We start from the raw sequence: 226,996 nt of genomic DNA on the forward strand, positions 1-226,996 counted from the left end.
TGGTCATCTCGTCTGGGGAGGGACTGCGCGGCTCAGCCATGGCCACGCATTCGCCCACCCCTCGGCACCTCCGGTCGACGCCGAACGGGGTCGCGCCGGAGTTGTATTCCCGCAAGCTTCGTGGGGGAGGAAAGGTACCGCTGTGCCCCCGTTGGTGGGGGCACGCCAATCGTGATCTCTTATCGCGGTAGGTCTTGATCAGGCTCAGGTGTGAGGCGGTGCGCGGGCCCGGTGTCCGGGGGTGCCGGCGACGTGGGCGGAGGTTGGCAGCCGCCACGCGCCGTATACCTGAACCGGCCGATTATCTCTGACCAGAATCACCGGCACGAATTCGACGAGCAGATAATTTCTCGTTGTTTTTATCGTGCGCGTCATCGTGGCATCTCCGCCCGGCGCGAGATCGCCGGGCCACCACGGTAGATTGATGCGCCCGGTGGCGGTCTCCTCAGTGTCGACCACCACGTCCGGCACCGGCGTCACCGACAGGGCAAGAGCCGTACCTGCGGGAACGAACAATCCGATGACGGCGAAGGCGAGCGAGACGAGAACCGCCCATGTTCTGCCGATCAGTCTGCCCACAACACACCCCCACAAATATCGAGCTCATTTGATTTTCGCCCCGGGGGGTGGCGCCTTATTTAGTGACACCCCTGAACTACCCCCGGCGATCACGCCTGTAAACAAACTTCAGAAGAAAAAATTCGAGCGCCGCGATGTGGGCTTGTGTCCCTTTTTTCGGTGCCGGTACGCTGACTAAATCCGGATATCCCGGCGAAGGGTCAGCCATTGTCGGCCGCGCCCGACAGGTGCGCCGTGTGCCGACAGATCAGGCTTTCTCGTGCGGCCCGGCCGCCAATCAAAAATGGACATGAGACCCATGAGTCCGAATCGGCTGATCTGAACGTTTCAGTCACGACCTCGGATGACATTACGGCGATGTCGACGATCGTTGACCGGTTGAGTCGGGATTTCTACGTTCTGGGCCTGACGCTCCCCCAGATTGGACCGGCTATGAAACGTTTCGCCCTCGTCGCGGCAGGGCTGCTGGTGGCCGCGGTCGCCCTGCAGGGTCCGGCCACGGCCGCCGTGGCCTGCCGGATCGACTACTCCGTCGGCAGTGCGTGGCCCGGCGGGTTCTCGACCACCGTCACCGTCAACAACCTCGGCGACCCGGTCGACGGATGGCGGGTGACCTGGACGTTCACAGCCGGGCAGCAGATCACCCAGGCGTGGAACACCGCCCTCACCCAGAGCGGCGGCAACGTGACGGCGGACGACGCCGGCTACAACCGCCAGCTCGCGACGGGCGCCTCGACCGCGTTCGGCTTCAACGCCTCCATGAGCGGGACCAACAACCCCGCGCCCACGAACTTCGCCCTCAACGGCGTCCCCTGCAACGGCCCCCAGCCCAGCCCGACGCCGACCCCCACACCGACGCCCACCCCGACACCGACGCCCACCCCGACGCCGACCCCCACCCCGACGCCGACCCCCACGCCCAGCGGCGCGAAGCAGGTCGAGGACCTCGACCGCGGCGTCATCTCGGTCCGCAGCGGCAGCGCGAACCTCGTGTCGTGGCGGCTGCTCGGCACCGAGGCCCGGGACACCTCGTTCAACGTCTACCGGTCGGGCACCCGCGTGGCCACCGTCTCCGACTCCACGAACTACCTGGACAGCGGGGCGGCCTCCGACGCGACGTACACGATCAGGGCGGTGAACGGCGGTGTGGAAGGGCCGAGCTCCGAGACGTCGCTGCGGTTCGCGGGCGGCTACCTGGACGTCCCCATCACGCCGCCGAGCTCCAACTACACCGCCAACGACGCCAGTGTCGGCGATCTCGATGGTGACGGCCGCGTCGACCTGGTGCTGAAGTGGGAGCCGAACGACGCCAAGGACAACTCCCAGTCGGGCGTCACGTCCCCGGTCTACGTCGACGGCGTCAAACTCGACGGCACCCGCCTGTGGCGGATCAACCTCGGCCGCAACATCCGCGCCGGGGCGCACTACACGCAGTTCCAGGTATACGACTACGACGGCGACGGTCGCGCCGAGGTCGCCATGAAGACCGCCGACGGGACCGTCGACGGCCGGGGCACCGTGATCGGCAACGCGTCGGCGAACTACGTCAACTCCGGCGGCTACGTGCTCTCCGGCCCCGAGTTCCTGACCGTGTTCAACGGCCAGACGGGCGCCGCGATGTCGACCGTCGACTACCAGCCGGGCCGGGGCACCGTCTCAAGCTGGGGCGACAACTACGGCAACCGCGTCGACCGGTTCCTGGCCGGCACGGCCTACCTCGACGGCCAGCGCCCCTCGCTGATCATGTCTCGGGGCTACTACACCCGGGCGGTCGTGGTGGCCTGGGACTTCCGCAACGGCGCGCTCACCCGCCGGTGGACGTTCGACTCCAACAACGCCACCTCCTACGCGGGCCAGGGCAACCACCAGCTCTCGATCGCCGACGTCGACGCCGACGGCCGCGACGAGATCGTCTTCGGCGCGGCCGTCATCAACGACAACGGCTCGGGCCTCTACAACACCGGCCTCGGCCACGGCGACGCGCTGCACGTGGGCGACCTGAACCCGTCGCGGCAGGGCCTGGAGATCTTCAAGGTCAGCGAGGACGGCTCGAAGCCGGGTTCCTGGATGGCCGACGCACGGACCGGCCAGATCCTCTGGCAGACCGCCTCGGGCGGCGACAACGGCCGGGGCGTCTCGGGCGACGTCTGGGCCGGCAGCGCGGGCGCCGAGTCGTGGTCGGCGCGCGACACCACGCTCCGGTCGCCGACCGGCGCGAGCCTCGGCCGGGAGCCCTCGTCGATCAACTTCCTGGCCTGGTGGGACGCCGATCCCGTCCGGGAACTCCTCGACGACGTGCGCATCGACAAGTACGGCACCGGCGGCGACACCCGCCTGCTGACCGCTTCCGGCGTCCACTCCAACAACGGCACCAAGGCGACCCCGTCGTTGTCGGGCGACATCCTCGGCGACTGGCGCGAAGAGGTGATCTGGCCGACCAGCGACAACCGGGCGCTGCGCATCTACTCGACGCCCACGGTGACCAGCGTGAAGATCCACACGCTGCTGCACGACCCGATGTACCGCGTCGCGCTGGCCTGGCAGAACACCGCCTACAACCAGCCGCCCCACCCGAGCTTCTTCATCGGCGACGGGATGGCGACCCCGGCCAGGCCGAACGTGTACGTCCGCTAGTCCTCGATGAGGTTCGACGGACAACGTTCAGTCGGCGATGTAACTCACGGAGTTCACGTAGTAGCCGGCCGCCTTGGTGCCCCGCACGTGCAGGAACATGGCGCCGCCCTCGTAGGAGTAGGCGCAGCTGTGGCCCTTGGGCTCCTTGGAGCAGCCCTGCCAGTGGTAGGGCACGCCGTTGGGGTCCCACTTGACCTTGAAGAGGGTCTTGACGGCTCCGGCGGTGGCGACCTCGCGGGCCCGGTTCCTGTCGTTGGCCCACCACGACTTGACGAAGTACTGCGCGACCGTGCCGGGCGAGGTGATGTGCTGCGACGTCCACGCCTTGACGACCTTGTCGCCCTTCACCTGGAAGAGGAAACCCTTGAGGTCGCCCGGCACCTTCACGCTGGTGTGCACGAATCGGCACGTTCCACCGGCGGTGCAGCCCGCGAACTTGTCGGGCGCGCGGAACTTGTACTTGAGGAGCTTGCTGACGACCTCGGGGGTGGCGTACTTGCCCATGGTCGTCTTGTTCTTCTTGAGCCAGCCGTCGAAGAGCTTCTTGGCGACGGTGGCGGGGGTGGCCGCCTGGGCGGCGGGGGCGGCGACGGTCAGCAGGGCGGTCGCGGTCAGGGCGACGCCGGCGAGCAGTGATCTTGAGGACATGGCGACACCCTAGAGCCGCCCGCTTTACAGCCGATAGCGGATGACTTGCGGGGGTAGACGACCATGATGGCGATCTATGGCTTTCACGCCTCTCATGAGCAGGTTTCCCCCGGTGATCTTCTGGACGCCGTCCGCCTGGCCGACGAGGCCGGCTTCGCGATGGCGATGTGCTCCGACCACATCGCGCCCTGGAGCGCCCGGCAGGGCGAGTCGGGGTTCGCGTGGTCGTGGCTGGGCGCCGCGCTCCAGGCCACGACGCTGCGGTACGGCGTGGTGAACGCGCCCGGCCAGCGCTACCACCCGGCCATCGTCGCGCAGGCGATCGGCACGCTCGCGGCGATGTTCCCCGGCCGTTTCTGGGCCGCGCTCGGCTCGGGCGAGGCGTCGAACGAGCACGTCACCGGCGACCGGTGGCCGCGCAAGGAGATCCGGCAGCGGCGGCTGCGCGAGTGCGTCGACGTGATCAGGGCCCTGCTGAACGGCGAAGAGGTCAGCCACGACGGGCTCGTCACCGTCGACCGGGCCAGACTGTGGTCGCTCCCGGCGGAGCCGCCGAAGCTGATCGGCGCCGCGGTCAGCGTGGAGACCGCCAGGTGGGTCGCGGAGTGGGCCGACGGGCTCATCACGGTGAACAGTCCGCTGTCCAAGGAGGTCCTGGACGCCTACCGCGAGGCGGGCGGGCGGGGGCCGGCGGCCGTACAGGTGCATCTGAGCTGGGCGCCGAGTGAGGAGGAGGCGCTGGCGACCGCGCACGACCAGTGGCGGTCGAACGTGGTCGGCCCGCCCGGGAGCTGGGACTTCGACACCCCGGAGATGTTCGACAGCGTGGCCCGGTTCGTCACCCCCGAGCAGGTCGCCGAATCGGTCTTCGTGTCCGCCGACACCTCACGGCACGTCGACTGGCTGCGCGGCTACGCCGACGCCGGATTCGACGAGGTCTACCTGCATCACGTGGGCAGGGAGCAGACCCGGTTCATCGAGACGTTCGGCGCCAAGGTGCTGCCCGAGCTCACTACAGGGTGATCACCAAGTAGTGATCCAGCGGATGGTCAAGATCTCCTCTGACCTGCGCGCGGAGCGCCGGGGGCGGCTCGTCAGCGATCTACGCTCGCGCTGACTTGTTCGCAACCCGGTGTTTCCGGGCGATGTGAGGATGACCGATGCGGTTTCTCAAGTATGTGATCGGCATGGCCATGGTGCTGCTGATCGGTTCCGTTGCCCCGGCGCAGGCCGCCGACACCACTGTGACCTTCACGATCCAGGGCGGCGCGCTCACCATCAGCGCCCCGGCGAGCATCAACTTGGGCAACACCGCTTCAGGTGCCACCCTCCAGGGCACGATCGGCCCGGTCACGGTCACCGACCTGCGTGCCACGCTGCTCGGCTCGTGGACGGCCCACGTCTCCTCGACCGACTTCACCACGGGCGGCGGCACCGCGAACGAGACGATCCCGAAGACCGACGCCGCGTACGCCTCGGGCGCGGCCACCTCGACGACCGGCGTCGGCACCTTCGTGCCCGGCCAGCTCACCGTGCCGCTGGCCGCGCCGCTCACCGGCCAGGTCACCGCGTTCAGCGCGACCGCGCTGGTCGGCAACAACACGGTCACCTGGAACCCGACCCTGCGCGTCACCATCCCGAACTCCGCGGTCGCCGGCACGTACACGGGGACGGTGACCCATTCGATCGCGTGACCGGGCCGCTCTCCACCGGATCCTGATCGCGCCCCTCCTGGTTCTGCTCGCCGTGCCGGCCCTGACCGGCCGGGCGGACGCGAAGCCGGCGGGGCAGATCGGGATCAGGCTCGTCGAGGCCCCAGAGGACAGGGCCGACGATCCGCGTGCGCGGGTCTACATCGTCGACCACGTGAAGCCGGGAACCGTGATCCACCGGCGGTTCGCCGTGAACAACACCTCCGCGAGACCCCAGACGTTGTGGTTGTACGCGGCAGGGGCGGAGATCAGGCAGAAGAAGTTCGGCTTCCTGCCGGAACAGACGGGCAACGAGTTGTCGTCGTGGATCACGTTCGACCACCCGGCCGTCACGCTGCCTCCCGGCGGGGAACGAATACTCAGGGCCACCATCCGGGTGCCGCGAACCGCCTGGAAGGGCGAGCGGTACGCCGTCATGTGGGCCGAGGCCCGCGCGAGGGCGACCGGGGAACGCAACGTCCAGGTCAACAACCGGGTCGGCATCCGCGTCTACCTCGACGTCGGGGCCGGCGGCGAACCGCCGACCGACTTCCGCGTCGACAGGATCTGGGCGAGCCGCGACCCGGCGGGCAAGCCGCGTCTGGAGGCGCAGGTCACCAACACCGGCCGGCGGGCCGTCGACATGAGTGGCGAACTGCGGCTCTCGGAGGGCCCCGGCGGCACGTCGGCCGGGCCGTTCACGGTGACCAGCGGCGTGACCATGGCGCCCCGGGACGTGGGCCGGGTCGAGGTCCTCCTCGATCCCTCGCTGCCCGCGGGGCCGTGGAAGGCGGACCTGGAGCTGAGGAGCGGGCGTACCACCAGATCCGCGAGCGGGACCGTGACGTTCCCCGCCGCCCGTGACACGGCGGCCCCCGTGAAACTGGGCAGCACCGCCTTTCCCTCGCCGACCGCCCTGCTCGTCGCAGCGGGGGCGCTCGCGGTGGCGGGCGGTGGCTACCTCATCTGGCGACGAGCCCGGAGGACACCGTGAGACCACGCGTGACGGCGACCCTGGTGGCGGTGGTCGCCGCCGTCGTGACCGCGATCCCCGCCATCGCGGACGACCGGGCCGACACCGGCGTCGTGTGGGCCGCCATACCGGATGAAGCCGGGGAGGGTGGAGCCCTGGGCGGCGTCCTGGATGGCACACAGGAGAAACCCGCCCAAGGCCGCCCACCGTCCCCGGCCCGCCCGGCACCTCGGAACTCGGCGAAACGGCTGGCCAACGCCGGTCTCGCCATCACCGCCCCCACGTCGGCGGCGCTCGGCAGCACCACCATCGGAGGCCAGTTGTCGGCCCCGCTCGGCACGGTCACCGTGGCCGACACCCGTGACTCGCCGGTCCAGATCGGCTACACGGCGACGGTCAGCACGACCAACTTCACCACCACCGTCGGCGGCAACACGTCCACGATCTCGAGACCGAACATCTCCTACTGGTCGGGCCCGGCGACCGCCACCTCCGGCGTCGGCGTGTTCACTCCGGGCCAGCTCACGGCGGTGAACGCGATAGCCCTGACGGGCACGCACACGGCATTCACCGTGACCCTGGCGGTGGGGAACACCACGGTCGCGTGGAATCCGACAGTAATCATCAGAGTTCCGTCATCGGCGGCGGCGGGTTCCTACTCGGGAACGATCACGCATTCCGTCGCATGACCGGCGTTGTGGTGCCGGCTTGGCCCACACGACGCCCGGCTGCACATCGAGTCACGGCCCACCGTCCAACGAGCCCGCGCCCAGAAGACTCCGGGATCAGGCCGTTCTGCGTCGTGAGACGGCCACGCCGGCCAGGCAGAGCGCGCCGCCCGCCAGGGCCAGCCAGGTCGGGGTCTCCCCCAGCAGCACCCACGCCATCACGATCACTATCGCCGGAACCACGTAGGTGGTGGCGCCCATCTTCCCCGCCGTCGTCCTCGCCAGGGCGTACGCCCACGTCGTGAAAGCCAACGCCGTTGGGAAAACGCCGAGATAGACCAGGTTCAGCGTGGCCGACAGCGGCGCGTCGGCGGCCTGGGCGACGAGTTGCCCGGCGAACGGCAGGCAGGTGACCGCGCCGATGAGGCAGCCGAAGGTGGTCACCTGGAGCGCGGAGGCGTGCCGCAGCGCGGGCTTCTGCACGATCGTCGCGATCGCCCAGGTCAGCGCGGCCACCACGCAGAGCGCCACGCCCAGCACCGAGGCCCCGCCGCCATCGGACATGGAGAAGCCGACGACGACCGCGCCGGTGAACGACACGGCCATGCCGATGAGCAGCCGGCGCGGGAACCCTTCGGCGAGGAACAGCCCCGACAACAGGGCGATGATGATCGGCCCGATGTTGACGACCATGGCGGCCGTCCCGGCGTCGACCTCCTGCTCGCCCCAGTTGAGGGCGATCATGTAGATGCCGAACCAGAGCACGCCGGAGACGGCGATCCCGGGCCAGGCCGCACGCGGCGGCAGCCCTTCGCGCCGGGCCAGCAGGATGACCAGGAGGGTCAGCGACCCGGCCAGCATCCGCCCGAGGGCGAGGGCTCCGGGGGAGTAAGAGAGCACGGCGTGCCTGATGGCGACGAACGCGGATGCCCAGAGCACCACGGTCACCCCCGCGGCGATGAGCGCCCGGCGGTCGGTTTGTTCCACGGTGGGCACTTTAGGGGGACACCCGCTCGGTGCGCATCACGGTTTCGCGCCCTATTGACAAGGAAGTTTTTTACGTACAAACTTGTTTTTGCGATGAGAGACGTCCTGTACCTGGAAGAGATCGAGCAGGCCGAGGCCTTGCTCAAGCCGCAGCGCATCGACGTGCTGCGGCAGCTCGCCGAGCCGCGCACCTGCGGCGAAGTGGGCGCGATCTTGGCGCAGACCCCGCAACGGGTCTACTACCACGTGAAACGCCTGGTGGAGGCCGGGCTGGTCGAGCAGGTGTCCGAACGGAAGGTGCGCGGCATCTCCGAGGGCATCTACCAGGCCACCGCCCGCTCCTACTGGCTTTCACCCCGGCTCGTCGGCCACATCGGCCTGGGCCGGGCCCGCGACGAACTCAGCCTGGGCCACCTCCTCGACCTGGTCGAAGAGGTTCAGGCCGACATCGCCGCACTCGACCGATCGGTTCCCGAGTTGCCGTCGATCGGCGTCTCGGGCGACATCCGCGTCCCACCGGAGCGACGGCCGGAGTTCCTGGCCGAGCTCCAAGCCACCCTGCAACGACTGTTCACGAAGTACGGCGGAGCTGAAGGCGACCCTTTCAAGCTCGTCGTGGCCTGTTACCCGAACCAGCAAGGAGAAGCGTCATGACCCAGTCCCCCATCTCGGCCGTCCGGATCCAGGCCCCGCTCAAGACGGTGTTCCACGCCCTGACCGACCCCGCCGAGCTGCGCGTCTGGTTCGCCGAGCACGCCGAGGTCGAGCTGCCGGACCGCTACGACTTCTGGGGCCGCCACACCCTCGACGGCGACGCCCCCCACCAGCGGGTGCTGGAGGTGGCCGACGACCTGATCATGTTCGCCTGGACCATCGACGGCACCGAGACCACCACCGAGATCCGGCTCGCCGAGACCGACGGCGAGACCCTCGTGTCGGTGATCCAGTCCCACTTCGACCGCTCGCTCGTCTTCTCGGGCAGCCCGAGCCCGCTCGCCGGGCTGGAGACCTTCTGGGCGCTGGCCCTCGGCAACCTGGCCGACCACGTCGAGGGCCGGAAGCTCGGCCCGAAGGTCGACTACACGGCGAAGGTCGGCGAGTTCTCCGCCGCCCTGGAGATCGACGCCCCGGCCGACCGCGTCTACACCGCGCTGACCGACTCCGGGCAGGCCACCGCGTGGTTCGGCTACCCGATCGAGATCGAGCCCGAGGTCGGCGGCCGGTTCGCGATGGGCGGCTTCGAGGCGGCCGGCGACTACGCGGCGAAGTTCGTCGCGCTCGACTCCGGCTCGGCGACGATCGACTGGGGCGGCATGGTGACGAGCTGGGAGCTGGCGGGCTCCGGCGGCAAGACCACCCTGACGTTCGTCACGAGCGGGTTCGACGCGGCCCAGCCGCCCTACGCCTCGTGGGCCGGCTGGCTCAGCGGCCTGGTCGAGATGCGTCGTTACCTGGAGCAGCCGAACTGGCGGTCGGTGTTCGTCCAGGGCTGAGCATCCGGGGCAGCCTCGGCGGCTTGAAGAACCCTTCGGCGATGGCCGAGGCGATGCCCACCCTGACGAGGTCGCGGGTGTCCTCGTACGCCAGGAAGCGGGGCACCCACTCAGGGTGATACTTCACGTTGGCCCGGTAGAGCGCTTCGAGCTGCCACCAGCGTGAGAGGAACAACAAGGTACGCCGCCAGGCCCGGATCACCGGGCCGGCGCCCATCCTCGCGCCCTCCTCGAAGGCCGACCGGAAGACCGCGAAGTTGAGCGAGATCCGTTCGACCCCGAGCCAGCCGGCGTTCCTGACGAGCCCGGCGACCATGAACTCGACCAGGCCGTTCTCCGCAGTCCGGTCCCGGCGCATCAGGTCGAGCGAGAGCCCGCGGTCGCCCCACGGCACGAACGACAACAACGCCGCCTCGTCGCCTTCCTTGCTGAGGCTCTCGACCAGCACGCAGCCCGCGTCGAGCGGGTCGCCGAGACGGCCGAGGGCCATCGAGAACCCGCGTTCGGTCTCGGTGTCGCGCCAGGCGTCGGCGCGTTCGCTGATCAGCCGCATCTCCTCGGGGGCGATGTCGCCGTGGCGGCGCACCCGGAGCTGGTAGCCGGCGCGCTCGACCCGGTTGGCGGCCTGGCGGACGCCGCGCATCTCCCGGCCCTGGAGGCTGAACCTCTTGACCTCGATGACGGCCTCGTCGCCGAGTTCGAGCACCTTCAGGCCGGCCCGCTGGTAGGCCCTGGCCCCTTCGGCGCCGCAGCCGATGGCGGCCAGGGTCCAGCCGAACTCGCGGGCCTGCCCGGTCCACGCCCTGATCGCGTGGTCCCACGCCTCGGGATCGCCGAGCGGGTCGCCGCCCGCGAGGGTCACCCCGTTGACCACCCGGAACGACACCGCGGCCTTGCCGCTCGGCGAGAAGATGACGCTGCGGTCGCGCCGGGTGGCGAAGTAGGCCAGCGAGTCGCGTTCGCCCAGCAGCCCCCGGAGCCGCTCCTCGTCGCCGGGCGCGAGCACGGCCCGCTGCCGCTGCGACCGGAACAGCACCCCGAACGCCACCAGCAGCGCGACGGCGCTCATCAGCCCGATCAGGAACGCGACCCACACCGGCGGATGGCCGTAGTCCTCGACCTCGATCACCCCGCCGAGCACCCGGCTGAGCACCCAGATCGCGCGGGCCGACCGTGTCAGGTCGCCCGGAAAGAAGATCGTCAGCAGGAAGCCCACGACGTAGGACGCCCCGAGCAGCGCGATGAGCGTGGCCGTGGCCTTGCGGAACGACGCGGGCTGCGTCTTGGCGAAGAACTCGCCCCGCCCCCACCACAGGTAGCCGATCAGGATCAGCGCGATCGCCCCGGAGACCAGTATCTCGCTGAGCAGCCGTCCCTGGTCGGGTATCTCGGCCAGCGGCGCGATCGCCACCAGCGGTGTCGAGACCACGCTGAGCAGCACCGAGAACGCCAGCAACAGCACCAGCAACCGCCAGGCCACCCGCTTGCGCCGCGCCAGCGCCCCGGCGAGCAGCCCGAGGAAGGCGGCGTAGGCCAGGTTGGGCGTCAGCGGGACGGCGTAGTCGTCGACCAGCGCGGTCAGCGGCCGCGCCACCTCCCGCAGCGGCGGCACGATGGCGATGGCCGCCGAGTAGACCGCCAGCACGGTCAGCACGATGGACGCCACCCGCGGCACGTCACCCCGCGCCATCGTTTCCCCCCAAGACCGGCGACGGAGGGGACATACCCCATTTCCCCAGGTCAAAAGCGGGTGGTGTACGCGGCGGCGCGACCCGCAGGCAGATCAGCGCGGCCACCAGACCGCAGACCGTGGCCAGCAGATGCCCCAGATCCCAGACGGTACGGCTGATCACGATCGGCGCCCCCACGCCCAGCGTCAGCGCGATCACCCCCACGGCCCGCCCCCGCCCCCGCATCAGGATCACGGCCGCCATTACCCCGGCGACCATGATGTAACTGACCCCGACGTCGGTGGAGACGGCCAGCCGCGCGGGAGCCAGCCCGTTGACGATCGCGTGATACTCCACCAAGGCGGTCAGCAACGACCCGAACACGTGCCCGCAGAGCCCGATCACGATGATCCGCGGAGTGCCGTACCGCTGCTCCGCCCATGCGACGACGGTCGCGTAAACGACCACGTAGAAGGTCAGAAACGCGCCCCGATCCGAGACCCAGAGCGCACTGTCGGCCAGCACCACGAGCGGATTGTCGGACAACCGCACCAGATTGGTGCTCTGAAACGTCGTCAACACGTCGATCAGATCCGGCGGCCCCGTCCGCTGCAGAACCGTCGAACTCGTGAACACCACGATGTAGGTGAACGTGGCCGGCGCCGACAACACCCACTGATGCAGAAACCGCGTGTAGGGCGACCCACCCCGCACCACCCGCCGAGCCCTCCGCGACCACCGCGAAACCCCCCGGAGGAGATACCAACCCAAGGTGACCAGCACGAACACCAAACAAAAGATCACACGCCACCCCGGCTTCCCCCCGTGGTCGGAGACATCTCCAACCCTCAGTCGGATACGCCGGCCAGACCCGGTCTTTACCATCTGACTTGGTCGTGAGGCCGGCCAGTCGTGGCTTGGCCGCGTCCGGGCCTTCCCTCGTCGCTCCGGTTCGCTTCGCTCTCCTGCGCTCCTCAGTCCAGGCCCGGACGCGGCCAAGCCCGCCGCGCCGGAGGCGCGGCCATCAAACAGGCGCGGCCATCAAACACAGAGGTTGTCATGTTCCCACTCACCGCTGTCGTCGCCGGGCTGGCGTTGCTGCTGATGGGCAATATCGCCGGGCTGTTCTACGCCTATTCGGTGTCGGTCATCCCGGGGCTCAACGCCTCGCGGGCCGACCATGCCGTCGCCGCGATGCGGCAGATCAACGTCAAGATCCTGAACCCGGTCTTCTTCGCCTCCTTCATCGGCGCGCCTCTGGTCGCGGCCGTCGCCGGGGTACTGCTCCTCGGTTCGGGCCAGCGTGGGGCCGCGATGTTCTTCTTCGCCGCGACGGCCGTCTACGTGCTGGGCGCGTTCGTGCCGACGGCGATCGTGAACGTCCCGTTGAACAACGCGCTGCTGGCGGCGGGGGAGGTCGCCGATCCGGCGCGGGCCGCGCAGGTCTGGGCCGAGTTCGCGCCGAAGTGGGCGCCGTGGAACCACCTGCGCACGGTGGCGAGCTGCGCCGGGCTGCTGCTGACGGGCGCCGCCCTGTTCGTCTGGGCGGGCAACCGCTGACCGTCCCTATGCTGGGGAGGTGCGCGAGACCTTTGAACTGGATGACGAGTTCATCCCGCTCTGTGACCTGCTGAAATACCTGTCCATCGCCGAGAGCGGCGGCGAGGCCAAATACATGGTCGCCGAGGGCTACGTTCTGGTCGACGGCGAGGTCGAACTGCGCAAACGCTTCAAGGTCCGCCCCGGCCACGTCGTGAGCGGCGACGGCTTCGAGATCCGGGTCGTGGCCGCCCGCTGATCACAGGCGCAGGTCCTGAGGCCAGCAGACCGGCCCGGCCGCGTGGCCGGCCGGCCCTCAGTTCTGGCGGGGCTCCGCGACGAAGACCACGCCCGCCCCCGTGACCTCGAAGTCTCCCGCCGACGCCGCGTGGAAGGCCGAGTCGCCGGGGTGGAGCTTGAGTTCGCCGTCCAGAACGACCTCGCCCTCCACGCAGACCGCGATCCGGGGCACGCCGCCCGGCAGAGTGCGGCCCTCGTCCGGGGCGATGCGGCGGAGCTGGAACTCGGGGCAGTGGGGCAGGTAGAGGTCGCCGACGGGGGCGATCTCGGCGGGCTGCTCGCCGGGGTCGGTGATGCGCAGCAGCTCTTCGACGTCGATCGGCTTGGGGGTCAGGCCGGCCCGCAGCACGTTGTCGGAGCTGCCCATGATCTCGACGCCGAACCCGCTGAGGTAGGCGTGCAGCACCCCGGCGCCCAGGTAGAGGGCCTGGCCGGGAGCGAGTTCGTGGTGGCGCATGAGCAGCGGCGCGAGCACGGCGGGGTCGGCCGGGTAGGTCTCGGCGAGGGTCGCCACCAGCGGGTCGCACGACGCCCGCACCACGTCGGCGACCAGTGCGGGCCGCTCGCCGGCGGGCCATTCGAGCAGCACCCGCAGCGCGCCGAGCACGTCGCCGGCGGCGAGCCGGTCGGCGACCGGCTGAAGGGCGGGCAGTTCGAGGGCCGCCACCAGGGCCGCCGCCTCGGGGCCCGGCCGGAAGCCGGCCAGCGCGGAGAACGGGGTCAGCGCGACGATCATCTCGGGCTTCGGCCACGGGTCGGAGTAGTTCTTGTCGCCCCGCAGGAACCCTTCGGCCGCCTGGTCGAGGGTGGGGTGGACCTGCATGGAGAGGGCGGCGTCGACCGCGATGAGCTTCATCAGGTAGGGCAGCCGCTCACCGAACCGCTCGACGACCTCGGGCCCGAGCTCACCGGCGGGGTCGGCGGCGATGATCTCGTTGAGGGCGTGTTCCACACCGTCGCGCGTCAGCCGCGAGGGGCCGGACGGGTGCGCCCCGAGCCACATCTCCGCCTCGGGCCCGGTCGCGGTACGGCCCATCAGCGCGGCGATGGCCGTACGGGAACCCCATCCGTAGTCCTTGATCGGGTTGGTGAGCAGGTCCACGTTGTCCACGTCCTCGTGAGTCGGTGTGGTCGTTCGGATCGAGGGTGTCAATTCCAGATGAACCGGGGGGCGTCCTCCGGTGAACAGGATGTCACTCTCGGCCGAGTGCCAGGGCCGCCGCCCCGAGCAGCCCGGCGTCGCGGCCGAGGCTGGTCGGCTCGACCTTCAGGCGGCGCAGGAACCCGAGCCCGGCCTGGTCGGCCACCGCCCGCCGCAGCGGGGTCAGCAACGTCGTGCCGGCGGCGGCCACCCCGCCTCCGACGACGACGTTGTCCACGTCGAAGAGGGCCGCCGTCGTGAGGATCGCGGTGGCCAGCGCGCCCGCGGCCCGGTCGAACGCCTCCACGGCCACCGCGACGCCGCGCTTGGCGTCGGCGGCCAGCGCCCGCGCGTCGACCGGCCGGCCGGCCCAGAAGGTCGGCTCCACCGCCTGCTGCCAGCCGTTGGCCAGCGCCCACCGCACCATCGACGGCCCGGACGCGATCGTCTCCACACATCCGACGGCCCCGCACCGGCACGCCTCCCAGCCTTCACCGGCCCGGATGTGCCCGATGTGCCCGGCGTTCCCGGTGGGCCCGAGGTGCGGCTGTCCCTCGAAGACCAGGCCGCCGCCGATGCCGGTCGACACCACGACACCGAGCAGCGCCCCGGCCGAGAACCGGCCCCGCCACCACTCGCCGAGCGCCATGAGCTGCCCGTCGCCCGCGAGGTGCACCGGCACCCCGGGCAGCAACTGGGCCACGGTCTTGACCAGCGGGAAGTCCCGCCAGACTGAGATGTTGACCGGGCTCACGGTGCCCCGCACCGCGTCGAGCGGCCCGGCCGAGCCGATCCCGACGCCGGTCAGGCCCTCCTCGGAGATCAGCCCGGGGACGACGATCCGCGCCACGATGTCTTTCAGCGTCGCCGTGGGGTCGGGGCCGACCGGCATCTCCAGCTTGGCGGTGATCGTCCCCGTGGGTTCGACCGTCGCGGCGGCGAACTTCGTACCTCCGATGTCTATCGCCAAGACGGTCATGAGTTCCCCTGTCTATTCGTTGACGCAGCGGAGCACCGGATAGGCCGTCAGGGCGTCCGGGCCGAGATCCTTCCCGGTCACGACGAAGGTCGCGGTCTCTCCGGGGAGCAGGGTGACGAGCATGTCGTCGACGACCGCGGCGGGGTCGAGGCGGTCGGGGAACAGGGCCAGGTCGCGGACCAGGGTGCGGGCCGTGATCTCGACACGTACACCATCGCTGAGCTGCTCTGTCGTCACGTCGTAGGACGCCTGCGGCAGGTCGTCGGCGGGGAACCGGAGGGCCCGCAGGTCGCCGACGGAGGCGCTCACGAGCTCCTTCGACGGGTCGCCGGGCGTCATCGAGGCCGGCAGCGGGACGGTCATCGCCGAGCGGGCGGCCAGGCGCACCGGGAAACGTTCGCGCGCGAGTTCGCCACCGTGGACGGTCAACCGGACCACCGACAGTTCGGCCTGCCATTCGTCGGAGGTGTCGTTGACGACAACAACGGTCTCGGGGTTCTGGAAGGTGACGAGACGGTCGGCGAAGCTGCGGCGGAGGGCGTACCAGAGCGGCTTTCTGCGGCCGTCGCCGTCGACGGCGGCCCACGATGTGACGGGCCAGCAGTCGTTGAGCTGCCAGACGATCGTGCCCATGCAGTAGGGCATCAAAGAGCGGAACCGCTCGACGCCGAACGCCATCGCGTGGGCCTGGTTGAGCTGGGTGTAGTAGTGCCAGTCGTCGAAGTTGCCCGGTTGGGGCAGGTGGTCGCCGAGGCCGCGCAGCAGTTTCCCGTTGCCGTCCTGCGCCTTCTGGTGGTGCAGGACGCCTTTGGACGTCGGCGTCAGCGGCTCGTCGGAGACGGCGCGGCGCAGCGTGGCGAAGGCGGGCGGGCCCTGGAAGCCGAACTCGGCGACGAAGCGCGGGGTGTAGGTGCCGTAGAAGGTGTAGTCCTCGCGGTTCCAGACGGTCCAGATGTGGGTGGTGCCGCGTGACGGGTCGTTCGGCGGGGCGTCGGGGCTGCCCGAATAGGGCGAACCCGGCCAGTAGGGACGCGTCGGGTCGAGGTCGGCGACGATCTTGGGGAGCAGGTCGAAGTAGAACCCGGCGCCCCAGCTACGGCCGTCGAGGGTGTCCTGCCAGCCCCAGTCGGCGTGGCCCTCGATGTTCTCGTTGTTGCCGCACCACAACACGAGTGAGGGGTGGCTCGACAGGCGGGTGACCTGCTGGCGGGCCTCCGCCTCGACCTCGGCCCGGAACGGGCCCTCCTCGGGGTAGGCGGCGCAGGCGAACGGGAAGTCCTGCCAGACCAGCACGCCGAGGGCGTCGGCCTGGGCATAGAAGTCCTCGCTCTCGTAGAGGCCGCCGCCCCAGACCCGCAGCGTGTTGGCGCCGGTGTCCACAGCCTGTTGAAAACGTTCGGCGACCCGCTCCCGGGTGACCCGGTTGGGGAAGCAGTCGTCGGGGATCCAGTTGAAGCCCTTCATGAAGACCGGCTGGCCGTTCACAACCAGCCGGAAGGCCTCGCGCTCCAGCACCACCGACCGGAAGCCGATTTCACGGGACCACACGCTGTCGCCGACGGTCACGGTCAGCGGGTAGAGCGCCTGTTCGCCGTAGCCCCGGGGCCACCACAGATCGGGCTCGGGCACGGTCAGGGTGATGACCGCGGTGCGCTCGCCGGGCGCCAGGCGTACCCGCTCTTCGACCCCGGCGACGGACGCGGTCACGGTGAGCGGCGCCTGGGCGGCGCGGTCGACGGTGACGTGGACGCGCACCTTCCCGTCGCGGCCGTCGAGGGTCACCAGCGGGCGGACCTCCGCGAGCCGCGCCGACGACCAGGTCTCCAGGTAGATGGGCCGCCAGATGCCCGAGGTGACCACGGTCGGGCCCCAGTCCCAGCCGAAGTTGCAGGCCATCTTCCGGATGAACTGGTAGGGCTCACTGTAGGCGCCGGGCCGGTCGCCGAGCGCGGCCCGCTGCTTCTCGGCGTAGCCGTAGGGGGCCTCGAACAGCACCTTCAGCGTGTTCTTCCCCTCCCGCAGCAGGTGCCGGGCCGGGAAGCGGTAGACGCGGTGCTGGTTGGCGGTCTGGCCGATCTGGACGCCGTTGAGGATCACCGTCGCGGCCGTGTCGAGGCCCTCGCACACGAGGTCGGCCCGCTGGTCGCCGGGGTCGGTCCAGTCGAAGGCCGTCTCGTACGACCAGTCGGTGCGCCCGATCCACTTGAGTCTGTTCTCGTTGTCGTCGAGATAGGGGTCGGGGATGATCCCCGCGTCGAGCAGGTCGGTGTGCACGCATCCCGGCACCGTCGCCGGCAGCCCCGCCACGACCGGGCGGGGTTGCCCGGTCGACGAGACGGCCGTGACGGTCCATCCTTCGTGCAGCGTCCTGATCACGACGCGTCCTCCCATTTCGTGTGCAGTTGCGGCACCGACGCCAGCAGCTTCTTCGTATAGGCGTGCTCCGGCTGCTCGAACACGGCGTCGGTGGGCCCGTACTCCACGATCCTTCCCTTGTGGAGCACGACCGTCCGCTCACTGATGTAGTTGCCCAGCGCGAGGTCGTGGGTGATGAACAGCACCCCGAGGCCCCGCTGCTTGAGGTCGGCCAACAGGTTCAGCACGTCGATGCGGGTGGACGCGTCGAGCATCGAGATGATCTCGTCGGCGACCAGGTATTCGATGTCGAGCAGCAGCGCCCGCGCGATCAGGAGGCGCTGGAGCTGGCCGCCGGACAACTGGTGGGGGAACTTGTTCAGCACCGCCGCCGGGCTGAGCCGGACGGCGTCGAGGGCTGCTTCGATCTTCGCGGTCCACTCCTTGTCGGGCACGCCCCTGAAGTAGACCTCGCGGATCATGGCGAAGACCCGGTCGGCCTTGAAGACCGGGTTGTAGGAGCTGAACGGGTCCTGGAAGACGCCCTGGACCTTGCGGTAGTAGTCGCGCCTGCCGATCCCGCGCACGTCGCGGCCGTCGATGGAGATCGTCCCGGAGGTCGGCGGGAGCAGCCGGAGCACCATCTTGCCGATCGTGCTCTTGCCGCTGCCGCTCTCGCCGATCAGCGAGACCACCTCGCCCGGCTTGATCTCGAACCCGGCGTCGTCGACCGCCGTCATGGTCTGCCCGCCGAACGCGCCGATCCGGTAGACCTTGGTGACCCCGTCGAGTTTCAGCATCAGGCGGCCTTCCAGCAGGCGACGACGTGGTCCTTCTCGACCTCGACCGGCGGCGGGTCCTCGGCGCACTTCTCGAACGCCAGCGGGCAGCGGTCGCGGAACCGGCACCCGGGCTCGGGCTTGAGCAGCGACGGCGGGTTCCCGGGGATGCCGGTGAGGCGCTTGTCGGCGTACCGGACCCCGACCTCCGGGAGGGAGGAGATCAGAAGCTGGGTGTACGGGTGCTTCGGCGCGTTCACCACGGTCGAGGCGGGCGCCTTCTCGGCGAGTTTCCCGGCGTACATGACCATGATCGTGTCGGCGAGCTGGTTGGTCAGCGAGATGTCGTGGGTGATGAAGATCATCGACTTCACGAAGCCGCGGTCGCGGAAGCCCTTCAGCGTGGTGACGACGGCCTTCTGGGTGGAGACGTCGAGGGCCGAGGTGATCTCGTCGGCGATCAGCAGCGAGGGGTTGAGCAACGTCGAGATGACCATGACCATGCGCTGCTTCATGCCGCCGGACAACTCGATCGGGTACTTCCCGAGCACGTCCTTCGGCAGCTCCACCAGGTCGAGGCGGTTGTGCAGTTCGTCGAGGTCGAGCTTCTCCCGGCGCGATTCGAGCAGCTCGCGGACCATGCGGCCGATCTTGCGGGTGGGGTTCATCGCGCTCATCGAGTACTGCGGGATGAGCGAGACGTGCTTGAACCGGTAGGGGTTCATCTTGGCGTCGTCGCCGATCGGGAGGACCTGGCCGTCGAGGGTGACGCTGCCGCCGACGTGTTTCATCCGGCCGTCGAGCCGGATCAGCGCCTTGCCGAGGGTGGTCTTGCCGCAGCCCGACTCCCCCGCGAGTCCCAGGATCTCGCCGTCTCTCAACGGGAACGAGACCCCGTCGAGGGCCTGCACGTCGCCTTTCAACGTCCGGTAGTAGACCCTGAGGTCGTCCACTTCCAGGGTCATCTAGAGCTCCCTCAGCTTGGGGTTGAACACCTCGTCGAGGCCGACGTTGGCGACGTACAGGGCGCCGACGATGAGGGTGATGCCGGCTCCGGGTGGGACGAACCACCACCACAGGCCCAGGTGCATCGCACTCCACTGGTGGGCCTGTTGCAGCATCAGGCCGAGGGAGACGGCGTCGGTCGGGCCGAGGCCGATGAAGTCGAGCGACGAGGCGATCAGGATCGAGCCGCCGAACAGCAGGATGAACGTGAGCAGCAGGTAGGAGCTCATGTTCGGGGCGATCTCGCGCATGATGATGCGGCCCGACCCCACGCCGCTGAGCCGGGCCAGGTCGACGAAGTCGCGTCCGCGCAGCGAGAAGGTCTGGGCGCGGATCGACCGGGCCGCCCACGGCCACTGCGTCAGCCCGATGAACAGGGCCTGCATGCCCGCGCTCCGGACGCCGATGTAGGCGTTCAGGATGAACAGCACGGCCAGCGTCGGCAGCACCAGGACGATGTTGGTGAGCATGTTGAGGATCTCGTCGATCCAGCCGCCCTTGTAGCCGGCCAGGAACCCGACGACCATGCCGATGACCGCCGCGATGCCCCCGCCGAGCGCGCCGACCAGGAACGTCGTGCGCAGGCCGTGCACGAACTGGGCCCACAGGTCCTGCCCGAACGTGTTGGTGCCGAGCCAGAACTCCCCGCCGGGCGGCTGCATCTGCATGCCGACGTACTCGGTCGGGGGCTTGTCGATGAAGAACGGCCCGATCACGCCGATGCCCAGCAGGACCAGGATGATCCCGGCCCCCACCAGCAGCTTCGTGTTGCGGATCGCGAAGTAGAGCGCCTCCGTCTTCATGCCGCGGCACCCGCCATTCCGACTCGCGTACGCGGATCGACGATCACGTAGACCACGTCGATGATGAAGTTGGCGATCAGCACGCCCAGCACGATGAACAGGAACGCGCCCTGGAGCAGGAAGAAGTCCTTGTTCTGGATGGCCGCCAGGATCAGCGATCCGAGGCCCGGATAGGAGAACACGATCTCCGTCACCAGCGCGCCGGCGACCAGCACCCCCAGTTGCAGCGCCAGACCGGTGATCTGCGGCAGCACCGCGTTCCTGAAGGCGTAGCGCCGGATGAGCTTCTGGGGGGCGCCCAGCGCCGACATGTAGTTGGCGTAGTCCGATTCGAGCTCGTAGATGATCACGTTGCGCATGCCGATCGCCCAGCCGCCCAGCGCGACCAGGAACAACGACGCGAACGGCAACAACCAGTGCCAGAACAGGTCGGCGACGAACGCCCACGTCAACGAGGGCGTCATCGAGAAGCTGTAGCCGCCGGCCACCGGGAAGATCCCCCACACGACGCCGAAGCCCCAGGCCATCAGGGCGGCCAGCCAGAGATAGGGGGTGGCGGTCAGCACGTACGAGACCGGCAGGACGGTGTTGTCCAGCACCTTGCGGCGGGCGGCGAGCGCGCCGAGGCGGTTCCCGACCACCCAGCTCAGCAGGATCGACGGGACGAGCAGCGCCAGCGAGTAGGGCACCGCCCGGGTGAGCAGGTCGGCGACCGGCGTCGGGAACGCCCACAGGCTGATCCCGAAGTCGCCGCGGAACAGGGATCCCCAGGAGTTCAGATACTGCTGCCACCAGGGGAGGTCGAAGCCGAACAGGTTGTTGTAGTAGACGCGCAGGGCTTCCTGGGCCTCGGGCTGCGCGACCCGGGCCCGCGCCAGCATGCTCGCGACGGGGTCACCCGGCATGAGGCGCGGCACCAGCCAGTTGACGGTCACCGCCATGAAGAAGGTCAGCCCGTAGATGAGCAGTTTCCTGCCGAAATAGCGACGCAAGAGGGGTTCTCCCTAGGGAGGCCCTCCCCGGCTTCGCAGCGCCGGGGAGGGCCGAGACGGGTTGGCTAGGGAGCGACCGGCTGCAGCGACGCGAGCGACTCGAAGCCGCCGAGTTCGAGCCAGTTACGCCACATCGTGGGCGCCGACTTGGGCGCGCTGCCCTCGCTGGAGGGCCAGTTCTTCCACACGCTGCTGCTGACCTGCGACCAGAGGCCGTTGTACCAGAGCGGGATGACCGGCATCTCGTCGAGCATGATCGACTCAAGCTGCGAGGCGACCTTCTTCATGCCCTCGACGTCGTCGGTCTTGGTGCCGTCGAGCTGCTGCACCAGCTTCCAGGCCTCCTCGTTCTCGTACCGGCCGAAGTTCACGGTGTTCTGCTGCGCCTGGACGGGGAGCTGGAAGACGTACTCGAAGTAGGTGTACGGGGAGTTCGAGAGCTGACGCTCGTTGTTGATGACCAGGTCGAACTTGCCCGAGTTGCGGGCCTCGACGAGGGCGTTGTAGTCGGGGAACTCGGCCTCGACGTTGATGCCGGCGGCCTTGGCGCCGGTGGCGATGACCCGGATGGCCTCCATCCAGTCGGTCCATCCGGCCGGCACGATCAGCTTGAGCGCGATCGGCGAGCCGTCCTTGTTCTCGACCATGCCGTCGCCGTTGGCGTCCTTGTAGCCGGCGGCGGCGAGCATCTGCTTGGCCTTGGCGGTGTCGAACGCGAAGCCCTTCTGGCCGACGACCGCCTGGTCGACGAACTGGTCCCACTGCGGCAGCAGGCCGGTCGGGCTGGCGGGCTTGACCAGGTTGCCGTACACGCCCTCGACGATCTTCTTCACGTCGACCGAGGTGGCCAGCGCCTTGCGGAACGCGGCGTCGTTCATCGGCTTCTTGGTGGTGTTGGGCACCAGCCAGGCGGTGTTGGCCGACAACATGTAGGGCGGCTCTGGGTAGAACGTGGTGATGCCGAAGTTGCCGCTGACCAGGTTGGCCGCGCCCGGCAGGAAGTTGTTGGACAGGTCGAGGCCCTTCTGGAGCAGCAGGCCCATCGCCACCTCGTTGGAGGAGTTGACGATGTCGACGATGTACTTCGGCTTCGGGTCGAGGTTGAGCTGCGCCTTGCCCCACCAGGTGTCGTTCTTCACCCACGCGACGCGGTCCTGGTCATGGCTGTGGTACTTGTACGCGCCGGTGCCGACCGGGTTCTCGTTGATCCCGTCGAGCACGTCCTTCTCGGCCCGGCCCTCCCAGATGTGCTTGGGCACGATCGACCGGCTGTAGATGTTGAAGTCCCACTGCTGGTAGTTGGCCTTGGAGAAGCTGAACCGCACGGTCGACGCGTCGGGCGCCTCGACGGCGGAGAGCCAGTTCCACAGGTTGTGGTAGGGGATCGTCTCCATCTTGCCGAGTTCGAAGGTGAACTTGACGTCCTCGGCGGTGAACGGCTTGCCGTCCGACCAGGTGATGTTCGGCCGCAGCTTGACCTCGTACGTCGTGTCGTCGACCCAGGCCCCGCTCGCGGCCAGCCACGGGGTGAGCTTCCCGGCGACCGGGTCGAAGTGGAACAGCGTCTCGTAGACCAGGCCCTTGGTGCCGGTCGCGGAGTCCCACTCACGGATGGGGTTGAAGTTCGCGGGTGGTCCCCACTGGGTGCCGCTCGTGTAGAGGGTCTCGTTCCGCGGGAAGGCGCCGCCTTCGGCGGCGGGAGCCGGCGCGGCCGGCGCGGTCGCTCCCGGGGCCGGAGTGGGGGTGCCACCACTCGTACACGCGGCCGCGAGTAAGCCCGCTGCCACGATAGGGATCAGAAACCGGGTAGCGCGGTTCCGCATCGTCTCTACTCCTTGCATCCACACCTGCTGGCCAACCCCGATGGGCCGGCCGGTGGGAGCCCCCGGCCGACGGGTTGGGAGCGCTCCCAAGAGGCTCCCAATGCGTGATTCATGGCTGAACCGGATAAGTACCGAGACCGTAAAATCCACATGACGGGGGTGTCAATAGCCTGATATACGCTGAACCAGTTAAGTCGCACGACGGGGTGGGTTCGTGAAAAGACCGACGATCGCTGATATCGCACGTCAGGCGGGGGTTTCCAAGGGTGCGGTGTCCTACGCGCTCAACGGGCAACCCGGTGTATCGGAGTCCACCCGGCAGCGCATTCTTGCGATAGCCGATGAAATCGGCTGGCGGCCGAACAGCGCCGCCCGCGCCCTGAACGGCGCCCGCGCCAACGCGATCGGCCTGACGCTCTGCCGCCCGGCCCGCATCCTCGGCATGGAACCGTTCTTCATGGAGCTCATCAGCGGCCTGGAGGCCGAGTTGTCGGCGCGCGACTTCGCGCTCATGCTCCAGGTCGTCGGCGACCACGACGCCGAGATCGCGGTCCACCAGCGCTGGTGGGGCGAGGGCCGCATCGACGGCGCGTTCCTGGTCGACCTGCACGTCGACGATCCGCGCGTCCCGGTCATGGAGGAACTCGGCATGCCGGTCGTCGTCATCGGCGACCCGTCCGGGACGGGCACGCTGGTGCCGGTCTGGTCCGACGAGGGCGCCCCGGTACGCGAGACCGTCGACTACCTCACCGCCCTCGGCCACCGGCGGATCGCCCGAATTGCGGGCCTGCCGAAACTCGTCCACACCACACTGCGCGACCGCGAGTTCGCCCGCGCCTGCGCCGGGCTCGACGACTGCCCGGTCGTGCACACCGACTACACGGGCGAGGAGGGCGCGCGGGCCACCCGGCGGCTGCTGTCGTCGCGGGTCAGGCCGACCGCGATCGTCTACGACAACGACATCATGGCCGTCGCCGGCCTCTCGGTCGCCCAGGAGATGGGCCTGGCCGTCCCCACCGACCTGTCGATCGTGGCCTGGGACGACTCACCCCTCTCTCAGGTCGTACGCCCCCCGCTGACCGCCCTGACCAGGGATATCCCGGCCTATGGGGCACACGCCGCACGCATGCTGCTCGACCTGATCGACGGCTCCCAGCCCGGTTCGTTCGAAGACCGGGCGGCCAGTCTGAATCCTCGCGGAAGCACCGGACCGCCGGTTTCGGCCGGGCATTAGGGGATTCGTCGTTACACTTTGCAGCGGTGACCGGGGGGTGGCCCCCCGACCGTTTCCCCCGGGGGTAGGGCGTTGAGTCAGGTCGACGTGCGTCCAAGGCTGGTTCCGCCACCACTGCCCGAACGGCCCCGCCGCCTTTGGGTCGCATGGGTGCAGGTGCTGATCGCGGCGGTCATGGGCGTCGTGGTCGGGGCGGTGAGCTTCGTGGTCACCGGCTACGTGAAGGTCACCACCGTCAAGCACGAGTCGGTCCCGACGTCCGACCTCGGCCCGCGTCCGGAGAAGATCAACCCGGCGCTGAACGTGCTCATCGTGGGCTCCGACCAGCGCAACGGCGCGAACGCCAAGTATGGCGACTTCGCCGGAGAGCGCACCGACACGATCATCCTGGCCCACATCTCCCCCAAACGTGACGGCGCCACGTTGATCAGCTTCCCGCGCGACTCCCTCGTGCAGTTGCCGGCCTGCCGGGCCAGGAAGGGCTTCCCGGGCCAGAACGCCCACGTCGGCATGATCAACGAGTCGTTCAACTCGGGGGGCATCGGCTGCACGTGGAAGACGATCGAGACGCTCACCAAAATCCACATCGACCACTACGTGAAGGTCGACTTCACCGGCTTCAAGGCCATGGTCGACGCGCTGGGGGGCGTGCCGGTCTGCGTACCGGAACCCGGGATCAGCGACAAGAAGGCCCTGCTCACCCTCGCGCCCGGCAAGCAGACCCTCAACGGGGAACAGAGCCTCGGTTACGTCCGCGCCCGCTACAGCCTCGGCGACGGCTCCGACATCGGCCGCATCCAGCGCCAGCAGATGTTCCTGGCCGCGATGGCGAAGAAGGCGATGAGCGGCGAGACCCTCACCAACCCGGGCGCGCTGCTGGCCCTGCTCGACGCGGTGACCAAGTCGATCACCACCGACCCCGAGCTGACCCCGTCGGTGCTGAAAGACCTGGCGCTGAGCGCCGAGGGCCTGAAGGCCGGTTCGATCCGGTTCATCACCACGCCCTGGCACTACTCGCTGACCAGCCCCGGCCGGGTCGAGTGGGTGCAGCCGCAGGCCAGGAGCCTGTTCACGATGGTGGCCAAAGACCAGCTCACCTCGAAGGTCGACACGGGCGAACAGAAGATCCCCAAGAGCCAGATCCACGTGCTCGTGCAGAACGGCTCGGGCCGCTCCGGCCTGGCCACGAACGTGGCGGCGATCCTGGAGCAGCGCGGCTACCACATCCTCGGCGTCGAGGACGCGCCCAAGCCCTACCCGAAGACGTTCGTGAAATACACCCCGAACGGCCAGACGCGCGCGGCCCGGGTGTTCCGCGAACTGGTGAAGTCGACCACGTTCAACGTGAAGAACGGCACGACGCAGCGGGTCGTCCTGGTGCTCGGCGCCGACTACCAGGGCCTCAAGGAACCGAAGACCACCATCGAAGACGTCGAGGGCTTCGACGCGACCCACGACACCTGCACCACACAGTAAGCGTTAGCCCTCGATGGAACAGGGCATACGGGACGTCATGCGCGAAAACCGGAGCCTGCGCAGGGCGTTGGCCCTGACGCTCGCTTCGACGATTCTGTGGGGCGTCGCGCACATCTGGACCGGCCGGACCCGCACCGGCCTGACCCTCGCGGCCGGGTGGCTGGTCCTGTTGTCGGCCGCGGTGACCGTCCTCGGCAACGCGCCGACGCTGCCGCTGCGGCGGCTCGACGTGGTCGTCGACGCCGGGGTCGTGCTGGCCGTCGTGTGGGTGGGCGTCATCGTCTGGTCGTGGCTGGTGATCCGCCCCCGGCGGGTGCGCTTCGGCCTTCCCCTGCTCGCCGTCGCCGGGCTCTGCGTGCTGGTGGCCGCGCCGCTGGGCTACGCGGCGCGGCTGGCGTACGTGTCGAACGAGGTGGTCAGCACGGCCTTCGCCGCCGACGACCCGGCCCCCGAGGTCGCGGCCCCCGTGGCGGCCGACCCCTGGGCGGGCCGCGAACGCCTGAACATCCTGCTCGTCGGCGCCGACGCGGCCGAGAACCGGCCCGGCGCCCGGACCGACAGCATGACGGTGGCCTCGGTCGACACCCGCACGGGAGAGTCGGTCCTGTTCTCCCTGCCGCGCAACCTGCAGAACGTGCCGGTCGAGGGCTTCCCCCCGGCCGCGTTGCTGAACGAGGTCTTCCAATGGGGCGAAGACCACGAAGAGTCCGGCGCCGACCTGCTGAAGTCGACGGTCGGCGACATCCTCGGCCTCGACGTCGACTACTACGCGATGGTGGACATGCGCGGCTTCGCCCAGATCATCAACGCCATGGGCGGCGTCACCGTGACGGTGCGGCACGACATCGTGTTCGGCGCCTATCGCGAGGGCCTCATCAAGGCCGGCACCCGGCGTCTGAACGGCACCGAGGCCCTGTGGTTCGGCCGCTCCCGCACCGACAGCGACGACTACCAGCGCATGGGCCGGCAGAAGTGCCTGCTGAACGCGGTGGCCGACCAGGCCGACCCGCTGAAGGTGCTGCGCGGCTTCGAACGCATCGCGGACGTGACCAAGCGCTACGTCTCGACCGACATCCCGCGAAGCCTGGTGCCCGATCTAATCGACCTGGCCCCGAAGGTCAAGGAGGCCGACATCACCAGCCTCCAGTTCGTGCCGCCGCTGATCCGGACCGGAAACCCGGATTGGGACCTGATCAAGGAGAAGGTCGCCGAGGCGCTGGGCGAACACACCCGCCCGGTTGCGGCGACCCCGGCCGCGAAGCCGAAGGCCGACAAACCGGTCGACCTGGACAGGTCATGTTCCTAGCACTTGACCTCGAAAAGGACAGCGGGGTCGAACTCGATTGGAACCGGCGCTTCTGATTCGAACAGATGCCGAGCAAAGACCCTTTCCACCCGCTCATAGGTGCGATGTCCGGACGCGAGCTTGTTGCGAGTGATGCACAACGCCGGCTCGAACTCGACGATCCAGTATTCGGGAATCCCCGAAGCGGCATACTCGTCGAACTTCTCGTACCAATCGGTACGTTCGCTACCACTACCCCGCGAAACGATCTCTACGACCAGTCTCACGTCACGCGCTTCGTGGCCTCGTTCCATCTGTCGAGTCGACCGCTCGACGGCTGTCTGATCGATTACCGCGACGTCAGGTACGAGAAGGCCGTGCTCGGTGAGGACGTCGGTCGGTCCGCGGACGATGAGATCGGCATTGGCGATTTTGATGGCAGATCTCAGGAGGTCCCGGAGATTTTCCGCCACGGTCTCGTGGGGCACGATCGGCCAGGGCGACATCAGGATCCATCCCTTGAGGAGCTCGTAGCGCGCGTCCCTCGGCATGCGATCCAGATCCGCGATCTCGTAGGGGCCACGATCGAACGCGTAGTCCTGCCCGTCGTAAGCGACGGTCACGCCCCTCACCTCCGATCCAACGGTGTCCTGAAAGCTTATAAGGCGCACACATCATCCCTTCGTGTTTAGGAGAAGTATATAGACATCTCCTAGACGTTCATTGCATGTCCAAAAACCTACCGGGCTTGACGGGAATCTTGGATCGCTCTTTAATACTCCCTAACCCGACTTATTTAGTAGGAATCAGGGAGAAGCGTATGAAGGCTCGCAGGGTTCGCGGGGTCGTCGCCGCGCTGGCCGCGGTGATGGTCACCTCGCTCGCGGCCGCCTGCGGCGGGGGCGGTACGACCGCCGAAGGGGGCGCCTCCGCTCCCGCCGGCGGGGCACCTGCGGAGAAGAGCGAGCTCCGGCTCGGGTTCTTCCCCAACATCACCCACTCGACCGCCCTCGTCGGCGTCGAGAAGGGCTACTTCACCAAGGCTCTGGGCGACGACGTCACCCTCAAGACGAGCACCTTCAACGCCGGTCCCGCCGCCATCGAGGCGGTCTTCTCGGGGGCCATCGACGCGACCTACATCGGCCCGAACCCCGCGATCAACGCGTGGGAGAAGTCGAAGGGCCAGGCGATCAAGATCGTGGCGGGGGCGGCGTCGGGGGGCGTCTACCTGGTCGTGAAGCCCGAGATCAACAGCATCGAGGACCTCAAGGGCAAGAAGGTCGCCACCCCGCAGCTCGGCAACACCCAGGACGTCGCCCTGCGCTACTACCTGGACGAGAAGGGCATCAAGACCGACACCAAGGGTGGCGGCGAGGTGTCGATCGTGCCGCAGGAGAACTCGCTGACCCTGCAGACCTTCGCCACCGGCGACATCGACGGCGCGTGGGTGCCCGAGCCCTTCGCCAGCCGCCTGATCCAGGAGAGCGGCGGCAAGGTCCTGATCGACGAGCGCGACCTGTGGCCGAACAAGCAGTTCGTGATCACCCACCTGATCGTCCGGCAGGAGTGGGCCAAGGAGCACCCCGACCTGGTCAAGAAGCTGATCGAGGGCCACGTCGAGTCGACCGCCTTCATCAACTCCGACCCGGCCGGCGCGGCCACGGCGGTCAACGCCCAGCTTGAGAAGCTGACCGGCAAGCCGCTCAAGCCCGAGGTGCTCGACGCGGCGCTGAAGAACATCACGTTCACCAACGACCCGATCGCCTCCTCGCTGGTCGGCAGCGCCGACCACGCCATCAAGGTCGGCCTGCTGAAGCCGATCGACCTCAACGGCATCTACGACCTGACCACGCTCAACGGGATCCTGGCCGCCAAGGGCGAGACGGCGGTGAGCGACAAGTGACAGCTCCTATCCAGGAGCTCGGCCACGGCCGGACGGAGGGCCCCGTGCCCGCCGTCCGGCTGGACGCCGTCTCCAAGGTCTACGGCCGGGGCACGACCAGCCTGCTCGCCCTCGACCAGGTCTCCCTGACGGCGGCGCAGGGCGAGTTCGTCTGTCTCCTCGGCGCGTCGGGGTGCGGCAAGAGCACCATGCTCAACCTCGTCGCGGGTCTCGACCGGCCGACCGCCGGGACCATCGAGACCGGCGGCAGGCAGATCGCCATGATGTTCCAGGAACCGGCCCTGTTCCCGTGGCTGACCGTCACGGGCAACGTCGAGCTCGCCCTGCGCAAGCTCGACCGCAGGAAGCGCAGGGAGCGGGCGGCCGAGCTCCTCGACGTCGTCCACCTCGGCGGCTTCGCCAAGAAGCGCCCCCACGAGTTGTCCGGCGGCATGCGCCAGCGTGTCTCCCTCGCCCGCGCGCTCGCCCAGGAGGCCGACGTCCTGCTGATGGACGAACCGTTCGGCGCCCTCGACGCGATGACCCGCGACCTCCTCCACGACGAACTGGAGCGCATCTGGCGCGAGCGCAACCTCGCGATCCTGTTCGTCACCCACAACGTGCGCGAGGCGGTCCGCCTCGGCGACCGGGTGGTTCTCCTGTCCAGCCGCCCGGGGACCGTCATCGAGGACTACGCGGTGGAGCTCGAACGCCCGCGCCGCACGGAGTCGGCCGAGGTCGCCAAGCTCGCCGGAGAGATCACGGTCCGGCTCAAGGAGGAGGTCAGCCGCCATGGCCGTTGAGACACGCGATCAGATCGCCGGGCTCGACGCGCTGGAGATCCAGGTCAAGGCCAGGCGCAACATCCCGGCGGCGATCTGGGGCCGCCTGTGGCCCATGCTGCTGGCCGTCTCGATCGTGCTGGTCATCTGGGAAGCGGTCGTCCTGGCCGAGTTCTGGCCCGAATACGTCTTCGCCGGACCGGTCACCGCCCTCGGCGAGCTCGGGACCCGCCTGGGCGAGGGCGAGTTCTGGCACGCCGTCGCCACCACGATGCGCCGGGCGGTCTCGGGTTTCCTGCTGGCCATCCTCGTCGGCGTCGTCATCGGCGCGGCCGTCTCCCGGGTCAAGCTGCTCCGGGCGGCGTTCGGGTCGCTGATCACCGGTCTCCAGACCATGCCGTCGATCGCCTGGTTCCCGCTCGCCATCCTACTGTTCGGCCTCACCGAGAACGCGATCACCTTCGTGGTCGTGCTCGGCGCGGCGCCGTCGATCGCCAACGGCCTCATCACCGGCGTCGACTACACGCCGCCGATCCTGCTCAGAGCCGGTCACGTGCTGGGGCTGCGGCGGATCTCCCTCTATCGGCACCTGATCCTGCCCGCCTCGTTGCCGTCGTTCCTGGCGGGGCTGAAGCAGGGCTGGGCGTTCGCGTGGCGGTCGCTGATGGCGGGCGAGATCCTGGTGATCATCGCCAACCAGCCCTCACTGGGCGAGCAGCTCCACTACGCCCGAGAGCTGGCCGACTCGGCCCGCCTGCTGGCCACGATGATCGTCATTCTGCTCATCGGCATCGTGGTCGACGTGCTCTTCGGCGCGGCGGACAACGCGCTGCGTCGCCGCTGGGGGCTGGACCAGCGGATCGGCTGACAGGCATGCGCCTGTCGGCACGCACCCATTACGCGCTCCGGGCGGCGGCCGAACTCGCGGCCGCCCCTCCGGGGCCCGTCCCGGCCGAACGCATCTCGGCCGCCCAGCGCATCCCGCGCCGTTTCCTGGACAACATCCTGCTGCAACTGCGCCGCGCGGGACTGATCCACAGTCAGCGCGGCCCCGACGGCGGCTACTGGCTCGCCCGTCCGGCCGATCAGATCACGCTCGCCGAGGTCATCGTGGTGATCGAGGGAGTGCCGCAGGACAACGAGGCGTTCTTCGGCGCCTCCGAGCCGCTGGAGAAGGTCTGGGCGGCGCTGCGCGAGAACGAGGCCCGCGTGCTCGGCGGAGTGACCCTGGCCCACCTCGCCGGCGGGTCTCTCCCGGCCCTGTGACACATACCTCACCTAAGCCCCATTAGTTATGGAAGACTCCGACTTCTATAGAGGCCCGGGTGTGCAGAGGCAGGCTTTATGGGAAGTCCGGGGCAGCTCGTAGTCAAGCGTTACCGGCTCGTCCGGGCGCTCGGCCAGGGCAACACGGGCATCGTCTGGGAAGGCCACGACGACCTGCTCGACCGCCCGGTGGCCGTCCGCGAGGTGTTGCTCCCCGCCGGGTTGCGGGAGAGCCGCCTGACCGCGTTGCAGCAGCGCATCGCGCGGGAGTCGCGGCAGGCCGAGCGGCTGCGGCATCCCGGCATCGCCTCCGTCTTCGACGTCGCCGAAGAAGACGACACGCTGTACGTCGTCATGGAGCTGGCCCGGTCCAGGTCGCTCGACGGGATCGTGGCGAGTGACGGGCCGCTGGAGGTGCCGAAGGCCGCGTACGTCATCAGGACCGCCCTCGCCGCCCTCACGGTGGCCCACGCGGCCGGGGTCCGGCACGGCGACGTGCGGCCCGCGAACATCCTGGTCGGGCATGACGGCCGGGTGGTGCTGGCCGACTTCGGCGTGGGCTCGGTGGCGGCCGACCCGGTGTTCGCCAAGCGGGTGGGCGAACGGTCGCCCGCCCACGGCGAGTCGTGGAGTTCGGCGCGCTCGGCGGCCACGTTCCGGGCGCCGGAACGGACCGATCCCGACGCGCCGGTCAGGGAGACCGCCGACCTGTGGTCGCTGGGCGCCTCGCTCTATTTCGCGGTCACCGGGAAGCCCCCGGCGCCGCCGCAGGAGAAGCCGCGGACCCCCGCGAAGGACGTCGACGTGTCGGCCGCCCCGGAGGAGCTGCGGCCGGTGCTCGCCGCGCTGCTGGCGCGCGACCCCAAGCGGCGTCCGTCCCACGAGGCCGCCGACGAACTGCTCGCGGCGTTCGAACCGCCGCCGGCCCCGTCCGAGCCGAAGCCGGTGCGGGGCGGCGGGCGGATGCGGTTCATCGCGGTCGGCACGGCCGTCGTCGTCATCGCGGGCGCGGTCAGCGGATGGGCGCTGTTACGTCCCGAGTCGACGGTCATCACCACCCGCACCGCCGCGACCGATCCGACCACCGCGCCGGTCGTGCTCCCGTCGCCGTCGCCCTCGCCGGTCGAGGCGCTGAGGTTCCGGCTGGCCCCGTACGACTCCCCGGCCGGCTGGCACGCCATGGCGCCCCGCACGTGGAAGCGCACCGTCGGGGAGTACTCCGTCTGGTGGGTCGACCCCCGTCAGCGCGCTCACCTGTCGATAGAGGTGACGAACCAGGTCGGCACCGATCCGCTGGCCGCCCTCCACGAGGCGGAGGCGTTCCTCTATCCCAACGTGGAGGCGTACACGAAACTGCGCCTGAAGACCGTCGGGTCGAGGCTGGGGTCGGCCGCCGATTGGGAGTTCACCTGGCGCCAGGTTCGTAACGCGCGAGACACACACCTGGTGAAGGGGCAGACGTACCACCAATATCGGCGCGTCATCTCCACCGAAACCACCACGACGGTTCTCACCTGGACGACCACCGCCACCGAATGGGAGCGCATGCGGCCCACATTGCTCCGGGTCTTCCGGGCCTACTCGCCCACGCGGACCTGAAGATCCATGGCACACTGATTACGACAATCATTTTCATCGTCGTGATCAGGGAGACCACCCGTGCGTGTTGCCTTCGTCGGCAAGGGCGGCAGCGGCAAGACCACCCTTTCCTCACTGTTCGCCCGCTACGTGGCCACCCGCGCCCGGGTCGTGGCGATCGACGCCGACATCAACCAGCATCTCGCGCTCGTCCTCGGCGCGGAGCAGCCCCGCCCGCTCGGCGGCATGCTCACCGAGATCAAAGACCACCTGCGCGGCGACAACCCGCGCATCCCCTCGGCCGCCGCCATGGTGAAGACGACCCCGCCCGGCCGGGGCTCGCGTCTGCTCACCCTCGACGACCCGTTCTTCCCGTCGGTCGAGGTCGAGGGCCTGCGGCTGATGGCGACCGGCCCCTTCAGCGAGACCGACCTCGGGGTGGCCTGCTACCACTCGAAGGTCGGCGCGGTCGAGCTCTACCTGAACCACCTGGTCGACGGCCCGGGTGAATACGTCGTGGTCGACATGACCGCCGGCGCCGACTCGTTCGCCAGCGGCCTGTTCACCAGGTTCGACGTCACCTTCCTGGTGGTCGAGCCCACCCGCCAGGGCGTCAGCGTCTACCGGCAGTACCAGGAGTACGCCGCCGAGTTCGACGTCACCGTCGCCGTGGTCGGCAACAAGGTCCAGACCGCCGACGACCGCGCGTTCCTGCTCGACCAGGTCGGCCCCGACCTGCTCACCTGCCTCGACCACAGCCCGGCCGTACGGGCCATGGAACAGGGCCGAGCCTTCACCCTCGACGACCTGGAGCCCGGGAACCTCGCCGGTCTCCAGACCCTGCTCGACCGAGTCGACGCGGCCGAGAAGGACTGGGCGAAGTTCGGCCGTCAGGCGCACGAGTTCCACTTGCGCAACGCGCGCGCCTGGGCGAACAGGGCGACCGGCGAGGATCTGGCCGACCAGATCGATCCCGGCTTTATTTTCGGGAGCGTCGCCTTGGCATAACGTCGTAAACGCCCCAACCGAGAGGAGAAAGCCTCATGTCGCTGACCGTTCCGAACGATCTGCTCGACCAGGCCAGGGCCGGTGATGTGGACGATGCGGCCTTCGTGGCCTGCGTCCGCGACTCGTTGCCGTACGCGTGGGAGCTGATCAGCGAGCTGGTCAGAACTCGGACCGAGTCGGGCGCGATCTTCGCCGACAACCAGGTCCCGCCGCCGGACGAGGCGGCCCGGGGGCAGCTCCTGCGCTGCCTCGCCAGTGACGCCATGCGGGGCGCGCTGGAACGCCACTTCCAGGTGAAGCTGGCGTTCCAGAACTGCCACCGCGTGGCCGTGTTCGACCCGTCGGCGACCGCCGAACTGGCCCACTTCACCACCGCGCGCGCCCAGATCCTCAACCAGCAGCCGGAGCTCGTCGACTGCTAGTAGCGCGTTGAGCAGGGCAAACCGAGGGCGCCCGCCTAGACTTGACCGCCATGAAGGCCGAGTGGCGAATGCTCGTCTTCGCGGGCGTCTTCCTGGTCGCGTACGCGACCCCGATCCTCTTCCCGCAGATGCCCTCCCCCTGGAAGCTGACCTGCTGGATCGCCCAGCTCGGCTGCTGGTTGGTGTTCCTGGCCGAATACGTCGTCCGGTTCGCGCGGGCCGGCGACAAGAAGGCGTTCGCCAAAAACAACCTCATCGACCTGCTGGTCATCATGCTGCCGCTGATGATGCCGCTGCGGATGCTGCAACGGCGGCTCGGCTTCCAGCGCAAGGTGCTGACCTTCACCGCCACGACCACGCTCGTGCTCGGCCTGGCCGGCAGCCTCGCGATCCTGCGCGTCGAACGCGACGCACCCGGCGCGACCATCCTGACCTTCGGCGACGCCGTGTGGTGGGCCGTCACGACGATGACGACCACCGGCTACGGCGACACCTATCCCGTCACCGCCTACGGCCGGATCATCGCCTCGGTCCTGATGCTCGGCGGCGTGGCGCTGCTGGGCGTGGTGACGGCGACGCTGGCCTCGTGGTTCGGGCGCAGATTCGACACCGGCGACAACACCGAGAAGCTGCTCCGCGAGGCGTTGAAGGAGATCGGCGAGCTGAAGGAGATGCTCAGAACCCGAGGCTGAGTTGTCCCTCTCCGACCGCCGGGTCGCGGTGACGCTTCAGGTGCAGCCACTTCGGCAGGTCGTCGAGGTAGGACCACGAGAGTCGATGGTGCGGGCCGGGCCCGTGTTCGGCGAGCGCGGCCTGGTGGGCAGGCGCGGGATAGCCGGCGTTCTCTGCGAAGCCGTAGAGGTCGGCGCCTTCGAGAGTGGCCATGAACAGGTCGCGCCGCACCTTGGCCAGCACCGAGGCCGCCGCCACCGACACGCAGTTCAGGTCGCCCTTGATCTCGCAGCGCACCGGCCACGGCGCACCGAGGTAATCGTGTTTCCCGTCCAGGATCACCACGTCGGGCTTCACCGGCAGCGCCTCCAGCGCCCGCCGGGCGGCCCGCCGCAGCGCCTCGGTCATCCCGAGGGTGTCGATCTCCTCGACCGACGCCTCGCCGTGCCCGAACCCGACGACCCACTGTTCGAGCTCCAGGACCATCGCCTCGCGGCGACCGGGCGCGAGCATCTTCGAGTCGGTCAGCCCCTCGGGCGGTTCGCTGAAGTCGGTCACCACGGCGCACACCGACACCGGCCCGGCCCAGGCGCCCCGGCCGACCTCGTCGACCCCGGCGACGATCTTGTTGCTTCCCGTGGTGAGCAGGCGTTCGAGTGTGTACGACGGCACCGGCCAAACCTAGTCGGCGAACCCGTTCGTGGTGGTCAGATAGCCGAGATCACTGGCCAGATAGCGGGCGGCGACGTGCAGCGCTCGGAGGGAGGCGGCCACCGAGGCCCGGTGCACCGATGACTCGCGCGCCACGGCGGTGATGACCCGCTCGACGGGTTCCCCGGGGAACTCCCGCACCACCACGCCCCGCACCCCGGCGGCCAGGCACAGGGCGGGCACCGCGGCGATGCCGATCCCCTTTGCGACCAGGCTCAGGATCGTGCCGAGACCCTCGAACTCCCAGGCCACGGGCGGCGCGCCGCCGACCTCGGTGAGCAGCCGGTCGACGGCGGTGCGGGACGGTTCCCCCTCGGGGGTGGCCATCCACGCCTCGTCGCGCAGTTCGGCGGGGTCGACCGGCTCGTCGAGGTCGGCCAGCCGGTGTTTGCGCGGCACCACGAGGACCAGCGGGTCGCGCAGGAGCGGGAACACGGTGAGCGTCTCGCGTCGCCGCACCCGCCCCCACCAGTCGTCCACGAGCGCGATGTCCGCCTCGCCCGACTCCACCTCGCGCATGCCCCGGCCCGACCGGCTCTGCGACAACCGCAGGGCGAGTTGCTTGTGCCGCCGCAGCGACTGGGCGAGCGCGGGCGCGAAGGCGACGGCGGCGGTCGGGAACGCCGTGATGATGACCCGCCCGGTTGGAGTTCCAGCATGTGCCGACAGGTCGGACTCGGCCGTCTCGACCATCGCCAGGATGCGTTCGGCGTGCACGACCAGCCGCCGCCCCGCGTCGGTGAGCTCGGCGCTGTGGCTGGTCCGGTCGATGAGGGCCGCGCCGGCCTCCCGTTCCAGGGCCGCGAGCTGCTGCGATACCGCCGACGCGCTGTAGCCGAGGGACGCTGCCGTGGCGGCGATACTGCCCCTTCGGGCGAACTCGCAGAACAACGTCAAACGCCGCAGATCCAGCATCGGATCTCCTTATGCCCGGCACCGAAAAGCCTCGCTTGTCCTGATGCCCGTACCCACACAAGGTGGGTACGTTCCACAGCATTCAGGAGGAAACAGTATGCACGTCACACTTTCGCCGACTCTGGCCGCAAACGAAGACATCGCCCGAAGACGGAGGTCCGGGGAACGGGTGCTTCATCTGGCTTTCGGTGAGGCCGGGCTGCCCGTACACCCCGCCCTGCTGGCCCGGCTCGCCGACGCGGGGGCCAGCAACGGCTACGGCGAGGTCGCGGGTCTGGCCGCGCTGCGCGAGGCGGCGGCCGGTTACTGGTCGCGGCGCGACCTGCCGACCGACCCCGACCTGGTGGTCTGCGGACCGGGCAGCAAGTCGTTGCTGTTCGGCCTGCTGGTCGCCATCGGTGCCGACCCGGGAGAGTGGAGGTCTCCCGGAGACATGGTGCTGCCGATGCCGAGCTGGGTGAGTTACGCCGCCCAGGCCGAGATCGTGGGAGTACGCCCGATCCTGGTGCCGACCCCGGCCGGCGAGGGCGGCGTGCCCGACCCCGACCAGGTGAGGTCGGCGGTGCTGCACGCCCGCGCGCAGGGCCGGACGGTCCGCTCGGTGCTCATCACGCTCCCGGACAACCCGACCGGCCGCCTGGCCCGGCCGGAGACGGTACGTCGGCTGGCCGAGGTCGCCCGCGAGCTCGACCTGGTGATCATCTCGGACGAGATCTACCGCGACCTCGTCCACGACCCGCAGGCCACCCCTTTTCTGAGCCCGGCCGACGTGGCGCCCGAACGCACCGTCATCACCAGCGGCCTGAGCAAGTCGCTCGCGCTGGGCGGCTGGCGGATCGGCGTCGCCCGGCTGCCGCACACCCCCGGCGGGTGGGCGCTGCGCCAGCGGCTGCTCGCGGTGGCCAGTGAGATCTGGTCGGCCCCGGCCGCGCCGGTGCAGCACGCCGCCGCGTACGCGTTCGCCGAGCCCGAGGAGATCGTGGAACGTATCGACGACTCGCGGCGGCTGCACGCCACCGTGGCCCGCGCGGTCGCCGACCGGTTCGCGCGCGCGGGCGCGAAGGTGGACCTGCCGCAGGGCGGCTTCTACCTCTATCCGCAGATGCCCGGTTTCGACAACTCCGACGAGCTGGCCCGGATCCTGCTCGACCGCCACGGCGTCGGCGTCCTGCCGGGCACCGCGTTCGGCGACGAGCCGCGTCCGGCGCGGGTCCGCGTGGCCACCTCACTGCTGTACGGCGAGACCGCCGAACAGCGTCTCGCGGCGTTGCACGGATCGGATCCGCTGTCGCTCCCGTGGGTGGCGGAATCGCTCGACTACCTGGAGGAAGCCCTCGGCGGACTGGCCACGAAGGAGCCGTCGAGAGCACGAAGGGGGATGTTCCTGGCACCCGCTCCGGCGCGTTGACGATCTTTGTCGAATCTTTACCCTCGGCGGCCGTGCCGAGGCCGTCGAGAAACGCTTCTGACCTGCGGTTTTATAGCTAAGGTGGGCGCTCAACCTGGGGTTCCACAAGATGTCGTGTGTCATTTGGCACCAGACATGTCGTCCAGACCCCATCATGTGCTCATGCCCGCTTTTGTCACCCTGTCCGGGCGCTTCGTGCGCCTGGAACCGCTCACCCTCGCGGCCGTCGACGACCTGGTCGCCGCGGCGAGCGAGGACCGCGCGACGTACTCGTTTACGCGCGTTCCCGCAGGCCGGGAGGAGATGGTCTCGTACGTCGAGGCCGCTCTGGCTGAGCAGGCGGAGGGCCGCACGATGCCCTTCGCCATCCGGTGGCTGCACACCGACCGCGTGGTCGGTGCCACCCGTCTGATGCACCTGGAGTACTGGCAGGGCCCGATGCCCTGGCCGCCGGGCACCAAAGGCGTGGTGGGCGAGGTCCCGTCGGTCGCGGACATCGGTTACACCTGGCTGGGCGCCTCCGCCCAGGGCACGGGTGTGAACCGGGAGGCCAAGTATCTCTTGCTCTCCCACGCGTTCGAGACGTGGCAGGTCCACCGGATAACTCTCAAGGCAGACGTACGCAACCACCGATCCCGGGCCGCCATCGAGGCCCTCGGCGCACACCTCGACGGTGTGCGGCGAGCGGACAGCCGAGGCGCCGACAACACGGTCCGAGATACGGCGTACTACTCGATCCTGCGTTCTGAATGGCCGGCGGTACGAGAACGGATCCAAGCGCGTCTTGATTACGCGCACGCCGCCTGACCAGCCATTCCTTCGAGCCGAAACGGAACGAGCGGCCCGCCCCCATGCCGGAGGGCGGGCCGCTGCGTGTCCGGGTGACCATCGCCCGCACCGGCCGCTGTCGTCTCACGTTGTTGCGGAAGTGCTGTCCAAGTGACGTGTCACCAGTCGCTTTGGAGCGATTGTCCCCTATCCATATGGATCGGTGGAAGATCAGACGGTGTAGCCGAACTCGTCGTCCCACGCGTTGTAGATCTCGTGCCAGGAGCCGCACTTCGTCGGGTAGCTGCTGTAGAGGCCGATCTGGCAGACCTTCACCTCGACCTGGGCCACGTCGTGGCGGGTGAACTTGATGTTCTTCCAGCCGTCGGTGCCGCACTGCCGGTAGGTCTTGTAGCTGGAGGACCAGTCGTCCTCCTCGTCGTCCCAGGAGACGTAGCGGAAGGCGACGTAGCCGCACTTGCCGCCCTGGTGCTCGGTCCGGTAGTCGCGGTCGTAGAGCTTGCCGCCGATGCGGACGGTGTTGGACTCCTCGTGGTCGTAGTCGACGTCGATCCAGCCCTTGGCCTTGGCCTTGCCGTTGTTGCTGTAGTAGTAGCCCCAGTCGTCGTCGTAGTCCCAGTCGTTCGACGAGAGGGGGGCGGCGTTGGCGGCCGAGGCGACCAGGCCCATGCCGAGGGTGAGGGCGGTGGCGGTGGCGGCGGCGCCGAGCACGTTGCGGATGCGCATTGGATACTCCAGGGTTTTGAGGACGATCCCCGTTTCCGGGTACGGCTCATTGATAGGCCGCCCTGCCTGCACGGGACTTTCACCGTCCTTGAGACCTCATTGCGAGCGACCTGACGTCGTATCATTCGGAGCGAAACTTCCGATTGGTACAAAGAGGGCTTCTGATGGCAGGTCAGCTGCGCTTCGCGGTACTTGGACCCGTCAGAGCCTGGCGAGACGACGCCGAGCTCGATCTCGGCACTCCGCTGCAGCGGTCCATCATGGCGATGTTGTTGCTGCGCGAGGGCCGCGCGGTCACCCCCAACGAGCTCATCGACGCCGTCTGGGGTGAGGAGGCGCCGCCCCGGGCACTGGGCGCGCTGCGCACCTACGTCTCACGGTTGCGCACGGCGCTGGAGCCCGACCGCTCGCCCCGTACCGCACCGCAGTTGCTCACCTCGGTCGGCAAGGGTTACGCGCTCAGGCTGCCCGACGACGCCTTCGACCTGGCCCGGTTCGAGAAGGCGGCGCACGCCTGCGAGTCGGCCCGCAAGGCGGGCGACGCGAGCCGGGCCGCCGAGACGTTACGCGAGGCCCTCACCTGGTGGAGCGGCGAACCACTCGGAGGCGCCGTCGGCCCCTACGCCGAGTCGCAGCGCGAACGGCTCCTGGAACGTCACATCGCGGCCGTCGAGACGCTGATGGACCTCGACCTCGAACTCGGCCGGCACGCCGAGGTCATCTCCGAGCTGATGGTGCTGACCGCCGACCACCCACTGCGCGAACGCCTGCGCGCCCAGCTCATGCTCGCCTACTACCGCTGCGGACGGCAGGCCGAGGCGCTCAACGTCTTCACCGACACCCGCAACGCCCTCATCGAGGAACTCGGCATCGACCCGGGCGCCGAACTCACCGACCTGCACCGCCGCGTGCTGGCCGCCGACCCGACGCTGAGCTTCGTGAAGCCGCAGGCTTCTTTACGGCTCCCACCGGACGAGCCCGCCGAATCCCAGCCCGTCGTCGAGATGCCGAAACCCGCGCAGCTCCCCGCCGCCGTAACCGACTTCACCGGCCGCAAGGCCCTGGTCAACCGGCTGCTCAACCAGCTCGGCGTGGCCGACGGCGTGCCCATCGCGGCCATCTGCGGCATCGGCGGCGTCGGCAAGACCACCCTGGCCGTGCACGTCGCCCACCTGCTGCACGACACCTTCCCGGACGGCCAGCTCTACGCCGACCTGCGCGGATACGGCCGCGAACCCACACCGCCCGAGACCGCGCTCGCGGCGTTCCTGCGCGCGCTCGGCATCCCGGTCGACGTCATCCCCGACGGCCTGGCCGACCGCGCGGCGCTGTTCCGTTCGCTGCTGGGCGACCGGCGCATGCTGGTGCTGCTCGACAACGCGCGCGACGCCGACCAGGTCGAACACCTGCTGCCGGGCGCCCCGGGCTGCGCCGCGCTCATCACCAGCCGGGGCAAACTGGCCGACCTCCCGGCGGCCCGCCTGATCGACCTCGACGTGATGGAGCCCGACGAGGCGCTGGCGCTGTTCTCGGCCGTGGCCGGTCCCGAACGCGTCGCCGCCGAACGCGCCGCCGCCATGGACGTGGTCGCCGCCTGCGGTTTCCTGCCGCTGGCGGTCCGGATCGTGGCCGCCCGGCTCGCCTCCCGCCCGTCGTGGACGGTCGCCTCACTCGTCCCCCGGCTGGCCGACGAGAGACGCCGCCTCGACGAGCTGAAGATCGGCAACCTGGCCGTCTCGGCGACCTTCGCCCTCGGATACGGCCAGCTCGACCCCCGCCAGGCCCGCGCGTTCCGGCTGCTGTCGCTGCCCAACGGCACCGACATCTCCACCCCGGCCGCGGCGGCCGTGCTCGACCTGAGCCCGGTCGAGACCGAGGACGTGCTGGAGTCGATGGTCGACGTCAGCCTGCTCGAAGCGCCCGCGCCGGGCCGCTACCGCTTCCACGACCTGCTGCGCCTGTTCGCCCGCCGCCAGGCCGAAGACGCCGAGACCCCCGAGGCCCGCCACCAGGCGCTGCGCCGGCTGCTCGGCTTCTACCTCGGCTCGGCCCGCGCGGCCCACCGGCTGGCCTACGAGGGCAGCAAGGTCGCCGACAACCTCACGGTCATCGGCGCCCGGGGCCACACGTTCGGATCGGCCGACGAGTCGGTGGCGTGGCTGGCCGCCGAGGCCGACGACCTGTTCGCCTTGCTCGGCCAGGTCGCGGAAGAGGCGAGCCCCGGCCGGCCGGAGACCGATCGCGGCTCGCACCAGGAACCCGCCTCGCGGATACGCGCCGACCTGCCCGCCGCCGCCGACCTGCTGGTCGCGATGGAACCGCTGCTGGAGGCGGGCGCGTTCGCCCGCGAGTTCGACCTGCGCACCCGTGCCCTCATCGAGGCCGGCGGCGACCCGACCCGGCTGCGCGCCCACTACGTGCGCGGCCGGATGTTGTTCGGGGTGAACCGGCTGGCCGAGGCCGAGCAGGTGTTCCGGGAGTCGCTGCGGATCGCCGAACGCACCGGCGACCACGCCCTGCTGGGGGAGACCTACAACGCGCTCGGCGTGGTGACCGGGCGGCTCGGCAGACACCCGGAGGCGCTCGACTGGTTCGGCCGGGCGACCAAGGTCTACCGCGAGCTGGGCAACCTGGCCGGGGAGGCGCTGGTGCTCAGCTACTCGGCCCGCGACCTGCTGCTGCTCGGCCGGGCCGCCGACGCGGTCGCCGTCTCGGAGCAGGGCCTGCAGATCTTCGGCGAGATCGGCAGCGGCCCCGGCGTGGCCAGGGCCCGCTACCACCTGGGCGTGGTGTTGTCGTACGTCGGCCGCCTGAACGAGGCCGTCGTCCACCACGCCGAATGCCTGGAGTTCTTCCGCGCCAGCAACCAGAAGGTCTGGGAACAGCGCGTCTGCAACCGGCTCGCCACCACCCTCACCAAGGCCGGACGTTTCCAGGAGGCCGCCCGGCACGCCGAGCAGGCCCTCCAGGTCAGCCGGGAGATCACCCATCCCTACGGGGAGGCCCAGTCGCTGACCGCGCTCGGCAAGGCGCTGCGCGGGCTCGGCAGCCGCAAGCGCAGCCGCGACGCGCTAGAGAAGGCCCTCGACCTGTTCATCCGGCTCGGTTCGGCCGAGGCGGACGACGTCCGGAAGCTGCTCGCCGATCGCGTCGAGACCTAGTTCGTCATCGAGCCTGGTCATCCGGACGTGGTTGATCACCGGGGTTCCTTTCGGTACGGGAGCTGGACGCCCGGCCGGTCGCCGCTCTCACCCGGCGCGTTAGGGGGCCCGGTGGGATCCACACGGTGCGCCTCGGTGATCGCCAGCCGCCTCTCTGAAAACGACCGGCCGGGCCGGGCGAGGTCCCTACCCCCGGGTTCCCCGCCCGGTTTCACTCTCCTACGCCGCGTTTGACGATCGATCAACGCCCGATTGCGAAGAACCCCTCGGCCACCAGCCGGCGCACGCTCTCGGTGTCGGCCAGGCCCGGCCTGCCGGTGAGCTCGCCGATGGCGGCCAGCAGCGGGCCGGTCTTCAGCTCGCCGTCGACGACCCCCGCCAGCGCCGCCTCGACGGTGCCGACGTCGGTCGTCCGGCGCAGCCCCCGGGTCTGGCGGAGCCTGATCACCGACGGGTCGTCGGCGCCGGGCGGGCCGACCCGTTCTTCGATCACGCCCTCGGCAAGGGTGAGCGGGAGGTTCCGCAGTTCGTCGTCGCTCAGCCGGTGGGCGGCGGTGATCGCGTCGAGGACCCGGTCGACGTAGGCCCCCACGGGGAGCTCGACCTGGTGGGTGAGCTGCTCTATTCGTACGACGGGATCGAGGGAACCCGAGTCGTTGAGGGTGATCCAGCCGAACCCGACGCCCTCGACCTCCTGCTCCTCGAACCACTCCAGCCACTCGTCGTAGCGGTCGCGGTAGACCGGGGTGCCCTGCTCGGCCGCGTCGCGCAGCCACAACTCCACATACTCGGCCGGATCCTGGACGTCGCGCTGCACCACCCAGCCGTCGCAGCCGGTCGCGGAGATCCAGCCGCCGACGCGGTCGCGCCAGTCTTCGCCGCGCACGTGGAGCCAGTTGGCCAGCAGGTGGCAGGTGCCCCCGGCGGCCAGGTGGGCGGGCGCCTGCCGGACGAGGTCGCGGCAGAACTCGTCGCCCCGGTATCCGGTCTCGCGGTAGGTCAGCCGCCCGGCCGGCGAGATCACGAACGGGGGATTGCACACGATCAGGTCATAGCGCTCGCCGCCGACCGGCTCGAACATCGAGCCCTTGCGCGTCTCGACGCCGGTCACCCCGGAGAGCCCCCAGCTCAGCCGGGCGAGGTGGAGCGCGCGGGCGTTCACGTCGGTCGCCGTGATCTCGGTCGCCCGGTCGGCCAGGTGGAGCACCTGCACCCCGCAGCCGGTCCCGAGGTCGAGCGCCCGGTCGACCGGCTCCCGCGAGACGAGCTGCGCCAGGTTCGCCGACGCCCCGCCCGCCCCGACCACGTGGTCACGCCGCAGCGCCGGGTCGCCGGGCCGCACCTTCCGGTCGGACACCACATAGCCGCCGGTCTCCCAGGGCTGGATGTGCACGTTGGCCTGGACGGTGTCCCCCACCTTGATCAGCAACCCGCTGCGCAGCAACTCCTGCAGCGGCAGATCGGCGGCGGCCGTGCTGACCGGCACCCCCAGCCACCACAGGCGGATCAGGGTGCCCAGCGAGTCGCCGTCACGCGTCACGCGCAGCGCCGGGACGAGCTCCTCACGCGCCAGCGCCGAGGCCGCCGTGTCGCCGAGCCTCTCGCGTACGCCGTCGATCGTGTAGCCGATCTCGCGGAACCGGTCGCTAAGCCGTATGAGCAGGTCAGATGGTGCGTCCACACAGAGCAATCTAGCGCCGTGAGCGCTTCGCAAGTCGCGTCAAACAGGCTGGCGTATGACCCGGACAACCTCATCGGGGAGTTTGCCATGCTCATACCGTGCCTGGCCTGCGGCTGGAGATCTCCCTCGACAAGCGGACGTGGCGGGTGCTCAGCCGCTGAGGCTGGCCCAGGCGGCCTCGGCGAGCGACCGGATCTCCTCGTCGGTCGGCTGGTGGGCGCCGGCGAACCACAGGCGGCACATCTCCTGGGCGGGGCCGAGCCACAACACGTAACACATGGTCGACTGGACCGGCTTGAGCAGCCCCGACTTCATGTGGGGCTTCCACCAGTCGGCGACCTGGCGGAAGAAGGTGCGCCGCGAGTCGGAGACCTCGGCGCCGCCGGGCTCCTCGCGCCGGGGCGGCCGTTCGCTGATCAGCAGCCGGGCCCGCTCCGGGTGTTCGCCGCACCACTCCATGTGGAAGGCGACGATCGCCTCGATCCCGGCGCGGGCGTCGTCGTTGGCGAGCAGCCGGGTGATGAACGCTTCCTGGTACATCGCCAGCGTTTCGGCGTAGAGCACCCCGAACACGTGCTCTTTGCTGGCGAAATGGTGATAGAAACTACCTACGCTCACGCCGCTCTCCTCACGGAGGCTGGCGAGCGTGGTGGCGGAGACGCCGTCCTGGCTGAACCGGCGCAGGGCGCCGTCCATGATCCTGGTCCGCCCGTCTCGACCGATCTTCGCGCTCTTCACACCATCAATGGTGGCCTAACAGAGCTTTGTTCTGCAAATGCGAGGGTCGCTCTGACCTGAACCGACCCGTGTTCGACGGCCATCTCGGCCTCCGGCCAGGCCTTGTTGATCATGGCGAGCACCCGCCGGTTCTCCCCCATCACGTCCATGGTCAGCCACCGGACCCCGGTCGCGCGGCCGAGCAGTTCCCTGATCAGCGAGGAACCGATCCCCTGGCCCTGCCAGGCGTCCGCCACCACGACGGCGATCTCGGCCTCATCGTCCTTCCGGTACGCCATCGCGTGCCCGATCACCCGGGAGTCGGCGGTGGCCAGTAAGGCGTCGCGGCGATCGTCTCTGGCCAGCATGGCCCCGATGAGCGTGTTCGTGGGCCGGGTGAGCCCGGCGAAGAAACGATGCGTCTGCGTGCGCAGCGAGAGGTCGAGCAGGAACTTCCGCACCCCGTCCGCGTCATCCGGCCCCGCGGGGCGGATGTCCACCTGAGTTCTCTGCATGGACTCAGCGTTTATTGCCAGGCTGAGTATGTCAAGTAGACTCAGATGCGAAGAGGAAGTGATGATTTACGATGCGTGCCATGACCGATCCGCCGCGAAGCGCCTTCCGGCTGGACAACTGCTCCATCGAACGCACCCTCTCGGTGCTCGGCGAGAAGTGGACCTTCCTGGTGCTGCGGGAGGCCTTCGCCGGCGTCCGCCGCTTCGCCGACATCCAGGCCAACACGGGCGCGCCCCGGCAGGTGCTCAGCGCCCGCCTGGCCCGGCTCGTCGACGAGGGCACCCTGCGCAAGGTCCCCTACCAGGAGCCCGGCCAGCGCCAGCGCGACGAATACCGGCTGACCGACAAGGGCCGCGAGCTCTTCCCGATCCTGGTCGCCCTGCTCCACTGGGGCGACCGCTACCTGGCCGACCCCGAGGGCCCCTCGCTCCTGGTCACCCACCGCGACTGCGGCGCCCCGGTCACGCTGGAGCTGCGCTGCGCCGAAGGACATCATGTGGGCGGCCCCCGCGAGACCGTCGCGCTGCCCGGACCGGGATCCCGGGTCAAGGGCACCGCATAGGGTCCCTAGTCTGTAGGACGTGTACCGGTTCCTGCTGACCCCTCGCTGGCTGGCGCTTCACGTCGTCGTGCTGCTGGTGATCCCGGCCTTCGTCTTCCTCGGCCGGTGGCAGTTCGGCCGGTGGGAAGACCGCTCCGCCGCCGAAGACCGCAACGCCACCAACCTGTCCGCGCCTCCGGTGCCGGTCGGGACGTTGACGAGCGTGGGCGGGGCCGTACCCGAGTCGGACAAGTTCCGCAGGGTCACCGCCACCGGCACCTACGACACCGCACACGAGCTGCTGGTCCGCCGCCGCACCCAGAACAGCCAGGTCGGCTTCTACGTCCTCACCCCGCTCAAGACCGCCGACGGCGCCGTGCTGGTCAACCGGGGCTGGGTCAAGGCCGGCGCGACCATCGACACCCTCCCCGACGTCCCGCCGCCCCCTGGCGGGGAGGTGACACTGACGGGCCGTCTGCGCCCGGCCGAGACCACCGAGACGACCGGCATCATCGACCGCAAGGGCCTCCCGGCGGGCCAGGTCCTCCTGATCGACGACCGCCCCATCGCCGGCCTCGTCGGCTCCCCCCTCTTCGGCGGATACGTCGATCTCATCGAACAGCGGCCGACCGCGGAAAAAGCCCCCGAACCCGTGCCCGCCCCGGAATCGGGTGGTGGCGGAGGGCTCAATCTGGCCTACGGAGTGCAGTGGTGGCTGTTCATCGGGGTGGCGATCGGCGGCTGGATCCTCCTGATCCGCCGAGAGCTTCACGACCGGCGGGAAAGTACTGATAATGGTGGGGCGGCCGAGGCGACGAGCCCCGCCGTGACGTGACGAACGGATACCAACCGGAGACCTGCCAGCTTGTTTGGCGTTATTCCTTGGCCCTAACGTTGAATGCTGTGAGTACCCCGCTGCTTCCCGACCCTGAGCCGAGGCGGCGGGATTTTGTGATCATTTCAGTCGATGATCACGTGATCGAGCCGCCCGATCTCTTCGAGAACCGCCTCGCGTCCAAATACCACGACGCGGCCCCCAAGGTCGTCGACACCGACAGCGGCCACCAGGTGTGGCGCTACGGCGGCGCGACCTACCCGGCCGCCGGCATCGACGTCGGCGCCGGCCGCCCCCGCGAGGCGTGGACCCTCGATCCGGTCCGCTTCGACGACATGCGCCCCGGCTGCTACGACGTCGACGCGCGCATCGAGGATATGGACCGTGCCGGAATCTGGGCGGCCCTGAACTTCCCCGGCATGCTGGCCACCCAGGCGGGCGTCGCCTTCGCCCGCACCCGCGACCAAGACCTCGGCTTAGCCTTGGTGAAGGCCTGGAACGACTGGCACGTCGACGTGTGGGCCGGCACCTACCCCGAACGCGTGATCGCCCTCCAGCTCCCCTGGCTCCCCGACCCCGAGGTGGCCGCCAAGGAGATCAAGGCCAACGCCGCCCGCGGCTTCAAGGCCGTCGTCTTCCCCGAGTTCCCCACCCGCCTGCGCCTCCCGTCGATCCACAGCGGCCACTGGGACCCGTTCCTGGCCGCCTGCGAGGAGACCGGCACGGTCGTCTGCCTCCACACCGGCGCCTCGTCGTGGGCCCCCGTGCCCTCTCCCGACACCCCCATCGAAGCGATCACCACCCTGATGCCGTCGACCGCGATGTTCGCCTGCGCCGACTGGTTGTGGTCGGGCATCCCGCTGCGCTTCCCCGGTCTCCGCATCCTCATCGTCGAAGGCGGCGTGGGCTGGCTCCCCATGCTGGCCGAACGCGCCGACTACGCCCTCGACCACCCGGTGTCGAGCGAATCGGCCTGGGACGGCGGCCTGCGGCCGAGCGAGGTCCTGCGCCGCAACTTCTTCTTCGGGACCCTCGACGACACCGCGCTCAGCGGGGTGCGCATGGCCGTGGGGATGGAACACGTGCTGCTGGAGAGCGGATATCCGCGAGCGGAGTCGTCGTGGCCCGACACCCAGCGATCGGTGGCCAGGCGGCTGGGGAACCTGCCGCCCGCGGACATCGCGCGGGTGGCTTACGGGAACGCGGCCCGGCTGTTCGGACATCCGCTGCCGTCGCGGGCGTGGTTGCGCATGGAAGAGATCTGAGCCTGTCTGATGGCCGCGCCTGTTTGATGGCCGCGCCTCCGGCGCGGCGGGCTTGGCCGCCTTCAGTCCGGGCCTTCCCTCGTCGCTCCGGTTCGCTTCGCTCTCCTGCGCTCCTCAGTCCAGGCCCGGACGCGGCCAAGCCACGACTGGCCGGCCTCACGACCGAGTTTGGCCTTCTGCCAGGCCATCGAAGGCCTACGGCGCCGGAGAGGCCTGCGGTGGACTTGCGGGGTTCGGGTCCGGTGCCTGAAGGGATGGAGCCTCTTAGGCCCGGTGGCGGGGGTCGATCTTCGGTTCGGGGGTCAGGGCGAGGTTGCGGCGCTCCCAGTCCACGTAACGCCCGCTTTCGCCCAGCAGTGACGTCGCCAGCCACAGGAACACACCGAAGTCGTCGACCACGCCCAGCGCCAGGAACAGCGCCTCCGGGACGACGTCGACCGGGCTGAGGATGTAGAGGATCGCGGCGCCCATCAGGGCCAGCTTGCCCTTGCCGAATTCGCGGTAGTCGCCGCGCAACGCGCCGGCCAGCATGCGGGGCAGGGCGCGGATGCGGGCGCCCAGCCCGGGGCTGCCGGGCCTGGAGATGTCCTGGTAGGCCTTGTACGCCTGCGCCGCCCGTCGTGCCTTGACCATGAGAGCCTCCCTGCCCGGCCATTTGCCCCGATAACGGAGGACTTTGCGGCGTTGGTTCCGTTACTGAGGGGCCAGATTTCTTACCGTTTGGTCCATCGGCTGGTCACCGAGGTCGAGCGGGGCCAGAACAGGTGTGGTGAGGCCGTTCTCAACGTACTCGTTCACCCTCGCCCGGCACTGCTCCGCCGTACCGTGGATGATCAGATCGTCGACCACCTCGTCGGGAATGGCCTTCAACGCCGCCGCCCGATCACCGGCCGCCCACGCCTCGTGCATCGGCCGCAGCACCTCACCCCGGCCCAGCCAGTCGTGGAACGCCGCGTACACCGGCACCGTGAGATATCCGGCGATCATCCGCCGCCCGATGGCCCTGACCCGGTCGGTGTCCTCGCTGACGATGATGAAGAGCCGCGCGATCAGCTCGGTCTCGTCGCGGATCTCGCCCCGAACCTTCTGTACGTCCCCCGGAGCCAACCAGTTGGTGATCGCACCATCGGCCTCATCGGCGGCGAGCCGCAGCATGCGCGGCCGAAGCGCGGCCAGCACGATCTTCGGCGGCGTCTTCGGCGCCTGCTCCAGCTTGAACCCCTGCACGGAGAAGGTCTCGTAGGCCTCGGTGACCTTCTCCCCGTTGAGCGCCCTGCGCAGGAACCGCAGGGTGTCACGCGTGCGGGCGAACGGCTTCACGAACTCACCGGCGTTCCACCGCTCGACGATCGCGGGGGAGGACGCGCCGATTCCGAGCAGGAACCGCCCGGGCGCCCGATCGGCGACCGTCGCCGCCGTCATGGCCAGCAGCCCCGGCCCACGCGTCGAGACCGGCACGATCGCCGTGCCCAGCCGCAACTCCGGAGCCCACTCGGCGGCCAGAGTCAGCGGAGTGAACCCGTCGTTGCCGTTGACCTCGGCCGACCACGCGTCGGTGTAACCGAGAGAAGGCAGTTCGGCGATCAACTCCCGATCGAGACCGCTCCCCGCGAACGGGATGGTGATTCCCCAGCGCGCCACAGTGCCCTCCCGGCTCTTCGATTGAGGGCACGAGCATACCAACCGTTCGGTACGTCAGGTAAATGCCCTCTGAGCTGCTAGAACGAAGAAATGGCAGATATCCCGGTGGAAGTGAGAACGTCCTGTCACGCGGAAGTGCGCGGGCCTTTGGCAGAGGTGACCTGCGAACGAAGCGAGACCATCCGGCTGTCGAGGGCCGTTCTGGCCCGTCTCCTGCGCCCTGGCCGACCGTTGTCTTCCGCCGAACCGACATGGATTTCGGCACCCATGGTGCGCAAGCCGGCGACCACGTTCCTGGCCGTTCCCGTCACGATTCCCGTGTTGCTCCGACCGCTCGCCCTGATAACGCTCCCGGCGAAGCCGCTCGTGTACATCCCTGCCACCCCACTTCCCGGGGCGCTGTCGGCCCTTGCCATCCAGGTCCCGCCGACGAAGACGCTAGCCATCGAAATCCCCGTGGCCACGCTGCTGACGCAGCCTGTGGAAAGCAGCCCTGTGGAAACCGGCGCTGTGGGTACTCCGGCTGTGGATCGGAGTGCCGCACACAGCCCAACGGAGAACAAATCGACTGCGAGTTCGCCCGCCACGGAAACGCATCCTGTGGATAAACGCGCAACAGATGTGCAAGCTGTGGATAACTCCACGGTGAACAGACCACCCGCTGTGGAAGAACCATCCACCACGCTGCCGGCACAGAAGACACTGCCCCAAGGCCATGCCACTGCGCCGGATCACGGCCAACCCACCAGCCCGAAGGCACTCACCCAGCCCGTACAGGAACGGGACCCGAAGGCGCCCAATAGGCCGGCACTCGAAGAGCCCCCGAATCGCCCCGCTGATCCGGCGAACCCGCCTGCCCAGAACTCGCCCAACGGGAACCCGGCCGCCGAGGCGCAGCCGTCGTCGAACCCGGCCACGCCCAAACCGCCCGGTCCCGCATCAGTTGCGCCCGAACCCGCAACCGGACCCACCGCCCTACCCGCGGCTCAACCCCCGGCCCAGCCTGGTACCGGTCCTGCCGTTCCCTCCGCCCCGGTGCGGATCAACCCCGTCCCACTGGCCGACGGCGCGATCGCGCGGGCCCGGAAGCGGATGGCTCAGGCCGCGACCACGCATCGGCCGACCGATCGGCAGGCCGTCGTGGTCGTTCTCTTCACGGCCGTGATCGCCGTCGCGGCGGGAGCGGTGCTCAGGCGGCGCCGCCGCTAGGGAGCAAGCGGTCGATCTCGTCGAAACGGACCTGGGCCTCCTTGAGAGGCCCGGGGTCGACGGCGCCATCGAGTCCATAGGGGTGCGAGATCAGGTGGATCACCACGATCCCGGTCACCACCGTCGCGACCCGCACCACGTCGGCGATCACCGACGGCGCCGTCGGCCGGCGGCGCAGGGCCCATGGCAGGGCGATCACCAGCAGGCCCGAGATGACCATCGACACCATGAAGACCGATTCCAGCCCGGACGTCGCGTTGTCCGCCCGAACCGTGCGAGCGTGCGACACCTCGGCCGCCCGCGCCAGGGCCTCCGCCCGCAGTTCGGAGTCGGTCGTGGGCAGCTTGAGCATCGCCGTCCGCAGCGAGTCGAGTGTCACCCCGGTCCGCGCGTCGAGGGACGCCTCCCGCATGCGTGGCCAGTCGAGTTCGACGGTCTGGGTCGTGTACGCCCGCACCAGGTCACGCACCTCGGCCGACTGCGGCAGCGGGGCCACCGCCCAATAGAGCTCGACCAGGCTCTCCGACTCGGCCCGCACGTCGGCGCCCGACGCCGAGATGGCGTCGCGGCACAACACCACGGCATAGGCCACGACCACGAGGAACACCGCGAGGGCCAGGTTGACCGCGAAGTCGATCGGCCCGGCGCCGCCTTCTTCGTCGGACCGTCCGCTGCGCCGCAGCCACGTCAGCACCGCGAACAGGGCCACCACGACAATCGCCACAAACCCGAAGACCCACACCATGTGACTGACAGTAATCAGATCATTCCCGCAATTCGCGGACCACCTCGATGAAATCTCGTGTCACACCACGCAAACCCGGCAGGTAGGAAAGCGCGACCAAACGATCGACCAAGGGCACGCTCCGGTCGATGAGCCGGTAGGTGCGCCGGCATCCGGGCGAGGTGTCGTGCACCCAGAAAAGCACCACTCCCATCGACAACAACCACAGGAGTTCGGGCAGTTCGGCCCGCAATTCGGGGTCCATTCGATCGGCGCAGCCCTCGACGACCTCGCGGTAGAGCGCCACCGAGGAATCGCGTGCCGGAGCCGATTCCGCACTGAAAGGGCTCAGCGGATTGTCGGGCTCGGCCGCGTGCTTGAAGAATTTCACCGCGAACGCATGGTAGGGCTCGGAAACCCGCACCCACGCGCTGAGTACGCCGTGCAACCGGGCCGCGAACGCCCTTTCCCGGGCGAGGATTTCCCGGCTGGCCGCCTCGTGGGCCGACTGGGCCTGGTCGTAATAGGCCTGGATGAGCTGTTCTTTCGAGGCGAAATAGTAATAGGCGCTGCCGACGGAAACGCCCGCCTCGGCCGCGATCGCGCGCATCGTCGTCGCGTCGTACCCCCGCTCGCGGAAAAGCCGCAGTGCGGTGTCCACGATGAGATCCCTGTTCGACCTGGGCACATCGGTCACTGTACGTCTCCAGCCCCCGTCAGGTCATGAACCCACCAGATGATGGCCGAGTTACCCCAAACACTCGGCCTCTCCGAGGGTGGCTCACCCCCAGGCGTGGGAGTTAAGCCATTGATCAAGCTCCCCCACCGCGCTACGGAGAGTAATGGGGGAAGTAGAATGACCCAACGCACGACCGGCTGGAGTGTCGCCGGGTTGACCGTTCTCGCCTTGGTCACGCTCCCCGGCCCGACGGCCGACGCCGACACCCAACGCGCCCGACCGAAGCTGACCTTCCGCCCCGTCGAGGCGCCCCAGGGGGTGCGCACCGCGTTCCGTACCGGAGTGCTGAAAGTCCGTTACTGGACGTGGCGCCGCGCGATGAACACCCGCCTGCACCACAACTACGCGATGAACCGAATACGGAAGGCGGGCCTCGGCTGGCGTTCCACCGGCAACTGCGTCGACAAACACCGCCCGACCTGCACGTCGCTGCACACCGTCAGGCTCGGCACCCTGCTGAAGACGATCGAGCTGAAGCGCATGTCGGGCTGCCGGCTGATCGTGACCGGCGGCACCGAGACCGGGCACGCCGCCGGCACCTACAGCCACGGCAATGGCTGGAAGATCGACCTGGCTCCCAACCGTTGCCTCGACCGATACGTCACCCGCAAGCTCGAACCGCACGGCAAGCGCGGCGACGGCTCCCAGCTCTACATCTCTCCCGAGCAGGACCTGTTCGCCCGGGAGAGCGACCACTGGGACATCCTGTTCCGTTAGGCGGTGTATTCGGTGGCGACGATCAGCTCGGCGATCTCGGCCGCGTTCAGGGCCGCGCCCTTGCGCAGGTTGTCGCCACACACGAACAGGTCGAGCGTGTTGGGGAAGTCGAGGGCCTGCCGCACCCGGCCGACGTAGGTCGGGTCGGTGCCCACGACGTCGATCGGCATCGGGTAGATCCCGTTGGCCGGGTCGTCGACCAGCACGACGGTCGGCGCCGCCTCCAGCACGCGGTGGGCGTCGGCCACGGTGATCTCGCGCTCGAAGGTCGCGTGGACGGCGAGCGAGTGGGTGGTGATCACCGGGACGCGCACGCAGGTGGCGGAGACCTTCAGCGTCGGGATGCCGAGGATCTTGCGCGACTCGTTGCGCAGCTTCAGCTCCTCGGACGCCCAGCCGTCTTCCTTGAGCGAGCCCGCCCACGGCACGACGTTGAACGCGACCGGCGCCGGGAACGTGTCGTCGCCGTCGCCGAGCTTGTTCTGCAGGACCTTGCGCACGTCACCGGCCGTGGTGCCGACGGTGCGGTCACCGGCCAGAGCCTCGACCTCGTCGTACAGACGAGCCGAACCGGCCACACCCGCGCCGGAGACGGCCTGGTAGGACGCCACGACGAGCTCCTTGAGCCCGAACTCCTCGTGGAGGGCGCCCATGGCGGCCATCATCGACAGGGTGGTGCAGTTGGGGGTCGAGACGATGCCCAGCGGACGGTTGGCGGCGTCGCCCGGGTTGACCTCGGGGACCACCAGCGGGACCTGCGGGTTCATCCGGAAGGTGCCCGACTTGTCGATGACGGTCGCGCCGCGCTCGGCCGCGATCGGCACCCAGGTGGCCGACACCTCGTCGGGCACGTCGAAGATCGCGATGTCGACGCCGTCGAACACCTCGGGGGCCAGCGCCTGGACGACGACGTCTTCGCCGCGGACCCGCAGGACCTTGCCGGCCGAACGGGCCGAGGCGACCAGGCGGATCTCGCCGTAAACGTCTTCACGCCCGGAGATGATCTCGCGCATGACGGTGCCGACGGCACCGGTCGCACCGACGAGGGCGAGGGTGGGCTTGGTGCTCATCGGCCGGTTCCTCCGTAAACCACAGCTTCAACCTGGTCGGCGTCGAGATTGAACGCCGAGTGTGCGGCGTTGACCGCCGCGTCGACCTGGTCCTGGTCGACGATGACCGAGATGCGGATCTCCGAGGTGGAGATCATCCCGATGTTGACGCCCGCGTCGGCGAGCGCGCCGAAGAACTTGGCGGTGACGCCCGGGTGGGACCGCATGCCCGCGCCGATCAGCGAGACCTTGCCGATCTGGTCGTCGAACAGGAGCGTCTCGAAGACCACCTGGTCCTGCATCTTCTTCAGGGCCGTGAGCGCCGTGGGGGCGTCGCTCGTCGGCAGCGTGAAGGAGATGTCGGTCCGGCCCGTCGCCGCCGCCGACACGTTCTGCACGATCATGTCGATGTTGATCTCGGCGTCGGCCAGCGTGCGGAAGATGGCGGCAGCCTCTCCGACCTTGTCGGGCACGCCGACAACGGTGATCTTGGCCTCGCTCCGGTCGTGTGCCACGCCGGAGATGATGGGCTGCTCCACTTCGGTTCCTTCGGTCGCGGGGTCGGAGGTGACCCAGGTGCCTTCCTTGGTGCTGAACGAGCTCCTGACGTGGATGGGGAGGTTGAACCTCCGCGCGTACTCCACGCAGCGCAGGTGCAGGATCTTCGCGCCGCACGCGGCCATCTCGAGGGTCTCTTCGTACGAGATGCTGGGGATCTTGCGGGCCTTCGAGGCGATCCGGGGGTCGGCGGTGAAGATGCCGTCGACGTCGGTGTAGATCTCGCACACGTCGGCCCCGAGGGCCGCGGCGAGGGCGACGGCGGTCGTGTCGGAACCGCCGCGCCCGAGCGTCGTGATGTCCTTCGTGTCCTGCGAGACACCCTGGAACCCGGCCACGATCGCGATGTGGCCCTTGTCGAGGGCGTCACGCAGCCGGCCGGGCGACACGTCGATGATGCGCGCCTTGCCGTGGGTCGAGTCGGTGATCACACCGGCCTGCGACCCGGTGAAGCTGCGCGCCTCCTGGCCCAGGTTGGCGATCGCCATCGCGAGCAGCGCCATCGAGATGCGCTCGCCGGAGGTCAGCAGCATGTCGAGCTCGCGGCCCGGGGGCAGCGGCGACACCTGCTGGGCGAGGTCGAGGAGCTCGTCGGTCGTGTCGCCCATCGCGGAGACGACGACCACGACCTCGTTGCCCGCCTTTTTCGTGGCGACGATCCGCTGCGCGACACGCTTGATGCTCGTGGCATCGGCGACGGACGAACCACCATACTTCTGGACAACGAGCGCCACTGGATCTCTCCGAACGAATCAGGACGTGGAGTTCACAGTTTAGCTACGCACCCCAGAGGGCCAACTGAGTTAGCCCAGCATGTGGACAACCTCAGACCGCGGTGACCTCTTCAGCCACGTCGAGCCGCGTGTGGGCCACCAGCGCCTGCAGGGCCCGCAGGGCCGCCCCGGCATGGTTGCCCCAGGTGTTGAAGTAGGAGTACTGCCACCACCAGATCGCTTCGAGCGGCCGGCCGGCCTTGTAGTGGCGCAACCCGTGGATCAGGTCGGCCGCCACCGCCGTCAGGTCGTCGGACAGCCGGTAGGGCGTCACGGTGGTGTCCTTGTAGGGGTCGAACACCTCGGCGTAGTCGTCGACCGGGCCGAGCCGGGCCGCCAGCGCCACCCGCAGCGGGTCGATGTCGGGATCTTCGCTGAGTGCGGGCTCGACGTTGCCCTGCAGGATCACGTCGTGCACCGCGGCGAGCTGGGAACCGGCCAGGCTGACCTGGGCGACCTCCACGAGCAGCAGCGGCAGGATGGCGTTGCCGCCCTCGCCGCCCGCCAGCCTGGTCAGGCCGTCGAGGTAGTTCTGGGCGTGCCCGGCGACCCGGTCGGCCAGGTCCTTCCACTCGTCGTCAAACATCCAGCAGTCTCCGTCCTTCGAAAGCGCGGCCCAAGGTGACCTCGTCGGCGTACTCCAGATCGCCGCCGACGGGCAGACCGCTGGCCAGCCGAGTGACCTTTAAACCCATCGGTTTGACGAGCCGGGCCAGATAGGTGGCCGTGGCCTCGCCCTCAAGGTTCGGATCGGTGGCGAGGATGAGCTCGGTCACCTCGCCGTCGGCGAGCCGGGCCATCAGCTCGCGGACCCGGAGATCGTCGGGACCGACCCCGTCGATGGGACTGATCGCGCCCCCCAGCACGTGGTAGCGCCCCCGGAACTCGCGCGTCTTCTCGATCGCGACGACGTCTTTCGACTCTTCGACCACGCAGATGACGTGGGGGTCGCGACGCTGGTCGCGGCAGATCCGGCATTCCTCCTCGGCGGCCACGTTGCCGCACACCCGGCAGAACCGCACCTTCTCCTTGACCTCGAGAAGGGCGTGGGCCAGCCGTTTCACGTCGGCCGGGTCGGCCGACAGCAGGTGGAACGCGATGCGCTGCGCGCTCTTGGGACCGACACCGGGCAGCAGGCCCAGCTCGTCGATCAGGTTCTGGACGACGCCTTCGTACATATTCAGAAACCTGGGAGCTGGCCGAGGCCTTGCGACAGAGGGCCGAGCTTCTCCTGCTGGAGCTCGCCGGCGGCGCGGACGGCGTCGCGGACGGCCGCGATGACCAGATCGGCGACGGTCTCGGCCGTCTCGGCGGCGTCACCGGAGTCGATGACCTTCGGGCTGATCTTCAGTTCGAGCAGCTCGCCACTGCCGTTGACGGTCGCCACAACCAGGCCCCCGCCCGCGCTCCCCTGAACCTCGGCGTCGTTGAGCTCCTGCTGCGCCGAGACGAGCTGCTGCTGCATGAGCTGAGCCTGCTCCAGCAACTGCTGCAGGTTGACTTCTGGGTTCACAATCGTGCGCTCCTCAGCGACCGGCGACGTAGTTCGTCCCGACGAGCCTACGGTGTTTGCCGCTCATCTGACACCGGAGCACGGAGCGTGTTCATTGGTGCGGCCCTGGCCGGGTCCCGGCCCCCCTCCAAGCGTCCGAGACCCGGCCTTTTCCACTCCGGGTCGGCCGCGGCCCGGACTGGCGGAACCAAACGTAGTCACCGGAACGTTGCATACAGGTTGCGATCAATCGGTTACTCCTGGAGATTGTGGATCAGCATCCGAGAGGGTTGGGGCCTGTGAGATCACGCGACATGATCATCTCGGCGTCATGGCGCCGTTCACTCGCCGCCGGGGTCGACCCCGGGGTCCGCGCGGCCCCGCTGGTCTACGACCACACCGACGTCTCGACCGCCCGCGCGGCCCATCCGCTGCGCGAGCTGGTGCCCCTCCTCCGTCACACGCTGTTGCAGATCGCCGACGAGGCGGCCCACATCATGGTGGTCACCGACGCCGACGGGAACGTCCTCTGGCGCGACGGCCACAGCGAGGTCCTCCGCCAGGCCGACCGCATCGGCCTGGCCGACGGTTTCGCCTGGTCGGAGTCGGTCGTCGGCACCAACGGCATCGGCACCGCGCTGGCGGCCGGCGTCCCCACGAGCGTCTACGGCGAGCAGCACCACATCGAGGTCCTCCACGGCTGGTCGTGCGTCGGCGCCCCGATCGTCGACCCCGACACCGGCGCGGTGCTGGGCTGCGTCGACATCAGCGGCATCGCCAAATCCCTGCCTCCGGCCACGGTCGCCCTGGTCGGCGCGGCCGCCCATCTCGCCGAGAGCCACCTGGCGCTGCGCATGAGGGAGAACGACGAGCGCATCCGCACCCGCCACGCCGCCCGCTCGGGCCTGCTCGTCTCGTGCAGCGGCCGGGTCATCGCCGGAGAACGGTTCCGGGGGGAACGTGTTTCACTCCCGTCCGAGGGCGGCCGGGTCGTCCTCCCCGACGGCCGCGTGGGCGACGTCGAGTTCCTCGGCGACTCCTACCTGGTCAACTGTCGGCGCGGCGCCCCGCCCCGGCTGTCGCTGACCCTCCTCGGCGGCACCCCGTTCGCCGAATACAGCGGCCGGCGCGTGACCCTCTCCCTGCGTCACGCCGAGATCCTGACCCTCCTGGCCACCCATCCGCGCGGCCTGACGGCCGAACAGCTCTCCTTCCTCCTGTACGGCGACGACGGCAACCCCGTGACCATCCGCGCCGAGATCCACCGGCTCCGCGCGCAGCTCCCCGGCGCCGTGGCCGCGAAGCCCTACCGCCTGGTCGGCGAGGTCGAGACCGACCTCCAGACGGTCCGCATGGCGTTGTCCACAGGCGACCTCGACACGGTCGCCGACCGCTACCAGGGCCCGCTGCTGCCCCGGTCGGAGTCCTTCGAGATCCGTCGCGAAAGGGACGAACTGGAAGCCCGCGTGCGGTCCGAGATCCTGGGCAAGGGCGATGCGACGCACCTTTGGAGTTATGCACAGACGAGCGGAGGCCACGACGACGTCGCGATCCTGGAGCGCATCATGTCGATCGTCCCGGCGGAGGACCACCGCCACGCGGCTGCGTCGGTCCGCCTCACCCACTCCTTCTAGGGAGAAGCATCGATGATCGGCACGCTCCTCATGGCCGGCCTCCTCGCCCTGTCGGCCCCCGCCGGCGGCTCCGCGGGCCGCGACGGCGGCACCCTCGACGGCTTCGCGATCACCCACGTCCCGGCGGCCACCGGCCCCTCGGTGAGCGATTTCGAGTCCGAGTGGGAAGACGTGACCTTCGCGACCCGCGTCTGGGAACGCGAGACTCCCGACGGCCACCAGGCCGATCTCCGGGTCGCCGTGCTGCGCGGCGAGGGCCTGACCGACCTGCCGTCGCTGCGGGAGTTCCTGACGGAATACGACGAGCGGGAGACGTGGCACCTGACGGAGTTCTCGAAAGACGGCGCCCCCGGCCTGGCGACCGAGACCGAGGCCTTCTGGCTCGACGCACCGGGGGTCGCCCTGACGGTCCGCATCACCGAGAACCCCCTGAAGTCCGACGACCTGATGGACGTGGTGCGGGGGATCAGCGGCTAGGAGTGGTCGATCTCCTGGATGACCCGCCCGCCCAGTTCCTTCTGGAGCAGGGCCAGGCCTGAGAGGCCGTCGGTGTCGACGTCGGCGTCGTTGTCGGGGTCGACGTCGTCCACGTCCGACTTCTTCGCCCGCGACGGCACCGCGTCCGGCCACGCCTGCCGGGCGGGCGCGGAGGCCGCCTGACGCGCTGCCGCAGGCGCCGCAGACGCCGCCGCCCTGGGCGGCGGGGCCTCGTAGTCAGACTGCGGGGCCGGGCGTTCGAACTCGTCGGTGGGCGCGTCCGGCCACGATTCGTCGGTGGCGGCCTTCTCGGGCTGCTTGCGCGCCGGGGCGGCCTCCCGGGGGGTCGGCACCGGAGCCGACGGAGCCGACGGAGTCGGCTGGGCGGGCTGAGCCTGCTGCACCGGCTGCGCGGGCTGGGCCGGTGGGGCGGGAGGCGGAGACGGCTGGGCCGGACGCGCGGCCTGGCCGCCTCCGGTGCCGCCCACGACGACGTCGACCCGCCAGCGCCCTCCAAGGACGTCACCGAGGGCGGCGGCGACGACCTCGTCGCGCTTGCCCTTCAGGAAGCCCTGGACGTCGCCCGGCTTCTCGAACCCGACCGTCACCACGTTGCCCTCGGCGCCGAGAAGGCGGCCCTGGGCGTTGAGGATCATCCAGGCGACCCGCTGCCGGTTCTTGACCGCCTCCAGCACCTGCGGCCACACCTGGGCCACCGCACCCGCACCGGCGGACGCCTGAGGGGCCTGGGTCGCTTCGGCCTGCGGCGCGGGCGGAGCGTCGGCGGGCCGGCCGCCGGAACCGGGCTTGACGGCGGCGGGCCAGTCATCGGCCGGGGGAGCGGCGGGCTGGGCCACCGGTCCGCCCGAGCCGGGCTTGACCGTCTCGGGCCAGTCGTCGGCGGCCGGCGAACCACCGGCTGAGGGTGCCGCGCCGGGCTGATCGGCCGCGTGCCCGACCCCGGAAGGGGCATCGGGGGACTGGGCGGGCCGGCCGTGCGAAGAGTCGGTCTGCTGAGCCGAGCCGTGCTTCTGGTGTGCACCAGGCCGGCCCAGGTCCGCGCCAGCGCGCGGCGCTGGACTCGGATGAGCAGCGTGCTGCGGAGCCTGGGCCTGGTGCCCGGCACCACCGTTGTGGCCCGCCGGAGCGGTCCGAAGCCCCGCGACCCCGTCACGCTCCAGCCGCTCCAACCGGGTGAGCATGGCCGCCTCGCCACCTTCGGCCGCCGGCAGCAGGATTCGAGCGCACATCAGCTCCAGGAGAAGCCGGGGCGAGGCCGCCCCGCGCATCTCCGTCAGCCCCGCGTTGAAGATCTCCCCCGCCCGCGTCAGCTCCGCGGGCCCCATCGCGGCCGCCTGCCCCTGCAGGCGCTCCAGCTCGTCGGCGGGCCGGTCGAGCAGGCCGTTGGCCGCCGCCTCGGGCACGTTCGCCAGGATCACCAGGTCGCGGAACCGCTCCAGCAGGTCGGTCGCGAAGCGCCGGGGGTCGTGGCCGCCCTCGATCACCCGGTTGACCGCCTGGAACACCTGCCCGCCGTCACGCCGGGCGAAGGCGCCGACGATCTCGTCGAGGAGGTCGCCGTCGGTGTATCCGAGAAGGGACACCGCGCGGGCGTAGGTGATCCCGTTCTCGTCGGCCCCCGCCAGGAGCTGGTCGAGGATCGACAGGGAGTCGCGGGCCGAGCCGGCCCCTGCGCGTACGACCAGAGGAAGAGCCGAAGGCTCGTAGGGCACCGACTCCGACGCGAGGATCTCCTCCATGAGCGCTTTCAGCGTCGCCGGAGGCATCAGCCGGAACGGGTAGTGGTGGGTGCGCGACTTGATCGTCCCGATGACCTTCTCGGGTTCCGTGGTCGCGAAGACGAACTTCAGGTGCGGCGGAGGCTCCTCGACGAGTTTCAGCAGCGCGTTGAAACCCTCGCGGGTCACCATGTGCGCCTCGTCGATGATGTAAATCTTGAACCGCGCGGAGACAGGCGCGAAGAAAGCCCGTTCGCGCAGGTCACGCGCGTCGTCGACACCACCGTGAGAGGCGGCGTCGATCTCGATCACGTCGAGGTGGCCGGGCCCGGTCGGGGCCAGGGCGACACACGACTCGCACACGCCACACGGATCGGGAGTCGGCCCCTGCTCGCAGTTGAGGCTCCGGGCGAGGATCCGCGCGCTCGACGTCTTGCCACACCCACGAGGGCCGCTGAAGAGGTAGGCATGGTTCACGCGCCCGCTTCTGAGGGCCTGGCGGAGCGGTTCGGTGACGTGCTCCTGCCCTTTGACCTCTGCAAACGTCCCGGGACGGTATTTGCGGTAGAGCGCGAGACTCATGAACGGTCTCCTCGGGGAGAGCAGAACCGGAAGCAAAGAACCCCCCGCACACCCGCCAGAGCCCGCTTATCCTTGCTGCCTTCCGGCCCTGGGGAGGTTCACAGGATGACGCCGCGCGAGGGGTCCGAGGACAGTCTAGCCGCCGCCCGCACCACCTGCGCCCGGCCCGCCGAACGGAAGGACGGCGCATGCGCCAAGTCATGTAAGCTTCTCGGCGGAGGATTCGCCTAGTTGGCCTAGGGCGCACGATTGGAAATCGTGTTTCGGGAAACCGATCAGGGGTTCAAATCCCCTATCCTCCGCCACCAGAAGGGGCAGGTCGCTCAGCCGACCGGCCCCTTCAGCCTTTCCAGGCCAGAACTCACCCCGCATGATCGCTCATCGGAGGGGCAGTAGCGCGCCCATGGATTTCGATGACCAAGCGCAACTCGACTCCTCTCAGGTCGAGAACCGCGGCCGGGGCGGCATCCCCGGTGGCGGGCTTGCGGTCGGCGGTGGCGCGGCCGGCATCATCGCGTTGATCGTCGCCCTCGTCTTCGGCCTCAACCCCGGTGACATCACCGGCGGAGGGGGCGCGGAGAACCCCGGCGTCCAGCCGTCGAGTGATCTCGGTGAGAAGTGCAAGACCGGCGCGGACGCCGACCAGGACGAGCAGTGCCGGGTCGTCGGTGTCGTCAACAGCTTGCAGGACTACTGGGCCACGCAGGTCGACGGCTACCAGAACGCCAAGACGGCGCTCTTCGAGCAGGGCGTGCAGACCGGGTGCGGCGCGGCCGACTCGGCCGTGGGGCCCTTCTACTGTCCGGCCGACCGCTACGTCTATCTGGATCTGAGCTTCTTCAACCAGCTCGAATCCCAGTTGGGCGCGGCCAACACCCCGTTCGCCCAGTCCTACGTGATCGCCCACGAGTACGGCCACCACGTCCAGAACCTCACCGGCACCCTCGAACAGAGCGGTGGCGAGGGCGCCGGAAGCGGGTCGGTCAGGGTGGAGCTCCAGGCGGACTGCTACGCGGGCGTGTGGGCCAAGAACGCCGTCGACACCGGCTTCTTCGCCAAGCCCTTCACCGACGCCGACATCCAGGAGGCGCTCGACGCCGCCGCGGCGGTCGGCGACGACTCGATCCAGCGCAAGAGCGGCGGGCAGGTGAACCCCGACGCCTTCACCCATGGCACCTCGGAGCAGCGGGTGACCTGGTTCACGAACGGCTACAAATCAGGGGATCCCGCACGATGTGACACGTTCTCAGGGTCGATCTGACCCGGGCCACCTTCGTCTCATAAACTACATAGCGTGATCTTTAAGTTGGTCGGCGACGAACGCCCTTACCCCGAGCACGGTCTCGGACATCGCGAATGGGCGCAGATTCCGCCCCGCCAGGTCAGACTCGACGCGCTCATCACCACCAAGGCCAACCTCGACCTGCACTCGCTGCTGGCCAAGGACTCCACCTTCTACGGTGACCTCTTCCCACACGTCGTGCAGTGGGAGGGCGAGCTCTACCTGGAAGACGGGCTCCACCGGGCCCTGCGCGCGGCGCTCCACCAGCGGTCGGTGCTGCACGCCCGGGTGCTGGAACTCTGAGACGGAAAACGAAAGACCCGGTGTGATGATCACACCGGGTCTTCGAATGCGTGGCGGTGGTGGTGGGATTTGAACCCACGGTAGGTTGCCCTACACGCGCTTTCGAGGCGCGCTCCATCGGCCACTAGGAGACACCACCGCAGAGCAGCTTACCGGAGAATGGTCACTGCTCGCGCCTCGCGGCGAAGAAGGCCGAAAGCAGGGCAGAACATTCTTCTTCGCGTACGCCCATGACCACCTCCGGCCGATGGTTGAGCCGCCGGTCGCGCACCACATCCCACAATGACCCGACCGCCCCGCCCTTCTCGTCGACGGCCCCGTAGACGATCCGGTCGACCCGTGAGAGCACGGCGGCCCCCGCGCACATCGTGCAGGGCTCCAGCGTCACGACGAGGGTGCAGCCCGACAGCCGCCATTCCCCCAGCGCCGCGGCGGCGGCGCGGAGGGCCAGGATCTCGGCGTGCGCGGTCGGATCGCCGGAGCTCTCCCGCGCGTTCGAGGCCCGCGCCAGAACCCGGTCACCCGACACGACGACGGCGCCCACGGGCACCTCACCCCGCCGGGACGCCTCCAGGGCCTCGGCGAGGGCCAGGCCCATCACCTGGTCGTACAGAGAAGATCACCTGAGCCGGTCGAGCTCTTCGCCGAAGGCGAGGCGCTCGGCCACGACCGACAGGACGTCGGCGGGCAGCATGCCCTCCTCGACGCTGAGCTCCAGCAGTTCCTCGGCACGTAGCCCGAAGTCGGCCAGCAACTCGAAGTCGCCGCCGGGACGGACCCCGAGGTCGGGCGTCTCCTTGTCGACCGCGATGCCGGCCAGCTCGGCGAACAGCTCGCCGAGCGGGTCGGTCGCCCCGGCTTGGGCGTCGGACAGGAACACCCGGGGGTCGAGGTCGCCCTCGTAGCGCACGAGGGCGAACCATTCGTCTTCGACCTCGACGCAGAGCAGCACGAGCTCGTCACCGGACAGGCCGAGGGCCTCGCCGACGGCGTCGCCGACGTCGTCGGCGATCTCGGCTTCGGACAGGTCGACCTCGGCCCCCGACCAGCGGCCGTTGGTGCGCAGGAAAGCGGCGGCGAAGAGATTGGTTCGCGTGGGCATGGCGAGGTCCCGAGGTTTTAGCCGATGATGGCGTCGACGGCGCGTTCGAAGGGGTCGCGGAATCCGAGTCGGGCGGCGATGCTGAACAACACTTCGTCGGGGTAGAGGTCGCGGTCGCCCGACAGGGCTCCCAGCTCCATCTCGTCGAGGCCGAGGTCGGCGAAGACCGACAGGTCGCCCGCGGGCAACACGCTGTCGAGCTCCTCCTCCTCGGGGACCGGTACGTCGATGAAGTCGAGAACCTGCCGCGCCAGCGGCCACTCCCACGCCGCGGTGATGTCTGACAGGAAGACGCTCACCCGCTCGCCGAAGACCCGTAATGCCACGAAGAAGTCATCCCCAACGGCGACCAGGCCAATCGTTCCGGCGTTGCTGGGCTGCTGCCGCAGCGCCTGGAGCAGGCCCCGGAGGTCAGAGGTGAGCGCCACCGGGAGCATTTCGGCCTCCCAGTGGTCGTCTTCGCGGTAGACCACGATGGCGAAGTCGAGCACGTCTTCGTCTGTCATCTGATCTCCACCGACACGGTCATCACGGCCGTAATGGTTTCAGACGCGCGACACCCCCGTCCGGTTGTCGCGCAAATTGTGATCAAAACCGCCGGGCGGGTTCGGATGTCTGTTCCGCTTAGCGGTACCTTTTGTCCCATGGAGACCCATGTCGTTGACCATCCGCTCGTTTCGCACAAGCTCACGACCCTTCGTGACGTGCGGACCGACTCGCCGACCTTCCGGCGGCTGGCCGACGAACTGGTGACCCTCCTGGCCTACGAGGCCACGCGGGACGTGCGCGTCACCGAGGTGACCGTGGAGACGCCCCTGACCCCCACTCAGGGTGTACGTCTTTCCCGCCCCACACCTTTGGTAGTACCGATCCTGCGGGCGGGCCTCGGCATGCTCGACGGGATGATGCGGCTGCTCCCCACGGCCGAGGTCGGCTTCCTCGGGATGATCCGCAACGAGGAGACCCTGGAGGCCTCCACCTACGCCACCCGGCTGCCCGACGACCTGTCGGGCCGGCAGTGCTTCGTGCTCGACCCGATGCTCGCGACCGGCGGCACCCTGGCCGCCGCGATCCAGTTCCTCTTCGCGCGCGGCGCCGTCGACGTGACCGCGCTCTGCCTCCTGGCGGCCCCCGAGGGCATCGCCCACCTCGACTCGATCTTCAAGGACTCGGGCCACCCCATCAAGCTCGTCACCGCCGGTCTCGACGAGCGGCTCAACGACCAGGGCTACATCCTCCCCGGCCTCGGCGACGCCGGAGACCGGCTCTACGGTGTCGCCTGATTAGTTACACTTGGTGACTGCTCGGGTACGTACAGTAGTGACGACGTCTCTTTAGCGTCACTCGGTGTTACGTGGGGCGCGCACCAGGGAGAGCCATGAGTCAGTATGAGCAGGTCGAGGCCGTGCTCCGTGACGAGTTCGCCGGAATTCACCCGGCCTCCACTGTCACGCGCTGTATTCAGGCCGCCCATCATGGGGCCGTGGAAGTGACGGGTCACGCCTATCCCGGGCTGGTGGAGCGCATCGCGCGCCGGCACCTCCAGGTTCTCGCTACCGCGACGGACTCATAGCGAGGCCGGTAGTTCCGGCTTTATGCGCTTTACCGAACCAGGTGCCTGGGTAATCTATGACTCAGTGGGAGTGGTGACCGCAGTGCAGGTCAAGAAGATTCTCAAGTGGGGAGCTGTTGCTCTGGTGGCTTTCTACCTGTTGTCGCGGCCGCATGACGCCGCCGACACCGTGACCGGCGCGGTCACCGGGGTCGTCAACGGCGCCAACTCAGTCGCCCAATTCTTCGCGCGACTGTCATGAGACTAGTCACCCACGGGGACTCCGCCCCGTCCTCCGTCAACCGCTACTTACTTCCCCACGAGCACCAGGTCATCATGGTTCGCCGCCATCCGGCCGTGCTGCTCCGACCGGTCGCCGAGATCTTCGGCGGCCTGATCATCGCCGGGCTCGCCAGCCAGTGGCTCGGCCCCGCAAGCGGCGGCCAGGCCCTCGTCATCATCTGGTGGGCCTGGCTCCTGCTGCTGATCCGTTTCGTGTGGAAGGTGGCGGAGTGGTCGGTCGACTACTTCGTCGTCACCTCTCAGCGCATGATGCTGGCCACCGGGCTGATCACCCGCAAGGTGGCGATGATGCCCCTCGGCAAGGTCACCGACATGAGCTTCCAGCGTGACCTCATGGGCAGGATTCTGGGCTACGGGGAATTCGTCATGGAATCGGCCGGTCAGGACCAGGCCTTGCGGACCGTCCCTTACATTCCGTACCCCGAGACCCTTTACCTCGAGGTCTGCCAGATGATCTTCCCGAACAAGGACGACTCGGACGACTAACGTCCGAAATGCCGCTTTCCAGCGAGGATTCCCGAGGCGCGAACATAGTTCGCCCTCGGGATTCTTGACGGGAGGGTTACCCGATTCGACAGCTTCGTGCCATCATGGCGGGACCATTGACCAATCCCCTGCCCTGAGAGAACAGATGCCGAGTCAGGGAACCATAGGCGACCGCGTCCGAGCGCTGCGACTGAGCAGGCGCATGTCCCAGGCCCAGCTCGCTGGGCCCGATCTGTCCGACAGCTACGTCTCTCTCATCGAATCCGGGAAGCGGACGCCGACGCCCGTCGTCGCCCGCCTTCTCGCCGAGCGACTCGGCTGCACGACGGAGTTCCTCCTTCACGGAATAGAGCCGCGTCAGCGGATCGACACCGAGCTTGGCCTCCGGCACGCCGAACTCGAGCTGCACCACGGCGACCCGGCCATGGCGGCCGACCGATTCAGCGACATCGTCAAGGCGGCCGGCGAAGACAACGCCATGCTCGCCGCCCACGCCCGTCTGGGCCGGGCCCGCGCGCTTGAGGCGCAGGGCCGCGTCGGCCGGGCCGTGGAAGCATATGAACGACTGCGGCGGGAAGCGGGCGCCCACCCCGAGCGCCTGGCCGCACTGCCCCTCACGGTCGCCCTGTGCCGGTGTTACCACCGGGCCGGCGACCTCGCCCGCGCCCGCGACCTGGGTGCACACGCGCTGAGCCGCGTCGAGGCGCTCGGGGTGACCCAGGGCGAACTCGCCGTGGAGCTCGCCGCGGCGCTCGCCGAGACCGAGACCGGACTCCCGTTCGTCGACCGCGTCCTCGTGGCCAATGGGCTACCGCAGGTCGAAGACCGAACGACCGAGATCCTCGCGCTCTGGCAGGCCAGCGTGACCGCCGCAGAAGGGGAGGACTCGGCGCTCGCGGTGCAGCTCGCGGAGGACGCGATCGCGGCCGGACGGCCGTCGCGCATGGCGGTCCGCATGGCCCGCATCGCGATGACCTGGGCGAAGATCACGGCCACCCACCCCGAAGACGCCGATCTGGACCGCGCCAACGCCCTCGCGGCGTCCGCAGGTTCGGTGCTCGGCGCCTTCCCGGCCGAGCACCTCGACCACGCCCGCAGCCTGATCGTGATGTCTTCGGTACGCCTACGCTCCGGCGACACCGAAGCCGCCGCCGAACTGGCCAACCGCGCCCTCGACCAACTGGTCGGCATCCGGGGCACGATTCCGGCGACGGCCTACCTCGTGCTCGCGGAAGTCCATTTGGCACGGTCCCAAAGCGCGACCGCCGAGCTGCGCAAGGCGCAGGAACTGCTCTCCGCGACCGGGCCCGCGCCCGACCGCGAGGCGGCCCGCACCTGGCGCGAGCTGGGCGACCTGTGGGGTCAGGCCGGTTCCCGCGAAGATCAGTCGAAGGCCTACCGCAAGGCGCTCGAAGCGGTGGGCGTGCACGCGAACATGCCCGGCGTCGTGACACCTGCGGTACTCACTCGATAAGCCTCCCAGAGCACCGGATTTGTGCCGGAAGCTCTGGAATAATTAGGGTCGACCAGTCATTGACTCATGGGATGACTGGTTTCCCCTTAGGAGGCGGACTGTTGTGAGTCTGCGTACGGCGCAGCGGGCGTCTCTCGTGGACCAGGTGATCGATCAGCTCAAGGAGCAGATCACTTCGGGATCGTGGAAGCTGAACGCCAAGATCCCCACCGAGACGGTATTGGCCGAGCAGCTCGGCGTGGGGCGCAACACGGTTCGTGAAGCCGTGCGGGCGCTGACCCACGCCGGGCTGCTCGACTGTCGTCAGGGCGACGGCACCTATGTCAGGGCCATCAGCGAGTTGTCCGGCGCGATGGCGCGGCGGCTCCGGGCGGCCGAACAACTGGAGATCCTCGAAGTCAGGCGGGCGCTCGAGGTCGAGGCGGCCCGGCTGGCGGCGACCCGGCGGAGCGACACCGACATCGTCAACATCCAGGCGGCGCTGACCCGGCGCGAGCAGGCCTGGGCCTCCGGCGACGTCGACGCGTTCGTCGAGGCCGACCTGGCCTTCCACGTCGCGGTCGTGCAGGCCACCCACAACCGGGTGCTCATCGACCTCTACGTCGACTTCTCGGCGGCGCTGCGCACGAGCATCGCGGCGGCCGGCGGGTCACTGGAGCAGAACTACATCCCTCACGACGGCATCCTCCGGGCCATCGCCTCGGGCGACGCCACGGCGGCCGAGCACGCGGGGCACGCGTGCATGGAGCACATCCTCATCGCCCTCACCGAGACGGGCGAGCTCGACTAGTTGAGCCGCAGCGACATCACCAGGTAGCGGAAGGCCGGGTCGTCACCGGCGTCGGAGATCAAGGCCGGGCGGGTGGGCGAGTCGAGGTGGATGACCGCGTGTTCGGTCTCGACCCCGGCCAGGCCTTCGAGCAGGAAGTGGGGCTGGAAGGCGATGAGGATGTCGTCGCCGTCGAGCTCGGCCTCCATCGCTTCGGCGCCCCGGCCGATCTCGTCTCCCGCGGCCTGGATCAGCACCTGGCCCTGGGAGAACGACAGGCGTACGGCCGAATTGGAGCCCGAGACCAGGGCCACGCGGCGGATCGCCTCAAGGAAGGGCTGCACGCTGACCGTGGCCCTGATGCCCCAGTCGCCGCCCAGCCGTGAGCGGTAGTCGATGAACTGCTCGTCGAGAAGGCGGACCGTCGTCGACCTGCCCGCGCTTTCGAAGCCCGCGACGTTGCCGCCGAGGCAGACGCTCACCTCGCCGACACGGAGCGACTTGGCGACGTCGACCAGGACCTTCGCCGGGATCATCGCGCCGTATTGCCGCTGGACGTCGCCTTCGGGGTGCCACAGGAAGTCGCGGGCGGCGATGCGGTAGCGGTCGGTCGCGGCCATCGTCATGTTGACGCCGTCGGTGTCGACGCGGATCGCGGTCAGCATCGGCAGCGTGTTGTCGCGGCTGGCGGCCACGGCGACCTGAGCCACCGCCGAGGCGAACAGGGCGCCGCCGACCGCGCCGACCTTGGCCGGCATCGGCGGCAGGGTCGGGAAGTCGTCGGCCGGCATGGTCAGCAGGCCGAACTCGGCGCTGCCGCAGGTGAGCACGGCTTCGGTGCCGCTGGTGGTGATGTCGACCACCTCGCCGGGCAGGCTGCGCACGATCTCGGCCAGCACCCGGCCGGGCAGCAGCACCTGCCCCGGCTCGGCGACCGCGGCGTCGACGTCGGCCCTGGCCGACACGTCGTAGTCGAAAGCGGAGATGCGCAGGTCGCCGGAGGCTTCGAGGAGCAGGCCCGTCAGCACCGGCAGCGCCGGACGGGTCGGCAGGATGCGGGCGCACCAGCCGACGGCCTCAGCCAGCACATCGCGGTTGACCTGGACTTTCACCGTTGACCTCCGACCTCACCACTGGCAGTGACGACACGCTACCCATCACTACCGACAAAATCCGACCTTCAGCGGCCGTTGAGGTATGCCAGAACCGCCAATACCCGCCGATTGTCGTCGTCACTCGGGGCCAGGTCGAGTTTGCCGAAGATGCTGGCCGTGTGTTTGCCCACGGCGCTCTCGCTCAGGAACAGGCGCTGGCCGATCGCGGCGTTCGACCGTCCTTCGGCCATCAGCTCCAGGACCTCGCGTTCGCGGGGGGTCAGGCGGGCGATGGGCTCGTTGCGGGCGTTGCTGACCATGAGCTTGGCGATCACGTCGGGGTCCATCGCGGTGCCGCCCCCGGCCACCCTCCGTACGGCGTCGATGAACTGCTCGGTGTTGAAGACGCGGTCTTTCAGCAGGTAGCCGATGCCGCCGGTGCCGTCGGCGAGCAGTTCGCGCGCGTAGAGCTGCTGGACGTGCTGCGAGAGCACCAGCACCGGCAGCCCGGGGACCTGTTCGCGGGCGGCCAGAGCGGCCTGGAGGCCCTCGTCGGTGAAGGTGGGCGGGAGCCGTACGTCGACGACGGCGACGTCGGGGCGGTGGACGACCAGGGCCTTCAGCAGTTCGGGGCCCGATTCCACGGCGGCGACCACGTCGAACTCATGGGCGCGGAGCAGGTGGACGAGGCCCTCGCGCAGCAGGTGGAGGTCTTCGGCGAGTACGACCCTCATGATCGTCAGCATACGCCCGGGTTCTTGCCCGGCGTCGGGTTCAGCCGGATGCCGGTGGCCAGCATCGTGGCGCCTAGCGCGATCATGAACGCGACCGTGGGCCACTGGAGCGAAGGCGGCATGTACAGGGCCAGGAACCACGACCGCTCCTCCGACTGGAAGATCAGCATGAACGTCGCCACCAGGCCCTGCGGGAACAGCGGCAACCAGCACAGGCTCCAGCAGAGGACGAAGAGCAGGCCGCGCCAGCCCTTCGGCAACGCGCTGACGGGTTCGACGTCCTCGTCGCCGGGAAGCGCGTCGAGCACCTCGATCGTCGCCGTGGTGCCGCCGCCGGGCGGGCTCGACAGGGCCAGCACGCCGTCGAAGGCCGCCAGCCGCCGCTCGATCCCGGCCAGTCCCCCTCCCGGCAGGGCCTTCGCCCCGCCCGGCCCGTCGTCGGACACCGTGACCCGCAGCGCCCGGCCGCGCCGGCTGATGTCGATCGTGACCTTGGACGCGTACCGGGACGCGTTGGCCAGCAACTCGCTGACGGCGAAGTAGACCGCCGACTCGACCGGCGACTCCGGCCGCTCCATGAGGTCGGCGTGGACCTTGACCTTGAGCGGGCTGTCGAGGGCCAGCGCCCGGATGGCGTCGCCGAGACCCCGTTCGGCCAGTACGGGCGGATGGATGCCCCTGACGAGCTGCCGGAGCTCCTGGAGGGCGGTCGCCGACGACTCCCTGGCCTTCACCAGCAGCGCCTTCGCCGCGGCCGGGTCGTTGTCGATGAGTTGCTCGGCGGCCCCGATCGTCATGCCGACCGCCACCATGCGGGCCTGGGCGCCGTCGTGGAGGTCGCGTTCGATCCTGCGGAGCTCGGCTGCCTGGAGGTCGAGCTGGTCGGCCCTGACCTGGTTGAGCCTGTTGACCTGCCCGACGAGCTGGGTGTTGGCCGTGGGGCCGAGCAGGGCCAGGGCGTACAGCGCGTAGTTCTTCAGTGCCGCCGGCGCGAGGAGGAAGGCGACCACGGAGAGGGCCAGGCCCCAGTACAGGCCCTCCGCGAAGGTCAGCCAGATGCCCCAGCCGATGAAGAAGGTCGGGCCGAAGGCCAGCACCGACCGGGTCCACGGGTCGAGGATGATCCACACCAGTTCGCGCCAGGTCGCCGGATCGGTGATCACCCAGGCCAGCATCCTGTCGACGTGCGGCGACGCCGCAGTGCGGTAGCGCTTGCCCTTGTGGTGGTAGTAGCCGTCGCGGGCCCGCACGAGCGCGGGCGGCCGCGGCTGGTAGGGGGTGGGGATGTCCACCCCCACCCAGCGGCGTATCAACTGCCGGTCGATGCCGGCCATGAAGCGGATCAGCCGTACCGACGGTTCCAGCAGGAACACCATGCCCGCGACCGTGGACACCAGTACACCGAGGATCGCGACGAGCGCGACGGGGATCTGGACGACCACGAGCGCCGACAACGCGAGCCCGTAACCGAGTGATCTGACCTGCTTCATGCGTTTCAGTGTGACCGTCAGCGGCCTCCCATGGGAGTGCAAGAAGCCGCCCGAGGGGGGTGGGGTTTCCTGCACCCCTGACGGGTCACCAGACGCATTACCTCCGAGCTCGCGGATTTCTAGCCTTCTCGGCATGGCAATCATCACGGTTCAGAACCTGCGCAAGCAGTACGGCGACAAGATCGCCGTCAGGGACGTCTCGTTCTCCGTGGAAGAGGGCGAGATCTACGGGATCGTCGGCCGCAACGGCGCCGGCAAGACCACGACCGTCGAGTGCGTGGCGGGCCTGCGCAAGCCCGACGGCGGCACCATCCGCGTCGAGGCCGACCTCAAGCAGCAGGTCGGGGTGCAGCTCCAGGAGAGCGCCATGCCCGACAAGCTCCGCGTCGGCGAGGCCCTCGACCTGTACGCCTCCTTCTACGCCAACCCCGCCTCGGTGACCGAACTGCTCGACGAGGTCGGGCTGGACCCCAAGGCCGGCTTCGCCAAGTTGTCGGGCGGCCAGCGGCAGCGCCTGTCGATCGCGCTCGCCCTCGTGGGCAACCCCAGGATCGCGATCCTGGACGAACTCACGACCGGCCTCGACCCGCAGGCCCGGCGCGAGACCTGGGATCTGATCAGCCGGATCCGGGAGCGTGGCGTGACCGTGCTGCTGGTCAGCCACTTCATGGAGGAGGTCGAACGCCTCTGCGACCGGGTCGCGGTCATCGCCGGAGGCACCGTCCTCGCCGTCGACACCCCGGCGGGCCTCATCGCGCGGACGGGCGGCGTGCAACGCGTCACCTTCCGGACGACGGTGCCGGTCGAGAGCCTCAATTCGCTGCCCGAGGTGCACTCGGTGACCGTCGAGGCCGGTCATGTGACCGTGACCGGAGACCAGAACGTGCTCCGCGCGATCGTCATGGCACTGCCCGACTCGGCGATCTCCTACCTCAAGACCGAGACCAGCACGATGGACGACGCCTTCCTCGCCCTGACCGGCGAATGACCACCCCCACAACCCAAGGAGCTCTGCCCGCCATGGCTGTCACCGCCCCCCAGGTCCGCCGGCTGACCTCGGTCGAGACCAAGCTCTACCTGCGTGAACCCGCCGTCGTCTTCTTCGCGGTCGGCCTGCCCATCGCTCTGATGTTGATCCTCGGCGGCACGATCCCCGGATTCCGCGACCCCGACCCCGCCCTCGGCGGGCTGCGGCCGATCGACACCCACCTTCCCGGGATGATGATCATCCTGTCGGTCCTGACCTGCGCGTTCTCGCTGCTGCCGACCGTGCTGGTCACCTATCGGGAGCGCGGCATCCTGAAGCGCATGTCGACCACGCCGGTCAGCCCCGTCACGGTGCTCGGGGTGCAACTGGTGCTCAACGTCGCCATGTCCCTGTTCACCACCGTGCTCATGCTCGTCCTGGCCAATCTCGTGTACGACGTCCCGTTCCCCCAGGCGCCGCTCGCCTTCACGGGGATCCTCCTGCTGGGCATGGTGTCGTCGTTGGCCATCGGGCTGCTGCTGGCCGCGCTCGCGCCCACCTCGCGGATCGTCCAGGGGCTCGGCATGGCGGTCTTCTTCCCCTCGCTGTTCTTCGCCGGAGTGTGGGTGCCGCACGACCTGATGCCCGACGTCCTGCGCACCATCGCCGAGTTCACCCCCTCGGGCGCCTTCGGCGCCGCGCTGGTCGACGTGCTGGCCACCGGCAGCGCGCAGTGGCCGCACGTCGCCCTGATGGCCGGATGGGGCGTGGTCGCCACGGTCGCGGCCGTGCGGTTCTTCCGCTGGTCGTGATTACCCGCCGGGTAATCGCCCAGATGACCTGTCAGTGCCTAGGTTCGGAGACGTGACGATGACCTCAGTCGGCCCCCTGCTCCGCGGATGGCGGGAGAACCGCCGGCTCAGCCAGCTCGACCTGTCCGTCGCCGCCGACGTCTCCACCCGGCACATCAGCTTCCTGGAGACCGGCCGGGCCCGTCCCAGCCGGGAGATGATCCTGCGCATCGCCGACTGCCTCGACCTGCCGCTCCGGGAGCGCAACCGGCTGCTGCTGTCGGCCGGTTTCGCCCCGGTCTACGGCGAGACCTCCCTCTCCAACCCCCGGATGGCCGCCATTCAGGCCGCCATCCGGCAGGTCCTCACCGGCCACGAGCCCTACCCGGCCGTCGTCGTCGACCAGCGCTGGAACCTCGTCGACGCCAACGCCGGCCTCGCCCTGCTCGCCGACGGCATCGACCCCGACCTGACCGCCAACGTGCTGCGCGCCTCCCTCCACCCCGAAGGGCTGGCCCCGCGCATCGTCAACCACGGTGAATGGCGGGCCCACCTGCTCTCCCGCCTGCGCCGCCAGATCGCCTTCACCGCCGACGCCGAGCTCACCTCCCTGTACGAGGAGCTCCGCGGCTACCCCTGCGACCAGCCCGAACCCGAGATCGAGTTTCCGGGGCCGGGCGACATCTTCGTCCCGCTCCGGCTGCGCCACGACGAGGGCGAACTCCGCTTCTTCAGCATCATGGCGACCTTCGGCACGCCCCTTGACGTGACCGTGGCCGAGTTGGCCATCGAATCGTTCTTTCCCGCCGACGATCACACCCGTCGGGTGATGACACAATTCGCGAGATAAGATCACGTTCTACCCCGGAGGCCCAGCGTGCCGGACCAGGTGTTGAAGAACACGTTCCATATCGGCGTCGAACCGAAGGTGGTGTTGGACCATCTGACGACCCCCGAGAACTACATCGGGCTCTCCCCGATCGTGGTCGCCGTCAGGGACGTGGACAGGTCAACCCCCGGAGTCGTGCGATACACCGCCACCGAGCGGTTCCGGTTCTTCGGGTTCCTCAAATGGGACAACCCCATCGCGGTCGAGCTCTTCACCGACCACAGCGCCGTGTGGGGAGACGTGAAGAGCCCTGGCGGGGTGCGGATGGCGTACCGATTCGACCTCAGCGCCGACGGCACCGGGACCCGGGTCGACGACGTCCTCAACCTGTCGGCACCCCCTCTGATCATCAGGTACGCCGCCTCCGAGGCCCGCAAGGTGCAGCTCGCCCGGGCGCGTATCCTCGTCGAACGGCTCGCCTAGGAGGTCCAGATGATCGTCGTGGCCCACGTCAGCGACACCCACTTCGACGGAGGTCCCCGCGCCACCGAACGGGCGGAACGGGTCATGCGCCACATCGACGGCCTCACGGTCGACGCCGTGATCGTGACCGGCGACGTGGCCGACAACGGCGCGCCGGCCGAATACGAGATCGCCCGCAAGACCCTGACGACCAGGCACCCGACGCTCATCTGCCCAGGCAACCACGACTCGCGCGGGCCGTTCCGCGAGGTGCTGCTCGGCTCCTCCGGCTCAGAACCCGTCGACCAGGTGCTGCGGGTGGGGTCGTTCAGCATCGTCCTGGTCGATTCCAGCATCCCGGGCCGCGCCGAGGGCCGGCTGGAGTCCTCGACGCTGGCCTGGCTCGACGAGACGCTCGCCGCCGCGCCCGGCAAGGTGTTCGTCGGCATGCACCACCAGGCGTCGTCGCTGCACAGCCCTTATGTCGACGGGATCGGGCTGCGGAACCCGGGTGAACTGGCGGAGGTGCTGGGAAGGCACTCCAACGTGGTCGCGGTGCTGTCGGGCCACGCCCACACGGCGGCCGCCACGATGTTCGCCGGGCTGCCGCTGCTGGTCGGGCCGGGAGTGGTCAGCACGGTCCTGACGCCTTACGAGACCGAGTCGCGGCCGCCCGTCTCACTGGAGCAGCCGCCGGGATTCGCGCTGCACGTGTTCGACGGGGAGCACCTGGTCACCCACTATCGGGTGGTTCCCTGAGCAGGCCAAGACGACGGGCGCTCCTGGCCGATCGACCCGGTCGCCAACCGGGTCGTCGTCACCCGATTGGCCGGGGCCGAACGCGGCGCCATCGCCCTGGGAGACGCGGTGCGCTTCGAGACCACCAACCAACAGGCCGTCTACACCGCCGGCGGGCGTCGTCAGCTCCCAGCCGGGCGACGAGTACGGCTGGTACGTCGAGATCAACCACATCCAGGGAGCCGGTGGCGCGAGGGTCCTGAGGGGTCAGTGGCTGGCCATGTCGACGAACCGGGAGTAGTGGCCCTGGAAGGCGACGGTGACCGTCGCGGTGGGGCCGTTTCGGTGCTTGGCCACGATCAGGTCGGCCTCACCGGCGCGGGGGGACTCGCGCTCGTAGGCGTCTTCACGGTGGAGCAGGATGACCATGTCGGCATCCTGCTCGATCGAGTTGTGCAGGTTGATGCCGTTGGCGACGAAGTTGTGGGTGCCGAGCACGGTCGCGTCGTAGACGGGCTGCTCCCCGAGCGGCTCGACACTCGCGATTTCATCCCAGAAGACGTCGTTGGTCGCGAGGATCTCGAGATCGGCGTCGTCGAGGACGGTCGCAATGCGGCCGAGCCGTTCACGGCTCGGCGCCGCCCGCCACATCGCGCTTCCGTTGAAGGAACTCCCCGTGGCGAGCGCGAACTCCCGGTGAGTGATCCGCCGCTCGGCGAGGATGTCGCGAACCCGGTCCCACACCCCCACGGGAACCGTGTCGAGGTTGGTGTTGCCTATCTTGGGCCGCAATTCGGTCATGCACCGACGGACCTGGGCATCGCGTTCGCCATGAACGCCGATGTCATCGAGGAACCGGAGTTGGTTCTCCGCGCCGTAGATCACAAGCTGATAACCGGGCCGGTGTCCCTGCTTCTGGTTGGTCTTGATCCTGGTCATCACGTTGAAACGCAGCAAGAGCCGAGCCACGTCGTCGATCAGCCTGCGGCTGGTGGAGGCGTAGTAGATCCGTGCCTGCCCGACCTTCTCGTCCCACCAGACACATCCATCGGTGGCCCACAAGTGTCTGAGGAACAGGGCGAGCTGTTCCTTCGGCGCGGCGAACAACGGACCAGGCACGAACTTCTCGTGGCTGCGCAGCCCGAACAGACCGAACTCGTCGAGCCATGCCGCGATGGGGTTCCGCTTGCCGTGGGTCAGGTGAAAGGGCGCCGGAAGACGGAGGATCGTGCACCGAGCCACTTCATGCTCGTCGCGGACGGCGGTGACGCCGAAACGGCGGGCCGCCGCCTCGGTCACTACAGCCAGGTTGGCCTCGTCTCTGGACGCATAGCGGATCGGCTGTCGCTGCACGAACGAACCGTCACCGATCATGTGTGCGAGCAGGACGACCTCGTCCTTGTCGAGCGCCTTGAGTTCCAGCGGGGGCGGCACATGCCGGGGCACCGAGACTCTCGTACCGGGAGACAGCGTCTCCAGGGCGTGCCAGCCGTCGTAGGTGAGGAAGGGATGATTGGCGGTCGCCTCGATCTCCCGACCTGATGTCATCCGAACGCGGAACACCTGCTTGACGCCGCTGCTGAAGACATGGGTCATGGTGCGCGGCACGAGCTTGAGCCGGTCGTCGAGCGACCAGACAGGGATGTCCCGGGCCCCCGACTCGATCAGCTCCTGGAGACTGACCTCCTGGCCGTTGTCGGCTCGCAGGATCCGGCTCGCCGCCGTGAGACAACCCGACTCGCGAAGGTCGCTGACCTGAGGTCGTTTGTCCGTTCTCTGCTCCGGACCACGGTTGAGCTGGGAGATCGCGATGACCGGGACCTCCAGCTCCTTGGCCAGCAGTTTCAGCGCACGGGACAACTCCGACACTTCCTGCTGGCGGCTCTCGGTCTTCTTCGGAGAGCTCATGAGCTGGAGGTAGTCGACGATCACGAACTTGAGGTCGTTGCGCTGCTTCAGGCGGCGGCACTTGGCCCGGATCTCCATCATCGACATGTTGGGGGAGTCGTCGATGAACAGGGGCGCCTGCGCGACCTCGCCCATGCGGCGGGCCATGCGGGTCCAGTCGTCGTCGTTCATCATGCCGGAGCGCATGGCGTGGAGGGCGACCCTGGCTTCGGCGGACAGCAGACGCATGGTGATCTCGTTGCGCGACATTTCCAGCGAGAAGATCGCGGTGGTCATACCGTGCTTAATCGCCGCGGAACGTGCGAAATCCAGTCCCAGGGTCGACTTCCCGATGGCCGGACGAGCCGCGACGACGATCATCTGGCCAGGGTGGAGGCCGTTCGTCAGGGCGTCGAGGTCTTGGAAGCCCGTGGGGACGCCGACCATCTGGCCGCCCCGGCTGCCGATGGCCTCGATCTCGTCGAGGGCGCCCGGCATGATCTCGGAGAGCGGCAGATAATCTTCGGACGTGCGGCGCTCGGTGACCTTGTAGATCTCGGCCTGGGCGCGGTCGACCAGGTCGTCGACCTCTTCGTTCTGGCCGCCGTAGCCGTAGGAGACGATGCGGGTGCCTGCTTCGATCAGGCGGCGGAGCACCGCCTGTTCACGCACGATCTTCGCGTAGTAGCCCGCGTTGGCGGCGGTGGGGACGACGGCGGTCAGGGTGTGGAGGTAGGCGCCGCCGCCCACGCGGCCGACCTCGCCGCGGCGCTGGAGGTCGTTGAAGACCGTGACGGCGTCGGCGGGTTCGCCTCGGCCGTAGAGGTCGGTGATGATCTCGTAGATGATCTGGTGGGCCGGGCGGTAGAAGTCGTCGGCGCGGAGGACTTCGACGACGTCGGCGATGGCGTCTTTGGAGAGGATCATGCCGCCGAGGACGGACTGTTCGGCCTCGATGTTGTGCGGCGGGGTGCGTTCGAAGGACGGCTCGGACGGCCCTCCGGAGAAGTCGATGACGCTCACTTGGCCCTCCCCCCTCGCTCGCACCCACCCCCAGTTGTAGATGACGCCTCCGACAGTTTCCCGCCACCTCACGTCATCAGCAACGTAGCCCTGTGGATAACTCTGTGGACAACCTGTGGACGAAGGGCCCCAGGGTGTGGGCAGCTTGGGGATTAGCCTGTGTATAACCTTTCCACATGCCTGTGGATAACGCTGTGAGCTGCGGAGATGTTATCCACCCCCTGTGGATACAAGTTTTTTCGGCCACGGCAGAATGACTTCCATGTCCCCCGACGATCGCGAGATCCTCCGGCTCGCCGTCCCCGCGTTCGCGGCGCTCGTCGCCGAGCCTCTCTTTCTCCTGGCCGACTACGCCATCGTCGGGCGTCTGGGCACGGGTGCGCTCGGCGCGCTGAGTGTCGCGGGCACGATTCTGGCGACGATCGTCAACCTGTGCGTGTTCCTCGCCTATGGGACCACCGCCGCCGTCGCGCGGCGCATCGGGGCGGGGGCGCGGCGGGAGGCCGTCCAGGGCGGGATGGACGGGTTGTGGCTGGCGGCGGCCATCGGGCTGGCCGTGGTCGTGGTCTGCTGGCCGCTGGCGCCCTGGCTGGTCGGTCTCGTGGGGGCCGAGCCGGGCATCGTCGACGACGCGGTGACCTATCTGCGCGTCAGCCTGCTCGGCGCTCCGGGCATGTTGCTGGTGCTCGCCGGTACGGGCGTGTTGCGCGGCCTCCAGGACACCGTGACTCCCCTGGTCGTCTCCGTCGGCGGGTTCGCCCTGAACGCGGCGCTGAACGCCTGGTTCGTCCTGGGGCTCGACTGGGGCCTGGCCGGGTCCGCTTCCGGCACGGCCGCCGCGCAGACCCTCATGGCGGTGGCCTACCTGGTCATGGTGGTGCGCGGCGCCCGAAGAGAAGGCGCGTCGTTGCGGCCCCGCATCTCCGGTATCAAGGCCTCGGGCCTGGCCGGGATCGCGATCCTCATCCGCACGGTGTGCATGCGGATCGTGCTCATCGTGGCCACCGTGATGGCGGCCCGGATGGGCACCGTACAGGTGGCCGCCCATGGGATCACGTTCCAGATCTGGACCCTGCTCGCCTTCGCACTGGACGCCATCGCGATCGCGGGCCAGGCCATCATCGGCCGTCAACTCGGCGCCGGCGCGCTCGCGGCGGCCCGGCGGGCGACCTGGCGGATGACGCTGTGGGGCATCGGCTCGGGCGTGGTCCTCGGGCTCGGGCTGCTGGCCGCCGGGCCGTTCGTCCCCGCCCTCTTCGACGCCGACGCCTCCGTCACGGCCGCGCTCGCGTCGATCATCTGGATCGCGGCCGTCCTCCAGCCGCCGGCGGGTGTGGTGTTCGTCCTGGACGGGGTGTTGATCGGCGCGGGAGACCAGCGCTATCTGGCGTGGGCGTCGGTGGCGACCACGATCGTCTTCCTGCCCTTCGCGCTGACGGCGGGCAGCCTGACCGGGTTGTGGCTGGCCATCGGCGTCTGGATGGCGGCCCGGTTGATCACCCTGGGCACCCGGGCCTACGGCTCGAAGTGGCTGGTGGCAGGGCCGGCTGTGCCGAAATCGCGGGCCCTCTGACCGCGACCGCGCTCACCCTCGCCGAAAACACGACGAAACCCCCTCCGGCAGGGCCGGAAGGGGCTTCGTGTCGGCCGGACTAGACGGCCAGGACCTCGATGTCGACCGCGGCGGCGACCTCGGGGTGCAGCTTGACGCTGACCCGGTGGGTGCCGGTGGTCTTGATCGCGTTGTCGATGACGATGCGACGACGGTCGAGGGTCGGGCCGCCGGCCGCCTTGACGGCGTCGGCGATGTCGCCCGTGGTGATCGAGCCGAAGAGGCGGCCGGAAGCGCCGGCCTTGGTCTTCAGCTTGACCTTCAGGGCGCCGAGCTGGCCGGCGACCTCCTTGGCGGTGCCCAGGTCGCGGATCTCGCGGGCGTCGCGCGCCTTCTTGATCGAGGCGATCTGGGTCTCGGCGCCGCGCGTCCACAGGATCGCGTACTGGCGCGGGATGAGGTAGTTGCGGCCGTAGCCGTTCTTGACCTCGACGATGTCGCCAGGGGCGCCGAGGCCGGAGACCTCAGTGGTCAGAATGAGCTTCATTTTCCCAAGGCTCCTTTCTTAGCGCGCGGTGGAGGTGTAGGGCAGCAGCGCCATCTCGCGAGCGTTCTTGATCGCGGTGGCGACGTCGCGCTGGTGCTGGGTGCAGTTGCCCGTCACCCGGCGGGCGCGGATCTTGCCGCGGTCGGAGATGAACTTCCGCAGCAGGCCCGTGTCCTTGTAGTCGACGTAGGAAATCTTGTCGTGGCAGAACAGGCAAACCTTCTTCTTGGGCTTGCGCAGTGCCGGCTTGGCCATCGTGGTGCTCCTTTCAGAGCCCCGCGCGAGGCGGGAATGGTCGCTCGGTGTTTATATGTGGACTAGAAAGGCGGTTCGTCGCTGTAGTCGCCGCCGAAGCCGCCGCCCTGAGGGCTGCCGCCGCCGTAGCCGCCGCCACCACCGCTGTTGCCGCCGCCCTGGAAGCCGCCGCCTCCGGACGGGGCCGGGGACGCGGTGGCCCACGGGTCGTTGGCGGGACCGCCGAAGCCGCCGCCGCCTCCGCCCTGACGGGCGGTCTTGTTGACCTTGGCGGTGGCGTTGCGCAGCGAGGGGCCGACCTCGTCGACCTCGACCTCGTAGACGGTGCGCTTCTCGCCTTCCTTGGTTTCGTACGACCGCTGGCGCAGCCGGCCCTGCACGATCACCCGCATGCCGCGCTGGAGGCTCTCGGCGACGTTCTCCGCCGCCTGACGCCAGACGTTGCAGGTGAGGAACAGGCCCTCGCCGTCTTTCCACTCGTTGGTCTGCTTGTCGAGGAACCGCGGAGTGGACGCGATGCGGAACCGGGCCACCGCCTGCCCCGTGGGCGTGAAGCGGAGCTCGGGGTCGTCGACAAGGTTGCCGACGATGGTGATTGTGGTGTCGCCTGCTGCCATCGGTCGTAGCCTTTCGTATCCCGCCGACGTATTAGTCGCCCAGCGTAAAGCCAGGCTCCGACAAAACGTCAGTGAAGTTCGGGACGCAGCACCTTCGTACGAAGAATGCCCTCATTGAGGTTGAGCTGACGGTCCAGCTCCTTGACCGTGGCCGGCTCGGCGGAAAGGTCGACGACGGCGTAGATGCCCTCGGACTTCTTGTCGATGTCGTAGGACAGCCGGCGACGGCCCCAGACTTCGACCTTCTCCACGGTGCCACCGTCGTTGCGGACGACGGCGAGGAACTGGTCGAGTGAGGGCTGCACGGTGCGCTCATCGAGGGACGGGTCGAGGATGACCATCATCTCGTATCGACGCATGCGGAATCCAACCTCCTCTGGACTCTGCGGCCACGACGCCTTGCCGTGACAGGAGGACGCGCGTCCTTAGCAGACGCAGCCTGTCAAGGCTACCAGGGCGGCGGTTGTGTCCGGTCCGGTCCGGGAATCAACGGTGGAAGGTAGGAGGAGGGGGTGGCGCTCATGCCACACATCTTGGATCCCGTCGCGGGCCAGCCGCGAAAACTCACGCTCAACACCGACGGCCGGCCCCACCGGCTGCAGAACACCCTGTGTCTCTCGGTGTTCACGATCGGCGTCTTCGCCTTCATCTTCGGGTTCATCGTGGTTCTCCACGTGCCCGCGTCGTGGTTGGGCGCGGTCGGGTTCTTCACCGGGTTGTTCTCCCAGTTCGTCTCGGTGACCACGCCCCAGCGGGTGTTCAACATCATGGGCATCGTGGGGTCGTTCGTCGGCGCCGGGCTGGGCATCGCCCACGGCGGTTTCATCTAGAGACCCACGTACGAAGAAAAAGGCCGCAGCACGCCTGCGGCCTTTTTCATGAGTATGTCATTTACCGATATGCAGGTCGACGCCGAGCAGGACGAGGAACCACAGGAAGATCGAAAGAAGGGCCTCGGCGATGTCACGAAGAATGCCGGGCGTGAGGTAGTCGTAGACCCACGCCACGTAAATGCCGACCAGGATGTAGATCAGCAGGATGAAACTCCCGACCCGGTAGCGCATGTCGTCTCCTTTTGTCGTGACGCGCGAGACGCAGGGCGCGTCAACCGCCCTCGCGACTGCCCGGACGATCACCTTTGAAACGCTCTCGAAAAGCCCGTTAGGCTCGGTCCATGGTGCGAATCGGAGCTCATGTCGACCAGGACGACCCGCTGGCCCACGCCGCCGCCCGTGAGGCTGAGGTGGTGCAGTTCTTCCTCGGTGATCCGCAGGGGTTCAAGGGGCCGGTCATGCCGGAGAGCGCCGACGCGATCCGCGAGTCCGACGTGCAGGTCTTCGTCCACGCCCCCTACCTGATCAACGTCGCCACGACGAACAACCGCATCCGCATCCCCAGCCGCAAGCTGCTGGAGGGTCAGCTCAAGGCCGCCGCCGAGCTCGGCGCGACCGGGCTGATCGTGCACGGCGGCCACCTGAACAAGGGAGAGGACCCGCAGAAGGGGTTCGACAACTGGGGCAAGGTGTTCGAGCGGATGGACTGCCCGATCCCCGTCCTGATCGAGAACACGGCGGGGGGCGACAACGCCATGACCCGCCACCTCGACACGATCGCCCGTCTCTGGGACGCGGTGACCGCCAAGGCCCGCGAGCCCGAGAAGATCGGGTTCTGCCTCGACACCTGTCACGCCCACGCCGCCGGCGAGAACCTTGAGGGCATCGTCGACCGGGTCATGGCGATCACCGGCCGCATCGACCCTGGTCCACTGCAACGACTCGCGTGACGCGTTCGACTCGGGCGCCGACCGCCACACGAACCTGGGCCACGGGCAGATCGACCCGGAGCTCATCCTGGAGATCTGCCGTCAGGCCGGCGCCCCGATCGTGGTGGAGACGCCGGGCGACGGCCAGGCCGACGACATCGCCTTCCTGCGGAAGAACCTTTAATCCACAGCCTGTGGATAAAGTCTGCGGATTCCCGCGCTCAAGAAGTGGGTACGGTGTCGAGTTCCCGCTCGCCCGCGCCGTCTTCGGCCGGGGGGCGCCGTGTGCTCGTCCACAACCTTCTGAACGACAACACCGCGGCCATCAGCAGCAGCAGGTTGCGGGCGGCGAGGACCAGCGTGCCGGGGAGTTCGCCCTTCCACGAATAGTGTTCCTCGACCCACGGATAGGCGATCCCGGTCAGCAGCGTGGCGGCCAGCAGCAGCCACGCGACCGGCTTCTGGCTCGACCCCGGCACCGAGAACACCACGGCGGCCAGGCCGATGAGCCAGATCATGTACTGGGGTGAGAGCACCCGGCTGGTCACCACGAGCAGCAGCACGGTCGTCAGCGCCGCGTCGTAGAACGTGGCCTCGGTCGGGTGGGCCCGCAGCCACCACACGACGAGCAGCACGGCCGCGACCGGGGTGGCCAGCACGGCCAGCCTGATGGCGGTGTCGACCCCCGTGCCGGCGAGCTCCATCGCGCCGTGCTGGTAGGTGGAGAAGCCGTCCCACAGGCCCAGGGCACGCAGCAGCACGAACGGGGTCGCGGCCATCGACTCGACCTGGAGGCCGCGTTCCTGCTGGGCGGTCAGGAAGTCGAGCGCGTTGGGCATGACCAGCGCGGTCGCGCCGCAGGCCACCACGGTGGCGGCCACCGCCGAAGCGCTCCCGGTGAGCAGTTCGCGCCAGCGGCGCAGCCCGGCCAGCAGCGCGATCGGCCACACCTTGATCGAGAACCCGATGCCGATGAGCGCGCCCCGCACCGCCGGGTCGACGGACACCGTCAGCGCCGCCACCGCGAAGATCGCCACCATCAGGTCGTAGCGGGCGATCAGCAGCGGCCCGAGCAGGACCGGCCCGACCACCCACGCCCAGACCGCTCCCTCGCCGCCGCCGGTACGCCGGCAGAACCGCCAGATCAGCAGCAGGATCCCCAGGTCGCACAGGATCGCGATGAGGAAGAACGACACCAGGTAGTCGAAGAACGGCAGCAGGTGCGGCGCGAGCATCGGGATGGCCGCGAACGGCGGATACTGCCACTTCTCGTCGTTGTCCGGGAACTGCCCGGTGAGCAGGACGTCGGACCAGTCGGAGTAGAGCCGGATGTCGTTCTCGAACGACATCGGGAAGCCCACCGGAATGATCTGCATCGCGGCCAGGAAGATCAGGGCACGGGTCAGCAGCCACACCGGGGCGGCGTATCGCATCTCAGCTCGCTTCGGTCTTGGCGGCCCGGCGGAAGAGGACGAATCGATCTGGCGCCCCGTCGAACACCCCACCCGCCTGGTCGTCGATCCCGGCGACCCTGACCACGTCGCGGTCGGGCTTCAGGATGTCGAGCACGACCAGCACCATCAGCGCGATGACCGCCAGCGCCCGCGCCCAGACGGCCAGGAAGTAGGGCCCGTCGCCGATGCCCTGCGCGGAGTAGCTGGGGTCCATGCCGACGAAGTAGAGCCAGATGGCGAAGAAGTACCAGACCTCGGTGACCTGCCACACCGCGAGTGAGGGCCACTTCGGCCGGGCCAGCACCGCGAAGGGCATCAGCCACAACACGTACTGGGGCGACCAGACCTTGTTGGTGACCATGAACGCGGCCAGCGCCAGGAAGCAGATCTGCATCAGCCGGGGCCGGGTGGGGGCCGCCAGGGTGAGGATCGCGATGCCGAGCAGCAGCACGCCAACCGCGATCATCGCCATCAGGTTCAGGTGTTCGCCGTCGGCCAGCACGCCCCATTGGTACTTCTGGAAGAAGAACCACAGGCCGCCCCAGTCGACCCCGCGCTCGCTGCTGAAGGTGTAGAAGCGCTTCCAGCCGTCGAAGCTGGCCAGCATGATCGGCCCGTTGGCCAGCAACCACACGCCGACCGCCGCGCCCAGCATCTTCAGGAACGGCATCCACTTGGCGGTGCGCACGGTCAGCAGGAACAGCGCTCCGAGGAACATCAGCGGGTAGAACTTGGTCGCCACCGCCAGGGCCAGCAGCGCCCCGGCGAGGTAGTGGCGCTCGCGCGCCCAGGCGAGCAGCCCGCCGAGCGCGAGCGCTCCGGCGGCCAGGTCCCAGTTGATGTACGCCGACAGGATGACCGCCGGCGCCAGGGCGTACCAGAGCGCGTCCCACTTACGGGTGGGCCCGGCCAGCGCGGCCATGCACAGGACGCCGATCACCAGGGAGACGCCCATGATGATCACGGTGATGTCGTAGAAGCGGACCGCGTCGCCGAACGACAGGCGGCGCACCAGCTCCATGATCCCGCCGATGCCGACGGGATATTCGACATCTCCCTGAATGTAAGGGATCTTTCCTTCATTCAGGCCGCGGGCGAACCAGAGCGGATAGATGTCGGTGTAGCAGAAGTTCGTGTACTGATCGATCCCGGAGTTCCACGCCCCGCCGAACCGGCAGGCGGATTTCCAGTAATAGGCCAGGATCGCGCCCAACGAGGCCAGCAGGCCTAGTGGCACATACGGAATGAGTCCGTTCACGACCGCCGCTCGCGGCCCGGGGGCTTCTGTCGTCCGGGTCATCATGAGGCCATTCGATCAGGTGTCGGGGTGTCGCACTGTACCTGCGACACCCCGTCACTTGTCTATCGGGCTGTCTATCGGCTGGATTCGCGAGACGGCGCCGGGGGAGCCTGCGGCTGCGTCGGCGTCACCGGCGAACCGAACGGATCGAACGGGACCTCGCCCCCCGCGTCGGGGATGTCGACCTCGCACTCGGGCGCGCCGGGGAAGCACTCGCTCTCGCCGGGGCCGCCGTCGTCCTCCCACGGGAGGGTCGGCTCCTCGACGACCTCCTCCTCGGGCTTGGGCGTCGGGGTCGGGCTGGGCACGATGTCCTGCGGGGCGCCGGTCCCGGCCTTCGGCGGGAACTGCGCGACCGGCTTGTTCTTGTGGGCCTCCAGCATGAACTCCCGCCAGATGCGGGTGGGGAAGCTGGCACCCGCGAAGCCGAGCGACACCTCATAAGGCGTGCTGTACGGGTTGGCCATCGTGAACTTGGGATCGCCGTCCTCCGGCGACTTGCCCTTCCACCAGGGGCAGCGGGCGTGCACCGGGGGCACGACCTTGCCCGACTTGGTGCGGCACTCCTCGCGGTACATGCCGACGGCGGTGGAGACCTGCGGGGTGAACCCCACGAACCAGGCCTCCTTCTCCTGGTTGTTCGTACCGGTCTTGCCGCCGGCCGGGCGGCCGATGCCCTGGCCGCCGGCCGTACCGGACTTGAGGACCTCCTCCAGCGCGACGACCGCGTCGGCGGACGCCTCGGGCGAGATGACCTGCTTGACCGGCTTGCGCTCGGGGTGGACGAGCTCCTTGCCCTGGTAGACACCCTTGATCACGTGGTAGTTCACGTGCTTGCCGGCGTTGGCGAAGATCGAGTAGCCGGCGGCCTGCTCCACCGCGGTGACGGGGGCCGAGCCGATCGAGAACTGGTAGTGGTGCTCGTCGATGTCCTTGGTCATGCGGTCTTCGGAGAACCCGGCGTCGAGCACGATCTGCTTCACGGGGTCGAGTTCGCCGATCTTCCCGGCGTCCTGGTCGAGCTTGTAGGCCATCGAGACGTACGCGGTGTTGACCGAGGCCGAGGTCGCGGTGATCGCGTTGACCGCCGCCGGCCCGCCGTGGTCGTTCTTGAAACCGCCCCTGGCCTGGCCGGGGATCTCCTTCGGCACGGTCTCGTTGCCCGGCAGCCAACTGTTGAGGCTGTAGCCGGCGTCCAGCCAGGCGGCCAGCACGTAGGGCTTGAACGCCGACGCGGCCTGCTTGGCGGAGTCGAAGGGCTCGTTCCAGTTGTCCTTGACGTAGTCGTCGCCGCCGTAGAAGGCGATCACCCGGCCGTTGGTCGGGTCGACGGCCGCCAGGCTGGCGTGCACCTCGCGGCTGTTGGGCACGCTGCGCATGACGTTCTTGACGACCTTCTGGGCCGTCTGCATGAGCCGCTTGTCGAAGGTCGTGACGATCTTGTAGCCGCCGCTCTGGATGGCGTCTTCCTTGACGCCGCGCTCCTTGAGCTCGTGCATGGCCACCGAGACCATGTAGCCCTTCAGACCGCCCATCTCGTTGAGGTTGGGGTCTTTGATGGTCTTGGGGAACTTGGCCTTCTGCGGGAGGTCGCCGTACTTGGCCGGGTCGAGCCGGGCCATCGCGCTGACGACGTCCTTGAAGCGCGACTGGAGCGCGGGCTCGTCGGCCGACCAGCTCGGGGTCTGCACCCGGGCCGCCAGGTAGGCCGCCTGATTCACGTCGAGCTTGGCGGCGGTCATCTTCTTGCCGAAGTAGGCCTGCGAGGCGGCCTCGATGCCGTAGGCGCGGCCGAAGTTGATGGTGTTCAGGTACTGCTCGAGGATCTCGTCCTTCTCCATGGTCTTGTTGATCTTCACCGCGACGAAGATCTCCATGACCTTTCGCTTGACCGAGACGTCCTGGCTCAGCCCGTCGTAGTAGTTGCGGGCCATCTGCTGGGTGATCGTCGAGGCGCCCTGGAGCTGCTGGCCGGTGGCGGTCATCCACACCGACCGGAACATCGCGGGGATCGAGATGCCCGAGTCCTCGCGGAACGTGTCGTTCTCGATCGCGATGACCGCGTCCTGCAGCAACGGGGAGATCTTGGAGATGTCGACGATGATGCGCTTGGTGCCCAGGTGGGCGATCGGGGTCTTGCCGTCGGAGTAGTAGACGGTGGAGCCCTGGGCGAGCGCCTCGGCCTGCGCGTCGTTCTTGTCGGGGACGGGGGTGTTCGCGTACGCGATCGCGATCATCCCGAAGACGCCGGCGACGACCACCGTGACACCCGCCACGACGATCTTCCAGCTCGGCACGAAGCGGCGCCAGCCGGTGCGGCGGCGCGGCTCGTCGTCATCGTCGTCGTCGAAGTCGTCGGGCCCCTTGGGGCCACCCGGGCCGCCGGGCCCGCCTCCGGGCAGGGGCTGGGCGGGCCGCCGCGACGGCGGCGACCACCACCACCGGCGCCCATCATCTGGGTCGCCTCACCCTCGACAGGGCGCTGGAGGGCACCCGTGGCGCCGGGAGGGGCGACGGGCCTCGGGCCCTGGGGGAAGGGCAGGTTTCCGCCGGGTCCACCCGGCCCGCCGGGTGGGCGGCCTATGCGGGTGGGCTGACCGGGACCCGCGGCGGGCGGGGGGACGGCGCCCATGGAGGCGGTGTCCTCGAATGCGGCCTCCTGGCGGCGGCCGGGCTGGCCGGGCCGCGGGGCGGGGGGCTGCGCGGGTGGCGCGCCCCAGCCGCCGGTCACCGGCTGTCGCGGCGGTGCCTGCGGCGCCTGAGGGGGAGCCGATTCTGCGGGCGAGCGACGGCGCCGCCCAGGTCGGGGCCCACGACCGGCACCCTCCGAGGGGCCGCCCGTCTGTCCCGGGCCATAGCTGCTGTTACTCACGCGTCCTCGTCAAAGTTCGTGGGGAATGCTCGTCGACGTCTACTCGGCGTCTGTCCCGAGGACGTACGAGACCACCAGACGGTTCCGGTCACAACCTTGACAGGTCTCCGGCGCCCCGTCGGGGTATTCGCCGGATTGATGGGCCATCGGGGCCCTTGCTGACCGGGCTTTTACCCAGCGTGCGGGCATGGTTCCGGGCCGCATCGACCCTCCTGCCACTCCCGTCCGCTGTGACCACATGTGGGCAAGATTACGTCCCTTTGCCAAATCGTGCCCAACCGTTGGCCACGTTGCACGCTATAACGAGCCGACGTATCCTGCAGATGTATCAGCTCGATACATCAGTCATGAATACTCCGGAGCACGCAGGAGGTGGTTCCAGTGACCGGGTCCAGAAGCGGGGTCCTGGAGCTCGCCGTCCTCGGCTCACTCCACGAGAACCCGCTGCACGGTTACGAGCTGCGCAAGCGGCTCAACACCCTGCTCGGGATGTTCCGCGCGTTCTCCTACGGCTCGCTCTACCCGTGTTTGAAGGGTTTGCTCACCGACGGCCTGATCGTCGAGGAGGAGCCACCGGACGACGTGGTCCTCGGCCGCCGATCCAAGATCGTCTACAAGCTCACCGCCGAGGGCAAGGAACGACTCCAGGAGCTGCTGACCCAGGCGGGTCCGTCTTCCTGGGAGGACGAGAGCTTCGGCATCCACTTCGCGTTCTTCCGTCACACGGAGGCCGAAGTGCGCCTGCGGATCCTCGAAGGGCGGCGCAGCCGCCTGGAGGAACGAATGGAAAACGTCCGCACGGCCCTGGCCCGAACCCGTGAGCGGCTCGACAGCTACACCCTTGAGCTGCAGCGGCACGGGCTGGAGTCGGTGGAACGTGAGGTCCGCTGGCTCAACGAGTTGATCAACACTGAACGGGCGCAAGCCGCCGATAAAAGCCAATCAGAACGGGGCGAACGTCCCGATTCCGGTGAATAACGATCCAAAGGAGCGAGTGCGATGGGTTCGGTGCGCGTAGCCATCGTAGGTGTGGGGAACTGCGCCGCCTCACTGGTGCAGGGCGTCCACTACTACAAGGACGCCGACCCGGCCATCCGTGTGCCGGGCCTCATGCACGTCCAGTTCGGCGACTACCACGTCGGAGACGTCGAGTTCGTGGCGGCGTTCGACGTCGACGCGAAGAAGGTCGGTCGTGACCTCTCCGAGGCGATCGTCGCCTCCGAGAACAACACCATCAAGATCTGCGACGTGCCGCCGCTCGGCGTGACCGTCCAGCGCGGGCACACCTTCGACGGTCTCGGGGAGTACTACCGCGAGATCATCCAGGAGTCCGACGACCAGCCGGTCGACGTGGTCCAGGTGCTCAAGGACGCCCGCGTCGACGTGCTCGTCTCCTACCTGCCGGTGGGCTCGGAAGAGGCCGACCGCTTCTACGCCCAGTGCGCCATCGACGCCAAGGTGGCGTTCGTCAACGCGCTGCCCGTCTTCATCGCCTCCGACCCCGAGTGGGCCGAGAAGTTCACCGAGGCCGGCGTCCCGATCGTCGGCGACGACATCAAGTCGCAGGTCGGCGCCACCATCACCCACCGCGTGATGGCCAAGCTGTTCGAAGACCGCGGGGTCGAGCTGCTGCGCACCTACCAGCTCAACTTCGGCGGGAACATGGACTTCATGAACATGCTGGAGCGCAAGCGCCTCCAGTCGAAGAAGATCTCCAAGACCCAGTCGGTGACCTCGCAGATCCCGCACGAGATGGCCAAGGCCGACGTGCACATCGGCCCGTCCGACCACGTGCCGTGGCTCGACGACCGCAAGTGGGCCTACGTCCGCCTTGAGGGCCGCTCGTTCGGCGACACCCCGCTCAACCTCGAATACAAGCTTGAGGTGTGGGACTCGCCCAACTCCGCCGGCGTCATCATCGACGCGGTCCGGGCCGCCAAGATCGCCCTCGACCGGGGCATCGGCGGGCCGATCCTGTCGGCGTCCTCCTACTTCATGAAGTCGCCGCCGGAGCAGTACTCCGACGACGACGCCCGCGACGCGGTGGAGAAGTTCATCCGCGGCGAGGTCGAGCGCTAGACCACAGCCGAGGGCCCCGGGACTTCCCCGGGGCCCTCGGCTTTTCTACAGGTCGCGTACGGCCGGCGGAAGCTCCCCCGGGTCGGCGACGGGCCACGTGAGGGGGTCGGGCCCGAGGGCGACCAACTGAGGGAGCTGCTCGGTGGCCCACGGCGAGATCTCCAGCTCGCCCGCCAGCACGCGGTCGGAGAACTCCTTCCACGGCATCCACAGGACGCTGCCGACCTCGTCGGGGTTGGCCGTCGGCTCCTCGCCCACCAGGGCGCGGTAGACCGGGCACAGTTCGTGCTCGACCGTGCCGTCGGGCATGACCGCGCGGTAGGAGAAGCGGGGCAGCAGCAGGTCGACCGAGGAAACGGTCAGCGAAAGCTCGTGGGACAGCCGGCGAATCACGGCCGACGGGAGACCCTCACCGGGCAGCGGGTGACCACAACAACTGTTGGTCAGCACCCCCGGCCAGGTGATCTTGTGGTCGGCGCGGCGGGTGAGCAGCACGTTGCCCGACGCGTCGAAGACGTAGCTGGAGAAGGCCATGTGCAGGGGGGTGTCCGTGCCGTGGACCGTGGACTTGGGGGCGGTGCCCACCGCGTTGCCCGCAGGGTCGACAAGCACGACGTGTTCATCGTTCGTCACGCAATGAGACTACGGTCTCTTCCGTTCCGGTTCTGCCCTATCCGGGATCACCCTGATGTCCCAGGCTCGGCCCGAGCGTAGGCTGACGGGCGTGTCCTACGTCTCAGATCTTCGTGTCGTTCTGCGAGGCAGGGACTTCCGACGGCTCTTCGGCACCCGCCTGGTCTCACAGTTCTCCGACGGGATCTTCCAGCTCGCGGTCGCCGGATACGCCTTCTTCAGTCCTGAGAAGCAGACGTCGGTCGCCGATGTCGCGGCCGCGTTCGCGGTCCTTCTGCTGCCCTACTCGATCGTCGGCCCCTTCGCCGGGGTGTTCATCGACCGATGGTCGCGGCGGCAGATCCTGGTCATCGGTCCCCTGGTCAGAGCCGCCCTTCTGCTCCTGTCCGCGATCGTCGTCGTGGTGCAGGCCCCCGACTGGATCTTCTATGCCACGGCCTTCGGGGTGCTGGGCGTCAACCGGTTCTTCCTCGCGGCGCTGGGGGCCTCCCTGCCCCACGTCGTGCCCAAAGACACGCTCATGATCGCGAACGCGGTCACGCCGACCTCCGGGACCGTCGTGACGTTCGTGGGCGCGGGTGTCGGCTTCGGGCTCCGGTGGCTCTTCGGGCCCGAACACCTCGGCACGGCCGGGATCCTGGTCATCTCCGGCGCGATCTTCGCCTCCAGCGCGCTGATCGCCATGAAGATGAGCAGGCGACTGCTCGGGCCGTCGTTCGACCCCGACCGGCCCCAGGCCCGCGACGCCGTGCGCCACGTCGTCAGCGGGCTGGTCGACGGCGTCCGCTACATCGCGCATCGGCGCGGCCCCGCTGCGGCCCTCGGGAGCATGGCCGCCCACCGGGTCCTCTACGGCATGTCGCTCGGCATGGTGCTGATGCTCTACCGCTACTACTTCACCACCGACGCCGAGGTGGGGCTCATGGCGCTCAGCGGCGTGGTGGCCACCTCGGGGCTGGGCTACTTCGCGGCGGCGTTCCTGACGCCGTGGGCGACCCAGCGTTTCCGGATCGAGACGTGGATCCCGATCAGCCTGGCCGTGTGCGGCGTGCTGGAGTTCCTGCTGTGCGTGCCGTTCCAGCAGTGGGGCTTCCTGGTCACCGGGTTCGTCACCGGCGTGCTCGGGCAGAGCGGCAAGATCTGCACCGACGTCGTCGTCCAGCGCGGCATCGCCGACGCCTACCGGGGGCGGGTCTTCTCGATCTACGACCTGCTGTTCAACGGCATGATGGTGGCCGGTGTGTCGATCTCGGCGCTGCTGCTGCCGCCCGACGGCCGGTCGCTCTTCGTGCTGACGCTGATCACCGTGCTCTATCTGGTGGCGGCGGGCGCCTACCGGCTGGCCGTGCTGCCCCTCGTCCGGCAGGTGGAGCCGGTCGCCGTCAAGCCGTAGCCGCCGCGACCATCGCCCTCGCGATCGTGGCGACCTCGGCCCCGGTGCAGGCGTAGGGCGGCATCGCGTAGACGAGCTTTCCGAAGGGGCGCAACCAGACACCGTGGTCGAGCGCGGTGTCCTGCGCCTTCTTCATGTCGACCGGCTCGTGACACTCGATGACGCCGATGGCGCCGAGGACGCGTACATCGGCCACCGAGGCCTGCGCCGGAGCCAGGCCCTTGCGCAGCGTCTCCTCGATGAGGCCGACCTCCTCGCGCCAGGGTCGCTCGGCCAGCAGGTCGAGCGAGGCGCCGGCCGCGGCTGCGGCCAGCGGGTTGCCCATGTACGTCGGCCCGTGCATCAGCAGCCCGATGCGCTCGGCGATCTCGGGGGTGGTCAGGGTGGCGGCCATGGTGAGGTAGCCGCCGGTCATCGCCTTGCCCAGGGTGACGATGTCGGCCCTGATCCCGGCATGGTCGCAGCCGAACAGCGTGCCCGAGCGGCCGAAGCCGGTGGCGATCTCGTCGGCGATCAGCAGCAGCCCGTGGCGGTCGCAGATCTCCCGGAACGCCCGCAGGTAGGCCGGGTTGTAGAACCGCATCCCCCCGGCGCCCTGGACGACCGGCTCCAGGATCATCGCGCCGACCGCCGGGTCGCCCGCCAGGCGGTCGACCTCCGCGACGTAGGCCGGGTCGACCGGGGCGTCGTAGCCCAGCGGCGGCACCGGCGCGAAGACCTGCTCGGCCACCGCGCCGGAGAAGACGTGGTGCATCCCGTTGACCGGGTCGCAGACCGACATGCAGCCGAACGTGTCGCCGTGGTAGCCGCCCCGGACCGTCAGCAGCCGCCGCTTCCCGGTCGCCTGGACGGCCATCTTGATCGCGACCTCGACCGCGACGCTGCCCGAGTCGGCCAGGAAGACCTTCTCGTAGCCGGTCATCGCGGCCAGCCGCTCGGCCAGCAGGATCGCCGGTTCGTGGGTGAGCCCGCCGAACATCACGTGGGCCATCCGGCCGAGCTGGGCGGTGATCGCGGCGTCGATCGCCGGCACCCGGTAACCGTGGATGGCCGCCCACCACGACGACATGCCGTCGATGACCTCGCGGCCGTCGGCGAGGGTGAGGCGGACCCCTTCGGCGCTCTCCACCACGTGGGTGGGCACGGCGGGCGGCACGGTCGCGTAGGGGTGCCAGACGTGCCTGCTGTCGAGCTCGGCGAGGTTCACTGCCCGGCCGCCCACTCCAGCAGGCGGGCGCGGGCGACGTCCTTGCCGAGCATGCCCTCGTCCATCCGCAGGTCGAGCAGGAACTTGTAGGCCCTGCCGATCATCGGGCCGGGCGGGAGGCCGAGGATCTCCTGGATCTCGTTGCCGTCGAGCTCGGGCCGGATCTTGGCGAGCTCCTCCTCTTCGGCCAGCTTCGCGATGCGCTCTTCGAGCTGGTCGTAGGTGCGGGCCAGGGCGGCGGCCTTGCGCTTGTTGCGGGTGGTGCAGTCGGCCCTGGTCAGCTTGTGGAGCCGGTCGAGCAGGTGGTCGGCGTCGCGCACGTAACGGCGGACCGCGCTGTCGGTCCACTCGCCGGTGCCGTAGCCGTGGAAGCGCAGGTGCAGCTCGACCAGGCGGGCGACGTCGGAGGTCACCTCTTTGGGGAACCGCAACGCGGTCAGGCGACGCTTGGTCATCTGGGCGCCGACGACCTCGTGGTGGTGGAAGGAGACCCGGTTGCCCGGCTCGTTCCTGCGGGTCTTCGGCTTGCCGATGTCGTGGAGCAGCGCGGCCCAGCGCAGCACCCGGTCGGGGCCGCCGACCTCCTGGGCGATGGCCTGGTCGAGCACGATCAGCGTGTGCTCGTAGACGTCCTTGTGACGGTGGTGCTCGTCGATCTCCAGCCGCAGCTTGGGCAACTCGGGCAGCACGTGGTCGGCCAGGCCGGTCTCGACCAGGATGGTCAGGCCCTCGCGCGGGTGGGCGCCGCAGATCAGCTTGTCGAGCTCGGCCTGGATGCGCTCGGCCGAGACGATCTCGATGCGGCCCGACATCTCGGTCATCGCCCTGATCGCGTCGGGGTCGACGGTGAACCCGAGCTGCGAGGCGAACCGGGCCGCGCGCAGCATGCGCAGCGGGTCGTCGTCGAACGACTGCTCGGGCGTGCCGGGCGTGCGCAGCACCTTGCGGGCCAGGTCGCCCAGGCCGCCGTAGGGGTCGACGAACTCCCGGCTCGGCAGCCGGACCGCCATCGCGTTGACCGCGAAGTCACGCCGGGCCAGATCGGCTTCGAGCGTGTCGCCGTAGGCGACCTCGGGCTTGCGCGACTTGGGGTCGTACGACTCGCTGCGGTAGGTCGTGATCTCAAGCTGCCAGTCGCCCTTGCGCACACCGACCGTGCCGAAGTCGATGCCGATCGTCCAGATCGCGTCGCCCCAATCGCGCACGATCTCCAGAACGCGTTCGGGACGGGCGTCGGTGGTGAAATCGAGGTCGGCCCCCGACCGGCCGAGCAGCACGTCGCGCACCGGCCCGCCCACGAGGGCCAGCTCGTGGCCGTGTTTGGCGAACAGGTCGCCCAGTTCGTGAGCGATGGGTTCGATCCGGCGGAGCAGGTCGGCCAGAGCGTTCTCTATCGGGTTTGTAGGGGACAAGCTGGGTAGGTCCTTCGGTTACGGAACAGGTGCCACTGGGCTAATACACCTATGGCGATCAGCAGGCTACGTTCAGTGCAGATCTGTCGGGGGCCGCGAAAAGGAGCAGACCACATGCAGGACGCCCTCGCGATCCATCGCTGGCTCCTCGCCCGTCAAATCCACCATGAAATCGTACGGCTTCCGCGCGTCCTGACTTCCGCCGACGAGCTGCCGGAGATGCTCGGAGTCCCGCCGGAGACCTGCGTGACCGTCACCGTGTTCGAGGTGACCACCCGCGGCTGCCGCGAACCCGTCGCGGTCATCAGCTCGGTGGCCCGCAAACCGAGGCCGAGCGTGATCGCCGCCGCGTTAGGCGCCGACCGGGTCAGGCCCGCCTCGTCCTACACGGTCAACGCGGTCACCGACTACGCGGCCGGGCTGGTGTGCCCGCTGCTGCTGCCCGAGAAGCTCACCCTGCTGATCGACCGGCGGCTGGTCGACGCCACCGATCCCGACGTGTTCGTGCACACCGCGACGGGCGAACGCATGACAGCGCTGCGACTACGCGCTGTGCATCTCTTCCCCCTGGCCTCGGGAAAGCCCGTGGAGCTCGCCGGTCACGGCCTGGCAAGCTGACATCGGCCATATGGCCGGGGCCTATAGCATTCAGGGCGTGCGTCGCCTCGGTCCCGTCTTGTTCGCCTTTCTGCTCGCCGGTGCGGGCCTGGCGATCCCGGCGGCCCCCACAGCAGCGGCGGCCACCGCGCGTGCGGCCGACCCGGTCACGCTGAGTGAGTTCAGCCCCGAGTCCCCCACCCGGCCCGACCAGACGATCACCATCGCCGGCGCCGTCACCGGCGTCCCGCAGAGCTTCGTCCGCGTCCAGATCCGATACGCCGCCGGACGCCCCTTCACCTCCCGCACCGACATCGCCGCCTACGTCACCGGCCAGACGATCTTCACCAACTCGTGGCGGACGAAGGTGCAGGCGACCCAGCTCGACGGCTCGGGCAAGTTGCCGTTCACGCTCTCGTTGTCACCGGCCGAGCTCAGCATCACCCGGCCGGGCGTCTACCCGCTGGAGGTGGAGGCCGTCGACGGCGCCACCGGCCAGGTCGTCGGCGTGGAGCGCACCTTCCTCACGTACGTCCCCAAGGGCACCGCCGTGAAGCCGACCCGGCTGGCGCTGGCCCTCCCGCTGACCGCGCAGCCGAAGCGGGCCGACGACCAGACGTTCCTCGACGACGACCTGTTCGGCGACGGCCGCCTCAACAACCTGCTCGCGCTGGCCACCGCGACCGACGAGACCGCCACCTGGTTCGTCGACGGCTCCGTGCTCGACGACGCCCAGCGGGTGTCGCGGCCCTACTTCCTGCCCGACGCCTCCACCAAGGCGGGCCTGGCCCAGGGCGCCGAGTGGGTGACCTCGCTGCGGTCGGCGCTGGCCGACAACCCCGTCATGGCGATGCCCTACGCCGACGCCGACCTCGGCGCGATCGTCCACAACGGCCTCGACACGACCACCCCCACGGCGCTCCTGGTCGGCTCGTTCGCCACCAACCAACTGCTCAAGGTCGGGTCGGCGACCACGTCGACGATCTGGCCGGTCGGCGGGGTGATCGACCGCGACACCCTCGACGCGCTGGCCGTCAACGGCGTCGACACGGTGCTGCTGGCCCAGGCCGCGGTGCCGCCCGAGGCGACCGCGGCGCGGGCCGGGTCGGCCGGGGTGGTCGACACGGTGAGCGGGCCGGTGATCGTGCAGACCGCCGATCCGGTGCTCAGCGGGCTGCTCGGCACCGACGGCCGGGCGGCCGGGGCGACCGTGGCGGCCCGGCAGCGCTACATCGCCGAGACCGCCATGAACGGGCTCACGGAGGGCCGGGCCGCGCCGCTGATCGCGATGCCCTCGAACCACCTGTGGAACCCCGATCCGACGTTCATGAGCGCTCTGCTCAAGCCGTTGCCGTGGGTGCGCGACGTGCCGCTGGCCTCGATCAGGCCGGCCAAGAACGCCTCGGTGGGCGACCTGGTCTATCCGGCGCAGGCGCGGCAGGCCGAGTTGGCCAAGTCGTACATGAGCGGGGTCCGCCGGCTGGCCCGGACCGCCGAGGTCGCGATGGCGCTGCCGACGAGCGGGCAGCGCACCTACGACCGGGCGGTGCTGCGGCTGACCTCGTCGTCGTGGCGGGGCGGCAAGAAGGCGCCCACGTTCGCCAAGCAGCTCAACACGGCGATCGCCAAGCAGATGGACCGGGTGTTCATCGTCGGCGCCGACGACCCGTTCGCGGTGGCCGGCACCAACGGCCGCATCCTGGTCACGGTGCGCAACACGCTCCGCGAGAACGTGAAGTTCAATCTCGAGGTCAAGTCGCGCGATCCCGACCAGCTCCAGGTCGACGCGGCCGGAGGGGTGTTCACCCAGGAGCAGGCCGAGGTCCAGGCCGGGAAGGCCGGCACCTACGAGATCCCCGTCGTGGTGCCCGCCGACCACGGCAAAGCCGCCTTCGACGTGCAACTGCTGACCGCCGACGGCCGGAAGTACGGCAAGCCGACCGAGATCGTCATCTCCGCCACCGGCTACACCGGCATCGCCCTGGTGATCGTCGGCGTGGCGGTGACCATCATGCTGGCCGCCGTCGTCCTGCGGCTCCTGCGCCGTCATCAGCGCAAGGATCCGGTGTTCCCGCCGCCCGTGCCGATGCCCAGGGAGCAGGAGGAGCCCCAGGAGGCGTAGCCTCGTCTCGCTGTAGGCCGGGTGGATCAAGGAGCTGATCGATGAGCCGGATGCTGCGCGCGAGCGCGATCATGGCGGCGGGCACGCTGGTGTCCCGTGTGACCGGTTTCCTCCGGACCGCCATCCTGGCGTCGGCCATCGGCACGGCGATCCTCGGCGACGCTTACAACGTCGCCTACACGATCCCCTTCGTGCTGCTCGACCTCCTGATCACCGGCGTGCTGAGCAGCGTGGTGGTGCCGGCGATCGTGCGGCGGCAGAAGATCGACGCCGACGGGGGAGCCGCCTACGAGCAGCGACTGCTGACCGTCGCCGCCCTCGGCCTCACCGCCGTCGCGATCATCGCCGTCGTGCTGGCCCGGCCCCTCGTGCTCCTGTACGCCGACAAGCTGCCCCCCGAGGGCGTCACGGCGGCCGTCACGATGGCCCAGTTCATCCTCCCCCAGATCGCCTTCTTCGGCGTGGGGGCCGTGGCCGGGGCCATCCTCAACGCCCGCGACCGGTTCGCCGCCCCGATGTGGGCGCCGGTGCTGAACAACCTCGTGGTCATCGGCGTCGCGGCGGCCTACCTGCTGAGCGACGGCCCTTCGGACATCGGCCAGGTCACCCACGCGGATCTGGTGCTGCTCGGCCTCGGCACCACGGCCGGCATCGTGGCCCAGGCGTTCGTGCTGGTCGTCTCGCTGCTGCGGGCCGGAGTGAAGTTCCGGCCGAGGTTCGACCTGCGCAACGCGGGCCTGGGGGAGATGGCCCGGCTCGGCGCGGGCGCGCTGGCCTTCACGGTGATCAACCAGATCGGGTTCGTGGTCACCACCAACCTGGCCGTCGGGGCCGGCGCCGCCGCCGCGGAGGAGGGCGTGCACGGCCGGGGCCTCACGCCCTACTCCTACGCCTTCCAGCTCTTCCAGTTGCCGTACGGGATCATCGCGGTCTCGGTGATCACGGCGCTGCTCCCCCGGCTGAGCCGTTTCGTGCACGACGAGGACTTCGCCTCGGCCCGCGAGGAGTTCGCGGGCGGGGTGCGCACCGTCAGCGCCCTGATCGTGCCGGCCGGGCTGCTGCTGATGGTGCTCGGCCCCTCGGTGACGGTGCTGATCTTCGGCCGGGGGGCGGTCTCGGTCGAGCAGGCGATCTACATCGGCAACGTGCTCCAGGTGTTCGGCCTCGCGCTGGTGCCGTTCTCGGTCTTCCAGTTGCTGCTGCGGGTTTTCTACAGTTTCGGCGACACCCGCACTCCGGCCGTGATCGCCGGGGCGAACGTCCTGGTCAACGCCGCGATCGGTCTTACTTTGTACTTCACTGCCCCACCCGAGCTGGTTGTCATGGGTTTGGCGGGTTCGTTCACCGTGACATACGTTCTGGCGTGCGTCCTCACGTGGGTGCTGGCGTCGCGGCGGGTCGGCGGACTCGGCGGGCGGGCCGTCGCCTCGGGCTTGATGCGCATGTACCTCGCGGCGATCCCGGCCGCCCTCGTGGCGCTGGCGGTGTTGTGGGCGAGCGTGCGGATCACCGAGGTGACCGTGCTCAGCTCGCTGGTCGTGCTCGTCGTCGGCGGCGGTCTCGCGCTCGGCGTCTACCTCGCGATCGCGCACCGGCTGGGCATCCAGGAGGTGCGGTCCATCATTGGAATGGTGACGAGACGGGTAGGACGCTAACGGTTTCCGTGCCAACGGGGCTTAAGGTCCGGTTGATGCGACTCCGAAGGGGAAGGCGGGCAAGACCGGCGCGGCACTAGCATGGTGCGCCACAGAGGCAGGTCGAGCGGAAGCGAGCAGGTGTGGGCGGATCCACCCGGAGTCGGCTGCCGTTCTTGGGAGCGGCGGCGTGAGTATGTCCACTGTCGAACCCGGAACCCGTCTCGCTGATCGATTCCGGCTGGAAGACCGGGTGAACGAGTCGTCCGGGGCCACCTTCTGGAAGGCCATCGACGAGGTGCTGGCGCGGCCGGTGGCCGTGCACACCTTCGCTCCCGACTTCGAGCGCCAGCACGAGGTGGTCACCGCCGCGCGGGCCGCCTCCCGGCTCACCGACCCCCGCCTCACCCAGGTCTTCGACGCCGCCGACGAAGACGGCGTCGCCTACGTCGTCAGCGAGTGGGTCTCCGGCGAGTCGCTGCTCGACCTGCTGTCGGCCGGCCCGCTTGAGGCCGAGCGAGGCGCCGCCCTGGTCGCCGAGGCCGCCGAGGCCATCGCCCACGCCCACGAACACGGCCTGGCCCACCTGAACCTCACCCCCAACCGGCTGATGTGGACCTCCGGCAACACCGTGAAGGTCCTCGGGGTCGGCGTCGACGCCGCGATCCTCGACACCGCCGAGGGGCTGACCGAGGAGGAACGGGCCCAGGCCGACGCCGAAGGCCTCGGCCGTCTGCTGTACGCCGCCCTCACCGGCCACTGGCCCTCGCCCGACGACGACTGCGGCCTGCCCGAGGCCCCGGTCGACGACGACCACTACTGCACCCCGCGCCAGGTCACCGCGGGCGTGCCCGGCTACCTCGACACGATCACCTCGCGCATCCTCGGGCTGCGGAGGTCGGTCGAGCCGATGGACTCCCCGATGGAGGTCGCCGAGGCCCTGGCCGAGGTGCCCCGCCCGGCCCCCGCCTCCGTCTCGACCCTGCCCCCGGCCGTCGAGCTGCGCTCCGAGCCGGTCGACACGCTCGGCGGCCGGATGCCGATGCCGCCGATGATCCACCGCCCGGCGCCGCGCCGCTCCCCCATGTTGTCGCGGTTCCTGCTGACCGTGGTGGTGCTGCTGGCCATGGTCGTGGTCGGCGTCGGCGCCTGGACGCTCGGCAAGAGCCTGGGCACCGAGCCCACCGTCCCCAGCGCCGCCCCCAGCGCCACGGCAGAACAGGGACAGGCCGCCGGCAAGCCCGTCGAGGTCAAGATCGCCGGAGCGACCGGCTTCGACCCGCTCGGCGACGGCGAGGAGCGCAACGAGCTGGCCGCCCTGGCCATCGACGGCTCGGCGACCACCGACTGGCACTCCGAGACCTACGGCGGCCCCGACTTCGGCCGTCTGAAAGAGGGCGTCGGCCTGCTGCTCGACCTGGGCAAGGAGACCCGGCTGACCCAGGCGGTGATCGACTTCGGCGCCTCCGGCGGGACGGTCGAACTGCGTACCGGCGCCTCTCCCGCGCCCGAAAGCCTGAAGACCTTCCTCACCCGCGAGAACGTCAGCGGCAAGGTCACCTTCGACCTGAACGGCTCGTCGGCCACCCGCTACCTGCTCGTCTGGTTCACCGAACTGCCGCCGCACAACAACGGCTACCGGACCATGATCCGCGACGTCAAGCTGATGGCGGTCAAGTGACGACGCCCACGTCGTGAACCTGCTATAGAAGCAGGCCGGTTTGATCTGGTTTACGCACTTTGCCGTTCGCAGAGGGAAGTATGGTGGCACCATCGTGCACGTGAACCCCTCGGGATCGGCAGACCAGTGACCTCGCCGCCAGACATTCCTCCACCGGCCGACCTCTCCGGTCGGCCGGCGCTGAGTGACGCCGATTTGCTGACCCGTCACATCGAGGGCGACACCACGGCGTTCAGCGAGATCGTCAAGCGCCACCGCGACCGCATGTGGGCCGTCGCCCTCCGGACGCTCGGCGACCCCGACGAAGCCGCCGACGCGGTCCAGGACGCCTTCGTGTCCGCCTACCGCAAAGCCGAGAGCTTCCGGGGCGACGCCGCCGTCACCACGTGGCTGCACCGCATCGTGGTGAACGCCTGTCTTGACCGTATGCGCCGGAAATCGGTCCGCCCGGTCGCCGACGACGAGCTCATCGAGGCCGCCGAACGCGACATGCCGCTGCCCGACCAGACCGCCGAGCGCGAGGTGTCTCTCGAGGTCACGGCCGCGCTCAAGCTGCTGCCTGCCGACCAGCGGGCCGCCCTGGTGCTCGTCGACATGATGGGCTACTCGGTCGAGGACGCCGCCGCCGTACTGGACGTTCCGGCCGGAACGGTGAAGAGTCGATGTGCGCGGGGGCGCGCGAAACTTGCCCCGATTCTTTCGCATCTGCGGAACCGATCCGACCTCACTCGCGTCTCATCCCCGAAGGGAGCACAACTTCGTGACGGGTGACACGCACTACGACCTGGAGATCCTGGCCGAGCTCGCCGAGGGCCTCCTCGACGACGCGACGGCCCTGGAGGTCCGGTCGCATCTCGCGATCTGTGACGCCTGCGGGGAAAGCCTCGCCGGTCTGGCCGCCGTTCGCGAACTCCTCTCCGCGGTCCCGATGACCGCGATGCCGCTGGGCGTCGCGATGCGGATCGACCGGGCCCTTGAGGCCGAGGCGGAGCGGGGTGGCCTCCGCCTCGTCGAGACGCCTGACTGGGACGAGATCATGAAGGACTCGCCCTGGGAGCAGCCCGCCGAACCCGCGCCGGTGGTTCCGGTCGCGCCGGTGGTGCCGTTGGCCGCCCCCAGGAAGAAGGCCCGCGGCCGCCTCTGGGCGATGCCCGTGGCCGCCGCCGCCGCTGCCGCCGTGGTGTTCGGCGGAGTCGGCCTCGCCACGCAGCTCGTGGCGTCCGGATCGGGTGACGGCGGGGCCGTCGCGCCCGTGGCCGGGCCCGCCGCCTCGCCCGAGAAGTCGCCGCTGAAGACGGCCGAGTCCGCCTGGGCCGTCCGGGCCAGCGGTCACAACTACACCTCGCGCGAGCTGAACGGCCCGCTGCTCGGCTACTTCGGTCCCGAGCCCGGCACCGGCAGCAACAGCGACGAGCAGACCGACAAGTGCGTGGCCCGCAAGGCCAACGAGCTCGACCGCCAGCCGATAGCGGTCGATCGGGCCTTCTACAACGGCCAGGACGCCACCATCATGGCCTTCTGGGAAGACAAGACGATCAACGCGGTCCGCGTGGTCGTGGTCGGTCCCAACTGCCACAACCTGCGTCCCGAGGGTCTCGCGACCTGGAACTGAGTTTCGACCGATCAAGGCCCCGTGGAATACCGCGGGGCCTTCGTCATGTGTGGCGGGAATCGCCGACGCCTAGGATCTGTTGACGCCCGTGCAGAGTTGAAATGAGAGGCAGAGCGTTGAGCGACGTCCGTAACGTGATCATCATCGGGTCGGGCCCGGCCGGCTACACGGCGGCCGTCTATTCCGCCCGCGCCGATCTACGTCCACTCGTCTTCGAGGGCTCGGTGACCGCCGGCGGCGCCCTCATGAACACCACCGACGTGGAGAACTTCCCCGGGTTCCCCGACGGCATCATGGGCCCCGACCTCATGGACAACCTGCGTAAGCAGGCCGAGCGGTTCGGCGCCGAACTGGTCGCCGACGACGTCGTCGAGGTCGACCTGAACGCCAACCCCAAGGTCGTCAAGACCTACACCGACACCTACTACGCCAAGGCCGTCATCCTGGCCACCGGCTCCGGCTACCGCGAGCTCGGCCTGGTCAACGAGAAGCGGCTGTCCGGCAAGGGCGTGTCCTGGTGTGCCACCTGTGACGGCTTCTTCTTCCGCGACCAGGACATCGTGGTCGTCGGCGGCGGCGACACCGCCATGGAGGAGGCCACCTTCCTGACCCGGTTCGCCCGGTCGGTCACCGTGGTCCACCGCCGCGACGAGCTGCGCGCCAGCAAGATCATGCAGGAGCGGGCGTTCAACAACGAGAAGATCCGCTTCCTCTGGGACAGCGAGGTCGTCGACGTCCTGGGCGAGGCCAAGGTCTCCGGCGTGCGGGTCCGCAACGTCAAGACGGGCGAGGAGTCGACCGTCGACGCGACCGGCCTGTTCCTGGCGATCGGCCACGACCCGCGCAGCACGATCGTGGCGGGCCAGATCGACCTCGACGACGAGGGCTACATCAAGGTCGAGTCGCCCACCACCAAGACCAACATCCCCGGCGTGTTCGCCTGTGGCGACGTCGTCGACCACACCTACCGCCAGGCCATCACCGCAGCGGGCACCGGCTGCGCCGCGTCGCTCGACGCGGAGCGCTGGCTCACCGACCAGGAATAGTTCCCACCCAACACAAGGAGAGCCATCGTGGGCACCGTCAAGAACGTCACCACCCAGGACTTCGCGTCCGAGGTCCTGCAGAGCGACAAGCCCGTGATCGTCGACTTCTGGGCCGAGTGGTGCGGGCCGTGCCGCCAGGTCGCGCCGATCCTTCAGGAGATCGCGAACGAGCACGCCGACAAGCTGACCGTCGTGAAGCTCAACATCGACGAGAACCCCGACATCGCGCGTGACTACGGCATCCTGCAGATCCCGACGATGAACGTCTACAAGGGCGGCGAGGTCGTCAAGCAGATCATCGGCGCCAAGCCGAAGGCCATGCTGCTCCGCGAACTCGACGGCGTCATCTAGTTTCAGAAGCCCTCCCTTCGGGGAGGGCTTTCTATTTGGCCTGTACGGCCCTGAGAGGCCTCTAGACGGGCCGGAGCGCCCTTTCCGGGCTCATGGAGCCGAGGAGCCGTTCGAGGGCCACCTCGACGTCCTCGCGCCACGAGACGGCCGTCTTGAGTTCCAGCCGGAGCCGGGGGAAGCGCAGATGCGGCCGGACGGTCTTGAAGCCCACCGACAGCAGATAGTCGGCCGGCATCACACAAGCCCCCGGCTGCTCCCATTTCAGGTCGCCGAAGGCCTCGATGGCGCGTACACCCCTACGGGTGAGATCTTTCGCCACGCCCTGCACGAGCATGCGCCCGAGCCCGCCGCCGGAGAACTCCGGAATGATGTGGGCCGTCATCAGCAGCACCGCGTCGGCACTCACCGGCGACGTCGGAAAGGCCACCGATCTCGGCACGTAGAGCGGCGGCGCGTACAGGACGAACCCCGCGGCCACCCCGTCGACATATGCGATCTTGCCGCAGGAGCCCCATTCGAGCAGCGTGGCGGAGACCCAGGCCTCCTTCTCCAGGCTCGGCTCCCCGGCCTGCGCGGCCCGCTCGCCCCCCATGGGGTCAAGCTCCCAGAACACGCAATTACGACACCTGCGCGGCAGGTCATCAAGATTGTCGAGCGTGATGCTGGCCAGCCGACGCGACACGTGACGCCCCTATTCCCGGCATTGGTCCCGGCAGTTTTGCTGGAATAGTAGCCGGTGCTCCCGGTCCGAACGGGAATTCGGCGCGCAGCACGCGCCGCTTCTCTCATGCTGATACCGATTGCGGTCCGTTCACCCGGCTGCCTTACCCTCTGAATTAACGCCTATGAAACGGAGGTGGACCGTGACGAATGAGACGGATCACGGTCGGACACCCGCGACCCACGGGTCACGCATCGATGCCTACGTCGATCGGTACGCCGCACGAGCTACCGGGATGGTCGCCTCCGAGATCCGAGCTCTGTTCGCCGTCGCCTCGCGCCCCGAAGTGGTCTCGCTGGCCGGCGGCATGCCCTACGTCACGGCGCTCCCCCTCGACGTGGTCGGCGAACTGGTCGCCGACCTGGTCAACCGCCGCGGTCCCGAAGCCCTGCAATACGGCTCGGGCCAGGGTGACCCCGCACTGCGCGAGCAGATCTGCGAGGTCATGCGCATGGAGGGCATCGACGCGGGCGCCGACGACGTCGTCGTCACGGTGGGCTCGCAGCAGGCACTCGATCTGATCACCCGCATCTTCGTCGACCCCGGCGACATCGTCCTCGCCGAAGGTCCGTCCTACGTGGGCGCCCTGGGCACCTTCTCGGCCTACCAGGCCAAGGTCGTCCACATCGCCATGGACGACCAGGGCCTCGTGCCCGAGTCCCTGGCCCAGACGATCTACGCGCTCCAGGCCTCCGGCCAGCGCATCAAGTTCCTCTACACGATCCCGACCTTCCAGAACCCGGCCGGCGTCACCCTGAACCTGGTCCGCCGCCGGCAGGTCCTGGAGATCTGCCAGAAGGCCGGCATCCTGGTGGTCGAAGACAACCCCTACGGCCTGCTGGGCTTCGACGGCGAGCCGCTGCGCGCCCTGCGCGCCGACGACCCCGACGGGGTGGTCTACCTGGGTTCGTTCTCCAAGACCCTGGCCCCGGGCTTCCGCGTCGGCTGGGCCCTGGCGCCCCACGCCATCCGGCAGAAGCTCGTGCTGGCCATGGAGTCGGCGGTCCTGTCCCACTCGACGTTCACCCAGTTGGCCGTCGGCCAATACCTGGCGACGCAGCCGTGGCGGGAGCAGATCAAGACTTTCCGCGAGCTCTACCGCGAACGCCGCGACGCCCTCCTCGGCGCACTTGAGACGCTGATGCCCAAGGGCTGCACCTGGACCAAACCCGCGGGCGGGTTCTTCGTGTGGATGACCCTCCCCGAGGGCCTCAACTCGAAGGCCATGCTTCCCCAGGCCGTGGACAAACGTGTCGCCTTCGTCCCCGGCACGGGCTTCTACGCCGACGGCTCGGGATCCCGGCACATGCGCCTGTCCTACTGCTACCCGCAGCCCGACCGCATCCGCGAAGGCGTCCGGCGTCTCGCCGGGGTCATCGAAGAAGAACTCCGCACGATGGAGATGTTCGGCACCCGCTCCAGGGGCGGTCACACCGGGGTGGACACACCCGGTCCAGACCTCGCCTGATCCTCTGTACGGCTAGCCTGTTCGGGCTAGCCGTACAGGAATCGGAGAAAGGCCGGGCTATGAGCGATCTCGGGCACGTGCTCGTACTGGCAGGAGGACTGTCCTACGAGCGGGAGGTCTCCATCCGGTCCGGACGACGGGTGGCCGAAGTCCTGCGTGCCCAAGGGGTCGACGTGGAGACGCGCGACACCGACTCCTCCCTGGTTCCCTCCGTGCTCGCCGACCGGCCCACGGCCGTGTTCGTGACCCTGCACGGCGGGGCCGGGGAAGACGGGGCGATCAGAACCGTCCTGGAGCTTCTAGGCGTGCCCTACGTGGGCGCGGCTCCCGACGCCTGCCGGGTGGCCTTCGACAAGCCGACGGCGAAGGCCGTGGTGCGGTCGTGGGGCTTGAACACTCCTGACTCCGTTTCACTCCCCAAGGAGACCTTTCACGACCTGGGGGCTTCCGCGGTGCTTGCACGGATCGTCGACTCTCTGGGGTTGCCGCTCTTCGTGAAACCCTCTCGCGGGGGGTCGGCGTTGGGGGCCTCCATCGTGCGGTCGGCCGAGGAGCTGCCGGCGGCGATGGTGGGGTGTTTCGCCTACGGGGACACGGCGCTGATCGAGACGTACATCGAGGGCGTCGAGGTCGCCGTGTCCGTGGTGGACCTGGGGGAGGGACCCGTCGCGTTGCCTCCCGTGGAGATCGTGCCTGACGGCGGGGTTTACGACTACGCGGCTCGGTACACGGCCGGGCGGACTGAATTCTTCGCGCCTGCCCGGCTCGGGGATGAGGCGATGGCGGCGTGTGAGGCCATGGCGGTGGCGGCGCATTCGGCGCTGGGGTTGCGGGATGTGTCGCGGACGGACCTGATCGTTGATGGCGACGGGAAGCCGTGGTTCCTTGAGGTGAACGTGGCTCCTGGGATGACGGAGACTTCGCTGTTGCCTATGGCGGCTGAGGCGGCTGGGAAGGACCTGGGGGCGCTCTGCCGGGGGTTGCTGGAGATTGCGGCTCGCCGGGGGTGATCCGAGGTTTCCGGCGGGTGCTGTTCGGCGGTCCGGCGCATTCCTCTTAGGCGCGAGGGGGTTCCTGGTGTATCTCTGGGATCGCGGCCGGGCCGACGTGAGGTAGTGGTCGACAGTCATTCGATTCGGGCGGCGTCCGGTCGGCCTGCTCTCTTGCCGGGGTCTCTTTGCCCGGGTCTCTTTGCCCGGGGTCTCCTTGCCGTGGTCTCCTTGCCGATGCCGCCTTGCCGGGCTGCCACGGCGAACGCCCACGCCGAGCACTGTGATCGCCAACTCGGGGGTCTCTTAACCGGCTGGCTTCGATCGCGTCGGCCTGTCCTCCGGCGTTGATTCGCTTTGGGCTTGTAGGCGCTGTCAGGCCTGACCTGGGGGTCAGCGTGGGAGGACGCTGACCTAGGCTTGGCGGGTGGTTCATGCGAAAAGTTTTGGTAGTGACAATCACGCGGGTGTTCATCCCGAGGTGATGGCAGCGGTTGTGGCGGCCAACGACGGTGACACGCTCCCCTATGGCAGCGATCCCTGGACGGCCGACATGGAGAGCGCCGTCAGGGAGGTCTTCGGGGAGCAGGCGCAGGGTTACGCCATGTTCAACGGGACCGGTGCCAACGTGGTGGGGCTGGGGTTGATGCTGCGGCCGTACGACGGGGTGATCTGCCCGGCCAGCGCGCACATCAACGGCAACGAGGCCGGCGCGGCCGAGAGGATTCTCGGGACGAAGCTGCTCACCGTGGCGACGGACGACGGGAAGCTTTGCCCATCCGACGTGCTCGGTCAGCTCGGCGCGATGGGCAACGAACACCTGTCGCAGCCCCGGGTGGTGTCCATTTCTCAGGTGACCGAGTGCGGGACGGTCTACACGCCTGAGGAGATCGCGGCGCTGGCGGAGGTCGTCCATGAGAACGGTCTCTTCCTCCACATGGACGGAGCCAGGCTCGCCAACGCGGCCGCCGAACTCGGCTGCGGCCTGGCGGACATCACGACCGCCGTCGGCGTGGACGTCCTCAGCTACGGCGCGACCAAGAACGGCGCCCTGGGGGCCGAGGCGTTGATCGTGTTGCGGCCGGAGCTGGCGCCTGGGGCGCTATTCCTTCGCAAGCAGGGCATGCAGCTTGCTTCAAAGATGCGGTACGTCTCTCCTCAGATCACCGCCCTGCTGCGTGGCGACCTGTGGCTGCGGAACGCCTCACACGCCAACGCGATGGCACATCGGCTGGCTGACGGGGTGGCTTCGGTGGTGAAGTTCCGGTACGAGGTTCAGTCGAACGCGGTGTTCCCCGTGCTGCCAGAGAAGGCGATCGCGTACCTGATGGAGAGGTTCACCTTCGGGCACTGGGATCGGGCTGGGGGAGTCGTGCGGTGGGTGACCGCCTTCGACACGACCGAGGATGATGTCGATGCGCTGATCGCGGCTACGCATGAGGCGCTTAGTTTCACGTGAAACATCGCGGTGGGGCCGGCTTGGAGTTCGGGCTGGCCCCATCTTGATGCTCGCCATGGTCGCTGCACCGACTGTTCTGCGCGGCCTGCGAGCATCCTTGTCCTTAGGGACGGACAAGGCAACGTGCCGCACACGGCTGAAGCGCCGGTCGACGGTCGTGCATGCGTTCTCCTCTTGGGCAGGCGCCCTAGGTGCAGACAGTGCGAGGCATTGGCGACTTAGTCAGGTTCGACTTTCAGAGCGGCTTTGGCGTTTTGGCGGTAGATGCCGATGGGCTCTTGGGCGTGAGGGCCAGATTCTCTGTGCCGATGTTCTTCTAGGTCGGCATCATCCCCGAGTGCGGCTGCCCGAGGTCTATTGAGTCAGGCGCCTATCCCGTCGCGATGTTTCACGTGAAACCGCGGACTGGCAGCGGCGCATCTGCGATGTCGCCGAGGGCAGCACAAGGCAGGTGCAGATTTACATCACTCCGCGGGCGTGGCCGAGTTCCTTCTCCATGTGTCACACGCCTGTCAACGACGGCTGAATGTGGGGATCTGGCCCACATCTCGTGATCGTTACGCCCCCCTTGAGCAGGGCCGCGTTCTGTGATCACGGCACGGGTGCGATCATCCCGGGTTGGACGTGCTTCTTCCGCACCTCGCCGGGAACCCGATGGAAGCCCGCCGTCCCCTGGGGTTCGGACGACCTGAAGTGACGAGGTAACCAACCGAGTCCTTGTGCAATTCTCGTCGCCCCCCGAACCTTTCCCGGCGGCGGCCCGTCTCACCAGTCATGATTAAGCGGATTATTACCCTCGCCGCCGTCGTCACGGCCTTGGGCGCCTTGGCGCCCGCCACGGCACAGGCGTCAGCCGGGCAGGTGCTCAAGCTGCGTAAGGGACTGACCATCACCCTGCCGTACGCGTGGAAGGTGCACGGCAAGGGCGACTTCATCTACGTGGTCGCCGGTAAGTGCAAGAAGCTCCATGAGCCCGGCTGCCACCAATTCTCGATCTATGGCCCGAAGGGCATCGCTATAGGGAATGAACTGTTCAATCCCTACACGGGCAAGTCGCCCTACTACCCTGCCACCGACGTGCAGCCGTGCCCGCTGAACGCGAAGTGGAGCTACGGTGGCGGTGTCAAGCTCCTCAAGTCCGGCTATCGCGAGATCGGCAAGGGGCACAAGGCGCAGTACCGCGCCTGGCAGATCAAGTGCGTCGAGAACGACTCGTCCAAGGTGAGGGCAACCTTCATCCAGCGTGAGTGGCTGCTGCCGAAGTCCAAGATTCTTATCGTCGACAAGTTCAGCACTGCCGGCCTGCCCAAGGTACTCACGAACGCGGTCTGGCGCTGACCGATCCGCTGATCGCCGGCGCTCAGGTACCTCACTCCCAGGCGCTGGTGGAGGTGGGGTTTGAACGGGTCGAGCTTGCTGGCCCGCGGAGTCTGCCAGCGCCCCTCCACGAGTTCCTGCCCGGTGGCGGCGCGGGGCATGGCGTTGAACGGTGTGACGGCCCCAGCCGAGCCGGCGGGCGATGCCCCGGATCCCGTGTCCTTCCTCGATCAGGTGATGGACCAGGGCATGATGCCGCTGCGCTCGTTCGGCTAACTTCCCTGTCGGATCCGTACTGTTCGGTTCTGCGACCGAGCCGAGCGGCGTGGCTGTGATCGGCTCGGCCGGTTCAGGTTCGGGGACGCGTAGGCAGTCGCGGTGGCGGGCGACGCAGCGTTCTACGGCCTTGCCCAAGTTCTGCGACAGATGGAACCGGTCGGCGACCTGGGCGGCGTCCGGCGCTCCTAAGGATCGAGACGACCAGATTCAGCCGTTCGAAGCAGACAATCTCATGACGCCAGGGACTTACTCATCGGCCGACGGCATCGAACCTCACATACTTACAGTTCTGTGCGAACAGACGAAGCGGAGCTCGGTCGAGCCATCGCCAACCACGGCGCACGCCCGTCAGCGCCCCCGAGGCCCCAACACCGCCGTGGGTCGGAGCGGCCCAGCCGGAAGGCCACAGCAAATTGCATCCCTCTCCTTCCCACCTCGCCGTAGCCAGCAAGGCATGCCCCTACGAACCCTGTAGCCCTGCTGTGGCACCTTGCGGGCAACCCGAGTCCTGCAAAGTGACTTCGACCGCCGCCCTCTGTTTCACGTGAAACAGAGGCTAGTCCTCCCGCTCTGGACAACCAGCCGCCTGAAGGGCTCCAGCCCCAAGACGTCCCCGCTACACAAACAAGCTCCCCCGGACCCACGTCCGAGGGAGCTTGTTTCACGTGAAACCTAGTCGTTCTCCTGCTCTCGTATCTGGTTGGCCGCGTCCGGTGCCATCGTTCCGATGATGCGCTCAAGGTCGTCGATCGTGGAGAACTCCACCACGATCCGCCCCTTCCGACGCCCTAAATCGACCTTCACCTTGGTCTCGAAGTGATCCGACAGCCGATCCGCCAGCGTCCGCAGCGCCGGTGCCACCGGCTGCTTCGTTCTCGGTTTCCGGGGAGCGGGACCGGCGGTCGCCTCCCCCAGCGAGACGATCTCCTCCACCGTCCGGACCGTCATGCCCTCCTGGACGATCCGGGTCGCCAGGCGCTCCTGCGCCTCCGGGTTGTCCAGGGACAGCAGGGCCCTCGCGTGGCCGGGGGTGATCGAGCCGCCCGCCAAGCGGCGCTGGACGTTCGGGGGGAGGTTCAGCAGGCGCAGCGTGTTGGTGATGTGGGAGCGGGAGCGGCCGATCTTCTTGGCCAGTTGCTCGTGGGTGGCGCCGAAGTCGTCGAGGAGCTGGCGGTAGGCGGCGCCTTCTTCCAGGGAGTTGAGCTGCTCTCGCTGGAGGTTCTCGATCAACGCCTCGCGCAGCATCTCGTCGTCGCCGGTGCTGCGGACGATCGCGGGGATGCGCTCCAGGGCGGCCAGGCGGCTGGCGCGCAGGCGGCGCTCGCCCATGATCAGTTCGAACTGGTCCTTGCCGTCTTCGTCGACGCCGGCGGCGCGGACGACGATCGGCTGGAGGAGGCCGACTTCCAGGATCGAGTCGGCCAGTTCGCGGATGCGTTCGTCGTCGAAGACGGTTCGGGGCTGGCGGCGGTTCGGGATGATCTGGGTGACGGCGATCTCGTGGAAGTAGGCCCCGGCCACCGGGATCAATTCCCGATCACCCGGTGGGGTGGGGGCCGGCACGCCGACGACCGACGGGTCGACGATGGGGCCGGTGGGGATGAGGGCTCCCAGACCCTTGCCGAGCCCCCGACGCTGCTGACTCACCCTTGCTCCTCACCCGCACCGAAACGCCGCATGGCTGATCTCCGTCAGCCCGTCGTACCGAAACGCCGCGTCGTCTCTCAAACGCCGCGCACGATTGTAAGAGGCTACAGGTTCACGCTTCCGCGACAGCGGCACCGCGGTAGGCGATCTCTCGTGCCGCGTCCATGTAGGCCATCGCACCGCTCGAACCCGGGTCGTAGGTCATGACCGACTGGCCATAACTGGGCGCCTCGGACACCCGGACGCTCCGGGGGATGACCGCGTCGACCACGGTGGCGCCGAAGTGGGAGCGGACCTCCTCGGCCACTTGGGAAGCCAGGCGGGTGCGGCCGTCGTACATCGTCAGCAGGATGGTCGACACGTTCAGGGTCTGGTTCAGGTGGACGCGGACCAGCTCGACGTTCTGGAGGAGCTGGGTCAGGCCTTCCAGGGCGTAGTACTCGCACTGGATGGGGATCAAGACTTCCTGCGCCGCGGCCAGCGCGTTGACCGTCAGCAGGCCCAGGGACGGCGGGCAGTCAATCAGGATGTAGTCCATCTGCGCCGACTCGTAGGCCGCGAACGCGCGCCTCAACCGGGTTTCACGGCCCACCATGGGCACCAGTTCGATCTCCGCGCCGGCCAGGTCGAGCGTGGCGGGAGCGCAGAACAGGCCCGGCATGTCCGGGACCTGGGTCACGATCGACTCCATCGGGAGGTCTTCCACGAGGACCTGATAAATGGAAGGTGTCCCGGCTCGGTGTTCGGTGGCCAAAGCCGTCGAGGCGTTGCCCTGTGGGTCGAGGTCGACCACGAGAACCCGCAGCCCGTGCATCGAGAGGGCCGCGGCCAGGTTGACGGCGCTGGTCGTCTTGCCCACCCCGCCCTTCTGGTTGCAAATGCAGATCACTCGGGTCTTGGGCGGGCGTGGCCAGTCGCCGTCGCGGCGGGCGGAGTATCCGACGGGGCCGTCGGCGGCCGGCTTGCCGGGCGCGGCTGTTTCACGTGAAACCACAGAACTCAGTGCCTCTCGAACCAGCGGGGAATCACCGGGGCTTAGCGGGGGCTGGGACACCTTGGTCGTCCTTTCGACCGGCCGAGGCCGGTGGTTCGGAGCGGGAGTGCGGCCCCACCCCCATCAGGCCGCGCTCGTCGCGTCGCCGCGAGTCTTTCGGGTCGTCCCGGGTTGATTCAACAGGTCGTTCGATCGTTCCCGGTCCGACCGCGACTACCTCTTACGTCGGCGCTGTGCAGCTCGTGAACCGGCGCCGGCGATGACGCGGACAAGAGTTGCAGGCGGATCGACTTTACCGCGCCCGACCGTGACAAGCTCGGCCGTCTTTGCCCCGTGAGCGGACAATTGGGTGTCGGCGCCCGCCAATTCTTCGGCAGCTCGTTCACCCTTCATCGCCAGCAGCTCTCCGCCCTCGCGGAGCAGGGGGAGCGACCAGGTGAGCAGGCGATCGAGAGGCGCGACGGCCCTGGCGGTGGCGACGTCGAAGGTGCGTTTGCCCTTCAGCTCCTCGGCGCGGCCGCGGAGCACCTCGACGTTCTGCAACTTGAGAGTCTCAACACACTCTTCGAGGAAGACGGTGCGTCTGAGCAACGGTTCGAGAAGGGTCACCGTCACGTCGGGGCGGACGATCGCCAGGACGATGCCCGGCAGGCCCGCGCCCGAGCCGATGTCGACGAGTTTCACGTCGGGCGGCACCGCTTCGGCGATCACGGCACAGTTCAACAGGTGGCGATCCCAGATCCGGGGGACTTCCCGAGGGCCGAGCAGCCCACGCACCACCCCCGGCCCGGCCAGCAGGGAGGCATAGGTTTCCGCCTGGGCCAAGGCCTCGCCCGCGAACACCGCGTTGGCGGCTTCGGGGGGCTGCTGGTTGCTCATTTCTTCGGTCATCCCTCGTAGGGTATCGGGCGGTGGACGACGGCCAGAAAACCTGTGGATAAACCTGTGGATATTGCGGTGTGTGTCCTGTGGACAACAGTGCGCGGCTGGCCAAAAGCCCAGGCGTAAGCCGTACAGACAAAGAAAACCGCCGACCCGGGACGGGGCGGCGGTTTCCACAGGCTGGAATGTCAGGCGGGCAGGACCACGACGAAACGCCGGGGCTCCTCCCCCTCGGACTCGCTGCGCAGGCCGGCGGCGGCGACGGCGTCGTGGATGACCTTGCGCTCGAACGGCGTCATCGGCTTGAGGGCCTTCGGCTCGCCCGACGTCTTGACCTCGTCGACGGCGGCCGTGCCGATCTTGGTGAGTTCCGCCCGGCGGCGCTCGCGATATCCGGCGACGTCGAGCATGAGCCGCGAGCGTTCGCCGGTCTGCCGGTGGACGGCCAGGCGGGTCAGTTCCTGGAGCGCCTCCAGGACCTCGCCACCGGGGCCGACCAGGTCGCCGCCCTTGAGGCCGATCACGGAGACGAGCGCGCGGTCGCCCTCGACGTCCATGTCGATGTCGCCGTCGAGGTCGGCTATGTCGAGCAGCCCCTCGACGTAGTCGGCGGCGATCTCGCCCTCCTGCTCCAGGGCGGCGACGCTCGGAGCCGCCTTGACGGTCTCCTCGGCTTCGGTCACGTGGGAACTCCCTCTCACGACTTCTTGCTGCCGGTCCGCTTGCTACGTGGTTGCCGCGTCGGCTGCTGACGGACGATCTTAGGCTCTGGCTCCGCCGACTGCTCGGGCGCGGGCGGGGTCTTGCGGAAGCGCGCGAAGAAGCCCGGCTTGACCTCGACGGGGATCAGGTTGCCCTTGGCGTCGAACTGCGGCATCGGGTTGCGGCTGTAGAACCAGTGCTGCTGGCCGAGGGTCCACACGTTGGTGGTGACCCAGTAGAGGATCAGGCCCAGCGGGAAGTTCAGGGAGAACACGGCGAACAGCGGCGAGATGTACATCAGGATCTTCTGCTGCTGCGCCATGGGGTTGTCCGGCATCTGGGCCATCGAGCGGGTCACGCTCTGCCGGACGGTCAGGAACGTCGTCAGCGACGAGATCGCGACGAAGATGACCAGGACGATCTTGGCGATGACCGGGTCGGCGCCGTAGGCCTCGATGTCGGCGCCGCTGGTGAAGAACGTCGCCGGGAGCGGGGCGCCGAAGATGTGGGCGGCGCGGGCGCTGTCGACGAGCTCCTGCGTCATGCCGAAGCGCGGCTGGCCGTGGGCCATCGCGTTCAGCACCGTGAACATCGAGATGAAGATCGGGAACTGCGCGATGACCGGCAGGCAGCCGCCCAGGGGGTTGGCGCCCGCTTCCTGGTAGACGCGCATGACCTCCTGGTTCATGCGCTGCTTGTCGTTCTTGTAACGCTTGCGCAGATCCTGAACCTTGGGCGCGAGCTCCTGCATCTTCTTCGAGGAGCGCATCTGCTTCAGGAAGAGCGGGAAGATCAGGATTCGCATCAGCACGGTCAGCGTGATGATGGTCAACGCCCAGTTCAGCCCGTTGTCGGGGCTGAGGACGAGGCTGTAGAAGTTGTGGATATGGGTGATCACCCAGGCGATGGCCGTATACAGCCAGTTCAGCCAGGACAGCTCCACCGAGCTAGCTCCCTTGCTTGTCGTGGGGTCGAGGGGGCACGGGATCGAACCCGCCGGGGTGGAAGGGATGGCATCGGCCGATGCGACGGATGGTCAACCACACCCCGCGCAGCGCCCCGTGCACGGCGATCGCCTCGAGACCGTACGCGCTGCAAGAGGGGAAGAAGCGGCATCGAGGCCCCAGGAGGGGACTGATGAACGCCCGGTAGAACCTGATCGGGACGATCAATACGCGGGCAGCCGTCGAGACCGGCGTGACCGGCTGGGGCTGCTCGGTTGTCATGACCGTCCATCCCGCGGCCGCCGGATCAGTCGCTGAAGCGCGACATCGAGATCGGCGGCCAGGTGCTCGCTGCGCGCGGACGCGGCCGGTGGATTGGCGCGTACCACCAGCAGGCTACCTCTCGGAAGGAGGTGCAGACGTGCCCGCATCAGGTGTCTGAGTCTCCGTTTGACCCTGTTCCTGGTCACCGCGTCACCCACGGCCTTACTGACGACGAACCCCACGATCGGGGTCTCGTCGGCCTCCACAGCGGTGAAGTGGACGACCAGGGAGGGTCTTCCGGCGCGGCGCCCGCGCCGGATCGCCTCGGCGAACTCCTCGCCTTTGCGCATGCGGGAAGCGGGCGGGAGCACCGGATACTTCCTTAACAAGTAGCCCGCCGTCAGAGGTGACGGCGGGCGGGGCTGCTACGAAGTGCCGGTCAGACGGTGAGGTCGTGACGGCCCTTGCGGCGGCGGGCGGCCAGGATGGCGCGGCCGGCGCGGGTGCGCATGCGGAGCCGGAAACCGTGGGTCTTCGCGCGACGGCGGTTGTTCGGCTGGAAAGTACGCTTGCTCACGATGGGCTCCAGGCTAGATGTGCCCTGTCGTTAGGGCGATTAGACCAAAGTTTACGGCCCACCGGGCACAGGGCATGCGAAAGAGCCGTCCCGAGAAAGCCGACCGGGTCACGTTACGGGGTACACGCCCGAATGGTCAAACCGGCGCTCCTAGTTTTCCACAGGCTGTGGAGTTATCCACACCGTCCTTGGTCATCCACATCCTGTGGGCAACGGGTGCCAGTAGGCTGTGGACAACGTCTTGAACGCAGGTCGCGCACACCGCTACTGTCAGGCGTCCAGGCCTTCCCTCCACACCCAGAGCACCTGTGGATCTCCTGTGGATCTTCTGTGGAAACTCGCAGCGGGGGCCGGCGCCACCGGGAGCAGACCGGGCAGGGCGGGTGTGGATAACGACACGCGGCGAGCGATCAATGGGGACCGCGTCAGGGAGGAGTGCCGAACGGTGGACGGCGTCGACCTCAACCAGTTGTGGGCGAGAGCGCTCACCACACTCCTCGACCAGGGAGTCTCGGGTCAGCAGCGCGCGTTTCTGCAGATGACGCAGCCGTCCGGGCTGATCAACGACACGATTCTGCTGGCCGCTCCCAACGACTTCGCCAAAGAGGTCATCGAGGTGCGGCTGCGGCCGCTCATCATGCAGGCGCTTTCGCAGGAGTTCGGCCGGCCGGTCCGCATCGCCGTGATGGTCGATCCGACGGCCACGCAGGCGGAGCCGAAGCAGCAGAACTACGGCCGTCCGGGTGGTTTTCCCCAGAGCGGCGGCCCGGCTTTTCCCCAGACCGGTACGCCCGGGTTTCCCCAGAGCACCCCGTCGGGTGGTTTTCCCCAGGGCGGGGCGTCCGGCGGTTATCCCCAGAACACCGGTTCCGGAAGTTTTCCCCAGACTGGGGATCACGGCTTTCAACAGCCTGTGCAATCTCCGCAGGGCTTCGGCCAGGGGTTTCGTCAGGAGTCCCCAGAACAGCAGGCCGATTTTCCACAGGGTCGCCCACAGGGAGTCCCAGGTGCGCCGCCGCCGGCCGAGCAGCCGTACACGCAATATCCACAGGCTGAGGAGAAGAACGACAAGGCGCCGCCCCGGCCCTCCGGGGGCAAGCAGGGTGAGCCCGCGCGGCTGAACGCCAAGTACACCTTTGAGACGTTCGTCATCGGCGCGAGCAACCGGTTCGCCCACGCGGCGGCGGTCGCGGTGGCCGAGGCGCCGGCCAAGGCGTACAACCCACTCTTTATCTATGGGGACTCGGGGCTGGGGAAGACGCACCTTCTCCATGCGATCGGTCACTACGCGCAGAGCCTGTACGAAGGCGCGCGGGTGCGGTACGTGAGCTCCGAGGAGTTCACCAACGACTTCATCAACAGCATCCGCGACCACAAGGCCGACGGGTTCCGGGCGCGGTTCCGGGCTGTGGACATCCTCCTCGTGGACGACATCCAGTTCCTTGAGGGCAAGGAGCAGACGCAGGAGGAGTTCTTCCACACCTTCAACACCCTCCACAACAGCAGCAAGCAGATCGTGATCTCCAGCGACCGGGCGCCGAAGCAACTGGTCACCCTGGAGGACCGGCTCCGCAACCGCTTCGAGTGGGGGCTGATCACCGACGTGCAGCCGCCCGAGCTCGAGACCCGCATCGCGATCCTGCGGAAGAAGGCGATCCAGGAGGGCCTGGCCGCGCCGCCCGACGTGCTGGAGTACATCGCCAGCCGGATCGCCACCAACATCCGCGAGCTCGAAGGCGCACTAATAAGGGTGACCGCCTTCGCTTCGCTCAACCGGCAGTCGGTCGACATCGGCCTGACCGAGATCGTGCTGAAGGACCTCATCACCGAGGACAGCTCCAGCACCGAGATCACGATCGCGCTCATCATGTCCACGACCGCGGAGTACTTCGGCGTCTCGCTCGACGACCTGTGCGGCGGATCGCGGTCGCGGGCCCTCGTGGTGGCCCGTCAGATCGCCATGTACCTGGCCCGGGAGCTCACCGACCTCTCGCTGCCGAAGATCGGCGCCCAGTTCGGCGGCCGTGACCACACCACTGTTATGCACAGCGAGCGCAAGATCCGCTCCCTGATGGCCGAGCGGCGCTCGATGTACAACCAGGTCAACGAACTGACGACCCGGATCAAGCAGCGCGCGCGCACCTCTTGATTCACAGCCTGTGGATAACTCTGTGGATCACGGAACACAGGTGTAATTCCGCGCGCGCTGGAAACTCATAGATCAACAGGCCACACCAGACTGTGGACAAGTCTGTGGAAAACCTGTGGATAAGACCCCCTCCAGCGGTGGATAACCTGTGGACACGCTGTGGATGACCTGTGGGTAGTGGAAAAAACACACTCCGTGTCGGGCGTGTCTCATGTGGACAACCTGTGGAAAAGCTGTGGGTAACCGGTGGATAACTGGGTGCAAACCTGTGGACGGCCTGTGGGTAACTAAAAGTTATCCCCAGCACGCGCTGAGTAATCCCCAGGCTGTCCACAGGTGCTGTGGACAGAAATCCGGCCGCTGACCTGCGGTTATAGGGGTTCTTCCACATTTCCACAGCGCCTATTAAGACGGCTGATATCTCTACCTAGAGGAAAGTCAAGAGCAACCTTCGGGCGCGGCGCGGAGCAAAAAATCCTGGAGTTGACACCTCCCGGCAAGCGACGAAGATGGGCAGTCACACCTCGCGCCACCGCGTCGCCGCCCCCCAGCCATCACCGCCCGACGCCGTCCCTACCCACCACAGGAGGCTGATCCACGTGATGTTCCGGGTCGACCGAGACGTGCTCGCCGAAGCCGTCGCGTGGACGGCACGCAGCCTCCCCGCCCGGCCCTCGGTGCCCGTCCTCGCCGGCATGCGCCTTGAGGTCACCGACGACCAGCAGCTCAAGCTCTCGGGGTTCGACTACGAGGTCTCCGCCGAGGTGACCCTCGACCTGCAGACCGGCGAGTCCGGCGTGGTGCTGGTCTCGGGCCGCCTGCTCGCCGAGATCACCCGAGCCCTTCCCGCACAGCCTGTGGATTTCGTGGTCGAAGGCGCCAAGGCGGTCGTGACCTGTGGCACCGCCCGGTTCACCCTGCTGACGATGCCGGTGGAGGACTATCCCTCCCTCCCGGCCATGCCGCCGGCCGCGGGCCGGGTCGGCAGCGACGTGTTCGCCTCGGCCGTCGCCCAGGTGGCCACCGCCGCCGGCAAGGACGACACCCTGCCGATGCTGACCGGCGTCCGGATGGAGATCGACGGCGACACGGTCACGCTGGCGGCGACCGACCGCTACCGGCTGGCCGTCCGTGAGCTCAAGTGGCAGCCCGACCAGCCCGACTTCCAGGCCATCGCGATGATCCCGGGCCGGACGCTCGCCGACACCGCCAAGTCACTGGTCACCGGCGCCGAGGTCGAGATCGCCCTGAGCTCCGTGGGCGGCACCGGCGAAGGCATGATCGGCTTCAGCAGCGGCGGCCGACGCACGACCACGCGGCTGCTCGACCCCGAGTTCCCCAAATACCGCTCGCTGCTGCCGACCGAGTTCTCGGCCCGCGCCGAGCTGGTCACCAGCTCCTTCGTCGAGGCCGTCAAGCGCGTGGCCCTGGTCGCCGAGCGCAACACCCCGGTCCGGCTGGCCTTCCGGGGCGACGAGGTCGTGCTCGAAGCGGGCAGCGGCGACGAGGCACAGGCTGTGGAAGTCCTGCCGGTCGACTTCGACGGCGGCGAGATCAACATCGCCTTCAACCACCAGTTCCTGCTCGAAGGCCTCGGCGCGATCGATTCCGACGTTGCTCGCCTGCAGTTCACCACCTCGACGAAACCTGCCATCCTCACCGGCGGAAAGCCCGTGGAAGATGGGGGCATACCCGACTATCGCTACCTGATCATGCCCATTCGGCTCTCAAGCTGAACGAATCCGTATGATCAACCCTCGGGTCGGGTAGGCGAGTCGGCGTGACCGTAGACGGAACCCTGAGGGGGTGCTCTCATGCAGATCGGCATGATCGGCCTGGGCAAGATGGGCGGCAACATGGCCGAGCGGCTGCGCCGCGGTGGCCATGAGGTCGTCGGTTACGACCGTGACCCCGGCGTCAGCGACGTCGGCAGCCTGAAGGAGCTCGTCGACCGCCTGGAGGCGCCGCGCGCCGTCTGGGTGATGGTCCCGGCCGGTGAGCCCACCCGGGCGACCATCGCGTCCCTGGGCGAGGCGCTCTCCGCCGGTGACGTGGTCATCGACGGCGGCAACTCCCACTACATCGACGACCAGAAGCATGGCAAGGAGCTCGCCGAGAAGGGCGTCAAGTTCGTCGACGTCGGCGTCTCCGGCGGCGTGTGGGGCCTGGAGAACGGCTACGCCCTGATGGCCGGGGGCCTTCCCGAGGACATCGCCCATCTCAGGCCGATCTTCGACACCCTCAAGCCCGAGGGCGAGGACGGCTTCGTCCACGCCGGGTCGATCGGCGCCGGCCACTTCGCCAAGATGGTCCACAACGGCATCGAATACGGCATGATGCAGGCCTTCGCCGAAGGCTGGGAGCTGCTTGAGGCCACCGACATCGTCACCGACGTCCCCGGAGCGTTCAAGAGCTGGCGTCACGGCACGGTCATCCGCTCCTGGCTGCTCGACCTGCTCACCCGGGCGCTCGACGAAGACCCCGGCCTCGAAGACCTCAAGGGCTACGCCCAGGACTCCGGAGAGGGCCGCTGGACCGTCCAGGCGGCCGTCGACCACGCCGTGCCGCTGCCGGTCATCACGGCCGCGCTCTACGCCCGCTTCGCCTCCCGCCAGGAAGACTCCCCGGCGATGAAGATGGTCGCGGCGCTGCGCAACCAGTTCGGCGGCCACGCCGTCACCGCCGCCGAAGGGGCCTACGAGAAGGGCGCCGACGCGCCGGGCGCGGCCGACAGCATGATCCCCGAGGCCAACGGCTCCTGATCTCGGCCGGGCTCCCGCTCCACCGCGGGAGCCCGTTACCGTTACCGGCATGTTCACCGCCCACCTGTCGCTGACGGACTTCCGGTCCTATCCCACCGCCGAGCTGGCGCTCGAACCCGGGGTGACCGCCTTCGTCGGGCCCAACGGGCAGGGCAAGACCAACCTGGTCGAGGCGATCGGTTACGTCGCCTCCCACGCCTCCCACCGGGTGGCGACCGACGCTCCTCTGGTACGCCACGGCGCCCCCCGGGCCGTCATCCGCGCCGTGATCGAGCGCGACCAGAGACGCGCGCTGGTCGAGCTGGAGATCAACCCGGGCAAGGCCAACCGCGCCCGGGTCAACCGCGCGCCGGTGTCCCGGGCCAGAGACGCCCTCGGCGTGTTGCGGACCGTGTTGTTCGCCCCCGAGGACCTGGCCCTGTCGAAGGGCGACCCGTCCGAACGCCGCAAGTTCATGGACGACCTCCTCGTCGCCCGCCACCCCCGGTTCGCCGGGGTCCGGGCCGACTACGACCGCGCCCTCAAGCAGCGCAACGCCCTGCTCCGCACGGCCTCGCAGACCCGCCGCAGGAGCCCCAGGCGGCAGATGGACGACGCGGCGTTCGCCTCGGCCGGGGCCGGTGACGTGTTGTCCACACTTGAGGTCTGGGACGCCCACCTGGTCCGCCACGGGGCCGAGTTGCTCGCCGCCCGGCTGGACCTTGTGGAGAACCTGCGGCCCCTGGTGACCAAGGCCTATGCGGAACTGGCGCCCGGCTCCGTGCCCGCGCAGATCGACTACCGGTGGTTTTCCACAGAGGAGGCCGACCTGGGGACGGACCGCGCGGAACTCGCCGTACGGTTGGGGGAGGCGCTGGCCGAGGCGCGGGCGCAGGAGATCGAACGGGGGGTCACCCTCGTGGGGCCGCACCGCGACGATCTGCTGCTGCGGCTCGGGGAGTTGCCGGCGCGCGGCTACGCCAGCCACGGCGAGTCGTGGTCGTTCGCGCTGGCGCTGCGGCTGGCCGCCTACGACCTGCTGCGTTCGGAAGGGGGCGATCCGGTGCTGGTCCTCGACGACGTGTTCGCCGAGCTTGACGCCCAGCGCCGCCGGCGGCTGGCCGAGATCGTCGCCCCGGCGGAGCAGGTTCTGATCACGGCGGCGGTGGCGGAGGACGTACCGAGGGAACTGAGCGGCGCCCGCTTCGACGTCACCGAGGGGAGCGTGACCCGTGTCGGGTGACGATCCACAGGCTGTTGACGGGCCCTCGCCGGCGCAGCAGGCGTCCAACGCCAAAGGCGCCGCGCTGGCCCGCGAGAAGCTCGCCCAGGCCAAAGCCGACGCGCAGCGGCGGGGGCAACTTCCCCGTACCGAACCCCGGAAGAAGAGGGGCGGCCCCAAGCGCGACTCGGGCGATCCGATGCTCTTCGGGGCGGCGATCCAAGACCTGCTGGCCGCCCGGGGGTGGGAGGAACCGGTCGCGATCGGCGGGGTCTTCGGGCGCTGGCGGGAGATCGTCGGGGCCGAGCTCGGGCTGCACACGCGTCCGGAGGCGTTCGAGGACGGCGAGGTCATCGTCTCCGCCGACTCGACGGCGTGGGCCACGCAGGTGCGTTTGCTCGCTCCCACCCTGGTCAGAAGGCTGAACGAGGAACTCGGGGAGGGGACGGTGACCGCGGTGAAGGTTCGCGGGCCCAACCTCGCACCGCCGCGACAGGCGGGCCACATCCGGGTGAAGGGGAGCCGAGGACCGGGTGACACTTTCGGCTGACGCGGGGTTCCACAAGATCGGTATGGCTCTTGTGGAAAAGTCTTGCACCGGCCCGAAATCGCGTCTGGCGCATTGAACCCCGGGGTCTGGGGTGTCACACCAAAACCAAGATCATCGTATTAGAGGGCATCACAGCCCCCGTCAATGCCACCTGAGGCTCCGAGAGCCGGTAGAATGAAAGTGGACTTAAGGACACGTCCGTTTGCGTGTCACCCCGGCCGTGGCGAGCCGATTCCCCAGGGTGAACGCATCGGGGCACTCACGACGGTGACGGGCACGGCAGGCAGCCATCCTATGTTTCCTGCCGCGTGTCCGCGGCAGGAGGATTTCGCACTTGTCCTACGACGCAGGCTCAATCACCGTACTCGAGGGTCTTGAGGCGGTTCGCAAGCGCCCGGGTATGTACATCGGCTCGACCGGAGAGCGTGGTCTCCACCACCTTGTGTACGAGGTTGTGGACAACTCCGTCGACGAGGCCCTGGCCGGATACTGCGACACCATCGAGGTCACCCTGCTCGCCGACAACGGCGTGCGGGTCGTGGACAACGGCCGTGGCATCCCGGTCGCCGAGCACCCCACCGAGAAGAAGCCGACCCTTGAGGTCGTGCTCACCGTCCTCCACGCCGGCGGCAAGTTCGACGGCAAGTCGTACGCCGTCTCGGGCGGCCTCCACGGCGTGGGCCTCTCGGTCGTCAACGCGCTGTCGTCGCGGCTCGAAGCCGTGATCAAGCGCGACGGCTCCGAGTGGCGGCAGTCGTACGTCGGCTCCAAGCCCGTGACCGACCTGATCCAGGGCGAGCCCACCGAGGAGACCGGCACCTCGATCACCTTCTGGGCCGACGGCGACATCTTCGAGACGACCACCTGGAACTTCGAGACGCTCTCGCGCCGCTTCCAGGAGATGGCCTTCCTCAACAAGGGCCTCACGATCGTCATCAGGGACGAACGCCCCGACCACGGCAGCGAAGACGAGCCCACCGAGATCACCTACCACTACGAGGGCGGCCTGTCCGACTTCGTCACCCACCTGAACTCCAAGAAGGAGTCGGTGCACAACTCGGTGATCGACTTCGAGGAGCACGGCGAGGGCATCTCGGTCGAGATCGCCATGCAGTGGAACGCCTCTTACTCCGAGTCGGTCTACACCTTCGCCAACACGATCAACACCGCCGAGGGCGGCACCCACGAGGAGGGCTTCCGCGCCGCGCTGACGACCATCGTCAACCGGTACGCCCGGGAGCAGAAGTTCCTCAAGGAGGGCAAGGACGACAACCTCACCGGTGACGACGTCCGCGAGGGCCTGACCGCGATCATCTCGGTCAAGCTGGCCGAGCCGCAGTTCGAGGGCCAGACCAAGACCAAACTGGGCAACACCGAGGCCAAGTCGTTCGTGCAGAAGACCTGCAACGACCACCTGCGCGACTGGTTCGAGCGCAACCCCGGCGAGGCCAAGGAGATCATCAGCAAGTCGCTGCAGGCCTCCCGTGCCCGCATCGCCGCACGTCAGGCCCGTGACCTGACCCGCCGCAAGTCGCTGCTCGAAAGCGGCTCGGGGCTGCCGGGCAAGCTGGCCGACTGCCAGTGGAGCGAGCCCGAGAAGTGTGAGCTGTTCATCGTCGAGGGCAACTCGGCCGGCGGCTCGGCCAAGGGCGGCCGCGACTCGCGCTTCCAGGCGATCCTGCCCATCCGCGGCAAGATCCTGAACGTCGAGAAGGCGCGCATCGACCGCGTGCTGAAGAACACCGAGGTCCAGTCGCTCATCACGGCGCTCGGCACCGGCGTACACGACGAGTTCGACATCTCGAAGCTCCGCTACCACAAGCTGATCCTGATGGCCGACGCCGACGTCGACGGTCAGCACATCACCACGCTGCTGCTGACCCTGCTGTTCCGGTTCATGCGGCCGCTGATCGAAGCCGGTCACGTCTACCTCTCGCAGCCGCCGCTCTACAAGATCAAGTGGGACAGGAAGGGCGAGGACGCGTCCTACGCCTACTCCGACCGCGAGCGCGACGCGATCATCGAGGAGGGCATCGCCCGCGGCAAGCGCGACCCGCGCGCCCACGACGGCATCCAGCGGTTCAAGGGTCTCGGCGAGATGAACGCCAACCAGCTCTGGGAAACCACGATGAACCCGGAGACGCGCATCCTGCTCCAGGTCACCCTCGACGACGCCGCCCAGGCCGACGAGATGTTCAGCGTCCTCATGGGCGAGGACGTCGCCCCCCGGCGGGAGTTCATCATCAGGAACGCGCGTGACGTGCGCTTCCTCGACGTCTAGACCGCGGCAGCCGAACCCCACCCTGTGAAGGATTGACGTGACGGAAGTTAACCTGCCTCCGGGCCCGCCGCCGGCTGACCGCATCGAACCGGTGGACATCCAGTCCGAGATGCAGCGCAGCTACATGGACTACGCGATGTCGGTCATCGTCTCGCGTGCCCTCCCCGACGTGCGCGACGGTCTCAAGCCGGTGCACCGCCGGGTGCTCTACGCCATGTTCGACGGCGGCTACCGCCCCGACCGCGGCTACTTCAAGTGCTCCCGTGTCGTCGGTGACGTCATGGGTTCGTACCACCCCCACGGCGACAGCTCGATCTACGACACCCTGGTCCGCCTGGCCCAGCCGTGGTCGCTGCGCTACCCGCTGGTCGACGGCCAGGGCAACTTCGGGTCGCCCGGCAACGACATGCCCGCCGCGATGCGCTACACCGAGTGCAAGCTCGCGCCCATCGCGATGGAGCTGCTGCGCGACATCGACAAGGAGACCGTCGACTTCCAGCCCAACTACGACGGGCGCTCGCAGGAGCCCGTCGTCCTGCCGTCGCGGTTCCCCAACCTGCTGGTCAACGGCGCGGCCGGCATCGCGGTCGGCATGGCCACCAACATCCCGCCCCACAACCTGCGGGAGGTCGGCGAGGCCGTCAAGTGGGCGCTGGAGAACTACGAGGCCACTGACGAAGACCTCCTCGAAGGGCTGATCGCCCGGGTCAAGGGCCCCGACTTCCCGACCGGCGCGCTCATCGTCGGCAAGCGCGGTATCGACGACGCCTACCGCACCGGCCGAGGCTCGATCACGATGCGCGCGGTCGTCGAGGTCGAAGAGGACAACAAGGGCCGCCAGTGCCTGGTGATCACCGAGCTGCCCTACCAGGTCAACCCCGACAACCTGGCGCTGTCGATCGCCGAGCTGGTCAAGGAAGGCAAGATCAACGGCATCGCCGACGTGCGCGACGAGTCGTCGTCGCGGGTCGGCCAGCGCCTGGTGGTCGTGCTCAAGCGCGACGCGGTCGCCAAGGTCGTGCTGAACAACCTCTACAAGCACACCCAGCTCCAGACCACGTTCGGCGCCAACATGCTCGCCCTGGTCGACGGCGTGCCCCGCACGCTCCGCCTCGACCAGTTCGTCAAGTACTACATCGGCCACCAGATCGAGGTCGTGGTCCGCCGGACCCGCTACCTGCTGCGCAAGGCCGAGGAGCGGGCCCACATCCTGCGCGGCCTGCTCAAGGCCCTCGACCGCCTCGACGACGTGATCGCCCTGATCCGCCAGTCGGCGTCGGCCTCGGCCGCCCAGCAGGGCCTCATGGACCTCCTGGAGATCGACGAGACGCAGGCCCAGGCCATCCTGGACATGCAGCTCCGCAAGCTCGCCGCCCTGGAGCGCCAGCAGATCCAGGACGAGTACGAGAACCTGATGGTCCAGATCAACGAGTACAACGAGATCCTGGCCAGCCCGGTGCGCCAGCGCCAGATCGTCGGCGACGAACTCGGCGAGATCGTCAGCCGCTACGGCGACGAGCGCAAGACCGAGATCATCGCGTACGAAGGCGACATGTCCATCGAGGACCTGATCGCCGAAGACGAGATGGTCGTCACGATCACCCGAGGCGGCTACGCCAAGCGCACCAACACCGACCTCTACCGGGCGCAGAAGCGCGGCGGCAAGGGCGTTCGCGGCGCCCAGCTCCGCCAGGACGACATCGTCGAGCACTTCTTCGTCACGACAACCCACCACTGGCTCCTGTTCTTCACCAACAAGGGCCGCGTCTACCGGGTCAAGGCCTACGAGCTGCCCGACTCGGGCCGCGACGCCCGCGGCCAGCACCTCGCCAACCTGCTGGCGATGCAGCCCGACGAGCGGGTCATGGAGGTCCTCGACCTGCGCGACTACGAGGTGTCGCCCTACCTCGTCCTGGCCACCCGCAGCGGCCTGGTGAAGAAGACCCGGCTCTCCGAGTACGACTCCCCGAGGTCCGGCGGCCTGATCGCCATCAACCTCCGGGACGACGACGAGGTCATCGCGGCCCGGCTGGTCTCCGAGGAAGACGATCTGCTGCTGGTCTCCCGGAACGCCCAGGCGATCCGCTTCACCGCCTCCGACGAGGCCCTCCGTCCCATGGGCCGGGCCACCAGCGGCGTGATCGGTATGCGCTTCGTCGACGGAGATGAACTTCTGGCCATGAATGTCATGAGCCATGGTGACGATGTGCTTATCGCCACTGAGGGCGGGTATGCGAAGCGCACACCGGTTGAGCACTATCCGCTGCAAGGCCGGGGTGGAAAGGGCGTACTGACGGCGAAAATAGTCAGTGCCCGTGGCAAGCTGGTCGGAGCGGTCATGGTGGGACCCGAAGACGAAGTCTTCGCGATCACCTCAGCCGGCGGAGTGATCAGGACCAGCGCCGCCGAGATCAAGCAGTCCGGCCGCCAGACGATGGGGGTCAGACTGATGAATCTCGCGGAAGGCGACAGCGTGGTGGCCCTAGCCCGGAACGCCGAAGCGTTGGAGACTGCCGAAGCGGTGGAGACTGAGAACGGGGCAGGAGACGAGCAATGACCAACTCGGGCAAGACGAAGAACACCGGGGCGGCCAAGAAACCCGCGTCTACCTCGGCTGCCTCGTCGTCGATGCGCGACGGGGTATCCGCCCGGATCGACGACGAGAAGAACAACGACACGGCCGAGACCCCCAAGGTCGCGGGGCCGGCACAGGGGCCTGCCCAGGCCCCGAAGCGGGAGACGCCCAAAGCTCCCCAGACCGGCCGTGACCTTCCCAAAGACGAGCCCAAGACCGACGACTCCACCGTCCGCATCCGTCCCACGGGCAACGACAACAAGCCGTGGTCGCGGCCCCAGTCGCCCAACGGCGACCAGAAGCACCTGGCCGGCGACGAGCCGACGGCCGCCTACAAGGCGCCCCGCCTGCCCACGCCGGTCTCGGCCCCCGAGCCGATCGTGACCGCGTCCCGCCCCTCGCCCGTGGAACCGGCGACGGCCGAACGGCCCGTCATCGCCACCTCCTCGGCCCCGAAGGACTCCTCCGGACGGGCGCCGCGCAAGGCCCACCTGGTGCTGCGCCGGGTCGAGCCGTGGTCGGCCATGAAGTTCAGCTTCGTGGTCTCCCTGGTCTGCTTCGTCGTGCTGTTCGTGGCCGTCGCGGTGCTCTACGGAGTGCTGTCGGCCATGGGCGTGTTCGACGCGTTCGTCCAGGCGGTCAACCAGCTCACCCAGGGCGAGGGCGGAGCCGCGGCCTCGTTCGACATCGCCTCGTGGTTCGAGCCGGTGCGGATCCTGGGATACACCGCCCTGCTCGGCGCGGTGAACGTGGTGCTGATCACGGCGCTCTCCACTCTCGGGGCCGTGATCTACAACCTGAGCGCCGACCTCGTCGGCGGCGTCGAAGTGACCTTCTCCGAAGCCGAGTAGCCGTAGTCGTGATTCCGCGGTGCGACCACACCGCGGAACACGGTAAGCTTTACCTCGTCGCCGCGAACTGGCTGGCTGACGAGGGGCTATAGCTCAGACGGTTAGAGCGCTTCCCTGATAAGGAAGAGGTCCCAGGTTCAAGTCCTGGTAGCCCCACGCATGTCAGAGGCCGTTTCCCATCATGGGAGATGGCCTTTTTGATCTTCTGAGGGACTAACTGAGGGACTATGCCTGCTGGGTGTAGTCACCGAAGATCTGGTCCATCGCCTCTGCCCCTTCCAGCAGCACCGGGCGGAGCTGCTTCCGATAGACCTTCTCCGTGACGACGGTGCCCTTGTGGCCGACCAGGCGGGCGATGTCCTCGACCGCCACCCCGGCGTCTGACATGAGCGAGACGAAACTGTGGCGAAGTTCCCTCGGGGTCCACTCCTCGGGGTTCAACTCTGTTCGCTTCAGGACCACGCGGAAGGCGCGGCGGACGTTCCCGGCGTCGAGTTCGGTGCCGTGCCTGCTGGCGAACACGAGATCGTTCTCTTGCCAGTGGTCGCCGGCCTTTTCCTTGGCGGCGGCCTGGCGGTCCTTATGGAGTCTCAGCGCGTCCACGCAGAGACGGGGGAGAGCCAGGGTGCGGCGGGACTTCTGGGTCTTGGTGTCTCCCCCGACCCGTACCGACCTCCAGACCATGATCGAGGGCGGTTCGGCGTCGAGGTCGACGTGGGACCAGGTGAGCGCCCGCAGTTCCTCCGTACGGGCGCCGATGAGCAGGGATGCGACGAGGTAGGCGTACAGGTTGGTGTTCTCGGCAGCCCTGAGGACGGAGACCGCCTGATCGAGGGTGAGGGACTTCGACGGACGGCCCTCCTTTCCCTTGGGGATGTCGCAGAGCAGGACCACGTTCCGTTTGACCTTGTCGCGGGCCTGGGCGCGGGCGATCGAGCGTTTGAGGATGCTGTGGATCTTCCGGATGGTCTCGGTGCTGAGGGTCTTGGACTTGGTCGCCAGCCAGCGGTCTACGTCGTCGGCGGACAGTTCGCGGAGCTTGCGGGCACCCAGGGCCGGGATGACGTGCTGTTCGGCAAGGATGCGGCGGTTGGTGACCGTCGAGGCTTCCCGGCCGTTGAGGCCGAAGGCCAGCCAGTCCCCTACGGCCTCGGCGACGGTGTGGTCTTTCCCCGTCGTGGTCAGGCCGTCTTCGTAGTCGCGGATGAGCTCCTTCAGCTTGGCTTTCGCCTCGGTCTTGGTCTTGCCGCTCGCCTTGCGGGTGATGCGCTTGCCCGCAGGGGTGTAGCCGACCGTGACCGAGGCGATCCAACGCTGACGGGTCTCGTCCCAGTACAGGCCCCCGTCTCCCTTGCTGCGTCGTGTGGTCATGATGCTTGTGCCTCCTGTTCGAGTAGGGCGATGTAGTCGGCGATGGCCGAGGCCGGGATCAGCCGGGTACGGCCTTGGTGGACGGACCTCAGACGGCCCGACCGGAGAAGCTCGTAGATCACGCTGCGGCTCATGCTCAGCAGGACCATGGCTTCGTGTACGCGATACAGCCGCCGTTGTGGCAGGTTCGCTGTGGTCATGCGTCCTCGCGTTGGGACGCGATTGCGCGGGCCTGGGAGACGCGCTGGCGGATGTGTTCGGCCATGATCGCCTCGCCGGGGGTGTAGCCAGATCCGGCGAAGCGCCAGTGGGCCATGACGAGCGTGGTTTCGTCGTCCAAGGCGGGGAGGCCGGAGCGGTCACGGGCCTCTTGGGCGCGGTGTTCGAAGCGCGCGCCGCGTAGGGCGCTCAGGGTGGTGGAGTAGTTGCGGCTCTTGGTCGAGAAGTGGCCACGGAAGCCGAGCATGTGAGCCCACGGGCGGAGCCGGAGATCTGCGAACTCGGGGCGTGCGCCAAGGGTCCAGCAGGTTCGGATCATCATGCGGGCGTGGTCGGTGACGGGGAGCAGGTCGAGGTTCAGGCCCGGCTTGATGCCGGTGCCCGCGCAATGTGTGCACAGCCTGTGGACACGGCCGGTGCCTTTGCACTGTCCACAAGAGAGCCGGTAGTCGACCGTGCCGGAGGACTCCGCGCCCTTGCTGGCGTACTTGGCGATGTAGCCCGCCACCGCCTGTTCGCTGAGGCCGTCGAGGCTTCGGCCGAGCAGGATCGGGCGGATGTCGAGCTGGTCGCCCCAGCGGAGGTCTCGTTGGCCGAGGTCGCTGGAGGGGGTGCGTACCGTCACGCTCTTGACCGCCGCTGGGATGGCGTGAGCGAGCAGGCGGTGATCTGCCCACGACGGCGGGGGTTCGGTTGCGCCGCCGGGGCCGTCGAGCCTGATGACGGCGTGGAAGTGGACGAGGCCGCGCCGTTGGTACTCGGCGACCTTGGCGAAGGACACCCGTACTTGGGCGTTGAAGGCTTGGCGGGTCATTCCTGCCAGGCGGGCCATTTCCCGGCGGGCGTTCAGGGTGAAGCGGTGCCAGAGCACTCCGGCGTGTGCCTGCCACAGGACCGCGCCGGGGTAGTCGTAGCAGTCGGGGCAGATCGGCTGGCCGAGCTGGGGGTCTCCCTTCTCGTGTCGACTCCGGCAGCCCGCCGGCCTTTCGTGTTCGCAGTGGCGGTCTTGGTTTCGTGGTCGGCAGGGGCGGACGCGGCCTTCCGTTTCTCGGCGGGTGTGTACGGGGCCGAACGATGGGGCGGTGAAGGTCGCGAAGACCCTGGGGTGGGTGCTGATGGTGTTCGGTACGCCCTTGCCGCCGGACAGGCCCGCGCGGATCAGGTGGAAGGTGTCGGCCTGGTAGACCTCGGAGCAGGCGAGGCAGACCGAGGCGCGGCGGTTGCCGCAGGCCACGAGCAGGTGGCCGGTCGGTTCGTCGGTGGTGGAGTAGTGGTGCAGGAGTTCGCCGGTCCGGCTGTCCACGACCAAGGACTCTCCGGCGAGGTGGATGGGGTTGGCGCATCCGCCGGTCGCGGCGACCATCGAGCGCCAGCGGGTGAAGCCTGGGGCGTTGATGACGCGGGCCAGGTCGGTGAACCACGCGGGGTGCTGAGTCATGGGTTAGTCCCTTCGTTGGTGTCTGTGTCGTTGCGGTCCTCCTTGCGCATTGCTCAGACCTCCTTTCTTGTCGGCCTACTTGTAGTACATGTTGCCATGGCGTCGACATGTCGCGCAACCTGTAGTACATGTTGGGAGACAGATTTCGGAGGAGACTCACGTGGAAGTGGAAGCGACTCCCCTGTGGAAGGTCATCGCCGCAGGTCTGCGGGCTGACATCCTGGAGGCGCGGTATACGCCCGGAGCGCCGTTGCCGAGTGAGACGGCCCTGGCCGAGCGATACAACGTGTCCCGGCCTACCGTTCGAGACGCGGTCAAGGCCCTCGTCCTTGAGGGACTGATCACCGTGATCCGGGGGCGCGGGACGTTCGTGCGTCCGGTGCCGGATCGGTACCTGATCATGCTGGGCGTCGAACCCCGCCATGACATCGCCAGCAGCGCCTACAACAGCGAGGGCCAGAACCAGGGGTGGCTACGGTGGCCCATCCCCGATCCGGAGTTGCCGGAAGCTGACGTGTACGGCATCAGCAACGTGTTGCCGGCCGATCGGGAGACGGCCATGTTGATGGGGCTGCGGACCGGGCACTCTGTGGTGCGGCGGTACAGCGTGTGGTTCCACGCGAAGGTGCGGACCCGCATCGAGGTCAGCTCGTTCATCAACGCGGATCTGATCCCGGACTTCACGCGGGCCGATCTCGTGGGCGAGCTTGACGCGGTCTATCGGCACCTGGAGAAGGGGCGGGGGCCGGTGTCTTGGGCGGATACCGTGACGGCCCGGATGCCTTATGAGAACGAGCGGGAGCGGCTGGAGATCGAGGCCGGAGCGCCGATTCTGTTGATTCGGCGGATCATGTACAGCCGTGACGGCCAGGTCTTGGAGATGACCGAGATTCGGGGCGCGGCCGAGCACTACGAGACGACCAGCGTTGATGTGTCGTCTGACCAGGATCAGAGCCGGAGCGCTCCGAAGTCTGCCGAAGGTGGACGGGTCATCCTGGCGCTGTAGTGGCTCAGGGTTTCTTTACTGGTTCAAGGCGGCCCGCCTACGGCGTGCCGCGCGCTTGGCGGTCGCGGGCCGCGCTGCGGCTCTTCGGCCGGTCACGGCCCGCGCCGCCGCGATCAAATAGCCTTGGAAATAATACTTCGGTTACTTCTTTAGGAGCTCTAGAACCTTGTCAATTTGGAGTTGTCCTAATAATGCAAAAATGATCGCCGCGATCGGAACCGCAAGTGCAGCAAGTGTGCTAATCGCCACCAAAGAGTTCGTTAAATTCAATGTTGCCTTGGCAAATAATCTTGCCACTTTACTCGGGGGCTTTACTGGAGGCTCCGCCCTAGAGCCAGGGCTTCCATCCGCTTCGAATGCAGAAGCGATAGAGGCTAGCTCTTCGTACGGTGCGGCATTTTTGGGTCCGGAAAGAACAACTTGAATCACTCGCAGAATCTTTGCGATGTCCGAAGGAAGGCTTCGGCGGAAATTTGGGGCGAGCAAAAAAGTTGTTAGCTGTGCAGAGCATCCACGAAGAGCGGTCGCTAAAGGGTGAGGCGTAAATCCTCTTTCTTGCTGTGCATCAAGGCGGTTTGCGGCACTGTACAGTAGCTCGATTACTTCAATTATGCTTTTCCGAAGGTCAGCGTTCGGCTCGGGAATTGAATTGGCTTGTCCCGCTATCAAGGCGCCAGAAGGAGGATCGATTGGATCAATAATTCGAGTAATTCGAACAAGAGCGTCCATGCCACTCCATCGAGGGCTGATGCGTCGGATGACCCAGCTCGCAATAGAGCCAGAGATAACGATCGACGCCAGGAAGAGCACTAAAAGAAGCGGTCCCAGGCTAAGGGGGTCGAAACCCATAATCGGCTTATCGGTAGCCAGGAGTGGCATCCATGCTAGAAATACAGACGTTGGCACAAATAGGGATGCTGTCCGAATATGAGACAGCCAGAATGCGTCGATTGCTACACGATTCTGACTAGCCGCACTGAGGTTCTTCGGGAGCTTTATCTGCTCATACCTCCCGCGATGCTTTACCCAGGGTCTGGCAATGTAACTGAAGCCACGAAGGAATAACCATGTTGCCCAGAAGGTGCCTAGCAAGGCGATGTGGCGCCATGTTGGCACCGATGGGTCTATATGGATGTGCATGTAATTCCAAAGTGGGTGCATCAAGAGAGCGACACCCCCAAAAGTGAATATGCTTACAATGTAATTCATGCCAAGAATCACAAAGATGAGAGAGTGGAGCCAGAGTATCTCTCTAGCCTCGTCCCATCCCTTGAGGCTGCGCCGCTTTAGATCTCGAATATACGGCCAAGCTCCGCGCCAAACCCCATGGCGGCGTAGTATCTTGAATGATGGACTAAATACGAATTCAAAATGAATATCCCTCATTAGTGCACCAAGAAATAATGTTAGGATTGCCGTCCATGCCACTGCAATGAAGGTGATGGAGAGATAGATGACAATTATGGCGAGTACTGTTGCGAACACATCCATGACTCAATTATTCGGCATCATGCCCACAACTGGTAGTCATCGTTCGTATCGGATTATTGGTCATCAAATCATTTAGTTAGACATACGTGAATTTTTTCTCAAATTGGCACAATTGGGACGCCGCTGATGACCTCTACGAGGCGGCTTTGAGCTCACGTGAGCAGTCTGATTCTCATGCAACTAGGTCAGGGAGTAGGTGGCTCCCCCGCCCCCGCTACCGGAGTGTTCGTGTCCCTCGGTCGGCGTCAACTCCGTCTGTGCAGGTTGGGCAGTGGGCTCGCGTGGACCGCTATGGGGAAGGGACACGCGAAGACGGAGTTGACACCTCGGTCGGGCCACGGGGTCCGGCAGCTATCGGGGGCGGGGGAGGAATGGGCCGGGTCCGTAACCCGGCGGTTGAGGCGTGGCGACGTGCCTCCCTCAGATCACATCGCCACGCCAGTCCTTGGGGGTAGCCACCTCATCTCCAGTGGTGCGAAGGAGGTGCCCACCGGTCGGGGTGTCGCGGCTTTCGGTCTCCTGCGGGCCGAATTCCCGTTCGATGAAGAACGTAAGGGCGGCATGCACCCGCATGAACGTCTCGCGACAGGCTTCGATCTCTTCCGCGCTCCGGGGCGGGATGGGGCGAGCCGGGCCGGGCGACGAAGGCCGTGTCATCGATCCGCGCTCCCGGCGGACATCTCAGCGGGAGCCGCCTGCAAGGCCAGTCGTCGATGGGCGACACAGCGGGCGACCGTGCCGGGAACCTCGACGCTGTAGGTGGTGTAGAGGCGCCGGCCGCTGCGGTGCGCGAATTGGCCGGTCCACCAGCGGTAGACCTGTCCGTCGGTCCAGACGAGCAGGTCGAACCAGACCGAGACGAGGGCGACACCGTAGCCCGCGTGGACGTCGGCGGTGACGTGGATGACGGCGAGTGCCTCGCGGAGGCGTTCGGCAGCCACGAACGCCGGGGTGCGGACACCGTATGGGTGGGTCCCGCGTTGGAGGTCGGGCGGTAAGTCGATCGTCATAGGCTTCGGCATGGATCGCACCTCCAGAGTGCGGTCTAGGGACCCGTCCGGCGGCGCAATCGCTTGGCGGGTCCCGCTGTTTGGAGCACGTCGCATCCCATGACATCGCCGCAGGTACCTACACCGTGAGTGGCAATAGGGGACACTGGGGGAGGCGAACGGACCCCGGAGTCTCCCCCTGACGAGGTGGACCACGATGCGCGATGTTCCGTACTGGGCGGCGCGGCTCAGCCGTGAGCGCCGGGAACGGCTGTGGACACAGCGAGAGATGGCCAAGCGGCTCGTCCAGGCCGCCGACGATCCTCAGGTGAGCGCCCACCTGCCCGAGCGAGACTCACTCGTCCGCATGATCAAGGCGTGGGAGGCGGGCCGGCACAAGCCCAAGGACCCCTACCGCGTGCTGTACGGCCGGGCGTTCGGCATCCCGGAGAGCGAACTGTTCGGCGACGAGCTACCAACCCCCGGACCGGTCGCACCGATACCGGCCGTTCCGTTGCCGACCGGGGCACCGGACGCGGACTTGTTCGATCGGATCACTCAGGTTGTCCACAGGCCCCGGCGAGTCGATCGGCGCACCGTCGAGTGGCTGGCGACGTGCCTTGCCGAACACCGCAAGGTCGAGGACACCGTGGGCTCACGGCCCTTGTTGGGGATCGTCCGCCAGCAGTTGGACATCGTGGTTGACCTGGCTCAGCACGCCCGCGGAACGCTGGCCGACGAGGTGGTCGACCTGGCCGCGCAGTACGCCCAGTTCGTCGCGTGGATGTCTCTGGACGTCGACGACCAGGGGGCCGCGCTCGCCTGGTACGACCGGGCGCATGATTGGGCGCTGGAGATCGGCGACGTCAACATGGCGACGACCACGCTCAGCATGAAGGCGCACCAGGCGTGGAGTGCGGGCAACGCCCGCAGGTGCATCCGTCTGGCGGACGCGGCCCGTTGGCACGACGGCCGGGTCACTCCGGGCGTACGAGGGATGGCCGTGCAGATGGCCGGCCGAGGCCACGCCATCGCCGGAGACGCCCGCCCAGCTCGCACGCTCTTGGACGAGGCGGAAGCGCTGATCCGGCAGGCGGCCGACCACCCCGACGACGAACCGGTGTGGATGTACTTCTACGACGAGACGTGGTTCCGCCTACAACGCGGGATGACCGAGCTCGCCTTGGGCAACTGGCCCACCGCAACCAGCCTGTTGACCGAGGGCATGAACAGCCTCCCGGAGACCTACAACCGCGACCGAGCGTGGTACGGCTCGTGTCTCGCGAAGGCCCACGCCGAGAACGGCGACGCCGCAGCCGCCGCGAGCGTTGGCGTTCCGATCACCGCCGATGCCGTCCTTCTCAACCGCCACGCCCACAAAGAGCTGATCGACGTGGCCGCCCTCCTGAACCAGAGAAGGTCCCGCCACGCCACCGCTCTGCGCGACGCCCTTACCGAGGCACAACGAGCAGGCGAGCAGTAGCCCGGACCAGGGGAAAACGCCCCGTCCGCTGGGTGACTAACTGGGTGACAATCGGCCCGGAAGTCGGTGGACCGCCATGGAAGTCCATGGACCATTCGCGCAGGTGAGAGCGGGTATTTCCCCTGATCCCGCCCCCACCCGCCTTGCCTGATAAGGAAGAGGTCCCAGGTTCAAGTCCTGGTAGCCCCACTCGGAGAGTAGGAGACCTGTGGTCAGCGGCTTCGCCGCTTTCCCCACGGTCTCCTTCGTCGTTTACACGGGGGGACGACCCCCCGAACCCCCCGATACGAGGGGGCGCAGCCCCCTCGCGCTCCCCCTGGCCGCTTTCGCGTCCTTTCTTCGTTACGGCTTCGCCTGGTCGGCCACTCGACCTTCTCTGGCCACTTCATTGCCTGGCGGTAGTGCTGGCGGCCCTGGCCGAAGGTGTGGCTTCCGAGGCGGCGACCAGCGGCTTATGTGGAGTAATGCACGCTCAGTGGCTTGTGTGGCGTTATGCGCAGAACGGGGGTGGGGGGCGCTCATAACGTCTGCGGTGTCCGGCGAACGAAACGAGACGCCGGGCATCGACTCAACGGAGGAAACAGTGCACACGATCGGCAAGCTGCTCGCCGGGACCGTTCTCGCCGGCGTCGTGGCCACGGGGGTTGCTATCGCACCGGCCGCCTCGGCGTCCGCCACCACCACCGTCTCGGCCGCTCAGGCCGGATCCAGTTGGGACCGGTTCGAACGTGGCGACGGCCGCTTCGACTACCGGTGGGGCAAGAGCGGCGGCCGCTACTGGCTCGACTTCAAGATCTGGGACCGTGACCACGGCGACCGTGACTACAGCTTCTTCGACGTCTACTACAAGGACCACGGCAAGTGGTTCTTCTACAAGCGGTACAGCACCAAGAGCTTCCTGTCCAAGCACATCGTCTTCGGCAAGCACGTCGACGACTTCCGCGTCCGTGGCGGCTACGGCCACGGCGGCACCTTCGGCTGGGGCGGCTGGCACTACCGTTAATCTTCGATGAAAACGGCCCGGACCTTTTTTCAGGTCCGGGCCGTTTCTATTTGGTCATATTAGCTGTCCTGTTTCCAGTCGGTGCAGAAGCTGTAGCCGTTGAAACGTGCGCAGGCGCGCATCCAGAAACCCTTGTGCAACTGGTCGTTGGAGAACTGGGAGTTGAACGGGCCGCATTGGGTCCAGTTCACCTTGTCCTTCGAGCGGTCGATCCAGGTCTGGTCGCCGGAGCGGTAGCCGGAGCGGATCGCGGCGAACGAGTGGTCGCTGATGCGGTGGTTGACCAGGGCGACCTTGACGGTTCGGCCGCTCACGGTGGCGGTCCGGCTGGCGATGTCGTGGTGGGCGATGCCGTTTCCGGGCCAGCTTCCGCAGTTGGTGTCGGCGGCGGCGGGGCTGGAGACGGTGATTACGGGGATTGCGGTGAAGGCGGCGACGATGACGGCTCCCGTACGCCAGGTCACTTTGGGCATGTGGCACTCCTCCCGATTATTTGCTGCGTTTTTCCCCGGGGTGCTAAAAGGACTTTTGCTGTCGGGAGGGGTACTTGTCCATCCGCTCTGGGCAACATGGCGCAATGGGGCAAAAGGTCCAGTTGGGCTGATCATCGACAAATTCGGAGGTGTGATCATGCAGGCACTGGTGTACGAGGGTCCCCGGGAGGTCGTCGTCCAGGAGGTTCCAGACGCTCGCATCGAACGCCCGACCGATGTCCTCGTGCGGGTCACCGCCGCCAACATCTGTGGCTCTGACCTGCACATGTACGAAGGCCGCACCAACATGGAGACCGGGCGGGTGCTGGGTCACGAGAACCTCGGGGAGGTCATCGAGGTCGGGTCGGCGGTCGACCGGATCAGGGTGGGCGACATGGTGTGCCTGCCGTTCAACATCGCCTGCGGGCACTGCAAGAACTGCGAGGCCGGGTTCACCGGCTTCTGCCTCACCGTCAACCCGGGTGTGGCGGGAGCCGCCTACGGCTACGCCGGCATGGGGCCCTTCGAGGGCGGGCAGGCCGAGTTGCTGCGGGTGCCGTACGGCGACTTCAACTGCCTGCGGTTGCCCGATGACGCGCGGGAGAAGGAGAACGACTACGTGATGTTGTCGGACATCTTCCCCACCGGGTGGCACGCCACCGAGCTGGCGGGGTTGCGTCCGGGCGAGTCCGTGGTCGTGTACGGCGCGGGGCCCATCGGGCAGATGGCGGCCTACTCGGCGCTGCTCAAGGGCGCGAGCAAGGTCATGATCGTCGACCGGCAGGCCGACCGGCTGAAGGTGGCCGAGAAGATGGGCTGCATCCCGATCGACGACTCCCAGGGGTCGGCGGTGGAGCAGGTGCTCGACCTCACCGCCGGCGAAGGGGCCGACCGGGGTTGTGAGTGCGTGGGCTACCAGGCGCACGACCCGCAGGGCGACGAGCATTCCGACGCGGCGCTGAACAGCGTCGTCAGGTCGGTGCGGCCCACCGGCGGCATCGGCGTCGTCGGGTTGTTCCTGCCGGAGGACCCGGGCAATCCCGACGAGGCGGCGCGGGCCGGGAAGATCCCCTTCGACATGGGGCACTTCTGGTTCAAGGGCCAGAAGATGGGGACCGGGCAGGCGAACGTGAAGGCGTACAACCGGCAGTTGCGCAACCTCATTCACACCGGCAGGGCGCGGCCGTCGTTCATCGTCTCGCACGAGCTGCCGCTCAGCGAGGGGCCCGAGGGCTACCGTCACTTCGACGCCCGCGACGAGGGCTGGACCAAGGTCGTCCTGCATCCCGGCCGCTAGGCGCCTGTCATGAGCCATGATCTCGAACTCGTCGAGCGGGCCAACGCCACCGGCAGGATCCCCGCGGTGTTCGTGCACGGCCTGTGGTTGCTGCCGAGTAGCTGGGACCGCTGGGCGGGGGTGTTCGCCGAGGCCGGGTTCGCGCCGGTCACCGCGGGCTGGCCGGACGACCCGGACACCGTCGAGGAGGCCCGTGAGAACCCGGAGGTCTTCGCCGACAAGACCGTCGGGCAGGTGGCCGACCACCTCGCCGACCTGATCGGCCGGCTCGCCCGCAAGCCCATGGTCGTCGGGCACTCGTTCGGCGGGCTGCTCACCCAGATCCTGGCCGGGCGCGGGCTCGCGCGTGCTTCGGTGGCGATCGACCCGGCGCCGTTCCAGGGGGTGCTGCCGCTGCCGTTCTCGGCGCTGCGGGCCGCCTCGCCGGTGCTGGGGAACCCGGCCAACCGGCACCGGGCCATGCCGCTGACCTTCGAGCAGTTCCGGTACGCCTTCGCCAACGTCGTCACCGAGGAGGAGGCCCGGGAGCTGTTCGAGGAGTTCGCGGTCGCGGCCCCCGGGGCGCCGCTGTTCCAGGCCGCGGTGGCCAACGTCAATCCGCGCAGCGAGGTGAAGGTCGACAGCCAGGCCGAGGACCGGGGGCCGTTGCTGATCATCTCGGGGGAGCAGGACCACACGGTTCCGTGGGCGATCGCCAACGCGTCGTACAAGATCCAGGAGAGGAACGAGCACCACGTCACCGAGATCGTCGAGATCCCGAACCGGGGGCACTCCCTCACCATCGACTCGGGCTGGCGTGAGGTTTGTGACACCGCTTTGAACTTCGTGCAGCGCTTCGGGTAAACAACTGACCGATCGGACAGAACTGTCCGATCGGTCAGTTATCGTGGTGCCGTGACCCGATCCGCGACCTCGATGCGTGCCGACATCCTGGAATCCGCCCTGCGCCTGTTCGCCGCGCACGGCTTCCGGGGCACGTCGCTGCAGGACATCGCGTCGGATGTGGGCTGCTCGAAGGCGTCCTTGCTCTATCACTTCACGAACAAGGACACGATCCTCAGCGAGCTCTTCGCCCCCATCGGGCAGGAGTTCGAGACGCTGCTTCAGCGGCTGGCCCCACTTCAGGGCGAGGAGGCCGCACGGGCCGCGGTCGCCGGTGTGGTGGACATGTCGCTGCGTTTCCGCCGCCAGGTCAAGATCCTGCTGCTCGACGTCGATGCCCTGCTCGACCACCCCGAACTCCCCTGCGTCGACGACGTGACCGAGGCGCTGGTCGACGCGATGGTCGGCCGGGTGCCCGAGCAGGAGCCCAGGGTGGCGGGCTGGATGGCGCTGCTGGGGATCTTCCTGACGACGGCCCGGGGGGTCGCGATCCCCGACGAGACCATGCGCGCGGAGCTCACCAGTGGAGCGTTCCGCACACTCGGCCTGTCCTCTTAGAAGAGAGCTTTCATGGCGACCTTGCTCTACCGGCTCGGCCGGTTCTCCTTCCGCAACCGGGGGCGGGTGGTGGCCGTCTGGGTGCTGCTGCTCGCGCTGATGGGGGCCGGCGCGGCCCTGTTCCTCGGGCCGTCGAGCGACAAGTTCAGCATGCCGGGCACCGAGTCCCAGCGTGCCCTCGACGCGCTGGCCCGGGACTTCCCGCAGGCCAGCGGGGCCACCGGCACGATCGTGATCGCGGCGCCCGAGGGCGCCAAGCTCGACCCGGCCGCGGTGGCGCCCGTGGTCAAGGAGGCCGCGTCGGTGCCCGGCGTGGTCGCCGCGGTCGACCCCTTCCAGGCCCGGTCGGTCTCCCCCGACGGCCGCTACGCGCTGATCACCGTGCAGTTCTCCGGCACGGCCGAGGACCTCGCCGACGAGACCCGCGACGCCTACCTGAAGGTCGGCGACGGCGTCACCGGCATGCGGATCGAGCACGGCGGCGACGTGCTCCGCGCCGCCCCCGAGGTCGGCGGGTCGGAGGCGATCGGCGTGCTGATCGCCGCCGTCGTGCTGATCGTCACGCTGGGTTCGCTGGTCGCGGCCGGCATGACGCTGCTCAACGCGCTGGTCGGAGTGGGCGTCGGCATGGGCGGTCTGTACGCCCTCAGCGGCGCCGTCGAGCTGACCTCGGTCACCCCCGTCCTGGCGCTGATGCTGGGGCTGGCCGTCGGCATCGACTACTCGCTCTTCATCACCTCCCGCTACCGCCAGTTCCTCACCGAGGGGCTCGACCGCGAGGAGGCCGCGGGCCGGGCCACCGGCACCGCCGGTTCGGCCGTCGTGTTCGCCGGGGCCACCGTCGTCATCGCGCTGGCGGGCCTGTTCGTGGCGGGCATCCCGTTCCTGACCGTCATGGGTCTGGCCGCCGCCGGGACCGTCGCCGTGGCCGTGCTCGTCGCGATCACTCTGCTGCCCGCGATCCTCGCGTTCGCCGGTGAGAAGGTGCTGCCGCGCCGGCAGCGGGCCGGCGAGGCCGTGGCCAAGGAGGGCTTCGGCTACACCTGGGGCCGTCTCGTCACCAGGTTCGGCATCCCGATCCTGCTCGTCGGCATCGCCGGGCTCGGCGCACTCGCGCTGCCCGCCCAGGACCTGCGGCTGGCCCTGCCCGACACCGGTTCCGCCGCCCCCGGCAGCCCGGCGCGCGAGGCCTACGACCTGACCAGCGAAGGGTTCGGCGAGGGGTTCAACTCGCGGCTGATCGCCGTGGTCACCACCAAGGACGCCGCGACCACCACCGCCCTGGCCGGGCAGGCCGCTCAGATGATCATGCAGGTGCCCGGCGTGCTGGCGGCCACCCCGCCGCAGCCGAACGCCGACGGCACCACCGCCCTGGTCGCGATCATCCCCAAGAACGGGCCCACCTCGGCCGAGACCGAGCAGGCCGTGCACGACATCCGGGCCAAGCTGGCCACCATCTCGGGCGCGGAGATCGCGGTGACCGGCGCGACCGCCCTCGGCATCGACGTCTCCGACAAGCTCGGCGAGGCCATGCCGATCTACCTGCTGCTCGTCGTGGGCCTGTCGGTGCTGCTGCTGATGCTGGTCTTCCGCTCGATCCTGGTGCCGATCAAGGCGGCGCTCGGCTTCCTGCTGACGGTCGGGTCGACGTTCGGCATCACCGTGGCCATCTTCCAGGAGGGCCACCTGGCCGACCTGTTCGGCGTCGAGCAGCCCGGCCCGCTGGTCAGCTTCCTGCCGATCCTGCTGATCGGCATCCTGTTCGGGCTGGCCATGGACTACGAGGTCTTCCTCGTCTCCCGCATGCGGGAGGACTTCGTGCACGGCGACACTCCGCGCCAGGCGACGATCAACGGCATGGGCCACAACGCCCGGGTCGTCACCGCCGCCGCGCTGATCATGACCTCGGTGTTCGGCGGGTTCGTGTTCATGGACGACCCGATCATCAAGTCGATGGGCTTCGCCCTCGCGATCGGCGTGCTGATCGACGCGTTCGTGGTGCGGATGACGCTGGTGCCGGCCGTCATGTCGATGCTGGGCCGGGCCGCCTGGTGGCTCCCCCGCTGGCTCGACCGGATCCTGCCCGACCTCGACGTCGAGGGCGAGAAGCTGCGCCACCATCTGGCCGAGCCGGTCGAGCGCGAGGTCAGCCCGGTGTGACCAGGCCGCTCTCGTAGGCCTGCACGACCAACTGGGCGCGGTCCCTGGCCAGCAGCTTGGCCATGATCCGGCTCACGTGGGTCTTCACGGTGGCGTGGGAGATGACGAGATCGCCGGCGATCTCCTCGTTGGACCTGCCGGTCGCCACCAGCCGCAACACCTCTCGCTCCCGGTCGGTCAGCCTGGCCAGGCCGGGGGCGGGAGTCGGGCGGGGCGGGGTGGCGACGTACTCCTCGATGAGGCGTCTGGTCACGGCGGGGGAGAGCAGGGCGTCTCCCCTGGCGGCCACCCTGACCGACTGGAGCAGGTCGGCGGGCTCGATGTCCTTCACCAGGAAGCCGCTGGCCCCGGCGCGCAGGGCGGCGAAGACGTACTCGTCGAGGGCGTAGTTGGTCAGGATCACCACCTTCAGGCCGGCCAGTTCGGCGTCGGCGCCGATCTCGCGGGTCGCCTGGATGCCGTCCATCAGGGGCATGCGCACGTCGAGCAGGGCCACGTCGGGCCTCAGGGAACGGCACAGTCGCACGGCCTCGCCGCCGTTGCCCGCCTCCCCCACGACCGTGATGTCGTCGGCCAGCTCCAGCAGGGCGCGGAAACCGGCTCTGATCAGCGGCTGGTCGTCGGCCAGCAGGACCCGGATCATCGGGGGAGCTCCGCCCTGACGAGAAAGCCCCCGGAGGGCCGGGGCCCGGCCTCCAGCGAGCCGCCGACGGCCACCGCGCGTTCGCGCATGCCGATCAGGCCCATGCCCGGTTCGACGTCGCCGGGGGTGCCGTCGTCGGCGATCATCAGCACCACGCGGCTGGTTTCATGTGAAACCGTGAGGGTGATCGTGGCGGGGCCCGCGTGCCGCAACACGTTGGTGAAGGCCTCCTGCGCGATCCGGTACGCCGCCCGGTCGGCCTCCGGCCGCAGTTCCACCGGCTCCCCCGTCACCGTCGACGCCACCGACAGGCCGACCGCCTCGGCGCGTTCGATCAGCCGCGGCAGGTGGGCCAGCCCGGACGACGGGCTCCCGGGCTGGCGCAACACTCCCAGGGTCGACCGCAGTTCCCGCATCGCGTCGTGGCCCGACTCCTTGATCGCCAGGAGGGAGGAGCGCGTCCGCGACGGCTCGCGGTCGAGCATCTCCAGCGCCACCGAGGTCTGCACGTTGATCACCGAGATCGTGTGCGTCAGCGCGTCGTGCAGTTCCTGGGCGATCCACAGTCGTTCCTCGCCGGCCCGGCGCAACGCCGCCTCCTCCTTGGTGCGCTCGGCCTCGGCCGCCCGGTGTTCCACCTCTTCGAGGTAGGCGCGGCGGCCGCGGGTGACCTCGCCGAGCACGAACACCGCCACCAGCCAGCCGCTCAGCAGGCTCAGCCCGCCCGGCTCGGGATCGGTGGCCGACAATGCGACGATCACGCCGATCCCGGCCGCCAGGGCCACGACCAGCACCACGGCCAGCCTGCGGCGGCCCACGCTTGCGGCGGTGTAGACGGCGATCAGGGCGGGCGCGGCGGCGAACACCCCCGGATACCCGAAGCCGTAGTAGACGATCGCGCACGCCACGGCCACCCACCCGGCCCCCAGGGGAGCGCTCCGCCGCCAGACCAGCGCCGCCGACGAGACCACGATCAGGGTGAGGCCGATCGTGTCGATCGGCCGTTCCACCAGCCCTGAGCTGGACAACCGGCCGTAGGTCCCGCCGATGCCCAGGGTGAGCACGATCAGGGCGAGCACGGTGTCGTTCTTCCAGGGTGGCACGCCTGCCACGGTAGGTCAGAACCGGGATGAGGACGTACATCCAGCGATGTACGTCGCAAGTAATGCCGGGGTGTGACGATTACCGATTTTTGGGTGGTCCATTATGGCGACCATGAGATGGACCATCCGGTTGACCTCGGCGCTGCACCTGGCCGGGGTGCTCGGCCAGGCGCTGCTCGCCGGGCTGTTCGTGACCGGCGACGCCGACCTGCTGAGCTGGCATGAGAGCAACGCCGGGATCACCTATTCGTTGCTGCTCGTGCAATTCGCCGTGGCCTTCCTGTTCTGGCGGCGAGCTCGTGTGGGGTGGCCGGTCTGGGCGACGGGCGCGCTGATCGTGGCCGAGTCGCTGCAGATCTGGGTGGGCATGTCGCGAGATCTGGCCGTGCACTTCCCGCTCGGGATGTCGATCTTCGGCGCGTCGGCGGTCATGACGCTGCTGCTCTGGCGGGTGACACGATGATCTCGCGGCGCGGCTTCCTCGGCCTGCTGCTGGTGGCCGGCTGCGGGGTGGAGGTCTCCGGCGAACGGCTGGCCAGCGGGCTTCCGCTGCCCCCGAAGTTCGCCCGGCCCCTGGTGCTGCCGAAGACGGCGCAGCCCACGAGCCCCGGCCGGTACGTCGTCACCCAGCGCCCCGCCCGCATGGAGATCATCCCCGGGACCACCACCGAGATCTGGGGCTACGACGGCACCTGGCCCGGCCCGACCTTCGACCTCAGACGGGGCGAGGCGGCCGTGGTGACCATTCGCAACGAGCTGACCGTGCCCACCTCGACCCATCTGCACGGCGGCGTCACTCCGGCCGACTCCGACGGTTATCCGACCGACCTGGTCGTCGGCTCGGTCAGGCCCCAGCACGCGCACGGCGGCTACACCCTGCACGACCGGACCAAGGACTACGTCTACCCGCTCGACCAGCCGGCCGCCACACTCTGGTATCACGATCACCGGATGGACTTCACCGGGCCGCAGGTCTACAAGGGTCTGGCCGGGTTCTTCCTGATCAGGGACGACGAGGAGGAGAAGCTCGGGCTGCCGGCGGGCGACCGGGAGTTGCCGCTGATGATCTGCGACCGGTCGTTCGAGGCCGACGGGTCGTTCGGTTATCCGGCGCTCGACCCCACGCTCCTGCTCCGCCACGGAGTGCGGCCGGAGTTCATGGAGGGCGTCGTCGGCGACGTCGTGCTGGTCAACGGGGTGCCGTGGCCGTACCGGGAAGTGGAGGCGGTCAGATATCGGCTCCGGCTGCTGAACGCCTCGAACGCCCGCCGCTACCGGCTGGCCCTGCGGCCCGGTGGTTCGTTCACCCAGATCGGCAGCGACCAGGGGCTCCTGGAGCGGCCGCTGACCCGCGACACGATCACCATCGCCCCGGGTGAGCGTTATGACGTGATCGTCGACTTCGCCGACTATCCCGTGGGCTCCCACGTCACGCTCACCGACCTGCTCGGCGGCGACGTCATGCGCTTCACGGTGACCCGTAAGGCCCGGGACGACAGCCGGGTGCCGGCCAGGCTCACGAATCCACAGCCTGTGGACGACCCCGTCGCCCGCCGGACCTTCGACTTCCGCGTCGACGACGGCGCCTGGACGATCAACGGCAACCCCTACCTGCCCGGACGGTCCGTCGCGGCGCCCCGCCTGGGCACCACCGAGATCTGGCGGTTCGCCAGCGACTTCCACCATCCCGTCCACGTGCACCTGGGGCGTTTCAAGGTGCTCGGCCGCGAGGAGCAGGGCTGGAAGGACACGGTCGACGTGCGGCCCTACGAGACCGTCGAGGTGGCCGTGCGGTTCGACGGTTACCGAGGGCGATACATGATGCATTGTCACAATCTCGAACACGAGGACATGGCCATGATGGCGGACTTTGACGTTGTCTAGGTTGATCACCGAGAGTCACAACGACCACTCTGAACCGTGATCAGATACCTCGTCATCGCGACCCTCGCCGCCCTCGCCCCGGCCCTCCCGGCTTCGGCCGACCCGATCCCCGGGCACGCGCTCGCTTTCCACAACCAGGCCCGCGCCTTCTACGGCATCGGCCCGGTCGAATGGGACGCCACCCTCCGCGAGGAGGCCAAGTGGCACGCCCGCACCTGCTCGTTCGCGCCGTCCGACCACGACGACCGCTATGGCGAGAACCTCTACGTCACCACCAGCCAGGCCGACGACGCGACCGTCCTGCGCGACGCCGTCGTGTCGTGGGCGAACGAGGCCGCCAAGTTCGACGTGCGAAAGCACCGCTACGCCCAGGACGTCAGCCACTACACGCAGGCCGTCGGGGCGAAGACCGGGCGGATGGGGATCGCCATCGCCGACTGCCCGGCGGGCACGATCTTCGCCGCGCCGACCAAGTTCGTGGTGGCCCGCTACCAGGGTGCGGTCAAGGCCGCCTCCTGATGATTGATCGCCGGATGCGCCGCGGCTACGACTTGATCCCATGATCAAATACCTCGTGGTCGCGGCGGCCCTGGCCGCCGTCCCCGCCCCGGCCAGCGCCGAGACCGTCATCGACGCCGCCCTGAGCAGCCACAACACGGCCCGCGCTCAGTACGGCGCTCGCCCGCTGGTCTGGAACGCGAGCCTGCTGCCCGCCACCCAGACCTGGGCGAACACCTGCCGGTTCCAGCACTCCAACCCGGCCGGCCAGTACGGCGAGAACCTCTACGCCTCCACCAAGGTGGCCGACGACGCGACGATCGTCCGGGACGCGGTGAAGGCCTGGATGGACGAGGCCAGGTACTACGACTACACCAAGCCCGGCTTCTCGGCCGCGACCGGTCACTTCACCCAGGTGGTCTGGAAGTCGTCGACGGGCCTGGCCGTCGCGGTCGGGTCGTGCCCGGCCAACACGATCTTCCCGAGGGCCTCGAAGTACGTCGTCGCCCGCTACACCCCGCCGGGCAACTGGCAGGGCCGGTTCCCGGAGAACGTCGGCCGCCCGGTCTAACGGATCCGCTCCACCACGTCGGCGACCCCGTCGGCCAGTCGGCGGGCGGCGTCGACGTGGTGGGCGGTCCACACGATCCGCACCCCGGTCGCCGTCGCCCTGCCGTCGTCGTCGCTGAGGTCACGGCTCACCGCGGCGATCAGGCGGGCCTCGGCGGCCTGGTCGTAGGGCAGCCGTTCGGGGACGGGCGCCTCGCGGCCGAGGGCCTGGCCGGCCCGTTCGAACCAGGTCGCCACCGGGTCGGCCGCCGTGACGATCTCCATCTGGGCCGCGCTGCGGTCGCGGTCGACGTGGCCGTCGTCGCGGCTCCACAGGTCGACGATGGCCTCCGCGCTGTACTGGAGCACGGTCACACTCGCGACCAGCGACGACGCCTCCGACAACGGCATGTGTTTGGTGCCGCGTTCGGCCAGGTAGCCGCGGAAGGCGTCGTCGAGCCGCTGCATCGCCGCCAGCGCCTGCCCTCGGGTTTCGGCCGGATGGGACGACGCCGCCGCGACGTCGCAGCGGGTCACGCCGAACGCGACGGCGCCGCGGAAGTAACGCGCGCTGTCGGTGAACGCCTCGTCCAGCGACTGGCCCAGGGCCGCCCGGGCGCCGCGCGGCCAGAACAGGGCCCCGGCGAGCAGGCTCACGGAGCAGCCGACCGCGATGTCCTCCAAGCGGATCAGGCCGGTCCGCCAGCCGGTGGGCGCGACGATCTCGAACAGGATCAGCAGGAGCACGGTGAACCCCGCCTGACCGGCCATGAAGGAGATCACGGTCGGCGCGAGCCCGGCGATCAGGATCGTGATCGGCAACAGGATCCACAGGAAGACGGTGTGGCCGTGGACGGCCCACAGGACGAAGGCGCCGATGGCGAACCCGATGGCCGTCCCGGCCAGGGCGCGCAGGGCGCTCTGCCCGGTCGTCACCGCGTTCGAGCGCAGCACGACCAGCGTGCCGAGCACCACCCAGAACGAGTGCTCCACCCCGATCACGGTCGCGACCAGCACCGAGATGCTGAGCGCGACGGCGCCCCTGATGCTGTTGCGCAGCCACACCGAGTGGCGTTCGGCGTGCGCGGAGACGCGGGCGCGGGCCGACGACAGGCGGGTGGGGAACCCGGCGGGTTGCCGGCCGAGGAACCGGTCGCGCCACGACCGGGCCTCGGCGGCCAGGGCGATCTCGACGTTCTGCGTGATGGCGGAGATCGCGAAGCTGATCTCCTGGGCCCGGAACGAGGGTTCGAGCGAGGCCACGAACGCGGTCGCGCCGCCGGTCACCCGGGCGCCGGTGACCTCGTGTTCCATGACCTGCCGGGCCTCCATGAGGCGCCGGGTCTCGTCGTCGAGGCGGTCGCCTCGGCCTGAGGAGTCCAGCAGTTCGGCGGCCCGGACGAGCACCTCGGCGGCGGCGGTCTCGACCGCGCAGACCGCCGGGTCGATCGGGCCGGGCCCGCTATCGAACGGCTCGCGTTCCAGCACGGAGTGCAGCCAGACCACCTGACCGGCCAGCCGCACCTCGGCCCGGCCCGTCGTGGTGAGGCCGGCCGGGCGGTAGGGCGTGTCCCAGAAGGTGGACTTCATGTCGTGAACCGCCTCGTCGGCCTCGTCGGCGAGGGCACGCAGCGGCGGGTTGCGGCTCAGCGGGAGCCCGCCGGAGAGGCACGCGACCTCAAGCTTGATGCGTTCGGCCAGCAGCGCGAGCGCGCGGGCGATCTTGGGCCGCAGCGGGTCGCGGGTCGGCGCGGGCCACAGCAGCACGATCGCCGCCATCGACGCCGCCCCGACCAGCCACCAGCCGTAGAGGCGGTCGTCCAGAGACGACAACGGGGCCGGGATCGTGACCGGCAACACGAAGGAGACCAGCAACGCCGTCGACGCCCCGGCCAGCACCGAACTGACCACGCCGGAGAACAGGATCAGGAACGCCACCGCCACCGTCGCCAGCACGGCCGTCACCACCGTGTGGGAGGCCAGGGTGCCGACGGAGATCAGCACGGTGCCGGCCAGCACCAGCCAGAACTGCGCGGTCAGCCGGTCGCGGGTGGAGCCGCTGAAGTCGACCATGAGCAGCAGGGCGAACGAGCCGAACGACGCGTACATCGACATCACCGGGTTGCCGACGACGAGGTCGGAGAACGCGAACGCGGATGGCATGATCACCGCGGCGCGGGCGCCCTTGCGGACCGTGTTCAGGTCCGGGTCCCGCTCTCCGATCCACCGCAGGATGCTGGTCATATGGCGCATTCTGCGACGTCAGAGGCGGTTCGCCGGGCATCTTTACGTAGCGATTGACAGATCATCATCGGCCCGACAAGGATGCATGTCGCGTGGAATTCAGGGTGCTTGGGCCGCTTTCGGTGACGCGTGACGGTGTGACCACGCCTGTCACCGGTGCGCCGAAATATCTGCTGCTGCTGGCCGCGCTGTTGTCGCAGGCGGGCCGGCCGGTCACGATCGACTGGCTCATCACGGCCGTCTGGGGCGACCGGCCCCCGGCCTCGGCCCGGCGCAACGTCCAGCTCTACGTCCATCAGTTGCGCCGCGCGTTCGGCGCCGACCTGGTGGCCGCGCGGCCTGGCGGCTACGTGATCCTCCCGGCGGAGCTCGACGCGGTCAGGTTCGACGAGCTGGCCGGGGAGGGCGCCGAGGCGTTGCGGGCGGGCGAGCTCGAACAGGCCCGCGACCGGCTGAAGGCGGCACTGGCCCGGTGGCGGGGGCCCGCGTTCGCCGAGTTCCTCGACGCGCCGCCGATCGCCGAGGAGGCCCGGCGGCTGGAGGAGGCGCGGCTGGTGGCGGCCGAGCGGCTGGCCGAGGCGGAGCTCGGGCTGGGCCACCACGCCGAGGTCGCGGCCGAGCTGGCCGCGCTGGCCAGGGAGCACCCGTTCCGCGAGAGCCTGCGCGGGCAGCTCATGCTGGCCCTCTACCGGTCGGGGCGGCAGGCCGAGGCCCTGGAGCTGTTCCGGGAGACCCGCGAGCACCTCGACGGCCAGCTCGGCATCGAGCCGGGGCCGGCGTTGCAGCGGCTCCACGAGGCCATGCTCCGGGGCGACGACGATCTGCTGCCGCAGGCGGCGGTCCGCCGGGTGGTGTCGGACGTGTGCCCGTACCGGGGACTGACCGCGTTCCAGCCGGAAGACCAGGAGTGGTTCTTCGGACGGTCGGAACCGGCTGCCCGGTTGCGCGAGCTCGTCGAGACCCGGCCGGTCGTGGGCGTCTACGGCGCGTCGGGCAGCGGCAAGTCGTCGCTGCTGCGGGCCGGGCTGCTCGGGAGCTGGCCGGGGGAGGCGCTGATCATGACGCCGGGAGCCTTCCCGATGGAGAGCCTGGAGAAGATCGGCGACGAGCCGCTGGTCGTGGTCGACCAGTTCGAGGAGGTCTTCACCCTCTGCGCCGACGAGGAGGAGCGCCGCGTGTTCGTGGCGGCCCTGCTCGACCTCGACGCGCGCTTGGTGCTCGGGGTGCGGGCCGACTTCCTCGCCCACCTGACCCGGTTCCCCGGGCTGGCCGACGCGATCGGCACGGCCCAGCTCCTCGTCGGCCCGCCGTCGGCCGCCGGGCTGCGCGAGATCGTGACCGGCCCGGCCGAGCTCGCCGGGCTGGCCGTCGACCCCGACCTCCCGGCCACGCTGGTCGCCGACGCGGCCGGGGAACCCGGCAGCCTGCCCCTCGTCTCGCACGCCCTGATGGAGACCTGGCGCAACCGCGAGGGCGCCCGGCTCACGCTGGCCGGATATCAGGCGGCGGGCGGGGTGCGGGGGGCCATCGCGCAGAGTGCCGAACGGGTCTTCGGCGAGCTCTCCCCCGCCGAACAGGCCGCCGCCCGGCGCATCTTCCTGCGGCTGACCGCTCTCGGCGACGGCACCGAGGACACCCGGCGGCCGATCCTCCGGGAGGAGCTGACCGGGGTGGCAGGGCCCGAGGTGGTCGCCGGGGTGCTCGACCGGCTGGCCGCCGCCCGGCTGGTCGTGTTGTCCGAAGGGAGCGTGGACGTCGCCCACGAGGCGCTGATCCGCGCCTGGCCCCGATTACACGGCTGGCTCACCGACGACCGCGAGAGCCTGTTCGTGCACCGCCGCCTCACCGACGCCGCCCAGACCTGGGCCGACCTCGGCCGCGACCCGGGGACCCTCTACCGGGGCGTACGCCTCCTCGCCGCCCGCGCGTGGGCGGGGGATCACCCGCAGGAGCTCAACGACGTCGAGACGGCGTTCCTGGCCGCCAGCCACGATCAGGAGAGACGCGGGACCAGAAGGCTGCACCGCCTGCTCGCCGCGCTGGTGGTGCTCTTCCTGCTCGCGGTGACGGGTGGCGTGGTGGCGCTCGACGAGGCCGCCGAGGCCGGGTTCCAGCAGCTCACGGCGACCGCCCGCCAGGTCTCGCTGCTGGCCCGGTCGCTGCTGGCCACCGATCCCGACCTCGCGGGGCTGCTGGCGGTGGCGGCGTACCGGCTGAATCCCGACCCCGAGACCAGGGGAGGCCTGGAGAGCGTGGCGGCGGCGGGCCGGCGGCGGATCGAGCTCAACGCCGAAGGCCCGGCGGTCTTCGGGGTCGCCTTCAGCCCCGACGGTTCCCGGCTGGCCGCCGCGGGGGAGGACGGCTCGGTCACCCTGTGGGACCCGCGCACCGAGGAGAGGATCGCCCGGTACGCCGAACCCGGCGGCGGCCACGGCCGGGCGGTCGCGTTCAGCCCCGACGGGCGGTTCCTCGCCTCCATCGTGCGCTCCCCCGCCCTCGCGGCCTCGCCGGGAGTGGTCGTGGTGCGCGACCTGACGACCGGCGCGGAGGTCCGCCGCCTCGAACGCGCCCACCTGACCGACGCGCTCGCCTTCGACGGCGACCGGCTCGCCTTCGCCGACGGCACAGACGTGGAAGTGGTCGGGCACACGCCGCGGATCCTGACGGGCCACCAGGCCGAGATCGCCGCCCTGGCCTTCAGCCCCGACGGAAAGGTACTGGTCAGCGGCGCCGACCGGCCGATCGTCTGGGACGTCGCGTCGGGGGAGCGGGTGGGCAGGCTCGACGTCGAGAACGTCCACCGCCTCGGCTTCGACGCCGAGACGGGCACCCTCGCGACCGGCTCCTCTCACTCGGGGGTGAGCCTCTGGCGGGTCAGCCCCACCGAGATCACTCCCTTGGCGAGCCTCCCGAAACGCTCGCCCTACACCTGGGACATGTCGGCCCCGGCCAAGGGCCGGATCGCCGTCGCCGACGAAGACGGCCTGATCACCGTCTGGGACCTGGCCCGGCAGGAGGCCGTCGCCACCTACCAGGACCGCAGCCGCACCGAGGCCCTCTCCATGGCGATGAGCGCCGACGGCACCCTCCTGGCCTCGGCCGGGCTGGGCCGCACGATCGTGGTCAGGCGACACCCGGTCCCCCCGTTCACCGGCCACAGCGCGGCGGTCAACGACATCGAGGCCGCCCCCGACGGCCGCCTGATCGCCTCCGCGAGCAGCGACACCACGGTCCGGCTCTGGGACGCCGACGGCGCCCCGATCGCCACCCTGGCCGACCACCCCGACCACGTGCGGGCCGTCGCCTTCAGCCCCGACGGCCGGCTGCTGGCCTCGGTCACCCGCAGCCACACCCTGACCCTCTGGGATCTCAAGAGCCGGCGGAAGATCGCCACCACGACCTATCCGGGCCTCGGCGCGTCCACCGACGTCGCCTTCCAGCCCGGCGGCCGATACGTCGCCGCCACCGCCCTGGGCCGCTTCCGCTGGAGGGTCGCCGACCTGGAGGAGGCCCCGCTCCCGGGCCAGCTCGCCTCGGCGCTGGCCTTCAGCCCGGCGGCTCCCCTGCTGGCCACCACGGGCCCGGCCGGTGACCTGCTCGTCTGGGACCTCACCGCCGACAGCGAGGTCCGCAGCCTGCGCACCCACCAGGGCTCGATCCTCGACGTGGCCTTCAGCCCCGACGGGACGACCATCGCCACGGCCGGCGCCGACCACACCATCAGGTTGTGGGACGGCACGACCGGCCGGGAGAAGGGCGCCGCCCTGACCGGCCACACCGCCCCCGTCCAGGTCCTCGCCTTCGGCCGCGACGGGAAGACGCTCGCCTCGGCGGGCGACGACCACACGGTGATCGTGTGGGACCTGGCGTCGGGCGCGGTCATCACCCGCCTGACCGGCCACACCGCGCCCATCCGGGGCCTGGCCTTCACCGCCGCCGGTGAGCTCGTCTCCGGGGGAGAGGACGGGCGGATCGTCCGGTGGTCGCTGCGCCCCGAGGCGCTGACCACGGCGTTGTGCCGGGAGATCGGCCGCGACCTCACCCGGGAGGAGTGGGCCAGGCACATCCCCTCGCTGGACTACCGGCCGACGTGCCGGTGACGCTCAGGCCGCATCCTCGGCCCAGGCCAGGACGACGAACGGTTCGCGGCACGAGGGATGATGGAGGCGCCTGGTCGTCACGCGGTAACGCGACTCCTCGACGTCGAGGATCCCGATCTCCTGCGTGATCGTCAGCAGCAGCCCGTGACACGGGCCACCGATGCAGATCGCGTTGGGCTGGGGCTTCATAGTCACATTGAGACTACGCTGTCGCCTGTGAACAACTCCGAGTGGGTGGTCCTCTGCCTCCTCGCGCACGAACCCGCCCATGGTTTCGCCCTCGCCCGCCTCACCGCGCCCGAAGGGCCGGTCGGCCGGGTCATGCCCATCCCGCGGCCCCTCGTCTACCGCGCCCTCGACGGTCTGGTGGCCCGCGGCCTGGCCGAGCAGACCGGTGTCGAGCCCGGCCGGGGCCCGGCCCGCCGCCCGTTCCGGGTCACCCCGGCCGGGCGAGCCCGCGCCGCCGAATGGCTGGCCACGCCGGTGAGCCGGATCAGGGAGATCCGAACCGAATTCCTGGTGAAACTCGCTTTGCTCCAGTGGGCCGGGGCGGACCCCCGGAACCTGCTCGACGCCCAGGCCGAAACATTGCGGCCCATCGTGGCACACCTTCTCGGCCTGCGGGAATCCGCCCAAGGCCTGGAACAGGCCGTCGCGGCATGGCGATATGAGACGGCCGTGGCAGCCCTGAAACTTGCGGAGTCGACTACCGAGTAGTCAGATGGTGACTACGTCTATTAGGAAGGGAACCGACGCTGATGACGGTCACCCTGGAAAAGAGCGTTCAGGACTTCATCTCGACTCCACGTCAGTTGTTCATCGGCGGCCAGTGGGTCGACGCCGCCTCCGGACGCACCTTCGCGACACCCGACCCCGCCACCGGCGACACGCTCGCCACCATCGCCGAAGCCGACAGGGAAGACGTCGACCGGGCCGTGCGCGCCGCCCGCGCCGCCTTCGAGGAAGGCCCCTGGTCGCGGATGACCGCCTCCGAGCGAGGCCGCGTCATCTGGCGTATCGGCGACCTGATCGAGCAGTACGGCGACGAGCTCGCCCAGCTCGAATCGCTCGACAACGGCAAGCCCTACGCGGTCGCCCGCGCCGCCGACATCCCGCTCGCGGCCGAGTTGTTCCGCTACATGGCCGGGTGGGCCACCAAGATCGAGGGCAACACGATCAGCCTCTCCGTGCCCTACATGCCGGGGTCGGAGTTCCACGCGTACACCCTCAGAGAGCCGATCGGCGTGGTGGCGCAGATCATCCCGTGGAACTTCCCGCTGCTCATGGCGGCCTGGAAGCTCGGGCCCGCGCTCACCACCGGCAACACGGTCATCCTCAAGCCCGCCGAGCAGACGCCGCTGTCCGCTCTCCGGCTGGCCGAGATCATGGCCGAGGCGGGCCTGCCCGAGGGCGTGGTCAACGTGCTGCCCGGCTACGGCGAGACCGCCGGGGCCGCCCTGGCCGCCCACGACGGGGTCGACAAGGTCGCCTTCACCGGCTCGACCGAGGTCGGCAAGCTGATCGTGCAGGCCGCCGCGGGCAACCTGAAGAAGGTCAGCCTCGAACTCGGCGGCAAGAGCCCCAACGTCGTCTTCGACGACGTCGACCCGGCCCTGGCCATCCCCGGCGCGGCCAACGCGATCTTCTTCAACCACGGTCAGTGCTGTGTCGCCGGGTCGCGGTTGTTCGTCCACGAGAGCCGCTTCGACGAGGTGGTCGGCGGGGTCGCCGACATCGCCCGCGGCATCAAGCTCGGCTCGGGCCTCGACCCCGACACCCAGATGGGCCCGCTCGTCTCCGACGAGCAGTTCCGCCGCGTCACCGGCTACCTGGAGTCGGGCCGCGCCGAGGGCGCCCGGACCGTCGCCGGCGGCGAGCGCCACGGCGACAGGGGTTACTTCGTGCAGCCGACCGTGATCACCGACACCACGCCCGACATGGCGATCGTGCGTGAGGAGATCTTCGGGCCGGTCGTGGTCGCCTCGCCGTTCTCCTCGCTCGACGAGCTCGCCGCCCAGGCCAACGACACCGCCTACGGTCTCGGCGCCGGCATTTGGACCCGCGACGTGAACAAGGCCCACGCGCTGGCCAAGCGCCTGCGCGCCGGCACGGTCTGGATCAACTGCTACAACGTGTTCGACGCCGCGCTGCCGTTCGGCGGCTACAAGCAGAGCGGCTGGGGACGCGAGATGGGCCATGAGGTCCTGGAGGCCTACACCGAGGTCAAGGCGGTCTGCACCCAGCTTCACCCGTGAACCTCCCCTTGAGTCGGCGATCGGCCGCAGTGTGCCCGGCGCACTGCGGCTGATCGTTTGAAGACGTGATCACATGTGTAAACCTAGCGTCACATGGCTATCTACTCTCCGTAATCATCGCAGGTCATTTGTGCTGCGGAGAGGTGTTGAATGGTCATGTCCGTATGGCTTGAAGCGGTGTTGATCGCGGTGGCCACACTCGCCGGGTCATGGTTGGCCCGGCGGAGTTCCACCAAGGTGAGCGTCGGCCTGGCGATCGCCTCGGCGCTGATGCTCGTCACGGCGCTGGGCGAGGTCCTGCCCGACGCGGTCGACGACGCGATCGAGCAGAACGTGCCCCTGTGGGCGCTCGGCCTGTCGATCGTCATCGGGTTCTCGGTGATCACCTATTTCACGCGTGAGGGTTGCGCCCACGAACACACGAGGGAGGCCGCCCGGCACGCGGCCGGGGTGCACCGCAGAGTGAAGGCCGTCGCCACGGCCGCCCTGTTCGGCGGCACCGGCACGGCCATCGCGCTGGCCATCCACCGGGCGATCGAGGGTGCCAGTCTCACGTTGTCGGGCGCCTCTCTCGTGGTGCTGCTGGCGTTGCTCGTCCACTCGGTCAGCGAGGGGCTGGCGCTGACCGCGATGCTCGACCTGGCCGGGCGGAAGATCGCCTTCTGGATGTTGCTGGCCTGCCTGAGCCCGGTCGCCGGCATCCTCGTCGCCGAGATGAGCCCGATCCCGCCGCAGGCCACGCCGATCCTGCTCGGCACGATCGCCGGGGTGCTGCTGCGCACCGCCATCGTCGGCTTCCGCCTGGCGGGCGGCGAGACCGGACGGTTGCCCCGGCGGGCGGCGCTGGCCGCCGGGGGTGTCGCCGTTGCCCTGTCCGCCACCCTGGCCGTCGCCCAGTGGATGCCCGTCTCCGCCGGCGAGGCCGCCACTCCGGTGGCCGCCATGATCAGGCGGCCGGTGGCGATCCCGCTGCCGCTCCCCGAACCCACCCCGGCGTTCACCCCCAAAGACCGCTCCCAGTTGCGCTGGGCGCTGACCACCGGACGGCTGAGCCTGGCCGAGATCCTCGCCCGCACCGACCGGCTGACCAGGCGCACCTCGATCTGGTGGTTGCTCCGGGGCCGGTTGACCGGGCGCGATCTGAGCGCCCACGGCATCCCGGAGTCGTCCACCGTGGGCGACCTCACCCTGCCCCAACGTGACTATCTGGTAGACGCGGTAGCGAGAAAGGGATAACCCGACATGGTGCTGACGCCGGAGGACGTGCGGACGAAGGTGTTCACGACCGGACGACTACGCGAGGGATACGACCTGGCCGAGGTCGACGTGTTCCTCAACGAGGTGGAGAGCAGCCTGCGCTGGCTGCACCAGGAGAACGAGCGGCTGTCCGCGATGGTGACGGTCGATCCCGCCAAGGTGATGGCGGCGGCGGAGAGCCGGGAGCGGCGGGCCGAGGAACTGCTGCGGGCCGCGGCGGAACTGCTGGGAGAGGTCGGGTCGGGCCTGGAACATCAGGCCTCCCGCGTGCACGAACTGATCAGGGAGGTGGCGACTTTTACGGCGTGACGACGCTCTTCCCCCTCGCTCGGCCGGCCATCACGTGGTCGATGGCCTGCTTCGCCTCCGACAGCGGATAGGTCCGGTCGAGCACGGGGACCAGGGCGCCCGCCGCGAGGCGTTCGCGCAGGTCCTCGAAGTCGGCCTGGCTGGGGAAGGCGATCAGGACCTTGAGCTGCTGCTTCACGAACAGGTTGAGCCCGATGGCGCGGAACTGGCGGCCGAGGCCGGTCAGCTTCCCCTTCGACATGCCGCCGAGGATGATCAGCTTCCCGTTCGGGGTGAGCCGTTTGCGCAGCACGTTGACGTTCCGGCTGCCGAAGACGTCGTAGACGACGTCGTAGGTGCCGGTGCCGAGGTCATCCTTGGTGTAGTCGACGACGTGGGCCGCGCCGAGCCGGCGTACGAGAGCGGCCTTGCCGCCGCTGCACACCGCGGTGACCTCGCCATCGTGGAGCTGGATCAGGAACGTTCCGATTCCCCCGGCGGCGCCGACGATCAGCGCCCTCTTACCCGGGCCGGCCTCCCTGACGCCGCGCAGCGCGGTGACGGCCGACGTGGGCACCGCGGCGGCCTGCTCCCAGCTCAGCTCGGCCGGTTTGCGCGCCAGCAGGCTCTCCTTGGCGGCGACGAACTCGGCGAAGCCGCCCACGGCGGCCCCGAAGACCTCGTCGCCCACCTTCCACCGGGTGACCTTCTCGCCGATCTTCTCGACGACCCCGGCGACGTCGCCGCCGGCGATCGGCTGCTTCGGCCGGGTGAGGCCGAAGCCGAACAGCCGCATCATGTAGGGGATGCCGGTCATCCGGTAGAACACCCCGGGGTCGACCCCGGCGGCCCGGACGCGGATGAGGACCTGGTCGTCCTTTAACGAGGGGACGGGGAGTTCGGCCTGCTCAAGGCGGCCGTAGCTGCTGTGCACCATGGCTTTCACGGGTACTGGAACACCTCTTCCAAGGAGACGTTGAAAACACGGGCGATCTGGAAGGCCATCTCCAGCGAGGGCGAGTAGCGACCCGCCTCGATGGCGATGACGGTCTGCCGGGTGACCCCGAGCCGGTCGGCGAGCTCCGCCTGGGTCATCTCCCCGTTGGCGAAGCGCAGCGCGCGGATCGAGTTGGTGACCTTCGTGGGTTTCACCACTGCTGGAACCCGCCCTGCCGGTACGCGACGACCTTGGCGAGCGAGCCGACGATCATCGACAGCGCGAACCCCAGGTAGATCGTGTTCGCGATCCAGAAGTAGGGCGCCTCGGTCAGCGCGAGCACGAACGCGCCGAGCGCGCCGAGCACCGTGAACGCCTGCCCGACGCGGTCGCCGAGCTGGTCGATCTCCCGGTCGCGGACGTCGGTGCGGGTGCTCCGGTCGCCGATCATGCCCGTCACGATGCCGACGACGATCGACACGGTGACGGAGATACCCAGTGACCACAGCAGGACGGGTACGTAGTCGACGCCGATCAGTGATCCGTCGCCTTTACGGCTGAGAATCACGACGACGTAACCGCCGTAAGTGACGAGGGCGACGAGCATGTAAGTCCAGGCCCGTTTCTCAAGCATTGTCATGATTTGAAGGTAAAGCAACTTGTACATCGTGTCTAGTTTTTTTTACATCCCCTTCGAGAGGAAGCGCATTGGCCCAGCTCCCCGACCTGCTCCACCGCACCCTCTTCCGGACGATCTCGATGCTGACCCCCTACGGGCAGTCGCTCGTCCTCCGTCGCTACTTCGACTGGTGGCACCGCAGCCCCGACCCCTGGCTCCTCGCGTCGAGCCCTTATGAGCAGCGCAAGTACGAGGAGACCCTGAAGGCGCTGCCCGACCGGAGCTACCGCACGATCATCGACGTGGGGTGCAGCGAGGGCGTCTTCACCGGCATGCTGGCCGCCGCCCGCCCCGGCGCCGAGGTCACCGGCGTCGACATCTCCGAGACCGCCCTGACCCGGGCTCGCCGCAACGCGCCGTCGGTGCGCTTTCTCCAGAGTGACCTGTTCTCGCTGACCGGGCACTACGACCTCGTCGTCTGCTCGGAGACCCTCTATTACCTCGGCAGCCGGCTGGAGGAGGCGTCGGCGCGGCTCTGCGGGCTGCTCGGGCCGGAGGCCACGCTGGTCAGCGTGCACCCGTGGCCGGAGGCACGCCGCCTGAACCGGTTCTTCCAGGCCGGCCTCGACCTGGCCGCCGAACGGGTCGTCGAGGACACCGACCGCCCGTTCGCGATCTCGCTCTACTTCAGCACGGCAGAACGCGGGTGAGCGACCACCTCGATCCGCCCTACGCCGGGCGGATCGAGGTGATGATCCTCATCAGGTCGTCACGAAACGCTCCGCGATTCCGGACGTGGATGATCGACTCCGCGGCGTCGGCGGCCATGAGGGCGTCGTACACCTCCGAGCCCGACGTGCTCCTGGTCACCACCATGCGGCGGCGGTCGGCCGGGTCGCGCTCCCTGGTGACGTGGCCGGCGCGTTCGAGGCGTTCGAGCACCGGGCCGATGGTCTGCTCCTCGACGTAGGTGCGGGCGGCGAGTTCCCGCTGGGCCAGTGGTCCTTCTGCCAGGGTGTGCAGCACCAGGAACCCGGCGTGGGTCAGCCCGTGGCCGGCCAGGACATGGTTCCACTCGCGTTCGACCAGCCGGGCGGCGACCAGCAGCAGGCGTCCGGTGGGCCAGGTGGGCAGGTCGTCCATAAGAACGATTCTCCGATGCAACCGCAGCGGTCGGTCCCGCGAAGTTGATGCTAAGGTCCCTTAGCTTTGAAGAGGAGAGCACGATGAAACGGGCGTGGCTGACGTTGGCGGTCTGGCTGGTGTTGCTGGCCGGAGCCGGGATGTTGAGCGGGAAGCTCGACGAGGTCAGGAACAACGACCCCTCGGCCTATCTGCCGGCGAGCGCCGAGTCGACCCAGGTCGAGCAGGCCAGGCGGGCCTTCGCCCAGGGCGGCCGGATCCCGGCGATCATCGTCTGGGAGGACAAGGCGGTCGAGGAGGTCCGCGAACGTTTCCCCCGGGCGGAGGCGGCGGGGAACGTCGTGCGGGCGGTGGTGCCGCTGGAGGGTGGTGACCTGGAGTCGCTGACCGCCGAGGTCGACCGGCTCAGGGAACTCGCCGGGCCGGACGCCTACGTGACCGGCCCGGCCGGGCAGAGCGCCGACGCCATCGAGGTGTTCGGCTCCATCGACCTGACGCTGCTCATCGCGACCTCGATCGTGGTCATCGTCGTCCTGCTGCTCACCTACCGGGGCCCGCTGCTCTGGCTCATCCCCTTCTTCTCCGCCGGGGCGGCGCTGGTCAGCGCCCAGGCGGGCGCCTACCTGCTGGCGCGCTACGCCGACTTCACCGTCAGCGGGCAGAGCGGCGGCATCCTGCTGGTGCTGGTCTTCGGCATCGCCACCGACTACGCCCTGCTGCTCGTGGCCCGCTACCGCGAGGAACTCACCCGGCACGAGAACCGGGTCACGGCCATGACCGTGGCCTGGAAGCGGGCCGCGCCCGCCATCGTGGCCAGCGCCGCCACCGTCGTCGCGGCCCTGCTCTGCCTGCTCGCCGCCGACCAGAGCGCCACCCGCGGCCTCGGGCCGGTCTGCGCGGCCGGGGTGGTCTGCGCGCTGGTCGCCATGTTGACGCTGCTGCCCGCCCTGCTGGTGCTGGTCCCGCGTGGGGTCTTCTGGCCCCGGATTCCCCGGTACGGCACCGCGGAGGCCTCGGCCGGGATCTGGACCCGCATCGGCACGGCGGTCCAACGCCGCCCCCGGCGGACCTGGATCGTCACCACGGTCGTGCTGGCCGGCATGGCCGCGACGCTGAGCGTGATCACCATCGGCCCCCTGGCCGACGCCGACACCTACCGGGGCCGCCCCGACTCCGTCATCGGCGCCGAACTGCTCGCCGCGAACTTCCCCGCCACCCAGGACGGCTCGCTGGTCGTCATCGCCCCCGCCGCCCAGGCCGCGCAGGTCAGGGCCGCCCTGGACGCCGACCCCGGCGTGTCGTCGGTCGCCGAGCCGGTCGTGGCCGGCCCGAACGCGCTCATCAACGGCTCGGTCAAGGACCCGGCGGTCGTCGAGCGTCTCCGCGAGATCCCCGGCGCGCAGGTCGGCGGCACCGTCGCCGAGGCCCTCGACGCCGAACTCGCCTCGGAACACGACGCCCGGCTGATCATCCCGCTCATCCTGGTCGTGATCGTGGTCATCCTCGGCATCCTGCTCCGCGCCGTGGTCGCGCCGCTGCTGGTCATCGCCACGGTCGTGCTCTCGTTCGCGGCCACGCTGGGGGTGTCGGGCCTGATCTTCACGCACGTCTTCGGGTTCGCCGCGACGGAAACAGGCGTGCCCCTCCTGGCGTTCGTCTTCCTTGTGGCCGTGGGGGTCGACTACAACATCTTCCTGATCACCCGCGTCCGCGAGGAGACCGCGGAACACGGCACCAGGAAGGCCGCGCTGATCGCGTTGTCGGCCACCGGCGGGGTCATCACCTCGGCCGGGGTGGTGCTCGCCGCGACCTTCGCCGTCCTGGGCGTGCTGCCTCTGGTGGTGCTGGCCGAAATCGGATTCATCGTCGCCTTCGGCGTTCTGCTCGACACGTTCGTGGTCAGGTCGGTGCTCCTGACGGCACTCACGATCGACGCCGGAGACCGGATCTGGTGGCCTTCGGGGCTCGGGTCAAAGATCGTCGACGATCGCAATCCTTTGCCCTCGAATTCTTCTGCTCCAGCCAGGTAAAAAATCCGGCCGCCGCGAGGGCGCCGACGACGTACCAAAGAAGATCAGGAAAATTGAAGGTGGTTCCGAAAACCACTGCGGACACGGGGAATCGGGCCGCGAGTTCCGCGAGAAGGGGGGTGAGCTGCGTGAACTCGACGGCCCAGCAGAAGATCACCGAGGCTCCAGCGGCGACAAAAGGTCGTGTCCGCGGGAACCATGCAAGGGCAAAAGTGGTTATAAAGGATGAGTACAACGAAGTGCCGCAGTATTTGGCGAAAGGTCCCTCGAAGACCGCCCGAACGGCAAGACCGGAAGCGACGATCACGAGGGACGCGGCCACCGCCGCGAGTCGCCTGGCTTTGATCGACAAGAGAGTTGAACCTTTACGACCTGAAGGTCATCCGTCAGCACGATTGAAGCGATAAGTCCGTGGGCCGCATGTCAGCCCGGAGAAGCATCCCGAACCCGCAAAAAGACGAGGAATCTGTCGGTCGCGGTTGAGATGATGAAGGGGTGCACGTCCGAGTCGGTCCGACCTACAGCTAAAGGATCGTGATGAGGATGAAGCAGATCCGCATCCGGCCGAAGCCGCCGAAGGCGCCCAGGCCGAGCCTCGACCTTCGTACTCCGTCAGGTCGTCTCCTGCCCTACTGAGCCAGATCGAACAACAAGCCGCACCACCTGGGGAGAAGGTGCCCATCATGTGTCAGCACCAGCCGCACTGTCCGTCCGCTTACGCATCAGACCGTTCGTCCGCCCACGTCGTGGCGGCCCACCCCGAACAGGGCTGGAGCCTGCTGTGCAATGGCGTCGTGCTGTTCGAGGACACCGGTCTGCTGATGCCCGACTGCACGGTCGCGACCCCGCACCGCGCACCCGAGCACCTGGTCATGGCCTAGCGCACCCGCGCGACCACTCCGAGCACGCTGTGTTTGGTGAAGTCGACCGGAACGTCCCACGGAACGTCGGGGCGCCAGGCCTCGCTGGGCACGATTCCGGGTTCGACGACCTCCATACCCTCGAAGTAACTCGCGATCTGGGCCCGGGTGCGTGCGGTCAGGCCGCCGGGAGCGGTCTTCGCGTAGATCTCCTGCACCGACTCGAGTTTGTCGTCGCCGATCTCGCCGGCGAAGGCGTGGGTCAGCACCACGTAGCTGCCGGGCGCGAGCTTCGACCGGATCTCCGTCATGATCGCCATGGCCTCGTCGTCGTCGTGGACGAAGTGCAGGATCGACAACAACAACACGGCCACCGGCCGGCTGAAATCGATGAACTCCGTCACCTCGGGGTCGGCCAGCAGGGCCTCCGGTTTGCGCAGATCCCCGTTCGCGACCCGGGTGTTCGGGTTGTCCTCGAGCAGCGCCCGGCCGTGCACCAGCACGATGGGGTCGTTGTCGACGTAGACGACCTTCGCCTCGGGATTGACGCGCTGCGCCACCTGGTGGGTGTTGTCCTGGGTGGGCAGACCGCTGCCGATGTCGACGAACTGATCGACGCCCTCACCGGCGAGCAGTGAGACCGTCCTGGTGAGGAAGGCCCGGTTCTCCCGGCACATCTCCCGAGCGTCGGGCACGAACTCCAATAACTTCTCGGCCGCCGCGCGGTCGGACGCGAAGTTGTCCTTGCCGCCGAGCCAGTAGTCGTAGATCCGGGCCACGCTCGGAACCGACGGGTCGATTCCGGCAGGGGCCCGCTCCTCGGAAGTCACGTCGTTCTCCTTCGCGCCTGGAGCCTCGGTTCTAACGGATGGTATGGGACGAGACTCACCGGCGCGGATCATGACTCGACTTTTCTGAATTTGTGGCTTAGATCACATATCCCGTTCCACCCGCATCGCCGCCTCCTCGGCCGAGTAACGCCCGCCGTCCTCTCCGGCGTCATCGCCGACCAATTCGTTGTCCACGTCCTCACGTGCGCCTTCGTCGGGGTCGACGAGCCGCCCGGCCCCCTCGCGCTCCTCGCGGGCGTGGTGGAGATGGGCCTCGGGCTCCTCGGCCGCCAGCCGCCGGTCGAGGGAGTCGTCGTCGGGGTCGTCGTCGAGGCCGATCGGGTGATCGGTGTCTTCGACCAGGTCCTCCGCGTCGAGATCCACATCCTGAATGCGCTGGTCATCGGGTTCTGTCATGGTGTTCGCCCCCTTCCAGTCAGGGGTTGCCCTGGACGATAGCCGCGAAACGGCATGTTTGGCGCGGTCCGGCCGGGCAGTAGGAGGAGTGCCACAACCGCAACCCCCACAAAGGAGAGCGAAGGCGTATGCAGCCGAACGACAACCTCTGGACCTACCGTCAGGGCGTACAGGATCCCACCAGGACCCTGGACGTGACCGGATTCACGGTCGAGGCGACAGACGGAAAGATCGGCTCAGTGGACGAGTCGAACTATGAGGTGGGCGAGAGCTACCTCGTCGTCGACACCGGTCCGTGGATCTTCGGTAAGAAGGTCGTCCTGCCTGCCGGCACGGTCACCGAGATCGATCCGCAGGAGCAGAAGGTCTTCGTCGCGCGTACGAAGGAAGAGATCAAGGACGCTCCCGAGTACGACGAGACGACCTTCAAGGACCCGCTCTACCGAGACCAGCTCGGCGGTTACTACAACCGCTTCTGACGGGTAGTCCACAACCAACCGCGGGCCGTCCCCCTTCCGGGGGACGGCCCGCTTGTTTTAACATCGACATATGAATAATCGTTCAAATGTCGCAGTGGCGATCGCCCCCGACGCGTGCGTCGACGCCGAGCGGGTGGCCCACGTCCGTTCCGTGATGCCCGACGACGGCCTGGTCGGCGACCTTTCCGAGGTGTTCGGGCTGCTCTCCGATCCCGGGCGGCTCCGGCTGCTGGCCGCCCTGCTCGAAGGCGGCGAGATGTGCGTGTGCGACCTGGCGGCGGCCACCGGGCAGAGCATGTCGGCGGCCTCCCACGCACTGCGGCTGTTGCGCAGCCACCGGGTGGTGAAGGTGCGGCGGGCCGGCCGGATGGCCTACTACCAACTGGCCGACTCCCACGTGCGGCTGCTGTTCGACCTGGCCATCACCCACATGCGACACGATGGGAAGACAAGTGAGTGATCACGGGCACGGCCACGCCGTCTCGCAGGACGCCGACCGGCGTTACCTGAGCGCGGCGCTGGCGCTCATCGTCGCCTTCATGGCCGTCGAGGTGGTGATCGGCTTCGTCGCCGGATCGCTGGCCCTGATCACCGACGCCGGTCACATGCTGACCGACGCCTTCGCCATCTTCTTCGCCCTGGTCGCCATGCGGATCGCCGCCCGCCCGCCGCGCGGCGGCTTCACCTACGGCCTGAAGCGCGCCGAGATCATCTCGGCGCAGCTCAACGGCATCACCCTGCTGCTGCTCGCCGCCTTCTTCGTGTACGAAGGCGTGCGGCGGCTCATCTTCCCTCCCGAGGTCGAGGGCCTCTTCGTCGTCTTCACGGGCCTCGCGGGCATCGTGATCAACCTGATCGCGACCTGGCTGCTGCGCCGGGCCGACCGGTCGCGCCTCAACGTCGAAGGCGCCTACCAGCACATCCTCAACGACCTGTTCGCCTTCATCGCGACCACGATCGCCGGTCTCGTCGTCTACTACACCGGCTGGACCCGCGCCGACGCCGTGGCCGCCCTGGTCGTCGCCCTGCTGATGGTCAAGGCGGGGTGGGGGCTCGTGCGCGACGCCGGCCGGGTCTTCATGGAGGCCGCCCCCGTGGGCCTCAACCCCGCCGAGACCGGGCGCCGGCTGGCCGGCATCCCCGACGTCGTCGAGGTGCACGACCTGCACATCTGGGAGGTCACCTCCGGCTACGCCGCCCTCTCGGCGCACATCCTCGTCAACCCCGGCGCCGACTGCCACGCCGCCCGGCTGGCGGCCGAGAAGCTGGTCCATGACGCGTACGGGATCGAGCACACCACCCTCCAGGTCGACCACGCCCACCCCGACGTGCTCTCCATCGGCGACGGCCACTGCGCCGACCCCCACGGACCCGTCCACCGGCGTGAAGAATGAGCCTCCCCGCGTTGGTGATCTACGGCCTGGGCCTGGCCCTGGCCTTCGGTCATCGGAGCTGGGCCCAGTGGCGGGCCACCGGGAGCACCGGCTTCGTCGGCATCCGAGAGCCGGTCCTCAGCCTCGGCTGGTGGGGCGGGATGCTCTTCGTCCTGAGCATCGCGCTCACGGTGGCCGCGCCGATCCTGGAACTGGCCGGGATCACCCCGGCGACGGTCGAGCCTATGGCCGTCGGGCTCGTGTTCGCGGTCGCCGGGCTGATCCTGACCCTGGCCGCGCAGAACGCCATGGGCGCCTCATGGCGCGTCGGCGTCGACGCGGACGAACGCACCGACCTGGTGACCACCGGCGTCTTCGGGCTGGTGCGGAACCCGATCTTCACCGCGATGGTCGTCGCCCTGATCGGGCTCCCCTTCCTGGTGCCGACCTGGGTGTCGCTCGCCGCTCTCCTGTCGCTGGTCGCGGCGGTCGAGATCCAGGTCCGGGTGGTCGAGGAGCCCTACCTCGCCCGGGTCCACGGGGCGGCGTTCACCACCTACATGGCCCGGACGGGCCGGTTCGTCCCGAAGATGCGGCCCTAGTCGGTCGCCTTGGGGGCGGCCGGCTTGGCCGGGACCGCGCGGGAGACGCAGACGACCTTGGCGCCCTCCGGGGCCTCGGGGCCGTCGCTGGAGAACGACGGGCCCTCGGGGGAGGTCGGCTGCGCCGCCTCGACGCCCGCCTCGCCCGCCGGGATCGCGGCCTCCGTCTTGCCGAACTCGATCACCTCTCCCGGCTTGCCGGGGAACGGCTTCGCGGGCAGGGCCGCCGCGTCACCTTCGGGAAGGGGTGCGACGGTCACCGTGCCGGCGAAGTCGCCCGGCTCGCCGGGCGGCAACGGAACCGCCGGCGCGACGGCCGCGGTCTCACCCTGCTCGCCGGGCTCGCCGGGCATCGCCGGGATCGCCTTGGTGACGGAGAGGCTGGCCACCTTCTTGCCGTCGATGGTGACGACGCCTTCCTTGATCTCGACGCCCTCGCCCCCGGCCGTGCACACGAGGGTGCCCGCGACCGGCTTGAGGATCGGAGCGTCGTCGGTGGCGTTGGCAGCGCCGGTCACGCCGAAGGTCACGGCCAGGGCCAGGAGGCCGGTCAGGGCCAGGCGGCGGTGTTTCACGTGGAACATCTCCTTCGTTCGGTTGATCAGCCACACTGGCGGCGGGTACCTGAAGCCAGCCTGAAGACCGGCTCTTCAGGTTGGCTTTAGGTGCTCTTTGCCAGGCTGGCCGCATGCGCGTGCTGCTGGTGGAGGACGAACGGCGTCTGGCCGACCTGGTGAAGTCGGGGCTGGCCGACGAAGGGTTCGCGGTCGACGTCGCGCACGACGGCGCCGAGGGCCTGTGGCTGGCGGGGGAACACGACTACGACGCGATCGTGCTCGACGTGATGCTCCCCCGGCTCAACGGCTACGCCGTCTGCCGCCGTCTCCGCGACGACGGCAACTGGACCCCGATCATGATCCTCACCGCCAAGGACGGCGAATACGACGAGGCGGAGGCGCTCGACACCGGCGCCGACGACTTCCTGTCGAAACCGTTCTCCTATGTGGTCCTGCTGGCCCGGCTCCGCGCGCTGGTCCGGCGTGGCAAGGCGGCCCGGCCGGTCGCGCTGACCGTGGGGGACCTGGTCGTCGACCCGGCCGGGTTGCGCTGCCGCCGGGGTGAGGCCGACATCGCCCTCACGCCCAAGGAGTTCGCCGTGCTGCACGCGCTGGCCAGACGTCCGGGTGAGGTCGTCTCCAAGGCCGACCTGCTGGCGCAGGCGTGGGATTTCGCGTACGACGGCGATCCGAGCATCATCGAGGTCTACGTCAGCGCGCTGCGCCGGAAGATCGACGCGCCGTTCGGCCGGACGTCCCTGGTCACCGTCCGGGGCGCCGGTTACCGGCTGGAATCATGAGCGGCTGGTCGGTGCGCCTGCGCGCCACCGTGACGGTCACCGTCATCGTGGCGGTCGCGCTCGGCGTCGCCGCCGCCGTGCTGGTCGGGGTGCTGCGGACCAGCCTGGTCACCGGCACCGCCGCCGAGGCGGGCCGCCGGGCCGACCAGGTCGCGACGCTGATGGCCGCCCCGGCCGCCCCGCTCGGGCCGATCGTGTTCAACAGGGTGGACGCGGCGGTCACCGGCGCCGGCACGCTCGTGGTCACCGAGCCGGGGGAGCCGATCGGCGGCTCGACCGGGGTCACCAGGCCGGTCGGCGGCACGATCGCGATCACCGACCCGAACGTGATCGTCGGGCAGCTCGATCCGGCGTTGCCCATGGGCACCGCGGCCGCCGACGACGGATACGTCACCGCCACCCGGGCGCTCGACGCGACGACCACGGTCTCGGTCCGGGCGTCACTGTGGCCGACCCAGATGGCGCTGGGCACCCTCACCTGGGTGCTCGTCATCGGGATCCCGCTGCTGCTGGCCATGGTGGCCGCGCTGACCTGGTTCTCGGTCGGCCGGGCGCTCGCGCCGGTGTCGGCGATCCGCGCGAAACTGGCCGACATCACCGCCCGCGACCTGCACCAGCGGGTGCCGGAATCGCGAGCCCGTGACGAGATCGCCGCCCTGGCCAAGACCGTCAACGGCACCCTCGACCGGCTGGAGACCGCCGTCGGCCTGCACAAACGTTTCGTCGCCGACGCCGCGCACGAGCTGCGCAGCCCGATCGCCACCCTGCGCACCCGGCTGGAGATCGGCGAACGCGACGCCCCCGCGCTGGCCAAGGAGTCGCTGACCGACGTCACCCGGCTCCAGTCGCTCGCCGCCGACCTGCTGGTGCTGGCGCGGCTCGACGCCGGTGAGCCGCTGCGCCTCCAGGAGGTCGACCTGGGGCAACTCGCGACGGAGGAGGCGCTGCGCACGCCCGTACCGACGAATCTGGACATCGCACCCGGCGTCGTGGTGCAGGGCTCCCCCGCCCAGCTCACCCGAGTGATCACGAACCTGATCGCCAACGCCGTGCGGCACCGCGAAGAGTCGATCTCCGTACGCGTCGTGCCCGGCCCCGTGCTCGAAGTGCTCGACGACGGGCCGGGCATCCCGGCGGAGCACCGGGAGACCGTCTTCCACCGGTTCACCCGGCTCGACGAGGCCCGCGACCGCGACGCCGGTGGGGCCGGGCTCGGGCTCGCCATCGCGCGCGAGATCGTCGTCGCCCACGGCGGCACGCTGACGATCGAGGACAGCCCGCGCGGCGCGTTGTTCCGGATGACCCTTCCCTAGATGCCCATCTCGGCTGCGACGTGAGCGATCGCTCGACGCTCAGCGGAGCATTCGCGTGAGTCACCCGACGACCTCGGCACTCTGGTTCCGTGGCGCGATCAGCCCCAGCGATGGAAGCAACATGAGCACGGCGATCCCGGTCAGGACGGAAGCCACCCACACAGGCCCCAGGTCACGGGAACCCGACAACGCTACGGCCGCGATCGCCGGGCCGGCGGCGGCTCCGATGTTGAGCGCGGCGGTCGCGTAGGAACCACCCATGGTGGGCGCTGCTGACGCCGCATAGAGCACGCGCGCGATCAGGGTGCTTCCCACCGCGAACGCCAAGATGCCCTGGACGAAGACCAGGATCAGCAGCAGCACAGGGTGTGTCGCGACGAGTGCGAGAGCCAGCCACCCCAAGAGCAGGAGGGGAGAGGCTACGCCGAGAATCCGACGAGGGTGGCGGTCGGAGAGCCGCCCGGCAGTGGTGACTCCGACGAAGGATCCGATGCCGAACAGCACGAGGGCCAGCGGCACCCACACCTCATCCAATCCGGCGGTCTCGGTCACGACGGGTGCGAGGAAGGTGAAGGCGGCGAAGGTGCCGCCATTGACCAACGCTCCGAGCAACATTGTCATGAGCACTCGGGGCGCTCGAAGCTGGGCGAGCTCGAAAGCCAGAGACGCACCGGCGTGCGACCCTTCCGGTGCCGGCTCCGTAGGGGGGCGGACCCTGGTGAGGATTCCGACTGCCGCGGGGACGCACACCAGCGCGACCGCCCAGAACGTCGCTCGCCACCCCAACGCGGTGCCGAGCAGTGCGCCCGCAGGGACGCCTGCGACGGTGGCGATCGTCGTACCGGACAGGAGGACCGCCAGGGCACGCCCCTTCTGGTCCGGGGCCACAAGACCGGTTGCGGTGCTGAGCGCGACCGCCAAGAAGCCGGCGTTGGCAACCGCGGCCAAGACACGGGTGGCGAACAGCACGGAGAAGGACGGGGTGCTCGCGGCGACGACGTGGCAGAGAGCGAAGATCACCACGCATCCAAGGAGCACGGTCCGTGCGGGCCACCGACGGGCAAAGGCAGCCATGACGGGCGCGCCGACGATCATCCCGACCGCGAAGGCCGAAGTGAGCAGTCCGGCGGTCCCGACCGAGACATCGGGGCTGGTGGCGATGTCCGGCACGAGGCCGGCGAGCATGAACTCCGAGGTACCCATGGCGAAGACCGCGAGGGCAAGCAGATAGAGAGCAGGGGCCATCGAGTTACTCCGAGGCAAGGAACGGACAGAAGGCGTCTCGTCACCACGGCCAGCCCGATGGGGTACCCGAACAGCCGCCCACGCATACGGCGGCGGGCGGGAGGCTAGAAGCTCAGTGGTTCAGGGGGCTGACGGCGTGACCGAAAGCCCCCACAGTGTCCGACTCGGGGCTCGACATGGACGTCACTCTACTGATGACCAACCGGCACCCGCACCTAGAACTCCAGCCACTGCTGCATGCGGGTGATCAGCTCTTCGGCGTCGACGGGCTTGGTGACGTAGTCGCTGGCGCCCGCCGACAGGGTCTTCTCACGGTCGCCGTGCATGGCCTTGGCGGTGACCGCGATGATCGGCAGGTTGGCGAAGCGGGGCATCTTGCGGATGGCGGCCGTGGCGGCGTAGCCGTCCATCTCGGGCATCATGATGTCCATCAGGACGAGGTCGACGTCTTCATGGCGGGCCAGCACCTCGATGCCCTTGCGGCCGTTCTCGGCGTACAACACCTGCATTCCGTGCAGTTCCAGGATGTTGGTCAGCGCGAAGACGTTGCGGACGTCGTCGTCCACCACCAGGACCTTCCGGCCGACCAGGCCGGTGTCGACGTTTTCCACAGCCTGTGGACGCTCGTCGGGGCTCGCCTCCACCAGCGGCAACACCGCGCCGGGGTCCTGGGCGGTCAGGTGGAGCGTGATGCGTTCGCGCAGCTCGTCGAGGCTGGGCAGGCGCTCCAGCGGCTGGGTGTTCGACCGGCCCTGGAGCAGGTTCTCCTGCGGGCGGGTCAGGGTCCGCGTGTGGTGGGCCAGGATCGGGAGCTCCCGCAGGGCGTGGTGCTCGTCGAGGCGGCGCAGGAACTCGGCGGCGGCGTCTTGCGGCATGCCGAGATCGAGCACGATGCACTGATATCCGCCCTGCATCAGCGCGGTCATCGCCGTGTCGGGGTCGTTGGCCGTCGACACCCAGACCGGGCCGTGCGACTCGCCCAGATCGGCGACCACCGACTCGGCGAGCTGGGCCAGCAGGCCGTTCGGGCGCGACTCGACCACCAGCAGGTGGCGGCCCTCGCGGGTGAGCGGGATCTGCGCGATCCGCCGCGGCGGATCGAGGCGCGGCGGCTGGCTCAGCGGCATCGCCTCGGCCAGCGGGATGAACAGGCTGAACGTCGACCCTTCGCCGAGCCTGCTGATCGCCCTGATCTCGCCGTCGAGCAGCGCCGCGATCTCGCGGCTGATCGACAGGCCCAGCCCGGTGCCGCCGTAGCGGCGGCTCGTGGTGCCGTCGGCCTGCTGGAAGGCGTCGAAGATCTGCGACAGGTTGCCCTCGGCGATGCCGATGCCGGTGTCGACGACGTGGAAGGCCAGCATGTCGTTCTGCGAACGCTCGATCCGCAGCTCCACCGAGCCGCGTTCGGTGAACTTGATCGCGTTCGACAGGAGATTCCTGAGCACCTGGCGGAGACGCTGCTCGTCCATGAGCAGATGGGTCGGCACGTCGGGCCCCACGACGACGTCGAAGCGCAGGCCCTTCTCGGTGGTCAGCGGCCGGAAGGTCGCCTCGACGTAGTCGAGCAACTGCCGCAGCGGCATGGCCTCCAGCGTGATGTTCATCTTCCCGGCCTCGATCTTCGACAGGTCGAGGATGTCGTTGATGAGCTGGAGCAGGTCGGTGCCGGCCGAGTGGATGACGTTGGCGTACTCGACCTGCTTGGCGGTGAGATTGCGGGCCGGGTTCTGCGCGAGCAACTGGGCCAGGATGAGCAGCGAGTTCAGGGGTGTACGCAGCTCGTGGCTCATGTTGGCGAGGAACTCGCTCTTGTACTTGGACGCCAGCGCGAGCTGCTGGGCCCGGTCTTCGAGCTCCTGGCGGGCCTGCTCGATCTCGCTGTTCTTCGTCTCGATGTCGCGGTTCTGCTGGGCCAGCAGCTCGGCCTTCTCCTCAAGCTCGGCGTTGGAGCGCTGGAGTTCCTCCTGCCGGACCTGGAGCTCGGTGGCCAGACGCTGCGACTCGACCAGCAGGGTGTCGGTGCGCGCGTTGGCGACGATCGTGTTGACGTTCACGCCGATCGTCTCGACGAGCTGGCTCAGGAACGTGCGGTGGATCGCGGTGAAGCGGCTGAGGCTGGCCAGCTCGATCACGCCCAGGACCTGGTCTTCCACCACGATCGGCAACACGATCAGGTTGACCGGGCCGGCCGCGCCGAGGCTGGAGGAGATCGTCAGGTAGCCGGGGGCGATGTCCTCCACCAGGATCGGCTGCTTCGCCACCGCGGCCTGGCCGACGAGGGACTCGCCGAACTCGAACCGGCGGTCGTGGTCGCGGTGGCCGTAACTGCCGACCACCTGGAGGGTGCCGGTCTCCTCGACCAGGAGGAAGGTGCCGTATTGGGCGTTGACCAGCGGGGCCAGTTCGTTCATGACGAGTTCGGCCACCACCGCGAGGTCGCGGTGGCCCTGGGTCAGGCCCGAGATGCCGGCCAGGTTGGTCTTCAGCCAGTCTTGCTGCTGGTTGGCGAGCGTCGTCTCGCGGAGCGACTTCACCATCGAGTTGATGTTGTCCTTCAACTCGGCGACCTCGCCGGAGGCGTCGACGGTGATCGACCGGGTCAGGTCACCCGACGTCACGGCGCTGGTCACCTCGGCGATGGCGCGCACCTGGCGGGTCAGGTTCCCGGCCAGCTCGTTGACGTTCTCGGTGAGGCGCTTCCACGTGCCGGAGACACCCTCGACCTCGGCCTGGCCGCCGAGCCGGCCTTCCGAACCGACCTCGCGGGCGACGCGGGTGACCTCGGCGGCGAAGCTGGAGAGCTGGTCGACCATCGTGTTGATGGTGGTCTTCAGTTCGAGGATCTCGCCCCGGGCGTCGACGTCGATCTTCCTGGTCAGGTCGCCCTGCGCCACCGCCGTGGTGACCTGGGCGATGTTCCGCACCTGATTGGTGAGGTTGTTGGCCATCGAGTTGACGTTGTCGGTGAGGTCCTTCCACGTGCCGGCCACGTTGGGCACGCGGGCCTGGCCGCCCAACTGGCCCTCGGTGCCCACCTCGCGGGCCACGCGGGTGACCTCGTCGGCGAAGGCGCTCAGCGTGTCGACCATCCGGTTCAGGGTCGCGGCCAGAGCCTCCACCTCGCCCCGGGCCTCGATGGTGATCTTCTGACTGAGGTCGCCCCGGGCCACCGCCGTGGCGACCTGGGCGATCGACCGCACCTGACTGGTCAGGTTGGACGCCATCACGTTGACGTTGTCGGTCAGGTCCTTCCACGTTCCCGACACGCCCCGCACGGTGGCCTGGCCGCCCAGGTTCCCCTCGGTGCCGACCTCGCGGGCGACGCGGGTGACCTCGTCGGCGAAGGCGCTGAGCTGGTCGACCATCGTGTTGATGGTTTCCTTGAGCTCCATGATCTCGCCGCGGGCGTCGACGCGGATCTTCTGGGTCAGGTCGCCCTTGGCGACCGCCGTCGTGACCTCGGCGATGGAGCGGACCTGGGCGGTGAGGTTGTCGGCCATGACGTTGACCGACTCGGTGAGGGCCTTCCAGGTGCCGGACACGCCCTTCACATCGGCCTGGCCGCCCAGCCGCCCTTCGGTGCCGACCTCGCGGGCGACTCGGGTCACCTCGTCGGCGAACGAGCTGAGCTGGTCGACCATCGTGTTCAGGGTGTTCTTGAGCTCCAGGATCTCGCCGCGCGCGGAGACGGTGATCTTCTGGGAGAGGTCGCCCCGGGCCACCGCCGTGGCCACCTGGGAGATGTTGCGGACCTGGTCGGTGAGGTTGCCGGCCATGTAGTTGACCGAGTCGGTGAGGTCGCGCCAGGTGCCGGAGACGCCTTTCACGTCGGCCTGGCCGCCGAGGCGTCCGTCGGTGCCGACCTCGCGGGCGACGCGGGTGACCTCGTCGGCGAACGAGCTGAGCTGGTCGACCATCGTGTTGATGGTGTTCTTCAGTTCGAGGATCTCGCCCCGGGCGTCGACGGTGATCTTCTGCGACAGGTCGCCCTTCGCGACCGCCGTGGTGACCTGGGCGATCGACCGCACCTGGTCGGTGAGGTTGCCGGCCATGAAGTTGACGGAGTCGGTGAGGTCGCGCCAGGTGCCGGAGACGCCTTTCACGTCGGCCTGGCCGCCGAGGCGTCCGTCGGTGCCGACCTCGCGGGCGACGCGGGTGACCTCGTCGGCGAAGCTCGAAAGCTGGTCGACCATCGTGTTGAGGGTGTTCTTCAGCTCCAGGATCTCGCCCCGGACGTCCACGGTGATCTTCCTGGACAGGTCGCCCTTCGCCACCGCCGTGGCCACCTGGGCGATGTCGCGCACCTGGTCGGTCAGGTTGCCCGCCATGGCGTTCACGGAGTCGGTGAGGTCTTTCCAGGTGCCGGAGACGCCCGGCACGTCGGCCTGACCGCCGAGCTGGCCCTCCGTGCCGACCTCGCGGGCGACGCGGGTCACCTCGCTGGTGAACAGGGAGAGCTGGTCGACCATGCCGTTGAAGACGGTCGCGATCTCCTTCAGCAGGCCGTCGCCGTCGTCGGTGGGGAGCCGGGTGCCGAAGTCGCCGTCGCGGACCGCCGTCAGGCCGGCGAGCAACTGGCGGAGATCGAGTTCCCGTTCACGCTTGATCGTGTCCACACCCGCTCCATCTTCCCTCGTTTGGCGTTTCCACCGTAGAACCTGAACCTGGCCGGGTCATCACGCGTACCTCCCGCTGATGAGCGCGATTCGGCTATTGGCGACCGGCCTCGTACTGATGCTGGTCGTCGCCTGTTCCGGTACGGATCCAGCGGATCCTGACGTGCGGTTCTCCCTGGAGATGATTCCCCACCACCGGCAGACGCTGCAGCTCGCCGAGATGGCCAAAGGACGGGCGTACAGCGACTGGATCAAGACGGCCTCGGCCGAGATCAGGGCGCAGGGACCGGCGGACCTGCAGATGATGGCGAGCTGGCTCTCCACCTGGGAGATCCCCGAACCCCCCGGCGGCGCCCGCCCCATCGGCCCCGGGAACGTCACCGACGCGGAGTTCGCGAAACTACAGGGCCTCACCGGGCAGGCCTTCGACAACACCTGGTACGGCATCATGTCGCGGCACCTGGAATCCGGCATGACGATCGGCCGCATCGTGCTCGCGGTCGGCGACCACTTCCCGACGGCCGACCTCGCCCGCCGGCTGGTCAACGATCAGGAGAAGATGCTCGCCGAGATCGGGCGTCAACTGGCCTAGGCTGGGCGGTAGTCGAAACCCCGGGAGGCGATGCCAGTGGCGAACGACCTCCTCCTTTCCCTCGACCTCGACCAGATGGCCGTGCCCTCGGTCCGGCGCAGCGTGCACGACTGCGCGGGAGCGGTCGGGCTGTCGGGGGTGGGGCTCGACGATTTCGTGCTCGCCGTCCATGAGGCGGTGACCAACGCGATGCGCTATGCGCAGTCACCGCGGGTGCTGCGGTTGTGGTGCGAAGACGACCGGGTGTTGTGCGAGGTGTCGGACGGGGGGCCGGGAATCGCGGGCGGGCCGTCCCGGACGCCTACGGGCGGGCGAGGGTTGTGGCTGATGCGTCGGCTGACGACGATCGTGGTGAGCACGGCGCCTGAGGGGACTACGGTGCGGCTGACCGTGGGGTTGTCGCGAGGCTGAGGCGTTCCGGCTCATCGCCGGCGGAGAGACACGCGTTGGGAAGAGTTCTCGGTGCGGTTCTCGCGGGCGGGATCGGGCCGAGTTGTTCGGGAGCTGGCATTTGTCACCAAGGTTGCCGCTTACTGGTAACTCCGGCGAAGCGAGGTTCGTACCTCAGCTGGCTCTGAGGCCGGGAGGTTGCCTCTTGGCTATGGCATGGCGGGTCCGGACCTGTGCGGAAGTCCCCCTCGCGGTTGATGTGGCTGAGAGCGGGTTCCTGTGAGGCCGGCTCGTACGGGCGCGGGCGCCTGTCGGTTGTCCTGGAAGAGCCGGTTCGGTGCCGATCGGGTGGTCGACTGTGGGAGTGTGGGAGCCGGTATCGGCGGGATTCGCGGTGCCTCCGGCGGGGCCGGAGTGGGCTGACGCAGGAGTTCGTGCGGGGCTAAGCTCGTGGCTCACCTGGGGTCTCGTCTCTTTCGCTGATAGCAGAGCCCCCCTCGGTACGGCTTTCGCGGCTGAAATCCTCGGGGGGATAAAGTGTTGTATTCGGCGCGCGGCCCGGGGGCGGAACCGGGCGTTTGTCTCACCCGGGAAATGGGGTCATCACTATGAAGAAGCTGCTCCTTCTTGCCATCGTTGCCGTCGTTGGCCTGCTGTTCTGGCGTAAGGTCCAGGCCGATCGGGCCGAGCTCGACCTCTGGACCGAGGCGACCGGCAGCGAGAACTGATCTTCGTGATCAAGCTGGCCTGCCTCGACCTGGCGGGCACCACGATCGGCGACATCGCCCTGGTCGAACGGGCGTTCGCCGAGTCGATCGCGACACAGGGAATCGTCCCCGGGACCAGCGCGTACGCACGCGCGATGGTGCATGTGCACCGGTCCCGGGGATGCCCCAAGATCGACGTATTCCGGGGCATCTTCCCCGACAACGAGGCGCAGGCTCAGGCCGCCAACCTGACCTTCGAGCGCTCCTACGAGGGGTCCATCGAGCGTGCCGGCGTCACGCCGCTCCTCGGGACCGTCGAAGCGCTCGAGAAGCTCCGCGGGGCCGGGATCAAGATCGCCCTCGTGACCGGGTTCTCCCGCGGCACGATGGGCCGCATCCTGGGCGCCCTCGGCTGGTACGACCGCGTCGACCTCGCCCTTTCGCCCGAAGACTGCGGACGTGGACGGCCCTACCCGGACATGATCCTCACCGCCGTCATGAAGCTGGGAATCGAGGACGTCCGCGAGGTCGCCGTCGCCGGCGACACCGAGAGCGACATGCTCTCCGCGCGGCGCGCGGGGGCCTCCGTGGTGGCCGGAGTGCTGACGGGGGTGCACAGCCGTGATCGGCTGACCGCCGGCGGGGCCACCCACATTCTGGAGTCGATTGCCGATTTCCCGGGCGTTGTCATGGGGAGCGACGTGGCTGCCGTCCGGTGAGTGGCGGGCACGTTGAGATCCTTGCTACGGTGTAGCGACGTCTGCTTGGTGCGGGCGCAATCGGGGCCTTAGCTCAGCTGGCAGAGCGCCTGCTTTGCAAGCAGGATGTCAGGAGTTCGAATCTCCTAGGCTCCACCTTCGAATGACTTGTGGTCGACGCCCCTTCGGGGCGGCTTTCACAAGTCCTTCTCGGTCCTCTACGGGGGGACGACCCCCCGAACCCCCCGATGCGGAAGGGGCTTTCGCCCCCTCGCGCTCCCCCTGGCCGCTTCGCGGCCCTGCGTCGCTTTCGCGCCGGGGTCGCTGTGCTCCCTTGCGAAGGGCTCCGCCCCTCGCGCTCCCTGGCAGGGCCTCGCTTCGCTCGGATGGATCTCGCTTTGCTCGAATTCTTGTCCCTGAGAGAAGCGCGTATTCCGGCCGTGGGTCTGCGTCCATGCCGACGTCCGAACTTGCATATGGAACCTGCGGCGTTTATCCACTGGCTGGGCCAGACATCTACTCAACCGTGCCGATTGACCTGTCAGTAGATTCTCGATCGCCGACTGGTCGGCATCGTTGTTCGCCTATGAAACACGAATGGATGTGACTGGGCGGGGGTGGTCAATGCGCACGGCCGTCACAAGCCTGATCGGTCTTCTGCGTCGCAGGGTGCATGTGTGATGCCGGTCAAGTGCAGTCCAGGTCGAAGCGATTGCCCCTCCAAAGACGATAAGTCCGTGGATCTGCTGACATGCCGGTGAACGCTGGCTGTGTCACGGAGGCGTACACGCAAGAGCCCATGTTCGTGCGGCGAGGGGCAGGGAAGCGCTGTGGGCACGGTGGTGAGGGCGGCCGGGTGAGCGAGCTCAACGGGGATGAGGGGTTGCTGCCGCCGTCAGCCGGCGGGGCGGCGAGCAGTGTGGATGAGCAGGTCACCGCTGCGCAGAGTGGCGTGCGAAGTTGGGTTCGGCAGGCTGCGGGACTGTCGGCGTGGTGGATGGTGTGGGCCACGGAACGAGTGGCCCGGATGGTCCCGGGCCACTCGTGGCGGCTACTGCATCGGCTGGCAGGGCGGTGTCTGGAAGACGATGCCGTCGAGGAAGTTGCCGAACGCGCCGCCGCCCGCAGAGGAGACGGCGCGGAAGGAGAACCGGGTCGTGGTCTGGCCGGCCGGGACCGTGTAGGTGCCGGTGTACTGGCGCCAGGCGGTGTTGTCGGTGGCGATGTTGGGTGAGGTCGCCCCGTCGGGGGTCTGGGCCACGGTCGCGCCCGGTGCGCCGATGAGCACCTGCATGACGTCGGTGCCGGCGCGGCCGCGGTGCCAGATCGACCAGGTCATGACGGTGCCGGGCACGGTGGGCACGTCCTGGTAGAGGGTGGAGGGCTGGGTGGCGTTGAGTTCGGCGAACTGCTGGCCGTCGGCGGCGGGCACGCCCTGGTAGCCGCTGCGCCAGATCTCCAGGAACCCGTCGGTGGCGGTGGTGCGCCAGCCGGCGGCAGGGTTGGTGGACGCGTCGGGGATGTCCCAGCGGGCCGTGGCGACGGGCGGGGCCTCGAAGCTGCTGTTGGCCAGGCCGATCGGGTTGGTGACGCAGGTGACGACGACCGTGACGGTCGCGGTGCTGGTGCCGCAGGCCGTGCTGATCGTGTAGGTGAAGGTGTCGGTGCCGCTGCGGCCCGCCGGCGGGGTGTAGACGATCGTGCTGCCGGTGATCGTCGCGGTGCCGTGGGCGGGGGTGCCGATGGAGGTGATCGTCGCTCCGGCACCCGTGTCGTTGGTCAGGACCGGGATGGTGACCGGGGTGTCCTGCGGGGTTGTGATCGTGTCGTTGACGGCGGTGGTCGGCGAGATGGTGCCGCCGTTGACGATCTGGATCGGGGGTGCCGGGGTGTTGCCGCCGAGCTGGCCGGGGAAGGCGATGACGCTGCTGATGCCGCTCGGGCGGATGGTCATGCTCCGGCCGACGGTGCCGGGCTTGACGCGGAAGGTGATGACCTTGGGCGCGGGGTCGGTCTTGGTGCCGGACGACGGGATCGTCAGCGTGTTGCCGCTGATGGTGCCGGGGCCCGACTGGCTCACGACGTCGGCGTTGGCCAGCAGTGTGGAGATGTCCCAACTGGTGGTGTAGCTGCGCACGAGGAGCGGCCACTTGGCGGTGCTGTGCGCCAGGCGGAGGGTGAAGGTCGAGCCCGGCGCGATCTGGCCGCCCCAGAGCGCCGGCGTGGTGTTCACGGCCACGTTGCCGTTGCCGAGCTGCATGCCGATGACGTTCTTCCAGTAGTAGTTCACCGGGTAGTTCGCCTGGCCCTGCCGTACACAGGACGCCGCCTTGGTCCGCGTGGACGGGGCCGCGTCCGCGGTTCCGGCGGCCATGACCTGGGCCGCCGCGGCGGTCACCAGGGTGAGCAGGGCGGCGGCGAAGGCGGACGTGCGCCGTTGTGACATCAAGACGTGCTCCGTTCTCCTAGATCAACTCCACGGAAACGTTACAGCTTGTGATCTTGAAGTCACGGCAAGTGAGGCGGGTGTTGATCACGTCGTGTCTGATCTTCGAGGTGAGGCCGTCCCGGCGGGCGGGCCTTGGCCCGCGATGCGGGCCGCGGCGGCTCATTCACGAACGAGCGGCCGGGGCGGTCGTCTCCACCGCCGCCGACCTCAACCGCTTCTCGCCCAGATGAAGACCACGGTGCCCGGCCCCGGACTCCACTACGCGGCTCCTCGTTTCTGCGGTCAGTCTTCTTCTGCTTCTTCTTCTCCGAAGATCTCCTCGGCGACTTCCGCCACCACGAAGCCGCCGACCAGACCCGCCGCGCCGGCCGCGGCGACGGCTCCCCAGCCGGGCCCCTCACGATGCTCGTGGTGACCGCCCTGGTGACCGCCGTGCTCGTGGTGACCGCCGTGCTGTTCGTAGCCCGGGTACGTCCCGTGCCCGGCGAATCCGTGCCGCGAGAGGCCGTGGAGCCAGCGGTCGATCTCGCTTGCCCAGTCGGTGTGCAGGACCTGGTCATGGCTGAGCTGGAAGCGGCCGACGGCGTCGCCCGAGTAGCCGCCTCCGCGCTTGTCGGCCTCCAGGATGATCTCCAGGCCGTGGGGGGCGGCGACGAAGGTCAGCTCGACCTCGTTGACGATCCCGGCGTGCTGGGCGGGCGGGTAGAACTCGATCTCCTGGTAGAACGGCAGTTCCTGGCTGACGCCGAACAGCCGCCCCACCTCCAGGTCCGCGGAGCGGAAGTGGAAGCCGAGTTGCGCGAAGGCCTGGAGCACGCGGGCCTGGGACGGCAGCGGCACGACCGAGAGCGGGTCGAGGTCGCCCTTGTCGACGGCCTTGGCGATCGCCACCTCGGTCCGGACGCCCAGCGCCATTCCCGTCAGGTGCCGGCCCGCGATCTCGGTGACGGGCAGCTCCCACGGCAGGCTCACCTGGAAGGTCAGGGCGCGCTCCTCTCCTTGGCGGAGGGTCAGCGGGCCGGAGACCTGAAACCGGAGGAACTCGCCCAGTCCTTCATGCTCGCCGTCGCCGTGCTCCAGCTCCACCCGTGCGACGAGGCCGAGCGTGACGTGCTCGATGTCGGCGTCGAAGTCGCCGCCCTTCAGGCGGACCTCTCCTGTCAGCAGCCCACCCGGTTCCACCCGCCCGTCGGCCAGGACGGTGTCCACGGTGGGGCCGCCGACGCCGAAGGCGCCGAGCATGCGTTTGAAGATCACGGTTTCCTCTCTCGAATCGTGTGACGATCGTCAGCGTTTGCGCCTGGCGTACAGGCCTTCCGCGACGGAGACGCCCAGGGCGGCGAGCCCGATCTGGACGGCGAGCTCGATCCAGTCGACGCCCCTGGTGTCCGCCACGCCCAGCACGCCGGCGACGGCGGTGCCGACGAGGGCGGCGGCGATGCCGACGACGATGGTCAGCCAGATCGGCAGGTGCTGGCGGCCGGGGAGGACGAGCCTGCCCAGTGCGCCGATGACGATGCCGATGACGATCGCGGTGACGAATCCGGTGATCTCCATGCGCCAGCTCCTCGGGCGGGGTGGAACCTGCACTCGTTCTGTCGGTAGCCACCCTATGTCGATTGCCGTATTGCGCAAGTGGGCAATTCAAAGGAAAGTGAGATGACGTACCGTGGCTGCATTGTCCGGGACGTATCGAGAGGACGGGACGTGGCGGCCGACCCCACCCCGCAGGCGCTTCACGAGGCGGCCGCCCTGTTCGGACTGCTGGCCGCCCCCGCGCGGCTGCACATCATCTGGGTGCTCGCGCAGGGCGAATGCGATGTGAGCAGCCTCGCCGAGCGGGTCGGTGGCGCGTTGCCCGCGGTCAGCCAGCATCTCGCCAAGCTGAAGCTGGCCGGGCTGGTGCGTTCGCGCCGTGAGGGCCGTCACGTGGTCTATCTGATCGACGACGAGGATGTGGTGATGACCGTCCGGCGGCTGCTGGGACGATCGGCCGAGCCCGCGACGGCGGAGCAGTCGCGTGGTCTGGGCGCCTGACAGCCCCTCCAGCGTTCCGTCTGCTTCCGATCGCGGCTCCGGGGTGTGCTCCGGCAGCACGCTGGAAGTGCTCAGGCATCTGGGCAGCGGTCCCCACGGCCTGACCGAGGCCGAGGCCGAGGCCCGGATGCTCGTTCACGGAGACAACGTGCTGCCCATGGCGCGGCCGCCGTCGTGGCCGCGGCGGCTGGCGGTCGCCGTGCGTGATCCGTTCGTGCTGGTGCTGCTCGTCCTCGGGCTGGTGTCCGCGCTGATCGCCTCGTGGGGGACGGCCGGAGTCATCGTGGCCCTGGTCGCGGTGAGTTGTGTGCTGCGGGTGCGCGGCGAGCGCGTCGCCGACCGCTCGACCTCGGCCCTGCGCCGCCTGGTCGCCACCACCGCCACTGTCGTGCGGCGCGTGGGTCCCGGGGCCGGGTCGGTCGCCCGTGAGATCCCCGTCGAGCAACTGGTGCCCGGTGACGTGGTGAAACTGGGGCCGGGCGATCTGGTCCCCGCCGACGTGCGCCTGCTGCGGGCCCGGGGGCTGACCGTCCACCAGGCCGCGCTCACCGGTGAGTCGGCCCCGGTGCCCAAGTCGGCCGACGACGTGCCGACCGGCGAAAGTCATCTGTGCTGGCAGGGCACCAGCGTCGCGTCGGGCAGCGGGCTGGCGGTCGTGGTCGCCACCGGAGCCGCCACCCGGCTGGCCGGCGCGGGCCGGGCGGCGATCGTGCGGGTCACGCCTTTCCGGCACTCGGTGAACGGCATCTCCTGGATGCTGGTCCGGCTCACCGTGCTCATTCCTCCGGTCGCCCTGCTCGCCAACGCCCTCGTCCACGATCGTGGGCCGGCCGCCCTGCCGTTCGCGCTGGCGGTCGCGGTCGGGCTGACGCCGGAGATGCTGCCCGTCATCGTCACCACCGTGCTGGCACGCGGCGCGGCCGTGCTGGCGCGCGACCGTGAGGTGATCGTGCGGCGGCTGCCGGCCCTGCACGACTTGGGCGCGATCGACGTGTTGTGCACCGACAAGACCGGGACGCTCACCCAGGATCACCCCGAGGTGGAGCGCGCCGTCGACGCCGACGGCAGGCCCGATCCGCGGGTGCTGCGCTGGGCCGCGGTCAACAGCTTCTGGACCCTCCACCTGGCCGACCTGCCCGCCCCCGACACGCTCGACGCGGCCATCCTGCGCGCGGCGGGCGACGGCGACCTGGAGAACGGGGTGGACGCCCTCCCCTTCGACCCGGTGCGCCGGCTGTCCGTCGCGGTGGTCGAAGGGCCCGCCTGGCGGCACACGCTCGTGATGAAGGGCGCGGTCGATGAGGTGCTCGAACGATGCGTGCTCGACGACCACGCGCGTGATCGTGCCAGGGCGACCGCGGCCGCCCTGGCGGCCGACGGCCTGCGCGTGCTGGCCGTCGCAGTGGGGGAAAGGACGCCCGGGCATCGGCCGCACGACGACGAGCGCGCCCTCGACCTGGTCGGTTTCGTCGGGCTGCTCGACCGCCTGGCCCCCGACGCCGCCCACGCCCTGACCGCGCTGGCCGAGCGCGCGGTCACCGTGAAGGTCCTGACCGGCGACCATCCGGAGACCGCCGCGCGGGTCTGCCGCGACCTCGGCCTGACACCCGGCGTCGTCGTCACGGGGGCCGAACTGGAGGCCCTGGCCGACGACGAACTGGCGGAACTGGCGAGCCGCACGACGGTGTTCGCCCGATGCACCCCCGATCACAAGGCCCGGGTGGTCCAGGCGTTGCGCCGGGCGGGGCACACGACCGGGTTCCTCGGCGACGGCGTCAACGACCTGCCCGCGATCGGCGCCGCCGACGTCGGCATCTGTCCCCGTGACGCCGTGGACGTCACCCGCGAGGCCGCCGACGTCGTGTTGGCGGCCAAGGATCTCACCGCCATCGACCAGGCCGTCGAGCTCGGCCGGGCGAGCACCGGCAACGTGGCGACCTACCTGCGGGTGGCCCTCTCGTCCAACTTCGGCAACGTGATCGCCATGGTCACGGCCGGCGTGATGTTGCCGTTCCTGCCGATGTTGCCCGGCCAGGTGCTGGTGCAGAACCTGTGCTTCGACGCCGCCCAGCTCGCCTTCGCCTTCGAGCGGCCCGACCCGGCGGTGACCCGCCGCCCGGCACGCCTGCGCCCGCGCGGGATCCTCGCCTTCATCGCCGCCTTCGGCGTTCTGAACGCGCTGGCCGACCTGGCCACGTTCACCGTCCTGCGCCTCGCCCTGCCCGAGGCCGACGGTCAGGCCGCCTTCCACACGGGCTGGTTCGTCGAGAACCTCTTCACGCAGGCCCTCGTCATGCTGCTGCTCCGGCCCACCCGGCGGGTGACGTGGCCGCTGGGCGTCGCGGTCGCGGGGCTCGCGGCGGTGGGCCTGCTGCTGCCCCTCTCCCCGTTCGCCTCCGTCCTGGGCCTGGTCACGCTGCCGGCCGGCTACTACCTCCTGTTGACGGCGGTGCTCTGCCTGTACGGCACGGCACTGGCCGTGCTGACCGGAAGTCATACTTGTAGACTTGCGCAAAGAAGCAAGTGATGACCCCCGGAGTGGCAAAGCATGCGAGTCGCGCGACAATCGAAGACGGCCACCGTGTTCCTCTGGACGCTGATCTGTCTCCTCGACCTCTACCAGGTGGCCCTGGCCGTCTGACGCCTCACCCCACCGGCAGCAGGGTCGCCAGCAGGTCGTCGAGGCTGACCAGGCCGGTCACCGCCCCGTCGGGACCGCGGACGACGGCGAGCTGGCCGTGCGCCTCCTGCAGCGCCGCGACGGCGTCGGAGACCGTCGTGCCGGGCGACAGGACGGGCAGCGGGTGGGCCAGGTTCGAGGCGGTCACCACGCTGCCCCTCCTCCGGGCGAGATAGGCGTCCCGCACGTGGACGACGCCGCTGGGCCCGCTCCCGTCGCTGACGATCAGACGGGTGTGGCCGCTGGCCGCGCTCACGTCGATGACCTCCTGAGGAGACGACGCGGCGGGCAGCGCGACGATGTCCCGCGCCGGGACCACCAGCGGTTCGATCGGCGTGCTGGGGGCGTTCAGGGCCTGGGTCAGCACCACGTGGTCGTCGGCGTCGATGAGCTTCAGCCGGCGCGACTCCTCCACCAGGTGCTGAAGCTGGTCGCGGGTGCGCGGTTGCGACTCGCCGTCGGTCGGCTGCACCCCGAACGCGCGCAGCAGCAGGTTGCTGATCCCGTTCAGCAGGGTGAGGACGGGCCGGACGACCATCGTGAAGCCCCGGAACGGCAGTGCCAGCAGCGTGGCCGACCGTTCGGGATGGGCGATGGCCCACGACTTGGGGGCCATCTCGCCGATGACCATGTGGAGGAACGTCACGATCGCCAGGGCGATGACGAACGCCACCACGTGCGCCATGGTGGCCGACAACCCCACGGCCTCGAACGCAGGGGTGAGCGTCCCGGCGATGAGCGGTTCGGAGACCACACCCAGTCCGAGAGAGCACAACGTGATGCCCAGTTGCGCGCCGGCGAGCATCAGCGACAACTCGCGGATGCCCGCGATCGCCGCCGTCGCCGCACGGCTGCCCTGGGCCGCGGCCTGTTCCAGCCGGTGGCGTTTGGCGGCGACGAGCGCGAACTCGGCCGCGACGAAGAAGCCGTTGCCCACCAGGAGCAGCAGCGTGAGCATCAGTCCGGTGGTGATGTTCATGACGACTCCTCCTGGGCGTCCGGCAGCGGTCGGAGCGTCACCCGGTCGGGCACGTGCCGGTCGATCGTGAGCACGCGGATCTCGGCACGTTTGGCGGCTCCCGCGTCCAGGGAGGGCGTGAGCGGCACCGACAGGACGTCGTCGGGGACGGCGAAGCGTTCGAGATGGTGCAGGATCAGGCCGGCGACCGTGTCGTACTCGTCCATGTCGGGCAGTTCGAGGCCGGTCTCCAGGGCGATCTCGTCGATGCGCAGAGCGGCGTCGACGGTCCAGCCGTCGCCGTCGCGCTTGACCGTGACGATCTCGGCGTCGTTCTCGTCGGTGATCTCGCCGACGAGTTCTTCCGCGACGTCCTCCAGCGTCACCAGCCCGGCCAGGCCGCCGTGCTCGTCGACGACGCAGGCGACCTCCTCGCCGCGGTGGAGCATCTCGGCCACCAGGTCGGGCAGTGTGATCGAGAACGGCACCACGAGGACGTCTCGGGCGATGTCGGCGACCTTCGTCGTGGCCGCCTCCGCGGGCCGGACCTTGACGAGTTCGCGCAGGCCGACGATGCCGACGACCTCGTCCAGGCGGGCGCCCAGCACCGGGTAGTGGGTGTGGCCGTGCCGGGCCAGGACCTCGTCGAGATCCGGCACGGCGGCCGAGCCGCTGATCGTCACGACGTCGACCCGGGGCACCATGACCTCTACGGCGGTGTGGTCGGAGAAGGCCAGCGCGCGGGCGAGGATGTCGGCCTGCTCGCCGGGCAGATGGCCGTGGCGTTCCGATTCGCCGATGATGTGGCCGAGCTCCTCCAGGGTCGCGCCGTGGTGGAGTTCCTCGACCGGCTCGATGCCGACCGCCCGCAGCAGGCGGTTGGCGGAGGCGTCGAACAGCTTGATGATCGGCCCCGCCACGGTCAGGTAGACGAGGGTGGAGCTCGCGAGGGCGCGGGCGAGGGCCTCCGACCGGGCCAGCGCGAGGTTCTTGGGCGCCAGCTCACCGAGGATCATCTGGATGACGGTGGCCACCACGAACCCGAGGACCAGCGCGACGGCGTCGACCGCGCCGGAGGGCACGCCGAGCGCGTCGAGGCCGGGGGCGATCAGCTCCGCGAGGGCGGGCTTGGCGATGAAGCCCACCACCAGGGCGGTCACCGTGATGCCGAGCTGCGCGCCCGACAACATGAACGACAACCGTTCCAGCACCTTCACGGCGCGGGCGGCCTGTTTGTCGCCTTCGGCGGCCTTCTGCGTGAGGGCCAGCCGGTCGGCGGTGACGTAGGCGAACTCCTGGGCCACGAAGTATCCGGTGGCGAAGGTCAGGACGAACACGGCGACGAGGCCGAGGAACACGCTCATTCCGGCGTCAGCCCACAAAGATCGCTGGGATGGTTACCGTCCGCTTCCACGTGCTGACTCCTGTCCGTTTCGTACCTTCTTGGGGTTCCGAACGAGCAGATGCCCACGGTCGTTCCAGGAATCAGGGGCCGGGTCCGGACCTGGTAGGAGACGGCGGCGACGGCCAGCGCCCAGCCGTATCCGCCGAACGCCAGCGACGCTGACACTCGCCAGGATCCCGCTCACGGTGCCGTACAGAGCGAGGGCCGGGGCGATCAGCCAGACCGGCGTCAGCGGCAGGAACCGGGGCACCCGCCTTCCGGCCAGCCACAACGTCCAGCGCGGGAAGACCATGCCCCACGGCCGCACCAGCCCCACCAGCAGGAAGACGGCCGGCGGCATGTACCAGGTCGGCCGGAACCCGCCGGGCTCGATGCCGGGGACGCCGGCCGCGCCGAGGGTGTGCAGGACGAGGTAGGGAAGGAACGCGCCGCACCCGGCGTACGCGATCCACCGCACCCTCGACGGCGCCGCGTGAGGCGCGGGACCGCGCCGGTACGACGCCCGCTCCGCATGCGCCCGGCCACCCCGGACGCGACGAGCAGCACGGCCACGCCCACCCACGTCGCGTCGGACAGGCCGACGTCCGGGATGCCGAGGAACGAGCGGTACCCCCAGAGCGCGGTCACCAGCAGCACGCAGCCGTACAAGTCGGCCCCTCCGCTCGCCGGGTAGCCCGTTCATGACGCCCACCGCCGCCACCGGCTGATCGGCATCGCCTGGTCATTGACGTGTCCCCTCATGTGGAAAGCCTGCTCAGGGCGAGGTCGGCGCGGTCGTGCCGGGCCGCAGAGCCGCCTGGACGATCCGGATCGCCTCAGCCGGGTCGATGCCGACGCTGGCGATCACCGCCGCGTAGTCGGCGGCGGCCTGGCGGGCGCGCTCCCGGCCCTCCTCGCCGGAGGCCGACACGAACGAGCCGGCGCGGCCCCGGGTTTCGATCAGGCCCGCCTCCTCCAGCTCCCGGTAGGCCCGGCCGACCGTGTTGACGGCCAGGCCCAGGTCGGCCGCGAGGTGGCGGATGGTCGGCAGGCGGGCGCCCACGGCCAGCGTGCGGTCGTGGATCTGCCGGGCGAGCTGGGCGCGTAGTTGTTCGAAGGGCGGCACCGGCGAGGCGGCGTCGATGACGATCATCAGGTGGTCACGACCCGCCGGGCCACCGTCGCGCTCGACGGCGTCCTGGTCCGGAGCGTGGCGAAGGCGGCCAGGCTGACGACCACGTAGGCCAGCGCGGCGGCGCTCCACCAGCCGGGAGCGGTGCCGACCAGCAGCACCATGGGCAGACTCCACTGCACGCTCGGGGTGGTGAGCTCGCGGGCGTCCTCCACCCGCATGACGACGTCGGCGGTCAGCGACTCCTCGTCCTCCGCCACGACCGGGTGACGGAGCAGGTGGCGCAGTTGCAGGGCGGAGATGGCGTACACGCCCACCAGGCCGATCAGCATGACGACGGTCAGTTCCCGTACGGTCGGGTCGGGAACGGCCAGGGCGCTTCCGGCCAGCAGGATCGAACCGGCGAAGACGGCGGCGGCGAAAACGGCGTACGGCAGGCCGAGCACGGTCCGCCAGCCGGGCTGTATCAGGTGGGCGGCCCTGCGGGACAACGTCGCGCCGGCCCGCCGGTCGACGCGGCGCACCCACCCGTCGAGCAGCGACTGCGCCACCAGCAGCCCGGCCACCACCACGGCCAGGGCCGGCAGCGCCGGCGGGCGGAGGGAGTCGGGGCCGAACCGGTTGACGGTCGCGGCGAGGGCGCTCGCGAGGATGAGCAGGGCCAGGACGACCGAACCGCCGAGGCGCGCACGCTGCCGGGCGGCCAGCCGGTCGGCGAGCAGCAGGGTCGGCCGGACGTCGGCCAGATCGTGGCGCGCCAGCCACTCTCCCGCCTGCCGCAGATCGCCCGCACGCGCGTCGGGAAGGGGTTCACGGGTCATGAGCGCTCCTTTGTCGCAGCCTTTGTAGCAACATGGTGCGTCAAAGGTTGCGACAAAGTCAATCTCGGGAGCGCGCGTCCCCGAGCCCTAGCCCGGCGACCGGAGCAGGTCGGCGAGCACCGCCGCCTCGCTGATGTCGGCCTGTTTCGTCGCGGTGAGCAGGGTCAACACTCCGTCATGGGCGAGCTCCCGCAGGTGGGTCACCGCCGCCGCCCGTTCGGGGGTGGTCAGCTCGCTCCGGTAGCGGCGCCCGAACTCCGCGAACCGGTCGGGATCGTGGTGATACCAGGTGCGCAACTCCGCCGAGGGGGCGATCTCCTTGCACCATTCGTCGAGGTCGGCAGCGGCCTTGGCCAGCCCGCGAGGCCAGAGCCGGTCGACCAGCACCCGGGTGCCGTCGTCGTCGGCCGGGTCTTCGTAGACCCGGCGTACCCGCACTTCGCTCATGAATCCGACGTTACGCCGGTGCCCCGGCTAGCGCAGCGTGCCCTCTTCGGAGGAGACGAGTTCGCCGATCACGGCGAAGAAGGCCTGGATGCCGGGCAGATTGCCGCCCTTGGCCCGGGAGGCCGCGAAGTCGGCCGAGGAGCGCCACTCGACGATGTCGAGCCATTCGCCGTCGGGCAACTGGATGAGCTTGGCGCCCAGGAACCCCGCACGGTCGGCCTCGAAGTCGGCGACCATCCCGGCGCGGGCGGCGAGCAGGTCGGCCGTGCGCTCGGGAGAGACCCGGAACCTGGTGATTTCCACTGTCGTCATGGGTCCGACCATATAGTCACAAATAATGACAGTCAAAAACAGTGACCAACGGCGCGTCGCCGGACGACGCCGACGTGTTCACGACGCGCCGCCCCGGGTGAACCACCGGCGCCTGCGAGCGCCCCGATAGCGCACCCGCACCCTCCCGTACCCGACCTCCCCGATCACCCGCACATGCGGCAGCCCCGGCCGGGGCGCGCCCGGGACGTCGGAGGCCACGCTGCCCCACTCGCAGTGCACGCCGTCGGTGTCGGCCGTCGCGCCCGGCGGCAGGAGGATCTCGGCGGAGCCGTACTTCAGGTTGAGGTCGAAGGTGACCTCCGCGTGCTCGATCACCGCTTCGCTCAGGTCGAGGTGCGGGTTCCCGTAGACCGACTCGATGCGCAGCACCTTCGGCACCCGCCACTGCCCGGTCCGCAGGATCTTGCCCGCCTTCGTGGTGACGGTGACCGTCTCGCCGGGACGTTCGGGCAGGTCGGCCAGCAGGTCGGCCAGGTCGCCGTGGGAGACGGCCGTCAGGGCGCGTTCGACGCGCTGTTCCATCTCGTCGGCGGCCAGTCGTCCGTCGGCGTAGGCCTGCTGGAGGCGGCTGACGGTCGTCTCCCGGTCCTGGTCGGAGGCACGGGCTTCAAGGTCCATGGGGTCAATTTACGGTCGCGTGTGCTGGTTTGTCGGCGGTGATCTATAACGTGCGGCGCATGACATGGCAGCAGGTCCGGGAGTGGATCGAAATCGGCGGGCACGACCCGTTCCCGGCGGGCCTCGACGCCGCCGACCGCAAGGCCGCCGCCGCCGAGTTGCCCCGCTACCTGGCCGCACGGCTGCGCGCGGAGGGCCGCTGGCGAATCGCCGAGAACGCCCACACGTTCCGCCTCGCCGGCGCGGCCTGCCTCTCCGGCGCCGCCCAGGTCGCCGCCTGGCTCGACCGCCGGGAGTTACGCGAACCCGCGGAGCCGGAAGCCGACGCCGAGCGCATCCTCGTCGTCCTGCGCGACCGCCCGGACGAATGGCGGCGCGACCTGGCCCACCGGCTGGTCGAGGGCCTGCGGGCGGGCCGGGTCGACGGCTGGCAGAGCCTCACCGGCCGCCCCGGTTTCGACCTGGCCGTCTCACTGGCGATCGAGACGGGCATCGAACCGCCCGAGAACGACGCCTTCGTCGTCGGCTGGCTCTGGCACCTCTACCGGGAGTTCTGGCGGGGCGCGGAGATCGGGATCGTCCGCGACCACCCCTTCCTCGACCTCATGGTCGCCCGGCTCTTCCAGGCCGAAGGCGTCGCCGCCCCACTGACCAGCGACTGGACCCGCGGCCGAAAATCGATCATCGGTGCGCTGGCCGACCTGGCGTCCGAGGGCCGCCTTGAGCGGCAGGCTCTGATCGACGGTTGCGGGGCCCGTTTCCTCACCCACGGGCAGGACCGCGACGTCGAACCGTTCGTCCACCTGTGGAACCGGCTTCAGCCGACCCCCGCCGAGGTGTCCGTGCTCGACCTGGCGCGGGTCCTGCCGGTCGCCGCCGCCCCGCTGGCCCGGCTGGCCGTCGACGAACTGCGTCGCTACGACGAAACCGTGGGCCTGACCTCCGACCTGTTCGCCGAGACGGTCGGCGCGCTCGCGTTCCGGCCGGAGCGCAAACACGTCACGACCGCCCTGCGGTGGATCGCCAAGGCGACCCCGGAACGGGCCGACGGCGCACTCGCCGCCCTCGCGCCGGTCTTCGGCCAGGAAGACCACGCGCTCCGCGCCCGTGCGGTACGGCTCTCGCGCAAACTGGCCCCCTACGCCACCCCGGCCACGTCGGAGAGCATCCGCGAGGCCGCGAGCGTCCTGCCGTGGGAGCTGCGCACCCAGATCGCCGCCGTCTTCGGCGAGGTCGCCGCCCCACCGCCGGCGGAATCACCGGTGCCCGGCACGCTGGAGATCACGATCTCGCTGCCGGAGATGCCGCCGCCGATCGTCTCGACAGCCCAGTTGCTCACCGCACTCAGCTCCCCGCCCTCCTTCCGGCCGCAGGATGTCGAGCAGGTCGTGGCCGCGCTCGTCGAGCTGACCCACCGCGACCGCCGGGCGACCGTCGAAGCCCTGCGGCCCTGGTGGGCGGAGAACTGCAGAGGTTACGGCTCCCGCCTCTTCGCCTTGGCCGACAGTTGGACCACGTACAACCCCTACTTCCTGGTGCGCCACTGCGTGAGCGCGATCGTGTCTCCGGAGCAGAGCGTCGAGGCGTCCCGGCTGAGCGCCGAATACCTGGGCGAGAACGGCCGCTACCGGACCCTGCTCGACCATGTGTTCGCCGCCCGGATGCGCGAGATCATCGCCCTGCTGGAGTCGGGCCGGACACTTCCGGCGCTGCTGTCCACCCCCACGACGCCCACCGGTCATGTCGACGTCGCGACGCTGGTCACCCGGCTGGAACTCCTCGGAGACGCCGAACCGCTCGAACTCGACTTCGGCCAGGCGCTCCTGCGCCTCCCCCGCGCTGCGGACCCCGAAGCGGTCGCCCGCGCCAGAAGGTTGATCTCACCGGCGGGCCGGCGACTGGCCGCGTGGTTGCGAGACGGCGGCCTGCCTGATCCGATCATGGATTGCGGCATCGACGCCAGGCTCCGCTACGTCGCCTACGACACCTACCGGCCCGTCCCGGCCATGCACGCCCGCATGCGGCCGGCCACTCCTGACGTGCCGAAACCGATCGCCGCTGTGTGGACGCTCGAACCGAAGGACTACGGTGCCGGACACTCCGACGACATGAGGTGGTGGCCGTCGATCATGCCGTCGCACCGGGAGGCGGTCGCCGCCCACGTCCTGGAGTGCTTCGCCGTGGGCACCACCCGGGGGATGGAGGTGCTGACCGGCCTCGTCCAGGGAGAGGGGCCGGTGGGCCGGGCGACGGCGAGCGCCGTCGTGACGGCGCTCGGCCACAAGCGGCCCGAAGCCGTCGACGCGATGAAGATCCTCGCCAAGCGGGGAGAGTTCGACGCCGCCGACTTCGGCTGGGCGCTGGCCGAACTCGTCAGGGCCGACGCCGTGAAACTCACCCGGGTGACCCCCGCCCTGGAGGATCTCGCCTTCTCCGGAGCCCACCGCGAGACCTGGGCCCTGCTCGCCGAGGCGATTCCCGCGCTGCTCCCGAAAACCGGAGACCGCCCGAAGACCGGCTTGGCCGACCTGCTGAAGGTCGCGGTCAAGGCCGCCCTCATGGCCGGAGCCCGCACCGAGATCCCCGGGCTGGCGGAGGCGGCGGCGCGCAAGGGCGGCAGCCGGGTGGCCCTGGAGGCCCGCGTCCTCCTCGACACGATCAGCTGACCGGCGCCCCGTTGAGCACCTCGACCTGGCCCGTGTCGAGGGAGTAGTAGGCCGCGACCACCGCCAGCTTCGACTCGCTCACCAGCGGCCGGAGGTCGCCGTTCCCGCGCAGCGTGTCGGCGGTCAGCGTGACCTGGTGTTTCGTCATCGTCTCGATCGGGTCGGCGCTGCCCTCCCGGGTGGTCTGCTCGTAGGCGGGCCGCAGTGCCTCGACGATGGCCTGGAGGTTCCCGGGGAGCGGCTTGCCGTCCTTCAAGGACTGGTACGCCGCCTCCACCGCCCCGCACCGCTGATGCCCCAGCACCACGATCAAGGGGGTCCCGCCGGTCATGGGGCCGTATTCGACCGAGCCGGTCACCACGGGCCCGACCGCCTGCCCGCCGGTGCGCATCACGAACAGGTCGCCGAGCCCGGTGTCGAAGACGAGCTCGGGGGGCACCCGGGAGTCGATGCACGACAACACGACCCCATACGGCTTCTGCTTGGTGGCCAGCAGTTCACGGCGGGTGGGGTCGCGGTCGGGGTGTTGCAGGGCGCCGGTGATCCAGCGCCGGTTGCCCGTCATCAGCCGGTCGAAGGCGGCCTTCGGGGTGTCGGGGTAGGCCTGGGACGCGGTCGCCACGGGCACGGCCCGGAGCGTCGTCTCGGTCGCGGCGCAGCCGCCGAGCGCGAGTGACGCGGCGCCCGCGAGTAGTGTCCTTCGCCCCATACCGTCCATGACCTGGATCTTCTCCACCCAGGTGGGCCGAAAAACGGGATACGGCGACCGCTGCCAGGTGGCGGTCGCCGCGGAACGACTTAGAGGGCGCCGCTCTCGATGCGCTGCTTCAGGACCGTCTGGATGCCCTGGTGCGCCTGCACGCCGGAGGTCAGCGCGAGGTCGATCAGCTCCGTGGGGGTCTCGAACGTCAGGTGCTCGGTCACCTTGGTCTTGTTACCGGTGACCCGCTCGAAGGTGATCTTCTGGTGGGTGACGATGTTGCCCGTGGACCAGGAGTCGACCGTGTAGTAGTAGTCCGCCAGGTGCAGCTTCTGGCAGGCGTGCGTGTTCAGCGTCAGCGGGGCCGGGTCCATCGGGATGACCTCGATGGCCGTGAGCCTCCGGGCCTCGATGCCGAACTGCGTGGTGTCGCTATGGGTGACGACCCGCTCCAGCACCGGATTGGCGCCGATGTGGTTGTTGAAGTCCGAGTAGGCCCAGAAGACCTGGCTCCGCGGAGCGTTGATCACGATGGAGATGCTCTGGGACGCGCGTGACCGGCCTTCCGGCAGCGGATCGGCGACCTGGGTGAACTTGTAAGTGTTCCAAGTGGTCAGCCACTCCTGTGCGAGTTCGAGGTCGGTCGCGGCACGCGCCGGCGCACCGAAGACCGAGAGCACGAGGGAGATGGCGAGGAGGGGAGCGCTTAAGAAGCGAAACAGCCTCGTTTTCATGCAGAACATTTATCGCATTCAGGACCTGAACACATCTCTCGTGATCATGTCTGTCACTGATTGCCAACATGTGCGCCGGTAGGCATGGACAAGCCGCAGTTCGTGCCAGAACGCGGACCGCGACCAGACGGGTGCGATCCGTTGCATGATCAACTATTAGAAGCGCTTGCGTCATGATTGACGTTGTTTTACGCTCCACGTCAAATTAGGAAACCTTCCTAACTACTCACAAGGAGCGCCTATGTTACGTAGCACGCTCGTCGCCCTGCTCATACTGACCGGCTTGACCACGGTCAGTGCGCCGGCCGCCGCCGCCCCCGTCCTCGTCTCCGCCGGCAAACCCGCCACGGCGTCGTCCATCGAGGCCACCGGCCTGGAGGCGGGCAAGGCGGTCGACGGCAACACCGCCACCCGCTGGGCGTCGGCGGAGGGCAGCGACCCCCAGTGGATCAGGATCGACCTCGGCGCCTCGTACCCGATCTCCCGCGTCAAGCTGACCTGGGAGACGGCCTACGCGTCGGCGTACCGGATCGAAGTTTCGCCTGACGGCGGAACGTGGTCGAGCATCTACTCCACGACCACGGGCAACGGCGCGACCGACGACCTCACGGTCTCCGGGACCGGCCGTTACATCCGCATGTACGGCACCACCCGCGCCACCCAGTGGGGCTACTCCCTCTGGGAGTTCGAGGTCTACACCGAGTCGTCGACCGGCGGCGGCACCCCCGTGGCCGCCAACGGCCAGCTCCGCGTCTGCGGCGTGAAGCTGTGCAACGAGGCGGGCAAGCAGATCCAGCTCAGGGGCATGAGCAGCCACGGCATCCAGTGGTACAACCAGTGCCTCAACACCGCCTCGCTCGACGCCCTGGCCACCGACTGGAAGGCCGACGTCCTGCGCATCTCCATGTACATCCAGGAGGGCGGCTACGAGACCAACCCCCGGCTCTACACCGACCGGGTGCACAACCTGATCGAGATGGCCACCGCACGCGGCATGTACGCCATCGTCGACTGGCACATGCTCACCCCGGGCGACCCCAACTACAACCTGACCAGGGCCCGGACCTTCTTCACCGAGATCGCCCAGCGCCACAACGCCAAGAAGAACGTCCTGTACGAGATCGCCAACGAGCCCAACGGCGACAGCGTGACGTGGTCGGTCATCCGCAACTACGCCAACTCGCTGGTCCCGACGATCCGCCAGTACGACCCCGACGCGCCCGTGCTGGTCGGCACGCCGGCCTGGTCGTCGCTCGGCGTCTCCGGCCCCGGCGACCAGACCGACACGATCCGCGCCAACCCGGTCACCGGCACCAACATCATGTACACGTTCCACTTCTACGCCGCCTCGCACGGCACCCAGTACCTGAACGCCCTGTCGAGGGCCGCCGACCTGCTGCCGATGTTCGTCTCGGAGTTCGGCACCCAGGAGGCCTCCGGCGACGGGCCGAACAACTTCAGCAGGTCGCAGCAGTACATCGACCTGATGGCCCAGAAGAAGATCAGCTGGGTCAACTGGAACTTCTCCGACGACTTCCGCACGGGAGCCGTCTTCACCACCGGGACCTGCTCCAGCGGCCCGTACACGGGCACCACCAGGTTGAAGGAGGCGGGTGTCTGGGTGCGTGACCGGATCCGCACCGCCGACGACTTCTAGCCCATGGTCTTCTGACCGTCGAGGGACTCGCGGATGATGTCCGCGTGCCCGGCGTGCTGGGCGGTCTCGGCGATGACGTGCAGCAGCACCCGCCGAGCCGTCCAGCTCTCCTCCTGGTTCCACGGGGCCTTCGGGAGCGGCTGGGCGGCGTCGAGTGAGGGAAGGTTCCTAACCAACTCGTCGGTCACGCCGGCGACCTTCTCGTACTCGGCCAGGACTCCGGCGAGGGTGTCGCCCGGCAGCATGCGGAACTCGTCGGCGCGGCGTTGCCAGTCCTCCTCGGTCATGTCGGTGAAGTCGCCCATCGCCGAGGGCCCCCGCACGATGAACTCGGCCCAGCCGCGCTCGACCGAGGTGACGTGCTTGACCAGGCCGCCCAGGCACAGTTCGCTCGTGGTGGTCCGCCGGCCCGCCTGCTCGTCGGTCAGGCCCTGGGTGGTGTGGCGCAGGAAGCCGCGATGCTTGGTCAGGGTCGCGATCAGGTCGTCTCGTTCGCTCATGGATCCAGCTTGTCGCCGATAGCGGCCACTTCCTGTCCTGTATGACGGCCAGAATCGAAGCATGGCGAACACCAGCAACCGGTCCCTCCGGCTGCTCTCCCTGCTCCAGACCCGCCGCTACTGGCTCGGCGTCGAGCTGGCCGAACGGCTCGGGGTGTCGGTCCGGACGCTGCGCCGCGACGTCGACCGGCTGCGTGAGCTGGGCTACCCGGTCGAGTCGCAACGCGGCGTCGACGGCGGCTACCAACTGGCCGCGGGCGCGGCCCTGCCGCCTCTGGTGATCGACGACGAGGAGGCGGTCGCCCTGGCCGTCGGACTCCAGGTGGCCGCGCAGGGCGCCGTCGAGGGCATCGAGGAGTCGTCGGTACGGGCGCTCGCGAAGGTCGTCCAGGTGATGCCGGCCAGATTGCGCAACCGGGTCGAGGCGCTGCGCACGATGACCGTGCCGAGCGCGTGGAGTGGCACCATCCGCATCGACCCCGACGTGCTGACCGCGGTCGCGCTGGCCTGCCGCGACCTTGAGCGGCTCCGCTTCTCCTACACGGCCGCCGACAAACGCCGCTCGGAACGCCTGACCGAACCTCACCGGCTCGTCTGCATCGGCCACCGCTGGTACCTCGTGGCCTACGACCTGACCAGGCACGACTGGCGTAGTTTCAGGGTCGACCGCGTCACCGCCCCGGAACGCGACGGGACCCGGTTCCGCCCGCGCGACCTGCCCGCCGCCGACGCGGCCGAGTTCGTGAAGGCCGGTCTGGAGACCCCGCCCAACCCCTACACGGTGGAGGCGCTGATCTTCGCCCCCGCCGACGTCGTCAGGGAACGGATCGGCCGCTGGTGCACGATCGAGGAACTCGACTCGGAGCGATGCCGGATGGTGATGACGACCAACTCGCTCGACTGGCCGACGATGGCCCTCGGGACGGTCCGGGCGGATTTCCACGTGGTGCACCCGCATGAACTGGGCGAACGGCTGCGGGAGTGGGGGGCGCGCTTCCAGCGGGCCTAGCCTGTTCCGATCAGCTGTGGCCCGCGTAGTAACGGCGGGATTTGTCCCGGCTGCCGCAGGTGGTCATGCTGCACCAGCGGCGACGGCGGTTCTTGCTGACGTCCAGAAACAACCAGCAGCACGAGGGACACTCCCCGAGCCGATCGAGCGGCCCATGGGTGAGCAACTCCACGGCCGAGGCGGCGACCTCCCACACCAGAACCTGAATGGTGCGCGGCGGCGACCACTCCAGCCGGAAATTTCCCTCGTGTGAGTCCAACTGCCCCCGCGTGACGCCCTCCCCATAGACGGCGAGGATCCGATCGAGATCCCCCTGCGGAACTTGACCGCCGTGAGCCAACGGCTGAAAAACCCGGAACACCGCCTCACGAAAATCCCGAGCCTCGGCCAGATCGCCGAGCTCTTCGAGGGGGTGGCCTGTCGCGTCCGCCCAGGTCACGGCTTCTTTCGTGGTGGCGAGCCAGTCGCGTCCGGCCACAGGGCGGGCGTTGACGGTGTTCGTGAAGTCCAGGCACAGCGCGTTGCCCACTAGTTCGACCGGCACCATCTCACCATTAAAACACTGTTGACAGGTGAGAGTGACGGGCTCCAGGCTATGACCGTTCAAATGCCTTTGAAAGGTAAGAAACGGATGGGCCGGTCTTTCAACGCCCTGTGGTTCGGCACCGGCGCGGCGAACCTCGGTGACGGCATCGCCCTGTTCGTCCTGCCGCTGCTGGCGCTCGGCGTCGGCGCCTCGCCCGGTGGCGTCGCGGCGGTCACGGCCGCGCTCACCCTCGCCTGGCCGGTGTTCGGCCTGCACGCGGGCTGGATCGTCGACCGCGTCGACCGGCGGCTGCTGCTCTCCGGAGTCAACGTGGCCAGGGCGGTGGTGCTGGCCGGGGTCGGTGTCGCGTTCTTCGCCGAGTCGCTCTCCCTGGCAGTGCTGATCGTGGCCGCGATCCTGCTCGGCGCGGCCGAGACACTGGTCGACACCGCGCTGACCTCGACGATCCCGCTGGTCGTCGAGCCCGACGGCCGCAACCGGGCCAACGCCCGGATCGAGGCGACGGTTAACCTCACTAACCAACTCGCCGGCCCACCTCTGGCAGGCCTGCTGGCCGGGGTAAGCCTGCTCCTGGCCACCGGCCTGAGCGCCGGCCTCTACGCCTTGGCCGTCGCAGGCTTGGCCCTGATGACACTCGGCCCGTCAGCGCTCGGCCAAGCCGATCCGAGCAGGAATGCCCAGGTAAGTGCCGGTTTTCGGCATCTGTGGCGGCAGCCGGTGGTCCGCACGTTGACCCTCTTCACGGCCGCGATGAACATCCCCTGGGCTGTCTCGACCGCCCTCTTCGTCGTGTACGCCATAACCCCGGGCCCGCTCGGCCTCACCCCCGCGCAATACGGCCTGATCCTCACCGCCATGGCCTTCGGCGGACTGGTCGCCTCGGCCGTGGTCGAACGCCTGCGGCTGAGGTTCGGCGTGACCCGGCTGCTGATCGCCGACGCCGTCGGCACGGTTCTGCTCGTGCTGCCGGTCGCCGTCGGCGCTCCGGTCTGGGCCGTGGCGGCGGGGGCGGTCGTCGCGGGCGCGGGGTCGAGTGTCTGGCGCATCCTCGTGGCCACCATCCGGCAGAACCTGTCCCCGCCCGACCTGCTCGGACGCGTCTACGCCGCGTCCCGCATGATCAGCTGGGGCGTCATCCCGGTCAGCGCGGCCCTGGCGGGGGGCGCGGCCGAGGTCTGGGGGGTTCAGGCCGTCTTCTGGGGGGCGACCGTGATCTCGATCGTGGTGCTGGCGGTGTTCGTGCCCTACGCGGTGCGGACCGACTTGTAGGCCTCGGTCAGCCGGTCGAGCACGCTCGGGCCCTCGGGCGGAGGGCCGCCGGTTGGAGGCGATGCCCTCGATCGATCCGGCCAGCAGTTCGCGGAAGTGGCGGCGGTTGCTGAACATCATGTCCCGCAGGACGAGCAGGCTCCAGCTGTCGCCGAACGTCTCGACCGCCGCGTTGATCGGGCAGCCCGACCGTGCCGATTCCACTCTTCGCCCCTCCCAAGTGGTTGCAACTTACCACCGGTTTGCCTTAGTTTCGGCGTACCAGTTGCAAATTGCAACCAGTTTGGAGGGAGAAGACGTGAGCGCGAAGGTCCTGTGGCACTTCACGATGTCGCTCGACGGGTTCGTGGCCGGCCCGAACCACTCGATGGACTGGATGGAGGGGCTGCCGCCCCGCCCCGACCTGGTACGGGAGTACGTCGAGGCCCTCGGCGCCGTGCTGGGCGGACGGGCCGGCTGGGACGCCGCGATCGACGAGGCCCGGCCCTACGGCGACTGGCGGGGACCGATCTTCGTGCTCACCCACCATCCGGAAGACGCCCGGCCGGCCGACGGCGTGACGTTCCTGAACTGCGACGTCGCCGAGGCGGTCCGGATCGCGCGGGAGGCGGCGGGCGACAAGAACGTCGAGGTCCTCTCGCCGACGATCGGACGGCAGCTCCTGGAGCGCGGCCTGATCGACCAGATCGACATCCACATCGCCCCCGTGCTGCTCGGCGACGGGATCCGCCTGTACGACAACCCCGGCGGCAAGCCGATCAGACTCCAGCCGAACGCGACCGTGGACGTGCGCTACCATCCTCTTGACGCAACCACTCGGTTGCCATAGATTTATGGCAACCGAATGGTTGCAACATATGGAGGGGTTCCGATGGCATTTCCCGATCGGATCGAACGCACCGTCCACATCGGCCGCCCGCAGGAGAAGGTCTGGGCCGCCATCACCACCGCCGAAGGGCTCGGCACCTGGTTCGGCGAGGCCGCCGAGGGCGAGGTGAAGGTCGGCGGCACGGTCGAGCTGAGCTGGCAGAGCGGCGACACCGCCCGGCTGCGCGTCGAACGGCTCGACCCGCAGTCGGTCTTCGCCTACTCGTGGCACATCCACGGCCTGCCCGAGAACGACCCGCGCCGGACCTACGTCGAGTTCACTCTCACGCCCGACGCCGAGGGCACCAGCCTGACCGTCGTCGAGACCGGCTTCGCCCAGCTCGACCACGACGAACACGCCATGGCCTTCGACGGCAACACCCGCGGCTGGAAGCACGAGCTCGACGAACTGGTCGCCTACGTCAATGGCTGACGAGTCGCCCGAGACGGTCGCCGAGGCGGTCTTCACGGCCCTGGCCGACCCCAACCGGCGGGCGATCCTGGCCGCGCTGGCCGAGCGGGGGCCGGCCACCGCGACCGACCTGGCCGGCCGGTTGCCGATCACCCGGCAGGGCATCGCCAAGCACCTCGTGCTCCTCGCCGACGCGGGCCTGGTGGTGGCCGAACCGGGCGAACGGCGGCGGGTGCGCTACCGCGTGGAGACCGAGCCCATGCGGGTGGCGCAGCGGTTCCTGGCCGTGCTGGCGCGCGACTGGGACGGCCCGCTGGCGGCTCTGCGGACCCATCTGGAGTGATGAGGGGCGCCGCCCACGCCGACGTTGGCGCGGGCGGCGCGTCCCTATTCCGCCGACGGGTGCAGATCGGCGTAGACGATGACGTTGTCGCGGTAGTGGCCCGTCGCGGCATCGAAGGACCCACCGCAGGTCACCAGTCTCAGGGCGGGGTGGTCGAGGGGGCCGTACACGCGCTCGGCGGGGAAGCGGCTCTTGGGCACCCGTTCCACCGACGTGACCGTGAACCGGGCCACCTTCCCGTCGGCGCGGGTGACGTCGACGGTGTCGCCGCGGCGCATCCGGCCGAGGTCGTGGAAGACGCCGCGGCGGCCCTCGCCGTCGACGTGCCCGAGGATCACGGCCCCGCCGGGCTCGCCGGGGGCGTAGCCCGGGGCGTACCAGCCCGCGTCCTCGGGCTCCTCGGGGACCTGCACGGTCCCGTCGGGGTTGAGGCCGAGCATCATCAGGTCGACGTAGACGCCGATGCGGCCGACCTCCAGTCGTACCGGCCTCGACCTGGGCAGATCTCTCGCGGCGGGCACGACCGGCAGGGCCACGGCCACGGCCTCGCCGGGCGGGGGTGCGGGCGGCGCCTCCCTGGGGAGGAGCGCGCCGCCCGCGAGCAGGGCCCCGGTCGCGGTGAGGGCGGCGGCCGCCAGGCCGAGGACCCTGCGGGTCACGCCGCGCCGCGCCGCCGCAGGGCGACGAAGCCCGTCGCGGCCCCCGCCACGAGAAGGACACCGCCCAGCGGCAACGCGGCGGGCACGCCGCCGCCGGTCTGCGGCGCGCCGTCGGGAACCGGGCGGCTGTCTCCGCGCTCCCGCGGCACCGGCGCCGGCGTCGCGGCCCGCGACCGGACGGAGGGCACGGGAGAAGGCGCCCCGGCCTGCTCCGCGGGCGCGGGCTCCGGCGACGGCGCGGCGGCGGCCGGGGCGGCGAAGGTGAGCGTGGCCGCGACGAGGCCGATGGCGGCCAGAGTGAATCGCATACATCCTCCTAGGTCTCGACCCGGGATCCTGGCAGCGTGATGTCCGCTGGCCATGAGCGGAATGTCATGAGCGTGTAATGAACGTCGCCTTCGGCGGTATATGCGCTGATCAAGCCGGATACTGGTGCGCGTGGCCCGGGTGATGCTCATCGAGGACGACCAGTCCGTCCGTGAAGGACTGCGGTTGTCGCTCAGCCGCCACGGCCACGAGGTCGCCACCGCCGGGACCGGCGAGGAGGGCCTGCGGCGGCTGCGCGAGACGGCGATGGACATCGTCGTGCTCGACCTGATGCTGCCCGGCCTCGACGGCTTCGAGGTCTGCCGCCGGATCAGGGCTGGCGGGCACCTGCCGATCGTCATGCTCACCGCCCGGGGCGACGACCTCGACGTGGTCAGCGGGCTGGAGGCGGGCGCCGACGACTACGTGGTCAAGCCGGTCCGGCCGCGGGTGCTGGAGGCGCGCATCCGCGCCGTGCTCCGGCGCTGGGCGGCGCCCCTGGACGCCGGGCAGGAGACCCACGGCGACCTGGTGATCGACCGGGCCGCGCTCACGGTGGCCAAGAACGGCGTCCCGGTCACGCTGCCCCCGCTGGAACTCCGGCTGCTGCTGGAGTTGTCGGCGTCCCCCGGGCAGGTGTTCAGCCGCCAGCAACTCCTGGAATCGGTCTGGGACCTCGACTTCCTGGGCGACTCGCGGCTGGTCGACGCGTGCGTGCAGCGGCTCCGCACCAAGATCGAGGACGTCCCCGCCCAGCCCCGCTACGTCCAGACCGCGCGTGGCTTCGGATACAGATTCGGTCCCCTGTGAGAGGGCTGCGCGCCCGGTTGGTGGTGGTCTTCGTCGCCCTGGCCGGCTTGAGCGCGCTCACCGCCGCCGGTCTGGTCTACAAGCAGGCCCGCGACCTCATGCTGAGCCGGACCGAATGGTCGGTCGTCAACGAGTTCCGGCTCCGCGTCGCCACCCTCACCGAGAACATGCAGCACCCGCCGGGCCGGGCCGCCCTGCAGCGACTCGCCAATGGTGTCGCGCCCGCGTTCCTCGACGCGACCGGCGCGGCCGTCTACGGCGACTCGGGCCTGGTCGCGTCGGGCGACGCCGTCGCGGCCCTGACACCCGACCTGCGGCGGCGCGTCGCGGCCGAGCGGCGTCTGGTCTACCAGCGGGTGGTGCACGACGGCGATCCCTATCTCGTGGTGGGCACGCCGGTGCTGCTGCGCCGGGAGGGCACCCCCTCGGGCGTCGAGGTCTACCTGGTCTCCTCGTTGCACACCGAGGCCGCCGACCAGGAGGCCCTGGTCGCCGCCGCACGCAACGGCGTGTTGCCCGTGCTGCTGCTGGCCGTGCTGTTCGCGCTGGTCGCCGCCGGTGGGGTGCTCAGGCCGGTACGCGATCTCGACCGTGCCGCCCGCCGCCTGGGCGCCGGGGAACTCGACACCCGGCTCAAGGTCACCGGCCGCGACGAACTGGCCCGGCTGGTCAAGACGTTCAACGCGACCGCCGAGGCGCTGGAGACCAACGTGTCGATGGCCCGGCGGTTCGTCGCCGACGTCTCCCACGAGTTGCGCACCCCGCTGGCCTCGATCCTCGCCATGGCCGAGGTGATCGAGGAGGAGTCCGCCCGGCTCGACGGCGACCTGCCGGAGGCGGCCCGGCTGCTGAACCTGGAGGCCGGACGGCTGGTGAAGCTCGTGGAGGACCTCATGGAGATCTCCCGCTTCGACGCGGGGGCCGTCGGCCTCGTCGTCGACGACGTGGACGTCGCGCAGGCGGTGGCGGCGAGTCTGCGTACCCGGGGATGGACCTCGGACGTCGAGGTGCACATCGAACCGGGGGTGCGCGTGCGGCTCGACCCGCGCCGGTTCGACGTCGTCATGGCCAACCTGGTCGGCAACGCGTTGCGGCACGGCGCAAAGCCGGTGACGGTGTCGTTGGAAGAGGCGCACGACGTCGTCATCGAGGTCGCCGACGCGGGCCCCGGCGTCGACCCCGACCTGCTCCCGCGCGTGTTCGACCGGTTCTCCAAGGCCGACGCCGCCCGCACCCGGTCGGACGGCAGCGGCCTCGGCCTGGCCATCGCCCTGGAGAACGCCCGTCTCCACGGCGGCACGATCGAGGTCGGCAACCGGCCCGAGGGCGGCGCGGTGTTCCGGCTCACGCTGCCCAGGGAGCCGCGATGAGACATCTGCTGGCGGCGCTCCTGCTGGTGGCCGGGTGTGGCATCAGCCCGACGGGCGTACAGGACGGCGGGGAACCCGCGAGCGGTTTCCAGCCGAGCATGCGGCTCTACTTCCTGTCGGGCCAGCGCCTGAAGGCGGTCACCCGGCCGATGCCCTGGCCGTCGCTGAAGGAGACGCTCAACCTGCTCGTCGACGGCCCCAGCGAGCCCGAACGCCGTCTCGGCCTCGGCACCGACCTGCCCAACTGGATCGGCGGCCTGGGCGCGGTCACCGCCGACGACGCCAAGGTGCGGATCACCGTCGAGCCGCCCGCCTCGGTCACCGTCCCGGTGCCGGCCCCCCGGGAGGCCTTCACGGCCCAGCACGACCGCGTGTTGTGGCTCGGCCAGCTCACCTGCACGGCCGCCGCCGCGCTGGCCGCACGGTCGAACATCGACGCCGACGCGGTGACGGTCGTGGTGCGGCGCGGCAGGGAGAGCTTCGGGTCGTTCCGCTGTTCGGAGTTCCCGCGTGCGGCGGAGTGACCGTCAGCAGCGCCCGCCGCAGCGCTCGATGATCTCGGCCATCGCCTGCTCGAAGTGTTCGCGCCCTTCGGGCGTCAGGGTCGCGACCAGGCCTTCCAGTTCGGTGTGGACCTCTTCGTAGAAGGCCGTCGCCGCCCGGCGTCCGTCGTCGGTCAGGGTCACCGCGACGGCCCGCCGGTTGCCCGGCACCGGAGTGCGCCGCGCCAGCCCGCGCTTCTCGGCCCGGTCCATGAGCCCGGTCAGGGCCGCCTTCTCGACGCCGAAGACCGTGGCCAGCTCGGCCATCCCCCGAGGCCCCTCCAGCAGCACGCACAGCAGCTTGGCCTGTACGGGGGTCAGGTCGTGACGCTGGGAGACACGCGCGTACAGGCCCTGCACCAGCCCGGAGAGCTGGACCAGCCCGATGGCGACGTCGTTCATGGACGTAACGGTACATCGTGCATATAGTTAGCGCCCCATACAGTACGCGCCATTAACCAACAGAGGTGTGCCGTGACCTTCGACACCCCCGCCGGAACCCGGGGCAGCCGCCAGCCCGGCGGACGCCTGTTCGTCTGGTTCAACAAGCTGATGGCCCGCCGCATCCGCAAGAGCGGCAACTTCAGCGGCTTCAACGCGCTGGTCCTGACCACCGTCGGCCGCAAGACCGGTCAGCCGCGCACCACCCCCGTCGGCTGGTTCCCCGGTCCCGACGGCACCTGGCTGATCGTCGCCTCCGCAGCCGGCGCGGCCGGGAACCCCGCCTGGTACTACAACCTCGCGGCCCACCCCGACCAGGTGCGCATCGAACTCGACGGCAAGGCGTTCGACGTCACTGCAGAGCAGTTGCACGGAGCCGAGCGCGAGCAGGCGTGGAAGGAGATCGTCGCCAGGTCGCCCCGGTTCGCCGGATACCAGGAGAAGACCGACCGGCAACTGCCGGTCATCCGGCTGAAATCCCGCTAGCGGCAGGATCGTGCAAGAGGTCGAGCGGATCTTTCTACCCCTTGTCGCAGCTCAGCGCTTCGATGGAGGAGACGAGAAAGGAACACGATCATGCCGCTCGACCACTACGTGACACTCGGACGCTCCGGCCTGCGGGTCAGTCCCCTCGCCCTCGGGGCGATGACGTTCGGCGACGACCCCGGCTCGGCGGGATGCGACGTCGAGGAGTCGGAGAAGATCCTCTCGACCTACCTCGACCGGGGCGGGAACTTCGTCGACACGGCCAACTTCTACAGCAACGGCCACTCGGAGAAGATCCTCGGCGACTACTTCGCCGCCCGGCCGGGTCTGCGCGGCCACACGGTCGTGGCCTCGAAGTTCTTCGGCAACATGCACCCCGGCGACCCCAACGGCGGCGGGGCGGGCCGAGGCTCGATCGTCGCCCAGCTCCACGAGACCCTGCGCCGCCTCCAGACCGACTACCTGGACCTCTACTGGCTGCACAACTGGGACCGCAACACTCCCCTGGAGGAGACGATGCGGACCCTCGACGACCTGGTGCGGGCCGGCAAGATCCGCTACATCGGCTTCTCCAACACCCCCGCGTGGGTCACCGCCCAGGCGCAGACGACGGCCCTGCTGCGGGGCTGGACCCCGCTGATCGCCCTCCAGGTCGAATACTCCCTGCTGGCCCGCACGGTCGAGGGCGAGGTGGCCCCTCTGGCCCGTGACCAGGGCATGGCGCTGACACCCTGGAGCCCCCTGAAGAACGGCTTCCTGTCCGGCAAGTACCGCCGGGGCGTCGACGTCGCCGACTCGGCCAGAACCGCCTACGTGGGCGGCCCGACCGAGGACGAATACCGCGTCATCGACACCCTGGCCTCGGTCGCCGACGAGGCCGGCGCGACGTCGGCGGCGGTCGCCCTGGCCTGGCTGCGCGCCCGCCCCGGCACGGTGGTGCCGATCGTGGGAGCCCGCCGGGTCGAACACCTGGAGAGCAACCTCGCGGGCGCGGACGTGACCCTCACCCCCGGCCAGCTCCGCACCCTCGACGAGGTCTCGGCCCCCACGCTGGGCTACCCGGCGGCGGTCAACGGAGAGGTGCGCTCGATGTTGCAGTTCGCCGGGACGACCGTCGACGGCGAGTCGTCGACCGTCTATCCGCCGCTGCTCCAGAGCTCGGTGCGTTACTGACGCAGAATGGGCGAATGGAATACAGGTTCGTTCCCTATGACGACCAGCCGTGGCACGAGATCATCCCCGGCCTCTTCATGGGCGGCCATTTCCGCAATGACCCCGGCGGCCTGCTGCCCGTCGTCGTGGCCGACGAGTTCGATGTGGTCATCAGCATGATCCGCCTCGACGGCCACGGCCCGGGAACCTCCGCCGTCCACCACGCCTGCCACGTCCCCGACGGGCAACTGACCCCGGCCGAGATGGCCGAGGTCCGTGCGATGTCCGACCTCGCCGCCGAGGCGGTGCGGTCGGGGCAGAAGGTCCTGGTCAGGTGCAGGGCGGGCTACAACCGCTCGGGTTTGGTGGTGGCGCAGACCCTGCTCCTGCTGGGTCACGGCCTGGACGAGGCGATAAATCTGGTGCGAACAAAACGCTCGTCGTTCGCCCTGCACAATCCGTATTTCGTGGAATACCTGACCGCCGGCACATGAGAAAGCGCCCGTCCCCCGGGGAAGAGGACGGGCGCTTCTGTTTCTGCGAAGGGTGTTACTCGACGTCCACGACCGGGCTGCCCGGACGGCACCGCTCGGGCAGCGGTTCCGTGTTGCACCCGGTCAGGATCCGCAGGATCTGCGGGTCGTGGTCGGAGGCCTGGTCGGAGAACTCGGCGTTGATGTGGACCACGCCGTAGGCGTAACCCTTGATGTTCGGGGTCACCAGGATGTGGTCGAGCGCCTGCGAGTTCCCGTCGAAGATGTACGAGTACCGCTCACCCGCGGGCAGGTCGTTGATCAGCGCCTTCAGCAGCGCGCCGTTGTCGGTCAGCGTCGAGACCGCCGGCGAGAACTGGTAGTCGTTGATGTCGCCCAGAACCACCGCGCGGGCCTGGCCGCCGCTCTTGGCGTGCAGGTCGGCGATGAAGTTGCGGACCTCGGTGGCCTGCGCGACGCGCTGGACCTCCGTGGTGCGGTTCGGGGGCTGCACGGCGGCCGAGTGGGGGTGGTCGCCGCCCTTGCTGTTGAAGTGGTTGGCGACGACGAAGAGCTGCTTGTTGCCGTCGTACAGGAACTCGCCGACGAGCGGCTTGCGGCTGGACTCCCACGCCGACGAAGTCGGGTTGATGCGGCCGGGGGAGGCCGACAGGTAGACCTGGTTGCTCGTCGGGCGCTCGCGCAGCACCGTCACGGCGGTGTCGGCGTCGCCGCCCGGACGGTCCACGAAGGTGGTCCGGGCCGGGTTGAACAGGAAGACCTGGCGGATGTTGCCGCCGGGGGCGCCGCCGTCGGTGCCCTCGTTGGGGTCGATCGAGCGCCAATCGTAGGTCGGGCCGCCGGCCGCGACGATGGCCGCGATGAACTTGGCCACGGTCTGGTCGGCCGCGACGGTGCCGGTGGCGGTGCCGTTGTTGTCCTGGATCTCCTCCAGGGCCAGGATGTCCGGCGTGCCGAGGTTGACGACGACGGCCTCGGCGAGGCGCTGGTACTTCGCGGCCGAGTCGGCGACGGTCAGGTTCTCGACGTTGTACGTCGCGATCGACAGGTCGCCGGTCTTCTTCGGCGGGGTCACCTTCTGGCGCTTGAGGCCGCCCTCGGTGATGGCGCCGAGCTGGGTGGCCTGGAGCACGTAGCCGCCGAAGCTCTGGTAGTCGATGACGCCGGTGGTGCCGGCGGCCAGCGTCGAGCCGACGTTGGCGGCGGGGGCGCCGACGAGCGACTGGATGAAGAACCGGCCCGCGTTGTTGTCGGCGTATTCGAGGTAGACGTGGCCGCCGCGCGGGGTCGGGTTGTGGTTCGGGGTGTAGGTCACCCAGAGCTCGCCGAACTGGGTGTCGACCGGGCTGACCAGCTTGGTGTCCTGGGCGACGGTCATCCGCATGCCCTCGTGGACCTCAAGGTAGTCGAGGACGTACGACGACGGTTCCAGCGGCTGGGCCTCAAGGGCGCCCGACTTGGTGTAGACGGCGGGCAGGTTGACCGGGACCGGCGCGGGCAGGGCGTTTCCGCCGGACAACTTGACGGTGTTGATGGTGCCGCCGAGCTCGGTCAGCGCCTGCGAACCCGTGGCGGGACGGTATTCGGTGACCCGGCCGGAGGCCAGCACCGAGTCGCCCGGGACGACCGTCGGCGAGGTCGTGCCCATGAAGACGAAGATGCCCTCGGAGGTGAGCGGGTCGGCGTCGGCCGTGGGGTCCTGCATCCAGTAGCCGCGGCTGCTGCCGGTGGTGCGGACGGCGGTGACGATGCCGGGCACGTTGGTGACGTTCTGGCCGACGATCGGGGAGATACGGCCGGAGCCCTGGATGTCGTGGATGCGGACCGAGCCGGGCGTCGGGTCGGTCGGGCCGCCCGTGTCCGTCGCGGTGACCGTGGTGCCCGCGGTGTTGGTGGCCTTCGGCACGCCGGAGGTGAAGTCGACCGAGTTGTTGTCGGTGTCGATCATCGCGCCGGAACGGGCGGCGGCCGTGGTGTTCGTCAGGCCGGGGGCCGCGAGGGTCTCGACGTTGGCGGTGGCGCCGTAGCCGACGAGGTCCTTCACGTTGGGGGCGGTGGAGCAGGAGATGCCGCAGCCGACGAGCGGGACCTGCGCGGTGACCAGCGCGACGACCCCGGAGGTGCCCGACATCGGGATCGAGCCGATGGCGTCGGGGGTCGGCAGGCTCAGGGTGCCGCCGGCACCGGCCGCCTGCTGGACCAGGTACCTGCCGTGGGCCGGGATGGTTCCGCTCAGGTTCGTCATCTGGAAGACGGCACCTGCGGCCGAGGCGTATTGAACGCTCCAACCGGAGACGTTGATCGGGCTGCCGGTGAGGTTGGCGAGCTCGATGTAGTCGTTCTTGATGGTCGCGCCGGAGTTACCGCCACCGCCGTACACGCCGGAGATGACGACGTCGGACGACAGCGCGTTCGCAGGAGCCTGAACGGTCGTCAGGCTGGCCGCGACCGCTAACGACAGACCTGCCGCAGCGATCAGGCGGCGTGCTCTGGGCTTTGCCACGGGTGTGTGCTCCTCCTATGGAGAGTGTTCTCCAGAGAGCATGCTGGCCCCCGTGATCAGGCGGAAGTACCAAAATTGACGAACTGCCGTGATTGCCCTAGGTGTTCCGCGTTTCTTTCCACCGCGTTTCACTGCTGGTGGGGAACGGTGACGAGGTCAGCAGTTCGGTGATCTCTTTCGTGTACGGCGTCGACAGCACCTGTGTCAGGAATATAACGATTGCATCGTTCCACGGGTCGACGGCGAAGGTCGTGCCCGCGGCGCCCGACCACCCATAGCCGCCGGTTCGCCAGGTCGTCACCCCGAGCCCGAACAGGCGCCCGTCGTAGTGGCCCGGAGTGGGCGTCGCCCAGGCGGCCTCGGCAAGATCCACCACGTCGCCCGAGGGCCGCAGCAGGCCGGTGGTGAGCAGCCAGCGGGCGAACCGGTGGTAGTCGCGCATCGTGCCGACCAGCCCGCCGCCGCCCGACAGGAAACCCCATTCTTCGAGCGGGGTCGTGTACGTCACCCGGCCGTCCAGATGGTGGAGCGGGACCGCCGTGGCGGGCCGGAAGGTGGTTTCGGTCATTCCCAGGGGCCGCAGGATCAGCTCGCCGAGCACCTCGTCGAGCGGCGCGCCCCGGACCACTTCGAGCACCCGTCCCAGCACGTCGGTGGCGTAGCCGTAGTTCCACCGGGTGCCCGGCTCGAACAGCAGGGGCAGTTCCGCCAGTTCGTCGACGAAGGCGGCCAGGCCGCGGGGCCGGGGCGGTGAGCCGAACCCGCGCTCCCGGTAGAGGTCGTCGACCGGGTGGTCGAGGAACGCGCCGTAGGAGAGCCCGGCGGTGTGCTGGAGCAGGTGCCGGACGGTGATCGGGGACCGCGCCGGGACGCCCGGCCAGACCCGCATCCCGGCGAAGGCCGGCAGGTGGCGGGCCACCGGTTCGTCGAGGCCGAGCGCGCCCTCGCGGGCCAGCAGGACCGCGGCGGCCGAGGTGATCGGCTTGGTCATGGAGTAGAGGCGGTAGGGCTGCCCGGGCGCGACCCCGTGCCATTCATGCCGGACGACCTCGCCGCCCCGGCTCACCAGGAGCTCCCAGAACGGCAGGTCGTAGCGCCTGAGCTCGTCGTGCACGACGACGATGCTGGCCTCCTCGCCCATGGGAGTCAAGCCTGTGGACAAAGGTTCGCCCATATGAACCAGTCGAAAGCCAACATAGTATCCGAAAACCGGCAAAGCGCTTCGAGGAGTTCACATGTATGAACTCCGGTTCTCATCCTTGACAGCCCGAGCAGATGTGGCGCACGATTCCGGACATGTGAACGGTGCATTACCGAAGGGTCCGAAACCTGGAAGGCAGGTCGTGATGGCAGAGCAGCAGGCAGCCCCGGTCGTGAGCGCGCTACGCGCCGCCGGGCGCGCCGCACCCCTCGGGCTGCCCGGCACCCCGCCACGTCTCTCCTGGTCCGCCAGTGCCGACGGGCCTTTCGAGGTCACCACCTCCACCGGCTGGTCGGCCACCGTCACCCGCCCCTGGATCGAGTACGCCGGCCCGGCCCTCGCCTCCCGCCAGCGGGTGACCTGGCAGGTGGAGGGTGCGGAGGCCGCCTTCGAGGTCGGGCTGCTGAACGCGGCCGACTGGCGGGCGACCTGGATCACCGGGCACCCGGAGCGCTTCCCCCGCGAGAGCCACGACCCGGCCCCGATCCTGGAACACGACTTCACGGCGTCCGGAGGCGTCGCCCGCGTCTACGCCACCGCGCTCGGGCTCTACCGCCTCTGGCTGAACGGCGTCGAGCTCACCGCCGCCGACCTCTACCGGCCGGGCTGGACCGACTACCGCACGCGCGTCCACCACCAGACCTACGCGGCGCGGCTGCTGCCCGGCCGCAACACGATCAGGGCGGTCCTGGCCAAGGGCTGGTACGCCGGCCGCCTCGGCCTGCTCCGCGAGCCCGGCTTCTACGGCGGCCTCCCCGCCTTCCTGGCACAGGTGGAAGAGGACGGCGAGGTCGTGGCGGCGACCGACAGCGGATGGCGTACCGCCAAAGGACCGATTCTCAGCACCGACCTGCTGCGCGGCGAGATCCAGGACCTGCGGCGGGAACCCGAGGAGTGGGCCGGCGCGCTGCCCTTCGAGGGCCCGGCCCCCGAGGTCGTCCCGCAGCCGCACGACTCGATCACCGGCTACGAGATCCACGAGGGCAGGCTGGTCCACGAGCACGCGCGCGGCCCGGCGGTGTTCGACTTCGGGCAGAACCTCGTGGGCTGGACCCGGCTGACCACCCCGACAGTGCCGTCGGTCGAGGTGATCGTGCGCCACGGCGAGATCCTCACGCCGGAGAACCTGGTCTACCGCGACAACCTGCGCGGCGCCTTCCAGGAAGACCGCTACACCGTGCCCGGCGAGGGCCCCCACGTGCTCGAACCCGCCTTCACCATGCACGGCTTCCGCTACGCCGAGGTCTGGGGGCTGCCCGGCGACACGCCCTACGGCATGTACAAGGTGCGCCCCGAGACCCGCATCGAGGCGGTCTCGGTCACCGGCCTCCCCCTGCGGGCGGGCTGGTTCGAGTCGTCGAACGCCGCCCTGACCAGGCTCGCGAGCAACGTCGAGTGGACCGTCAGGGACAACTTCCTGGAGGCCGCCACCGACTGCCCGCAGCGCGACGAGCGCCACGGCTGGCTCGGCGACGCCGGCGTCATCGCCCCCACGGCCGCCTACCACTTCGACATCTCGGCGTTCCTGGCCAAGTTCACCCAGGACGCCGCCGACGCCCAGGGCCCCGACGGCGAGATCCCCAACTACGTGCCCGCGGTCCCGCCCTCGGGCCTGACCCCGGGCGCTCCCGGCTGGTCGGACGGCTTCATCCGGCTCGTCCACACCGCCGTGCAGCGCTACGGCGACCTCGGCACCGCCCGGCGCCTGTTCCCGAACATGGTCAGGTTCCTCGACCACGTCGACCGGGCCAACCCCGACGGTCTGCGGGTCAACCAGACCGGCGCCGACTTCGGCGACTGGCTCTCGCTCCCCGAGCGGGAGGGCGCCCCCTTCCATTTCGGATACGAGTACACCGGCGCCCACTCGACCACCCCGCGCCCGGTCGTCGGCACCGCCCACAGCTACCGGTCCTTCGTCCAGCTCGCCGAGATCGCGGCCTGGCTGGGGGAGACCGGGGAGGCGGCCCGGCTGGCCGAGCGGGCCGAGGAGATCAGGCAGGCGTACCTGAAGGCCTTCCTGCCGCTGCGGGAGCCCACCCAGACGGCCTTCGCTCAGGCGATCGGTTACGGCCTGGTCCAGGGCGCGGACGCCGCCGAGATGGCCGCCGAGCTGCGGCACGCCATCGAACGCGCCGGGCGCGTCACCACCGGCATCCACGGCGTCGAGCACGTGCTGCCCGTCCTGTCGGCCCACGGCCACGCCGACTTCGCCACGAGGCTCCTGCTCAAGGACGAGATGCCGAGCTGGCTCTACATGGTCGCCAAGGAGGCCACCACGATCTGGGAGAAGTGGGACGGCATCCGCCCTGACGGCACCCTGTCCACCGCCGAGATGAACTCCTTCAACCACTGCGCCCTCGGCGCGGTCGGCCGCCATCTCTTCGAGGGCGTCGCCGGCCTCGACGCCACCACCACCACGTGGACCGGCGAGATCGTCGTCCGCGCCCGGTACACCCGCGATCTCGACTGGGTCAGGGCCGGTTACGACAGCCCCGTCGGCCCCATCCGCAGTTCCTGGCGGTGGGCCGGCCAGGCGGTCGAGCACGAGATCGAGGTGCCGGGCGCGGCGTTCGCCACCGTCCATCTGCCGGAGGCCGAGCCGGTCCGGCTCGGGCCCGGAACCCACACCGTGCACGTGGAGCTGCCATGACGGCCAGGTTCGTGGTCCTGCGGCTGCTCCGGCTGGTAGCCGTGCTGCTCGTCGTGTCGGCGTTGTGCTTCCTCAGCCTCAACCTGCTGCCCGGCGACCCGGCCCGCGCGATCCTCGGCGAGTCGGGCACCCCCGAGTCGGTGGCCGCCCTCCAGCAGGAGCTCGGTCTCGACGTCCCGATGGGCGAGCGCTACATCACCTGGCTGGGCGGCATCCTCCAGGGCGACTTCGGCCGGTCGTACGCCAACCGGCTCCCGGTCGCCGACATCATCCTCCAGCGGGCGCCGGTCACGATCGAGCTGATCCTGCTGAGCCAGCTCATCGCGCTGGCCGTGGCGATCCCGCTGGCCACCGTGGCCGCGGTCAAGCGCGGCACGGCGGTCGACCGGGGGATCAGCTCGCTGGTGTTCCTCGCGGTCTCGGTGCCGTCGTTCGTGCTGGCGTTCGTGCTGATCTGGGTGTTCGCGATCAAGCTCGGGCTCTACCCGGCCAACGGCTTCATCCCCATCAGCGCGGGGCTCGGCCAGAACCTCGGCTCGCTGCTGCTGCCGTCGCTGGCGCTGGCCGCCGGGCCGGCCGCCCTCTACCAGCGGGTGCTCCGCGCCGACCTGGCCGAGACCTACGGACAGGAGTTCATGAACGTGGCCCGCGCCAAGGGCGTCTCGCCGCTGCGGATGGCCGTCAGGCACGCCTTCCGGCCCAGCCTGCTCGGCCTGACCACCTCGCTCGGCGTGGTCGTCGGCGTGCTGATCGGGTCGAGCGTGATCATCGAGAACCTGTTCAGCCTGCCGGGCCTCGGCTCGATCCTGGCCACCTCGGTCAGCGGGCGCGACTACGTGGTGGTCCAGGGGGTCGTGCTGGTCGCGGCGACGGCGTTCGTGGTGATCAACGCGGTCGTCGACCTGGTCTACGGGCTCATCGACCCGCGCCTGCGCAAAGCCCGCGTGACCCGCCGGGCCGGGGCGGTGCCGGTCGCATGAGGCGTCTCAAGGTCGTCGACTCCCTCTCGCTCACCTGGCTGGGCGTGCTGTTCCTCGCCGCGGTGATCCTGCCGCTGGTCATCGCCTTCGACACCGAGACGATGTCGTCGGCCCAGCGGCTGGCCGGACCGTCGGCCGACTACTGGCTCGGCGGCGACAACTACGGCCGGGACCTGCTGGCCCGCGCCCTGGCCGGGGCCCGGGTGTCGCTCGGCATCGGGTTCGGGTCGGTCGCGATCGCGGCGCTGATCGGGGTGCCGCTCGGCATGCTGGCCGGCTATCTGCGCGGCGCCGTCGACGCGGTGATCTCGTTCGTCGTGGACGTCGTGCTCGCCTTCCCCGGGCTGGTGCTGGCCCTGGCGCTGGCCTCGTTCCTGGGGGCCTCGATCCAGAACGTCATGATCGCGATCATCGTGCCGATGACCCCGGTGTTCGCCCGGCTGGCCAAGGCGCAGACGATGGCGGTCTCCGGCCGGGAGTACGTCGAGGCCAGCCAGGTGATCGGCACCCCCACCCGGTCGATCGTGTGGCGGGACGTGCTGCCCAACATCCTGCCGCCGATCCTCGCCTACGCCATGGTCAACGTCGGCACCGCGATCCTCATCGAGGGCGGGCTGAGCTTCCTGGGCATGGGCGTGCCGCCCGACCAGCCGTCGTGGGGCAGCATGATCAACCAGGGCCGGGTCTTCATCAGCGAGGACCCCCGCCTGGTCGCGGTGCCGTCGGTGTTCATGCTGCTCACCATCCTCGGGCTCAACCTGCTGGGTGACCGGTTCCTCTCCGGCAACGACAAGGCGGGCGTGCGATGACCCTGCTCAGCATCCGTGACCTGGTCGTGGAGTTCCCCACTCCGGCCGGGGTGGTCAGGGCGGTCGACCACGTGAGCCTCGAACTCGGGTTCGGCGAACGGCTCGGCGTCGTCGGGGAGTCGGGGTCGGGGAAGAGCGTGCTGGCCCGTACCGCGATGGGACTCACCCGGAAGGGACCCGCGCGGATCAGCGGCGAGGTCGTCATCGACGGCCGGTCGATCCTCGGCCTGAGCGAACGCGGCAGGCGGGCGCTCTGGGGCCGCGAGGTGGCCATGGTCTTCCAGGACCCGCTGAGCGCCCTCCACCCGATCACCCCGATCGGCGCGCAGATCGCCGAGGCGGTCCGGCGCGACCCGTCGGTGAAGAAGGAGCAGGCCGCGAAGCGGGCCGTCGAACTCCTGGAGATCGTCGGCATCCCGCAGGCCGCCCGCCGCGCGAAGTCACGGGCGCACGAACTGTCCGGCGGCATGCGCCAGCGGGTCGCCATCGCGATGGCGGTGGCCGGCCGGCCGAAGTTGTTGTTCGCCGACGAGCCGACGACCGCGCTCGACGTCACCGTGCAGGCCCGCATCCTCGACCTGTTCGACGAGTTGTGCCGCGAGTTCGGCATCGGCATCGTGATGGTCAGCCACGACCTCGGCGTCGTCGGCCGCCACACCGACCACGTCGCGGTCATGTACGCCGGCCGCATCGCCGAACGCGGCCCGGTGAAGGCCGTGTTCGCCCGGCCGAGCATGCGCTACACCAGCGCGCTCATGGCCGCCATCCCCAGCCACCGGGCCGAGCGGCAGACGCTGCCCAAGCCGATCCCCGGCTCCCCGCCCAACCTGCTGGCTCCCCCGCCGGGCTGCCGCTTCGCCCCGCGCTGCGCCTTCGCCACCGACAGGTGCGGCACCGAGCAGCCCACGCTGACCGAACTCTCCGGCGGCCACGAATACGCCTGCTGGCACCCCGGACAGGAGGCCGTCCGATGACCGATCCCGTGTTCACGCTGGAGAACGGCTACGTCCGGTACGGCGGCGGCCACCCCGACGCCGTCTCGGGCGTCACGGTCCGGCTCCACAAGGGAGAGATCCTCGGCCTGGTCGGCGAGTCGGGCTGCGGCAAGTCGACCACGGCCAGGGCGATGCTCGGCCTGGTCCCCCTCAACGAGGGCCATCTCACCCTCCACGGCGCCCCGGTCGGCCCCAACGACAAGCGGTTGCGCGCCTCGGTCCAGGCGATCTTCCAGAACCCGGCCGCGTCGTTCAACCCGAAACGGTCGCTGCTCGACTCGGTGGCCGAACCGCTCCGTGTACGGGGGATCAAGGACCGCCGCAGACGCGCCCTTGAGGAACTCGACCGGGTCGGCGTCACCGAGGCGATGGCCGGCCGCCGCCCTTACGAGGTGTCGGGCGGCCAGGCCCAGCGGGCCGCCATCGCCAGGGCCACCATCCTGCGGCCCGAGGTCCTCGTCTGCGACGAGCCGGTCTCCGCGCTCGACGTCTCCATCCAGGCCCAGATCCTGGAACTGCTGGCCGAACTGCGCACCGAGCAGGGCCTGGCCATGTTGTTCATCTCCCACGATCTCGGCGTGGTCGCGTCCCTCTGCGACCGCACCGCCGTCATGTACGCCGGCAAGGTGGTCGAGCAGGGCGCCGCGCCCGACATCGCCAACCGGCCGCGTCACCCCTACTCGGTCGCCCTCCAGGACGCGGTGCCGTCGCTGGACCTGGCCGACGACCACGTGCCCAGGGTCCGCACCAGAGCGGTCACCGACGACGTCGACGGGCGAACGCTGCCCGGCTGCCGCTTCTCGGCCCTGTGCCCCTTCGCCACCGACGAGTGCGCGACGACTCCACCGCCGCTGGACGAACTGTCCCCCCGGCACGAGGTCGCCTGCCACCACCCGTTCGCCCCCCTGCACCACTGAGAAAGAAGGCAAGGCAATGCGCGTCCCCATCCGGCGGAGGCTGCTCGCCCTCCCCATAGCCGCCGTCACCGCCGTGGCCCTGGCATCCTGCACGGTCTCGGGCGGCGCCGATCCCGCCGCGGTCGCGTCGTCCCAGGCGGCGGCCGGAAACGACCAGCCCAGGCAGGGCGGCACCCTCAACGTCGCCATCGGCGCCGACCTGGCCACCCTCGACCCGTCCAAGGGCTCGGCCAACACGATGGCCCTGGTCGGCTCGGCCGTGTACGACACCCTCATGGTCGTCCCCAAGATCGGCGACCTGCCCCAGCCCAACCTGGCCCAGTCGCTCACCGAGAGCGCCGACAAGATGAGCTGGGAGATGAAGCTCCCCACGGGCGTCAAGTTCAGCGACGGCACCCCGTTCGACGCCGAGGCGGTCAAGTTCAACCTCGACCGCAACCGCGCCGAGGGCTCCACAGCCGCCGCGTTGTTGTCGTCGATCGACTCCGTCGAGGTCGCCGACCCGGCCACGGTCACGATCAAGATGAAGCACCCGTTCAGCAACCTGCCCTACGCCTTCTCCTACGACGGCTCGGGCACCGCGGGCTACGTCGCCTCCCCGACGGCCCTGAAGCAGTACGGCGACGACTACACCGCCCACGCGGCCGGGGTCGGCCCCTACAAGCTCCAGTCGTGGGCGCCCGGCCAGCCGGTCGAGCTGGTCCGCAACCCCGACTACTGGAACAAGGACAAGCAGGTCTACCTCGACAAGGTCGTGGTCAAGACGATCGCCGACCCGCAGAGCGCCTACCAGGCGCTGCTCGCCGGCGACATCGACCTGATGGCGACCGTCTCGCCGACCCTGATGAAGACCGCGAAGGAGAACCCGCAGGTCAACTTCGTGCAGGGCGTCGGCGCCGACCAGGACAGCATCATCCTGAACGTCACCCGGCCGCCGTTCGACGACGTGCGGGTGCGCGAGGCGCTGTCGAAGGCGCTGAACCGGCAGGAGATCGTCGACCTGACGACCGAGGGCCTCGGCAAGCCGGCCGTGAACCTGTTCCCCGAGGGCAACCCGTTCCACAGCCCGGCCGCCGACCCCGCCTACGACGTCGCGGGGGCCAAGCAACTGCTCGCCGCCTACGAGGCCGACACCGGCAAGAAGGCCACGTTCAACTACACGTGCAGCAACGTGCGCCCGGCCAGCGACGTCATCGTCAACCAGCTCAAGGCGGCCGGGTTCGACGTGAAGTTCGACGCGCTGGAGCCGTCGGCCTGGCTCGACCAGTTCTTCGGCAAGAAGTACTCGGCGATCTGCTGGACCATGGCCGGCTTCCTCACCCCCGACCTGCTGCCCTACCGCTTCCTCCACTCCACGGGCGACCTGAACACCGGCGGCTTCAAGAGCGCCGCGTTCGACGAGAAGGCCGACGCCGCCCGCACGGCCACGCCCGAGGAGCAGAAGACCCTGTGGGCCGAGGCCGACACGGTGCTCACCAAGGAGCTCCCGTGGGTGTGGACGACCAGCGCGCCCATCGGCTTCGTCTGGTCCAAGAAGGTCCACAGCGTCGACTTCGACGAACCCGCCCGGCTGCGCTACAGCGTGCCGAGCTTCGTGAACGCCTGGCTCCAGGAGGGCTGATCGACATGGACTGGACCGATCGCGTCGGCGTCGTGACCGGCGCCGCCTCGGGCATCGGGGCGGCCACCGCCAGACGGTTCGCCGCCCGGGGCATGCGCGTCGTCGGACTCGACCTCGACGCGGCCGGCCTGGCCGCGACCCACGAGGCCATCGGGGCGGCGTTCACCCCCGTGGCGCTCGACGTCTCCGACGGCGCCGCCGTGCGCGCCGCCGTCGGGGGCCTGGCCCGGATCGACGCCGTGGTCAACTGCGCGGTGAACTTCCTGGCCAAGGGCATCGACGTCACCCAGGACGACTGGGACCGGGTGCTGCGGGTCAACGTGCAGGGCATCAGCAACGTCGTGCAGGCCGCCCATCCGCTGCTGGCCGCCTCGGGGCACGGCGCGGTGGTGAACGTCGCCAGCGTCTCGGCGCACGCCGCGCAGCCGTCGCGGTGGACGTACAACACCACCAAAGGCGCCATCGTCACGCTGACCAAGTGCATGGCGCTCGACCTGTCCGCCGACCGGATCAGGGTCAACGTGGTCAGCCCCGGCTGGATCTGGACCCCCGAGGTCGCCAAGGCGGCCGGAGGAGACCGGGAGAAGTGGGAACCCGTCTGGGGCCGCTTCCACATGTTGCGCCGCCTGGGCGAGGCCGACGAGGTGGCCGCGGCCATCACGTTCCTCTGCTCGGCGGACGCCAGTTTCATCACCGGCGCGGAACTGCCCGTCGACGGCGGCTACCTGGCCATGGGGCCGGAGGGCCTCGGCGACGACTCCAGCTTCGCTGGAACCGATGCGAGGGAAGAGCGTTGAGCACGCACATCGTCATTACCGACACGAATCTGGGCGACGGCTCGATAGAGCTGGAGATCCTGCGGCCGGCGTTCGAGGTCAGCCACCACCACGTGCTCACCGAGGACGAGGTGCTGGAGGTCGGCGCCGAGGCCGACGGGCTGATGGTCCAGTGGGCCCCGCTGACCGAGCGTGTCCTGTCGGGCCTGCCGCGGCTGAAAGCGGTCGTCCGGTACGGGATCGGCATGGACAACATCGACCTCGACGCGGCCCGGCGGCTGGGCATCACGGTCCGCAACGTCGACGACTACTGCCTCGCCGAGGTCGCCGACCACGCCGTCGCCGCGATCTACGCCCACAACCGGCGGCTGACCGCCGGATCCCGCTCCTACGTGGCCAAGGGCTGGACCACGGCCGGGATCGCGCTGCCCCTGCTCCCGGAGGAGGACCCGGTCGGGATCGCCGGCTTCGGCCGGATCGGGCGCGAGGTCGCCCGGCGGGCCCTGGCGCTGGGCTTCCCCGTGCACGTGTGGGACCCGTTCGTCGGCGAGTTGCCCGAAGGCGTCGTCGGCCACGCCACCCCCGTGGAACTGGCCGCCGCGGTCAACCACCTGACCCTGCACATGCCGTCGAACGAGCAGACCAGGGGGGTGATCGACAAGGCCGTGCTGGACGCGCTCGGACCGGACGGTCATCTGGTCAACACCGCCCGCGGCGCGCTCGTGGACGAGGAGTCGCTGCTCGCGGCGCTCGACCAGGAGAAGCTGGCGTTCGCCACCCTCGACGTGCTGGTTGAGGAGCCGCCCACCGGGGTGTCGGCCGAACTGGCGAACCATCCCCGGGTGCTTGTCACCCCCCACACCGCCTACCTGTCGACCCGCTCGCTCCCGTCGCTCCAGCGCCGGGCCGCCGAGATCATGCGCGACCTGATGGCGGGCTGAGATGCGCGCCCTCGTCTACACCCGGCCCGGCGTGGTCGAATCGCTCGACGTCGCCGAACCCGCCCCCGCCGAGGGTGAGGTTCTCGTCAAGGTCCACGCCGTCGGCATCTGCGGCAGCGAACTCCACGGCATCCGCGACGCCGGGTTCCGCCGTCCCCCGCTCATCATGGGCCACGAGTTCGCCGGCACCACCCCCGACGGCCGCCGCGTCGTGGCCAACCCCCTCATCAGCTGCGGGCGCTGCGACCAGTGCCTGATGGGCCGCGACCACCTGTGCCGCGAACGCGCGCTCCTCGGCATCCACCGGCCGGGCGCCTTCGCCGAATGGGTGAGCGTCCCGGAGAAGGCCCTCCACGACCTGCCGCCGGACATGAGCTTCGAGACCGCCGCCGTCGTCGAACCGCTCGCGAACGGCGTGCACGCCGTCAACCTGGCCCGCCCCTACCCGGGCGCCCGGGTGGCCGTGCTCGGCGCCGGAACCATCGGCCTGGTCTGCGCGCTGGTCGCCCGGCAGGTCACCGACCAGGTGACCGTCTGCGACCTGTCGCCCGACCGGCTCGCCGTGGCCGGGCGGCTCGGCGCGTCGGCGGTCACGACCACCCTGGAGGGCGAGTTCGACATCGTGATCGACGCCGTCGGGGCCGCCGCCACCCACCAGATCTCGGTCCAGCACCTGCGGCCCGGCGGGACCGCCGTCTGGATCGGCCTGCTGAGCAGCGAGGCCGCGATCGACGGCCAGAAGATCGTCCGCGAGGAGAAGCACATCGTCGGCTCCTACTGCTACACCGCCGCCGAGTTCGCCCAGGCCGTGAAGCTGGCGCGGGACGTGGACCTCGGCTGGACGACCAGCTTCGACCTGGCCGACGGGGCCGCCATCTTCGGCGAGCTGGTCGACGGCCGCTCCGACGTCGTGAAGGCGCTGCTACGCCCATAAGGAGAGACATGTATTCGGTGAGACTGCTGCACCTCGGCGACGGGGACGTCCCCGGGCCGGAGGTCTACTGGATGTCCGACTGGGACCGGTGGTACACCCTGGCGTTCCAGGCGTTCCTGATCCAGGGCGAGGGCGTGACGGCCCTGGTCGGCACCGGCCCGGCCGAGGACCTGGGCCCGATGAACGAGGGCTGGGCGGCCTTCCTGGGCGAACGCGCGGCGATGCGCCGGGAGCCGGGAATGTGGCTGCCCGACCAGCTGGCCGCGCTGGGCATCGCCCCGGCCGACGTGACCCATGTGCTGCTGACGCCGTTGCAGCTCTACACGACGCCGAACGTGCCGCTCTTCCCGAACGCCGAGATCTGCCTGACCGAACGCGGCTGGACCCACTTCCACCGCACGAAGAAGCACCCCCACGACAACCGCTGGACCAGCCTCCCGCCGGAGGTCCTGTCGTACCTGACCCACGACGCGTGGGACCGGGTCAGGCTGCTCGCCGACGAGGACGAGGTCGTGCCCGGCATCCGCACCTGGTGGACGGGCTCGCACCACCGCGCCTCGATGGCCGTGGAGATCGACACGTCGGCGGGCGTGGTGACCGTCACCGACGCCTACTTCACCCGCCGCAACCTGGAGACCGACCAGCCGATCGGCATCTGCGAGAACATCTACGAGGCCCTGGCCGCCCACGAGCGCATCCGCCGCGTCTCCGACATCCCCCTGACCCTGTACGACGCCGACCAGCTCACGCTCTATCCGGACGGCGTCGTGGCGTCGTGAGCCGGGTGGCGCTGGGCGGCGCCCGCTGGTCGCTGACCGGCTCCCCCGACGAGGACCTCGCCCTCGCCACCCTCCACGCGGCGCTCGACGCCGGGGTGACCCTGGTCGACACCGCCTACGCCTACACGCCGCCCGGCACATCGGGCGGCCACAACGAGTCACCGATCGCCCGGGGGATCGCCGGGCGATCGGTGACCGTCTCCACCAAGGGCGGCCACTGGCGCGGCCCCGGCGGCTTCCTGATCGACGGAAGGCCCTCGACGCTGCGGCGGCACTTCGAGGAGAGCCTGTCGAGGCTGGGCGCGATCGGCCTCTACTTCCTCCACTGGCCCGACCCCGCGGTCCCCCTGCGGGAGTCCGTGGGCGAGCTGATCCGCCTGCGCGAGGAGGGCCTGGTCGAGCGCGTCGGCGTCTGCAACGTGACCCTGGACCGGCTTCGGCGGCTGGAGGGCATCGACGCGGTCCAGAACCGCTTCTCGCCCGACATCGCGCGACACTGCGCCGGGCACGGCCTGGAGTATCTCGTCCATTCGCCCTTCGGTGGCCCGGCGGGCGCGCGGCGCATCGCCGCGGACCCCGTGATCGGTGAGATCGCCCGTGACCACGGCGTCACGCCGCACGCGGTCGCGCTGGCCTGGTTGACGGCACAGGGGCCGGTGGTCCCGATCGTGGGCGCGGGCCGTCCGGGCAGCGTGGCGGCCTTCGACGGCGCGAGGCTGACCCTGACCGGGACCGAACTCCGGCGCATCCCCGGCCTGTGATCAGTAGGCCACGATCACCTGTTCCTGTCGGCCGAGGCCGTCGATCTCCATCGTCACGACGTCGCCGACCTTCAGATAGGGGAAGCGGCCCGACAGCGCCACGCCCTCGGGGGTGCCGGTGCTGATCACGTCGCCCGGCATCAGCAGCATGTAGTGGCTCAGGTGGTGGATGATCTCCGCGACGGAGAACACCATGTCGGCCGTGCTGGAGTCCTGCCGGATCTCGCCGTTCACCCACGACCGCAGCCGGAGCCCGGTCGGGTCGATCTCGGAAGCCGGCCGCAGGACCGGGCCCAGCGGGTTGAAGGTCTCGGCGCACTTGCCCTTCGACCACTGCCCGCCCGACTCCTCCAGTTGGAAGGCCCGCTCGCTCAGGTCGTTGGACAACGCGTAGCCCGCGACGTAGTCGAGCGCCTCGGAGGGGTCCTTGAGGTAGCGCGGAGTGCGCTTCATGACGACGGCCAGCTCGACCTCCCAGTCGGTCTTCTCCGAGCCGGGAGGCAGGATCACGTCGTCGTCCGGGCCGACCACGCAGCCCGGGTGCTTGAGGAACACGACCGGGTAGGGCGGCGGCGCGGCGCCCGACTCGGCCGCGTGGGCGGCGTAGTTCATGCCGATGCAGACCACGGCGGCGGGCCGGGCGACGGGCGGGCCGACGCGTTGTCCCCGCGCGGCGATCGGGGGGAGCTCCCCGTTCGCCAGGGCCGCCGCGACACGATCGATCCCGTCGGCGGCGAAGAAGTCGCCGTCGAGGTCGGGGGTGAGCGGCGTCAGGTCGTATTCACGGCCTTCGTGGCGGACGGCGGGGCGCTCGGACCCCGCGGGGCCGTGGCGGAACAGTTCCATTGCTGATTTCCTCACACGTCCTGGCGGCCCATCCGCAGCGATAGCTGGTGGACGGTCGACCGGACGTTCTCGATGGTTCTGGTGATGACCTCGGGGGTCCTGCGCACTTCGGGGATGGAGACGCTGATGGCGGCCCGGCCGCCGCCCCGGTGGCCGCTGAAGGGCGCGGCGATGCAGAACACCCCGGGGGTGTATTCGGAGTTGTCGGTGGCGTAGCCGTTCTCGCGGACCTCGCGGATGGCCGTCAGCAGCGCCGGCAACGACGTGATCGTGTTGGGGGTGTAGGTCGCGAAGGCGACCCCGGTGAAGCGCTCGGTGATCTCGTCGTCGGTGAGCTGGCTGAGCAGCGCCTTGCCGATGCCGGTGGCGTGGGCGGGCAGGCGCACGCCCACCCGGGAGGCCAGCCGGAGCTGGTGGTCGGGGTCGACCTTGGCGATGTAGATGTTGTCGGTGCCGTCGAGCGTGGCGAGCTGGACGGTCTCGTTGAGCGCATCGCGCAGCGCCTCCATGTAGGGGAGGGCGACCTTCTCCAGGTCGGCGACGGCGACGTAACTCTGCCCGGCCTGCCAGAGGCGGATGCCGACCCGGAACCTGCGGCTCTCGGTGTCCTGCTCCAGGAACCCCCGGGTGACCATCGTGACCAGCAGGGTGTACGTGCTGCTCTTGGGGATCTCCAGGCGGCGCTGGATCTCCGTCAGGGTCAGCCCGTCGCGGTGGTCGGTCAGCAGATCGAGGATGGCGAGCGTGCGATCAGCCGACTTCACGAGTGAGTTCATGATTTTGGATGGCCGTTCATGTGGATAAACCTGCGGGGTATCTGCACTTTACCGCCGCGCACGCAGCTCGTTTTTCCGTATTTTGCCTGATGAGGTCTTGGGTAGCGGGCCGAACTCGTACCGGTCGGGGGCTTTGAAGGCGGCCAGCCGGGCCCTGACGTGAGCACGTAGTTCCTCCGGCGAGACGGTGTGTCCTTCGCGCAGGGTCACGTAGGCGATCGGGCGCTCACCCCAGTGTTCGTCCGGCATCGCCACGACGGCGGCCTCCAGCACGGCCGGGTGGGCCGCGAGCGCCGACTCGACCTCGATCGACGAGATGTTCTCTCCGCCGGAGACGATGACGTCCTTGGCCCGGTCGCGCAGTTCCAGATAGCCGTCGGGGTGGAGCACGCCCAGGTCGCCGGTGCGGAACCAGCCGTCGGGGACCGCCAGGCGGGTCGCCTCGTCGTCGCGGTAGTAGCCGAGCATGACGGTGTTCCCGCGCAGGGCCACCTCGCCCAGGGTCGCGCCGTCGCGGGGGACGTCCGTGCCGTCCTTCAGCACGCGGATCGTGCACGACACCAGGTTGGAGACGCCCTGACGGGCCCGCAGGACGGCCTGCTCGGCCACGGGCAGCGTGTTCCATTCGGGCCGCCAGTCGCAGATGGCGGCGGGGCCGAAGGTCTCGGTCAGGCCGTACAGATGAGTGATGTCGAGGCCCGCGCGTTCGCAGCCGGCCAGCAGCGACGGCGACGGCGGCGCGCCTCCGACGGCGACCGCCACCCGCCGCCCGCGCGCCGGCGGGGCCACTTCGAGCAGCGAGATCAGCACGGTCGGCGCGCCGCAGAACATGGTCACGCCCTCGGCGTCGATCAGGCGCCACACCTGGGCGGGGTCCACTCTTCGCAGACAGACGTGGACCCCGCCGGCCGCCGTGACGGCCCAGGGGAAGGCCCATCCGTTGCAGTGGAACATCGGCAGAGTCCACAGATAGACGGTCTCCGGCGTGAGCCGGAAGT

Annotated in this window: 224 protein-coding genes, 4 tRNA genes and 1 other RNA gene (1 of these 229 cut by a window edge); 127 read left to right on the plus strand and 102 right to left on the minus strand. The window is 69.1% G+C overall.

Annotation, left to right across the window (positions count from 1 at the left end; genetic code table 11):
- Positions 1-204 precede the first annotated feature (204 nt).
- Positions 205-579 carry a hypothetical protein gene (locus tag AW273_RS37070; RefSeq protein ID WP_157555638.1) on the minus strand — a complete coding sequence of 125 codons (375 nt, stop codon included), beginning with the start codon at positions 577-579 and terminating at the stop codon, positions 205-207.
- Positions 580-1,011: 432 nt separating this feature from the next.
- Between AW273_RS37070 and AW273_RS08030 the strand changes: the two genes are divergently transcribed.
- A complete protein-coding gene (locus AW273_RS08030) occupies positions 1,012-3,213 on the plus strand; it encodes a rhamnogalacturonan lyase family protein (protein ID WP_157555639.1) in 2,202 nt (733 codons plus the stop codon).
- 27 nt (positions 3,214-3,240) lie between these two features.
- Here the strand turns inward: AW273_RS08030 and AW273_RS08035 are convergent, their stop codons facing one another.
- Positions 3,241-3,861, minus strand: coding sequence for a hypothetical protein (locus AW273_RS08035; RefSeq protein WP_062346813.1), 621 nt, complete (start codon positions 3,859-3,861; stop codon positions 3,241-3,243).
- 63 nt (positions 3,862-3,924) lie between these two features.
- Between AW273_RS08035 and AW273_RS08040 the strand changes: the two genes are divergently transcribed.
- The 4 genes from AW273_RS08040 (at position 3,925) to AW273_RS08055 (ending at position 7,214) form a co-directional block, all read left to right on the plus strand.
- Positions 3,925-4,884 (plus strand): TIGR03885 family FMN-dependent LLM class oxidoreductase, encoded by a 960-nt coding sequence (locus AW273_RS08040; RefSeq protein WP_232327181.1) that lies wholly within the window; start codon positions 3,925-3,927, stop codon positions 4,882-4,884.
- 137 nt (positions 4,885-5,021) lie between these two features.
- Positions 5,022-5,555, plus strand: coding sequence for a hypothetical protein (locus tag AW273_RS08045; RefSeq protein ID WP_062346815.1), 534 nt, complete (start codon positions 5,022-5,024; stop codon positions 5,553-5,555).
- Between the two features lie 52 nt (positions 5,556-5,607).
- Positions 5,608-6,546, plus strand: coding sequence for a hypothetical protein (locus AW273_RS08050; RefSeq protein WP_062346817.1), 939 nt, complete (start codon positions 5,608-5,610; stop codon positions 6,544-6,546).
- Complete coding sequence (locus AW273_RS08055) at positions 6,543-7,214, plus strand: hypothetical protein (RefSeq protein WP_157555640.1); 672 nt, start codon at positions 6,543-6,545, stop codon at positions 7,212-7,214. Before AW273_RS08050 ends, AW273_RS08055 begins: the two co-directional genes overlap by 4 nt.
- A gap of 96 nt (positions 7,215-7,310) precedes the next feature.
- Here the strand turns inward: AW273_RS08055 and AW273_RS08060 are convergent, their stop codons facing one another.
- Positions 7,311-8,180: a DMT family transporter gene (locus AW273_RS08060; RefSeq protein ID WP_062347357.1), complete on the minus strand. Its 870-nt coding sequence runs from the start codon at positions 8,178-8,180 to the stop codon at positions 7,311-7,313.
- Between the two features lie 93 nt (positions 8,181-8,273).
- Here AW273_RS08060 and AW273_RS08065 point away from each other — a divergent pair, with 93 nt between their 5' ends.
- The gene (locus tag AW273_RS08065) at positions 8,274-8,834 is read left to right on the plus strand and encodes a winged helix-turn-helix domain-containing protein (RefSeq protein WP_062346822.1); all 561 of its coding nucleotides are present in this window, start codon (positions 8,274-8,276) and stop codon (positions 8,832-8,834) included.
- Entirely contained in the window at positions 8,831-9,673 is an 843-nt protein-coding gene (locus tag AW273_RS08070) for an SRPBCC family protein (RefSeq protein WP_062346824.1), read from the plus strand. Before AW273_RS08065 ends, AW273_RS08070 begins: the two co-directional genes overlap by 4 nt.
- Here the strand turns inward: AW273_RS08070 and AW273_RS08075 are convergent.
- Together AW273_RS08075 and AW273_RS08080 are read right to left on the minus strand one after the other, a co-directional pair.
- Positions 9,603-11,363, minus strand: coding sequence for a phosphatidylglycerol lysyltransferase domain-containing protein (locus AW273_RS08075; protein ID WP_062346826.1), 1,761 nt, complete (start codon positions 11,361-11,363; stop codon positions 9,603-9,605). The two genes, AW273_RS08070 and AW273_RS08075, sit on opposite strands and share 71 nt — an antisense overlap.
- On the minus strand, positions 11,350-12,132 hold the full coding sequence (locus AW273_RS08080) for a rhomboid-like protein (protein ID WP_198168056.1): 783 nt from the start codon (positions 12,130-12,132) through the stop codon (positions 11,350-11,352). Before AW273_RS08080 ends, AW273_RS08075 begins: the two co-directional genes overlap by 14 nt.
- A 270-nt stretch (positions 12,133-12,402) precedes the next feature.
- Between AW273_RS08080 and AW273_RS08085 the strand changes: the two genes are divergently transcribed.
- On the plus strand, positions 12,403-12,903 hold the full coding sequence (locus AW273_RS08085; RefSeq protein WP_062346829.1) for an anthrone oxygenase family protein: 501 nt from the start codon (positions 12,403-12,405) through the stop codon (positions 12,901-12,903).
- A 19-nt stretch (positions 12,904-12,922) separates the two neighbouring features.
- Positions 12,923-13,141: an RNA-binding S4 domain-containing protein gene (locus AW273_RS08090; RefSeq protein WP_062346831.1), complete on the plus strand. Its 219-nt coding sequence runs from the start codon at positions 12,923-12,925 to the stop codon at positions 13,139-13,141.
- Positions 13,142-13,198: 57 nt separating this feature from the next.
- On the opposite strand, the gene manA is transcribed toward AW273_RS08090, so the two are convergent.
- From manA to AW273_RS08130, 8 genes are all read right to left on the minus strand, one after another.
- A complete protein-coding gene (gene manA, locus AW273_RS08095) occupies positions 13,199-14,293 on the minus strand; it encodes a mannose-6-phosphate isomerase, class I (protein ID WP_062346833.1) in 1,095 nt (364 codons plus the stop codon).
- A gap of 82 nt (positions 14,294-14,375) precedes the next feature.
- Positions 14,376-15,302 (minus strand): ROK family protein, encoded by a 927-nt coding sequence (locus AW273_RS08100; RefSeq protein ID WP_062346835.1) that lies wholly within the window; start codon positions 15,300-15,302, stop codon positions 14,376-14,378.
- 12 nt (positions 15,303-15,314) lie between these two features.
- Entirely contained in the window at positions 15,315-17,678 is a 2,364-nt protein-coding gene (locus tag AW273_RS08105) for a glycoside hydrolase family 2 protein (RefSeq protein ID WP_369409034.1), read from the minus strand.
- Positions 17,675-18,457 (minus strand): ABC transporter ATP-binding protein, encoded by a 783-nt coding sequence (locus AW273_RS08110; protein ID WP_083949605.1) that lies wholly within the window; start codon positions 18,455-18,457, stop codon positions 17,675-17,677. The genes AW273_RS08105 and AW273_RS08110 overlap by 4 nt, the downstream gene beginning before the upstream one ends.
- On the minus strand, positions 18,457-19,401 hold the full coding sequence (locus AW273_RS08115) for an ABC transporter ATP-binding protein (protein ID WP_062346839.1): 945 nt from the start codon (positions 19,399-19,401) through the stop codon (positions 18,457-18,459). The genes AW273_RS08110 and AW273_RS08115 overlap by 1 nt, the downstream gene beginning before the upstream one ends.
- Positions 19,402-20,244: an ABC transporter permease gene (locus tag AW273_RS08120; RefSeq protein ID WP_062346840.1), complete on the minus strand. Its 843-nt coding sequence runs from the start codon at positions 20,242-20,244 to the stop codon at positions 19,402-19,404.
- The gene (locus AW273_RS08125; protein ID WP_062346841.1) at positions 20,241-21,236 is read right to left on the minus strand and encodes an ABC transporter permease; all 996 of its coding nucleotides are present in this window, start codon (positions 21,234-21,236) and stop codon (positions 20,241-20,243) included. The genes AW273_RS08120 and AW273_RS08125 overlap by 4 nt, the downstream gene beginning before the upstream one ends.
- A gap of 65 nt (positions 21,237-21,301) precedes the next feature.
- Positions 21,302-23,023, minus strand: a complete 1,722-nt coding sequence (locus AW273_RS08130; RefSeq protein WP_232327183.1) for an ABC transporter substrate-binding protein — start codon at positions 23,021-23,023, stop codon at positions 21,302-21,304.
- Positions 23,024-23,273: 250 nt separating this feature from the next.
- Here AW273_RS08130 and AW273_RS08135 point away from each other — a divergent pair, with 250 nt between their 5' ends.
- The 3 genes from AW273_RS08135 to AW273_RS08145 all read left to right on the plus strand — a co-directional run bounded on the left by AW273_RS08135 (position 23,274) and on the right by AW273_RS08145 (position 27,075).
- Entirely contained in the window at positions 23,274-24,293 is a 1,020-nt protein-coding gene (locus tag AW273_RS08135) for a LacI family DNA-binding transcriptional regulator (RefSeq protein WP_062346843.1), read from the plus strand.
- A 150-nt stretch (positions 24,294-24,443) separates the two neighbouring features.
- Positions 24,444-25,769, plus strand: coding sequence for an LCP family protein (locus AW273_RS08140; RefSeq protein ID WP_232327184.1), 1,326 nt, complete (start codon positions 24,444-24,446; stop codon positions 25,767-25,769).
- A gap of 37 nt (positions 25,770-25,806) precedes the next feature.
- Positions 25,807-27,075 (plus strand): LCP family protein, encoded by a 1,269-nt coding sequence (locus AW273_RS08145; protein WP_062347359.1) that lies wholly within the window; start codon positions 25,807-25,809, stop codon positions 27,073-27,075.
- Here the strand turns inward: AW273_RS08145 and AW273_RS08150 are convergent.
- Complete coding sequence (locus tag AW273_RS08150) at positions 27,072-27,677, minus strand: Uma2 family endonuclease (RefSeq protein ID WP_157555641.1); 606 nt, start codon at positions 27,675-27,677, stop codon at positions 27,072-27,074. The genes AW273_RS08145 and AW273_RS08150 overlap by 4 nt on opposite strands.
- Before the next feature lie 197 nt (positions 27,678-27,874).
- On the opposite strand from AW273_RS08150, the gene AW273_RS08155 reads away from it, so the two are divergent.
- The 8 genes from AW273_RS08155 (at position 27,875) to AW273_RS08190 (ending at position 34,684) form a co-directional block, all read left to right on the plus strand.
- A complete protein-coding gene (locus AW273_RS08155; protein WP_062346847.1) occupies positions 27,875-28,957 on the plus strand; it encodes an ABC transporter substrate-binding protein in 1,083 nt (360 codons plus the stop codon).
- On the plus strand, positions 28,954-29,739 hold the full coding sequence (locus tag AW273_RS08160) for an ABC transporter ATP-binding protein (protein ID WP_062346849.1): 786 nt from the start codon (positions 28,954-28,956) through the stop codon (positions 29,737-29,739). The genes AW273_RS08155 and AW273_RS08160 overlap by 4 nt, the downstream gene beginning before the upstream one ends.
- Positions 29,729-30,586 (plus strand): ABC transporter permease, encoded by an 858-nt coding sequence (locus AW273_RS08165; RefSeq protein ID WP_062346851.1) that lies wholly within the window; start codon positions 29,729-29,731, stop codon positions 30,584-30,586. Before AW273_RS08160 ends, AW273_RS08165 begins: the two co-directional genes overlap by 11 nt.
- 5 nt (positions 30,587-30,591) lie before the next feature.
- Positions 30,592-30,984, plus strand: coding sequence for an RrF2 family transcriptional regulator (locus tag AW273_RS08170; protein WP_062346852.1), 393 nt, complete (start codon positions 30,592-30,594; stop codon positions 30,982-30,984).
- A gap of 78 nt (positions 30,985-31,062) precedes the next feature.
- Positions 31,063-32,583, plus strand: a complete 1,521-nt coding sequence (locus tag AW273_RS08175) for a serine/threonine-protein kinase (RefSeq protein WP_062346854.1) — start codon at positions 31,063-31,065, stop codon at positions 32,581-32,583.
- A 60-nt stretch (positions 32,584-32,643) separates the two neighbouring features.
- Positions 32,644-33,570, plus strand: a complete 927-nt coding sequence (locus tag AW273_RS08180; RefSeq protein ID WP_062346856.1) for an ATP-binding protein — start codon at positions 32,644-32,646, stop codon at positions 33,568-33,570.
- A gap of 35 nt (positions 33,571-33,605) precedes the next feature.
- Positions 33,606-33,992, plus strand: a complete 387-nt coding sequence (locus tag AW273_RS08185) for an SCO5389 family protein (protein WP_062346857.1) — start codon at positions 33,606-33,608, stop codon at positions 33,990-33,992.
- Positions 33,993-34,042: 50 nt separating this feature from the next.
- Positions 34,043-34,684, plus strand: coding sequence for a potassium channel family protein (locus tag AW273_RS08190; protein ID WP_157555642.1), 642 nt, complete (start codon positions 34,043-34,045; stop codon positions 34,682-34,684).
- Here the strand turns inward: AW273_RS08190 and rnhB are convergent.
- Entirely contained in the window at positions 34,668-35,336 is a 669-nt protein-coding gene (gene rnhB, locus AW273_RS08195; protein WP_062346860.1) for a ribonuclease HII, read from the minus strand. The genes AW273_RS08190 and rnhB overlap by 17 nt on opposite strands.
- A 9-nt stretch (positions 35,337-35,345) precedes the next feature.
- Positions 35,346-36,290 (minus strand): LysR family transcriptional regulator, encoded by a 945-nt coding sequence (locus AW273_RS08200; protein WP_062346861.1) that lies wholly within the window; start codon positions 36,288-36,290, stop codon positions 35,346-35,348.
- A 97-nt stretch (positions 36,291-36,387) separates the two neighbouring features.
- Between AW273_RS08200 and AW273_RS08205 the strand changes: the two genes are divergently transcribed.
- Together AW273_RS08205 and AW273_RS08210 are read left to right on the plus strand one after the other, a co-directional pair.
- Positions 36,388-37,698 carry a pyridoxal phosphate-dependent aminotransferase gene (locus tag AW273_RS08205; protein ID WP_062346862.1) on the plus strand — a complete coding sequence of 437 codons (1,311 nt, stop codon included), beginning with the start codon at positions 36,388-36,390 and terminating at the stop codon, positions 37,696-37,698.
- Positions 37,699-37,860: 162 nt separating this feature from the next.
- Positions 37,861-38,505: a GNAT family N-acetyltransferase gene (locus AW273_RS08210; RefSeq protein ID WP_062347361.1), complete on the plus strand. Its 645-nt coding sequence runs from the start codon at positions 37,861-37,863 to the stop codon at positions 38,503-38,505.
- A gap of 192 nt (positions 38,506-38,697) precedes the next feature.
- On the opposite strand, the gene AW273_RS08215 is transcribed toward AW273_RS08210, so the two are convergent.
- Positions 38,698-39,213, minus strand: coding sequence for a hypothetical protein (locus AW273_RS08215; protein ID WP_062346863.1), 516 nt, complete (start codon positions 39,211-39,213; stop codon positions 38,698-38,700).
- A gap of 164 nt (positions 39,214-39,377) precedes the next feature.
- Here AW273_RS08215 and AW273_RS08220 point away from each other — a divergent pair, with 164 nt between their 5' ends.
- Positions 39,378-42,374: an AfsR/SARP family transcriptional regulator gene (locus AW273_RS08220; protein ID WP_062346864.1), complete on the plus strand. Its 2,997-nt coding sequence runs from the start codon at positions 39,378-39,380 to the stop codon at positions 42,372-42,374.
- Positions 42,375-42,615: 241 nt separating this feature from the next.
- Here AW273_RS08220 and AW273_RS08225 read toward each other — a convergent pair whose 3' ends face one another.
- The 3 genes from AW273_RS08225 to AW273_RS08235 all read right to left on the minus strand — a co-directional run bounded on the left by AW273_RS08225 (position 42,616) and on the right by AW273_RS08235 (position 45,287).
- Complete coding sequence (locus tag AW273_RS08225; protein ID WP_083949607.1) at positions 42,616-44,055, minus strand: N5-glutamine methyltransferase family protein; 1,440 nt, start codon at positions 44,053-44,055, stop codon at positions 42,616-42,618.
- 150 nt (positions 44,056-44,205) lie between these two features.
- Entirely contained in the window at positions 44,206-44,793 is a 588-nt protein-coding gene (locus AW273_RS08230; RefSeq protein ID WP_062346867.1) for a TetR/AcrR family transcriptional regulator, read from the minus strand.
- The gene (locus AW273_RS08235) at positions 44,790-45,287 is read right to left on the minus strand and encodes a GNAT family N-acetyltransferase (protein WP_062346869.1); all 498 of its coding nucleotides are present in this window, start codon (positions 45,285-45,287) and stop codon (positions 44,790-44,792) included. Before AW273_RS08235 ends, AW273_RS08230 begins: the two co-directional genes overlap by 4 nt.
- 80 nt (positions 45,288-45,367) lie before the next feature.
- Between AW273_RS08235 and AW273_RS08240 the strand changes: the two genes are divergently transcribed.
- From AW273_RS08240 to AW273_RS08250, 3 genes are all read left to right on the plus strand, one after another.
- On the plus strand, positions 45,368-45,850 hold the full coding sequence (locus AW273_RS08240; protein WP_062346873.1) for a winged helix-turn-helix transcriptional regulator: 483 nt from the start codon (positions 45,368-45,370) through the stop codon (positions 45,848-45,850).
- A gap of 19 nt (positions 45,851-45,869) precedes the next feature.
- Positions 45,870-46,664: an SURF1 family cytochrome oxidase biogenesis protein gene (locus AW273_RS08245; RefSeq protein ID WP_062346875.1), complete on the plus strand. Its 795-nt coding sequence runs from the start codon at positions 45,870-45,872 to the stop codon at positions 46,662-46,664.
- A 140-nt stretch (positions 46,665-46,804) separates the two neighbouring features.
- Entirely contained in the window at positions 46,805-47,929 is a 1,125-nt protein-coding gene (locus AW273_RS08250; RefSeq protein WP_232327186.1) for an amidohydrolase family protein, read from the plus strand.
- Positions 47,930-48,193: 264 nt separating this feature from the next.
- On the opposite strand, the gene AW273_RS08255 is transcribed toward AW273_RS08250, so the two are convergent.
- Both AW273_RS08255 and AW273_RS08260 read right to left on the minus strand, forming a co-directional pair.
- Positions 48,194-48,562 (minus strand): YkvA family protein, encoded by a 369-nt coding sequence (locus AW273_RS08255; RefSeq protein ID WP_062346877.1) that lies wholly within the window; start codon positions 48,560-48,562, stop codon positions 48,194-48,196.
- Positions 48,563-48,622: 60 nt separating this feature from the next.
- Positions 48,623-49,570, minus strand: a complete 948-nt coding sequence (locus AW273_RS08260) for an LLM class F420-dependent oxidoreductase (protein ID WP_062346879.1) — start codon at positions 49,568-49,570, stop codon at positions 48,623-48,625.
- A gap of 1,035 nt (positions 49,571-50,605) precedes the next feature.
- Between AW273_RS08260 and AW273_RS37075 the strand changes: the two genes are divergently transcribed.
- Positions 50,606-50,779: a hypothetical protein gene (locus AW273_RS37075; protein ID WP_157555643.1), complete on the plus strand. Its 174-nt coding sequence runs from the start codon at positions 50,606-50,608 to the stop codon at positions 50,777-50,779.
- On the opposite strand, the gene AW273_RS08265 is transcribed toward AW273_RS37075, so the two are convergent.
- Complete coding sequence (locus AW273_RS08265) at positions 50,760-51,524, minus strand: bestrophin-like domain (protein ID WP_062346881.1); 765 nt, start codon at positions 51,522-51,524, stop codon at positions 50,760-50,762. The genes AW273_RS37075 and AW273_RS08265 overlap by 20 nt on opposite strands.
- 19 nt (positions 51,525-51,543) lie before the next feature.
- On the minus strand, positions 51,544-52,164 hold the full coding sequence (locus AW273_RS08270) for a TetR family transcriptional regulator (protein ID WP_232327188.1): 621 nt from the start codon (positions 52,162-52,164) through the stop codon (positions 51,544-51,546).
- A gap of 195 nt (positions 52,165-52,359) precedes the next feature.
- Here AW273_RS08270 and AW273_RS37800 point away from each other — a divergent pair, with 195 nt between their 5' ends.
- Entirely contained in the window at positions 52,360-52,959 is a 600-nt protein-coding gene (locus tag AW273_RS37800; RefSeq protein WP_198168058.1) for a hypothetical protein, read from the plus strand.
- On the opposite strand, the gene AW273_RS08280 is transcribed toward AW273_RS37800, so the two are convergent.
- From AW273_RS08280 to AW273_RS08300, 5 genes are all read right to left on the minus strand, one after another.
- Positions 52,956-54,029 carry an aspartate-semialdehyde dehydrogenase gene (locus AW273_RS08280; RefSeq protein ID WP_062346883.1) on the minus strand — a complete coding sequence of 358 codons (1,074 nt, stop codon included), beginning with the start codon at positions 54,027-54,029 and terminating at the stop codon, positions 52,956-52,958. The two genes, AW273_RS37800 and AW273_RS08280, sit on opposite strands and share 4 nt — an antisense overlap.
- The gene (locus AW273_RS08285) at positions 54,026-55,300 is read right to left on the minus strand and encodes an aspartate kinase (protein WP_062346885.1); all 1,275 of its coding nucleotides are present in this window, start codon (positions 55,298-55,300) and stop codon (positions 54,026-54,028) included. The genes AW273_RS08280 and AW273_RS08285 overlap by 4 nt, the downstream gene beginning before the upstream one ends.
- 91 nt (positions 55,301-55,391) lie before the next feature.
- Positions 55,392-55,925: a DUF5063 domain-containing protein gene (locus AW273_RS08290; RefSeq protein WP_062340963.1), complete on the minus strand. Its 534-nt coding sequence runs from the start codon at positions 55,923-55,925 to the stop codon at positions 55,392-55,394.
- A complete protein-coding gene (gene recR / locus AW273_RS08295) occupies positions 55,918-56,517 on the minus strand; it encodes a recombination mediator RecR (protein ID WP_061290626.1) in 600 nt (199 codons plus the stop codon). Before recR ends, AW273_RS08290 begins: the two co-directional genes overlap by 8 nt.
- Before the next feature lie 2 nt (positions 56,518-56,519).
- The gene (locus tag AW273_RS08300) at positions 56,520-56,852 is read right to left on the minus strand and encodes a YbaB/EbfC family nucleoid-associated protein (RefSeq protein WP_030452662.1); all 333 of its coding nucleotides are present in this window, start codon (positions 56,850-56,852) and stop codon (positions 56,520-56,522) included.
- A 278-nt stretch (positions 56,853-57,130) separates the two neighbouring features.
- On the opposite strand from AW273_RS08300, the gene AW273_RS08305 reads away from it, so the two are divergent.
- Both AW273_RS08305 and AW273_RS08310 read left to right on the plus strand, forming a co-directional pair.
- Entirely contained in the window at positions 57,131-58,465 is a 1,335-nt protein-coding gene (locus AW273_RS08305; RefSeq protein ID WP_157555644.1) for a helix-turn-helix domain-containing protein, read from the plus strand.
- A 12-nt stretch (positions 58,466-58,477) separates the two neighbouring features.
- Positions 58,478-58,942, plus strand: a complete 465-nt coding sequence (locus AW273_RS08310; RefSeq protein ID WP_062346889.1) for a hypothetical protein — start codon at positions 58,478-58,480, stop codon at positions 58,940-58,942.
- Here AW273_RS08310 and AW273_RS08315 read toward each other — a convergent pair.
- Entirely contained in the window at positions 58,939-61,263 is a 2,325-nt protein-coding gene (locus AW273_RS08315) for a DNA polymerase III subunit gamma and tau (RefSeq protein ID WP_062346892.1), read from the minus strand. The two genes, AW273_RS08310 and AW273_RS08315, sit on opposite strands and share 4 nt — an antisense overlap.
- A gap of 31 nt (positions 61,264-61,294) precedes the next feature.
- Positions 61,295-61,392, minus strand: an RNA gene (gene ffs, locus AW273_RS08320) — signal recognition particle sRNA small type.
- Between the two features lie 87 nt (positions 61,393-61,479).
- Between ffs and AW273_RS08325 the strand changes: the two genes are divergently transcribed.
- From AW273_RS08325 to AW273_RS08335, 3 genes are all read left to right on the plus strand, one after another.
- Positions 61,480-61,568 (plus strand) — tRNA-Ser (locus AW273_RS08325).
- Between the two features lie 98 nt (positions 61,569-61,666).
- The gene (ypfJ, locus tag AW273_RS08330; RefSeq protein ID WP_062346893.1) at positions 61,667-62,524 is read left to right on the plus strand and encodes a KPN_02809 family neutral zinc metallopeptidase; all 858 of its coding nucleotides are present in this window, start codon (positions 61,667-61,669) and stop codon (positions 62,522-62,524) included.
- 33 nt (positions 62,525-62,557) lie between these two features.
- Positions 62,558-62,848 (plus strand): type II toxin-antitoxin system VapB family antitoxin, encoded by a 291-nt coding sequence (locus tag AW273_RS08335; protein WP_030452656.1) that lies wholly within the window; start codon positions 62,558-62,560, stop codon positions 62,846-62,848.
- A gap of 51 nt (positions 62,849-62,899) precedes the next feature.
- Here AW273_RS08335 and AW273_RS08340 read toward each other — a convergent pair.
- The 4 genes from AW273_RS08340 to AW273_RS08355 all read right to left on the minus strand — a co-directional run bounded on the left by AW273_RS08340 (position 62,900) and on the right by AW273_RS08355 (position 64,456).
- Positions 62,900-62,987 (minus strand) — tRNA-Ser (locus tag AW273_RS08340).
- A gap of 24 nt (positions 62,988-63,011) precedes the next feature.
- Positions 63,012-63,446, minus strand: coding sequence for a tRNA adenosine(34) deaminase TadA (gene tadA, locus AW273_RS08345; protein ID WP_062346895.1), 435 nt, complete (start codon positions 63,444-63,446; stop codon positions 63,012-63,014).
- A gap of 21 nt (positions 63,447-63,467) precedes the next feature.
- The gene (locus tag AW273_RS08350) at positions 63,468-63,950 is read right to left on the minus strand and encodes a tRNA adenosine deaminase-associated protein (RefSeq protein WP_062346897.1); all 483 of its coding nucleotides are present in this window, start codon (positions 63,948-63,950) and stop codon (positions 63,468-63,470) included.
- 17 nt (positions 63,951-63,967) lie between these two features.
- Complete coding sequence (locus tag AW273_RS08355) at positions 63,968-64,456, minus strand: tRNA adenosine deaminase-associated protein (protein ID WP_062346898.1); 489 nt, start codon at positions 64,454-64,456, stop codon at positions 63,968-63,970.
- A gap of 138 nt (positions 64,457-64,594) precedes the next feature.
- On the opposite strand from AW273_RS08355, the gene upp reads away from it, so the two are divergent.
- The 6 genes from upp (at position 64,595) to AW273_RS08380 (ending at position 68,555) form a co-directional block, all read left to right on the plus strand.
- Positions 64,595-65,233: a uracil phosphoribosyltransferase gene (gene upp, locus AW273_RS08360; protein ID WP_062346901.1), complete on the plus strand. Its 639-nt coding sequence runs from the start codon at positions 64,595-64,597 to the stop codon at positions 65,231-65,233.
- 95 nt (positions 65,234-65,328) lie between these two features.
- Positions 65,329-65,523 (plus strand): three-helix bundle dimerization domain-containing protein, encoded by a 195-nt coding sequence (locus AW273_RS08365; protein WP_062346903.1) that lies wholly within the window; start codon positions 65,329-65,331, stop codon positions 65,521-65,523.
- 82 nt (positions 65,524-65,605) lie between these two features.
- Positions 65,606-65,764, plus strand: a complete 159-nt coding sequence (locus AW273_RS37080) for a hypothetical protein (RefSeq protein ID WP_170991084.1) — start codon at positions 65,606-65,608, stop codon at positions 65,762-65,764.
- A complete protein-coding gene (locus AW273_RS08370) occupies positions 65,761-66,291 on the plus strand; it encodes a PH domain-containing protein (RefSeq protein ID WP_030452650.1) in 531 nt (176 codons plus the stop codon). The genes AW273_RS37080 and AW273_RS08370 overlap by 4 nt, the downstream gene beginning before the upstream one ends.
- A 145-nt stretch (positions 66,292-66,436) precedes the next feature.
- Complete coding sequence (locus AW273_RS08375) at positions 66,437-67,765, plus strand: helix-turn-helix domain-containing protein (RefSeq protein WP_062346904.1); 1,329 nt, start codon at positions 66,437-66,439, stop codon at positions 67,763-67,765.
- Between the two features lie 103 nt (positions 67,766-67,868).
- Complete coding sequence (locus AW273_RS08380) at positions 67,869-68,555, plus strand: FadR/GntR family transcriptional regulator (RefSeq protein WP_062346906.1); 687 nt, start codon at positions 67,869-67,871, stop codon at positions 68,553-68,555.
- Here AW273_RS08380 and dnaN (AW273_RS08385) read toward each other — a convergent pair.
- The 3 genes from dnaN (AW273_RS08385) to AW273_RS08395 form a co-directional block, all read right to left on the minus strand.
- Complete coding sequence (gene dnaN, locus AW273_RS08385; RefSeq protein WP_062346908.1) at positions 68,552-69,646, minus strand: DNA polymerase III subunit beta; 1,095 nt, start codon at positions 69,644-69,646, stop codon at positions 68,552-68,554. The genes AW273_RS08380 and dnaN (AW273_RS08385) overlap by 4 nt on opposite strands.
- Positions 69,647-69,714: 68 nt before the next feature.
- Positions 69,715-70,362 (minus strand): response regulator, encoded by a 648-nt coding sequence (locus tag AW273_RS08390; protein WP_062347367.1) that lies wholly within the window; start codon positions 70,360-70,362, stop codon positions 69,715-69,717.
- 5 nt (positions 70,363-70,367) lie between these two features.
- On the minus strand, positions 70,368-71,852 hold the full coding sequence (locus tag AW273_RS08395; RefSeq protein ID WP_062346910.1) for a sensor histidine kinase: 1,485 nt from the start codon (positions 71,850-71,852) through the stop codon (positions 70,368-70,370).
- 133 nt (positions 71,853-71,985) lie between these two features.
- Here AW273_RS08395 and AW273_RS08400 point away from each other — a divergent pair, with 133 nt between their 5' ends.
- The 5 genes from AW273_RS08400 to AW273_RS08420 all read left to right on the plus strand — a co-directional run bounded on the left by AW273_RS08400 (position 71,986) and on the right by AW273_RS08420 (position 75,660).
- Complete coding sequence (locus tag AW273_RS08400) at positions 71,986-72,840, plus strand: ABC transporter ATP-binding protein (RefSeq protein ID WP_062346912.1); 855 nt, start codon at positions 71,986-71,988, stop codon at positions 72,838-72,840.
- Positions 72,841-72,872: 32 nt separating this feature from the next.
- Positions 72,873-73,631: an ABC transporter permease gene (locus AW273_RS08405; protein WP_062346914.1), complete on the plus strand. Its 759-nt coding sequence runs from the start codon at positions 72,873-72,875 to the stop codon at positions 73,629-73,631.
- A 58-nt stretch (positions 73,632-73,689) separates the two neighbouring features.
- Positions 73,690-74,460, plus strand: coding sequence for a helix-turn-helix domain-containing protein (locus tag AW273_RS08410; RefSeq protein WP_062347369.1), 771 nt, complete (start codon positions 73,690-73,692; stop codon positions 74,458-74,460).
- 81 nt (positions 74,461-74,541) lie between these two features.
- A complete protein-coding gene (locus tag AW273_RS08415) occupies positions 74,542-74,922 on the plus strand; it encodes an SRPBCC family protein (RefSeq protein WP_232327191.1) in 381 nt (126 codons plus the stop codon).
- Positions 74,923-74,931: 9 nt separating this feature from the next.
- Positions 74,932-75,660: a metallophosphoesterase gene (locus AW273_RS08420; RefSeq protein ID WP_062346918.1), complete on the plus strand. Its 729-nt coding sequence runs from the start codon at positions 74,932-74,934 to the stop codon at positions 75,658-75,660.
- Between the two features lie 246 nt (positions 75,661-75,906).
- Here AW273_RS08420 and AW273_RS08425 read toward each other — a convergent pair whose 3' ends face one another.
- Positions 75,907-78,549 (minus strand): replicative DNA helicase, encoded by a 2,643-nt coding sequence (locus AW273_RS08425; RefSeq protein ID WP_062346920.1) that lies wholly within the window; start codon positions 78,547-78,549, stop codon positions 75,907-75,909.
- A gap of 262 nt (positions 78,550-78,811) precedes the next feature.
- Here AW273_RS08425 and AW273_RS08430 point away from each other — a divergent pair, with 262 nt between their 5' ends.
- Positions 78,812-80,122 (plus strand): MATE family efflux transporter, encoded by a 1,311-nt coding sequence (locus tag AW273_RS08430; protein WP_232327193.1) that lies wholly within the window; start codon positions 78,812-78,814, stop codon positions 80,120-80,122.
- 79 nt (positions 80,123-80,201) lie between these two features.
- Here AW273_RS08430 and rplI read toward each other — a convergent pair whose 3' ends face one another.
- The 4 genes from rplI to rpsF form a co-directional block, all read right to left on the minus strand.
- Entirely contained in the window at positions 80,202-80,648 is a 447-nt protein-coding gene (gene rplI / locus AW273_RS08435) for a 50S ribosomal protein L9 (protein WP_062340942.1), read from the minus strand.
- 18 nt (positions 80,649-80,666) lie between these two features.
- Positions 80,667-80,903 carry a 30S ribosomal protein S18 gene (gene rpsR / locus AW273_RS08440; RefSeq protein ID WP_030452635.1) on the minus strand — a complete coding sequence of 79 codons (237 nt, stop codon included), beginning with the start codon at positions 80,901-80,903 and terminating at the stop codon, positions 80,667-80,669.
- A gap of 62 nt (positions 80,904-80,965) precedes the next feature.
- Positions 80,966-81,520 carry a single-stranded DNA-binding protein gene (locus AW273_RS08445; RefSeq protein WP_062346925.1) on the minus strand — a complete coding sequence of 185 codons (555 nt, stop codon included), beginning with the start codon at positions 81,518-81,520 and terminating at the stop codon, positions 80,966-80,968.
- Positions 81,521-81,588: 68 nt separating this feature from the next.
- Positions 81,589-81,879, minus strand: coding sequence for a 30S ribosomal protein S6 (rpsF, locus tag AW273_RS08450; protein WP_030452633.1), 291 nt, complete (start codon positions 81,877-81,879; stop codon positions 81,589-81,591).
- Positions 81,880-82,041: 162 nt separating this feature from the next.
- Here rpsF and AW273_RS08455 point away from each other — a divergent pair, with 162 nt between their 5' ends.
- Positions 82,042-82,350 carry a hypothetical protein gene (locus AW273_RS08455; protein ID WP_062347371.1) on the plus strand — a complete coding sequence of 103 codons (309 nt, stop codon included), beginning with the start codon at positions 82,042-82,044 and terminating at the stop codon, positions 82,348-82,350.
- Positions 82,351-82,407: 57 nt separating this feature from the next.
- Here AW273_RS08455 and AW273_RS37805 read toward each other — a convergent pair whose 3' ends face one another.
- Positions 82,408-82,584, minus strand: a complete 177-nt coding sequence (locus tag AW273_RS37805) for a hypothetical protein (RefSeq protein ID WP_198168059.1) — start codon at positions 82,582-82,584, stop codon at positions 82,408-82,410.
- Positions 82,585-82,694: 110 nt separating this feature from the next.
- Between AW273_RS37805 and AW273_RS08460 the strand changes: the two genes are divergently transcribed.
- Positions 82,695-83,303 carry a deoxyribonuclease IV gene (locus AW273_RS08460; protein WP_232327195.1) on the plus strand — a complete coding sequence of 203 codons (609 nt, stop codon included), beginning with the start codon at positions 82,695-82,697 and terminating at the stop codon, positions 83,301-83,303.
- Positions 83,304-83,503: 200 nt separating this feature from the next.
- Here AW273_RS08460 and AW273_RS08465 read toward each other — a convergent pair whose 3' ends face one another.
- The 3 genes from AW273_RS08465 to AW273_RS08475 all read right to left on the minus strand — a co-directional run bounded on the left by AW273_RS08465 (position 83,504) and on the right by AW273_RS08475 (position 88,333).
- Positions 83,504-84,715: a glycosyltransferase family 87 protein gene (locus AW273_RS08465; protein ID WP_062346927.1), complete on the minus strand. Its 1,212-nt coding sequence runs from the start codon at positions 84,713-84,715 to the stop codon at positions 83,504-83,506.
- Between the two features lies 1 nt (position 84,716).
- Complete coding sequence (locus AW273_RS08470; protein WP_232327197.1) at positions 84,717-85,994, minus strand: glycosyltransferase family 87 protein; 1,278 nt, start codon at positions 85,992-85,994, stop codon at positions 84,717-84,719.
- A 116-nt stretch (positions 85,995-86,110) separates the two neighbouring features.
- The gene (locus tag AW273_RS08475) at positions 86,111-88,333 is read right to left on the minus strand and encodes a transglycosylase domain-containing protein (RefSeq protein ID WP_062346929.1); all 2,223 of its coding nucleotides are present in this window, start codon (positions 88,331-88,333) and stop codon (positions 86,111-86,113) included.
- Positions 88,334-89,289: 956 nt separating this feature from the next.
- On the opposite strand from AW273_RS08475, the gene AW273_RS08480 reads away from it, so the two are divergent.
- Complete coding sequence (locus AW273_RS08480) at positions 89,290-89,886, plus strand: PadR family transcriptional regulator (protein ID WP_062346932.1); 597 nt, start codon at positions 89,290-89,292, stop codon at positions 89,884-89,886.
- A gap of 21 nt (positions 89,887-89,907) precedes the next feature.
- Positions 89,908-90,987: an inositol-3-phosphate synthase gene (locus AW273_RS08485; RefSeq protein WP_062346935.1), complete on the plus strand. Its 1,080-nt coding sequence runs from the start codon at positions 89,908-89,910 to the stop codon at positions 90,985-90,987.
- A gap of 45 nt (positions 90,988-91,032) precedes the next feature.
- Here the strand turns inward: AW273_RS08485 and idi are convergent, their stop codons facing one another.
- Positions 91,033-91,620, minus strand: coding sequence for an isopentenyl-diphosphate Delta-isomerase (idi, locus tag AW273_RS08490; protein WP_062346937.1), 588 nt, complete (start codon positions 91,618-91,620; stop codon positions 91,033-91,035).
- A 91-nt stretch (positions 91,621-91,711) separates the two neighbouring features.
- Between idi and AW273_RS08495 the strand changes: the two genes are divergently transcribed.
- Complete coding sequence (locus AW273_RS08495; RefSeq protein WP_062346939.1) at positions 91,712-93,013, plus strand: MFS transporter; 1,302 nt, start codon at positions 91,712-91,714, stop codon at positions 93,011-93,013.
- On the opposite strand, the gene AW273_RS08500 is transcribed toward AW273_RS08495, so the two are convergent.
- Positions 93,003-94,220 (minus strand): adenosylmethionine--8-amino-7-oxononanoate transaminase, encoded by a 1,218-nt coding sequence (locus AW273_RS08500; protein WP_232327199.1) that lies wholly within the window; start codon positions 94,218-94,220, stop codon positions 93,003-93,005. The two genes, AW273_RS08495 and AW273_RS08500, sit on opposite strands and share 11 nt — an antisense overlap.
- Positions 94,217-95,632, minus strand: a complete 1,416-nt coding sequence (locus AW273_RS08505; RefSeq protein WP_062346943.1) for a CCA tRNA nucleotidyltransferase — start codon at positions 95,630-95,632, stop codon at positions 94,217-94,219. The genes AW273_RS08500 and AW273_RS08505 overlap by 4 nt, the downstream gene beginning before the upstream one ends.
- 114 nt (positions 95,633-95,746) lie before the next feature.
- Here AW273_RS08505 and AW273_RS08510 point away from each other — a divergent pair, with 114 nt between their 5' ends.
- The 8 genes from AW273_RS08510 to trxA all read left to right on the plus strand — a co-directional run bounded on the left by AW273_RS08510 (position 95,747) and on the right by trxA (position 104,675).
- Positions 95,747-96,250, plus strand: a complete 504-nt coding sequence (locus AW273_RS08510) for a YbaK/EbsC family protein (RefSeq protein WP_062346945.1) — start codon at positions 95,747-95,749, stop codon at positions 96,248-96,250.
- A gap of 37 nt (positions 96,251-96,287) precedes the next feature.
- Complete coding sequence (locus AW273_RS08515; RefSeq protein WP_157555645.1) at positions 96,288-98,351, plus strand: DUF6049 family protein; 2,064 nt, start codon at positions 96,288-96,290, stop codon at positions 98,349-98,351.
- 41 nt (positions 98,352-98,392) lie between these two features.
- Entirely contained in the window at positions 98,393-100,006 is a 1,614-nt protein-coding gene (gene murJ / locus AW273_RS08520; RefSeq protein WP_062346949.1) for a murein biosynthesis integral membrane protein MurJ, read from the plus strand.
- Between the two features lie 175 nt (positions 100,007-100,181).
- Positions 100,182-101,666 (plus strand): protein kinase family protein, encoded by a 1,485-nt coding sequence (locus AW273_RS08525; RefSeq protein WP_063909888.1) that lies wholly within the window; start codon positions 100,182-100,184, stop codon positions 101,664-101,666.
- Between the two features lie 126 nt (positions 101,667-101,792).
- On the plus strand, positions 101,793-102,437 hold the full coding sequence (sigM, locus tag AW273_RS08530) for an RNA polymerase sigma factor SigM (protein ID WP_030452617.1): 645 nt from the start codon (positions 101,793-101,795) through the stop codon (positions 102,435-102,437).
- On the plus strand, positions 102,427-103,278 hold the full coding sequence (locus AW273_RS08535) for an RsmA family anti-sigma factor (RefSeq protein WP_062346953.1): 852 nt from the start codon (positions 102,427-102,429) through the stop codon (positions 103,276-103,278). The genes sigM and AW273_RS08535 overlap by 11 nt, the downstream gene beginning before the upstream one ends.
- Positions 103,279-103,394: 116 nt before the next feature.
- Positions 103,395-104,324, plus strand: a complete 930-nt coding sequence (trxB, locus tag AW273_RS08540; RefSeq protein WP_062346955.1) for a thioredoxin-disulfide reductase — start codon at positions 103,395-103,397, stop codon at positions 104,322-104,324.
- Between the two features lie 27 nt (positions 104,325-104,351).
- Positions 104,352-104,675 (plus strand): thioredoxin, encoded by a 324-nt coding sequence (gene trxA / locus AW273_RS08545; RefSeq protein WP_062346957.1) that lies wholly within the window; start codon positions 104,352-104,354, stop codon positions 104,673-104,675.
- A 61-nt stretch (positions 104,676-104,736) separates the two neighbouring features.
- Here trxA and AW273_RS08550 read toward each other — a convergent pair whose 3' ends face one another.
- Positions 104,737-105,288 carry a GNAT family N-acetyltransferase gene (locus AW273_RS08550; RefSeq protein ID WP_232327200.1) on the minus strand — a complete coding sequence of 184 codons (552 nt, stop codon included), beginning with the start codon at positions 105,286-105,288 and terminating at the stop codon, positions 104,737-104,739.
- 232 nt (positions 105,289-105,520) lie between these two features.
- On the opposite strand from AW273_RS08550, the gene AW273_RS08555 reads away from it, so the two are divergent.
- The 4 genes from AW273_RS08555 (at position 105,521) to AW273_RS08570 (ending at position 110,650) form a co-directional block, all read left to right on the plus strand.
- On the plus strand, positions 105,521-106,864 hold the full coding sequence (locus tag AW273_RS08555) for an aminotransferase-like domain-containing protein (RefSeq protein ID WP_083949609.1): 1,344 nt from the start codon (positions 105,521-105,523) through the stop codon (positions 106,862-106,864).
- Positions 106,865-106,923: 59 nt separating this feature from the next.
- Complete coding sequence (locus tag AW273_RS08560; RefSeq protein WP_062346962.1) at positions 106,924-107,874, plus strand: D-alanine--D-alanine ligase family protein; 951 nt, start codon at positions 106,924-106,926, stop codon at positions 107,872-107,874.
- Between the two features lie 406 nt (positions 107,875-108,280).
- On the plus strand, positions 108,281-109,312 hold the full coding sequence (locus tag AW273_RS08565; protein WP_232327203.1) for a threonine aldolase family protein: 1,032 nt from the start codon (positions 108,281-108,283) through the stop codon (positions 109,310-109,312).
- A 774-nt stretch (positions 109,313-110,086) separates the two neighbouring features.
- A complete protein-coding gene (locus AW273_RS08570; protein ID WP_157555646.1) occupies positions 110,087-110,650 on the plus strand; it encodes a hypothetical protein in 564 nt (187 codons plus the stop codon).
- Between the two features lie 930 nt (positions 110,651-111,580).
- Here the strand turns inward: AW273_RS08570 and AW273_RS08575 are convergent.
- The 8 genes from AW273_RS08575 to rpmH form a co-directional block, all read right to left on the minus strand.
- On the minus strand, positions 111,581-112,555 hold the full coding sequence (locus tag AW273_RS08575) for a ParB/RepB/Spo0J family partition protein (RefSeq protein ID WP_062346966.1): 975 nt from the start codon (positions 112,553-112,555) through the stop codon (positions 111,581-111,583).
- A gap of 112 nt (positions 112,556-112,667) precedes the next feature.
- Positions 112,668-113,549 carry a ParA family protein gene (locus tag AW273_RS08580; RefSeq protein WP_062340917.1) on the minus strand — a complete coding sequence of 294 codons (882 nt, stop codon included), beginning with the start codon at positions 113,547-113,549 and terminating at the stop codon, positions 112,668-112,670.
- Between the two features lie 213 nt (positions 113,550-113,762).
- On the minus strand, positions 113,763-114,440 hold the full coding sequence (gene rsmG / locus AW273_RS08585; protein WP_062346968.1) for a 16S rRNA (guanine(527)-N(7))-methyltransferase RsmG: 678 nt from the start codon (positions 114,438-114,440) through the stop codon (positions 113,763-113,765).
- 179 nt (positions 114,441-114,619) lie between these two features.
- Positions 114,620-115,114, minus strand: a complete 495-nt coding sequence (locus AW273_RS08590; RefSeq protein ID WP_062346970.1) for a Jag family protein — start codon at positions 115,112-115,114, stop codon at positions 114,620-114,622.
- A gap of 14 nt (positions 115,115-115,128) precedes the next feature.
- Positions 115,129-116,076 carry a membrane protein insertase YidC gene (yidC, locus tag AW273_RS08595; protein ID WP_062346972.1) on the minus strand — a complete coding sequence of 316 codons (948 nt, stop codon included), beginning with the start codon at positions 116,074-116,076 and terminating at the stop codon, positions 115,129-115,131.
- A 4-nt stretch (positions 116,077-116,080) separates the two neighbouring features.
- The gene (gene yidD / locus AW273_RS08600) at positions 116,081-116,359 is read right to left on the minus strand and encodes a membrane protein insertion efficiency factor YidD (protein WP_062346974.1); all 279 of its coding nucleotides are present in this window, start codon (positions 116,357-116,359) and stop codon (positions 116,081-116,083) included.
- Positions 116,356-116,712 (minus strand): ribonuclease P protein component, encoded by a 357-nt coding sequence (gene rnpA / locus AW273_RS08605; RefSeq protein ID WP_062346976.1) that lies wholly within the window; start codon positions 116,710-116,712, stop codon positions 116,356-116,358. The genes yidD and rnpA overlap by 4 nt, the downstream gene beginning before the upstream one ends.
- Before the next feature lie 68 nt (positions 116,713-116,780).
- Positions 116,781-116,918, minus strand: a complete 138-nt coding sequence (gene rpmH / locus AW273_RS08610; RefSeq protein ID WP_155339926.1) for a 50S ribosomal protein L34 — start codon at positions 116,916-116,918, stop codon at positions 116,781-116,783.
- Positions 116,919-117,528: 610 nt separating this feature from the next.
- Between rpmH and dnaA the strand changes: the two genes are divergently transcribed.
- The 9 genes from dnaA (at position 117,529) to AW273_RS08655 (ending at position 129,443) form a co-directional block, all read left to right on the plus strand.
- Complete coding sequence (gene dnaA / locus AW273_RS08615) at positions 117,529-119,067, plus strand: chromosomal replication initiator protein DnaA (RefSeq protein WP_439648621.1); 1,539 nt, start codon at positions 117,529-117,531, stop codon at positions 119,065-119,067.
- A gap of 599 nt (positions 119,068-119,666) precedes the next feature.
- Positions 119,667-120,803, plus strand: coding sequence for a DNA polymerase III subunit beta (dnaN, locus tag AW273_RS08620; RefSeq protein ID WP_030452598.1), 1,137 nt, complete (start codon positions 119,667-119,669; stop codon positions 120,801-120,803).
- 78 nt (positions 120,804-120,881) lie between these two features.
- Entirely contained in the window at positions 120,882-121,829 is a 948-nt protein-coding gene (gene gnd / locus AW273_RS08625; protein ID WP_062346980.1) for a phosphogluconate dehydrogenase (NAD(+)-dependent, decarboxylating), read from the plus strand.
- Positions 121,830-121,878: 49 nt separating this feature from the next.
- Entirely contained in the window at positions 121,879-123,051 is a 1,173-nt protein-coding gene (recF, locus tag AW273_RS08630) for a DNA replication/repair protein RecF (RefSeq protein WP_062346982.1), read from the plus strand.
- A complete protein-coding gene (locus AW273_RS08635; RefSeq protein ID WP_062346984.1) occupies positions 123,041-123,580 on the plus strand; it encodes a DciA family protein in 540 nt (179 codons plus the stop codon). Before recF ends, AW273_RS08635 begins: the two co-directional genes overlap by 11 nt.
- A gap of 334 nt (positions 123,581-123,914) precedes the next feature.
- Positions 123,915-125,861 carry a DNA topoisomerase (ATP-hydrolyzing) subunit B gene (gene gyrB, locus AW273_RS08640; RefSeq protein WP_083949611.1) on the plus strand — a complete coding sequence of 649 codons (1,947 nt, stop codon included), beginning with the start codon at positions 123,915-123,917 and terminating at the stop codon, positions 125,859-125,861.
- Between the two features lie 37 nt (positions 125,862-125,898).
- Complete coding sequence (gene gyrA, locus AW273_RS08645) at positions 125,899-128,418, plus strand: DNA gyrase subunit A (RefSeq protein WP_062346987.1); 2,520 nt, start codon at positions 125,899-125,901, stop codon at positions 128,416-128,418.
- Positions 128,415-129,287 (plus strand): DUF3566 domain-containing protein, encoded by an 873-nt coding sequence (locus AW273_RS38475; protein WP_232327204.1) that lies wholly within the window; start codon positions 128,415-128,417, stop codon positions 129,285-129,287. The genes gyrA and AW273_RS38475 overlap by 4 nt, the downstream gene beginning before the upstream one ends.
- An 82-nt stretch (positions 129,288-129,369) precedes the next feature.
- A tRNA-Ile gene (locus AW273_RS08655) sits at positions 129,370-129,443 on the plus strand.
- Between the two features lie 69 nt (positions 129,444-129,512).
- On the opposite strand, the gene AW273_RS08660 is transcribed toward AW273_RS08655, so the two are convergent.
- Genes AW273_RS08660 through AW273_RS08670 form a run of 3 tightly spaced genes read right to left on the minus strand, consistent with a single transcriptional unit; the run spans position 129,513 to position 132,315 of the window.
- Positions 129,513-130,658 carry a site-specific integrase gene (locus AW273_RS08660; protein WP_062346989.1) on the minus strand — a complete coding sequence of 382 codons (1,146 nt, stop codon included), beginning with the start codon at positions 130,656-130,658 and terminating at the stop codon, positions 129,513-129,515.
- Positions 130,655-130,858 (minus strand): helix-turn-helix domain-containing protein, encoded by a 204-nt coding sequence (locus tag AW273_RS08665; RefSeq protein ID WP_062346991.1) that lies wholly within the window; start codon positions 130,856-130,858, stop codon positions 130,655-130,657. Before AW273_RS08665 ends, AW273_RS08660 begins: the two co-directional genes overlap by 4 nt.
- The gene (locus AW273_RS08670; protein WP_062346993.1) at positions 130,855-132,315 is read right to left on the minus strand and encodes a replication initiator; all 1,461 of its coding nucleotides are present in this window, start codon (positions 132,313-132,315) and stop codon (positions 130,855-130,857) included. Before AW273_RS08670 ends, AW273_RS08665 begins: the two co-directional genes overlap by 4 nt.
- Positions 132,316-132,475: 160 nt before the next feature.
- On the opposite strand from AW273_RS08670, the gene AW273_RS08675 reads away from it, so the two are divergent.
- Positions 132,476-133,321, plus strand: a complete 846-nt coding sequence (locus tag AW273_RS08675) for a GntR family transcriptional regulator (protein ID WP_062346995.1) — start codon at positions 132,476-132,478, stop codon at positions 133,319-133,321.
- A 141-nt stretch (positions 133,322-133,462) separates the two neighbouring features.
- Here AW273_RS08675 and AW273_RS37090 read toward each other — a convergent pair whose 3' ends face one another.
- Together AW273_RS37090 and AW273_RS08680 are read right to left on the minus strand one after the other, a co-directional pair.
- Entirely contained in the window at positions 133,463-134,812 is a 1,350-nt protein-coding gene (locus AW273_RS37090) for a hypothetical protein (protein WP_157555647.1), read from the minus strand.
- 653 nt (positions 134,813-135,465) lie between these two features.
- Positions 135,466-135,822 (minus strand): hypothetical protein, encoded by a 357-nt coding sequence (locus AW273_RS08680; RefSeq protein ID WP_062346996.1) that lies wholly within the window; start codon positions 135,820-135,822, stop codon positions 135,466-135,468.
- A gap of 196 nt (positions 135,823-136,018) precedes the next feature.
- Here AW273_RS08680 and AW273_RS08685 point away from each other — a divergent pair, with 196 nt between their 5' ends.
- Both AW273_RS08685 and AW273_RS08690 read left to right on the plus strand, forming a co-directional pair.
- Entirely contained in the window at positions 136,019-137,284 is a 1,266-nt protein-coding gene (locus AW273_RS08685) for an NsdA family TPR-like regulatory protein (protein ID WP_062346998.1), read from the plus strand.
- Positions 137,285-137,867: 583 nt separating this feature from the next.
- Complete coding sequence (locus AW273_RS08690; protein WP_062347000.1) at positions 137,868-138,287, plus strand: hypothetical protein; 420 nt, start codon at positions 137,868-137,870, stop codon at positions 138,285-138,287.
- 59 nt (positions 138,288-138,346) lie between these two features.
- On the opposite strand, the gene AW273_RS08695 is transcribed toward AW273_RS08690, so the two are convergent.
- Complete coding sequence (locus AW273_RS08695; protein WP_062347002.1) at positions 138,347-138,760, minus strand: hypothetical protein; 414 nt, start codon at positions 138,758-138,760, stop codon at positions 138,347-138,349.
- Between the two features lie 157 nt (positions 138,761-138,917).
- Between AW273_RS08695 and AW273_RS08700 the strand changes: the two genes are divergently transcribed.
- Genes AW273_RS08700 through AW273_RS08715 form a run of 4 tightly spaced genes read left to right on the plus strand, consistent with a single transcriptional unit; the run spans position 138,918 to position 143,657 of the window.
- Positions 138,918-140,057, plus strand: coding sequence for a glutathione-independent formaldehyde dehydrogenase (locus AW273_RS08700; protein ID WP_062347378.1), 1,140 nt, complete (start codon positions 138,918-138,920; stop codon positions 140,055-140,057).
- A gap of 9 nt (positions 140,058-140,066) precedes the next feature.
- The gene (locus tag AW273_RS08705) at positions 140,067-140,900 is read left to right on the plus strand and encodes an alpha/beta hydrolase (protein WP_062347004.1); all 834 of its coding nucleotides are present in this window, start codon (positions 140,067-140,069) and stop codon (positions 140,898-140,900) included.
- Positions 140,901-140,951: 51 nt separating this feature from the next.
- Entirely contained in the window at positions 140,952-141,497 is a 546-nt protein-coding gene (locus AW273_RS08710) for a TetR/AcrR family transcriptional regulator (RefSeq protein WP_062347006.1), read from the plus strand.
- Positions 141,498-141,509: 12 nt separating this feature from the next.
- Positions 141,510-143,657, plus strand: coding sequence for an MMPL family transporter (locus tag AW273_RS08715; RefSeq protein ID WP_062347008.1), 2,148 nt, complete (start codon positions 141,510-141,512; stop codon positions 143,655-143,657).
- On the opposite strand, the gene AW273_RS08720 is transcribed toward AW273_RS08715, so the two are convergent.
- Together AW273_RS08720 and AW273_RS08725 are read right to left on the minus strand one after the other, a co-directional pair.
- Positions 143,644-144,300 (minus strand): response regulator, encoded by a 657-nt coding sequence (locus AW273_RS08720; protein WP_062347010.1) that lies wholly within the window; start codon positions 144,298-144,300, stop codon positions 143,644-143,646. The two genes, AW273_RS08715 and AW273_RS08720, sit on opposite strands and share 14 nt — an antisense overlap.
- Positions 144,297-145,403: a sensor histidine kinase gene (locus tag AW273_RS08725; RefSeq protein WP_198168060.1), complete on the minus strand. Its 1,107-nt coding sequence runs from the start codon at positions 145,401-145,403 to the stop codon at positions 144,297-144,299. The genes AW273_RS08720 and AW273_RS08725 overlap by 4 nt, the downstream gene beginning before the upstream one ends.
- Positions 145,404-145,515: 112 nt before the next feature.
- On the opposite strand from AW273_RS08725, the gene AW273_RS08730 reads away from it, so the two are divergent.
- From AW273_RS08730 to AW273_RS08745, 4 genes are read left to right on the plus strand one after another with little or no spacing between them, the layout of a single operon-like run.
- On the plus strand, positions 145,516-145,866 hold the full coding sequence (locus AW273_RS08730; RefSeq protein ID WP_232327206.1) for a hypothetical protein: 351 nt from the start codon (positions 145,516-145,518) through the stop codon (positions 145,864-145,866).
- Positions 145,863-147,287, plus strand: coding sequence for a multicopper oxidase family protein (locus tag AW273_RS08735; RefSeq protein WP_062347016.1), 1,425 nt, complete (start codon positions 145,863-145,865; stop codon positions 147,285-147,287). The genes AW273_RS08730 and AW273_RS08735 overlap by 4 nt, the downstream gene beginning before the upstream one ends.
- A 36-nt stretch (positions 147,288-147,323) precedes the next feature.
- A complete protein-coding gene (locus AW273_RS08740; RefSeq protein ID WP_062347018.1) occupies positions 147,324-147,806 on the plus strand; it encodes a CAP domain-containing protein in 483 nt (160 codons plus the stop codon).
- Between the two features lie 40 nt (positions 147,807-147,846).
- On the plus strand, positions 147,847-148,356 hold the full coding sequence (locus AW273_RS08745; protein WP_062347020.1) for a CAP family protein: 510 nt from the start codon (positions 147,847-147,849) through the stop codon (positions 148,354-148,356).
- On the opposite strand, the gene AW273_RS08750 is transcribed toward AW273_RS08745, so the two are convergent.
- Complete coding sequence (locus AW273_RS08750) at positions 148,353-150,578, minus strand: FUSC family protein (RefSeq protein ID WP_062347022.1); 2,226 nt, start codon at positions 150,576-150,578, stop codon at positions 148,353-148,355. The two genes, AW273_RS08745 and AW273_RS08750, sit on opposite strands and share 4 nt — an antisense overlap.
- A 137-nt stretch (positions 150,579-150,715) precedes the next feature.
- Between AW273_RS08750 and AW273_RS08755 the strand changes: the two genes are divergently transcribed.
- A complete protein-coding gene (locus AW273_RS08755; RefSeq protein WP_062347024.1) occupies positions 150,716-154,678 on the plus strand; it encodes an nSTAND1 domain-containing NTPase in 3,963 nt (1,320 codons plus the stop codon).
- A gap of 3 nt (positions 154,679-154,681) precedes the next feature.
- Here the strand turns inward: AW273_RS08755 and AW273_RS37810 are convergent, their stop codons facing one another.
- On the minus strand, positions 154,682-154,867 hold the full coding sequence (locus AW273_RS37810) for a hypothetical protein (RefSeq protein WP_062347026.1): 186 nt from the start codon (positions 154,865-154,867) through the stop codon (positions 154,682-154,684).
- Between the two features lie 27 nt (positions 154,868-154,894).
- Here AW273_RS37810 and AW273_RS08765 point away from each other — a divergent pair, with 27 nt between their 5' ends.
- The 4 genes from AW273_RS08765 to AW273_RS08780 all read left to right on the plus strand — a co-directional run bounded on the left by AW273_RS08765 (position 154,895) and on the right by AW273_RS08780 (position 158,499).
- Positions 154,895-155,395: a PadR family transcriptional regulator gene (locus tag AW273_RS08765; protein WP_062347028.1), complete on the plus strand. Its 501-nt coding sequence runs from the start codon at positions 154,895-154,897 to the stop codon at positions 155,393-155,395.
- A 41-nt stretch (positions 155,396-155,436) separates the two neighbouring features.
- Positions 155,437-156,933 carry an aldehyde dehydrogenase family protein gene (locus AW273_RS08770; RefSeq protein ID WP_062347030.1) on the plus strand — a complete coding sequence of 499 codons (1,497 nt, stop codon included), beginning with the start codon at positions 155,437-155,439 and terminating at the stop codon, positions 156,931-156,933.
- 156 nt (positions 156,934-157,089) lie between these two features.
- The gene (locus AW273_RS08775) at positions 157,090-158,169 is read left to right on the plus strand and encodes a ZIP family metal transporter (RefSeq protein ID WP_157555648.1); all 1,080 of its coding nucleotides are present in this window, start codon (positions 157,090-157,092) and stop codon (positions 158,167-158,169) included.
- Positions 158,170-158,175: 6 nt separating this feature from the next.
- Entirely contained in the window at positions 158,176-158,499 is a 324-nt protein-coding gene (locus AW273_RS08780) for a DivIVA domain-containing protein (RefSeq protein WP_062347034.1), read from the plus strand.
- On the opposite strand, the gene AW273_RS08785 is transcribed toward AW273_RS08780, so the two are convergent.
- Genes AW273_RS08785 through AW273_RS08795 form a run of 3 tightly spaced genes read right to left on the minus strand, consistent with a single transcriptional unit; the run spans position 158,489 to position 160,055 of the window.
- Positions 158,489-159,415: an NAD(P)-dependent alcohol dehydrogenase gene (locus AW273_RS08785; RefSeq protein ID WP_232327245.1), complete on the minus strand. Its 927-nt coding sequence runs from the start codon at positions 159,413-159,415 to the stop codon at positions 158,489-158,491. The two genes, AW273_RS08780 and AW273_RS08785, sit on opposite strands and share 11 nt — an antisense overlap.
- Before the next feature lie 5 nt (positions 159,416-159,420).
- Positions 159,421-159,633, minus strand: coding sequence for a helix-turn-helix transcriptional regulator (locus AW273_RS08790; RefSeq protein WP_062347038.1), 213 nt, complete (start codon positions 159,631-159,633; stop codon positions 159,421-159,423).
- Positions 159,627-160,055, minus strand: coding sequence for a hypothetical protein (locus AW273_RS08795; RefSeq protein WP_062347043.1), 429 nt, complete (start codon positions 160,053-160,055; stop codon positions 159,627-159,629). The genes AW273_RS08790 and AW273_RS08795 overlap by 7 nt, the downstream gene beginning before the upstream one ends.
- A 68-nt stretch (positions 160,056-160,123) precedes the next feature.
- Between AW273_RS08795 and AW273_RS08800 the strand changes: the two genes are divergently transcribed.
- A complete protein-coding gene (locus tag AW273_RS08800) occupies positions 160,124-160,744 on the plus strand; it encodes a class I SAM-dependent methyltransferase (RefSeq protein WP_062347045.1) in 621 nt (206 codons plus the stop codon).
- 19 nt (positions 160,745-160,763) lie between these two features.
- Here the strand turns inward: AW273_RS08800 and AW273_RS08805 are convergent, their stop codons facing one another.
- Positions 160,764-161,177, minus strand: a complete 414-nt coding sequence (locus tag AW273_RS08805; protein WP_062347047.1) for a MarR family winged helix-turn-helix transcriptional regulator — start codon at positions 161,175-161,177, stop codon at positions 160,764-160,766.
- A gap of 83 nt (positions 161,178-161,260) precedes the next feature.
- Here AW273_RS08805 and AW273_RS08810 point away from each other — a divergent pair, with 83 nt between their 5' ends.
- Positions 161,261-163,207 carry an MMPL family transporter gene (locus AW273_RS08810; RefSeq protein ID WP_062347049.1) on the plus strand — a complete coding sequence of 649 codons (1,947 nt, stop codon included), beginning with the start codon at positions 161,261-161,263 and terminating at the stop codon, positions 163,205-163,207.
- Here the strand turns inward: AW273_RS08810 and AW273_RS39295 are convergent.
- The gene (locus AW273_RS39295; RefSeq protein ID WP_369409036.1) at positions 163,101-163,529 is read right to left on the minus strand and encodes a ribosomal maturation YjgA family protein; all 429 of its coding nucleotides are present in this window, start codon (positions 163,527-163,529) and stop codon (positions 163,101-163,103) included. The two genes, AW273_RS08810 and AW273_RS39295, sit on opposite strands and share 107 nt — an antisense overlap.
- Positions 163,530-163,890: 361 nt before the next feature.
- Between AW273_RS39295 and AW273_RS08815 the strand changes: the two genes are divergently transcribed.
- Positions 163,891-164,088, plus strand: a complete 198-nt coding sequence (locus tag AW273_RS08815; protein WP_062347380.1) for a DUF5999 family protein — start codon at positions 163,891-163,893, stop codon at positions 164,086-164,088.
- On the opposite strand, the gene AW273_RS08820 is transcribed toward AW273_RS08815, so the two are convergent.
- A complete protein-coding gene (locus AW273_RS08820) occupies positions 164,085-164,897 on the minus strand; it encodes an SAM-dependent methyltransferase (RefSeq protein WP_062347050.1) in 813 nt (270 codons plus the stop codon). The two genes, AW273_RS08815 and AW273_RS08820, sit on opposite strands and share 4 nt — an antisense overlap.
- Before the next feature lie 102 nt (positions 164,898-164,999).
- Positions 165,000-165,314, minus strand: a complete 315-nt coding sequence (locus AW273_RS08825) for a DUF5709 domain-containing protein (protein WP_083949618.1) — start codon at positions 165,312-165,314, stop codon at positions 165,000-165,002.
- Positions 165,315-165,442: 128 nt separating this feature from the next.
- On the opposite strand from AW273_RS08825, the gene AW273_RS08830 reads away from it, so the two are divergent.
- The 4 genes from AW273_RS08830 to AW273_RS08845 all read left to right on the plus strand — a co-directional run bounded on the left by AW273_RS08830 (position 165,443) and on the right by AW273_RS08845 (position 167,768).
- On the plus strand, positions 165,443-165,793 hold the full coding sequence (locus AW273_RS08830) for a hypothetical protein (protein ID WP_062347054.1): 351 nt from the start codon (positions 165,443-165,445) through the stop codon (positions 165,791-165,793).
- 94 nt (positions 165,794-165,887) lie between these two features.
- The gene (locus AW273_RS08835; protein ID WP_232327208.1) at positions 165,888-166,253 is read left to right on the plus strand and encodes an ArsR/SmtB family transcription factor; all 366 of its coding nucleotides are present in this window, start codon (positions 165,888-165,890) and stop codon (positions 166,251-166,253) included.
- Positions 166,246-167,187, plus strand: coding sequence for a cation diffusion facilitator family transporter (locus tag AW273_RS08840; protein ID WP_232327210.1), 942 nt, complete (start codon positions 166,246-166,248; stop codon positions 167,185-167,187). Before AW273_RS08835 ends, AW273_RS08840 begins: the two co-directional genes overlap by 8 nt.
- Positions 167,184-167,768: a methyltransferase family protein gene (locus AW273_RS08845; RefSeq protein WP_062347058.1), complete on the plus strand. Its 585-nt coding sequence runs from the start codon at positions 167,184-167,186 to the stop codon at positions 167,766-167,768. The genes AW273_RS08840 and AW273_RS08845 overlap by 4 nt, the downstream gene beginning before the upstream one ends.
- Here the strand turns inward: AW273_RS08845 and AW273_RS08850 are convergent.
- Entirely contained in the window at positions 167,765-168,343 is a 579-nt protein-coding gene (locus AW273_RS08850; protein WP_157555649.1) for a hypothetical protein, read from the minus strand. The genes AW273_RS08845 and AW273_RS08850 overlap by 4 nt on opposite strands.
- A gap of 113 nt (positions 168,344-168,456) precedes the next feature.
- Here AW273_RS08850 and AW273_RS08855 point away from each other — a divergent pair, with 113 nt between their 5' ends.
- Together AW273_RS08855 and AW273_RS08860 are read left to right on the plus strand one after the other, a co-directional pair.
- Positions 168,457-169,125: a response regulator transcription factor gene (locus AW273_RS08855; RefSeq protein WP_062347062.1), complete on the plus strand. Its 669-nt coding sequence runs from the start codon at positions 168,457-168,459 to the stop codon at positions 169,123-169,125.
- Positions 169,122-170,438 (plus strand): sensor histidine kinase, encoded by a 1,317-nt coding sequence (locus AW273_RS08860; RefSeq protein ID WP_062347064.1) that lies wholly within the window; start codon positions 169,122-169,124, stop codon positions 170,436-170,438. Before AW273_RS08855 ends, AW273_RS08860 begins: the two co-directional genes overlap by 4 nt.
- A 60-nt stretch (positions 170,439-170,498) precedes the next feature.
- Here AW273_RS08860 and AW273_RS08865 read toward each other — a convergent pair whose 3' ends face one another.
- Both AW273_RS08865 and AW273_RS08870 read right to left on the minus strand, forming a co-directional pair.
- Complete coding sequence (locus tag AW273_RS08865) at positions 170,499-171,683, minus strand: Cmx/CmrA family chloramphenicol efflux MFS transporter (RefSeq protein WP_062347066.1); 1,185 nt, start codon at positions 171,681-171,683, stop codon at positions 170,499-170,501.
- Positions 171,684-171,898: 215 nt separating this feature from the next.
- On the minus strand, positions 171,899-176,011 hold the full coding sequence (locus AW273_RS08870; RefSeq protein WP_439648622.1) for a HAMP domain-containing protein: 4,113 nt from the start codon (positions 176,009-176,011) through the stop codon (positions 171,899-171,901).
- A 367-nt stretch (positions 176,012-176,378) separates the two neighbouring features.
- Between AW273_RS08870 and AW273_RS08875 the strand changes: the two genes are divergently transcribed.
- From AW273_RS08875 to AW273_RS08890, 5 genes are all read left to right on the plus strand, one after another.
- On the plus strand, positions 176,379-176,891 hold the full coding sequence (locus AW273_RS08875) for a DUF305 domain-containing protein (RefSeq protein WP_083949620.1): 513 nt from the start codon (positions 176,379-176,381) through the stop codon (positions 176,889-176,891).
- A 36-nt stretch (positions 176,892-176,927) separates the two neighbouring features.
- The gene (locus tag AW273_RS08880) at positions 176,928-177,302 is read left to right on the plus strand and encodes an ATP-binding protein (RefSeq protein WP_198168061.1); all 375 of its coding nucleotides are present in this window, start codon (positions 176,928-176,930) and stop codon (positions 177,300-177,302) included.
- A gap of 587 nt (positions 177,303-177,889) precedes the next feature.
- Complete coding sequence (locus AW273_RS38480) at positions 177,890-178,009, plus strand: DLW-39 family protein (RefSeq protein ID WP_212735470.1); 120 nt, start codon at positions 177,890-177,892, stop codon at positions 178,007-178,009.
- A gap of 5 nt (positions 178,010-178,014) precedes the next feature.
- Positions 178,015-178,707, plus strand: a complete 693-nt coding sequence (locus AW273_RS08885) for an HAD-IA family hydrolase (protein ID WP_063909891.1) — start codon at positions 178,015-178,017, stop codon at positions 178,705-178,707.
- Positions 178,708-178,769: 62 nt separating this feature from the next.
- A tRNA-Ala gene (locus AW273_RS08890) sits at positions 178,770-178,842 on the plus strand.
- A gap of 895 nt (positions 178,843-179,737) precedes the next feature.
- Here the strand turns inward: AW273_RS08890 and AW273_RS39060 are convergent.
- The 3 genes from AW273_RS39060 to AW273_RS08905 all read right to left on the minus strand — a co-directional run bounded on the left by AW273_RS39060 (position 179,738) and on the right by AW273_RS08905 (position 182,692).
- A complete protein-coding gene (locus tag AW273_RS39060; protein WP_062347073.1) occupies positions 179,738-181,132 on the minus strand; it encodes an Ig-like domain-containing protein in 1,395 nt (464 codons plus the stop codon).
- Positions 181,133-181,417: 285 nt separating this feature from the next.
- Complete coding sequence (locus AW273_RS08900; protein ID WP_062347075.1) at positions 181,418-182,392, minus strand: sporulation protein; 975 nt, start codon at positions 182,390-182,392, stop codon at positions 181,418-181,420.
- Positions 182,393-182,422: 30 nt separating this feature from the next.
- A complete protein-coding gene (locus tag AW273_RS08905; protein WP_062347077.1) occupies positions 182,423-182,692 on the minus strand; it encodes a GlsB/YeaQ/YmgE family stress response membrane protein in 270 nt (89 codons plus the stop codon).
- A 150-nt stretch (positions 182,693-182,842) separates the two neighbouring features.
- Here AW273_RS08905 and AW273_RS08910 point away from each other — a divergent pair, with 150 nt between their 5' ends.
- Both AW273_RS08910 and mgtA read left to right on the plus strand, forming a co-directional pair.
- Complete coding sequence (locus AW273_RS08910) at positions 182,843-183,172, plus strand: ArsR/SmtB family transcription factor (RefSeq protein WP_232327212.1); 330 nt, start codon at positions 182,843-182,845, stop codon at positions 183,170-183,172.
- A 67-nt stretch (positions 183,173-183,239) separates the two neighbouring features.
- The gene (mgtA, locus tag AW273_RS08915) at positions 183,240-185,699 is read left to right on the plus strand and encodes a magnesium-translocating P-type ATPase (RefSeq protein ID WP_232327213.1); all 2,460 of its coding nucleotides are present in this window, start codon (positions 183,240-183,242) and stop codon (positions 185,697-185,699) included.
- 118 nt (positions 185,700-185,817) lie between these two features.
- Here mgtA and AW273_RS08920 read toward each other — a convergent pair whose 3' ends face one another.
- The 8 genes from AW273_RS08920 to AW273_RS08955 form a co-directional block, all read right to left on the minus strand.
- A complete protein-coding gene (locus AW273_RS08920; RefSeq protein ID WP_062347083.1) occupies positions 185,818-186,831 on the minus strand; it encodes a hemolysin family protein in 1,014 nt (337 codons plus the stop codon).
- Positions 186,828-188,174, minus strand: coding sequence for a hemolysin family protein (locus AW273_RS08925; RefSeq protein WP_062347085.1), 1,347 nt, complete (start codon positions 188,172-188,174; stop codon positions 186,828-186,830). The genes AW273_RS08920 and AW273_RS08925 overlap by 4 nt, the downstream gene beginning before the upstream one ends.
- Positions 188,175-188,207: 33 nt before the next feature.
- Positions 188,208-188,672, minus strand: a complete 465-nt coding sequence (locus AW273_RS37095; RefSeq protein WP_157555650.1) for a hypothetical protein — start codon at positions 188,670-188,672, stop codon at positions 188,208-188,210.
- Between the two features lie 297 nt (positions 188,673-188,969).
- Positions 188,970-189,347, minus strand: coding sequence for a GntR family transcriptional regulator (locus tag AW273_RS08935; protein ID WP_062347089.1), 378 nt, complete (start codon positions 189,345-189,347; stop codon positions 188,970-188,972).
- Positions 189,347-190,147 (minus strand): hypothetical protein, encoded by an 801-nt coding sequence (locus AW273_RS08940; protein ID WP_062347091.1) that lies wholly within the window; start codon positions 190,145-190,147, stop codon positions 189,347-189,349. Before AW273_RS08940 ends, AW273_RS08935 begins: the two co-directional genes overlap by 1 nt.
- An 87-nt stretch (positions 190,148-190,234) precedes the next feature.
- Positions 190,235-190,594, minus strand: coding sequence for a DUF488 domain-containing protein (locus AW273_RS08945; protein ID WP_062347093.1), 360 nt, complete (start codon positions 190,592-190,594; stop codon positions 190,235-190,237).
- Between the two features lie 27 nt (positions 190,595-190,621).
- A complete protein-coding gene (locus tag AW273_RS08950) occupies positions 190,622-190,906 on the minus strand; it encodes an antibiotic biosynthesis monooxygenase family protein (protein WP_062347095.1) in 285 nt (94 codons plus the stop codon).
- A 78-nt stretch (positions 190,907-190,984) separates the two neighbouring features.
- Positions 190,985-191,545 (minus strand): DUF1707 SHOCT-like domain-containing protein, encoded by a 561-nt coding sequence (locus tag AW273_RS08955; RefSeq protein WP_062347097.1) that lies wholly within the window; start codon positions 191,543-191,545, stop codon positions 190,985-190,987.
- A 59-nt stretch (positions 191,546-191,604) separates the two neighbouring features.
- Between AW273_RS08955 and AW273_RS08960 the strand changes: the two genes are divergently transcribed.
- Positions 191,605-194,211: a DUF6493 family protein gene (locus AW273_RS08960; protein WP_062347099.1), complete on the plus strand. Its 2,607-nt coding sequence runs from the start codon at positions 191,605-191,607 to the stop codon at positions 194,209-194,211.
- Here the strand turns inward: AW273_RS08960 and AW273_RS08965 are convergent.
- Positions 194,204-194,929 (minus strand): carbonic anhydrase, encoded by a 726-nt coding sequence (locus AW273_RS08965; protein WP_198168062.1) that lies wholly within the window; start codon positions 194,927-194,929, stop codon positions 194,204-194,206. The two genes, AW273_RS08960 and AW273_RS08965, sit on opposite strands and share 8 nt — an antisense overlap.
- Before the next feature lie 80 nt (positions 194,930-195,009).
- A complete protein-coding gene (locus tag AW273_RS08970; RefSeq protein ID WP_232327215.1) occupies positions 195,010-195,591 on the minus strand; it encodes a hypothetical protein in 582 nt (193 codons plus the stop codon).
- Between the two features lie 295 nt (positions 195,592-195,886).
- Here AW273_RS08970 and AW273_RS08975 point away from each other — a divergent pair, with 295 nt between their 5' ends.
- On the plus strand, positions 195,887-197,302 hold the full coding sequence (locus tag AW273_RS08975) for a cellulase family glycosylhydrolase (RefSeq protein WP_062347103.1): 1,416 nt from the start codon (positions 195,887-195,889) through the stop codon (positions 197,300-197,302).
- Here AW273_RS08975 and AW273_RS08980 read toward each other — a convergent pair.
- Complete coding sequence (locus AW273_RS08980; protein WP_062347105.1) at positions 197,299-197,802, minus strand: DinB family protein; 504 nt, start codon at positions 197,800-197,802, stop codon at positions 197,299-197,301. The two genes, AW273_RS08975 and AW273_RS08980, sit on opposite strands and share 4 nt — an antisense overlap.
- Before the next feature lie 61 nt (positions 197,803-197,863).
- On the opposite strand from AW273_RS08980, the gene AW273_RS08985 reads away from it, so the two are divergent.
- On the plus strand, positions 197,864-198,811 hold the full coding sequence (locus AW273_RS08985; RefSeq protein WP_062347107.1) for a helix-turn-helix transcriptional regulator: 948 nt from the start codon (positions 197,864-197,866) through the stop codon (positions 198,809-198,811).
- A 10-nt stretch (positions 198,812-198,821) separates the two neighbouring features.
- Here the strand turns inward: AW273_RS08985 and AW273_RS08990 are convergent, their stop codons facing one another.
- Positions 198,822-199,358, minus strand: coding sequence for a CGNR zinc finger domain-containing protein (locus tag AW273_RS08990; protein ID WP_083949621.1), 537 nt, complete (start codon positions 199,356-199,358; stop codon positions 198,822-198,824).
- Positions 199,359-199,442: 84 nt separating this feature from the next.
- On the opposite strand from AW273_RS08990, the gene AW273_RS08995 reads away from it, so the two are divergent.
- From AW273_RS08995 to AW273_RS09010, 4 genes are all read left to right on the plus strand, one after another.
- Positions 199,443-200,627, plus strand: a complete 1,185-nt coding sequence (locus AW273_RS08995) for an MFS transporter (RefSeq protein WP_062347111.1) — start codon at positions 199,443-199,445, stop codon at positions 200,625-200,627.
- A gap of 298 nt (positions 200,628-200,925) precedes the next feature.
- Complete coding sequence (locus AW273_RS09000) at positions 200,926-201,456, plus strand: dihydrofolate reductase family protein (protein WP_232327217.1); 531 nt, start codon at positions 200,926-200,928, stop codon at positions 201,454-201,456.
- 42 nt (positions 201,457-201,498) lie between these two features.
- A complete protein-coding gene (locus AW273_RS09005; protein WP_062347113.1) occupies positions 201,499-201,927 on the plus strand; it encodes an SRPBCC domain-containing protein in 429 nt (142 codons plus the stop codon).
- The gene (locus AW273_RS09010) at positions 201,920-202,249 is read left to right on the plus strand and encodes an ArsR/SmtB family transcription factor (RefSeq protein WP_062347115.1); all 330 of its coding nucleotides are present in this window, start codon (positions 201,920-201,922) and stop codon (positions 202,247-202,249) included. Before AW273_RS09005 ends, AW273_RS09010 begins: the two co-directional genes overlap by 8 nt.
- Before the next feature lie 44 nt (positions 202,250-202,293).
- On the opposite strand, the gene AW273_RS37100 is transcribed toward AW273_RS09010, so the two are convergent.
- Together AW273_RS37100 and AW273_RS38495 are read right to left on the minus strand one after the other, a co-directional pair.
- On the minus strand, positions 202,294-202,908 hold the full coding sequence (locus AW273_RS37100; RefSeq protein WP_062347117.1) for a class F sortase: 615 nt from the start codon (positions 202,906-202,908) through the stop codon (positions 202,294-202,296).
- On the minus strand, positions 202,905-203,216 hold the full coding sequence (locus tag AW273_RS38495) for a hypothetical protein (RefSeq protein ID WP_062347119.1): 312 nt from the start codon (positions 203,214-203,216) through the stop codon (positions 202,905-202,907). The genes AW273_RS37100 and AW273_RS38495 overlap by 4 nt, the downstream gene beginning before the upstream one ends.
- A gap of 130 nt (positions 203,217-203,346) precedes the next feature.
- On the opposite strand from AW273_RS38495, the gene AW273_RS09025 reads away from it, so the two are divergent.
- Genes AW273_RS09025 through AW273_RS09035 form a run of 3 tightly spaced genes read left to right on the plus strand, consistent with a single transcriptional unit; the run spans position 203,347 to position 205,918 of the window.
- Positions 203,347-204,024, plus strand: a complete 678-nt coding sequence (locus tag AW273_RS09025; RefSeq protein WP_198168064.1) for a response regulator — start codon at positions 203,347-203,349, stop codon at positions 204,022-204,024.
- Positions 204,021-205,394 (plus strand): ATP-binding protein, encoded by a 1,374-nt coding sequence (locus AW273_RS09030; RefSeq protein ID WP_232327219.1) that lies wholly within the window; start codon positions 204,021-204,023, stop codon positions 205,392-205,394. The genes AW273_RS09025 and AW273_RS09030 overlap by 4 nt, the downstream gene beginning before the upstream one ends.
- Positions 205,391-205,918: a hypothetical protein gene (locus AW273_RS09035; protein WP_062347122.1), complete on the plus strand. Its 528-nt coding sequence runs from the start codon at positions 205,391-205,393 to the stop codon at positions 205,916-205,918. The genes AW273_RS09030 and AW273_RS09035 overlap by 4 nt, the downstream gene beginning before the upstream one ends.
- Positions 205,919-205,921: 3 nt before the next feature.
- Here AW273_RS09035 and AW273_RS09040 read toward each other — a convergent pair whose 3' ends face one another.
- Entirely contained in the window at positions 205,922-206,338 is a 417-nt protein-coding gene (locus AW273_RS09040) for a MarR family winged helix-turn-helix transcriptional regulator (protein WP_062347124.1), read from the minus strand.
- 72 nt (positions 206,339-206,410) lie between these two features.
- Here AW273_RS09040 and AW273_RS09045 point away from each other — a divergent pair, with 72 nt between their 5' ends.
- From AW273_RS09045 to AW273_RS09055, 3 genes are all read left to right on the plus strand, one after another.
- A complete protein-coding gene (locus AW273_RS09045; protein ID WP_062347125.1) occupies positions 206,411-206,863 on the plus strand; it encodes a nitroreductase family deazaflavin-dependent oxidoreductase in 453 nt (150 codons plus the stop codon).
- A 90-nt stretch (positions 206,864-206,953) separates the two neighbouring features.
- A complete protein-coding gene (locus tag AW273_RS09050; RefSeq protein ID WP_062347127.1) occupies positions 206,954-208,036 on the plus strand; it encodes an aldo/keto reductase in 1,083 nt (360 codons plus the stop codon).
- 14 nt (positions 208,037-208,050) lie between these two features.
- Complete coding sequence (locus AW273_RS09055) at positions 208,051-208,509, plus strand: protein-tyrosine phosphatase family protein (RefSeq protein WP_062347129.1); 459 nt, start codon at positions 208,051-208,053, stop codon at positions 208,507-208,509.
- A 55-nt stretch (positions 208,510-208,564) separates the two neighbouring features.
- On the opposite strand, the gene AW273_RS09060 is transcribed toward AW273_RS09055, so the two are convergent.
- On the minus strand, positions 208,565-211,012 hold the full coding sequence (locus AW273_RS09060) for a DUF8508 domain-containing protein (RefSeq protein WP_062347131.1): 2,448 nt from the start codon (positions 211,010-211,012) through the stop codon (positions 208,565-208,567).
- Between the two features lie 97 nt (positions 211,013-211,109).
- Complete coding sequence (locus AW273_RS09065; protein WP_062347133.1) at positions 211,110-212,153, minus strand: serine hydrolase domain-containing protein; 1,044 nt, start codon at positions 212,151-212,153, stop codon at positions 211,110-211,112.
- A gap of 205 nt (positions 212,154-212,358) precedes the next feature.
- On the opposite strand from AW273_RS09065, the gene AW273_RS09070 reads away from it, so the two are divergent.
- Genes AW273_RS09070 through AW273_RS09120 form a run of 11 tightly spaced genes read left to right on the plus strand, consistent with a single transcriptional unit; the run spans position 212,359 to position 224,376 of the window.
- The gene (locus AW273_RS09070) at positions 212,359-214,863 is read left to right on the plus strand and encodes an alpha-L-rhamnosidase (RefSeq protein ID WP_157555652.1); all 2,505 of its coding nucleotides are present in this window, start codon (positions 212,359-212,361) and stop codon (positions 214,861-214,863) included.
- Positions 214,860-215,843 (plus strand): ABC transporter permease, encoded by a 984-nt coding sequence (locus AW273_RS09075; RefSeq protein ID WP_062347137.1) that lies wholly within the window; start codon positions 214,860-214,862, stop codon positions 215,841-215,843. The genes AW273_RS09070 and AW273_RS09075 overlap by 4 nt, the downstream gene beginning before the upstream one ends.
- On the plus strand, positions 215,840-216,652 hold the full coding sequence (locus AW273_RS09080; RefSeq protein WP_062347139.1) for an ABC transporter permease: 813 nt from the start codon (positions 215,840-215,842) through the stop codon (positions 216,650-216,652). Before AW273_RS09075 ends, AW273_RS09080 begins: the two co-directional genes overlap by 4 nt.
- Positions 216,649-217,626 (plus strand): ABC transporter ATP-binding protein, encoded by a 978-nt coding sequence (locus tag AW273_RS09085; protein ID WP_062347141.1) that lies wholly within the window; start codon positions 216,649-216,651, stop codon positions 217,624-217,626. Before AW273_RS09080 ends, AW273_RS09085 begins: the two co-directional genes overlap by 4 nt.
- On the plus strand, positions 217,623-218,564 hold the full coding sequence (locus tag AW273_RS09090; protein WP_062347143.1) for an ABC transporter ATP-binding protein: 942 nt from the start codon (positions 217,623-217,625) through the stop codon (positions 218,562-218,564). Before AW273_RS09085 ends, AW273_RS09090 begins: the two co-directional genes overlap by 4 nt.
- A gap of 16 nt (positions 218,565-218,580) precedes the next feature.
- Complete coding sequence (locus tag AW273_RS09095; protein ID WP_062347145.1) at positions 218,581-220,185, plus strand: ABC transporter substrate-binding protein; 1,605 nt, start codon at positions 218,581-218,583, stop codon at positions 220,183-220,185.
- A gap of 5 nt (positions 220,186-220,190) precedes the next feature.
- The gene (locus tag AW273_RS09100) at positions 220,191-220,982 is read left to right on the plus strand and encodes an SDR family oxidoreductase (protein WP_062347146.1); all 792 of its coding nucleotides are present in this window, start codon (positions 220,191-220,193) and stop codon (positions 220,980-220,982) included.
- Positions 220,979-221,902, plus strand: a complete 924-nt coding sequence (locus AW273_RS09105; protein ID WP_062347148.1) for a C-terminal binding protein — start codon at positions 220,979-220,981, stop codon at positions 221,900-221,902. The genes AW273_RS09100 and AW273_RS09105 overlap by 4 nt, the downstream gene beginning before the upstream one ends.
- 1 nt (position 221,903) lies before the next feature.
- Positions 221,904-222,836: a zinc-dependent alcohol dehydrogenase gene (locus AW273_RS09110; RefSeq protein ID WP_062347149.1), complete on the plus strand. Its 933-nt coding sequence runs from the start codon at positions 221,904-221,906 to the stop codon at positions 222,834-222,836.
- 8 nt (positions 222,837-222,844) lie between these two features.
- Positions 222,845-223,615, plus strand: a complete 771-nt coding sequence (locus AW273_RS09115; RefSeq protein ID WP_062347152.1) for an MBL fold metallo-hydrolase — start codon at positions 222,845-222,847, stop codon at positions 223,613-223,615.
- A complete protein-coding gene (locus AW273_RS09120; protein ID WP_062347153.1) occupies positions 223,612-224,376 on the plus strand; it encodes an aldo/keto reductase in 765 nt (254 codons plus the stop codon). The genes AW273_RS09115 and AW273_RS09120 overlap by 4 nt, the downstream gene beginning before the upstream one ends.
- On the opposite strand, the gene AW273_RS09125 is transcribed toward AW273_RS09120, so the two are convergent.
- The 3 genes in view from AW273_RS09125 to AW273_RS09135 are tightly spaced (at most 48 nt apart) and all read right to left on the minus strand, a layout consistent with a single transcriptional unit that may run on beyond the window.
- Positions 224,377-225,222 (minus strand): fumarylacetoacetate hydrolase family protein, encoded by an 846-nt coding sequence (locus AW273_RS09125; protein WP_062347155.1) that lies wholly within the window; start codon positions 225,220-225,222, stop codon positions 224,377-224,379. It lies immediately after the preceding gene.
- Between the two features lie 11 nt (positions 225,223-225,233).
- A complete protein-coding gene (locus tag AW273_RS09130) occupies positions 225,234-225,998 on the minus strand; it encodes an IclR family transcriptional regulator (protein WP_062347158.1) in 765 nt (254 codons plus the stop codon).
- 48 nt (positions 225,999-226,046) lie between these two features.
- Positions 226,047-226,996 carry the 3' portion of an AMP-binding protein gene (locus AW273_RS09135; protein WP_232327221.1) on the minus strand. 562 nt of this gene lie beyond the right edge of the window, so 950 of the gene's 1,512 nt are visible here — the last part of the coding sequence; the start codon falls outside the window, past its right edge — the gene reads right to left on this strand; its stop codon occupies positions 226,047-226,049.

The sequence above is a fragment of the Herbidospora yilanensis genome, from assembly GCF_001570565.1.
GTDB lineage: Bacteria > Actinomycetota > Actinomycetes > Streptosporangiales > Streptosporangiaceae > Herbidospora > Herbidospora yilanensis.

Excerpts from the sequence above, each read along its gene's own strand:
- AW273_RS08030 (WP_157555639.1), top strand. The coding sequence starts at position 1,012 with ATGAAACGTTTCGCCCTCGTCGCGGCAGGGCTGCTGGTGGCCGCGGTC.
- AW273_RS08035 (WP_062346813.1), bottom strand. The coding sequence starts at position 3,861 with ATGTCCTCAAGATCACTGCTCGCCGGCGTCGCCCTGACCGCGACCGCC.
- AW273_RS08040 (WP_232327181.1), top strand. The coding sequence starts at position 3,925 with ATGATGGCGATCTATGGCTTTCACGCCTCTCATGAGCAGGTTTCCCCC.
- AW273_RS08045 (WP_062346815.1), top strand. The coding sequence starts at position 5,022 with ATGCGGTTTCTCAAGTATGTGATCGGCATGGCCATGGTGCTGCTGATC.
- AW273_RS08065 (WP_062346822.1), top strand. The coding sequence starts at position 8,274 with ATGAGAGACGTCCTGTACCTGGAAGAGATCGAGCAGGCCGAGGCCTTG.
- AW273_RS08070 (WP_062346824.1), top strand. The coding sequence starts at position 8,831 with ATGACCCAGTCCCCCATCTCGGCCGTCCGGATCCAGGCCCCGCTCAAG.
- AW273_RS08075 (WP_062346826.1), bottom strand. The coding sequence starts at position 11,363 with ATGGCGCGGGGTGACGTGCCGCGGGTGGCGTCCATCGTGCTGACCGTG.
- AW273_RS08085 (WP_062346829.1), top strand. The coding sequence starts at position 12,403 with ATGTTCCCACTCACCGCTGTCGTCGCCGGGCTGGCGTTGCTGCTGATG.
- AW273_RS08100 (WP_062346835.1), bottom strand. The coding sequence starts at position 15,302 with ATGACCGTCTTGGCGATAGACATCGGAGGTACGAAGTTCGCCGCCGCG.
- AW273_RS08110 (WP_083949605.1), bottom strand. The coding sequence starts at position 18,457 with ATGCTGAAACTCGACGGGGTCACCAAGGTCTACCGGATCGGCGCGTTC.
- AW273_RS08115 (WP_062346839.1), bottom strand. The coding sequence starts at position 19,401 with ATGACCCTGGAAGTGGACGACCTCAGGGTCTACTACCGGACGTTGAAA.
- AW273_RS08120 (WP_062346840.1), bottom strand. The coding sequence starts at position 20,244 with ATGAAGACGGAGGCGCTCTACTTCGCGATCCGCAACACGAAGCTGCTG.
- AW273_RS08145 (WP_062347359.1), top strand. The coding sequence starts at position 25,807 with ATGCGCGAAAACCGGAGCCTGCGCAGGGCGTTGGCCCTGACGCTCGCT.
- AW273_RS08155 (WP_062346847.1), top strand. The coding sequence starts at position 27,875 with ATGAAGGCTCGCAGGGTTCGCGGGGTCGTCGCCGCGCTGGCCGCGGTG.
- AW273_RS08165 (WP_062346851.1), top strand. The coding sequence starts at position 29,729 with ATGGCCGTTGAGACACGCGATCAGATCGCCGGGCTCGACGCGCTGGAG.
- AW273_RS08170 (WP_062346852.1), top strand. The coding sequence starts at position 30,592 with ATGCGCCTGTCGGCACGCACCCATTACGCGCTCCGGGCGGCGGCCGAA.
- AW273_RS08175 (WP_062346854.1), top strand. The coding sequence starts at position 31,063 with ATGGGAAGTCCGGGGCAGCTCGTAGTCAAGCGTTACCGGCTCGTCCGG.
- AW273_RS08185 (WP_062346857.1), top strand. The coding sequence starts at position 33,606 with ATGTCGCTGACCGTTCCGAACGATCTGCTCGACCAGGCCAGGGCCGGT.
- AW273_RS08190 (WP_157555642.1), top strand. The coding sequence starts at position 34,043 with ATGAAGGCCGAGTGGCGAATGCTCGTCTTCGCGGGCGTCTTCCTGGTC.
- AW273_RS08200 (WP_062346861.1), bottom strand. The coding sequence starts at position 36,290 with ATGCTGGATCTGCGGCGTTTGACGTTGTTCTGCGAGTTCGCCCGAAGG.
- AW273_RS08205 (WP_062346862.1), top strand. The coding sequence starts at position 36,388 with ATGCACGTCACACTTTCGCCGACTCTGGCCGCAAACGAAGACATCGCC.
- AW273_RS08210 (WP_062347361.1), top strand. The coding sequence starts at position 37,861 with ATGCCCGCTTTTGTCACCCTGTCCGGGCGCTTCGTGCGCCTGGAACCG.
- AW273_RS08215 (WP_062346863.1), bottom strand. The coding sequence starts at position 39,213 with ATGCGCATCCGCAACGTGCTCGGCGCCGCCGCCACCGCCACCGCCCTC.
- AW273_RS08220 (WP_062346864.1), top strand. The coding sequence starts at position 39,378 with ATGGCAGGTCAGCTGCGCTTCGCGGTACTTGGACCCGTCAGAGCCTGG.
- AW273_RS08235 (WP_062346869.1), bottom strand. The coding sequence starts at position 45,287 with ATGCAGAGAACTCAGGTGGACATCCGCCCCGCGGGGCCGGATGACGCG.
- AW273_RS08240 (WP_062346873.1), top strand. The coding sequence starts at position 45,368 with ATGACCGATCCGCCGCGAAGCGCCTTCCGGCTGGACAACTGCTCCATC.
- AW273_RS08255 (WP_062346877.1), bottom strand. The coding sequence starts at position 48,562 with ATGGTCAAGGCACGACGGGCGGCGCAGGCGTACAAGGCCTACCAGGAC.
- AW273_RS08265 (WP_062346881.1), bottom strand. The coding sequence starts at position 51,524 with ATGGTGTGGGTCTTCGGGTTTGTGGCGATTGTCGTGGTGGCCCTGTTC.
- AW273_RS37800 (WP_198168058.1), top strand. The coding sequence starts at position 52,360 with ATGACCCAACGCACGACCGGCTGGAGTGTCGCCGGGTTGACCGTTCTC.
- AW273_RS08280 (WP_062346883.1), bottom strand. The coding sequence starts at position 54,029 with ATGAGCACCAAGCCCACCCTCGCCCTCGTCGGTGCGACCGGTGCCGTC.
- AW273_RS08290 (WP_062340963.1), bottom strand. The coding sequence starts at position 55,925 with ATGTTTGACGACGAGTGGAAGGACCTGGCCGACCGGGTCGCCGGGCAC.
- recR (WP_061290626.1), bottom strand. The coding sequence starts at position 56,517 with ATGTACGAAGGCGTCGTCCAGAACCTGATCGACGAGCTGGGCCTGCTG.
- AW273_RS08310 (WP_062346889.1), top strand. The coding sequence starts at position 58,478 with ATGATCGGCACGCTCCTCATGGCCGGCCTCCTCGCCCTGTCGGCCCCC.
- AW273_RS08315 (WP_062346892.1), bottom strand. The coding sequence starts at position 61,263 with ATGAGTCTCGCGCTCTACCGCAAATACCGTCCCGGGACGTTTGCAGAG.
- ypfJ (WP_062346893.1), top strand. The coding sequence starts at position 61,667 with ATGGATTTCGATGACCAAGCGCAACTCGACTCCTCTCAGGTCGAGAAC.
- tadA (WP_062346895.1), bottom strand. The coding sequence starts at position 63,446 with ATGGGCCTGGCCCTCGCCGAGGCCCTGGAGGCGTCCCGGCGGGGTGAG.
- AW273_RS08350 (WP_062346897.1), bottom strand. The coding sequence starts at position 63,950 with ATGCCCACGCGAACCAATCTCTTCGCCGCCGCTTTCCTGCGCACCAAC.
- AW273_RS08355 (WP_062346898.1), bottom strand. The coding sequence starts at position 64,456 with ATGACAGACGAAGACGTGCTCGACTTCGCCATCGTGGTCTACCGCGAA.
- upp (WP_062346901.1), top strand. The coding sequence starts at position 64,595 with ATGGAGACCCATGTCGTTGACCATCCGCTCGTTTCGCACAAGCTCACG.
- AW273_RS08365 (WP_062346903.1), top strand. The coding sequence starts at position 65,329 with ATGAGTCAGTATGAGCAGGTCGAGGCCGTGCTCCGTGACGAGTTCGCC.
- AW273_RS08370 (WP_030452650.1), top strand. The coding sequence starts at position 65,761 with ATGAGACTAGTCACCCACGGGGACTCCGCCCCGTCCTCCGTCAACCGC.
- AW273_RS08375 (WP_062346904.1), top strand. The coding sequence starts at position 66,437 with ATGCCGAGTCAGGGAACCATAGGCGACCGCGTCCGAGCGCTGCGACTG.
- AW273_RS08390 (WP_062347367.1), bottom strand. The coding sequence starts at position 70,362 with ATGAGGGTCGTACTCGCCGAAGACCTCCACCTGCTGCGCGAGGGCCTC.
- AW273_RS08395 (WP_062346910.1), bottom strand. The coding sequence starts at position 71,852 with ATGAAGCAGGTCAGATCACTCGGTTACGGGCTCGCGTTGTCGGCGCTC.
- AW273_RS08400 (WP_062346912.1), top strand. The coding sequence starts at position 71,986 with ATGGCAATCATCACGGTTCAGAACCTGCGCAAGCAGTACGGCGACAAG.
- AW273_RS08405 (WP_062346914.1), top strand. The coding sequence starts at position 72,873 with ATGGCTGTCACCGCCCCCCAGGTCCGCCGGCTGACCTCGGTCGAGACC.
- AW273_RS08410 (WP_062347369.1), top strand. The coding sequence starts at position 73,690 with ATGACCTCAGTCGGCCCCCTGCTCCGCGGATGGCGGGAGAACCGCCGG.
- AW273_RS08420 (WP_062346918.1), top strand. The coding sequence starts at position 74,932 with ATGATCGTCGTGGCCCACGTCAGCGACACCCACTTCGACGGAGGTCCC.
- AW273_RS08430 (WP_232327193.1), top strand. The coding sequence starts at position 78,812 with ATGTCCCCCGACGATCGCGAGATCCTCCGGCTCGCCGTCCCCGCGTTC.
- rplI (WP_062340942.1), bottom strand. The coding sequence starts at position 80,648 with ATGAAGCTCATTCTGACCACTGAGGTCTCCGGCCTCGGCGCCCCTGGC.
- rpsR (WP_030452635.1), bottom strand. The coding sequence starts at position 80,903 with ATGGCCAAGCCGGCACTGCGCAAGCCCAAGAAGAAGGTTTGCCTGTTC.
- AW273_RS08445 (WP_062346925.1), bottom strand. The coding sequence starts at position 81,520 with ATGGCAGCAGGCGACACCACAATCACCATCGTCGGCAACCTTGTCGAC.
- rpsF (WP_030452633.1), bottom strand. The coding sequence starts at position 81,879 with ATGCGTCGATACGAGATGATGGTCATCCTCGACCCGTCCCTCGATGAG.
- AW273_RS08455 (WP_062347371.1), top strand. The coding sequence starts at position 82,042 with ATGCCACACATCTTGGATCCCGTCGCGGGCCAGCCGCGAAAACTCACG.
- AW273_RS37805 (WP_198168059.1), bottom strand. The coding sequence starts at position 82,584 with ATGCGCTACCGGGTCGGGAGTTTCATCCTGCTGATCTACATCCTGGTC.
- AW273_RS08460 (WP_232327195.1), top strand. The coding sequence starts at position 82,695 with ATGGTGCGAATCGGAGCTCATGTCGACCAGGACGACCCGCTGGCCCAC.
- AW273_RS08465 (WP_062346927.1), bottom strand. The coding sequence starts at position 84,715 with ATGCGATACGCCGCCCCGGTGTGGCTGCTGACCCGTGCCCTGATCTTC.
- AW273_RS08485 (WP_062346935.1), top strand. The coding sequence starts at position 89,908 with ATGGGTTCGGTGCGCGTAGCCATCGTAGGTGTGGGGAACTGCGCCGCC.
- AW273_RS08510 (WP_062346945.1), top strand. The coding sequence starts at position 95,747 with ATGCAGGACGCCCTCGCGATCCATCGCTGGCTCCTCGCCCGTCAAATC.
- murJ (WP_062346949.1), top strand. The coding sequence starts at position 98,393 with ATGAGCCGGATGCTGCGCGCGAGCGCGATCATGGCGGCGGGCACGCTG.
- AW273_RS08525 (WP_063909888.1), top strand. The coding sequence starts at position 100,182 with ATGTCCACTGTCGAACCCGGAACCCGTCTCGCTGATCGATTCCGGCTG.
- AW273_RS08555 (WP_083949609.1), top strand. The coding sequence starts at position 105,521 with ATGAAACGGAGGTGGACCGTGACGAATGAGACGGATCACGGTCGGACA.
- AW273_RS08560 (WP_062346962.1), top strand. The coding sequence starts at position 106,924 with ATGAGCGATCTCGGGCACGTGCTCGTACTGGCAGGAGGACTGTCCTAC.
- AW273_RS08570 (WP_157555646.1), top strand. The coding sequence starts at position 110,087 with ATGATTAAGCGGATTATTACCCTCGCCGCCGTCGTCACGGCCTTGGGC.
- rsmG (WP_062346968.1), bottom strand. The coding sequence starts at position 114,440 with ATGACCGAAGAAATGAGCAACCAGCAGCCCCCCGAAGCCGCCAACGCG.
- yidD (WP_062346974.1), bottom strand. The coding sequence starts at position 116,359 with ATGACAACCGAGCAGCCCCAGCCGGTCACGCCGGTCTCGACGGCTGCC.
- gnd (WP_062346980.1), top strand. The coding sequence starts at position 120,882 with ATGCAGATCGGCATGATCGGCCTGGGCAAGATGGGCGGCAACATGGCC.
- recF (WP_062346982.1), top strand. The coding sequence starts at position 121,879 with ATGTTCACCGCCCACCTGTCGCTGACGGACTTCCGGTCCTATCCCACC.
- AW273_RS38475 (WP_232327204.1), top strand. The coding sequence starts at position 128,415 with ATGACCAACTCGGGCAAGACGAAGAACACCGGGGCGGCCAAGAAACCC.
- AW273_RS08660 (WP_062346989.1), bottom strand. The coding sequence starts at position 130,658 with ATGACCACACGACGCAGCAAGGGAGACGGGGGCCTGTACTGGGACGAG.
- AW273_RS08665 (WP_062346991.1), bottom strand. The coding sequence starts at position 130,858 with ATGACCACAGCGAACCTGCCACAACGGCGGCTGTATCGCGTACACGAA.
- AW273_RS08670 (WP_062346993.1), bottom strand. The coding sequence starts at position 132,315 with ATGACTCAGCACCCCGCGTGGTTCACCGACCTGGCCCGCGTCATCAAC.
- AW273_RS37090 (WP_157555647.1), bottom strand. The coding sequence starts at position 134,812 with ATGGATGTGTTCGCAACAGTACTCGCCATAATTGTCATCTATCTCTCC.
- AW273_RS08680 (WP_062346996.1), bottom strand. The coding sequence starts at position 135,822 with ATGACGATCGACTTACCGCCCGACCTCCAACGCGGGACCCACCCATAC.
- AW273_RS08685 (WP_062346998.1), top strand. The coding sequence starts at position 136,019 with ATGCGCGATGTTCCGTACTGGGCGGCGCGGCTCAGCCGTGAGCGCCGG.
- AW273_RS08695 (WP_062347002.1), bottom strand. The coding sequence starts at position 138,760 with ATGCCCAAAGTGACCTGGCGTACGGGAGCCGTCATCGTCGCCGCCTTC.
- AW273_RS08700 (WP_062347378.1), top strand. The coding sequence starts at position 138,918 with ATGCAGGCACTGGTGTACGAGGGTCCCCGGGAGGTCGTCGTCCAGGAG.
- AW273_RS08705 (WP_062347004.1), top strand. The coding sequence starts at position 140,067 with ATGAGCCATGATCTCGAACTCGTCGAGCGGGCCAACGCCACCGGCAGG.
- AW273_RS08715 (WP_062347008.1), top strand. The coding sequence starts at position 141,510 with ATGGCGACCTTGCTCTACCGGCTCGGCCGGTTCTCCTTCCGCAACCGG.
- AW273_RS08720 (WP_062347010.1), bottom strand. The coding sequence starts at position 144,300 with ATGATCCGGGTCCTGCTGGCCGACGACCAGCCGCTGATCAGAGCCGGT.
- AW273_RS08730 (WP_232327206.1), top strand. The coding sequence starts at position 145,516 with ATGAGATGGACCATCCGGTTGACCTCGGCGCTGCACCTGGCCGGGGTG.
- AW273_RS08735 (WP_062347016.1), top strand. The coding sequence starts at position 145,863 with ATGATCTCGCGGCGCGGCTTCCTCGGCCTGCTGCTGGTGGCCGGCTGC.
- AW273_RS08745 (WP_062347020.1), top strand. The coding sequence starts at position 147,847 with ATGATCAAATACCTCGTGGTCGCGGCGGCCCTGGCCGCCGTCCCCGCC.
- AW273_RS08750 (WP_062347022.1), bottom strand. The coding sequence starts at position 150,578 with ATGACCAGCATCCTGCGGTGGATCGGAGAGCGGGACCCGGACCTGAAC.
- AW273_RS37810 (WP_062347026.1), bottom strand. The coding sequence starts at position 154,867 with ATGAAGCCCCAGCCCAACGCGATCTGCATCGGTGGCCCGTGTCACGGG.
- AW273_RS08770 (WP_062347030.1), top strand. The coding sequence starts at position 155,437 with ATGACGGTCACCCTGGAAAAGAGCGTTCAGGACTTCATCTCGACTCCA.
- AW273_RS08775 (WP_157555648.1), top strand. The coding sequence starts at position 157,090 with ATGTCCGTATGGCTTGAAGCGGTGTTGATCGCGGTGGCCACACTCGCC.
- AW273_RS08780 (WP_062347034.1), top strand. The coding sequence starts at position 158,176 with ATGGTGCTGACGCCGGAGGACGTGCGGACGAAGGTGTTCACGACCGGA.
- AW273_RS08785 (WP_232327245.1), bottom strand. The coding sequence starts at position 159,415 with ATGGTGCACAGCAGCTACGGCCGCCTTGAGCAGGCCGAACTCCCCGTC.
- AW273_RS08795 (WP_062347043.1), bottom strand. The coding sequence starts at position 160,055 with ATGACAATGCTTGAGAAACGGGCCTGGACTTACATGCTCGTCGCCCTC.
- AW273_RS08805 (WP_062347047.1), bottom strand. The coding sequence starts at position 161,177 with ATGGACGACCTGCCCACCTGGCCCACCGGACGCCTGCTGCTGGTCGCC.
- AW273_RS08810 (WP_062347049.1), top strand. The coding sequence starts at position 161,261 with ATGAAACGGGCGTGGCTGACGTTGGCGGTCTGGCTGGTGTTGCTGGCC.
- AW273_RS08815 (WP_062347380.1), top strand. The coding sequence starts at position 163,891 with ATGTGTCAGCACCAGCCGCACTGTCCGTCCGCTTACGCATCAGACCGT.
- AW273_RS08825 (WP_083949618.1), bottom strand. The coding sequence starts at position 165,314 with ATGACAGAACCCGATGACCAGCGCATTCAGGATGTGGATCTCGACGCG.
- AW273_RS08830 (WP_062347054.1), top strand. The coding sequence starts at position 165,443 with ATGCAGCCGAACGACAACCTCTGGACCTACCGTCAGGGCGTACAGGAT.
- AW273_RS08845 (WP_062347058.1), top strand. The coding sequence starts at position 167,184 with ATGAGCCTCCCCGCGTTGGTGATCTACGGCCTGGGCCTGGCCCTGGCC.
- AW273_RS08855 (WP_062347062.1), top strand. The coding sequence starts at position 168,457 with ATGCGCGTGCTGCTGGTGGAGGACGAACGGCGTCTGGCCGACCTGGTG.
- AW273_RS08860 (WP_062347064.1), top strand. The coding sequence starts at position 169,122 with ATGAGCGGCTGGTCGGTGCGCCTGCGCGCCACCGTGACGGTCACCGTC.
- AW273_RS08865 (WP_062347066.1), bottom strand. The coding sequence starts at position 171,683 with ATGGCCCCTGCTCTCTATCTGCTTGCCCTCGCGGTCTTCGCCATGGGT.
- AW273_RS08870 (WP_439648622.1), bottom strand. The coding sequence starts at position 176,011 with ATGGCGGGCAACCTGACCGACCAGGTGCGCGACATCGCCCAGGTGGCC.
- AW273_RS08875 (WP_083949620.1), top strand. The coding sequence starts at position 176,379 with ATGAGCGCGATTCGGCTATTGGCGACCGGCCTCGTACTGATGCTGGTC.
- AW273_RS38480 (WP_212735470.1), top strand. The coding sequence starts at position 177,890 with ATGAAGAAGCTGCTCCTTCTTGCCATCGTTGCCGTCGTTGGCCTGCTG.
- AW273_RS39060 (WP_062347073.1), bottom strand. The coding sequence starts at position 181,132 with ATGTCACAACGGCGCACGTCCGCCTTCGCCGCCGCCCTGCTCACCCTG.
- AW273_RS08905 (WP_062347077.1), bottom strand. The coding sequence starts at position 182,692 with ATGGAGATCACCGGATTCGTCACCGCGATCGTCATCGGCATCGTCATC.
- AW273_RS08920 (WP_062347083.1), bottom strand. The coding sequence starts at position 186,831 with ATGAACATCACCACCGGACTGATGCTCACGCTGCTGCTCCTGGTGGGC.
- AW273_RS08925 (WP_062347085.1), bottom strand. The coding sequence starts at position 188,174 with ATGAGCGTGTTCCTCGGCCTCGTCGCCGTGTTCGTCCTGACCTTCGCC.
- AW273_RS08935 (WP_062347089.1), bottom strand. The coding sequence starts at position 189,347 with ATGATCGTCATCGACGCCGCCTCGCCGGTGCCGCCCTTCGAACAACTA.
- AW273_RS08940 (WP_062347091.1), bottom strand. The coding sequence starts at position 190,147 with ATGACCCGTGAACCCCTTCCCGACGCGCGTGCGGGCGATCTGCGGCAG.
- AW273_RS08945 (WP_062347093.1), bottom strand. The coding sequence starts at position 190,594 with ATGAGCGAAGTGCGGGTACGCCGGGTCTACGAAGACCCGGCCGACGAC.
- AW273_RS08950 (WP_062347095.1), bottom strand. The coding sequence starts at position 190,906 with ATGACGACAGTGGAAATCACCAGGTTCCGGGTCTCTCCCGAGCGCACG.
- AW273_RS08955 (WP_062347097.1), bottom strand. The coding sequence starts at position 191,545 with ATGGACCTTGAAGCCCGTGCCTCCGACCAGGACCGGGAGACGACCGTC.
- AW273_RS08960 (WP_062347099.1), top strand. The coding sequence starts at position 191,605 with ATGACATGGCAGCAGGTCCGGGAGTGGATCGAAATCGGCGGGCACGAC.
- AW273_RS08965 (WP_198168062.1), bottom strand. The coding sequence starts at position 194,929 with ATGGACGGTATGGGGCGAAGGACACTACTCGCGGGCGCCGCGTCACTC.
- AW273_RS08975 (WP_062347103.1), top strand. The coding sequence starts at position 195,887 with ATGTTACGTAGCACGCTCGTCGCCCTGCTCATACTGACCGGCTTGACC.
- AW273_RS08980 (WP_062347105.1), bottom strand. The coding sequence starts at position 197,802 with ATGAGCGAACGAGACGACCTGATCGCGACCCTGACCAAGCATCGCGGC.
- AW273_RS08985 (WP_062347107.1), top strand. The coding sequence starts at position 197,864 with ATGGCGAACACCAGCAACCGGTCCCTCCGGCTGCTCTCCCTGCTCCAG.
- AW273_RS08990 (WP_083949621.1), bottom strand. The coding sequence starts at position 199,358 with ATGGTGCCGGTCGAACTAGTGGGCAACGCGCTGTGCCTGGACTTCACG.
- AW273_RS08995 (WP_062347111.1), top strand. The coding sequence starts at position 199,443 with ATGGGCCGGTCTTTCAACGCCCTGTGGTTCGGCACCGGCGCGGCGAAC.
- AW273_RS09005 (WP_062347113.1), top strand. The coding sequence starts at position 201,499 with ATGGCATTTCCCGATCGGATCGAACGCACCGTCCACATCGGCCGCCCG.
- AW273_RS09010 (WP_062347115.1), top strand. The coding sequence starts at position 201,920 with ATGGCTGACGAGTCGCCCGAGACGGTCGCCGAGGCGGTCTTCACGGCC.
- AW273_RS38495 (WP_062347119.1), bottom strand. The coding sequence starts at position 203,216 with ATGCGATTCACTCTGGCCGCCATCGGCCTCGTCGCGGCCACGCTCACC.
- AW273_RS09035 (WP_062347122.1), top strand. The coding sequence starts at position 205,391 with ATGAGACATCTGCTGGCGGCGCTCCTGCTGGTGGCCGGGTGTGGCATC.
- AW273_RS09040 (WP_062347124.1), bottom strand. The coding sequence starts at position 206,338 with ATGAACGACGTCGCCATCGGGCTGGTCCAGCTCTCCGGGCTGGTGCAG.
- AW273_RS09050 (WP_062347127.1), top strand. The coding sequence starts at position 206,954 with ATGCCGCTCGACCACTACGTGACACTCGGACGCTCCGGCCTGCGGGTC.
- AW273_RS09055 (WP_062347129.1), top strand. The coding sequence starts at position 208,051 with ATGGAATACAGGTTCGTTCCCTATGACGACCAGCCGTGGCACGAGATC.
- AW273_RS09065 (WP_062347133.1), bottom strand. The coding sequence starts at position 212,153 with ATGGGCGAGGAGGCCAGCATCGTCGTCGTGCACGACGAGCTCAGGCGC.
- AW273_RS09070 (WP_157555652.1), top strand. The coding sequence starts at position 212,359 with ATGGCAGAGCAGCAGGCAGCCCCGGTCGTGAGCGCGCTACGCGCCGCC.
- AW273_RS09075 (WP_062347137.1), top strand. The coding sequence starts at position 214,860 with ATGACGGCCAGGTTCGTGGTCCTGCGGCTGCTCCGGCTGGTAGCCGTG.
- AW273_RS09080 (WP_062347139.1), top strand. The coding sequence starts at position 215,840 with ATGAGGCGTCTCAAGGTCGTCGACTCCCTCTCGCTCACCTGGCTGGGC.
- AW273_RS09085 (WP_062347141.1), top strand. The coding sequence starts at position 216,649 with ATGACCCTGCTCAGCATCCGTGACCTGGTCGTGGAGTTCCCCACTCCG.
- AW273_RS09090 (WP_062347143.1), top strand. The coding sequence starts at position 217,623 with ATGACCGATCCCGTGTTCACGCTGGAGAACGGCTACGTCCGGTACGGC.
- AW273_RS09095 (WP_062347145.1), top strand. The coding sequence starts at position 218,581 with ATGCGCGTCCCCATCCGGCGGAGGCTGCTCGCCCTCCCCATAGCCGCC.
- AW273_RS09100 (WP_062347146.1), top strand. The coding sequence starts at position 220,191 with ATGGACTGGACCGATCGCGTCGGCGTCGTGACCGGCGCCGCCTCGGGC.
- AW273_RS09110 (WP_062347149.1), top strand. The coding sequence starts at position 221,904 with ATGCGCGCCCTCGTCTACACCCGGCCCGGCGTGGTCGAATCGCTCGAC.
- AW273_RS09115 (WP_062347152.1), top strand. The coding sequence starts at position 222,845 with ATGTATTCGGTGAGACTGCTGCACCTCGGCGACGGGGACGTCCCCGGG.
- AW273_RS09125 (WP_062347155.1), bottom strand. The coding sequence starts at position 225,222 with ATGGAACTGTTCCGCCACGGCCCCGCGGGGTCCGAGCGCCCCGCCGTC.
- AW273_RS09130 (WP_062347158.1), bottom strand. The coding sequence starts at position 225,998 with ATGAACTCACTCGTGAAGTCGGCTGATCGCACGCTCGCCATCCTCGAT.